Source organism: Rhizobacter terrae (genome assembly GCF_003852895.1).
Lineage (GTDB): Bacteria > Pseudomonadota > Gammaproteobacteria > Burkholderiales > Burkholderiaceae_C > Albitalea > Albitalea terrae.
This window is the reverse complement of the sequence record NZ_QUSW01000006.1, coordinates 171826-390733: the sequence shown is the minus strand read 5'-3', so window position 1 is coordinate 390733 and position 218908 is coordinate 171826. Positions and strand designations below refer to the sequence as shown.

General features: G+C 67.6%; 213 protein-coding genes, 1 tRNA gene, 1 pseudogene and 1 riboswitch (1 of these 216 cut by a window edge). Of the genes and pseudogenes, 121 read left to right on the top strand and 94 right to left on the bottom strand.

The annotated features are described in order from the left end of the window. Positions 1-531 (top strand): annotated as a pseudogene (locus DZC73_RS29785) (hypothetical protein); the annotation flags it as partial. Between the two features lie 81 nt (positions 532-612). Here DZC73_RS29785 and DZC73_RS21820 read toward each other — a convergent pair. The 7 genes from DZC73_RS21820 to DZC73_RS21790 form a co-directional block, all read right to left on the bottom strand. Next, positions 613-1380, bottom strand: a complete 768-nt coding sequence (locus DZC73_RS21820) for a 3-hydroxyacyl-CoA dehydrogenase (protein WP_124542484.1) — start codon at positions 1378-1380, stop codon at positions 613-615. A 117-nt stretch (positions 1381-1497) separates the two neighbouring features. Beyond that, positions 1498-2151, bottom strand: coding sequence for an adenylate kinase (adk, locus tag DZC73_RS21815; RefSeq protein WP_124542483.1), 654 nt, complete (start codon positions 2149-2151; stop codon positions 1498-1500). A gap of 128 nt (positions 2152-2279) precedes the next feature. Then, positions 2280-3032, bottom strand: a complete 753-nt coding sequence (gene kdsB, locus DZC73_RS21810; protein WP_124542482.1) for a 3-deoxy-manno-octulosonate cytidylyltransferase — start codon at positions 3030-3032, stop codon at positions 2280-2282. After that, positions 3029-3232 (bottom strand): Trm112 family protein, encoded by a 204-nt coding sequence (locus DZC73_RS21805; protein ID WP_124542481.1) that lies wholly within the window; start codon positions 3230-3232, stop codon positions 3029-3031. The genes kdsB and DZC73_RS21805 overlap by 4 nt, the downstream gene beginning before the upstream one ends. Beyond that, entirely contained in the window at positions 3213-4289 is a 1077-nt protein-coding gene (gene lpxK / locus DZC73_RS21800; protein ID WP_124542480.1) for a tetraacyldisaccharide 4'-kinase, read from the bottom strand. Before lpxK ends, DZC73_RS21805 begins: the two co-directional genes overlap by 20 nt. After that, entirely contained in the window at positions 4273-4701 is a 429-nt protein-coding gene (locus tag DZC73_RS21795) for an ExbD/TolR family protein (RefSeq protein ID WP_124542503.1), read from the bottom strand. The genes lpxK and DZC73_RS21795 overlap by 17 nt, the downstream gene beginning before the upstream one ends. Positions 4702-4717: 16 nt before the next feature. After that, positions 4718-5356 (bottom strand): MotA/TolQ/ExbB proton channel family protein, encoded by a 639-nt coding sequence (locus DZC73_RS21790; protein WP_124542479.1) that lies wholly within the window; start codon positions 5354-5356, stop codon positions 4718-4720. A gap of 228 nt (positions 5357-5584) precedes the next feature. On the opposite strand from DZC73_RS21790, the gene DZC73_RS30515 reads away from it, so the two are divergent. From DZC73_RS30515 to DZC73_RS30350, 3 genes are all read left to right on the top strand, one after another. Beyond that, positions 5585-5707 carry a hypothetical protein gene (locus tag DZC73_RS30515; RefSeq protein ID WP_268879057.1) on the top strand — a complete coding sequence of 41 codons (123 nt, stop codon included), beginning with the start codon at positions 5585-5587 and terminating at the stop codon, positions 5705-5707. Next, positions 5700-7001 (top strand): exodeoxyribonuclease VII large subunit, encoded by a 1302-nt coding sequence (gene xseA, locus DZC73_RS21785; protein WP_235835233.1) that lies wholly within the window; start codon positions 5700-5702, stop codon positions 6999-7001. Before DZC73_RS30515 ends, xseA begins: the two co-directional genes overlap by 8 nt. Before the next feature lie 102 nt (positions 7002-7103). Continuing rightward, positions 7104-7685: a superoxide dismutase gene (locus DZC73_RS30350; protein WP_235835232.1), complete on the top strand. Its 582-nt coding sequence runs from the start codon at positions 7104-7106 to the stop codon at positions 7683-7685. A 65-nt stretch (positions 7686-7750) separates the two neighbouring features. Here the strand turns inward: DZC73_RS30350 and DZC73_RS21780 are convergent, their stop codons facing one another. From DZC73_RS21780 to DZC73_RS21770, 3 genes are all read right to left on the bottom strand, one after another. After that, complete coding sequence (locus DZC73_RS21780; RefSeq protein ID WP_235835231.1) at positions 7751-8305, bottom strand: DUF805 domain-containing protein; 555 nt, start codon at positions 8303-8305, stop codon at positions 7751-7753. Between the two features lie 50 nt (positions 8306-8355). Further along, entirely contained in the window at positions 8356-8808 is a 453-nt protein-coding gene (locus DZC73_RS21775; protein WP_124542478.1) for a DUF192 domain-containing protein, read from the bottom strand. Between the two features lie 141 nt (positions 8809-8949). Further along, positions 8950-9144, bottom strand: coding sequence for a hypothetical protein (locus tag DZC73_RS21770; protein WP_124542477.1), 195 nt, complete (start codon positions 9142-9144; stop codon positions 8950-8952). 196 nt (positions 9145-9340) lie between these two features. Here DZC73_RS21770 and icd point away from each other — a divergent pair, with 196 nt between their 5' ends. Further along, positions 9341-10594 carry an NADP-dependent isocitrate dehydrogenase gene (icd, locus tag DZC73_RS21765; RefSeq protein ID WP_124542476.1) on the top strand — a complete coding sequence of 418 codons (1254 nt, stop codon included), beginning with the start codon at positions 9341-9343 and terminating at the stop codon, positions 10592-10594. A gap of 108 nt (positions 10595-10702) precedes the next feature. On the opposite strand, the gene DZC73_RS21760 is transcribed toward icd, so the two are convergent. Then, complete coding sequence (locus DZC73_RS21760) at positions 10703-10969, bottom strand: cold-shock protein (protein ID WP_124542475.1); 267 nt, start codon at positions 10967-10969, stop codon at positions 10703-10705. Between the two features lie 247 nt (positions 10970-11216). Between DZC73_RS21760 and clpS the strand changes: the two genes are divergently transcribed. Continuing rightward, positions 11217-11576, top strand: coding sequence for an ATP-dependent Clp protease adapter ClpS (clpS, locus tag DZC73_RS21755; RefSeq protein WP_124542474.1), 360 nt, complete (start codon positions 11217-11219; stop codon positions 11574-11576). Continuing rightward, positions 11573-13873 (top strand): ATP-dependent Clp protease ATP-binding subunit ClpA, encoded by a 2301-nt coding sequence (gene clpA / locus DZC73_RS21750; RefSeq protein WP_124542473.1) that lies wholly within the window; start codon positions 11573-11575, stop codon positions 13871-13873. Before clpS ends, clpA begins: the two co-directional genes overlap by 4 nt. A 50-nt stretch (positions 13874-13923) precedes the next feature. On the opposite strand, the gene malQ is transcribed toward clpA, so the two are convergent. Both malQ and DZC73_RS21740 read right to left on the bottom strand, forming a co-directional pair. Further along, positions 13924-15438 (bottom strand): 4-alpha-glucanotransferase, encoded by a 1515-nt coding sequence (gene malQ / locus DZC73_RS21745; RefSeq protein WP_124542472.1) that lies wholly within the window; start codon positions 15436-15438, stop codon positions 13924-13926. A gap of 173 nt (positions 15439-15611) precedes the next feature. Beyond that, the gene (locus DZC73_RS21740) at positions 15612-15827 is read right to left on the bottom strand and encodes a hypothetical protein (protein ID WP_124542471.1); all 216 of its coding nucleotides are present in this window, start codon (positions 15825-15827) and stop codon (positions 15612-15614) included. Between the two features lie 200 nt (positions 15828-16027). Between DZC73_RS21740 and DZC73_RS21735 the strand changes: the two genes are divergently transcribed. The 5 genes from DZC73_RS21735 (at position 16028) to DZC73_RS21715 (ending at position 20874) form a co-directional block, all read left to right on the top strand. Further along, complete coding sequence (locus tag DZC73_RS21735; RefSeq protein WP_124542470.1) at positions 16028-16264, top strand: hypothetical protein; 237 nt, start codon at positions 16028-16030, stop codon at positions 16262-16264. A 13-nt stretch (positions 16265-16277) separates the two neighbouring features. Next, positions 16278-16368, top strand: a tRNA-Ser gene (locus DZC73_RS21730). A gap of 188 nt (positions 16369-16556) precedes the next feature. Further along, the gene (locus DZC73_RS21725) at positions 16557-17621 is read left to right on the top strand and encodes an acyltransferase family protein (RefSeq protein ID WP_161974696.1); all 1065 of its coding nucleotides are present in this window, start codon (positions 16557-16559) and stop codon (positions 17619-17621) included. Positions 17622-17642: 21 nt separating this feature from the next. Next, complete coding sequence (locus DZC73_RS21720) at positions 17643-19520, top strand: sensor histidine kinase (RefSeq protein WP_124542468.1); 1878 nt, start codon at positions 17643-17645, stop codon at positions 19518-19520. Beyond that, positions 19513-20874 (top strand): sigma-54-dependent transcriptional regulator, encoded by a 1362-nt coding sequence (locus DZC73_RS21715; protein WP_124542467.1) that lies wholly within the window; start codon positions 19513-19515, stop codon positions 20872-20874. The genes DZC73_RS21720 and DZC73_RS21715 overlap by 8 nt, the downstream gene beginning before the upstream one ends. Positions 20875-20886: 12 nt before the next feature. On the opposite strand, the gene DZC73_RS21710 is transcribed toward DZC73_RS21715, so the two are convergent. The 3 genes from DZC73_RS21710 to DZC73_RS21700 all read right to left on the bottom strand — a co-directional run bounded on the left by DZC73_RS21710 (position 20887) and on the right by DZC73_RS21700 (position 24018). Then, positions 20887-21801 carry an amino acid ABC transporter substrate-binding protein gene (locus DZC73_RS21710; RefSeq protein ID WP_124542466.1) on the bottom strand — a complete coding sequence of 305 codons (915 nt, stop codon included), beginning with the start codon at positions 21799-21801 and terminating at the stop codon, positions 20887-20889. Positions 21802-21896: 95 nt separating this feature from the next. Further along, positions 21897-23015 (bottom strand): branched-chain amino acid ABC transporter substrate-binding protein, encoded by a 1119-nt coding sequence (locus tag DZC73_RS21705; RefSeq protein ID WP_235835236.1) that lies wholly within the window; start codon positions 23013-23015, stop codon positions 21897-21899. A 61-nt stretch (positions 23016-23076) separates the two neighbouring features. Further along, positions 23077-24018 carry a porin gene (locus DZC73_RS21700; protein WP_124542464.1) on the bottom strand — a complete coding sequence of 314 codons (942 nt, stop codon included), beginning with the start codon at positions 24016-24018 and terminating at the stop codon, positions 23077-23079. 523 nt (positions 24019-24541) lie between these two features. Here DZC73_RS21700 and DZC73_RS21695 point away from each other — a divergent pair. Together DZC73_RS21695 and DZC73_RS21690 are read left to right on the top strand one after the other, a co-directional pair. Continuing rightward, complete coding sequence (locus tag DZC73_RS21695; RefSeq protein ID WP_235835230.1) at positions 24542-25123, top strand: Lrp/AsnC family transcriptional regulator; 582 nt, start codon at positions 24542-24544, stop codon at positions 25121-25123. A 17-nt stretch (positions 25124-25140) separates the two neighbouring features. Then, entirely contained in the window at positions 25141-25713 is a 573-nt protein-coding gene (locus tag DZC73_RS21690) for an Lrp/AsnC ligand binding domain-containing protein (protein WP_235835229.1), read from the top strand. 24 nt (positions 25714-25737) lie between these two features. Here DZC73_RS21690 and DZC73_RS21685 read toward each other — a convergent pair whose 3' ends face one another. The 3 genes from DZC73_RS21685 to DZC73_RS21675 form a co-directional block, all read right to left on the bottom strand. After that, positions 25738-26358: a PEP-CTERM sorting domain-containing protein gene (locus DZC73_RS21685; RefSeq protein WP_124542463.1), complete on the bottom strand. Its 621-nt coding sequence runs from the start codon at positions 26356-26358 to the stop codon at positions 25738-25740. A 145-nt stretch (positions 26359-26503) separates the two neighbouring features. Further along, positions 26504-27418, bottom strand: a complete 915-nt coding sequence (locus tag DZC73_RS21680) for an SPFH domain-containing protein (protein ID WP_124542499.1) — start codon at positions 27416-27418, stop codon at positions 26504-26506. Between the two features lie 29 nt (positions 27419-27447). Then, positions 27448-27885, bottom strand: a complete 438-nt coding sequence (locus DZC73_RS21675; protein WP_328589527.1) for an NfeD family protein — start codon at positions 27883-27885, stop codon at positions 27448-27450. Between the two features lie 141 nt (positions 27886-28026). Between DZC73_RS21675 and DZC73_RS21670 the strand changes: the two genes are divergently transcribed. Both DZC73_RS21670 and DZC73_RS21665 read left to right on the top strand, forming a co-directional pair. Continuing rightward, complete coding sequence (locus DZC73_RS21670) at positions 28027-30282, top strand: arginine/lysine/ornithine decarboxylase (protein WP_124542462.1); 2256 nt, start codon at positions 28027-28029, stop codon at positions 30280-30282. Between the two features lie 89 nt (positions 30283-30371). After that, a complete protein-coding gene (locus DZC73_RS21665) occupies positions 30372-32186 on the top strand; it encodes a sensor histidine kinase (RefSeq protein WP_124542461.1) in 1815 nt (604 codons plus the stop codon). A 12-nt stretch (positions 32187-32198) separates the two neighbouring features. Here the strand turns inward: DZC73_RS21665 and DZC73_RS21660 are convergent, their stop codons facing one another. From DZC73_RS21660 to DZC73_RS21625, 8 genes are all read right to left on the bottom strand, one after another. After that, entirely contained in the window at positions 32199-34070 is a 1872-nt protein-coding gene (locus tag DZC73_RS21660) for a glucokinase (protein ID WP_124542460.1), read from the bottom strand. Between the two features lie 63 nt (positions 34071-34133). After that, positions 34134-35864 (bottom strand): alpha-amylase family glycosyl hydrolase, encoded by a 1731-nt coding sequence (locus DZC73_RS21655; RefSeq protein WP_124542459.1) that lies wholly within the window; start codon positions 35862-35864, stop codon positions 34134-34136. A 75-nt stretch (positions 35865-35939) separates the two neighbouring features. Then, on the bottom strand, positions 35940-36365 hold the full coding sequence (locus DZC73_RS21650; protein ID WP_161974695.1) for a pullulanase-associated domain-containing protein: 426 nt from the start codon (positions 36363-36365) through the stop codon (positions 35940-35942). 32 nt (positions 36366-36397) lie between these two features. Continuing rightward, positions 36398-37288, bottom strand: coding sequence for a maltose ABC transporter permease MalG (malG, locus tag DZC73_RS21645; RefSeq protein ID WP_124542457.1), 891 nt, complete (start codon positions 37286-37288; stop codon positions 36398-36400). Between the two features lie 21 nt (positions 37289-37309). Then, the gene (gene malF, locus DZC73_RS21640; RefSeq protein WP_124542456.1) at positions 37310-38842 is read right to left on the bottom strand and encodes a maltose ABC transporter permease MalF; all 1533 of its coding nucleotides are present in this window, start codon (positions 38840-38842) and stop codon (positions 37310-37312) included. A 57-nt stretch (positions 38843-38899) separates the two neighbouring features. Then, positions 38900-40096, bottom strand: coding sequence for a maltose/maltodextrin ABC transporter substrate-binding protein MalE (malE, locus tag DZC73_RS21635; RefSeq protein ID WP_124542455.1), 1197 nt, complete (start codon positions 40094-40096; stop codon positions 38900-38902). A 73-nt stretch (positions 40097-40169) separates the two neighbouring features. After that, positions 40170-41279 carry an ABC transporter ATP-binding protein gene (locus DZC73_RS21630; RefSeq protein ID WP_124542454.1) on the bottom strand — a complete coding sequence of 370 codons (1110 nt, stop codon included), beginning with the start codon at positions 41277-41279 and terminating at the stop codon, positions 40170-40172. A gap of 34 nt (positions 41280-41313) precedes the next feature. Further along, positions 41314-42645: a maltoporin gene (locus tag DZC73_RS21625; RefSeq protein ID WP_124542453.1), complete on the bottom strand. Its 1332-nt coding sequence runs from the start codon at positions 42643-42645 to the stop codon at positions 41314-41316. A 489-nt stretch (positions 42646-43134) separates the two neighbouring features. On the opposite strand from DZC73_RS21625, the gene DZC73_RS21620 reads away from it, so the two are divergent. The 3 genes from DZC73_RS21620 (at position 43135) to DZC73_RS30055 (ending at position 46109) form a co-directional block, all read left to right on the top strand. Then, the gene (locus DZC73_RS21620) at positions 43135-44109 is read left to right on the top strand and encodes a glucokinase (RefSeq protein ID WP_124542452.1); all 975 of its coding nucleotides are present in this window, start codon (positions 43135-43137) and stop codon (positions 44107-44109) included. Positions 44110-44198: 89 nt separating this feature from the next. Continuing rightward, positions 44199-45113, top strand: coding sequence for an SHOCT domain-containing protein (locus DZC73_RS21615; RefSeq protein WP_124542451.1), 915 nt, complete (start codon positions 44199-44201; stop codon positions 45111-45113). Positions 45114-45233: 120 nt separating this feature from the next. Continuing rightward, entirely contained in the window at positions 45234-46109 is an 876-nt protein-coding gene (locus DZC73_RS30055; protein ID WP_198414918.1) for an SHOCT domain-containing protein, read from the top strand. A gap of 86 nt (positions 46110-46195) precedes the next feature. Here DZC73_RS30055 and fabI read toward each other — a convergent pair whose 3' ends face one another. Next, positions 46196-46987: an enoyl-ACP reductase FabI gene (gene fabI / locus DZC73_RS21605; RefSeq protein ID WP_124542450.1), complete on the bottom strand. Its 792-nt coding sequence runs from the start codon at positions 46985-46987 to the stop codon at positions 46196-46198. A gap of 296 nt (positions 46988-47283) precedes the next feature. Here fabI and rimP point away from each other — a divergent pair, with 296 nt between their 5' ends. From rimP to typA, 6 genes are all read left to right on the top strand, one after another. Next, positions 47284-47835 (top strand): ribosome maturation factor RimP, encoded by a 552-nt coding sequence (rimP, locus tag DZC73_RS21600; protein WP_124542449.1) that lies wholly within the window; start codon positions 47284-47286, stop codon positions 47833-47835. Continuing rightward, complete coding sequence (gene nusA / locus DZC73_RS21595) at positions 47832-49310, top strand: transcription termination factor NusA (RefSeq protein ID WP_124542448.1); 1479 nt, start codon at positions 47832-47834, stop codon at positions 49308-49310. The genes rimP and nusA overlap by 4 nt, the downstream gene beginning before the upstream one ends. Positions 49311-49374: 64 nt before the next feature. Next, complete coding sequence (gene infB, locus DZC73_RS21590) at positions 49375-52278, top strand: translation initiation factor IF-2 (RefSeq protein ID WP_124542447.1); 2904 nt, start codon at positions 49375-49377, stop codon at positions 52276-52278. Positions 52279-52353: 75 nt separating this feature from the next. Continuing rightward, positions 52354-52719, top strand: coding sequence for a 30S ribosome-binding factor RbfA (gene rbfA / locus DZC73_RS21585; RefSeq protein ID WP_124542446.1), 366 nt, complete (start codon positions 52354-52356; stop codon positions 52717-52719). A 46-nt stretch (positions 52720-52765) separates the two neighbouring features. Next, complete coding sequence (gene truB, locus DZC73_RS21580) at positions 52766-53716, top strand: tRNA pseudouridine(55) synthase TruB (RefSeq protein ID WP_124542445.1); 951 nt, start codon at positions 52766-52768, stop codon at positions 53714-53716. After that, positions 53713-55530, top strand: a complete 1818-nt coding sequence (gene typA, locus DZC73_RS21575) for a translational GTPase TypA (RefSeq protein ID WP_124542444.1) — start codon at positions 53713-53715, stop codon at positions 55528-55530. Before truB ends, typA begins: the two co-directional genes overlap by 4 nt. Positions 55531-55619: 89 nt before the next feature. Here the strand turns inward: typA and DZC73_RS21570 are convergent, their stop codons facing one another. Beyond that, the gene (locus tag DZC73_RS21570; protein ID WP_124542443.1) at positions 55620-56027 is read right to left on the bottom strand and encodes a hypothetical protein; all 408 of its coding nucleotides are present in this window, start codon (positions 56025-56027) and stop codon (positions 55620-55622) included. A 361-nt stretch (positions 56028-56388) separates the two neighbouring features. Here DZC73_RS21570 and DZC73_RS21565 point away from each other — a divergent pair, with 361 nt between their 5' ends. The 5 genes from DZC73_RS21565 (at position 56389) to DZC73_RS21545 (ending at position 61795) form a co-directional block, all read left to right on the top strand. Beyond that, positions 56389-57267, top strand: coding sequence for a DMT family transporter (locus DZC73_RS21565; protein ID WP_124542442.1), 879 nt, complete (start codon positions 56389-56391; stop codon positions 57265-57267). Continuing rightward, on the top strand, positions 57264-58361 hold the full coding sequence (locus tag DZC73_RS21560) for an enoyl-CoA hydratase/isomerase family protein (RefSeq protein ID WP_124542441.1): 1098 nt from the start codon (positions 57264-57266) through the stop codon (positions 58359-58361). Before DZC73_RS21565 ends, DZC73_RS21560 begins: the two co-directional genes overlap by 4 nt. Positions 58362-58460: 99 nt before the next feature. Continuing rightward, positions 58461-60083, top strand: a complete 1623-nt coding sequence (locus tag DZC73_RS21555) for a WS/DGAT/MGAT family O-acyltransferase (RefSeq protein WP_124542440.1) — start codon at positions 58461-58463, stop codon at positions 60081-60083. A gap of 31 nt (positions 60084-60114) precedes the next feature. Beyond that, a complete protein-coding gene (locus DZC73_RS21550; RefSeq protein WP_124542439.1) occupies positions 60115-60903 on the top strand; it encodes an esterase/lipase family protein in 789 nt (262 codons plus the stop codon). Positions 60904-60910: 7 nt separating this feature from the next. Continuing rightward, positions 60911-61795, top strand: a complete 885-nt coding sequence (locus tag DZC73_RS21545) for an alpha/beta fold hydrolase (RefSeq protein WP_124542438.1) — start codon at positions 60911-60913, stop codon at positions 61793-61795. A 9-nt stretch (positions 61796-61804) separates the two neighbouring features. Here DZC73_RS21545 and DZC73_RS21540 read toward each other — a convergent pair whose 3' ends face one another. Further along, positions 61805-62236 carry a response regulator gene (locus tag DZC73_RS21540; protein ID WP_124542437.1) on the bottom strand — a complete coding sequence of 144 codons (432 nt, stop codon included), beginning with the start codon at positions 62234-62236 and terminating at the stop codon, positions 61805-61807. A gap of 222 nt (positions 62237-62458) precedes the next feature. Between DZC73_RS21540 and DZC73_RS21535 the strand changes: the two genes are divergently transcribed. The 8 genes from DZC73_RS21535 (at position 62459) to DZC73_RS21500 (ending at position 73409) form a co-directional block, all read left to right on the top strand. After that, a complete protein-coding gene (locus tag DZC73_RS21535; RefSeq protein WP_124542436.1) occupies positions 62459-63610 on the top strand; it encodes a CheR family methyltransferase in 1152 nt (383 codons plus the stop codon). A 58-nt stretch (positions 63611-63668) separates the two neighbouring features. After that, entirely contained in the window at positions 63669-64214 is a 546-nt protein-coding gene (locus DZC73_RS21530) for a chemotaxis protein CheW (protein ID WP_198414917.1), read from the top strand. Between the two features lie 63 nt (positions 64215-64277). Beyond that, entirely contained in the window at positions 64278-66257 is a 1980-nt protein-coding gene (locus DZC73_RS21525) for a TonB-dependent receptor plug domain-containing protein (protein WP_124542435.1), read from the top strand. Then, positions 66245-66775: a YfiR family protein gene (locus tag DZC73_RS21520; RefSeq protein WP_124542434.1), complete on the top strand. Its 531-nt coding sequence runs from the start codon at positions 66245-66247 to the stop codon at positions 66773-66775. The genes DZC73_RS21525 and DZC73_RS21520 overlap by 13 nt, the downstream gene beginning before the upstream one ends. Next, a complete protein-coding gene (locus DZC73_RS21515; protein WP_124542433.1) occupies positions 66775-68559 on the top strand; it encodes a methyl-accepting chemotaxis protein in 1785 nt (594 codons plus the stop codon). The genes DZC73_RS21520 and DZC73_RS21515 overlap by 1 nt, the downstream gene beginning before the upstream one ends. A gap of 52 nt (positions 68560-68611) precedes the next feature. Beyond that, entirely contained in the window at positions 68612-70912 is a 2301-nt protein-coding gene (locus DZC73_RS21510) for a hybrid sensor histidine kinase/response regulator (RefSeq protein ID WP_124542432.1), read from the top strand. Beyond that, complete coding sequence (gene cheB / locus DZC73_RS21505) at positions 70909-71982, top strand: chemotaxis-specific protein-glutamate methyltransferase CheB (protein WP_124542431.1); 1074 nt, start codon at positions 70909-70911, stop codon at positions 71980-71982. The genes DZC73_RS21510 and cheB overlap by 4 nt, the downstream gene beginning before the upstream one ends. Beyond that, complete coding sequence (locus DZC73_RS21500) at positions 71979-73409, top strand: hybrid sensor histidine kinase/response regulator (RefSeq protein ID WP_124542430.1); 1431 nt, start codon at positions 71979-71981, stop codon at positions 73407-73409. Before cheB ends, DZC73_RS21500 begins: the two co-directional genes overlap by 4 nt. A gap of 359 nt (positions 73410-73768) precedes the next feature. Here DZC73_RS21500 and DZC73_RS21495 read toward each other — a convergent pair whose 3' ends face one another. Beyond that, on the bottom strand, positions 73769-74230 hold the full coding sequence (locus DZC73_RS21495) for a CBS domain-containing protein (protein WP_124542429.1): 462 nt from the start codon (positions 74228-74230) through the stop codon (positions 73769-73771). 73 nt (positions 74231-74303) lie between these two features. Between DZC73_RS21495 and ligD the strand changes: the two genes are divergently transcribed. Together ligD and ku are read left to right on the top strand one after the other, a co-directional pair. After that, a complete protein-coding gene (gene ligD / locus DZC73_RS21490) occupies positions 74304-76841 on the top strand; it encodes a DNA ligase D (protein WP_235835228.1) in 2538 nt (845 codons plus the stop codon). A gap of 12 nt (positions 76842-76853) precedes the next feature. After that, positions 76854-77828 carry a non-homologous end joining protein Ku gene (gene ku / locus DZC73_RS21485; protein WP_124542427.1) on the top strand — a complete coding sequence of 325 codons (975 nt, stop codon included), beginning with the start codon at positions 76854-76856 and terminating at the stop codon, positions 77826-77828. Positions 77829-78003: 175 nt separating this feature from the next. Here ku and DZC73_RS21480 read toward each other — a convergent pair whose 3' ends face one another. Further along, positions 78004-80085 carry a hybrid sensor histidine kinase/response regulator gene (locus DZC73_RS21480; RefSeq protein WP_161974694.1) on the bottom strand — a complete coding sequence of 694 codons (2082 nt, stop codon included), beginning with the start codon at positions 80083-80085 and terminating at the stop codon, positions 78004-78006. Between the two features lie 228 nt (positions 80086-80313). Here DZC73_RS21480 and DZC73_RS21475 point away from each other — a divergent pair, with 228 nt between their 5' ends. Beyond that, the gene (locus DZC73_RS21475) at positions 80314-81693 is read left to right on the top strand and encodes a sigma-54-dependent transcriptional regulator (RefSeq protein ID WP_124542425.1); all 1380 of its coding nucleotides are present in this window, start codon (positions 80314-80316) and stop codon (positions 81691-81693) included. A gap of 13 nt (positions 81694-81706) precedes the next feature. Here DZC73_RS21475 and DZC73_RS21470 read toward each other — a convergent pair whose 3' ends face one another. The 4 genes from DZC73_RS21470 to DZC73_RS21455 form a co-directional block, all read right to left on the bottom strand. Further along, entirely contained in the window at positions 81707-83038 is a 1332-nt protein-coding gene (locus DZC73_RS21470) for a Fic family protein (RefSeq protein ID WP_235835227.1), read from the bottom strand. A gap of 83 nt (positions 83039-83121) precedes the next feature. Then, positions 83122-83994 carry a transglutaminase family protein gene (locus tag DZC73_RS21465; protein WP_235835226.1) on the bottom strand — a complete coding sequence of 291 codons (873 nt, stop codon included), beginning with the start codon at positions 83992-83994 and terminating at the stop codon, positions 83122-83124. 81 nt (positions 83995-84075) lie between these two features. Continuing rightward, entirely contained in the window at positions 84076-84336 is a 261-nt protein-coding gene (locus DZC73_RS21460; RefSeq protein ID WP_124542423.1) for a hypothetical protein, read from the bottom strand. Positions 84337-84378: 42 nt separating this feature from the next. Continuing rightward, a complete protein-coding gene (locus DZC73_RS21455; RefSeq protein ID WP_124542422.1) occupies positions 84379-84939 on the bottom strand; it encodes a response regulator in 561 nt (186 codons plus the stop codon). 155 nt (positions 84940-85094) lie between these two features. Between DZC73_RS21455 and fumC the strand changes: the two genes are divergently transcribed. Then, complete coding sequence (fumC, locus tag DZC73_RS21450; RefSeq protein ID WP_124542421.1) at positions 85095-86477, top strand: class II fumarate hydratase; 1383 nt, start codon at positions 85095-85097, stop codon at positions 86475-86477. A gap of 16 nt (positions 86478-86493) precedes the next feature. On the opposite strand, the gene DZC73_RS21445 is transcribed toward fumC, so the two are convergent. Beyond that, the gene (locus DZC73_RS21445; protein WP_124542420.1) at positions 86494-86712 is read right to left on the bottom strand and encodes a hypothetical protein; all 219 of its coding nucleotides are present in this window, start codon (positions 86710-86712) and stop codon (positions 86494-86496) included. 106 nt (positions 86713-86818) lie between these two features. Here DZC73_RS21445 and DZC73_RS21440 point away from each other — a divergent pair, with 106 nt between their 5' ends. Then, positions 86819-87067 carry a hypothetical protein gene (locus DZC73_RS21440; RefSeq protein ID WP_124542419.1) on the top strand — a complete coding sequence of 83 codons (249 nt, stop codon included), beginning with the start codon at positions 86819-86821 and terminating at the stop codon, positions 87065-87067. 71 nt (positions 87068-87138) lie between these two features. Here the strand turns inward: DZC73_RS21440 and DZC73_RS21435 are convergent, their stop codons facing one another. The 5 genes from DZC73_RS21435 to DZC73_RS21410 form a co-directional block, all read right to left on the bottom strand. Continuing rightward, positions 87139-88059, bottom strand: a complete 921-nt coding sequence (locus DZC73_RS21435) for an OmpA family protein (RefSeq protein ID WP_124542418.1) — start codon at positions 88057-88059, stop codon at positions 87139-87141. 22 nt (positions 88060-88081) lie between these two features. Further along, the gene (locus tag DZC73_RS21430; protein ID WP_124542417.1) at positions 88082-88468 is read right to left on the bottom strand and encodes a DUF4398 domain-containing protein; all 387 of its coding nucleotides are present in this window, start codon (positions 88466-88468) and stop codon (positions 88082-88084) included. Between the two features lie 69 nt (positions 88469-88537). Further along, on the bottom strand, positions 88538-88897 hold the full coding sequence (locus DZC73_RS21425) for a hypothetical protein (RefSeq protein WP_124542416.1): 360 nt from the start codon (positions 88895-88897) through the stop codon (positions 88538-88540). 172 nt (positions 88898-89069) lie between these two features. Continuing rightward, positions 89070-90233 (bottom strand): PAS domain-containing sensor histidine kinase, encoded by a 1164-nt coding sequence (locus tag DZC73_RS21415; RefSeq protein ID WP_124542414.1) that lies wholly within the window; start codon positions 90231-90233, stop codon positions 89070-89072. Positions 90234-90287: 54 nt separating this feature from the next. After that, on the bottom strand, positions 90288-92225 hold the full coding sequence (locus DZC73_RS21410; RefSeq protein WP_161974693.1) for a hybrid sensor histidine kinase/response regulator: 1938 nt from the start codon (positions 92223-92225) through the stop codon (positions 90288-90290). A gap of 188 nt (positions 92226-92413) precedes the next feature. On the opposite strand from DZC73_RS21410, the gene DZC73_RS21405 reads away from it, so the two are divergent. Further along, positions 92414-94558, top strand: coding sequence for an AsmA family protein (locus DZC73_RS21405; RefSeq protein ID WP_124542412.1), 2145 nt, complete (start codon positions 92414-92416; stop codon positions 94556-94558). A gap of 9 nt (positions 94559-94567) precedes the next feature. On the opposite strand, the gene DZC73_RS21400 is transcribed toward DZC73_RS21405, so the two are convergent. Next, the gene (locus DZC73_RS21400) at positions 94568-96031 is read right to left on the bottom strand and encodes an RNA polymerase factor sigma-54 (protein WP_124542411.1); all 1464 of its coding nucleotides are present in this window, start codon (positions 96029-96031) and stop codon (positions 94568-94570) included. 372 nt (positions 96032-96403) lie between these two features. Between DZC73_RS21400 and DZC73_RS21395 the strand changes: the two genes are divergently transcribed. Together DZC73_RS21395 and DZC73_RS21390 are read left to right on the top strand one after the other, a co-directional pair. Then, entirely contained in the window at positions 96404-97630 is a 1227-nt protein-coding gene (locus DZC73_RS21395; protein WP_161974692.1) for a glycosyltransferase, read from the top strand. A 98-nt stretch (positions 97631-97728) separates the two neighbouring features. Beyond that, positions 97729-99177 carry a sigma-54-dependent transcriptional regulator gene (locus tag DZC73_RS21390; RefSeq protein ID WP_124542409.1) on the top strand — a complete coding sequence of 483 codons (1449 nt, stop codon included), beginning with the start codon at positions 97729-97731 and terminating at the stop codon, positions 99175-99177. Between the two features lie 7 nt (positions 99178-99184). Here DZC73_RS21390 and DZC73_RS21385 read toward each other — a convergent pair whose 3' ends face one another. Continuing rightward, entirely contained in the window at positions 99185-100117 is a 933-nt protein-coding gene (locus tag DZC73_RS21385) for an SUI1 family translation initiation factor (protein ID WP_124542408.1), read from the bottom strand. 90 nt (positions 100118-100207) lie between these two features. On the opposite strand from DZC73_RS21385, the gene DZC73_RS21380 reads away from it, so the two are divergent. Together DZC73_RS21380 and DZC73_RS29780 are read left to right on the top strand one after the other, a co-directional pair. Further along, a complete protein-coding gene (locus DZC73_RS21380; protein WP_161974691.1) occupies positions 100208-101377 on the top strand; it encodes an AI-2E family transporter in 1170 nt (389 codons plus the stop codon). 125 nt (positions 101378-101502) lie between these two features. Beyond that, positions 101503-101640, top strand: coding sequence for a hypothetical protein (locus DZC73_RS29780; RefSeq protein WP_161974690.1), 138 nt, complete (start codon positions 101503-101505; stop codon positions 101638-101640). Positions 101641-101678: 38 nt separating this feature from the next. On the opposite strand, the gene DZC73_RS21375 is transcribed toward DZC73_RS29780, so the two are convergent. Beyond that, positions 101679-102497, bottom strand: a complete 819-nt coding sequence (locus DZC73_RS21375; protein WP_161974689.1) for a mechanosensitive ion channel family protein — start codon at positions 102495-102497, stop codon at positions 101679-101681. 147 nt (positions 102498-102644) lie between these two features. Here DZC73_RS21375 and DZC73_RS21370 point away from each other — a divergent pair, with 147 nt between their 5' ends. Further along, positions 102645-103802 (top strand): glycosyltransferase family 4 protein, encoded by a 1158-nt coding sequence (locus DZC73_RS21370; RefSeq protein ID WP_124542405.1) that lies wholly within the window; start codon positions 102645-102647, stop codon positions 103800-103802. Next, positions 103792-104349, top strand: a complete 558-nt coding sequence (locus DZC73_RS21365) for a phosphatase PAP2 family protein (protein ID WP_161974688.1) — start codon at positions 103792-103794, stop codon at positions 104347-104349. Before DZC73_RS21370 ends, DZC73_RS21365 begins: the two co-directional genes overlap by 11 nt. On the opposite strand, the gene DZC73_RS21360 is transcribed toward DZC73_RS21365, so the two are convergent. From DZC73_RS21360 to DZC73_RS21345, 4 genes are all read right to left on the bottom strand, one after another. Then, positions 104346-107492 (bottom strand): efflux RND transporter permease subunit, encoded by a 3147-nt coding sequence (locus tag DZC73_RS21360; protein WP_124542403.1) that lies wholly within the window; start codon positions 107490-107492, stop codon positions 104346-104348. The genes DZC73_RS21365 and DZC73_RS21360 overlap by 4 nt on opposite strands. Beyond that, positions 107489-108811 (bottom strand): efflux RND transporter periplasmic adaptor subunit, encoded by a 1323-nt coding sequence (locus DZC73_RS21355; RefSeq protein ID WP_133309067.1) that lies wholly within the window; start codon positions 108809-108811, stop codon positions 107489-107491. The genes DZC73_RS21360 and DZC73_RS21355 overlap by 4 nt, the downstream gene beginning before the upstream one ends. Next, positions 108808-110079: a TolC family protein gene (locus tag DZC73_RS21350; RefSeq protein WP_235835225.1), complete on the bottom strand. Its 1272-nt coding sequence runs from the start codon at positions 110077-110079 to the stop codon at positions 108808-108810. The genes DZC73_RS21355 and DZC73_RS21350 overlap by 4 nt, the downstream gene beginning before the upstream one ends. Before the next feature lie 126 nt (positions 110080-110205). Then, positions 110206-110595, bottom strand: a complete 390-nt coding sequence (locus tag DZC73_RS21345; RefSeq protein WP_124542401.1) for a hypothetical protein — start codon at positions 110593-110595, stop codon at positions 110206-110208. Positions 110596-110726: 131 nt separating this feature from the next. Between DZC73_RS21345 and DZC73_RS21340 the strand changes: the two genes are divergently transcribed. Beyond that, positions 110727-111731: an isopenicillin N synthase family dioxygenase gene (locus DZC73_RS21340; protein ID WP_124542400.1), complete on the top strand. Its 1005-nt coding sequence runs from the start codon at positions 110727-110729 to the stop codon at positions 111729-111731. Between the two features lie 9 nt (positions 111732-111740). On the opposite strand, the gene DZC73_RS21335 is transcribed toward DZC73_RS21340, so the two are convergent. From DZC73_RS21335 to DZC73_RS21300, 8 genes are all read right to left on the bottom strand, one after another. After that, on the bottom strand, positions 111741-112274 hold the full coding sequence (locus tag DZC73_RS21335) for an arsinothricin resistance N-acetyltransferase ArsN1 family B (protein WP_124542399.1): 534 nt from the start codon (positions 112272-112274) through the stop codon (positions 111741-111743). Continuing rightward, positions 112246-112959 (bottom strand): aquaporin, encoded by a 714-nt coding sequence (locus tag DZC73_RS21330; RefSeq protein ID WP_124542398.1) that lies wholly within the window; start codon positions 112957-112959, stop codon positions 112246-112248. Before DZC73_RS21330 ends, DZC73_RS21335 begins: the two co-directional genes overlap by 29 nt. A 10-nt stretch (positions 112960-112969) precedes the next feature. Next, positions 112970-113464, bottom strand: coding sequence for an arsenate reductase ArsC (locus DZC73_RS21325; RefSeq protein ID WP_124542397.1), 495 nt, complete (start codon positions 113462-113464; stop codon positions 112970-112972). 14 nt (positions 113465-113478) lie between these two features. Continuing rightward, a complete protein-coding gene (locus DZC73_RS21320; RefSeq protein ID WP_124542396.1) occupies positions 113479-114351 on the bottom strand; it encodes a sterol desaturase family protein in 873 nt (290 codons plus the stop codon). Positions 114352-114362: 11 nt separating this feature from the next. Next, positions 114363-114845 carry an ArsI/CadI family heavy metal resistance metalloenzyme gene (locus DZC73_RS21315; protein WP_124542395.1) on the bottom strand — a complete coding sequence of 161 codons (483 nt, stop codon included), beginning with the start codon at positions 114843-114845 and terminating at the stop codon, positions 114363-114365. A gap of 10 nt (positions 114846-114855) precedes the next feature. Further along, complete coding sequence (locus DZC73_RS21310; RefSeq protein ID WP_124542394.1) at positions 114856-115179, bottom strand: ArsR/SmtB family transcription factor; 324 nt, start codon at positions 115177-115179, stop codon at positions 114856-114858. Positions 115180-115246: 67 nt separating this feature from the next. After that, complete coding sequence (locus DZC73_RS21305) at positions 115247-116068, bottom strand: DUF2334 domain-containing protein (protein WP_124542393.1); 822 nt, start codon at positions 116066-116068, stop codon at positions 115247-115249. Then, positions 116065-117282: a glycosyltransferase gene (locus tag DZC73_RS21300; RefSeq protein WP_124542392.1), complete on the bottom strand. Its 1218-nt coding sequence runs from the start codon at positions 117280-117282 to the stop codon at positions 116065-116067. Before DZC73_RS21300 ends, DZC73_RS21305 begins: the two co-directional genes overlap by 4 nt. Before the next feature lie 120 nt (positions 117283-117402). Between DZC73_RS21300 and DZC73_RS21295 the strand changes: the two genes are divergently transcribed. The 4 genes from DZC73_RS21295 (at position 117403) to DZC73_RS21280 (ending at position 119884) form a co-directional block, all read left to right on the top strand. Beyond that, a complete protein-coding gene (locus tag DZC73_RS21295) occupies positions 117403-117861 on the top strand; it encodes a ferritin-like domain-containing protein (protein ID WP_124542391.1) in 459 nt (152 codons plus the stop codon). Positions 117862-117964: 103 nt separating this feature from the next. Next, positions 117965-118663 carry a DUF4142 domain-containing protein gene (locus DZC73_RS21290; protein ID WP_124542390.1) on the top strand — a complete coding sequence of 233 codons (699 nt, stop codon included), beginning with the start codon at positions 117965-117967 and terminating at the stop codon, positions 118661-118663. Between the two features lie 10 nt (positions 118664-118673). Next, positions 118674-119687 carry a DNA topoisomerase IB gene (locus DZC73_RS21285; RefSeq protein WP_124542389.1) on the top strand — a complete coding sequence of 338 codons (1014 nt, stop codon included), beginning with the start codon at positions 118674-118676 and terminating at the stop codon, positions 119685-119687. Between the two features lie 14 nt (positions 119688-119701). Beyond that, complete coding sequence (locus DZC73_RS21280; RefSeq protein ID WP_124542388.1) at positions 119702-119884, top strand: hypothetical protein; 183 nt, start codon at positions 119702-119704, stop codon at positions 119882-119884. A gap of 8 nt (positions 119885-119892) precedes the next feature. Here the strand turns inward: DZC73_RS21280 and DZC73_RS21275 are convergent, their stop codons facing one another. The 6 genes from DZC73_RS21275 to DZC73_RS21250 all read right to left on the bottom strand — a co-directional run bounded on the left by DZC73_RS21275 (position 119893) and on the right by DZC73_RS21250 (position 123572). Further along, positions 119893-120471, bottom strand: a complete 579-nt coding sequence (locus tag DZC73_RS21275) for a DUF4142 domain-containing protein (RefSeq protein WP_124542387.1) — start codon at positions 120469-120471, stop codon at positions 119893-119895. Positions 120472-120534: 63 nt separating this feature from the next. Next, positions 120535-120993 carry a M48 family metalloprotease gene (locus DZC73_RS21270; RefSeq protein WP_328589529.1) on the bottom strand — a complete coding sequence of 153 codons (459 nt, stop codon included), beginning with the start codon at positions 120991-120993 and terminating at the stop codon, positions 120535-120537. Positions 120994-121261: 268 nt separating this feature from the next. Further along, positions 121262-121801, bottom strand: coding sequence for a hemerythrin domain-containing protein (locus DZC73_RS21265; RefSeq protein WP_124542385.1), 540 nt, complete (start codon positions 121799-121801; stop codon positions 121262-121264). Between the two features lie 155 nt (positions 121802-121956). Beyond that, positions 121957-122343 (bottom strand): response regulator, encoded by a 387-nt coding sequence (locus tag DZC73_RS21260; RefSeq protein WP_124542384.1) that lies wholly within the window; start codon positions 122341-122343, stop codon positions 121957-121959. A 187-nt stretch (positions 122344-122530) separates the two neighbouring features. Continuing rightward, positions 122531-123121 (bottom strand): cysteine hydrolase family protein, encoded by a 591-nt coding sequence (locus tag DZC73_RS21255; protein WP_124542383.1) that lies wholly within the window; start codon positions 123119-123121, stop codon positions 122531-122533. A gap of 61 nt (positions 123122-123182) precedes the next feature. Further along, positions 123183-123572 (bottom strand): hypothetical protein, encoded by a 390-nt coding sequence (locus tag DZC73_RS21250; RefSeq protein ID WP_124542382.1) that lies wholly within the window; start codon positions 123570-123572, stop codon positions 123183-123185. A gap of 231 nt (positions 123573-123803) precedes the next feature. Here DZC73_RS21250 and DZC73_RS21245 point away from each other — a divergent pair, with 231 nt between their 5' ends. From DZC73_RS21245 to DZC73_RS21225, 5 genes are all read left to right on the top strand, one after another. Beyond that, the gene (locus tag DZC73_RS21245) at positions 123804-123992 is read left to right on the top strand and encodes a DUF3606 domain-containing protein (protein ID WP_124542381.1); all 189 of its coding nucleotides are present in this window, start codon (positions 123804-123806) and stop codon (positions 123990-123992) included. Positions 123993-124131: 139 nt separating this feature from the next. Then, positions 124132-124680 (top strand): peroxiredoxin, encoded by a 549-nt coding sequence (locus DZC73_RS21240; RefSeq protein WP_124542380.1) that lies wholly within the window; start codon positions 124132-124134, stop codon positions 124678-124680. Positions 124681-124694: 14 nt separating this feature from the next. Continuing rightward, positions 124695-125210, top strand: coding sequence for a carboxymuconolactone decarboxylase family protein (locus tag DZC73_RS21235; protein WP_124542379.1), 516 nt, complete (start codon positions 124695-124697; stop codon positions 125208-125210). Continuing rightward, positions 125207-125458 carry a DUF1905 domain-containing protein gene (locus tag DZC73_RS30510; protein WP_198414916.1) on the top strand — a complete coding sequence of 84 codons (252 nt, stop codon included), beginning with the start codon at positions 125207-125209 and terminating at the stop codon, positions 125456-125458. Before DZC73_RS21235 ends, DZC73_RS30510 begins: the two co-directional genes overlap by 4 nt. Positions 125459-125460: 2 nt before the next feature. Then, positions 125461-126006, top strand: a complete 546-nt coding sequence (locus DZC73_RS21225; RefSeq protein WP_124542377.1) for a DUF4256 domain-containing protein — start codon at positions 125461-125463, stop codon at positions 126004-126006. Between the two features lie 28 nt (positions 126007-126034). On the opposite strand, the gene DZC73_RS21220 is transcribed toward DZC73_RS21225, so the two are convergent. After that, complete coding sequence (locus tag DZC73_RS21220; protein WP_124542376.1) at positions 126035-126430, bottom strand: nuclear transport factor 2 family protein; 396 nt, start codon at positions 126428-126430, stop codon at positions 126035-126037. A 222-nt stretch (positions 126431-126652) separates the two neighbouring features. Here DZC73_RS21220 and DZC73_RS21215 point away from each other — a divergent pair, with 222 nt between their 5' ends. Continuing rightward, positions 126653-129283: a TonB-dependent receptor plug domain-containing protein gene (locus DZC73_RS21215; protein ID WP_124542375.1), complete on the top strand. Its 2631-nt coding sequence runs from the start codon at positions 126653-126655 to the stop codon at positions 129281-129283. A gap of 16 nt (positions 129284-129299) precedes the next feature. Here the strand turns inward: DZC73_RS21215 and DZC73_RS21210 are convergent, their stop codons facing one another. Beyond that, on the bottom strand, positions 129300-130841 hold the full coding sequence (locus DZC73_RS21210; RefSeq protein ID WP_124542374.1) for a hybrid sensor histidine kinase/response regulator: 1542 nt from the start codon (positions 130839-130841) through the stop codon (positions 129300-129302). Positions 130842-130933: 92 nt separating this feature from the next. After that, complete coding sequence (locus DZC73_RS21205) at positions 130934-131596, bottom strand: D-glycero-alpha-D-manno-heptose-1,7-bisphosphate 7-phosphatase (RefSeq protein WP_124542373.1); 663 nt, start codon at positions 131594-131596, stop codon at positions 130934-130936. A 108-nt stretch (positions 131597-131704) separates the two neighbouring features. Here DZC73_RS21205 and DZC73_RS21200 point away from each other — a divergent pair, with 108 nt between their 5' ends. Continuing rightward, complete coding sequence (locus DZC73_RS21200) at positions 131705-132517, top strand: mechanosensitive ion channel family protein (protein ID WP_124542372.1); 813 nt, start codon at positions 131705-131707, stop codon at positions 132515-132517. Positions 132518-132522: 5 nt separating this feature from the next. On the opposite strand, the gene DZC73_RS29920 is transcribed toward DZC73_RS21200, so the two are convergent. From DZC73_RS29920 to DZC73_RS21185, 3 genes are all read right to left on the bottom strand, one after another. Beyond that, positions 132523-132927, bottom strand: a complete 405-nt coding sequence (locus DZC73_RS29920; RefSeq protein WP_124542371.1) for a hypothetical protein — start codon at positions 132925-132927, stop codon at positions 132523-132525. Positions 132928-133002: 75 nt separating this feature from the next. Continuing rightward, a complete protein-coding gene (locus tag DZC73_RS21190; RefSeq protein ID WP_124542370.1) occupies positions 133003-133323 on the bottom strand; it encodes a DUF883 family protein in 321 nt (106 codons plus the stop codon). 43 nt (positions 133324-133366) lie between these two features. Continuing rightward, entirely contained in the window at positions 133367-133633 is a 267-nt protein-coding gene (locus DZC73_RS21185; RefSeq protein ID WP_124542494.1) for a GlsB/YeaQ/YmgE family stress response membrane protein, read from the bottom strand. Between the two features lie 163 nt (positions 133634-133796). Here DZC73_RS21185 and DZC73_RS21180 point away from each other — a divergent pair, with 163 nt between their 5' ends. Next, positions 133797-135101, top strand: a complete 1305-nt coding sequence (locus DZC73_RS21180; protein WP_124542369.1) for a hybrid sensor histidine kinase/response regulator — start codon at positions 133797-133799, stop codon at positions 135099-135101. Here the strand turns inward: DZC73_RS21180 and DZC73_RS21175 are convergent. After that, positions 135092-135460 carry a response regulator gene (locus DZC73_RS21175; RefSeq protein WP_161974686.1) on the bottom strand — a complete coding sequence of 123 codons (369 nt, stop codon included), beginning with the start codon at positions 135458-135460 and terminating at the stop codon, positions 135092-135094. The two genes, DZC73_RS21180 and DZC73_RS21175, sit on opposite strands and share 10 nt — an antisense overlap. Positions 135461-136042: 582 nt before the next feature. Here DZC73_RS21175 and DZC73_RS21170 point away from each other — a divergent pair. From DZC73_RS21170 to DZC73_RS21160, 3 genes are all read left to right on the top strand, one after another. Further along, positions 136043-136237: a hypothetical protein gene (locus tag DZC73_RS21170; protein ID WP_124542367.1), complete on the top strand. Its 195-nt coding sequence runs from the start codon at positions 136043-136045 to the stop codon at positions 136235-136237. Between the two features lie 19 nt (positions 136238-136256). Next, complete coding sequence (locus tag DZC73_RS21165) at positions 136257-136580, top strand: plasmid stabilization protein (RefSeq protein ID WP_124542366.1); 324 nt, start codon at positions 136257-136259, stop codon at positions 136578-136580. 68 nt (positions 136581-136648) lie between these two features. Further along, a complete protein-coding gene (locus DZC73_RS21160; protein WP_124542365.1) occupies positions 136649-137017 on the top strand; it encodes a hypothetical protein in 369 nt (122 codons plus the stop codon). A 148-nt stretch (positions 137018-137165) separates the two neighbouring features. Here DZC73_RS21160 and DZC73_RS21155 read toward each other — a convergent pair whose 3' ends face one another. Beyond that, on the bottom strand, positions 137166-137639 hold the full coding sequence (locus DZC73_RS21155) for an outer membrane lipoprotein (protein WP_161974685.1): 474 nt from the start codon (positions 137637-137639) through the stop codon (positions 137166-137168). 230 nt (positions 137640-137869) lie between these two features. Between DZC73_RS21155 and DZC73_RS21150 the strand changes: the two genes are divergently transcribed. The 4 genes from DZC73_RS21150 to DZC73_RS21135 all read left to right on the top strand — a co-directional run bounded on the left by DZC73_RS21150 (position 137870) and on the right by DZC73_RS21135 (position 143762). Next, positions 137870-140086 carry a hybrid sensor histidine kinase/response regulator gene (locus tag DZC73_RS21150; protein ID WP_235835224.1) on the top strand — a complete coding sequence of 739 codons (2217 nt, stop codon included), beginning with the start codon at positions 137870-137872 and terminating at the stop codon, positions 140084-140086. A gap of 93 nt (positions 140087-140179) precedes the next feature. Beyond that, positions 140180-141109 (top strand): DUF6502 family protein, encoded by a 930-nt coding sequence (locus tag DZC73_RS21145; protein WP_198414915.1) that lies wholly within the window; start codon positions 140180-140182, stop codon positions 141107-141109. After that, positions 141106-142311, top strand: a complete 1206-nt coding sequence (locus DZC73_RS21140; RefSeq protein WP_124542362.1) for a DUF5666 domain-containing protein — start codon at positions 141106-141108, stop codon at positions 142309-142311. The genes DZC73_RS21145 and DZC73_RS21140 overlap by 4 nt, the downstream gene beginning before the upstream one ends. Before the next feature lie 47 nt (positions 142312-142358). Next, positions 142359-143762, top strand: coding sequence for a sigma-54-dependent transcriptional regulator (locus DZC73_RS21135; protein WP_124542361.1), 1404 nt, complete (start codon positions 142359-142361; stop codon positions 143760-143762). Between the two features lie 9 nt (positions 143763-143771). On the opposite strand, the gene DZC73_RS21130 is transcribed toward DZC73_RS21135, so the two are convergent. Continuing rightward, positions 143772-144596: a GGDEF domain-containing protein gene (locus tag DZC73_RS21130; protein ID WP_124542360.1), complete on the bottom strand. Its 825-nt coding sequence runs from the start codon at positions 144594-144596 to the stop codon at positions 143772-143774. A 172-nt stretch (positions 144597-144768) separates the two neighbouring features. Between DZC73_RS21130 and DZC73_RS21125 the strand changes: the two genes are divergently transcribed. From DZC73_RS21125 to DZC73_RS21100, 6 genes are all read left to right on the top strand, one after another. Then, complete coding sequence (locus DZC73_RS21125; protein WP_124542359.1) at positions 144769-144975, top strand: dodecin; 207 nt, start codon at positions 144769-144771, stop codon at positions 144973-144975. A 164-nt stretch (positions 144976-145139) separates the two neighbouring features. Further along, positions 145140-145225, top strand: a riboswitch (cyclic di-GMP riboswitch). Between the two features lie 71 nt (positions 145226-145296). After that, entirely contained in the window at positions 145297-145617 is a 321-nt protein-coding gene (locus DZC73_RS21120) for a hypothetical protein (protein ID WP_124542358.1), read from the top strand. 26 nt (positions 145618-145643) lie between these two features. Beyond that, positions 145644-147275, top strand: coding sequence for a tetratricopeptide repeat protein (locus tag DZC73_RS21115; protein WP_124542357.1), 1632 nt, complete (start codon positions 145644-145646; stop codon positions 147273-147275). After that, on the top strand, positions 147272-147898 hold the full coding sequence (locus DZC73_RS21110) for a sensor histidine kinase (protein ID WP_124542356.1): 627 nt from the start codon (positions 147272-147274) through the stop codon (positions 147896-147898). The genes DZC73_RS21115 and DZC73_RS21110 overlap by 4 nt, the downstream gene beginning before the upstream one ends. After that, a complete protein-coding gene (locus DZC73_RS21105) occupies positions 147895-148224 on the top strand; it encodes a PilZ domain-containing protein (protein WP_124542355.1) in 330 nt (109 codons plus the stop codon). Before DZC73_RS21110 ends, DZC73_RS21105 begins: the two co-directional genes overlap by 4 nt. A 356-nt stretch (positions 148225-148580) precedes the next feature. Further along, on the top strand, positions 148581-149858 hold the full coding sequence (locus tag DZC73_RS21100; protein ID WP_124542354.1) for an esterase/lipase family protein: 1278 nt from the start codon (positions 148581-148583) through the stop codon (positions 149856-149858). A gap of 145 nt (positions 149859-150003) precedes the next feature. Here DZC73_RS21100 and DZC73_RS21095 read toward each other — a convergent pair whose 3' ends face one another. Together DZC73_RS21095 and DZC73_RS21090 are read right to left on the bottom strand one after the other, a co-directional pair. Beyond that, complete coding sequence (locus DZC73_RS21095; RefSeq protein ID WP_124542353.1) at positions 150004-150654, bottom strand: DsbA family protein; 651 nt, start codon at positions 150652-150654, stop codon at positions 150004-150006. Further along, the gene (locus DZC73_RS21090; protein ID WP_124542352.1) at positions 150648-151538 is read right to left on the bottom strand and encodes an MBL fold metallo-hydrolase; all 891 of its coding nucleotides are present in this window, start codon (positions 151536-151538) and stop codon (positions 150648-150650) included. Before DZC73_RS21090 ends, DZC73_RS21095 begins: the two co-directional genes overlap by 7 nt. A 106-nt stretch (positions 151539-151644) precedes the next feature. On the opposite strand from DZC73_RS21090, the gene DZC73_RS21085 reads away from it, so the two are divergent. Then, complete coding sequence (locus DZC73_RS21085) at positions 151645-152550, top strand: LysR family transcriptional regulator (RefSeq protein WP_124542351.1); 906 nt, start codon at positions 151645-151647, stop codon at positions 152548-152550. Between the two features lie 54 nt (positions 152551-152604). Here the strand turns inward: DZC73_RS21085 and DZC73_RS30505 are convergent, their stop codons facing one another. From DZC73_RS30505 to DZC73_RS21045, 9 genes are all read right to left on the bottom strand, one after another. Continuing rightward, on the bottom strand, positions 152605-152727 hold the full coding sequence (locus DZC73_RS30505) for a hypothetical protein (RefSeq protein WP_268879056.1): 123 nt from the start codon (positions 152725-152727) through the stop codon (positions 152605-152607). A gap of 134 nt (positions 152728-152861) precedes the next feature. Continuing rightward, complete coding sequence (locus tag DZC73_RS21080; RefSeq protein ID WP_124542350.1) at positions 152862-154157, bottom strand: response regulator; 1296 nt, start codon at positions 154155-154157, stop codon at positions 152862-152864. Positions 154158-154314: 157 nt separating this feature from the next. Beyond that, positions 154315-154599, bottom strand: coding sequence for a hypothetical protein (locus DZC73_RS21075; RefSeq protein WP_124542349.1), 285 nt, complete (start codon positions 154597-154599; stop codon positions 154315-154317). A gap of 59 nt (positions 154600-154658) precedes the next feature. Further along, a complete protein-coding gene (locus DZC73_RS21070) occupies positions 154659-155291 on the bottom strand; it encodes an aspartate/glutamate racemase family protein (RefSeq protein WP_124542348.1) in 633 nt (210 codons plus the stop codon). A 5-nt stretch (positions 155292-155296) separates the two neighbouring features. After that, positions 155297-156034 (bottom strand): GntR family transcriptional regulator, encoded by a 738-nt coding sequence (locus DZC73_RS21065; RefSeq protein ID WP_124542347.1) that lies wholly within the window; start codon positions 156032-156034, stop codon positions 155297-155299. After that, positions 156031-156921: an ABC transporter permease gene (locus tag DZC73_RS21060; protein WP_124542346.1), complete on the bottom strand. Its 891-nt coding sequence runs from the start codon at positions 156919-156921 to the stop codon at positions 156031-156033. The genes DZC73_RS21065 and DZC73_RS21060 overlap by 4 nt, the downstream gene beginning before the upstream one ends. A gap of 1 nt (position 156922) precedes the next feature. Continuing rightward, a complete protein-coding gene (locus DZC73_RS21055) occupies positions 156923-157810 on the bottom strand; it encodes an ABC transporter permease (RefSeq protein WP_124542345.1) in 888 nt (295 codons plus the stop codon). A 22-nt stretch (positions 157811-157832) separates the two neighbouring features. Continuing rightward, positions 157833-159128 (bottom strand): ABC transporter substrate-binding protein, encoded by a 1296-nt coding sequence (locus tag DZC73_RS21050; RefSeq protein WP_124542344.1) that lies wholly within the window; start codon positions 159126-159128, stop codon positions 157833-157835. A gap of 31 nt (positions 159129-159159) precedes the next feature. Then, a complete protein-coding gene (locus tag DZC73_RS21045) occupies positions 159160-160212 on the bottom strand; it encodes an ABC transporter ATP-binding protein (RefSeq protein ID WP_235835223.1) in 1053 nt (350 codons plus the stop codon). Between the two features lie 308 nt (positions 160213-160520). Here DZC73_RS21045 and DZC73_RS21040 point away from each other — a divergent pair, with 308 nt between their 5' ends. The 10 genes from DZC73_RS21040 (at position 160521) to DZC73_RS20995 (ending at position 169660) form a co-directional block, all read left to right on the top strand. Beyond that, positions 160521-160829, top strand: coding sequence for a hypothetical protein (locus DZC73_RS21040; protein ID WP_216629190.1), 309 nt, complete (start codon positions 160521-160523; stop codon positions 160827-160829). Between the two features lie 15 nt (positions 160830-160844). Beyond that, positions 160845-161534 (top strand): response regulator transcription factor, encoded by a 690-nt coding sequence (locus DZC73_RS21035; protein ID WP_124542342.1) that lies wholly within the window; start codon positions 160845-160847, stop codon positions 161532-161534. A 7-nt stretch (positions 161535-161541) separates the two neighbouring features. Continuing rightward, positions 161542-162963, top strand: a complete 1422-nt coding sequence (locus tag DZC73_RS21030) for an ATP-binding protein (RefSeq protein ID WP_161974684.1) — start codon at positions 161542-161544, stop codon at positions 162961-162963. Positions 162964-163036: 73 nt separating this feature from the next. Continuing rightward, a complete protein-coding gene (locus DZC73_RS21025) occupies positions 163037-164512 on the top strand; it encodes a YHYH protein (RefSeq protein WP_124542340.1) in 1476 nt (491 codons plus the stop codon). A gap of 2 nt (positions 164513-164514) precedes the next feature. Continuing rightward, positions 164515-165081 (top strand): hypothetical protein, encoded by a 567-nt coding sequence (locus DZC73_RS21020; protein WP_124542339.1) that lies wholly within the window; start codon positions 164515-164517, stop codon positions 165079-165081. 38 nt (positions 165082-165119) lie between these two features. Next, a complete protein-coding gene (locus DZC73_RS21015; RefSeq protein ID WP_124542338.1) occupies positions 165120-166088 on the top strand; it encodes a chromate resistance protein ChrB domain-containing protein in 969 nt (322 codons plus the stop codon). Positions 166089-166102: 14 nt separating this feature from the next. Continuing rightward, a complete protein-coding gene (locus tag DZC73_RS21010) occupies positions 166103-167275 on the top strand; it encodes a chromate transporter (protein ID WP_124542337.1) in 1173 nt (390 codons plus the stop codon). Positions 167276-167287: 12 nt separating this feature from the next. Further along, on the top strand, positions 167288-167908 hold the full coding sequence (locus tag DZC73_RS21005; RefSeq protein WP_407924121.1) for a hypothetical protein: 621 nt from the start codon (positions 167288-167290) through the stop codon (positions 167906-167908). A 15-nt stretch (positions 167909-167923) separates the two neighbouring features. Beyond that, positions 167924-168841 (top strand): Fe-Mn family superoxide dismutase, encoded by a 918-nt coding sequence (locus tag DZC73_RS21000; RefSeq protein ID WP_124542336.1) that lies wholly within the window; start codon positions 167924-167926, stop codon positions 168839-168841. 108 nt (positions 168842-168949) lie between these two features. Beyond that, the gene (locus DZC73_RS20995) at positions 168950-169660 is read left to right on the top strand and encodes a superoxide dismutase (RefSeq protein ID WP_124542335.1); all 711 of its coding nucleotides are present in this window, start codon (positions 168950-168952) and stop codon (positions 169658-169660) included. 104 nt (positions 169661-169764) lie between these two features. On the opposite strand, the gene DZC73_RS20990 is transcribed toward DZC73_RS20995, so the two are convergent. From DZC73_RS20990 to DZC73_RS20970, 5 genes are all read right to left on the bottom strand, one after another. Further along, positions 169765-170226 carry a cupredoxin domain-containing protein gene (locus tag DZC73_RS20990; protein WP_124542334.1) on the bottom strand — a complete coding sequence of 154 codons (462 nt, stop codon included), beginning with the start codon at positions 170224-170226 and terminating at the stop codon, positions 169765-169767. 27 nt (positions 170227-170253) lie between these two features. Then, positions 170254-171648, bottom strand: a complete 1395-nt coding sequence (locus DZC73_RS20985) for a multicopper oxidase family protein (protein ID WP_124542333.1) — start codon at positions 171646-171648, stop codon at positions 170254-170256. Beyond that, positions 171645-173045 carry a TolC family protein gene (locus DZC73_RS20980; protein ID WP_124542332.1) on the bottom strand — a complete coding sequence of 467 codons (1401 nt, stop codon included), beginning with the start codon at positions 173043-173045 and terminating at the stop codon, positions 171645-171647. The genes DZC73_RS20985 and DZC73_RS20980 overlap by 4 nt, the downstream gene beginning before the upstream one ends. A gap of 115 nt (positions 173046-173160) precedes the next feature. Beyond that, a complete protein-coding gene (locus DZC73_RS20975; protein WP_124542331.1) occupies positions 173161-173520 on the bottom strand; it encodes a hypothetical protein in 360 nt (119 codons plus the stop codon). Between the two features lie 67 nt (positions 173521-173587). After that, positions 173588-175564, bottom strand: coding sequence for an ATP-binding protein (locus DZC73_RS20970; protein WP_161974683.1), 1977 nt, complete (start codon positions 175562-175564; stop codon positions 173588-173590). 58 nt (positions 175565-175622) lie between these two features. Here DZC73_RS20970 and DZC73_RS20965 point away from each other — a divergent pair, with 58 nt between their 5' ends. From DZC73_RS20965 to DZC73_RS20955, 3 genes are read left to right on the top strand one after another with little or no spacing between them, the layout of a single operon-like run. Beyond that, positions 175623-176564, top strand: a complete 942-nt coding sequence (locus DZC73_RS20965) for a TAXI family TRAP transporter solute-binding subunit (protein WP_124542329.1) — start codon at positions 175623-175625, stop codon at positions 176562-176564. A gap of 10 nt (positions 176565-176574) precedes the next feature. Continuing rightward, positions 176575-177030, top strand: a complete 456-nt coding sequence (locus DZC73_RS20960) for a DUF1850 domain-containing protein (RefSeq protein ID WP_124542328.1) — start codon at positions 176575-176577, stop codon at positions 177028-177030. Then, a complete protein-coding gene (locus DZC73_RS20955; RefSeq protein WP_124542327.1) occupies positions 177027-177716 on the top strand; it encodes a histidine phosphatase family protein in 690 nt (229 codons plus the stop codon). The genes DZC73_RS20960 and DZC73_RS20955 overlap by 4 nt, the downstream gene beginning before the upstream one ends. Positions 177717-177720: 4 nt before the next feature. On the opposite strand, the gene DZC73_RS20950 is transcribed toward DZC73_RS20955, so the two are convergent. The 3 genes from DZC73_RS20950 to DZC73_RS20940 are packed head-to-tail and all read right to left on the bottom strand — an operon-like array spanning position 177721 to position 181511. Next, complete coding sequence (locus tag DZC73_RS20950) at positions 177721-179052, bottom strand: J domain-containing protein (RefSeq protein WP_124542326.1); 1332 nt, start codon at positions 179050-179052, stop codon at positions 177721-177723. A gap of 31 nt (positions 179053-179083) precedes the next feature. Continuing rightward, positions 179084-179464: an HrpB1 family type III secretion system apparatus protein gene (locus DZC73_RS20945; protein WP_124542325.1), complete on the bottom strand. Its 381-nt coding sequence runs from the start codon at positions 179462-179464 to the stop codon at positions 179084-179086. A gap of 10 nt (positions 179465-179474) precedes the next feature. Beyond that, entirely contained in the window at positions 179475-181511 is a 2037-nt protein-coding gene (locus DZC73_RS20940; RefSeq protein WP_124542324.1) for an HrpF/NolX family T3SS translocon protein, read from the bottom strand. Between the two features lie 169 nt (positions 181512-181680). Between DZC73_RS20940 and DZC73_RS20935 the strand changes: the two genes are divergently transcribed. After that, the gene (locus DZC73_RS20935; protein ID WP_124542323.1) at positions 181681-181983 is read left to right on the top strand and encodes a hypothetical protein; all 303 of its coding nucleotides are present in this window, start codon (positions 181681-181683) and stop codon (positions 181981-181983) included. Here the strand turns inward: DZC73_RS20935 and DZC73_RS20930 are convergent. After that, entirely contained in the window at positions 181940-184420 is a 2481-nt protein-coding gene (locus DZC73_RS20930; protein ID WP_161974682.1) for a winged helix-turn-helix domain-containing protein, read from the bottom strand. The two genes, DZC73_RS20935 and DZC73_RS20930, sit on opposite strands and share 44 nt — an antisense overlap. 197 nt (positions 184421-184617) lie before the next feature. On the opposite strand from DZC73_RS20930, the gene DZC73_RS20925 reads away from it, so the two are divergent. The 18 genes from DZC73_RS20925 to DZC73_RS20840 all read left to right on the top strand — a co-directional run bounded on the left by DZC73_RS20925 (position 184618) and on the right by DZC73_RS20840 (position 199324). After that, positions 184618-186138 (top strand): class I SAM-dependent methyltransferase, encoded by a 1521-nt coding sequence (locus DZC73_RS20925; RefSeq protein WP_124542321.1) that lies wholly within the window; start codon positions 184618-184620, stop codon positions 186136-186138. 4 nt (positions 186139-186142) lie between these two features. Next, positions 186143-188128 carry a type III secretion system outer membrane ring subunit SctC gene (sctC, locus tag DZC73_RS20920; protein WP_124542320.1) on the top strand — a complete coding sequence of 662 codons (1986 nt, stop codon included), beginning with the start codon at positions 186143-186145 and terminating at the stop codon, positions 188126-188128. Then, positions 188125-189195, top strand: a complete 1071-nt coding sequence (locus tag DZC73_RS20915; protein WP_124542319.1) for a hypothetical protein — start codon at positions 188125-188127, stop codon at positions 189193-189195. The genes sctC and DZC73_RS20915 overlap by 4 nt, the downstream gene beginning before the upstream one ends. After that, entirely contained in the window at positions 189192-189464 is a 273-nt protein-coding gene (locus DZC73_RS20910) for a hypothetical protein (protein ID WP_124542318.1), read from the top strand. The genes DZC73_RS20915 and DZC73_RS20910 overlap by 4 nt, the downstream gene beginning before the upstream one ends. 15 nt (positions 189465-189479) lie before the next feature. Beyond that, positions 189480-189932: a hypothetical protein gene (locus tag DZC73_RS20905; protein ID WP_124542317.1), complete on the top strand. Its 453-nt coding sequence runs from the start codon at positions 189480-189482 to the stop codon at positions 189930-189932. Between the two features lie 87 nt (positions 189933-190019). Further along, positions 190020-190262, top strand: a complete 243-nt coding sequence (locus DZC73_RS20900; protein WP_124542316.1) for a hypothetical protein — start codon at positions 190020-190022, stop codon at positions 190260-190262. A 44-nt stretch (positions 190263-190306) separates the two neighbouring features. Continuing rightward, positions 190307-190525, top strand: a complete 219-nt coding sequence (locus DZC73_RS20895) for a hypothetical protein (RefSeq protein ID WP_124542315.1) — start codon at positions 190307-190309, stop codon at positions 190523-190525. 38 nt (positions 190526-190563) lie between these two features. Beyond that, a complete protein-coding gene (locus DZC73_RS29915; RefSeq protein WP_124542314.1) occupies positions 190564-191076 on the top strand; it encodes a hypothetical protein in 513 nt (170 codons plus the stop codon). Between the two features lie 85 nt (positions 191077-191161). Then, positions 191162-191638, top strand: coding sequence for an HrpB1 family type III secretion system apparatus protein (locus DZC73_RS20885; RefSeq protein ID WP_124542313.1), 477 nt, complete (start codon positions 191162-191164; stop codon positions 191636-191638). A 19-nt stretch (positions 191639-191657) separates the two neighbouring features. Next, complete coding sequence (locus DZC73_RS20880) at positions 191658-192083, top strand: hypothetical protein (RefSeq protein ID WP_161974681.1); 426 nt, start codon at positions 191658-191660, stop codon at positions 192081-192083. A gap of 7 nt (positions 192084-192090) precedes the next feature. Then, a complete protein-coding gene (sctJ, locus tag DZC73_RS20875; RefSeq protein ID WP_407924120.1) occupies positions 192091-192888 on the top strand; it encodes a type III secretion system inner membrane ring lipoprotein SctJ in 798 nt (265 codons plus the stop codon). A 20-nt stretch (positions 192889-192908) separates the two neighbouring features. Then, positions 192909-193604 carry a type III secretion protein HrpB4 gene (locus DZC73_RS20870; RefSeq protein WP_124542310.1) on the top strand — a complete coding sequence of 232 codons (696 nt, stop codon included), beginning with the start codon at positions 192909-192911 and terminating at the stop codon, positions 193602-193604. Continuing rightward, positions 193523-194320: a FliH/SctL family protein gene (locus tag DZC73_RS20865; RefSeq protein WP_124542309.1), complete on the top strand. Its 798-nt coding sequence runs from the start codon at positions 193523-193525 to the stop codon at positions 194318-194320. The genes DZC73_RS20870 and DZC73_RS20865 overlap by 82 nt, the downstream gene beginning before the upstream one ends. A gap of 13 nt (positions 194321-194333) precedes the next feature. Beyond that, entirely contained in the window at positions 194334-195653 is a 1320-nt protein-coding gene (gene sctN, locus DZC73_RS20860; RefSeq protein ID WP_124542308.1) for a type III secretion system ATPase SctN, read from the top strand. Between the two features lie 6 nt (positions 195654-195659). Next, entirely contained in the window at positions 195660-196175 is a 516-nt protein-coding gene (locus tag DZC73_RS20855; RefSeq protein WP_124542307.1) for a hypothetical protein, read from the top strand. Next, on the top strand, positions 196168-196971 hold the full coding sequence (gene sctT / locus DZC73_RS20850) for a type III secretion system export apparatus subunit SctT (protein WP_124542306.1): 804 nt from the start codon (positions 196168-196170) through the stop codon (positions 196969-196971). Before DZC73_RS20855 ends, sctT begins: the two co-directional genes overlap by 8 nt. Positions 196972-197283: 312 nt before the next feature. After that, positions 197284-198747: a helix-turn-helix transcriptional regulator gene (locus DZC73_RS20845; protein ID WP_124542305.1), complete on the top strand. Its 1464-nt coding sequence runs from the start codon at positions 197284-197286 to the stop codon at positions 198745-198747. A 4-nt stretch (positions 198748-198751) separates the two neighbouring features. Continuing rightward, positions 198752-199324 carry a lytic transglycosylase domain-containing protein gene (locus DZC73_RS20840; protein WP_124542304.1) on the top strand — a complete coding sequence of 191 codons (573 nt, stop codon included), beginning with the start codon at positions 198752-198754 and terminating at the stop codon, positions 199322-199324. 4 nt (positions 199325-199328) lie between these two features. Here the strand turns inward: DZC73_RS20840 and DZC73_RS20835 are convergent, their stop codons facing one another. Next, a complete protein-coding gene (locus DZC73_RS20835) occupies positions 199329-201035 on the bottom strand; it encodes a sensor histidine kinase (RefSeq protein ID WP_124542303.1) in 1707 nt (568 codons plus the stop codon). A 150-nt stretch (positions 201036-201185) separates the two neighbouring features. Between DZC73_RS20835 and sctU the strand changes: the two genes are divergently transcribed. The 10 genes from sctU to DZC73_RS20785 all read left to right on the top strand — a co-directional run bounded on the left by sctU (position 201186) and on the right by DZC73_RS20785 (position 211478). Further along, entirely contained in the window at positions 201186-202253 is a 1068-nt protein-coding gene (gene sctU, locus DZC73_RS20830; RefSeq protein WP_124542302.1) for a type III secretion system export apparatus subunit SctU, read from the top strand. Further along, a complete protein-coding gene (locus DZC73_RS20825) occupies positions 202250-204202 on the top strand; it encodes an FHIPEP family type III secretion protein (RefSeq protein WP_124542301.1) in 1953 nt (650 codons plus the stop codon). The genes sctU and DZC73_RS20825 overlap by 4 nt, the downstream gene beginning before the upstream one ends. 16 nt (positions 204203-204218) lie before the next feature. After that, positions 204219-204797, top strand: a complete 579-nt coding sequence (gene sctP / locus DZC73_RS20820; protein ID WP_124542300.1) for a type III secretion system protein SctP — start codon at positions 204219-204221, stop codon at positions 204795-204797. Further along, entirely contained in the window at positions 204794-205837 is a 1044-nt protein-coding gene (gene sctQ, locus DZC73_RS20815; protein WP_124542299.1) for a type III secretion system cytoplasmic ring protein SctQ, read from the top strand. Before sctP ends, sctQ begins: the two co-directional genes overlap by 4 nt. Beyond that, positions 205815-206474 carry a type III secretion system export apparatus subunit SctR gene (gene sctR / locus DZC73_RS20810; protein ID WP_124542298.1) on the top strand — a complete coding sequence of 220 codons (660 nt, stop codon included), beginning with the start codon at positions 205815-205817 and terminating at the stop codon, positions 206472-206474. The genes sctQ and sctR overlap by 23 nt, the downstream gene beginning before the upstream one ends. 13 nt (positions 206475-206487) lie before the next feature. Continuing rightward, entirely contained in the window at positions 206488-206748 is a 261-nt protein-coding gene (sctS, locus tag DZC73_RS20805; RefSeq protein WP_124542297.1) for a type III secretion system export apparatus subunit SctS, read from the top strand. Further along, complete coding sequence (locus DZC73_RS20800) at positions 206745-207650, top strand: hypothetical protein (protein ID WP_124542296.1); 906 nt, start codon at positions 206745-206747, stop codon at positions 207648-207650. Before sctS ends, DZC73_RS20800 begins: the two co-directional genes overlap by 4 nt. Next, complete coding sequence (locus DZC73_RS20795; protein ID WP_124542295.1) at positions 207647-208102, top strand: CesT family type III secretion system chaperone; 456 nt, start codon at positions 207647-207649, stop codon at positions 208100-208102. The genes DZC73_RS20800 and DZC73_RS20795 overlap by 4 nt, the downstream gene beginning before the upstream one ends. A gap of 79 nt (positions 208103-208181) precedes the next feature. Further along, positions 208182-210041 (top strand): ATP-binding protein, encoded by a 1860-nt coding sequence (locus DZC73_RS20790; protein ID WP_161974679.1) that lies wholly within the window; start codon positions 208182-208184, stop codon positions 210039-210041. Between the two features lie 54 nt (positions 210042-210095). Continuing rightward, complete coding sequence (locus tag DZC73_RS20785; protein ID WP_198414914.1) at positions 210096-211478, top strand: sigma-54-dependent transcriptional regulator; 1383 nt, start codon at positions 210096-210098, stop codon at positions 211476-211478. Between the two features lie 57 nt (positions 211479-211535). Here DZC73_RS20785 and DZC73_RS20780 read toward each other — a convergent pair whose 3' ends face one another. Further along, the gene (locus tag DZC73_RS20780) at positions 211536-215597 is read right to left on the bottom strand and encodes a hypothetical protein (RefSeq protein WP_124542293.1); all 4062 of its coding nucleotides are present in this window, start codon (positions 215595-215597) and stop codon (positions 211536-211538) included. A gap of 199 nt (positions 215598-215796) precedes the next feature. On the opposite strand from DZC73_RS20780, the gene DZC73_RS20775 reads away from it, so the two are divergent. Both DZC73_RS20775 and DZC73_RS20770 read left to right on the top strand, forming a co-directional pair. Beyond that, positions 215797-218280, top strand: a complete 2484-nt coding sequence (locus DZC73_RS20775) for a hypothetical protein (RefSeq protein ID WP_198414913.1) — start codon at positions 215797-215799, stop codon at positions 218278-218280. Between the two features lie 164 nt (positions 218281-218444). After that, positions 218445-218908: the 5' portion of a response regulator transcription factor gene (locus DZC73_RS20770; RefSeq protein ID WP_124542292.1), read on the top strand. The gene runs 214 nt beyond the window's last position; only the first 464 of its 678 coding nucleotides appear in the window; its start codon is at positions 218445-218447; the stop codon falls past the right edge of the window.

Below are 218908 nucleotides of genomic sequence, written 5' to 3'. Positions count from 1 at the left end.
TTCAGCGACCGGCTGGCGCTGGACACGTACCGGCTGAGCCTGGCCACGGGCAGCATGAGCGCGGCCAACGACTTCATGGAGATGGCGCAGCTGGCGGTGCAGGCGGGCAGCCCGAACGAGGCCAAGCAGGTGCTGGACAAGGGCTTCGCGGCGAACATCCTGGGGGTGGGGCCGCAGGCGGACCGGCAAAAGCGACTGCGTGACCTGATCGTCAAGAAGGTCGAGGAAGACAAGGCGGGGCAGGCGGCGAACATCGAGGAAGCCAAGGCGGCCAAGGATGGCACGGGGCTGGTGAACATCGGGCTGAACCAGGTGTTCGCCGGCGACAAGGCCGGTGGGCTGAAGCTGATGCAGGACGGCATCGCCAAGGGCAACCTGAAGCGGCCCGACGACGCGAAGCTGCACCTGGCCATTGCGCAGATCGTGGCCGGGGACTCGGCCAAGGCGCAGGGCACGCTCAAGGGCGTGGCCGGCACCGACGGCACCGCTGACCTGGCCCGGCTGTGGTCGCTGTACGCCAAGCGCAAGTGATGCGTTGATCGATGCGTCGATCGGCAAGAAAAAGGCCTCCGGATGGAGGCCTTTTTCATTGTGGGCGACTGCAGCCGCAGTTCACTTCGGGGCCAGCCGGATGGCGCCGTCCAGGCGGATCACCTCGCCGTTGAGCATGTCGTTGGTGATGATCTGGTGCACCAGCTTCGCATAGTCCGCCGGCGTGCCCAGGCGGCTCGGGAAGGGCACGCCAGCGGCGAGCGCATCCTGCACTTCCTGGGGCATGGAAAACAGCATCGGCGTGCCGAAGATGCCCGGGGCGATCGTCATGTTGCGGATGCCGTTGCGGGCGAGGTCGCGCGCGATGGGCAGCGTCATGCCCACCACGCCGCCCTTGGAGGCGGAATAGGCCGCCTGGCCGATCTGGCCGTCGTAGGCGGCCACGCTGGCGGTGGAAATCATCACGCCGCGCTCGCCGGTGCTTTCCGGCTCGTTCTTCGCCATGGCCTCGGCGGTCAGGCGGATCATGTTGAAGCTGCCGATCAGGTTCACCGTCACGACCTTGCTGAACAACGCCAGGGCGTGCGCGCCTTCCTTGCCCACCGTCTTGGCCGCGGGCGCAATGCCGGCGCAGTTCACCAGGCCCATCAGCTTGCCCATGGAGGTGGCCTTGGCGACCGCGGCTTGGCCGTCGGCCTCCTGGCTCACGTCGCACTTCACGAAGGCGGCCTTGTCGGCCCCCAGTTCCTTGGCCAGTGCCTCGCCCTTGTCGGCCTGCAGGTCGGCAATGACGACCTTGCCGCCGTTGGCGACGATCATGCGGGCGGTGCCTTCGCCCAGGCCCGACGCGCCGCCGGTGACGATGAATACCTTGCCTGCGATGTCCATGCTTGGTTCTCCTGTGTGGATCTGTCTGGTTGACGTATACGTCAATTGTCGCCGAAACCAGGCAGGCACAAAAAAGCCGCTCGATGGAGCAGCTTTCCGTTCAGCAGGACAGTCGATTCAGCCCAGTGCGGCCAGGGCCCGTGCGGTGATCTCGTCCACCGTGCCCGTGCCGCTGATCTTGCGGTACTTGGGCGCTGACGCGTCGCCGGTGGCGGCCCAGTCGGAGTAGTACTGGACCAGCGGGCGCGTCTGGGTCTGGTAGACCTCCAGGCGCTTGCGCACCGTCTCTTCCTTGTCGTCGTCGCGCTGCACCAGCTCTTCGCCTGTCACGTCGTCGCGGCCTTCGACCTTGGGCGGGTTGAACTTGACGTGGTAGGTGCGGCCCGAGGCCGGATGCGAGCGGCGGCCGCTCATGCGCTCGATGATCGCTTCGTCAGGTACGTCGATCTCGAGCACGATGTCGAGCTTGACGCCGGCGGCCTTCATCGCATCAGCCTGGGGGATGGTGCGAGGGAAGCCGTCGAACAGGAAGCCCTTGGCGCAGTCGGGCTGGGCGATGCGCTCCTTCACGAGGCCGATGATGATGTCGTCGCTGACCAGGGCGCCGGCGTCCATCACCTTCTTGGCCGCCAGGCCCAGCGGGGTACCGGCCTTCACGGCCGCACGCAGCATGTCGCCGGTGGAGATCTGCGGAATGCCGTAGCGCTGGCAGATGAATGCAGCCTGCGTGCCCTTGCCGGCGCCAGGCGCGCCCAACAGAATCAGTCTCATCAGTGGTCCTCGTTGTGGGTGTCTCGTGCGTGGTTCCGCGGGAGCAGGCGGTCCGGACGCTTTGTCTCAGAATATCACGCGCCTTCTTCGCGAAACTGACGCGGCGCAAGCGGCGTGGGGATGTTGCTTCAGGCGAAGAACCGGCGCACGCGCTCCAGGTCTTCGGGCGTGTCCACTCCGGGGCCGGGGCGAGCGTCGCTCACGTGCACGGCGATGCGCTCGCCATGCCACAGCACACGCAGCTGCTCCAGCGACTCGACCGCCTCCAACGGGCTCGCGGCCAGCGTCGGGAAGCGCTTGAGGAAGCCGACCTGGTAGGCGTACAGACCGACGTGCCGAAGGGGCAGGGGCTGCGAGAGCTGAGCGATGCCTTGGGCATAGCCATCGCGCCACCACGGGATGGGCGCGCGAGAAAAATACAGAGCGCGGCCCTGGGCATCACGCACCAGCTTGACGACGTTCGGATTCCGGAACTCCGCCGGGTCGTCGATCTCGTGGGCCGCGGTACCCATCACGCAGTCGCGGTGCTCGAACAGCAGACCGGCGCAGGCGTCGATCAGCGATGGCTCGATGAGCGGCTCGTCGCCTTGCACGTTGACGACGATGGCCTCGTCCGAGAGGCCGAGCTGCGTGGCCGCTTCGGCCAATCGATCGCTGCCGGTCGGATGATCCTCGCGGGTGAGCACGACGTCGACGCCATGCGCCTTGCAGGCCGCGACGATCTCCGCATGATCTGCCGCTACCACCACCTGCGCCGCCTTCGACAGCGCTGCACGCTGCGCGACGCGCACCACCATGGGAATGCCGGCGATGTCTGCCAAGGGCTTGCGAGGCAGGCGTGTGGAGGCCAGCCTGGCGGGAATGAGGACGGTGAAGCTCACTTCGCTGCGACCGTGCCGGGCTGGTCGTCCAGCTGGCGTGCTTCGCCTTCGAGCATCACCGGCATGCCATCGCGCACCGGGAATGCCAGGCGGTCTGCATTGCAGATGAGTTCGGCGCGTTCGGCCTGCGGCGGACGCTGGTAGTCGAGCGGACCCTTGCAAATGGGGCACACCAGCAGTTCAAGAAGTCGTGTGTCCATGGTTCGTCCTGTTCGAGGGGGAGGGCAGCAAGGCGAGAAGGGCACGGTCGAAGTCCGCACCAGGATGGAAGTCTAGCGGCACCACCCAGACCCGCGTCGTGCCCATGCGCTGCGGATCGAGCTTGATGGCGTCCTTCTCGGTGAGGACGACGTCCGGCGTGCCTTCGGGCCAGGGCAGGGTGGCGTAGTCGAAGTGATCGGGCAGGGGCAGGGGCGTGAAGGACAGGTTGGCCTTCGACAGCATGTCGAAGAAACGCTGCGGATGCGCCATGCCTGCTGTGGCGACCAGCGGCCTGGCACTGAGCGCATGCAAGGCCTCGGCCGATGCGCGCTCGCCGGCACGCCAACCCTGCAACGAGACCGCGCCCGCAAATGACCGCCGCGCGATGCATCCGGGCAGTGCTGTCGAGGCCGAGTCGGCGTTGTAGAGCACCACGCTGCGCGCGGGAACGCTGCGCGGCAGCGGTTCGCGCAGCGGGCCCGCCGGCAGCGGCCAGCCGTTGCCGGCACCACGCTGGTCGAACACCAGCACCTGCGCATCGCGAGCCAGGCGCAAGTGCTGCAGGCCGTCGTCGCTTACGACGATGTCCACCTCGGGGTGCAGTCGCAGCAGTTCCCGACCGGCGGCCACGCGGTCACGGCCGACCACCACGGGGCATTTCAGTCGCAGCCGCATCAGCAGGGGCTCGTCGCCGCAGTGCTTCACGTCGGTCGATGGCTGGACATCCACCACCTCGTCGGCATCGCGTCCGTATCCGCGCGAGATGACGCCCGGCCGGTATCCATCGGACCTGAGCAGGGACACCACGGCCATGACTGTCGGCGTCTTGCCGGCACCGCCGGCGATGAGATTGCCCACGACAACCACCGGGACGCCCACCGGTACCGGCTTGAGCAAGCCCACCCGGTACAGCCATCGGCGCAGTCCGCTCAGCAAGCCGAAGCACACGGCCACCGGCAGCAGGACCCAGGCGAGCCACCCGCGCCGCAGCCACGCCTGCGCCAATCCCTGCGCCCCGCCGGGCGATGCGGCGCGCGTGTCAGTGCCCGTCGCCACCTTGGGACGACTGCGTGGCGAAGGTGAGCTTGGCCAGGCCCGCGCGGCGGGCCGCGTCCATCACGTTCACCACGGCCTGGTGGGCGGCGGTGGCATCGGCCGAGATGATGACGACCGAATCCTCAGCGCCCTGGGCGGCGGCTGACAGCTCGGCCGTGAGCGCATCCACGTTGCGCCCTTCCACGGCCTTGCCCTTGATCGAGTAGCGGCCGTCAGCCGAGACGGCAACGATGATTTCCTTCGGTCGGTCGCGCGACTTCTCGGCATCGGCCGTGGGCAGCGTGATCTGCAGTTCGGTGAACTTCGAGTAGGTCGTCGTGAGCATCAGGAAGATGAGGATCACGAGCAGCACGTCGATGAACGGGATCAGGTTGATCTCCGGTTCCTCCGGCCGCGGCTTGCGGAAGTTCATGGGCATGGCGGCTGCCTCAGTGCGAACTGCCGCGGGGCACTGCGAAGCGCATCAGGTGCGGCACCATGCGTTCGCTCGACTGTTCCAGCTCCAGCGCGTAGGCATCCACCAGGCCGCGGAAGTAACGGTAGAACATGAGCGAGGGGATCGCGATGATCAGGCCGAAGGCGGTGTTGTACAGCGCCACGGAGATGCCGTGCGCCAGCATCAGCGGGTTGCTGCCGCCGCTGGCAGTGGGCGAGCCGAAGATCTCGATCATGCCGATCACGGTGCCGAACAGGCCCATCAGCGGGGCGGCCGAGGCCAGCGTGCCCAGCGTGTTCAGGTAGCGCTCCAGCTTGTGCACGGCCACGCGGCCGGCGTTCTCGAAGGCGTTGCGCAGGGCTTCCTCGGTGATGCGCGGCTCGGCGATCACGGCGCGCAGGCCGGTGGCCAGCACGAGGCCCAGCACGGAGTTGTGGGCCAGCTTGTTCACCACGTCAGCCCCGGGCAGCGACGAGCGGCTGACCGAGATGACTTCCTCCAGCAGGTTGGGCGGGGCGACCTTCACGGCGCGCAGGCTCACCAGGCGTTCGATGATCAGGGCCAGGGCGGCAATGGAGCACAGCAGCAGGGGCCAGATGGGCCAACCAGCGTCTCGTATGATCGAAAACAATCCGGTCCTTTCGGGCGACAAGCGGTTTTTGGGACGCGCGATTATGGCCCTTTGGAGCCGCCCGGCAAGGCGTGTTCGCCCCCGGTGATGAATCGAAACGTTGGTGCGTCTTTCGCAATCCACCGCAACTGTGGATAACTTTGTGGGCAACTGGGTTGTGAGGATCGGCGAAGCACGAAAAATCAAGGCCTCCAACGGATTGCCAAAAAAATAGGCAGAAAGATTCTCTTGAAAATCAACAACTTGCGTGATTGTGAAAGGCTCATGACAGTGATGATCCGCCGCAAAGCAAGCATTGGCGCGGTTGTGGAGTTCTCGGCCCGCGCCAGCACTGGGTTTGCGCGTGATTGAGCCCGCCGCCCTCGTGCCCCAGCGCCTCGTCTGGAGCGTCGCAAGCCTCGTGCACGCGGTGGCCGACACGCTGTCGGCGAAGTTTTCGGCCTGCGTCGTGCGCGGCGAGTTGTCGGGCTTCTCGAGGGCGGCCAGCGGGCATTGCTACTTCAGCCTGAAGGACGCCGACGGCGAGGCTGCACTGATCCGCTGCGCGATGTTCCGCCGTGCGGCCGGCCTCTTGGACTTCGCGCCGGGCGACGGCCAGCTCGTGGAGGTGCGTGGGCGCATCGCGGTGTACGAGCCGCGGGGCGACTTGCAGTTCGTGGTCGAGTCCATGCAGCGAGCTGGGGCGGGTGCCCTGTTCGAGCAGTTCCTGCGGTTGAAGGCCAGGCTGGAGGCCGAGGGGCTGTTCGCTCCCGAGCGCAAGCGGATGCTGCCGCGGTTCCCGCGCCGCATCGGCGTGGTGACGTCGCTGGGCGCAGCCGCCCTGCATGACGTGATGACCTCGTTCGCTCGCCGTGCGCCGCATGTGGAAATCGTGGTCTATCCGAGCCTGGTGCAGGGCGCCGAAGCGCCGGAGGCACTGGTCGCGGCGATCGCTGCCGCGAATGCGCATGCGGTTGTGGACGTGCTCATCGTCTGCCGGGGCGGCGGGTCCATGGAAGACCTGTGGTCCTTCAACGACGAACGCCTGGTGCGCGCGATCGTTTCCTCGACGATCCCGGTCATCAGCGGGGTGGGACACGAGACCGACGTGACGCTTGCCGACTTCGCTGCCGACGTTCGGGCGCCGACGCCGACGGCCGCGGCAGAACTGGTCGTCCTCGCGCTGCAGGAATGCATGTCTGCGCTTGACGGCTTCGCGCAGCGCATGCAGCGCCGCGTGGCCCACGTGCTCGATTCGCACGCGCAACGCCTGGATGCCAGCGCGCTGCGGCTCGCGCGCCCCACGCGCACACTGCAGCGCCAGTCGCACACGCTCGACCTGCTGGAGCAGCGATTGCGCAATGCAGTGCACCGCAGCGTGGAGACCCGGCAGGTGGGGCTGCAGCGTCTTGGTGCACGCCTGCCGCCGGCCATCCGGTTCATGCAATCGCGCCAGGGCATGCGCGTCGATACGCTACAGGCGCGCCTGTCCGGGCTCGACCCGCGCCGTGTGCTTGCCCGGGGCTATGCCTGGCTGGCCGACAGCCAAGGCGCCCCCGTGCAATCGGTGGCGCAACTGCAGCCTGGTCAGTCGCTCCAGGCTGTGCTGGCCGATGGCAGTGCGCAGGTGGCCGTGGAGCGCATCGACGCGAACCCGCTGGAGTGACTTGGCTGCGACGTGCTGGCCGAAAGGGACTTCACAACTGCCTACAATCCGCACCCGCCAGGAACCCCGCACAACAAGCACTGAACTGCCGAAAGGACGCACATGGAACACACCCTGCCGCCCCTGCCGTACTCGCACGACGCACTCGCGCCGCACATGAGCCGCGAGACGCTCGAATACCACCACGACAAGCACCACAACGCCTACGTCGTGAACCTCAACAACCTCCAGAAGGGCACCGAGTTCGAGAACCTGCCCCTGGAGGAGATCGTCAAGAAGTCTTCTGGCGGCATCTACAACAACGCCGCCCAGATCTGGAACCACACCTTCTTCTGGAGCTGCCTGAAGCCGCAAGGCGGCGGCGAGCCCAAGGGCAAGCTGGCCGATGCCATCAACGCGAAGTGGGGCAGCTACGCCGCCTTCAAGGAAGCGTTCACCAAGAGTGCCGTGGGCAACTTCGGTTCGGCCTGGACGTGGCTGGTGAAGAAGCCCGACGGCACCGTGGACATCGTCAACATGGGCGCCGCCGGCACCCCGCTGACCACCGCCGACAAGGCGCTGCTGACGATCGACGTGTGGGAGCACGCCTACTACATCGACTTCCGTAACCTGCGCCCGAAGTTCGTCGAGACCTTCCTGAACTCGCTGGTGAACTGGGAGTTCGCGGAGAAGAATTTCGCCTGAGCGAGTTTCGGTTCCGCATGAAAAAGGCCGCCTGCGAGGCGGCCTTTTTTGCTTGAGGCGAACGCTTATTGCGGTTGCTGCTGCACCGCGCGGGCCTTGGCCTTGGCGACGTAGGCCTGGTAGGCCGGCAGCGCAACGGCCGCCATGATGCCGATGAAGGCCAGCGGAGCGATGCAGCCCAGGATCCGGACGCCCCAGTTGTTGGGCGTCGGGGCCGGACCGAACCGGTTCGCACCGTCTGTGCCTGCCTTGAACAGCCAGATCAGGCCCACGATGACGTTCACCAGCGGGACCAGCATCAGCAAGACGGTCCATCCCGACCAATCGATGTCGTGCACTCGCTGGATGGCGGCCATGACGACGAACACGAAATAGCCCAGGCCGCAAAGGACCATGAGGAACATCGCCAGCACCGGGCTGCGGCTCACGCCGCCGATGAGGCCGGCAAAGAACATCGCCACGAACATCAGCAGGTACGCGCCCATGGTGTAGGCGAGGTAGCGAAGGCGGCCGATGCGGCCACGCCAGGTGAGGATCTCAGGCTCGCGCAGTTCCTCGGTGTTGTCGACGATGTCCGAGACGTCCGCGCTCGGCGGCATGTAAGGGTTGACGGCTGACAAGGTGCTCCTCCAATGCTTTGTGTTGACTGTGCTGCCGGCGCGCCGGCTGTTCAGCGCTTGGCGAAAGGCTGCCCCTGCAGCTTTTCACCCGCCTTGATACCACGCTTTGCGAACCATCCCTGGTTCATCTCCAGGACAAATCTCACGGGCTTGGTCGAACAGTGGCTGTCCAGCGTGAGCGGCTTCATGTCGTCGATGTTGACGATGGTGCCGTCCTCGGCCACGAAGGCCACCGACAGCGGCAGCAGGGTGTTCTTCATCCAGAAGCACTGCTGCCCGGCGTCCTCGAAGGCGAAGAGCATGCCTTCGCTCGCGCCCATGTTCTTGCGGTTCATCAGGCCGATCTCGCGCTGCTCGGGCGTCTGCGCCACTTCCGCCTGGATGACGTACATGCCTGTGCTGAGCTTGATGGTGGGCAGCTTGGGCTGGCCATCGTCGGCGTGGGTCGCGAAGGCTGCAGCGGCCAGGGACAGGGCGAAGATCGAACGCGAGAGTGTGTTCATGTCGGCTGGGGAAGTCAGGTGTTCGCGGCGATTATGCGGAATGCGGATGCGGGAACCGCAGATGCAAAAACGCCCGGACAGAGCCGGGCGTCTTGACGTGCCTGCCGGGTTCATTCGGCTGCACGAGGCAGAGACAGGCTATTAGGCCTTCTTCTCTTCCTTCTTGGCAGCGGAAGCAGCCGGCTTGGCTTCGTCAGCCTTCTTGTCGGCCTTCTTCTCTTCCTTCTTCGCAGCCGGCTTGGCTTCAGCAGCGGAAGCGGCGGGCTTGGCAGCGTCAGCGGCGAAAGCGCCAACGGCGAACATGGAAGCGATCAGGGCGGCCAGAAGCTTGTTCATTTGATTTACCTTTCGAAAGTTTGAACACATGTCCCCCCTTCTGAGGGACCGCCCCTCAACGACGCGTGGCGAAAGGCGGTTGACAGCTTCGCTGACATAGAATCTCAGGTTTAGTACTGATGCCCTAACGGCTTTCCCGCGCCCCCAACGACGCATTCATCATCCATCGGACCACCATCCGCGGAGCCTCACCCACATGTACCAGCACATCAAGGTGCCCCAAGGCGGGCAGAAGATCACTGTCAACGCCGACTTCTCGCTCAACGTGCCCGACCAGCCGATCATTCCCTACATCGAGGGTGACGGCACCGGCTTCGACATCACGCCGGTGATGATCAAGGTGGTGGACGCCGCGGTGGAGAAGGCCTACGGCGGCAAGAAGAAGATCCACTGGATGGAGGTCTATGCGGGCGAGAAGTCGACCAAGGTGTATGGCCCTGACGTGTGGCTGCCGGAAGAGACGCTCAAGGTCCTGAAGGACTACGTCGTTTCCATCAAGGGGCCGCTCACGACGCCCGTGGGCGGAGGCATCCGCTCCCTGAACGTCGCGCTGCGCCAGGAGCTCGACCTGTACGTCTGCCTGCGCCCCATCCAGTACTTCGATGGCGTGCCTTCACCGGTGAAGGAGCCGCACAAGACCAACATGGTCATCTTCCGCGAGAACTCGGAAGACATCTACGCCGGCATCGAATTCGAGTCGGGCAGCGACAAGGTCAAGAAGCTGATCAAGATCCTGCAAGAGGAATTCGCGGTCAAGAAGATCCGCTTCCCCGACACCTCGGCGCTGGGCATCAAGCCGGTGTCCAAGGAAGGCACCGAGCGCCTGGTGCGCAAGGCCATCCAGTACGCCATCGACAACGACAAGCCCTCGGTCACGCTGGTGCACAAGGGCAACATCATGAAGTTCACCGAAGGCGGCTTCCGCGACTGGGGCTATGCCCTGGCCCAGAAGGAATTCGGTGCCGAGCTGGTGGACGGTGGCCCGTGGGTCAAGTTCAAGAACCCCAAGACCGGCAAGGACATCGTGGTCAAGGACTCGATCGCCGATGCGTTCCTGCAGCAAATCCTGCTGCGCCCGGCCGAGTACTCCGTCATCGCCACGCTGAACCTGAACGGTGATTACGTCTCCGACGCGCTGGCCGCACAGGTCGGCGGCATCGGCATCGCCCCGGGCGCGAACCTGTCCGACTCCGTGGCCATGTTCGAAGCCACCCACGGCACTGCCCCGAAGTACGCTGGCAAGGACTACGTGAACCCCGGTTCGGAAATCCTCTCCGCCGAGATGATGCTTCGCCACATGGGCTGGACCGCGGCGGCCGACCTCATCATCAGCTCGATGGAAAAATCCATCCAGTCCAAGAAGGTCACCTATGACTTCGCCCGCCTGATGGATGGCGCCACCCAGGTGTCGTGCTCCGGCTTCGGCCAGGTGATGATCGACCACATGTGATCGCGCCAGCCTGACCTTCCGGTCAGGTTTTGGCACTCACCAGCGCAAAAAGCCCGCCAATCCGGCGGGCTTTTTGCATTCAGGAATCTGCTGGGTGGGAGGAGCCGCTCAGCCGGCGACGGCTTGGGCGCCGGCCACATTCACCTGGGGCCGCGATGCCGAAGCACCTGCATCCACCGGGGTGATGTTCTGGGCCAGCTGGCCCTTGGGGCCCTGCACCAGGTCATAGGTGACCTTGCCGCCTTGCTTCAGCGTCCGGAACCCATCCATCTGGATGGCGGAGAAATGGGCGAAGACATCTTCACCGCCTCCTTCCGGCTCGATGAACCCGAAGCCTTTGGCATCGTTGAACCATTTCACTGTCCCGCGGGCCATAACCCCACCTCCTGTTGTTTTCAGCGCGGATTCTGTGGGGGGCCGGCGGATGCTGTCAATACGCCGCTGGATGGCCGGTTTGGGCGGAACAGGGGACTCGCATTTCAGTCGAAGCCCGGTCATCATGGGCGCGAGCAAGCACGAATAGGACAGTGCACGTGACGCATTTCCGGGCTTGTGGTTTGCACTGCGGTCTCAATATGGCATCTGTGCGACTGCAAAACCGTCAACTCGATAGAATGAATCCATGCCAGTGGAGCCACCTTCTCCTCCAGACACTCCGCCAGGGAGTGGAAACCGGCCCGAGCAGGGCGATGGGGCTGTCGTTGCCGAGCGGCAAACAGCCAAGGTGGTCCCCCCACCGATGTACCAGGTGGTTCTGCTCAACGACGACTACACCCCCATGGAGTTCGTCGTGATGATCTTGCAGGAGTATTTCAAACGCGACCTCGAAACCGCGACCCAGATCATGTTGAAGATTCACCATGAGGGTCGAGGCGTGTGCGGCGTCTATTCGAAAGATGTCGCCGCCACCAAGGTTGAGCTGGTGCTGGCTGCCGCACGGCGCGGTGGCCACCCGTTGCAATGCATTATGGAGGCCGCATGATTGCGCAAGAGCTAGAAGTCAGCTTGCACATGGCGTTCGTCGAGGCACGCCAGCAGCGACACGAATTCATCACCGTCGAGCATCTGCTCATGGCGTTGCTCGACAACCCCTCGGCGGCGGAAGTCCTGCGGGCCTGCTCGGCCAACATCGATGACCTGCGAAAAAGCCTGCTGCAGTTCATCAAGGAGAACACGCCCACCGTCGGCGGCTCCGACGAGGTGGACACGCAGCCGACACTGGGCTTCCAGCGCGTCATCCAGCGCGCCATCATGCACGTGCAGTCCACGGGCAGCGGCAAGAAGGAAGTGACCGGCGCGAACGTGCTGGTCGCCATCTTCGGCGAGAAAGACTCCCACGCGGTCTACTACCTGCACCAGCAGGGCGTGACACGCCTGGACGTCGTGAACTTCATCGCCCATGGCATCAAGAAGTCCGATCCGCCGGAGCCGGCCAAGTCGCAGGACGGGCAGGGCGCCGAAGGCGAGAAGGAAGAGGGCGAAGGCAAGGGTTCTCCGCTGGACCAGTTCACGCAGAACCTCAACCAAATGGCCAAGGACGGCAAGATCGATCCGCTCATCGGGCGCGAGCTCGAGGTGGAGCGTGTGATCCAGATCCTGTGCCGCCGCCGCAAGAACAACCCGCTGCTGGTGGGCGAGGCCGGCGTGGGCAAGACGGCCATCGCCGAAGGCCTGGCCTGGCGCATCACCCAGGGCGACGTGCCCGAGGTGCTGTCGACCGCCACGGTCTATGCGCTGGACATGGGCGCGCTGCTGGCGGGCACCAAGTACCGCGGCGACTTCGAGCAGCGCCTGAAGGGCGTGTTGAAGCACCTGAAGGACCAGCCGAACTCGGTGCTGTTCATCGACGAGATCCACACGCTGATCGGCGCGGGCGCTGCGTCGGGCGGCACGCTGGACGCGAGCAACCTGCTCAAGCCGGCGCTGAGCTCCGGCCAGATGAAGTGCATTGGTGCGACCACGTTCAGCGAGTACCGCGGGATCTTCGAGAAGGACGCTGCGCTGTCACGCCGCTTCCAGAAGATCGACGTCGTCGAGCCCTCGGTGGAGCAGACGGTGGAGATCCTCAAGGGCCTGAAGTCGCGTTTCGAGGAGCACCACAGCGTGAAGTACGCGCTGGGCGCCCTGCAGGCGGCGGCGGAGCTGTCAGCCAAGTTCATCAACGACCGTCACCTGCCTGACAAGGCGATCGACGTGATCGACGAGGCGGGTGCCGCGCAACGAATCCTGCCCAAGAACAAGCAGAAGAAGACCATCACCCGCAGCGAGGTGGAAGAGATCGTCGCGAAGATCGCGCGCATCCCGCCGGCCTCGGTGTCCAGTGACGACCGCTCCAAGCTCAAGAGCCTGGACCGCGACCTCAACAGCGTGGTCTTCGGCCAGGAGCCGGCGGTGGAAGCCCTGGCCTCGGCCATCAAGATGGCGCGCTCGGGCCTGGGCAAGCCGGACAAGCCGGTCGGTTCCTTCCTGTTCAGCGGCCCGACGGGCGTGGGCAAGACGGAAGTTGCACGGCAGCTGGCCTACATCCTGGGCATCGAGCTGATCCGCTTCGACATGTCCGAGTACATGGAACGCCACGCGGTGAGCCGGCTGATCGGCGCGCCTCCGGGCTACGTGGGCTTCGACCAGGGCGGCCTGCTGACCGAGGCCGTGACGAAGAAGCCGCACGCGGTGCTGCTGCTCGACGAAATCGAGAAGGCGCATCCGGACGTCTTCAACGTGCTGCTGCAGGTCATGGACCACGGTACGCTGACCGACAACAACGGACGCAAGGCCGACTTCCGCAACGTGATCATCATCATGACCACGAACGCGGGTGCCGAGACCATGAACCGCTCGACCATCGGCTTCACGACCGCCCGCGAGAGCGGCGACGAGATGGCCGACATCAAGCGCCTGTTCACGCCGGAGTTCCGCAACCGCCTGGACGCCATCGTGAGCTTCCGTCCGCTGGACGAGGAGATCATCCTGCGCGTGGTCGACAAGTTCTTGCTCCAGCTCGAAAGCCAGCTGGCGGAGAAGAAGGTCGAAGTCACCTTCACCGACGGCCTGCGCAAGTACCTGGCGAAGAAGGGCTTCGATCCGCTCATGGGCGCCCGCCCGATGCAGCGGCTCATCCAGGACACGATCCGTCGTGCACTGGCCGACGAGCTGCTGTTTGGTCGTCTCGTCGACGGTGGCCGCCTCACGGTGGACATCGGCGAGGACGAGAAGCCTGTGCTGGACATCCAGCCGGCCAAGAAGAGCGACAAGCCGAAGTCGGAACCGGCCACGGCCTGATCGTTCGGGCTCCGCGGAAAACGCCTCGCTGGTGCGAGGCGTTTTTCATTTCAGCAGCGGGGTGTGACGGGCGTGCCGTCACGGCCGCACAAACGGCACAGGTCCTTGAGGCGTGCGGTGTGGGCCGGTGCCAACTGGTCCCAGCTGAAGCGCCATTCCCAGTAGCCCTCTGCCTTGCCAGGGAAGTTCATGCGATGGCTGCCGTCCAGGCCGAGCACGTCCTGCATCGGATGCACGGCCATGTCGGCAACACTGGCGCAGGACGCGCGAATCAGGTCCCAGTGAATCTCCTGCCCGTCGGTGCGCAGGTAGGCCTTGGCATGCTCCCGTTCGTGCGTGCTGGCCTGGTGCCACCAGCCGAGCGTCGTGTCGTTGTCGTGCGTGCCGGTGTAGACCACGGTGTCGCGTTCATGGTGATGCGGCAGGAAGTGATTGCCGCTGCCTGCGTCGAAGGCGAACTGCAGGATGCGCATGCCGGGCAGCTCGAACTGCTGGCGCAGGGCGTCCACATCGGGCGTGATCACGCCCAGGTCTTCCGCGATGATGGGGATGTCGCCGAGCTCGCGGGCGATGGCATCGAACAATGCGGCGCCCGGACCTGGCACCCACTGGCCGCGTTCAGCGGTGGGTTCGTGCGCAGGGATCTCCCAGTAGGCCGCGAAGCCGCGGAAGTGGTCGATGCGCACGATGTCGACCATCTCGAGCGTGCGCCGGACGCGCTCGATCCACCAGGCGTAGTTCTCGGCGGCATGCGCGCTCCAGCGGTACAGCGGGTTGCCCCAGCGCTGGCCGGTGGCGCTGAAGGTGTCGGGCGGCACGCCGGCGACGGCGCGTGGCTGGCCTCGCTCGTCCAGGTCGAAGAGCTCGGGTCGGGCCCAGCATTCGGCACTCTGGTAGGCGATGAAGATCGGCGCGTCGCCGACGATTCGCACGCCGCGGGATGCCGCGTGGTCCTTCAGCCGTTGCCACTGCCGGAAGAATCGCCATTGGCAGAACCTCCAGAAGGCGATCCGGTTGGCATGCTCGTCGCGGGCGCGGATCAGTGCGATGGCGTCCCGCGCTGCCAGGCCATCCGGCCATTCGCTCCAGTCGCGCCAGGCGAAGTGGTCGGCCAGCGCCATGAACATCGCGTAGTCGTCGAGCCAACTGGCGTGTTCGGCGCAGAAGGCGTCGAAGTCGGCACGGTCGGTGGCGTTGGTGCTGGCGGCGAAGCGTGCGGCGGCGCGAGCCAGCCGTTCCATGCGAAAGGGCACGACGACACAGAAGTCCACCTTGCCGGCGACGAGGCCCTCCACCGGTGCCAGGTCGCCAGCCTCCAGCCAGCCGCGTTCTCGCAGATCCTGCAGGTCGACCAGCAGCACATTGCCGGCGAATGCCGAGCTGCTCATGTACGGCGAGTTACCTGGCCCGATGCCGCCAAGGGGCAGCATCTGCCACAGCGTCTGGCCGGCTTCGGCGAGCCAATCGACGAAGCGATGGGCATCGGCACCGAAGTCTCCGGACCCGTGCGAACCAGGCAGGGACGTAGGGTGCAGCAGGACGCCGCTACAGCGTGGAAATCGCATGATGAGAGGGACGACTCAGGGAGCGGCACCCGGGGCCGCGGGCATGTCTCGGCAGGGGGCCGTGAACATGGGAGCCGGAGTGTGGAGGCGCGCGCGAAGCCGCGTCAAGCCACGCGGGAGTGTGGTTACGGTGGGTTTCGCTGTAGCGTCAGCGGCCTACAGCGTCGAGCGATTCAGCGGCGCGAATCGTCGCTGCGCACCCGTGCGTACTTGCTGCTGAGTTGCTTGACCAGCGGCGCCATCAACATCAGGGATGCGGAGGCCGCGACGGCCATCGGCAGCATGGAGTTCGTGACTTCCATGAACCCGGCCCCGACGAGGACGAGCGCATGCCCGAGCAGGAAGAGGCGCATGGCGGGTTGGCGGGTCAGGGCGCGCAGGACGGACATGGTTGGGTACTTCCGCGTAGACGACATCCGCAGTGTGACGCAGGCTGGCTTGCCGGTGTGGGCTTGCGAGGCAACGATTCGTGAACGAATCCGCATCGCCGGGTGTGCGACGGTATTGGAGAAAACCCTCGATGCATCCGCGGGGGACCCCCCAGTTCGCGGGCTGGTCGTGTATCAATTCGTTCCGCAGAATGGGCCGCATGGCGCGTGACGAACAACACACCTGGGGACGGGAAAGCCGTCGGGACGGCAACAGCGAGTGGCCGTCGACCAGTTTCCATCAGACGACGATCGGCGAGGCCCGCGATTTGCGGCCCATGCGTGTGCCGCGTCGCCACAAGAAGTCGAGCTATCTGAGTCTCGCGCTGCCCATCCTTCTCGTCCTGTCGCTCGGATTCATTGGCCTGCTGAGCTTGGCGCAGCATTTTCGAGGCTAGAATCATGGGCTTCGGAGAGATGGATGAGCGGTTTAAGTCGCACGCCTGGAAAGCGTGTGTGGGTTAATAGCCCACCGCGGGTTCGAATCCCGCTCTCTCCGCCAGATCAGTGAAAACGGGCCCTCGCGGCCCGTTTTTCATGTCCTCACCGGACGGAATGACCTGTTGCAGCTGTTGCAGCTGTTGCACGCCCCCTATGTGTTTGGGAGTGTGCGCGGCCGCCGACTCCACGATCATGCGAGCCTTTGTCCGCAGCACTGCGGGCAAGTGGACCGGGTTCGGAGGGGTTTCCATGAAGAGGATTGCTGCGCTCGATGGCTGGCGTGCCATCAGCATTGCGCTGGTGCTGATCGGCCATCTGGTCAACTACCGCTGGGGCATCGGCGGGCCGAAGGTTGCGAGCTTCGCGGCCTACAACGCGCAGCTGGGTGTGAAGGTCTTCTTCGTCATCAGCGGCTACCTCATCACCACCTTGTCGCTGAAGGAGGAGATTTCCACCGGCGGCCTGCACGTGGGCGGCTTCTACCTGCGACGAGCCTTCCGCATCCTTCCAGCGTTCTTCGTCTACCTCCTCGCCGTCGCGGCGATCGCATTGCCGGGTTGGATCGACCAGTCCTCCATCGGCATCCAGCGGGCCGCCGAATTCAGCTGCGACATCCCTGGGCGCGATTGCGGATGGTTCGCCAACCACACCTGGTCGCTGGCCTATGAGCAGCAGTTCTACCTGCTGTTTCCCTTGATCTTCATGGCGACCCTGGGCACGCGCCTGCGATGGGTGCTGGCCGTGCACCTGCTCGTTGTCGCGGCACCCTTCGTCGCGCTCTTCACCGGTGACGTGTGGCATGACGCACTCGCCTTCAGTGCCGGCTTCTCCAGCATCACCATGGGTGTGTTGCTGGCGCTGCTGGTGCCGCGGCTTCGCCACTGGGTCGGCAGGCCGGATGCGCTGGCGGTGGCTCTGGGGGCGTTCGCGGGCTCGGTGCTGGTCGTCGGGCTGAACCTGCTGCATCTGTCGTATGCGGTGCGAACCGCGGTGGACGGTGTCCTGCTGCCGCCGGCCGTGGCCTGGCTCATTTACACCAGCGTTCATTCCGACGGCGTGTTCACCCGGCTGCTGGACGCCAGGCCGGTGCGCTACATCGGCGCCATCTCGTACAGCCTGTACCTGTGGCAGCAGTTGTTCACCGGCCCGGCTGCGCGCTATGCTGATGTGACTTGGTTCGTGCCGCTGCTTGCCTTGCCGGCGGCGGCACTGTCCTATCACTTCATCGAGCAGCCGTTCATCCGTTGGGGGCGTGCGCTGTCCCATCGCGTCACCGGACGCGGGGCGGTCGCGCGGTCGCCGTCAGCAGGGTAGAGGCGGCATCCAAAGGTTCTCTTGACGTCGAGTCGCCGGATTTCCATCGCACGCAGTGTCCGTACCTCGGCCGGCTGGCTCGTGCTGCTGGCGATCGCGGCGACCGCCTCGTGGGCAGCCTACCTCTGGAGCGAGCGCAACGGCTACGAGCGGCTGGATGACACTGCTGCACGTCAGCTCGACCTCTACGCTGCCTTGCTGGAGAACGAGCTGGGCAAGCAGGCCTACCTGCCCGCGCTGATCGAACTGGACCACGACATCGAAGGCCTGTTCGCGGCACCCAGCCGGGCGGGTGCCCGCGATGCGGCCAACCGCAAGCTGGCCAAGGTGGCGGTGAGCTCCGGTGCCTTGGCCACCTTCGTCACGGACGATACCGGGCTCGTGCTGGCCGCCAGCGACTGGTACTGGCCCGACAGCATGGTGGGCAAGAACGTGTCCAAGCGGCCGTACTTCGTGGATGCGATGAACGGCAATGAGGCCTCGCTGTTCGCCCCCAACCTCGAGCGCGGCGCCTCTGAATATTGCTTCGCCCGGCCGGTGACCCGGGGGCGCCGCATCGTCGCGGTCATCGTGGCATGCAGCGGGCTGGAGCCGATGGAGGCCACCTGGAGCGCCTCGGCCTTCCGTGCGGACAGCGAGAAGCCGCTGGTCGTCGACGAGAACGGCGTGGTCATCATCTCGTCGGTGCCGGAGTGGAAGTTCCGGACCATGTCGCCCCTGGCCGGACGTGACCGCGACCGCCTCATGCAAAGCGGCCTGTACCCCAAGCGTGCCGGCGAGCCGCTGGGCATCAAGCTGGAGCGCGAGCTGCCGCACGGCGCCCGGCTCGTGAGCCTGCGGCGCACGCCGGATGAACCGGCGGGGTCCAAGGTCGTGCACGAACGCCCGGTGGCGCGCTTCGGCTGGCGCTTGCTCATCCTGTCCGATGCCGACGAAGTCTGGCGCAGCGCACGCTATGCCGCCTGGGGCGCAGGTGCACTCACTGCCGCTGCAGGCCTGCTGCTGGCCTACATGCTGCAGCGCCGCCGCGTCATCGCGCAGAAGCTGGCCACGCGCGCCGCGCTGCAGCGCGCGAACGACGAACTGGAGCGCAAGGTCGAGGAGCGCACGGCGCAGCTGCAGACGACCAACGTGGAGCTTCTGCATGAGGTGGCCGAGCGCCGCCATGCCGAAGATGTGCTCCGGCAGGCGCAGGAGAAGTTGGTGCAGGCCGGCAAGCTCGCCTTGCTGGGGCAGATGTCGGCCGGCATCTCGCACGAGATCGGCCAGCCGCTCACGGCACTGCGGGCGCTCTCGGAAAACGCCCGCCTGCTCCTGGAGCGCGGCCTCACGAACGACGTGGCGGAGAACCTCGCATCCATCAGCGATGTGGCCGAACGCATGGGCCGCATCAACGCCCAGCTGAAATCCTTCGCGCGCAAGGCCCCGGGCGAGCACAGCCGCGTGAGCGTGTCCCATGCGATCGCCAACGCCTGCCTGCTGCTGCAAGCGCGCCTGAAGAGCGAGGACGTTCACGTGCAGGTCGACGCCAGCGATGCGCTGATGGCGCATTGCGACGGCATCCGGCTGGAGCAGGTGCTGGTCAACCTGATGGTCAATGCCATCGACGCGATGTCGGCGCAGGCGGACAAGCGCCTGTCGGTGGCGGCGCAGGCGAGCAACGACCGCATCGTGGTGCGCGTGACCGACAATGGCCCAGGCATTCCAGCGGCGTTGCGCGAGCGCCTGTTCGAGCCCTTCTTCACCACCAAGCCGGTGGGCGAGGGCCTGGGGCTCGGTCTCGTGATCTCGGCGAACATCGTGGTGGAATTCGGCGGCGCCTTGCGCGCCGTCGAGGCGCAGCAGGGGGCGGCGTTCGAGTTCGAAGTCCCCCAGGCGCAAGGAGAGATGCATGTTTGAAGGTTTCAAGGTTGTCTTCGTGGAAGACGACGCATCGGTGCGCAAGAGCCTGTCGCAGACGCTGACGCTGGCGGGCTTCGAGGTGCAGGCCTGTGAATCGGCCGAGGCCGGCTTGCGCCACATCGTGCCGGGGCTCAGGGGCGTGGTGGTGAGCGACGTGCGCCTGCCCCGCATGGACGGCGTCTCGCTGCTGGCGGAGATCCGCAAGATCGATGCGGACATCCCGGTGGCGCTCATCACCGCGCATGGCGACGTGTCGCTGGCCGTGCAGGCGATGCGCGCCGGCGCCTACGACTTCCTCGAAAAGCCCTTCGCCCCCGAGCGCCTGGTGGACGTGGTCACACGCGCGTTGGAGCGCCGCTCGCTGAGCCTGGAGGTGAAGGGCCTGCGCAGCCAGCTCGACCACGCCCGCGGCGTGGAGGCCATGTTGCTCGGGCGGTCCCCGGCCATCGAGACCTTGCGGCGAAACATCCTCAATCTCGCCGGGACCTCGGCCGACGTGATGCTGGTCGGCGAGACCGGCACCGGCAAGGAACTCGTGGCGCGTTGCCTGCATGAGCACAGCGTGCGGCGCGACAAGCATTTCGTCGCCATCAACTGCGGCGGCCTGCCAGACACCTTGCTGGAGAGCGAGCTCTTCGGCCACGAGATGGGCGCCTTCACCACCGCGGCCAAGCGGCGCATCGGCAAGATCGAGCATGCCAACGGCGGCACGCTGCTGCTCGACGAAATCGAGAGCATGCCGATGAACTTCCAGGTGAAGCTGCTGCGCGTGCTGCAGGAGCGCAAGCTGGAACGCCTGGGCTCGAACGTGGAGATCCGCGTCGACGTGCGCGTGGTGGCTGCGACGAAGGTGGACCTGCGCGAGCTGAGCGACCAGCAGAAATTCCGCGCCGACCTCTACTACCGCCTGAACGTCGCCGTGCTGGAACTGCCGCCGCTGCGCACGCGCCGGGAGGACGTGCCGCTGCTGTTCGAGCACTTCATGTTCGAGGCCGCCGCCCGCCACGGCCGCGAGCCGCCGGTGCCCGATGCCGGCCAGATGCGCCGCCTGATGGCCCACGACTGGCCGGGCAACGTGCGCGAACTGCGCAATGCGGCCGAGCGCTTCGTGCTGGGGCTGGGTGGCCATGAGGTGGTCGCCACGCCCACCGAGACGGCGCTCACTCTCGTGCAGCAGATGGACCAGGTGGAGAAGGCGCTGATCGAGCAGTCGCTGCGCCAGCACAAGGGCCGCGCCACCCAGGTGAGCGATGCGCTGGGCATCGGCAAGAAGACGCTGTACGACAAGCTCACGCGGCACGGCATCGTCATCGACGAGTTCCGTCCGGCCACGGGGGCGGCGCCGGAATAGGGCGAGGCCGCGTCAGCGGTAGGTGGCCGGGTCCGGCGAATCGGTGGGCCGCAGGTAGGCCCGCTCCAGTGCGGGCGACAACGGCATCTGCAGGTTGATGCCCTTGGGGGGAATCGGCGCGCGGAACCACTTGTGGTACAGCCGGTAGATCTCGCCGTTGTTGAAGAGGCTGATGATTGCCTCGTCGGCCAGCCGCTTGAACTCCGGGTCGTGCCTGTTGAGCATGATTCCGTAGGGCTCGACGGACAGGGCGTCGTCGGAGATCACGTAGTCCTCGGGCCGGCCTGAGGTGGCCACGGCGCTTCGCAGCAGCACGTCGTCCATGGCATAGGCATTGGCGCGGTCGGTGTCGACCATGCGCAGGGCCTCGGTGTCGTCCTTGGCGGCCAGGATGGTGAGGTCCATGCCGCGGCGGCGCCCCAGGTCCTGCAGGTGCCGCACGCTCGTGGTGCCGGCGGTGGAGACCACGGTCTTGCCTTGCAGCGCGCTCACGGTCTGCACCGGCGAGGACTTCTTGGACAGCACCCGGCTCTCGGCCACGAAGGTGGTCACGGTGAAGGCCACTTGCTGCTGCCGCTCGGCGTTGTTGGTGGTGACGCCGCATTCCAGGTCCACGGTGCCGTTGGCCACCAGCGGAATGCGCGTGGCCGAGGTCACCGGCACCATGCGCACGGTCAACTCATTCATTTGCAGCCGGCTCTTCACCGCATCCACGATGCGCTGGCAGATGTCGATGGAGTAGCCGATGGGCTTCTGGCGCGAATCGAGGTAGGACAGCGGGATGGAAGCGTCGCGGTAGCCGATGGTGACGACACCGGTTTCCTGGATCTTGCGCAGGGTCATCGACTCGGCAGCGAGGCCGGTGGAGGCGGCAAGCAGGCCTGTGGTCAAGGCCAGCGCCCAGCGCAAGGGGTGGAGCAGGAACATCCCGCAAGCTTAGCAGCCGGCGTGCCAACGAAAAAAAGGCCTCGCCCAAACGAGCGAGGCCAAGGCCTATCAGTGCTTAACCCAGGAGGGACGGATCAGCGGACGACTTTCATTTCCTCGCGCTTTTCACCCTTGTAGGTGAAGAGCGTGAGTGCGCCGTTCTTGATGTCACCTTTCTCATCGAACGTGATGTCGCCGGTCACGCCGTGATAGTTGGTGGTCTTTGCGAGAACGGGCAGGTACTTCGCCGGTTCGGCCGAGCCGGCCTTGACCATGGCGGCCACCATCACGTTCACAGCGTCATACACGTAGGGTGCATAGATCTGCACGTCCACGTTGAACTTCTTCTTGAAGTCGGCCTTGAACTTGTCCATGCCGACCTTCTGCTTGCCTTCCACGCCGCCTGCTTCGGCGCAGATCACCTGGCCGTCGGCCATGGAGCCTGCGGCCAGCTTGGGCAGCTCGCTCGAGCAGATGCCGTCGCCGCCCATGAACTTGGCGTTGATGCCCAGCTGCTTCATCTGGCGGATCATCGGGCCGGCCACCGCATCCATGCCGCCGTAGAACACGACGTCAGGCTTCTTGGACTTCACGGCGGTCAAGATGGCGGTGAAGTCCGTGGCCTTGTCGGTGGTGAACTGGCGCTCGGCGATGGAGCCGCCGGCAGCCTTCACGGCCTTCTCGAATTCCTCGGCCACGCCCTGGCCATAGGCCGTGCGGTCGTCGATCACCGCGATCGACTTGCCCTTGAGTTCGTTCACGGCGTAGCGGCCCAGCGTGCCGCCCAGGTGCACGTCGTCAGCCACGACGCGGAAGGTCGTCTTGTAGCCGTTGCGGGTGAACTTGGGGTTGGTGGCAGACGGGGAGATCTGCGGGATGCCGGCGTCGGAGTAGACCTTGGACGCGGGAATCGAGGTGCCCGAGTTCAGGTGGCCCACCACGCCCATCACCTTGGCGTCGGCCAGCTTCTGGGCGACGGCCGTGCCTTGCTTCGGATCGCCGGCATCGTCTTCGGCCAGCAGCTCGAACTTCACCTTCTTGCCGCCGATGGTCACGCCCTTGGCGTTGAGCTCATCGATGGCCATGCGGGCGCCCATCTCGTTGTCCTTGCCCAGGTGAGCGATGCCGCCGCTGGTGGGGCCCACGTGGCCGATCTTGACGACTTCTTGCGCGAAGGCCGTGCTGCCCAGGGCAGCCAGGACGGCGACGGACATCAGCGAACGTTGTGCGAAATGCATGTCTGGTTCCTCGTGTTGTTGTTTCGCCGCGGGGCGATCAGAAGTTGTGGCGCACGCCGAAGGCCACCGAGCGGAAGTCGCCGCCGTACAGGCCTGCGCCTTCGTCGTCCACCTTCGTGTAGAAGGCGTAGACCTTGGTGCGCTTGCTCAGGTTGTAGTTGACGGCAGCGGTGAACTGCTTGGCGCCGCTGTTGGCGATGCTGCCGCGGTCGCCGGCCTTGCCGAAGTTCAGGTGGAACTCGGTGGCGTCCATGGTGTACATGCCCGACAGGCGGACGTTGCTGCGGTTGCCGGCGGCGTTCTTGTCGCGTTGCACGTAGCCGCCGAAGGTGAAGGCGCCCATCTCGTACAGGCCGCGCACGGCGAACTGGTGGTCGGCGTCGTTCTTCGAATAGCCGCCACCCAGGTGCAGCGGACCGCCGTCCCAGTTCACGGCGGCGTCATAGGTGGCGTTGGTCACGCCTTCGCCGAACGAGCGGGCGAAGTCCACGGTGGCGCCGCTGAAAGTGGGCGAGTGGTAGGCCACCTTGTTGTTGTCGCCGGCGACGTAGGCGTACAGCGCGTCCGACGAGGTGCCGGTGTCATGGTTGTGCATGCTGACGTAGTCGGCCGTCGCGAAGTAGGCTTCGCTGAAGAACTTGCCCAGGCGGATGGTGCCCAGGCTGCTCAGCGTGAGGTTCAGCTCCGAGCGGCGGTTCCAGAATGCGGTGGCGCTGTTGGCCGTGCCGTCATCGGAATGGAAGCCGTGCTCGATGGTGAAGCCGGCCTTGATGCCGCCGCCGATGTCCTCGGTGCCGCGGAAACCCAGGCGCGAGCTGTTGTTCTGCTCCACCCACTTGGAGGAGGCGGAACCAACCTGCTGGTTCTCGACGCTGGTGTTCAGGCGGCCGTACACGGCCACGCTGGATTGTGCGAAGGCGGGAGCGGCGGCGGTGATGAGTGCGGCCACGGCGAGGCAATTGAGATGAGTCCGTTGCATGGTCTGTCTTTGAGTGTGTTGTGTGTCGAATCACCGCTTGCGCACTCCAGGTGCATCGTGCACAGGCGGCCCCCACAGCACGGCGACGAGGCGTCGCGCTGCAGGCCGCAGTGTTGCGGACAAGTCGTTCCGATGACATTCCAAAGTTCAGGCTGTGCGCCGCGAATTCCGCGGCGGCGCGGTCCTCAAACCAAATGGAAAAGGCAAAAGCCCTGCATTACCGTCACGCGTGCCTGTGAAAGCCATGGCCGGCACCGCAAGGAATGTGTGCTGATCGACACGCGCACTGCGTCATGTTGTGTGGCCGGCCACCCACCGAACGCCGCCGCGGTGACCAGATGTTGCGCAAACCCGCGCCAGCACTGGGTTTGCGATCCTCCGGGAAAACCAGAGGAAGGCTGGCACGCACGGTGCTCTCCCTGTTCCCCCAAGGGGCAATCTCGCCATTGGAGGAGTCGCTTTGGGAACCGCTGCACAACTCATCATTGAGACCGAAGCCGTTTCGCCGGCTGTACGCCAATCCGTGCGCACGCCGCACCTGCGCCGCGTGCCGCCCAGCCATCGGGTGAACGAGCCGTCGGTCGAACCACCCACCACGCCGCTGTCGGTACCGGTACCGGTCCCGGCCACGGTGGTCCGCCTGCCGGCGGGCGCCGACCGCATCGACTTGCGCATCCTGCGCACGCTGCAGCGCTGCGGCCGCATCTCGTACCAGAAGCTGGGCGAAGAGGTGCATCTCTCGCCCACGGCCGTGTTCGAGCGCGTGAAGCGGTTGGAGCGCGAAGGCTTCATCCTGGGGTATGAAGCCCGGCTGGATGCCTCGAAGCTGGGCTCGGGCGGCACCATGTACATCGAGGTCCGCCTGGAGCGCGCCTGCATCGGCGCCATGCAGCGCTTCAACGACGCGGTGCGCGCCTGCCCCGACGTGATGGAGTGCCATCTCGTCGCCGGCGACTGCGACTACCTCATGAAGATCCGCGTGGCCGACGACCACGCCATGGACGAGCCGCTGCCGGCCAGCATCCGCTCGCTGCCGGGGGTGCGCGAGATGCGCGGCTTCGGCGTGAAGACCGGCCTCAAGCAGGAACGTGCACTGAGCTTCTGAACCGCCAGGGAGTCCCCATGAGGAATGCCACCGGATTTCGGACCCGCCACCTGAACGACGGCGCCATCGCGCCCGTGGCTGCCGGCATGGCGCCGGCCATGGATGATGGCGGCCGGCCGCCGCTGCGCCGCGTCAGCGTGGATGCCTATGACGCCCACATCATGCGCATGCTGCAGGCCGACGGCCGCATGTCCAACGCCGACCTGGCGCAGGCGGTGGGCCTGTCGCCCGCGGCCACCAGCGAGCGGCTGCGGCGCCTGCAGGATGAAGGCTTCGTGCTGGGCTTCGAGGCGGTGCTCAACCCCGACAAGCTCGCCCAGGGCATGCTGGCCTTCGCCGAGGTGTCGCTGCAATACGGTGGCCTGGCGGTAGCGCTGGCCTTCAAGGCGGCGGTGAAGGCGCGGCAGGAGATCATGGAATGCCACGAGATCACCGGCGACTTCGACTACCTCATCAAGGCCCGCGTGCCGGACATAACGGCCTACCGCGAACTCATCGCACAGGTGGTGTGGAGCCTGCCCGCCGTGCGGCACGTGCGGACCTTCGTGGTGCTTGAGGAGATCAAGAACACCGCGCGCATCCCGATCTGATCGGGATGCGTGGAGCGGCTGCGTTCAGCCGCGACGGCGGCGTGCGCTCCAGCCGACGACGCCCAGGCCTGCGAGCATCAGCGCATAGGTGCCGGGTTCAGGCACCGGCGTCGGCACGTAGCTCGTGTCCATGTACAGCGAATACAGCGAGGGCTGGCGGTAGACGTCCGGCGAGGTGCCCGCCATGCAGGTGGGCCCCACGGAAGTTGGTGCGCTGCTGCCGCCTGCACGGCCGAAGGAGAAGGCCACGTGCCCGACCGCGGTGGTGCAATCCAGGCCGGCCCCGAGGCTCGACGCCCAGTCCCAGGCGATGTCGTCGGAGTGGAAGTTGACCGGCATGTCACTGGTCCAGGTCAGCGAGGAATAGTCGGCCAGCGTGTAGTGGCCGCCGCCCGAGGCGAATTCGCCGGCCATGTAGTCCAGGCTCAGGTCCTTGACCTTGCTGAAGTCGATGAGGCCACCGTCGGCAGGCACGGTGCCGCCGTTGTAGACGTTCGACAGGGCCGAATCGTCGACGATGAAAAAGCCCTGGACGCTGGCGTCCGCATCGGTGAACCGGAAATTGAACTTCACATCCACGGCCTGGGCGCTGTGCATTGCGCCCAGTCCGGCCAGAAGGCTCATCGCCACGATCGACTTCTTCATTGTGTGACCACTCCCGCGGTTCTTGTCCGCTTGTTGGTTGAGAGGATGCCCGCACCACACGTGCGGCGGCGCGCAGACTACTCCACAAGTGACCGCAGGCCTCCCCCCTCGAACGAAGGGTTTGCCTTCGGACACAACTTACATCTCAGGTTTTCTTGATCAAGGCCATCGCCGTGGCAATGAGCGCCGACACCTCCGTCATATTCCCTGGGACGATCATGGTGTTGTTCTTCTGTGCCAGTTGAGCATAGGCGTCGACCGCGCGTTCCGCCACCTTCAGCTGCACGGCCTGTTCGCCGCCGGGTGAGCGGATGGCCTCGGCCACCTTGCGGATGGCATCGGCCGTGGCTTCGGCCACCGCGACGATGGCCGAAGCCTCGCCCTGCGCCTTGTTGATCTCCGCCTGCCGCTCGCCCTCGGAGCGGGCGATGTACGCCTCGCGCTCGCCGGTGGCGATGTTGATCTGCTCCTGCTTGCGGCCTTCCGAGGCTGCGATGAGGGCGCGCTTTTCACGCTCGGCGGTGATCTGCGCCTGCATGGAGCGCAGGATCTCCGCCGGCGGCGTGAGGTCCTTGATCTCGTAGCGCAGCACCTTCACGCCCCAGTTCACCGCGGCGTCGTCCAGCGCATTCACCACCGAGGCGTTGATGGCATCGCGCTCCTCGAAGGTCTTGTCCAGCTCCATCTTGCCGATGACCGAGCGCAGCAGCGTCTGCGCGAGCTGCGTGATGGCGAAGACGTAGTTGCTCGAACCGTAGCTCGCGCGCATGGGGTCGGTGATCTGGAAGTAGATGATCCCGTCCACCTGCAGCTGGGTGTTGTCCTTGGTGATGCAGACCTGGCTGGGCACGTCCAGCGGCACTTCCTTGAGAGAGTGCTTGTAGGCCACGCGTTCGATGAAGGGCGTGACGAACCCCAGGCCGGGGCTGAGCGTGCGGTCGTACTTGCCCAGGCGCTCGACCACCCAGGCGTGCTGCTGGGGCACGATCTTGAAGGTCTTGATGATGAAGATGACGATGATGACCGCGAGTACAAGCGGAATGAGGGTGGCGTTGCCCATGGTGTCCATGCGTCCTCTGTGCTGAGTGTTCAGTTCGAGGCCGGCGCGAGCACCAGCCAGTTGCCTTCGACGGCCGCCACGCGGTGCAGCCCCGGCGCCGCCGCGGCACCGGGTTGCAGGCGGGCGGACCAGGTGCTGCCGCGGTAGGCCACGCGGGCGGTACCGTCTGGTTCCCAGGCCGGGACCTGCACGCGCTCGCCGATGTCGAGGTTGACGTCGCGGTTCTCCGGCACGGGCCGGTCCTGCGGCATGCGGCTGCGCTTCCAGTGCCACAGCACCGTGGCCCCGCCGCCGATGACGGAGGCTGCCACGAGCTGGATGCTCGCAGCCAAGCCAGCATGGGCGGCCAGGGCGCCGGCCGCGAGGCCCAGCGCGACCATGAGCAGGTAGAAGGTGCCGGTGGTCAGTTCCGCGGCCACGGCGACGCCGGCCAGGAGCCACCAGACAGTGGAAGCGGAAATGTCCATGACGGGCGCGGCCCGGGGGGCCGGGCATGGCTGCACACGAGGGGGAGTGTAGGGCTGGATCATGGTGGCCAGGCAGCCATCACCTGTCATGCGAACAGCCCTACACTTCGCGCTTTTCCACCGTTGTCCGCGAGTCCGACCATGCAGCGTTTCCGTTTTCCCATCGTGATCATTGACGAGGACTTCCGGTCGGAAAACACCTCAGGCCTGGGCATCCGCGCATTGGCCGATGCGATCCAGAAAGAAGGCTTCGAGGTGCTGGGCGCCACCAGCTACGGTGACCTCTCGCAGTTCGCACAGCAGCAAAGCCGGGCGGGCGCGTTCATCCTGTCCATCGACGACGAGGAATTCACCCCCGGCCCCGAGCTCGACCCGGCGGTGCTCAACCTGCGCAAGTTCATCAAGGAAATCCGCTTCAAGAACGCCGAGATTCCCATCTACCTCTACGGCGAGACGCGCACCTCGCAGCACATCCCGAACGACATCCTGCGCGAGCTGCACGGCTTCATCCACATGTTCGAGGACACGCCGGAGTTCGTGGCTCGCCACATCATCCGCGAGGTGCGCAGTTACCTCGACGGGCTGGCGCCGCCGTTCTTCAAGGCACTGATGGACTATGCGCAGGACGGTTCGTACTCGTGGCACTGCCCGGGCCACTCCGGTGGCGTGGCCTTCCTCAAGAGCCCGGTGGGCCAGATGTTCCACCAGTTCTTCGGCGAGAACATGCTGCGCGCAGACGTGTGCAATGCGGTGGAAGAACTTGGCCAGTTGCTGGATCACACCGGCCCGGTGGCGGCGTCCGAGCGCAATGCGGCGCGCATCTTCAATGCCGACCATTGCTTCTTCGTCACCAACGGCACCAGCACCTCCAACAAGATGGTGTGGCACCACTCGGTGGCGCCAGGCGACGTGGTGGTGGTGGACCGCAACTGTCACAAGTCCATCCTGCACAGCATCATCATGACGGGGGCGGTGCCGGTGTTCCTCACGCCCACGCGCAACCACTACGGCATCATCGGGCCGATTCCGAAGAGCGAGTTCTCGCGCGAGACCATCGAGCGCAAGATCGCCGCCAACCCGCTGCTCAAGGGCGTGGACCCGAAGAAGGTCAAGCCGCGCATCCTCACGCTCACGCAGAGCACCTACGACGGCGTGCTCTACAACACCGAGACCATCAAGCATTCGCTGGACGGCTACATCGACACGCTGCACTTCGATGAAGCCTGGCTGCCGCACGCGGCCTTCCACCCGTTCTACGGCGAATACCACGCCATGGGCCGCTACCGCCCGCGCCCGAAGGACCAACTCGTCTTCGCCACGCAGTCCACGCACAAGTTGCTGGCGGGCATCAGCCAGGCCTCGCAGGTGCTGGTGCAGGACGCCCAGAACCGCAAGCTCGACAGGCACCTCTTCAACGAGGCCTACCTGATGCACACCTCCACCAGCCCGCAGTACGCCATCATCGCCTCGTGCGACGTGGCCGCGGCCATGATGGAGGCGCCCGGCGGCCAGGCGCTGGTGGAAGAAAGCATCATGGAGTCGCTGGACTTCCGCCGCGCCATGCGCAAGGTCGACAAGGAGTTCGGCAAGGACTGGTGGTTCAAGGTCTGGGGCCCGGAGAAGATCGCCGCCGACGGCATGAGCAAGGACACCGACTGGATCCTGAAGGCCGGCGAGAAGTGGCACGGCTTCGGCGACTTGGCCGAGGGCTTCAACCTGCTGGACCCGATCAAGAGCACCATCATCACGCCGGGGCTGGACGTGACCGGCAAGTTCGCCAAGACCGGCATCCCGGCGAGCATCGTCACCAAGTACCTGGCCGAGCACGGCGTGGTGGTGGAGAAGACCGGGCTCTACTCGTTCTTCATCATGTTCACCATCGGCATCACCAAGGGCCGCTGGAACACGCTGCTCACCGCCTTGCAGCAGTTCAAGGACGATTACGACCGCAACGCGATGATGGGCCGCGTGCTGCCCGAGTTCGTGGCGGCCTTCCCGCGCTACGAGCGCATGGGCCTGCGCGACCTGTGCCAGGACATCCACGCCATGTATGCCAAGGGCGACATCGCGCGGCTGACCACCGAGATGTACTTGTCGGACCTGCAGCCGGCGATGAAGCCCACCGATGCCTTCTCGTACATCGCGCACCGCAAGACCGAGCGCGTGGCCATCGACAAGCTCGAAGGCCGCATCACCACCTCGCTGCTCACCCCGTATCCGCCCGGCATTCCGCTGCTGATCCCGGGCGAGTGCTTCAACCGCAAGATCGTGGACTACCTGCAGTTCACGCGGCAGTTCAACGCGGCCTTCCCGGGCTTCGACACCGACGTGCACGGGCTGGTGGAAGACGAGGGCCCGGGCGGCCGCGTGTACTACGTGGACTGCGTGCGCGACTGATCCACCCTGCGTGGAGAAGGGGGCAGACGGCGCGGCGATCGGCTGCTACAGTGGCCCGGACGTCATCACGTGGATTGCCGCCCGCCTGAATGCGTACAGTGCCGTCCGATCGCATGGTGTACCTCGGGATCATGGGGCCGCTTCTGCTGGCCATCGTCTCCCTGCTGGCCTTGTGCATCGGCGGCTTCAGCGTGCTGTCGTCGGTGCGGGCCTACGTGGGCGGCGAAAGCATGTGGTCCAAGGCGCGCGCCAGCGCGGTGGCCAATCTGCGGCTGCATGCCGTGGCCGGACGGCCGGCAGACTACCGCCGCTTCCTCGATGCGCTGGCCGTTCCCCTGGGCGACCGCAGCGCGCGGCTGGAACTGGACAAACCCCGCGGCGATGACGACGTGATTCGCGCAGGCCTGCTGGCCGGCGAGAACGCCGCCCAGGACATCCCCGGCATGATCCGGCTGTATCGCTACTTCCGCCGTGTGGAGTTCATGGAGGAAGCCATCGGTGCCTGGGCCGAGGGCGACCGGCTCATCGAGCAACTGCAGGAGCTGGGCATGCGCATCCATGCGCACGTCGAGCGCGGCGATCCGCCGGCGGCGATCGCGGCCTTGCTGGTCGAGTTGGACACACTGGAGGCCAAGCTCGCCAACGTCGAGAAGTATTTTTCAGCCACCCTGGGCCGTGCCTCGCGCAAGACCGGACAGGTGCTGGTGGTGGTGACGCTGGCGCTGGCCGGCTTGCTGGCCCTGGGCGGCATGCTGTTCATGCGCCGGGCCATGCGCCTGCAGATGCAGGACCGCCAGCTGCTGATGGAAGCCAACCAGCGCTTCGACCTGGGCGCGGATGCCGCGGGCATCGGCCTGTTCAACTGGCACGTGGCCGATGACAGCTTCGACCTCGATGCGCGGGCCTGCACGCTCTATGGCCTGAGCTGCCCGCCCGAGGGCGTGAACATCCGGCGAAGCGAACTGCGGCGCCGCACGCTGCCCGATGACCAGGCGAAGGCCCGCATGGACTTCGAGGCTGCGGTCACCAGCGGCGAGACGCTGCATCTTCGCTACCGCATCCAGATGGGTGACGATCAGGTGCGGCACCTGGAGGCCATCGGCCGCATGCGCGACATGCACGACCCGGTGCGGGCGCGCATGGTGGGCGTGATGCGTGACGTGGGCAGCGAGGTGACGCAGGCGCAGCTCACGGTGGACAAGGAAGCCGCCGAACGTGCGGCGCGGCTGCGAGTGGAGTTCCTCTCGCGCCTGAGCCACGAGCTGCGCACGCCGCTCAATGCGGTGCTTGGCGTCGCGCAGCTGCTGCGCATCGACCCCACCGAGCCGCTGAGCGTGAACCAGGCCAAGCGCGTGCAGATCCTGGAGGAGAGCGGGGCTCACCTGCTGCGGCTGGTGGAGGACGTGCTGGACATCACCCGCATCGACTCCGGCGCGCTCAAGCTGGACATGGTGCCCACCGACATGATCGGTGCGGTGCGCACGGCGCTGAACATTGTCGAGCCGGAACGCGCCGCCCACGAGATCCGCATCGAGGACCGCATGCCCTACCGGCAGGCCATGGTCATGGCCGACCCGCACCGGCTGCAGCAGGTCTTCGTGAACCTGCTGGACAACGCCTGCAAGTACAACGTGCGCGGCGGACTGCTCTCGCTGGAATTTGGCGAGGAAGAGCGCGAGTACCGGATCAGCATCGGCGACCAGGGCGCGGGCATGACCCAGGCGCAGATGGGCGAGATCTTTCAGCCGTTCAAGCGGGTGTCGGGCAAGAACGATGTCTCAGGCACCGGCCTTGGCCTCGTGGTGGTGAAGCTGCTGATGGCGCAGATGCAGGGCAGCGTGGCAGTGGAGAGTGAATCCGGCCAGGGCTCGGTGTTCACCGTGCGCATGCCGAGGCTGGGTTGAGGAATCCGCCGCTCAGGCGATGTGCGAGATCAGCACCCCAGGTGACGGCAGCAGCTGACCACTCGCATCCGTCTGCGCCGGCCCCGGCCCCATCGTTGGCGCGCGGCGCACTGCGAGGCCCACCGACATCATGTCCATCACCAGCAGATGCAGGATGCGCGAGATCATCGAGACGAAGCTGGAGCTGTCTTCGCTGTGGTCGACCGCGATGCACACGGTGGACTTGCGTGCCAGCGGTGACTGGCTGGCCGTGATGGCGATGACCGATGCCCCGCGCTCCAGCGCGTGCGTGGCTGCGCGCACGAGCTCGGGCGGCTGGCCGGAGCTGGAAATGAAGAAGGCGAGGTCGTTGGGCCCCAGCAGCTCGGCGGCCATCGCATGCATGGACGCATCGGTGTGCGCGACCGAGGGAATGCGGAAGCGGAAGAGCTTGTGCTGCGCATCGAGCGCCACCACCGCCGAGTTGCCCATGGCGTAGAACTCCACGCGACGCGCCTCGCGCAGCAAGGCGATGGCCTTGTCCACCGACTCCACGTTCAGCGACTCGCGGAACTGCACGATGGCGGAGATGGTGTTATCCAGCACCTTGGCGCAGAGGTCGGCCGTGCCGTCCTGCCGGCGCACCTGGGTGCGCTGCACGGGCAGGGTGCCGGTGAGGCCCGAGCCCAGCTTGAGCTTGAAGTCCGCCAGGCCCTGGAAGCCCAGCGAGCGGCAGAAGCGGATGACCGTGGGCTGGCTCACTTCCGCACCTTGCGCGATGACCGCGATCGGGTCGTTCAGCACGGTGCGCGGGTTGTCCAGCACGAAATTGGCCACGCGCCGCTCGGCCGGAGACAGGCCGTCGGTGGCCGATCGCACGCGCTCCAGCAGCGGGTTGCCGCCATCGTGGTCGGGCACGTGGTCGGCCAGCAGCGACGACACACCCAGGAAGGTCGGGTTGTCCGCCGTCAGCACGTAGGTGGGAATGCGCGACACATAGCCGCTGAATCGGCCCTTGGACTCGAAGCGCTCGCGGAAGTGCGAGTGCTTGAACAGCTCGCCCAGGCGCGGCACGATGCCGCCGCCCACGTAGATGCCGCCGGTGGCGCCCAGCGTGAGCGCCAGGTCCGAGGCCATGGTGCCCAGCATGCCGCAGAAGCACTCGATGGTTTCGGAGCACACCGCATTCAGGCCGTGCAGGGCGCGCTGCACGATGTCGGCCGCGCTCAAATCAGGCTCGGCATGCGGCTGGCCGGCGCTCAGCGCCTGGTAGATGAGCTCGATGCCGGGGCCGGAGATCAGCCGTTCGGCCGAGACGCGGTGCATGGTCTTCCAGGCGTACTGCAGCACGCGCAGCTCGCGTTCGTCCGTGGGCGCGAAGCTCACGTGGCCGCCTTCGGTGGCCAGCACCGTCCAGCGGTCGCCGGTGGGGATGAGTCCTGACACACCCAGGCCGGTGCCTGGGCCCAGCAGGCCGATGACGCCGTTGGCCTGTGCCTCGCCGCCGCCGATCTGCACCCGGCCGTCGCTGCCCACGCGCGGGAGCGCCATGGCCAGCGCGGTGAAGTTGTTCACCACCAGCAGGGTGCTCAGGTTGAGCTGGCGCTGGGCATCCTGGATGGAGAAAGCCCAGTCCCGGTTGGTCATGCGCACCCAGTCGCCTTCGATGGGGTTCGCAATCGCCACCGCGCCGTGTCGCGGCACGATGCCGGGCAGGGTGAACAGGTAGGCCTTCACCACCTGCACGAAGCCGGTGTAGTCCGCGCAGGGCAGCACCGCCACGTGGTCGAAGCGGCCGGGCATCTGCTCGATGGCGAACCGGGCATAGGTCGCGCCGATGTCAGCGAGCAGCCGGGGCTCGGAGTAGGGCAGCGCGTGGGGGCCGCGGGTGGGATCGATGGCCATGTGTGGAGGATACCTGGGTGGCTGGGGGGAGGCCGGGTCAGGCGGGAGGCTGATGGCGCAATGTCATTTCGCCATCAGCGGAATCGCTCTTTCAAGCAACACCGTTCCTTGTGCATTCAAGGTCACCTTGCCTTGGGCCACCACGAGGCGCTGCTGCGAGTAGAAGTCGAACACGGCCTGGCCGTCGCGGAACACGTCGCCGACGGGAATCGCGACCTCGCCCTTGGCGTTCGGGGCCACGACCACGCGGTCATCCGAAGTGGCATCGACGCGGCTGAACACATAGGGTGAATCCGACAGCATGCTGTGCGCCCCGCGAGCCAGCGCGACGTGCTTCGCGCGGAAGGTGCCCAGCTTGCGCCAGTGCGCGAGCACCGCCTGGTCGATGCTGCCCCAGTTCATGTCCGAGCGCGTGGCCTGCTGCGGGTCGGACGAGGGCACCGGGCCCAGCGGGCGCGCGGTTTCGTCGCCGTAGAAGATCTGCACCGCGCCGGGTGCGAGCAGCAGCGCCGAGCCGGCCTCGATGAGCTTCTTGCGATCGAACAGCTCCGTGTCGTGCGATGAGATGTAGCTCAGCGCGGAGAAGCCGGGCCGGCCCGAGAGGATCTTCGCGTAGCTGGCATACAGCGACTCCGGCTTGGCGAACTGTCCGCCGGCGCTCTGGAATTCGAAGTTGATCATCGCGTCGAAGCCGAAGTCGTGCAGCTTGTGCCTGCCCGGCCCCAGGCCCCAGTACTCGCCCACCATCCAGAACGGCTGGTCGTCGATCTTCTTCGTGGGGTTCTTCGCTTTCCACTCGGTCAGTGCCTTGGCCGCTTCGGTCTTCAACTCCAGCCAGGCCTCGGGCTCCACGTGCTTGACGGTGTCGGCGCGGAAGCCGTCCACGCCATAGTCGCGCACCCAGTCGGTCAGCCATTTCACGAGGTAGCCGCGCACGGTGGTGTTGGGCAGGTCCACCGCCTTGGTGCCGGGCTTGGCGCGCAGGAACTTGGGCAGCTTCACGGCGTCCTTGGACTCCGTGCGGAAGTCCGGCAGGTAGGCCAGCTGCATGGTGAGGTCGTCACGGCCGCCGTCGATGTAGCCGGGCAGGCCGGCGCGCACCCAGTCGCGGCCCCACCAGTCGCCGAAGGCGAAGTTGTTGTAGTCGATGAACGAGTGGTAGTTGCGAAGGTTGGCACTCGATGCCCCCGGCCACAGCACCTTCACGCCCAGCTCGTTGGCGGTCTGGATGTCGAGGTAGCCCGGGTGGTTCATCACCACGTCGAACAGGATGCGGATGCCCTGCGAATGCGCGGTGTCGATCATCTCGCGCAGCTCGTCGGGCGTGCCCATGTTGGCATCCAGCGTGGTGTAGTCCAGCGCGTAGTAGCCGTGGTAGGCGTAGTGCTTGAATTCCTTGTTGCCGCCCACGACCCAACCGTGGATCTGCTCGTAGGGCGCGGTGATCCAGATCGCGTTCACGCCCAGCTGCTTGAAATACCCCTCGCGCAGCTTGTTGGTCAGGCCCTTGAGGTCGCCGCCGTGGAAGGTGCCCACGTCATCGGCCGGCGTGGCCTCGCGCTTGCGGCCATAGCTGTTGTCGTTGGCCTTGTTGCCGTTCTCGAAGCGGTCGGTGACGACGAAGTAGATGATGGGGTTGTCGGCGAAGGCGCCGGGGACGGCGAGCGGGCCGGGAAGGACTGGCGCAGGTTCGGCTTTCGGGGCCGGTGCTGCGGCGGCGGGTGCGGGCGGCGTGGTCGAGCAGGCTGCCAGTGTGGCCGCGGCGATGGCGCAGAGAAAGCGACGTGTCGTCATGTCATTCCAACTACTGAGGGACGCGGGAGGGACCCGGTGGGGCCCCGGCGTTGGCCGGGGCGAGGGCAAGCGCGATTACTTGCAGGGGTTCTCCGCCCGTGCCTTCTTCGCGTCGTCCAGCGAGGTGTAGATCTTGCGATCGCCGTTGAGCACCCAGATCTCCTTCACGGTCTTGCCGTCGAAGGACATGTCGCGTCCACCTTGTTCCTTGGTGTCGCCCTTGTGGATGATGTAGTTGACCTTGCCCTTGCCGCCGAACTCGGCGAAGTCGGCATGCCAGTAGACGCCGAAGTCGCTCTTGCCGGTGGGCGGCATGGGCTTTTGCCACTCCACGCCGGGGATGGGGATGCCCGGGTCCTTCCACAGGTGCGCGCCCCAGCCGTCGTAGGTGTTGTCGCAGCGGTTGTAGTTGATGCCGATCTTGCCCTCGGGGGGCGTGGTCTGGGCCATCGCCGATCCGGCGGCCAGCGCGATGACGGCGGTGATCAGGGTCTTGAGCATGGGTTGCCTCGCATGAGTTGAGGTTGGGAGACTCATCCCTTGACGCCCCCCGACGTCAGGCCCGAAATCATCCATTTCTGGGCCAGGATGAACACGACGGTGATGGGCAGGCCGGACAGGATGGCTGCCGCGGCGAAATCGCCCCAGAGGTACTTCTGGTCGTACAGGAACATCTTGGAGCCCACGGCGAGCGTGAGCAGGTCCTGCTGCTTGAGAAGGATGGAGGCGACCGGGTACTCCTGGATGGCGTTGATGAACGCCAGCAGGAACACCACCATGAGGATGGGCACGGCCATGGGCAGCAGCACCATGCGGAAGGCCTGCCAGGGCGTGGCGCCGTCGACCTTCGCGGCTTCCTCGATCTCCACCGGAATCGTGTCGTAGTAGCCCTTGATGGTCCACACGTGCAGCGCGATGCCGCCCGAGTACGCCAGGAGCAGCGACCAGTGCGAGTCGATGCCCACCGAGGGGAAGGCATTGCCGATGCGGTCGAAGATGGCGTAGATGGCCACCAGCGCCAGCACGGCGGGGAACATCTGCATGAGCATGAGGCCGGTCAGCGCCTGCTTCTTGCCACGGAACTTCATGCGGGCGAAGGCGTAGGCGGCGGTGGTCGAGAGGAACAGCCCGATCAGCGCCGACAGCGTGGCGATCTTGATGGAGTTCCACAGCCAGCGCAGCACCGGCAGGTCGGGCTCGACCAGGCGGCCTTGCGCGTCCTGGTACGACAGGCCCAGCGCGAAGCGCCAGTGCTCGAAGCTCACGTGGTCGGGAATGATGTTGCCAGTGGCGAAGTTGCCCGGGCGCAGCGAGATCGACAGCACCATGAGGAAGGGAAAGATCACCAGCGCGCACAGCGAGATGAGGAACACGTGCGCGGCGACGACGCGCCAGCGGTGGGATTTGTCGAGGACGATGGCCATGTCTGTTTGCTCCTCGATGAATCAGCGCGTCTCGTCGGCCACGATGCGGGTGAAGCGCATCTGGATGAGCGACACCACGGCCACCATCAGGAAGATGACGGTGGAGATCGCCGCTGCCAGGCCGTAGTTGGCGCCCGAGTCCTGGAAGGCGATGCGGTAGGTGTAGCTGACCAGCAAGTCGGTGGTGCCCGCGGGCACGCTGGTGTCGATGAAGTCGGGCCGTCCGCCGGTGAGCAGGCTGATCAGCACGAAGTTGTTGAAGTTGAACGCGAACGACGAGATCAGGAGCGGCGTGAGCGGCTTCATGATCAAGGGCAGGGTGATGCGCGCGAAGTTGGTCAGCGGGCCGGCGCCGGCCACGGCCGAGGCTTCGTACAGGTCGGCCGGGATTGCCTTGATGAGCCCCATGCAGATGACCATCATGTACGGGAAGCCCAGCCAGGTGTTCACGATGAGCAGCATCACCTTCGCAAGGAACGGGTCGCTGAACCATGCGGGCTTGATGCCGAAGATGGCCGAGAGGATGAGGTTGATCTCGCCCACGTTCTGGTTGAACAGCCCCTTGAACACCAGGATGCTGATGAAGCCCGGCACCGCATACGGCAGGAACAGCAGGATGCGGTAGGCACCCTTGAAGCGCAGCGCGTCCCAGTTCAGGAGCACCGCCAGCAGCATGCCCAGCGAGGTGGCGAACAGCACCGTGAGGCCGGAGAACACGACGGTCCACACGAAGATGCGGATGAAGGGCTCGCGGAACTTCTGTTCGCTGAAGATGCGGGTGTAGTTCTCCCAGCCGGTCTTCACCTGGAAGCCGGGCTGCAGCTTCTCGCCGTTGGCGTCGACGAAGTAGCCGGTGTTCATGTCGGCCTTGATGACGCTGCCGTTCTCCGCGTTCTTCAGGCTGCCGTCGGCCTGGCGCACGTACAGCGGCTGCACCGGCGCGAACTCGCGCAGGCCGGCCATCTGTACCTTGGACTTGTCGGGCATCACCACGACGAGTGCCTTGATGAGCTTTTGCTTGCCGATCACGTCCTTGAGCGGCAGCGGATCGCCCAGCGGCACGGCGGCATCGAGCGGCTGGGCCTGCACTTCAAGCGGCGTTTCCGCGGCCAGTGCCAGCGGCCCGACGACGAAGCTCTTGTCGCCTTCGCTTTGCGTCAACTTCAGGCGATAGGCGTTGCCTGCGCTGTGCAGGCTGAATTCATACGACGGACCTTCGGCGCGGAAGGTCTCGGTGAGGAAGTACTGCTCCGCGCGGTGGAAGTCCAGCAGGTTGCGCGAGCTGTAGTTGGTGAAGCCGATGGCGATGGTGTAGACCATCGGAAACACCACGAAGATCAGTGCCGCCGCGATGCCCGGGAAGAGGTAGCGGAAGGCGTAGGTCTTCTTCGAGCTGTAGATCCACACCGCCAGCGCCGTGATGACGAGCATGGTGCCGGCCAGCAGCAGTTCGCCCGTGGCGTAGACACGCATCACGAGGTAGAGGGCGGCCAGGAGGATGAGCGCCAGCGCTGCCGGACCGGCGAGCGTGCGCAGCTTCGAAGAAGAAGACATGGAATCCAGCAAATGCGCGGGGAGGGCCCGAAAGCCCGCCCCGCGGAGGTCACACGATTACTTCGCGGTGATGCGCTTGGCGGCGCCGTCCATCGCTTCCTTGGGCGACTGGCGGCCGTCCATCACGTTGCCCAGCGCCGAGACCATGGAGGACCAGAAGCGGCCCATCTCGGGGTTGTTGGGCATCGGGGCGCCGTCCTGCGCCGAAGCCATCGTGGCCTGGATCTTCGCGTCGCCCTTGAGCTGCGCGTAGAAGGCCTTCGATGCCGGCACGCCCAGCGGCACGTCGTCGTTGATGGTTTTCAGGCCCTTCTCGGTGATCATGAAGTTCTCGATGAACTCCGTGGCCACGTCCTTGTTGGGCGAGGACTTGTTGATCATCGCGCCCAGCACGCCCACGAACGGCGCGGCCTTCTTGCCGGCGACCATCGGGATCTTGGCCACGCCGAAGTCGATGTTGGCCTTCTTCAGGTTGTCCCACGACCAGGGGCCGTTGATCATCATCGCGACCTTGCCCTGGGCCATGCCGGCTTCCATCTCGGCGTAGCCCGAGCCCTGGGGCATGTACTTTTCCTTGAGCAGCTTGTCCAGCAGCTCCACGCCCTTCAAGGCGCCGGCGTTGTTCACGCCGGTGTCGGCCGCGTCATAGGTGCCGTCGGCCTTGAGCTTGAAGGCGTAGCCGCCATTGGCGGCCAGCAGCGGCCAGGTGAAGTAGGTGTTGGTGTAGTCCCAGAGGATGGCCTTCTTGCCGTCGGCGGACAGCTTCTTGTCCAGCGCCATCACTTCCTCGAAGGTCTTGGGCGGCGTGGGAACGAGCTTCTTGTTGTAGACCAGCGAGACGGCCTCGATGGAGATCGGGTAGCCCCAGGTCTTGCCGCCCACGTTGAAGGCCTTCCAGGCCAGCGGGTCGATGTCGGCCTGGGCCTTCTTGCTCGGGGTCACGGGGGTCAGCAGACCGCCGCCGATCCATTCGCCGATGCGGTCATGCGGCCAGATCCAGATGTCCGGGCCCTTGCCGGCGGCAGCGGCCTGCTGGAACTTGCCCGGGGCATCTTCGGGGTGCTCGACGACGACTTGCACGCCGGTCTTCTTGGCGAACTCGTCGCCGATCTTCTGCAGGCCGTTGTAGCCCTTGTCGCCGTTGATCCAGATCAGCAGCTTGCCGGCTTCGGCGGCGTGCGCGGGCAGGGCCAGCCCCGCGGCGAGGGCGGCCGCGGCCGCCAGCAGTGTGACTCGTTGGCGCTGAATGCTCATCTCTATCTCCTTCGTTGGTGCCCTCGACGGGGTCTGTGTGGAAACGGGTGGGGGTGGGGCTGCGTGATAGGGGTCAACCCGCGCTGCCGGCGGCGGTGCGTGGTTGCGTGATTCCGCCTTCGTCGAACAGGTAGCAGCGTGAGGGCGGGAATGTGAGTTGGGCGATGTCGCCCGTGTTCAATGGGTTCTCGGGGTCGGTGCGCACGACCAGCGTGGTCGAGTCGCCCAGCACCACGTGCAGGTAGGTCGTGTCGCCCAGGTGCTCGGCCAGCTGCACGTGCGCGCGCACGCTGCCCTGGGTGGCCTGCGACGAGGCCATCGCATGCTCGGGGCGGATGCCCAGCGTCACCTTGGCGCCGGAGGCGAGGGCCGATGCATCGGCTGCGACGGGCACGGTGGAGCCGTCCGACAGCTTCACCATCGCATGTCCATTCACGCTCGCGGCGAGCTGGCCTTCCACCAAGTTCATCTTGGGCGAGCCGATGAAGCCGGCCACGAACTTGTTCACCGGCGAGTGGTACAGCTCCATGGGCGTGCCCACCTGCTCGATGCGGCCCGCGCTCAGCACCACGATGCGGTGGGCCAGCGTCATGGCCTCCACCTGGTCGTGGGTCACGTAGATCATCGTCGTCTTCAGTTCCTGGTGCAGGCGCGACAACTCCACGCGCATCTGCACGCGCAAGGCCGCATCCAGGTTGGACAGCGGCTCGTCGAACAGGAACACGCCGGGCTTGCGCACGATGGCGCGGCCGATGGCCACGCGCTGGCGCTGGCCGCCCGACAAGGCCTTGGGCTTGCGCTCGAGCAGGTGCTCGATCTGCAGGATCTGCGCGGCGCGGTCCACCGCGGCCTTCATCTCCTGCTTGCTGAATCCGGCCAGGCGAAGTCCGAAGGCCATGTTCTCCGCCACCGTCATGTGGGGGTAGAGCGCATAGCTTTGGAACACCATGGCGATGCCGCGCTTGGAGGGCGGCACATCGTTGACCTTTTCGCCACCGATGAACAGGTCGCCCGACGTGATGTCCTCCAGGCCGGCGATGCAACGCAGCATGGTCGACTTGCCGCAACCCGAGGGGCCGACGAACACCATGAACTCGCCGTCGCGGATCTCCAGATCCACGCCGTGAAGGATCACGGTCTCGTCGAAGGCCTTTCGAAGGCCTTGAAGCTTCAGGTCAGCCATGTCTGCGTTGTCTCCTTCTACGTTCTAAGTCAGATCACCACCAGGCTTCCACCTGGGCACCGTAGGTCAGGCCGTTGTTCTTGCTGGCCCAGACGTTGTTGCTCAGGTAGTTCACGCCGCCCTTGGCCTCGTCGTTCCACGTGGCGTAGGTGACGAAGCCGCGCAGCACCGGGCGAGCCCAGAAGCCGCGGGTCAGCGTGAGCTGAGGCGCAATGGTGGCCTTGGTCAGTGTGGCCCACTTGCCCGAACCGCTGGCGTCCTTGGCGCGGTCATGGCCAATTTCGAACGCCAGGCTCACGTTGTCGCTGAAGTTGTACTGCGGACGGGCACCGATGGTGATCCATTCGCGCTGCTTCAGGTCCCACGGGGCCTTCTTCAGGTTGTCGATGGCGAAGGTCGCCATGCCCGACCAGTTCGTGCCTTCCGGGGCGACGTAGGCCTGCGTCACGAGGCGGATGCTCTCGCCAGCCGTGTCGTTCTTGCCGCCGGCGTAGGCGGGAATCCAGTTCATGCCGGCGCCGTTGCCGCGGCCGTACTGCAGCGCGACCTTGGTGAAGCCGCCGAAGAAGCCGCCTTGCGTGTGCTGGGCGGTCAGCAGGTAGCCGGTCTTGTCGCCGGTGCCGATGGCATCGCTGCCCTTGATGACTTCGGCCGCGAATTCCAGCTTGCCGTCCTTGTTGGCGGCAATGTCGTAGGCCCGGAACTCGAAGCGCTTGGAGGCCTCGACGCCCACGCCGGTGCCGAACAGGAAGCTGCCGGGTGCGCCGTCCAGGCCCGAGTTGCCGCCGTTCTGGTGGTAGGCGAAGGCGAACTTGCCCACGCCGCCCAGGCCGATGTCTTCAATGCCGGCGCCCGGGCCGGTGTTGGCCCAGTAGTAGTAGTCGTTGATGTGGACGTCGTTGCGGTTGTAGAAGCGCTTGCCCACCCACAGCTTCGCGTCCTCGAAGGCGCTGCCCTTGGGGAAGAACCCGCCGCCGATGATGTAGTTCTCGCGGCTGGCGAACTGGAAGTTCGTGCTGGTGCTGGATGAGCCGAAGTCCACAGCGGTTGACACGTCCTCGAAGTCTTGCGCGCCCTTTTCACGCAGAGCCAGGCGCAGGTTGTACTTGAAGAAAGCACCGTCGGACTTGCCGAAGGGCACGACCACCGCGGCTTCGCCGTAGTTGTCGCACTCATTGCCCAGACGGTACTTCGCTTGTGCCGGGAAGCCCAGGCGGAAGCACTGCAAATTGCCGCCTTTGTCCGTACCGCCCACTTGCGTACGGACATAGCCGTGGAATTCGACATCGTCGGCCTTGGCTGCGGGCGCCGCAATAGCGCTTGCCACGGCCGCCGACACGGCCAGCAGCTTGAATCTCTTGTTCATGGTGACTCCTCGGAAGGGTTTGCTTGGGATTTGTCGAGACGTTCGCGGGGGCTCCGGCCATCGACACGGGGGAACGACACGGCAAAGCGACTTCTGAAAAGGGTGGGCGGTGCGGGGGGACACCGCCCGAAGTCTCTCGCCGCAATGAAAAAAGGGATGCTTGGTAGTCCTTGCTGATTCAGTAATGTGACTACAACTGTTGCTGTAGTTTCGATTAGGTCGTCACTCTAGTAATGGAACTACATCCGGTAAACGCGGGTTTGTACCAGGATTTGCCTGGGAGCAACGCTGGTGCTGGAGTGGAATCAGGGTTGTCATGGGGTTGGCAGCGTGGACTTGTACTCGATCGGCCTGTAAGATCAATAAAGTAGTTTGGCTACAAATGTTGGGGGAATGGTCAATCTGAGCCAACCTTGACGCCGCAGGGACGGGCGAGCAAGGTCAAAACAGAACAAGCCCCGCAGAACATCAACCAGGATCGAGCACTACATGCAGGCAGGAACTTTCCCCCGACTGGTCGGGGACATCGGCGGGACGAACGCCCGCTTCGGATGGATCGAATCCGAGAACTCACCCCTCACCGACATCGACACGCTTCCAGGCGCCGACTACCCGACGATCGTCGCCGCCATCCGCGCCTACCTGGCCAAGCATGGCAAGTCGCAGCCGCGCTGGTGCTCCATCGGCATTGCCAACCCCGTGGTGGGCGACGTGGTGAAGATGACCAACCACGACTGGGCGTTCTCCATCTCCGGCGTGCAGGCGGAGCTGAAGCTGGACCGTTTCCTGGTCATCAACGACTTCACCGCGCTGGCCTTGTCTCTGCCGGCGATGGAGCCTTCGGACCTGCGCCAGGTAGGGCAGGGCACGGCTGTGCCGGGTGCGCCGCTGGCGCTGCTGGGAGCAGGTACCGGCCTGGGCGTGTCCGGGCTGCTTCCGGCGGGATCGGGTCACCGGGCGATCCCAATCAACGGCGAAGGCGGGCACGTCACGCTGGCGGCCATCGACGAGCGGGAAGAAAAGGTCGTGGCCATCCTGCGCCGCCGCTTCGGGCATGCATCGGCGGAGCGCGCGCTGTCGGGGCCCGGCATCGAGAACCTCCATCAGGCGGTGTGCGAACTGGCCGGTGTGAAGGACGCGCAGCCGCTCAACGCAGCGCAGATCACCGATCGCGCCACCGGCGGCAGCGACCCGCATTGCGTTGAAGCGATGGATCTGTTCTTCAGCTTCCTGGGTACCATCGCCGGAAACCTGGCCTTGTCGCTCGGCTCGCTGGGCGGGCTGTACATCGGGGGCGGCATCGTGCCGCGCCTGGGCGATGCGATCGACAGGTCGCGCTTTCGCCAGAGCTTCGAAAGCAAGGGGCGCTTCCGCCAGTACGTCCAGCAGATTCCCACGTACGTCCTGCAGTCCAAGGTGTCGCCCGGCCTGATCGGTGCGGCCCGTGCGCTGGACGATCTCTGACCTGGCTCGCACGCACTAGACTTGCGCGCGCACGGCGCCTGCGGCTCTCTCCCGGCGCTGCCCACAACGACGAATCTGGAGATGATCCGATGAAGCAATTGCATTCCCGGGCGCTGGCGGCGCTGATCACCGTGGCGCTCGGTGCGGCCAGCGTTTCAGCGCAGGCCGGCGTGATGGACTTCCTCTTCGGCAAGAAGGCCAGCACGAGCGAGTCCGGCAACGCCACCGTCAACCCGAACAAGAAGACCTGGCGGCTGTCGGAGTTCACAGCGGTGCAGATCGTGCCGCGCGAAGCGGGTAGTGCGCCCAATGCGCATCCGGCCCGGCTGAATCCCGAAGGCGTGCGCCAGCAACTCGTGCTGGTGCAGGCGAAGGTCGACGGCAAGTCGTTCCCGCTGTTCTACGGCGAGGAGATCCAGGACCTCGTGGAGCCCATCACGCAGGCGTTGTCGGTGGCCGGCCCGAACGAGGACCTCGTGCTGCTGAGCACCCACCGCCGCGGCGAAAGCGTGCTGACCGCGCCACTGGGCATCACCGCCCGCCTGTTCGTGCAGGACGGCAACCTCAACGTCATCGTGCACGACGCGCGCCGCGACTTCGTGGATGCCTACATCGGCACCAAGATCCCGCCGACCTTCGAGTTCGGCGAGCGTGCAAAGCAGAGCAAGGCGGTCGTGCAGAGCACGAGCGCCGCCACCAAGCGCACCGACTGGATCGCGATTCCCATCGCGGCCGCCGTGCCGGCCCCGGTCGTGCCTGCGGCCATGACTGCACCGACGGCTGCGCCCATCCAGCAGGCAGCGCCTGCAGGCACCGTGACGACGCTGCCTGCCCCCGCTCCCGCGCCCGCCGCCGTGCTGCCCGCGGCCACGCCCACCCGCGACACCGCCTACTACGAAGAGCAGGCGCGCCGCCTCAAGGGTCTGAAGCTCTTGCGCGACCAGGGCGCGATCACCGAGGAGGAGTACCAGCAAAAGCGCAAGGAAATCCTCTCGGGTCTGTGACTTTGCGCAAGACCCGCTAGGTTTTCCTCGGGTCTTCCCATCCCTGAAATCGCTTGCAAGGCGGGTAAAGTCGGGCATGCACGGGCGCCGCGACGGCGTCTGATTTCAGGAGATGTGGCAGTGAACAAGAAGTTGTTGCGCCAGGCCGCGGTGGCCATGGCGCTGGGCAGTGTGCTGGCGGCGTCCATGCCCGCGCATTCCGCGGGCCTGCTCGAGGGGCTGTTCGGCAACAGCGGCGACCTGGGGCCGTCCACCCAGCGCTCGTGGAAGCTCGCGCAGTTCACGACCGTGAAGCTGGTGGAGGACAAGGAGTCGTCCACCGCCAACAACCGGCATCCGGCCCAGGTGGACGCGTCCACGCTGAAGAGCCAGCTGGCCGGCATCCAGGTGAGCACGCGCGACGGCATGGAGCCGTTGTTTGCCGATGACGAGCTGACCGAACTCGTGCCCGTGCTCAGCCGCGCGCTCTCGCTGGCCAAGCCGGTGGACGACGTGCTGCTGGTGACCAATGCCCGCCGAGGCAGCGCCATGTCCGCTCCGAAGGCGGTCACGGCACGGCTTTTCGTCACGGCTGACGGGCTGAACGTGGTGGTTCGCGACACGCGGTTTTCGTTCATGGGCGACTACATCAACACGCGCATTGAGCCGAAGTTCGAATACGGTTCGCGCGTGCAGGCCGGGCCGGCCTCGCTGAAGGTGTCCACCGGTGCGAGCAAGCGCGGCGACTGGGTGGTGGTGCCGGTGGTGACGGTGTCGACTGCTTCGGCAAGCACTGTGGCCACCCCGGCCCAACCTGCGCGTGCGGCCACTGCGGCGACAGTGTCGACGCCGTCTCAGCCAGCGCAGCCGGCGGTGCCTGCCACTCCGGGGTCACCTGCGGCGATTGGCGATGAAATCGAGCAGCGCCTGATCACGCTCAAGCGGCTGCGCGACAAGAACCTCATCACCGAGGAGGAATATCAGCAGAAACGCCGCGAGGTGCTGCAGAAGTTGTAGCGCCTGCACCGGTGGCATCGGGCCAGCGGAAACAACAAAGACCGGCACGGGCCGGTCTTTGTTCTTCTGGGGGCGGTGAATCCGGTTTACTCGGCAATGTCCGCGCCGCCAGCCATCGCGTGGCTGAAGCCGCCGTCCACGTAGGTGATCTCGCTGGTCACGCCCGCGGACAGGTCCGACAGCAGGAAGGCCGCCACGTTGCCCACATCCTCGATGGTCACGTTGCGTCGCAGCGGCGAGTTGTTCGCCACCACGTCCAGGATCTTCCCGAAGCCCTTGATGCCCGACGCCGCCAGCGTCTTGATCGGCCCGGCCGAGATGCCGTTCACACGGATGCCCTTGGGGCCCAGGCTGCCTGCCAGGTAGCGCACGCTGGCCTCCAGCGAGGCCTTGGCCAGGCCCATGGTGTTGTAGGCCGGCACGTTGCGGATGGCACCCAGGTAGCTCAGCGTCAGCAGCGACGAACCCTGGCGCAGGCGCGGTGCGGCGAACTTGGCCATGGCCGGGAAGCTGTAGCTGGAGATGTCATGCGCGATGCGGAAGGCCTCGCGCGACAGGCCGTCGAGGAAGTCGCCTGCGATGGCCTCGCGCGGCGCGAAGCCGATGGCGTGCACGAAGCCGTCGAATTCCGGCCAGACCTCGCCCAGTTGGGCAAAGGTGCGCTCGATCTGCGCATCATCGGCCACGTCCATTTCGTAGGTGAGCTTGGAGCCGAATTCGGCGGCGAACTCGGCGATGCGGTCCTTGAAGCGCTCGCCCTGGTAGGTGAAGGCCAGCTCGGCCCCTTCGCGGTGGCAGGCCCGGGCGATGCCGTACGCAATGGAGCGGTTGTTCAGCACGCCGGTGATGAGGAAGCGCTTGCCGGCCAGAAATCCCATGGTGTCTCCAAACGAAAATAGGTGTCAGCCTCGAATTCTGGCACGCAGCCACCATCTGTTCGGCGTATCCCGGTGCGCTGCCGATTCCGGCGGCCCGAAGGATTCTCCCGGCATGCCCCGTGCTGGTGTGAAGCATGCCCCGGTAGCGGGCTTGACAGGCCAAAGTGTTGCCTGTACCTGCCGGCCGCGCTACAATTGCGGTTTCCCGAGAAAGCTGCATGGGCGGATTCTTTTCCAGCCCATTTTTTTTGCTTGGTCGTTTCTTTTTCGCTTCAAGACACCGTCGATACGCATCAATGAATTGGCAAGCCGCCATCGAACGAACCGTCACCGGCCTGGGTTATGACCTGGTCGACGTCGAGCGCAGCGCTCGTGGGTTGCTTCGTGTGTTCATCGACCGCCTGCCCAATGATCCCACCGGTGAATTCATCACCGTCGACGACTGCGAAAAGGTGACCCGCCAGCTTCAGCACGTGCTCGAAGTCGAGGGCGGCTCCTACGAGCGCCTCGAAGTCTCGTCTCCCGGCCTGGATCGTCCCCTCAAGAAGGCGGCCGACTACGCCCGCTTCGCGGGCGAGCAGATCGAGCTCACGCTCAAGATGCCGTTCCAGGGTCGCAAGAAGTATTCCGGTGTGCTGCAGGCACAGGATGGCGAGGGCGCCACGGGCTGGCGCATCGTCTTCAACGACGGCAAGACCGACCAGGCACTCGATTTCTCGCTGGAAGAGGTCCGTGAAGCCCGGCTCGTGCCGGTGATCGATTTCAAGGGGCGCCGCTTCCAGGCAGCCCCGGTGGCGCCCGGCGACGAGCCGCAGGCCGATGAAGAGGTTGGAGGTCAAGAACAATGAACCGCGAACTGTTGATGCTGGTCGACGCGATCTCTCGCGAAAAGAGCGTGGATCGGGAAGTCGTCTTCGGCGCCGTCGAAGCTGCTCTCGCTTCGGCATCCAAGAAGCTGCATGGCGGCGAAGTCGACATGCGCGTGTCCGTGGACCGCGAGACCGGCGACTACGAGACCTTCCGCCGCTGGCACGTGGTGCCCAACGAAGCCGGCCTGCAACTGCCTGACGCCGAAATCCTGCACTTCGAAGCACAAGAGCAGATCGCCGACATCGAGGTCGACGACTACATCGAGGAGCCGGTCGAGTCCGTCTCCATCGGCCGCATCGGCGCGCAAGCCGCCAAGCAGGTCATCCTGCAGAAGATCCGTGATGCCGAGCGCGAGCAGCTCCTCAACGACTTCCTCTCGCGTGGCGAGAAGATCTTCGTGGGCACGGTCAAGCGCCTGGACAAGGGCGACATCATCGTCGAGTCCGGCCGCGTGGAAGGCCGCCTGCGCCGCAGCGAGATGATCCCCAAGGAAAACCTGCGCTCGGGCGACCGCGTGCGGGCCTTCATCGCCGAGGTGGACCCCACCTTGCGCGGCCCGCAGATCCTGCTGTCGCGCAGCGCCCCGGGCTTCATGATCGAGCTGTTCTCGCAGGAAGTGCCAGAGATCGAGCAGGGCCTGCTGGAGATCAAGAGCTGCGCCCGCGACGCCGGCAGCCGCGCCAAGATCGCCGTGCTCTCGCACGACAAGCGCGTGGACCCGATCGGCACCTGCGTGGGCGTGCGCGGTTCGCGTGTGAACGCCGTGACCAATGAGCTCGCCGGCGAACGCGTGGACATCGTGCTGTGGTCGGAAGACCCTGCGCAGTTCGTCATCGGCGCGCTGGCTCCGGCCAACGTGCAGTCCATCGTGGTCGACGAAGAGCGCCACGCCATGGACGTGGTGGTCGACGAGGAAAACCTCGCCATCGCCATCGGCCGCGGCGGCCAGAACGTGCGCCTCGCATCGGAACTCACCGGCTGGCGCATCAACATCATGACCGCCGAGGAATCGTCGGCCAAGCAGGCGCAAGAGAGCGACTCCGTGCGCAAGCTCTTCGTCGAGAAGCTCGACGTGGACGCCGAAGTGGCCGACATCCTCATCGCCGAAGGCTTCTCCAGCCTGGAAGAAGTGGCCTACGTGCCCATGCAGGAAATGCTGGAGATCGAAGGCTTCGACGAGGACACCGTCAACGAGCTGCGCACCCGTGCCAAGGACGCGCTGCTGACGATGGAAATCGCCCGCGAGGAAAAGGTCGAGGACGTCTCGCAGGACCTGCGCGACCTGCAAGGCCTGACGCCCGAGCTGATCGAGAAGCTCTCCGACAGCGGCATCCATACGCGTGACGACCTCGCCGACCTCGCCGTCGACGAACTGACTGACATGACCGGTGTCGACGAGGCACAGGCCAAGGCCCTGATCATGAAGGCGCGTGAACACTGGTTCAACGCTTGAATCAACCAGACACGCACCACTTGACCAGCAAGCCGCACCGCAAGACCCAAGCAAGGATTCAACAATGGCTGTGACTACCGTCGCCCAACTCGCCGCAGAGCTCAACCGCTCGGCCACGGCACTGCTCGAGCAGTTGCAGTCGGCTGGCGTCAGCAAGGCGTCGACGGATGACGCACTGACTGAAGCGGACAAGGAGCGCCTGCTCGATCACCTGCGTTCTGCCCACGGCACCGCCGGCGGCGAGCGCAAGAAGATCACGCTCACCCGCAAGTCGACCAGCGAGATCAAGCAGGCCGATGCGAGCGGCAAGGCGCGCACCATCCAGGTCGAGGTGCGCAAGAAGCGCACCTTCGTCAAGCGCGATGACGCTGCGGGCGATGCACCGGCCGTTGCCGTGGCTGACGACGCCGAGCTGCAGCGCCGCGAGCTGGAAGCGCAAGCCCAGGCCGAACTCCTGCGCCGCCAGGAAGAGGAACTCGAGGAAAAGCGCCGCCAGCGTGAAGAGCAGGCGCGCCTGGAGCGTGAGGCTGCCGAGGCCCGCCAGCGCGAGGCCGCGGAAGCGGCTGCCAAGGCTGCCGCCGAGGCTGCGGCCGCTGCCGCCAAGGCCGCCGCCGAAGCTGCGGCGCAGGCTGCCGCCAAGACCACGGCTCCGGCTCCCGCCGCCAAGGCCGCGGCCTCTGCACCCGCAGTGGCTGCCCCGGTGGCCGCGCCCGTGGCGCCTGCCGAACCGCCCAAGCCGGCCTTGCGCGTGATCAAGGCCGCCGACGTCGTCGACGAAGAGAAGCAGCGTGCTGCCGACCTCGCCAAGCGCCGCAAGGCCGCCGAGGAAGAAGCCGCGGCCATCCGCGCGATGATGAACGCGCCCAAGAAGGTGCTCACCGCCAAGAAGCCGGAAGAGGCGCCCAAGGCGGCCGAGGCCGGCAAGGAAGGCATCAAGGGCACCATCCACAAGGCGGCCACCACGACCGCTGCTGCACCGGCTGCGCCGGGTGCCGCTGGGGCTGCCAAGCCGGGCGACAAGAAGTCCGTCAAGTCCGAGAAGCTCTCGTCGAGCTGGGCTGACGATGCCGCCAAGAAGCGTGGCGCCGTCAAGGGTCGCACTGAACCCGCCGCGGGCGGTGCCCGTGCCGGCTGGCGCGCCCCGCGCGGCGGACGCCGCGGCGGCGATCGCGATGGCGGCACGTCCACCTTCGTGGCGCCGGTCGAGCAGCAGGTGCAGGAAGTGCACGTGCCCGAGACCATCAGCGTGGCCGATCTCGCCCACAAGATGTCGGTGAAGGCCTCCGAGGTCATCAAGCAACTGATGAAGCTGGGCCAGATGGTCACCATCAACCAGCAGCTGGACCAGGAAACGGCCATGATCCTCGTCGAGGAAATGGGCCACAAGGCGTTCGCTGCCAAGCTGGACGACCCGGAAGCCTTCCTCACCGAAGGCGAGACCGAAGCCGCGCACGAGCTGCTGCCGCGCGCGCCGGTGGTCACCGTCATGGGCCACGTCGACCACGGCAAGACCTCGCTGCTGGACTACATCCGCCGTGCCCGCGTGGCCGCGGGTGAGGCCGGTGGCATCACGCAGCACATCGGCGCTTACCACGTCGACACGCCGCGCGGCATGATCACCTTCCTGGACACCCCGGGTCACGCGGCCTTCACGGCCATGCGTGCGCGCGGTGCCAAGGCGACCGACATCGTCATCCTGGTGGTAGCGGCCGACGACGGCGTGATGCCGCAGACGAAGGAAGCCATCCACCACGCGAAGGCGGCGGGTGTGCCCATCGTGGTCGCGATGAACAAGATCGACAAGCCGGACGCCAACGTCGAGCGCGTGAAGAGCGAGCTCGTGGCCGAGGAAGTCGTGCCGGAAGACTTCGGCGGCGATTCGCCCTTCGTGCCCGTGTCGGCCAAGACCGGCCAGGGCATCGACGACCTGCTGGAGCAGGTGCTGCTGCAGGCCGAAGTGCTGGAACTCAAGGCCGCCATCGAGGCGCCCGCCAAGGGCCTGGTCATCGAAGCGCAGCTGGACAAGGGCCGCGGCCCGGTGGCCACGGTGCTGGTGCAGTCGGGCACGCTCAAGCGCGGCGACGTCGTGCTGGCGGGTTCGAGCTACGGCCGCGTGCGTGCCATGCTGGACGAAGACGGCAAGAGCGCGACCGAAGCCGGTCCGTCGCTGCCGGTGGAAATCCAGGGCCTCACCGAGGTGCCGCAGGCCGGCGACGAGTTCATGGTGCTGGCCGACGAGCGCCGCGCCCGCGAAATCGCCACCTTCCGCCAGGGCAAGTACCGTGACGTGAAGCTGGCCAAGCAGCAGGCCGCCAAGCTGGAGAACATGTTCGAGAACATGGGCCAGGGCGACATGCAGACGCTGGCGCTCATCATCAAGGCCGACGTGCAGGGTTCGCAGGAAGCGCTGGCGCAGTCGCTGCAAAAGCTCAGCACCGACGAAGTCAAGGTGCAGATCGTGCACGCGGCGGTCGGCGGCATCAGCGAAAGCGACATCAATCTCGCCATCGCATCCAAGGCGATCATCATCGGCTTCAACACGCGTGCCGATGCCGGCGCGCGCAAGCTGGCCGAGAACAATGGCGTGGACATCCGCTACTACAACATCATCTACGACGCCGTGGATGAGGTGAAGGCAGCGATGACCGGCATGCTGGCCCCCGAGCAGCGCGAGGAAGTCATCGGCACGGCGGAGATCCGCACGGTGTTCGTGGCCTCCAAGATCGGCACGGTGGCGGGCTCCATGGTCACCTCGGGCCTGGTGCGCCGTGGCGCGCGCTTCCGCCTGCTGCGCGACAACGTGGTGGTCTACACCGGAGAGATCGAGTCGGTTCGCCGCTTGAAGGACGACGTGCGCGAAGTCAAGGAAGGCTTCGAGTGCGGTATCAAGCTGAAGAACTACAACGACATCTCCGAGGGCGACCAGCTGGAATTCTTCGAGGTGAAGGAAGTGGCACGCACGCTGTAAGGCGGCAGCGGGCCTCGTCCCCAAACCCCGCCTGAATCAAAGCAGGCGGGGTTTGTCGTTGATGGGGAACGAAAGATGAAACACAAGCGATCCATACCCAACCGCAGCTTCCGAGTGGCGGACCAGATCCAGCGCGACGTGGCCGAGCTCATCCGCGAGCTCAAGGACCCGCGCGTGGGCATGGTCACGGTCAACCACGTGGACGTGACGCCCGACTATGCGCATGCGAAGGTGTACTTCTCGCTGCTGGTGGGCGACCCCACCGAGTGTGAAGAGGCACTGAACGAGGCGGCGGGCTTCATCCGCAACAGCCTGTTCAAGCGGCTGCAGATCCACACCGTGCCCACGCTGCATTTCCTGTTCGACCGCACGACCGAGCGCGCAGCCGAGCTGAACTTGCTGATCAACCAGGCCAACGCCACAAGGGCGAAAGAAGACTGACACGTAGGGTGGGTCAAGCGAAGCGGACCCACGCGGCGATTTTCCAATGCAAAGCCAACGCCCCCGCATCCCCAAGCGCGCCGTTCACGGCGTGCTGCTGCTCGACAAGCCCCTGGGCCTGTCGAGCAACGATGCATTGCAAAAGGCCAAGCGGCTGTTCCGTGCCGAGAAGGCCGGCCACACCGGCACGTTGGACCCGCTGGCCACCGGCCTGCTGCCGCTGTGCTTCGGTGCCGCCACCAAGTTCAGCCAGATCAGCCTGGACGCCGACAAGCGCTACACCGCGACGCTGAAGCTGGGCGTCACGACAACCACCGGCGATGCCGAAGGCGAGCCCCTCAAGGCGCGGACCGTCAACGTGAACGCCGAAGACGTCGCCGCCGCCTGCGCGAAGTTCATCGGCCCGATCGACCAGGTCCCGCCCATGCACTCGGCGCTCAAGCGCGATGGCAAGGCGCTGTACGAATACGCCCGTGCCGGCATCGAGGTCGAGCGCGAAGCGCGCCGCATCACCATCCACGAGATCCAGCTGATGGGCGGCCTGCACGACCAATGGATGATCGACGTGCGCTGCAGCAAGGGCACCTACATCCGCACCCTGGCCGAGGACATCGGCGAGGCGCTGGGTTGCGGCGCGCACCTGACGGCGCTGCGCCGCACCGGCAGCGGCCCGCTCACGCTCGACGGCACCGTCACGCTGGAACAACTGGCTGACATGACCGAGCCACAACGCGATGGCATGCTGCGTGACGCCGACAGCCTGCTCGCCGACTGGCCCTGCGTGCGGCTGAACGACGAGGATGCCGGCCGCTTCCTGAGCGGCGTGCGCCGCCGCCTGGACATGGCCGACGCGCCCAACGTGCGCGTGTACGGCCCGCAGCCCAAGGCCTTCCTCGGCAGTGCCCACGTCACCGCGGGCGAACTCATTTCAAACAGGCTCTTGAGCCCGGTGGAGGTGCAAGGCCTCCTGCAAGCGCAAGAGAGAGCAACGACATGACCCGACAAATCCGCAACATCGCCATCATCGCCCACGTGGACCATGGCAAGACCACGCTGGTGGACCAGCTGCTGCGCCAAAGCGGCACCTTCCGTTCCAACGAGAAGGTGGCCGAGCGCGTGATGGACAGCAACGACCTGGAAAAGGAACGCGGCATCACCATCCTGGCCAAGAACTGCGCGGTGGAGTGGAAGGGCACGCACGTCAACATCGTCGACACCCCGGGACACGCGGACTTCGGCGGCGAAGTGGAGCGCGTGCTGTCGATGGTGGACAGCGTGCTGCTGCTGGTCGATGCCGTGGAAGGCCCGATGCCGCAGACGCGCTTCGTGACCAAGAAGGCACTGGCCCTGGGCCTCAAGCCCATCGTGGTGGTCAACAAGGTGGACCGCCCCGGCTCGCGCACCGACTACGTCATCAACGCGACCTTCGACCTCTTCGACAAGCTTGGCGCCACCGAAGAACAGCTCGACTTCCCCGTCATCTACGCCTCCGGCCTGAACGGCTGGGCGACACTGGAAAAGGGCGGCACCGGCACCGACCTCGCGCCGCTGTTCGACGCCATCCTGCAGCACGTGCCGGCGCACGAGGGCAACCCCACCGACCCGCTGCAGCTGCAGATCTGCTCGCTCGACTACTCCACCTACGTGGGCCGCATCGGCATCGGCCGTGTCAACCAGGGCACGCTCAAGCCCATGCAGAACGTGGCCGTCTACAGCGGCCCGGACAGCGCGCCCATCAATGCCCGCGTGAACCAGGTGCTGAAGTTCGAAGGCCTGGAGCGCCAGCAGGCGACCGAAGCCGGCCCCGGCGACATCGTGCTCATCAACGGCATCGAGCAGATCGGCATCGGCGTGACGCTCACCGACATCGAGAACCCGGTGCCGCTGCCCATGCTGAAGGTGGACGAGCCCACCCTCACCATGAACTTCTGCGTGAACAACTCGCCGCTGGCCGGCCGCGAAGGCAAGTTCGTGACGAGTCGCCAAATCTGGGACCGCCTGCAGCGCGAACTGCAGAGCAACGTGGCGCTGAAGGTCAAGGAGACCGACGAAGACGGCATCTTCGAGGTCTCCGGCCGTGGCGAACTGCACCTGACCATCCTGCTGGAAAACATGCGCCGTGAAGGCTACGAACTGGCCGTGTCCAAGCCGCGCGTGGTGTTCAAGGACATCGACGGCGAGCGCTGCGAGCCCATCGAGATGGTGACGGCCGACGTGGAAGACCAGCACCAGGGCGCCGTGATGCAGGCCCTGGGCGAGCGCAAGGGCGAACTCGTGAACATGGAGCCGGACGGCATGGGTCGCGTCCGCCTGGAATACCGCATTCCGGCGCGCGGCCTCATCGGCTTCCAGAACGAGTTCCTGAACCTGACGCGCGGCACGGGCCTCATCAGCAACATCTTCGACAGCTATGAGCCCTACCGCGGCGAGATCGAAGGCCGCAAGAACGGCGTGCTCATCAGCCAGGACGACGGCGAGGCCGTGACCTACGCGCTGGGCAAGCTGGACGACCGCGGCCGCATGTTCGTGAAGGCGGGCGACCCCTTGTATGAAGGCATGGTGATCGGCATCCACAGCCGCGACAACGACCTGGTGGTGAACCCGGTGCGTGCCAAGCAGCTCACCAACTTCCGCGTGTCGGGCAAGGAAGACGCGATCAAGATCACGCCGCCGATCATCCTCACGCTGGAGTACGCGGTGGAGTTCATCGCGGACGATGAATTGGTGGAGATCACGCCGAAGTCGATCCGCATCCGCAAGCGCCACCTGAAGGAGCATGAGCGCAAGCGCGCCAGCCGCGAAGGGGCTTGATCGACTGGTGCGAGCGCGCCAGGCAAAAAACAAAAGAGGGTGCCGCGGCACCCTCTTTTGCATTTACTCGTTCACATCATTGGGCGGGCTCAGAGTTCTGCGGTGCTTGGTGCGGCGGGTTGTCGCATCATGCACACGAAGAACTCCTCATCCGGCTTGTCATCCGCTACCGTCAACTTGCACGTTGCCGCGTCGCTCCAGAGCTTGGCGATGACCGACAACGTTTCCATGCGGCACAACTTGTAAGGGGTGATCGGCGCTTCCTCCGGTTCGGGTTCCTCTCCGCAGAGGCGATCAGCCTCTTCACTGGCGTGGCGCAGGACGTGAGGCAACTGCTCTTCCAGGGGTGTTACGGCCATTTCACCCCGGATCCGGTGCACGGTCTGGATTCGGACCAGGTCTTGCACAAGCTCCTGCTTGGTCGGGTGGTGCCCGCAAGCAGCCAGGGCCATCGACATGACGCCCGCTGTCATCCATCGCATCTTCATCGTTTTCACGTCTTTCTCCTTTTCTTGTTTTTGAAAATCCCACATGCGGCGCGGACCGCCCGACTTGTCTTCCGTGATGGAAGGCGGTGGCGGGTACCGCGTGGGACCTGGGAAGGGCGCAGCCGTGGACACATTGGCACCACGGCCGGCAGAAGACGTGGGGCGGAGTCTGGGAAGACACGGCGCCGTTGTCCAAGTGAAAGTCGAGCACGGGACCATCCATTTCCCGTGCGTGGCCGCCTCAAGGCACCGTGATTCTTTCGCCCGGAACGACACGATTTAGACGATCCCTCCAGAGCCCTGTCACCCCCGCGAAAGCAAATCCAAAGCATCGCTGGCACACTCCAGAGGTCCAACCTTCCGCCTGCGCATGCATCCGCTGTCCCATCGCCAAGCCGTCCTCGGCATGCTCGTTGTCACCTTGTTGTGGAGCACGGCGGGCATCGTGTCGCGGCACCTCGATTCGGCGCAGGCCTTCGAAGTCACCTTCTGGCGCAGCTTCTTCCTCGCGCTGGCGCTGGCTGGCTACTTCATCGCGCTGCATGGCCGCGACTCGCCCCAGCTGCTGAAGCAAGGCGGCAAGGCCCTGTGGATCTCGGGCCTCATGTGGAGCGTGATGTTCACCTGCTTCATGGTGGCGCTCACACTGACCACCGTGGCCAACGTGCTCATCACCATGAGCATCGCGCCGCTGCTCACGGCCTTGCTCGCCCGCTTCATGCTGGGCCACCCGGTCGCCTTGCGCACCTGGGCCGCGATCTTCGTGGCGGGCGCCGGCATCGCGTGGATGTACGGCAGCAGCATCAGCGGGGAGGGCACGCACCTGCTGGGCACGCTGGTGGCCCTGGGCGTGCCCATCGCCGGCGCCATCAACTGGAACACGCTGCAGCGTGCCGGCAAGTCGGTGGACCTGGTGCCCGCCTTGCTGATCGGCGCGGTCATCTCCAGCGCGACGGCGCTGCCGCTCGCGTTTCCTTTCCAGGCCACGCAGCACGACGTGCTGCTGCTGGCCCTCCTCGGTGTGTTCCAGCTCGCCGTGCCCTGCACGATGGCCGTGCGGCTCACGCGCTCGCTGGCGGCGCCCGAGATTTCGTTGCTGGCGCTGCTGGAGATCATCTTCGGCATCGCCTGGGCCTGGCTGGGCGCCAATGAACGGCCGGCACCGGAAGTGCTGACTGGCGGCGCGCTGGTGTTGACGACCCTGGCGCTGAACGAAGCGTGGGGCATGAGGAATCGAGGAGTGCGATGAGCGCGGAACAATCCATGGTGGTGGCCGAGAAGCACCGCAACGTCGGCGTGATCACGCTGAACCGGCCGCAGGCGCTGAACGCCTTGTCGCTGGGCATGATCCGCGACATCACCGCTGCGCTGCTGGCCTGGCGCGACGACGACGAGGTGGTGGCCGTCGTGCTGCGCGGCGCGACGCAGGAAGGTAAGGGCGTGGCCTTTTGCGCGGGCGGCGACATCCGCTTCTTCCACCAGGCCGCGCTCGCGGGCGATCCGCGGCTGGAGGACTTCTTCACCGAGGAATACACCCTCAACCACCTCATCCACAGCTACCCCAAGCCGACGGTGGCGCTGATGGACGGCATCGTGATGGGCGGCGGCATGGGCCTGTCGCAGGGCGCGGCGATCCGCGTCGTCACCGAGCGCTCTAAGCTCGCCATGCCCGAGACCAACATCGGCCTGTTCCCGGATGTCGGCGGCGGCTACTTCCTGTCGCGATGCGAAGGCCGCACCGGCGAATACCTGGCGCTGACCGGGCAGGTGGCGGGTGCCGGTGATGCCATCGCGCTGCGCCTGGCTGACTTCTTCGTGCCCTCGTCGCAGCTCGGCGCCTTGCTGGAAGCGCTGGCCGACCAGCCCATGGAAAGCGGCGCCCTGGTCCGCGCCAGCGTCGTCACGCACACGCAGCCCAAGCCGGCGCCACAGTGGTCGGCGCACCGCGCGGCCATCGACGCCCACTTCGCGCACGACGGCATCGCCGCGATCTTCGCCTCGCTGGAGGCCGACCCCAGCGAATGGGCCGCCGCCACGCTGGCCACGCTGCGCAAGCGCTCGCCGCTGATGATGGCGGTGACGCTGGAGCAGATCCGCCGTGCGCGCGGCATGGAGCTGGCCGACGACCTGCGCATGGAGCGCGACATGGTGCGCCACAGCTTCCACCTGCGGCCGGGCGCTGCCAGCGAGACGGTGGAGGGCATCCGTGCCCTGGCGGTGGACAAGGACCATTCGCCCCAGTGGAACCCGCTGCGGGTCGAGGACGTGAAGCGCGAGGACGTGCTGGCATTCTTCGCCAGCCCGTGGCCGGCGCATGCGCATCCCCTTCGCGAGTTGGCCTGACGCGCCGTCGATGTCCGACGGACAGTCCCGGGTTTCACCGGGGCCGTCCGCGAACGCCTGCGCCCTAGCATCCGCCAACCACCCCAAGGGACAAGACCAATGAAGCAACTCTCCGGGCTCGACGCCAGCTTCCTGTACATGGAGACGCCGCAGATGCCCATGCACGTGGGCGCGCTTCATGTGTTCGAGCTGCCGGCGAGCTACAAGGGCAATTTCGCGGCGGACTTGCGCAAACACATGGCCACGCGGCTGCCGCTGGCCAAGGCCCTTCGCCGCAAGCTGGCGTGGATGCCCTTCAACCTCGCCAACCCGGTGTGGATTGACTGCGAGGTGGACCTGGACGATCACATCGAGGCCATCAAGCTGCCCAAGGGCAGCGGCATGGATGAGCTGCATGCCAAGGTGGGCGAGTTCCACCCCGTGCTGCTGGACCGCGAGAAGCCGCTGTGGAAGTTTCGCGTCTTCGAAGGCCTCGCCCCGGGGCCGAACAAGGAGAAGCGCTTCGGCCTGTACACGCAGTTGCACCACGCCGCCGTGGACGGCCAGGCCGCCGTGGCGCTGGCGTCTGCCATCCTGGACGTGAGCCCCGAGCCGCGCGACATCGAGCCGCGCAGCAAGCCCAAGAAGCTGCAGATCGGCATGGCCGAGATGATCAGCGGCGTGTTCGCCAACCAGCTCCAGCAGTACGCCAACATCGTGAAGGGCCTGCCGACCACGGTGGGCGCCCTGGGCACCGTGGCCAAGCAGGGTGCCACCGGCGTGACCGGTGCGGCCGTGGCCAAGGTGCGCGGCAAGGCCACGCCGGCCGAAGACTCGGTGAGCCTGGGCCTCGCCCCGCGCACCAAGCTCAACGCCTCGGTGACCGACACCCGCGCCTTCGCTTCGGTGAGCCTGCCCATGGCCGAGCTGAAGGCGCTGCGCCGCGCCCACGACGCCACGCTCAACGACGTGGTGCTGATGCTGTGCAGCGGGGCGATGCGCCGCTACTTCCTCGCCCATGGCCCGTTGCCGCGCAAGTCGATGGTGGCGGCCGTGCCGGTGTCCACCCGCGCGGCGGGCGACACCAGCTCCAACAACCAGGCCTCGATGACGGTGGTGAACCTGGGCACGCACATCGCCGACCCGATGAAGCGGCTGCTCTACGTCAAGGCCGCCACCGCCGCGATGAAGCAGACGCTGGGCAGCGTGAAGAGCCTCATGCCCATCGACTTCCCATCGCTGGGCGTGCCCTGGGTGATGAGCGCGCTCACCGCGGTCTACGGCCGCGCCAAGGTGGCCGACCGCATCCCGCCCATCGCCAACGTGGCCATCTCCAACGTGCCCGGCCCGGCCTTCCCGCTGTACATGGCCGGCGGCAAGATGCTGGTGAACTACCCGACCTCCATCGTCGTGCACGGCGTGGCGCTGAACATCACCGTGCAGAGCTATAACGAGAACCTGGACTTCGGCATCATCGCCTGTGGCAAGGCCATGCCGGACGTGGCCGAACTGGCGCAGGCCCTGCACGAGGAGTTCGCGACCCTGAAGGCCTTGCCGCACACCGCACAGCCGGTCGCGGCGGGAGCGCCGGTTGCTTCGGCAAAAAAGGCCGCCAAGACCAAGGCGGCCAAGGCGACGCCCGCGAAGAAGGCCGGCCCTGCCGCATCGCGGAAGAAGCCTGTCCCTCACGCGACAAGGTCACCTAGGGCAAGCGCTCCATCGAAAACGCTGTCACGTCGCTAACATCGGTCCAACGCAGCACCCCTCCCAACGAATGTCGATCCAAGGCCAGCGCAGCAACGTCAACGAAAAGCTCAAGGCGCCCAATGCGCTGCTGTTGATGATGGAGGGGAGGGCGCCCTGGGAGTACGCCGCGATGCTCGCGGCCACGCCGTGGCTGCGCCGGCTGCCCAAGGGCGATGGACACCCGATCGTCGTGTTCCCAGGCCTGGGCGCTGCGGACTTCACCACCATCCCGCTGCGCAACTTCCTCGAAAGCCAGGGCTACGTCGCGTACCCGTGGCAACAGGGCTTCAACTTCGGCCCGCGCGACGGCGTGGTCGACGGCGTGCTCAACAAGGTGCGCGCGGTCTACGAGAAGCACCAGCGCCCGGTGAGCCTCATCGGCTGGAGCCTGGGCGGCATCTACGCCCGCGAGGCGGCCAAGGAACTGGCAGAGATGACGCGCTGCGTCATCACGCTGGGCTCGCCCTTCACCGGCCACCCCAAGGCCAGCAACGCCTGGCGCTTCTACGAATTCGTGAGCGGCCATTCCACCGACGACCTCGAAGTCTTCGAGCAGGTGCGCCAGCCGCCGCCGGTGCCCACCACCTCCATCTACTCGAAGACCGACGGCATCGTCGCCTGGCAGTGCAGCGTGAACGAACACGGGCCGCTCACCGAGAACATCGGCGTGCATGCGAGCCACGTGGGCATGGGCATGAACCCGGTGGCGATGTACGCCATCGCCGACCGGCTCGCCCAAGACCCGAAGGACTGGAAGCCCTTCGACGCCTCCGGCGTCAAGAGCCTTTTCTACCGCACGGGGCCGGTGAACGCCTGAGGCCGGCATGAAGGTCTCGGCCAACGGCATTACCCTGGAAGTCGAAGACCATGGCTCGCCCTCGGGCGAGCCGCTGGTGCTCATCATGGGCCTGGGCATGCAGCTCATCGCCTGGCATGAAGACCTGGTGCAGATGCTCGTGGACAAGGGCTTCCGGGTGCTGCGCTTCGACAACCGCGACATCGGCCTGTCGCACAGCTTCGACCACCTGGGCGTGCCCAACCTCGGCATCGAGGCGCTCAAGCATGTGGTGGGCTTGCAGGTGAAGAGCCCGTACTCGCTGGGGGACATGGCCAACGACACCGCGGGGCTGCTGGATGTGTTCGGCATCAAGCAGGCCCACATCTGCGGTGCCTCGATGGGCGGCATGGTGGCGCAGCAGCTCGCCCTGCGGCACCCGCACCGGGTGAAGAGCCTCACGCTGATGATGACCAGCAGCGGTTCGCGCAAGCTCTCGCAGCCTTCGCTGAAGGTGCGCAGCGCGATGCTCTCCAGCCCGGACGACCCGAAGAGCTTCGACAGCATCGTGGCGCACTACGTGAGCATCTACAAGCTCATCGGCAGCCCTGGCTACCCGTCGGGCGACGAGTGGCTCACGCGGCGCCTGTCGATGTCGGTGCGGCGCAGCTACCGGCCGCAGGGCACGGCGCGCCAGCTCACGGCCATTGCGGCCGATGGCGATCGGTCCTCGCTGCTGCCGCAGATCAAGGCGCCCACGCAGGTCCTGCACGGCCTGCAGGATCCGCTCGTGCCGGTTGATGCCGGCAAGCAGCTCGCAACGCTCATCCCCGGCGCGAAGCTCGATCTCGTCGAAGGCATGGGGCACGACCTGCCCACCGCCTTGTACCCGCGCTTCGCCGCGGGCATCAGCGCCGCCGCGGCGCGCGCCTGAACGCCACGGCTACTCCCGCCGCCCGCCCTTGCCCAGCGCGCGCTTGAGCCCCGCCTCGAACTTGCGCATGTCGATGGGCTTGAGCCAGTAGTCGTAGGCACCAAGGCTCATCGCCTTCACGATGTCCATCGACAGGCTGTCGGCCGTGAGCAGCGTGACGCGCAAATGCTCGTTGGCGATCTGCTCGTTGAGCGCGCGCACCACCTCCAGCCCGCCGATGTCGGGCAGGTGCATGTCCAGCAGCACGAAGTCCGGCTTCTCGGACTGCGCGAGCCGGATGCCTTCCATGCCGGTGCCGGCCGTCAGCAAGGTGATGCCCGGGTAGCGCGACAACGCGGCCTCCACGAGGTCGACGTTGATGGGGTTGTCTTCGATGTAGAGCACCTTGCCCCGCAAGTCCAGGGCATCGGAGATCGGTTCAACATCGGCGTGCTGGGGCATGTCGGTCCTTGTCTCCATCCGACGCGATGGAGCCTCAAGACGATTGTGGTGTCGGCAATCGCACCAGTCATCTGTGACAACGATTCCCCTCTCGTGAAGAGGGTGCATCACCCCGAATTCGCGGACTCGACATTTGCGCGCAATCGGAGCATTCTTGAGCGCACTCTCTCGGCGAAACCTGGACGCCATTCATCACGGCGTGAGAACAATCAGGGGCTGGCGATGACGCACAGGGTGGGCGATGCACTGATTCGTGCCTTCAGCGACAAGGTTGCCGCTCAGATGGGCATGCGCTTCGGCGCGAACCGGCATGACGTGCTGCTGCGCGCGGCGAACGCGCTGGCGCAGCGTGCCGGGGCGACGTGCGAGGCCCGTGAGATCCAGCAGTGGCTCGTGCGCCCCTGGAACCCGGCCGACATCCAGTCGCTGGCCGAGCTGTTCAGCGTGGGCGAAACCTATTTCTTCCGCGACCCCGCGGCCTTCGACATCCTCGAGCATGAACTGCTGCCGCCGATGATCGTGCAGCGCCGCGAGTCGACGCGACGGCTTCGGGTCTGGAGCGCGGGCTGCTCCACCGGCGAAGAGGCCTACTCGCTGGCAGTGATGCTCTCGCGCCTGATCCCCGACCATGCCCAGTGGGACATCGAGGTGTGGGGCACCGACATCCACATGGGCTTCCTGGCCCGTGCGCGCGAGGCCACCTACGGCGACTGGTCGTTCCGCGGCGTGCCCGACCTGGTGCGCGAGCAGTACTTCCATCGCCTCGACGCCGACCGGCTCCTCGTCAAGGACTTGCCTCGCACGATGGTGCGATTCGAGTATGCGAACGTGATGGAGCCGCCGCTGTCAGCGCAGCCCTTCGACATCATCCTGTGCCGCAACGTGCTCATCTACTTCGGCCGCCAGCAGGCGCGCCAGGCCGTGGCCCACCTGCGCGGGGCGCTGGCCGACGGCGGGTTGCTGCTGGTGGCGCCCACCGAGGCGGGTGCGCGCTGCTTCGATGGCTTCGAGGCCGTGCGCTACCCGAACGCGCTGTTCCATCGAAAGGCGGCACTGAGCAGCGACCTGCCCGCGCCGCCCGCGCGGCTGCGGCCAGACACCGCGCGCCTGAAACCCGCGCTGGACCGCAGCCTCGATGACGCCATCTCGCGCTGCGAGGCCGCCCTGGCACGCGACAAGCTCGACGCCGCGCTGCACGTGCAGCATGCGGCCCTGCTCGAAGAGGCGCACCGCCCCGAGCAGGCACGCGACGCCTTGCGCCGTGCGCTGTTCCTGGAGCCGGAGCTGACCCTGGCACGCAGCGCGCTGCAACGCCTGTCCGACCAGCTCGGCCATCGGCATGGGCGGCATCGCTCGCATGAGGTGGCCCAGTGAGTCCCGCCCGGCCGCCCGAAGGGACTCGCACCGCAGTGCGCAGCACGGAGGTTTCCCAGTGAGTCCTGCCCGGCCGCCGATCAATTGGGCGCAGCTCAGGGAGCGGCTGGCCCGCACCGAGGAGGCGCTGTTCCGCGGCCAATACGCGACGCCCGAGGCCCGGCTCGCGGCGCATGAAGCGCGCACCCGCGCCATCAGCGCACAACCCGCGCCGCGGGGCAACGGCACCGAGGTGGTGGAGTTCGTGCTCGGCACCCGCCACTACGCGGTGCCTACAGCACATGTGATGGAGGTGAGGGCGCTGAATACCCTGACGCCCTTGCCTTGCGTCCCCCGCTTCGTGTCGGGCATCATGAGCGTGCAAGGCCGGATCATCGCGGTGATCGACCTCAAGACACTCCTAGATCTTCCCGAGTCGGGACTGACGGATCTGAACAAGGTGATCATCCTGCGTCACGCGGACATGGAGTTCGGCGTGCTCGCCGACGCCATCGTCGGCGGGCGTTGGCTGCCGTCGTCCGAGGCCGGCACGCTGACGCTCCTGGATGTGCCCGGCATGGCCGGCGATCCGCGTTTCACCATCGACGCGGAGGTCGCGGCATGAGGGGCGTTCGCCTGGTTCAGAACAAGCGTAGCCGCAACACGGCACAACCCCAGGTGAGGTTCCATGACCCGACGCTTCGGAGCCCCGGCCTCGGCCGGTGTCGCTGTCAAAGGCGCTAGACACACGAGAGCCCCCAACCGCCGCCGGCACGTGGCGCTGGCGGTTTGCGCCGTCTTTCATGCGGCTTGCGGCCTGGCCATTGCCAAGGGCACCGAGCCCACGCCGGCGGGATTGGCAAGGCTGTCCATCGAGGAGCTGGCCGACATCGAGGTGTCGTCAGTGTCCAAGCGGCCCGAGCGCCTGGCCGATGCGCCGGCCGCGGTGTTCGTCATCACGCGCGACGACATCCGCCGCAGCGGCGCCGTCACCCTGCCCGAGGCGCTGCGGCTCGCGCCCAACCTGCAGGTGGCGCGCGCGTCGTCCAACAGCTGGGCCATCTCCGCACGCGGCTTCAACAACACCAGCGCCAACAAGCTGCTGGTGATGATCGACGGACGCACGGTCTACACACCGCTGCACTCCGGCGTCTTCTGGGATGTGCAGGATGTGATCATTGCGGACGTCGAGCGCATCGAGGTCGTGAGCGGACCGGGCGGCACGCTGTGGGGTGCCAATGCGGTCAACGGAGTGATCAACGTCATCACCCGGCAGGCCCAGCAATCCATCGGTACCGTTGCCAGCGTGGGCGCCGGCAACGAAGAGCAAGGGCTGACCGTGCGGCATGGCCTGTTGCTGGGCGATGATGCAGCCGTTCGTGGCTACGTCAAGACGCAACGCTTCGAGGCCAGCGAGCGCCAGGACGGCTCCGCGCTGTCGGATGCCTGGAACCGGCAACAGGCGGGCTTCCGCGCAGATTTCGGAAAGTCCGCCGCATGGACGGTGCAAGGCGATGTCAACCAGGGCAAGGCGCAAGGCGGTCCCGGATTTCCGGACCGGCTGGTTTCCGGCGGCAACCTGCTGGCACGCTACAGCCGCGAGTTCGACGACAAGTCGGGCCTGCAGGTGCAGGCGTATTTCGACAGCTACCGGCGCCGCCAGCCCAGCTTCTTCGACGAAGACCTGGACACCTACGACGTCGATGCGCAGCACCACTTCGGCCTGCGTGCCGACCACGAAATCGTCTGGGGCGGCGGGCTGCGCGAGCAGCATGACCGCACGCGTGGAGGAGCACTGCTGGCCTTCGTGCCGGCCAACAGCACGCTGCGGCTGATCAACGTTTTCGGGCAAGACACCTGGACGCTCTCGCCGCAGACCAAGCTGACCTTCGGCCTGAAGGTGGAGCACAACAGCTACACCGGCGTGGAATACCAGCCCAACGTGCACCTGGCCTGGAAACCCTCCGAGCAGACGCTGGTGTGGGCTGCGATCTCGCGCGCGGTACGCACGCCGTCGCGCCTGGATCGCGACTTCTACATCTTCATCCCGCTGGGGGCGCCCTACACCGGGCGCCTGCTGGGCGGCACGAACTTCCAGTCGGAGCGCGTGACGGCCTATGAGCTGGGCTACCGGGCGCAACCGGCGAAGGACGTGTCGGTGTCGATCTCCGCTTTCGTGAACGACTACACCCGGCTGCGCAGCATCGAGGCCAACGGCAGCGGCGACTTCGTGCTGGGCAACAACATCCGCGGCCGCACCCACGGGCTGGAGGCCTGGGCGGGATGGCAGGTCACTGAGATGTGGCGCGTGAATGCCGGTGTCTCGCTGCTGAGCGAAGACCTGAAGTTCGAGCCCGACAGCACGGACCCGGGCACGACAGCCTCCAGCGGCAATGACCCGAAGTCGCAGCTCTTCCTGCGCTCCAGCTGGTCCCTGGGCGACGACCTCAGCCTGGACCTGGGCCTGCGCCGCATCGGCGCGCTGCCCAGCCCCGCGGTGCCGGCCTACACCGCGCTCGATGCGAGGGTGGCCTGGCGCATCAACAAGGTCTTCGAACTCGCGCTGTCCGCCGCCAACCTGGGCGGCCGCCATGTGGAGTTCAACTCCGGCGCCAACACCGCCTGGTTCGGCCGCACCTACTTGTTGAGGTTGACATGCCTGCTGTGATGCGCACGTGCTGGCAGTTGATCGCCGCCCTGTGGCTGCTGTTTTCGGCGGCCGCTGCCGACGCGGCCGAGCCGCTGGAGTATTCGGTGAAGGCGGCCTACCTCGCCAAGTTCGCGATCTACGTGGACTGGCCGCCGGCCAGCTTCACCGCGCCCGGCGCGCCCATCGTGCTGTGCGTGGTGGGCGAGGACCCCTTCGGCAACCTGCTGGACGAGGCCGTGGCCGGGCAGACGGTGCAAGGCCGCAGCCTGGCGGTGAAGCGGCTGAAGACCATGAACCGCGAGTCGGGCTGCCACATCGCCTACTACGCCGGCGAGCCGAAGATGGAGGCCTTGAAGGGCATTCCGGTGCTGGTGGTGACCGATGTGCAAGGCGGCGCGGGCATCATCAACTTCGTGCTGCGCGACAACCGCGTGCGCTTCACGGTGGATGACGAAACCGCGGCGCAGCATGGCCTGGGCATCAGCTCCAAGCTGCTGAACGTGGCGCTGGCGGTCAGGGCGCGAGGGGCGCACTGATGATGCGCCGACTCCACGACGTGCCCATCCGCCGCAAGCTGATGTGGATCTCCGTCATCAGCTCCACCGTCGCCTTGCTGCTGGCCGGCGCCATCCTCGCGCTGTACGAGGTCTATTCCTACCGGACCCAGCAGCTGCAGGACGCCAACGTGCAGGCCGACCTGCTGGGAGCCTCGGTCACCGCATCGCTGGAGTTCAATGAACGGCGCACCGCGCAGGACTACCTGAACGCCTTCAAGACGCATCCGGACTTCCTCGCCGCGGCGGTGTATGCCGCCGACGGCTCGGCCTTTGCCAGCTACACGCGCGGCAACTCCGCCGATGCCGCGCGGCGCGAGCTGCCGGCGCGCGCGCAGGAGTTCGGCGTGAGATTCGACGACGGCGAACTGGTGGGCTTCTGGCCGGTCAGGCAGGGCCGCAACACGGTGGGCAGCATCTACCTGCGCATCGCCACCGAGCCGCTGGGCGTGCGCATGCTGCGCTATGGCGGCGTCATCCTGCTGGTGATGCTGGGCTCGATGCTGATCGCCTTGCCGGTGACCAACCGCATGCATGCGGTGATCGCTTCGCCGCTGGCCAGCATGGCCGAGGCATCGCGCCGCATGGCCGCCGGCGATCTGGTGGACGTGCCGGGTGGCGAAGGCCGCGCCGACGAGATCGGCCAGCTGCAGGATGCCTTCCACCAGATGAGCACCTCGCTGCAGGCCAAGGCCCAGGTGGCGCGCGAGATCGCGGGCGGCAACCTGGCCTTGAAGGTGGTGCCGCAGTCCGAGCACGACGTGCTGGGCAAGGCCTTCGCCGACATGGTGGACAACCTCCACGAGAAGGCCGAGACCGCGCGGCTGATCGCCACCGGCGACCTCACCGTGCCAGTGCGCTTGCAGTCCGAGCGCGACGAGTTCGGCCGCGCCTTCGCGGTGATGGTGGAGAACCTGCGCGAATTCAACCGGCAGGTGAGCGACGGCATCGGCGTGCTGGGCTCGTCCACCAGCGCCATCCTGAGCGGCACCACGCAGGTGGCGGCCGGCGCGTCCCAGGCCGCGGCGGTCATCAGCCAGACGGCGGTGACGCTGGACGAGGTGAAGCAGACGGCGCTGGTCTCGACCCAGAAAGCGCGCTACGTGGCCGACGCGGCGCAGCGTGCGCGCGAGGTCTCGCAGGCGGGTCGCCAGTCGGTCGAGGAGACGATGGCCGGCATGCAGCAGATCCGCGAGCAGATGGAGATGATCGCCGACAGCATCATGCGGCTGTCGGAACAGACGCAGGCCATCGGCGAGATCATCGCCAGCGTGAACGACCTGTCCGAGCAGACCAACCTGCTGTCGGTGAATGCCTCGATCGAGGCCGCCAAGGCCGGCGAGCACGGCGTGGGTTTCTCGGTGGTGGCCCAGGAGGTCAAGAGCCTGGCGGCGCAGTCGCGGCAGGCCACGGCCCAGGTGCGCAACATCCTGAGCGAAATCCAGAAGGCCACCACCAATGCGGTGCTGGCGGCGGAGCAGGGCGCCAAGGTGGTGGACATCGGTGCGCGCCAGTCGCAAAGCGCGGGCGAGGCCATCCAGCGATTGACCGACAGCATCGCGGAAAGCGCCTCGGCGGCCAGCCAGATCGCGGTGTCCGCCCAGCAGCAGATGGTGGGCATGGACCAGCTCGCGCAGGCCATGGGCAACATCCGCACGGCGACCACGCAGAACATGGACAGCACCCGCCAGGCGGAGATCGCGGCACATCAATTGCATGAACTCGGTGTGAGACTCAAGAGCATGGCGGGTCTCTACAAGGTTTGAGAGCCAGCCCGGGGAGGGTGTCTTTCACAAAGCAACACGGCGAAGTCAAGCCATGGAAGACGAGAAGTTTCTGAAGATGCTCCTGCAGACCTTCGCGGTCGAAGCGCGGGAGCACCTGGATGCAATGTCGACGCTGCTGCTCGAACTGGAGCGGCAGGCGCCGGGCGCGCGCGCGTCCGGCGCCGAGACGCTGTTCCGCGAGGCGCACAGCCTCAAGGGCGCGGCCCGCTCGGTGAACCTGGCCGAGGTGGAGCGCGTGTGCCAGGCGATGGAGCGCGTGCTGTCCGCGCTCAAGCGGGGCGAGCAGCCGGTGACGCCGGCCTTCTTCGAGGCGATGCATGCCGCGGTGGATGGCGTGGGCCGCCTCGTAGCACGCGACGTGGGCGAGGGCGCGGCGGTGGAGGCCGGGCTGGCGGTGACGCTGTCGCGCATGGTGCTGCAGCTGCTTGAAGGCGAAGCTGCCGCGGGGGCTGCAATTCCATTGGTGGCGCCGGCAGCGGCCTCCGTGCCGGAGAAGACCGTGACGCCCGTCGCGGCAGCGCCGTTCGCCGCCGAGCCCATCGCTGCAGCACCCGTCGCAGGCGCCGACACCGTGCGCATCGCCACCGCCAAGCTCGATGCGCTGATGGCCCAGGCCCAGGAACTCCAGGCCCTCAAGCTTGGCGGTGCGCACCTGGCCGACGAGACGCAGGCCATCCTGGACATGTTCGCCACTTGGCGCCGTGGGCACGACAAGCGCTCCGGCCATTCGCGCATGCTGCGCCGTGCCGGTGTGCTGGACAAGCTGGAGAACAGCAAGAACAGGCGGCTGCTGGAACGGCTGCTGGACGCGAGCGAGACCGACGAACTCTTCCTCAAGTCCCTGGCCGATCGCCTGGGCCGGCTGGCGCGTGCCGCGGTGCAGGACCGGCGCTTGCTGTCCTCGCGCATCGACCGCCTGGCCGACGAGGTTCGGCAGGTGTCCATGCTGCCGTTCTCTTCGCTGCTGGCCTCCGCACCCAAGCTGGTGCGCGATCTCGCGCACGACAGCGGCAAGGACGTGGCCGTCGACATCCAGGGCATGGCCCTGGAAGCGGACCGCCGCATCCTCGAACAGCTGAAGACGCCGCTGACGCACCTGCTGCGCAACGCGCTGGACCACGGCATCGAGCTGCCTCAGCAGCGCGTGCTGGCCGGAAAGCCACCCCGAGGCCGGCTGGTGATTTCGGTGAGCGCCCATGAAGGCGCCCGCATCGCGCTGACCCTAGCCGACGACGGTGCCGGCGTGAACGTGGACAAGGTGCGGGCGCGGGCACTGAAGATGGGCTTGCGCACCGAGGACCAACTCGCGCGCATGGCGCCGGACGAACTTCAGCAGCTCATCTTAGAGTCGGGCCTGTCCACCAGTCCCATCCTCACCGACCTGTCGGGGCACGGGCTGGGCCTGGCGATCGTGCGGGAGAAGGTCGAGGCCTTGGGCGGCACGATCAGCGTGGCGGCGGGCGAGGGCGGCATCGGCACGCGCTTTGGCATCGTCCTGCCATCGATGCTGGCCACCTTCCGCGGCTTGCAGGTGCGATGCGGCGGGCAGGCCTTCATGCTGCCGTCGCGCCAGGTGGAGCGCGTGCTGCGCATCGAGGCTCCATCCGTCGATGCCGGCGGCGAAGCGCCGCAATTGCTCGTGGACGGAGAGCACCTGCGGCTCGTCTCCCTGTCGGCGCTGCTGGGGCTGAAGGAGCGCGTGCGACCCGACGACGCATCGCGCTTCGTGCAGGTGGTGGTCGTGGCCAACGCTGGCGAACGGCTCGCCTTCACGGTGGAGGAGGTGGTGGGCGACCAGGAGATGCTGGTCCAGCCGCTGGTGCCGCCCTTGCGCCGTGTGCCCCACATCTCGGCGGCCACTGTGCTGGGCGGCGGGCAGGTGGTGCCGCTGCTGAGCGTGCCCGATCTGTTCAAGTCGGCACTGGCGGCGTCTGCCATGGCATGGCCTGTGGCCCCGCGCGCGGGCGATCCGGTCTCGCTGCTCGTGGCGGAGGACTCAGTGACCGCGCGCACGCAGCTGCGCGAGATCCTCGAAAGCGCCGGCTACCGCGTGACCACCGCCGCCGACGGCATGGAGGCGCTGGACAACCTGCAGTCGGGCGACTATGACCTGCTCGTCACCGACGTGGAAATGCCGCGCCTGGACGGCTTCGGCCTCACGGCCCGCGTGCGCCGCGACGAGCGCCTGTCGCAGTTGCCGGTCATCCTTGTCACCGCGCTCGATTCGCGCGAAGACAAGGAGCGCGGCGTGGAGGTCGGCGCCAACGCCTACATTGTCAAGCGGGGCTTCAGTCAGCAGCGCCTGCTCGACACCATCAGGACGCTTTTATGACGCAGGGAACGAATCACCGCGTTCGTGTCCTGCTGGTGGAAGACTCGCCCACCTACCGCGTGCTGCTGTCGGGCCTGCTCGGCGACGATTCCCGCCTGGAAGTGATCGGGGTGGTGGGCGATGGTGCGCAGGCGGTGGAGTCGGCGCAGCGCCTGAGTCCTGACGTGATCGTGATGGACATCCACCTGCCGGCCATGGGCGGCTTCGCAGCCACGCGGCTCATCATGGAAACGGCGCCCACGCGCATCGTGATGGTCACGGCCACCTCCATTCCCAACGAGGTGGCGCAAAGCTTCGAGGCGCTGGAGTCCGGTGCGCTGACGGTGCTGGCCAAGCCGCCGGGTCCCGGGCATCCGGAGTTCGAGGCGATGCGGCGCGAACTCGTCAACACCGTGGCCCTGATGGCCGAGGTGCCGGTGGTGCGCCGCTGGCCGGCGCAGAAGACGCCGGCGGCTGCACCGGTGCCGGTGGCTTTGCACGTCGGCCGCATCGACCTGATCGCCGTGGGCGCCTCCACCGGCGGACCGCTGGCACTGCAGGCGCTGCTCACCGCGCTGCCGCACAAGGGCATGCCACCGATCGTCATCGTCCAGCACATTTCCCACGGCTTTGCCGACGGGCTGGTGCAGTGGCTGTCGCGCGTGGCGAGCTATGACATCAAGGTCGCCGCGCATGACGATTGCCTGCACCACGGCATGGCCTGCATCGCGCCCGATGGTGCCCACCTGGAAGTCAAGGCCGACGGCCACGTCGTGCTGCACCAGGGGCCGCCGGTCAACGGTTTCCGGCCCGCGGTGGCCACCTTGTTCGCCTCGGTCGCGCGCGAGTACGGTCCACGCGCCGCCGGGCTGCTGCTCACCGGCATGGGACGCGACGGCGCGCAGGAGCTGCTGGCCATGCGCCAGGCCGGCGCTCTCACCATGGCCCAGGACAAGGGCAGTGCCGTGATCAACGGCATGCCCGGAGAGGCCGTGCGCATCGGCGCGGCCATGCACGTTCTTACGCCACAGGACATGGCGGCCACCTTGAGCCGCCTTGCCAGAACACCGTCGTCAGGGGACCGCTCATGAACTCGCCCGCACCGATCGAGATCCTTCTCGTCGAGGACAGTCCGACGCAGGCTGCCAAGCTGAAGTACCTCATGGAAAGCCACGGCTACGCCACGCGCGTGGCCGGCAACGGGCGCAAGGCGCTGGAGGCCATCCAGGAACGCAAGCCGCGGCTCGTGCTGTCGGACGTGGTGATGCCCGAGATGGGCGGCTACGACCTGTGCCGCGCGATCAAGACCGATCCGGCGCTGCACGACATCCCGGTGATCCTGGTCACCTCGCTCATCGATCCGAAGGACATCGTGAGCGGCCTCGAATCGGGCGCGGACAACTTCGTGCGCAAGCCCTATTCGGAGGAGTACCTGCTCAAGCGCATCCAGCACGTGCTGCTCAACCAGGAGCTGCGCCGCGCGGAAGGCGGGCGCTTCGACCTGGGCATCGTGGTGTACATCGGCGGGCAGAAGCACTTCATCAACGCGGAGCGGCAGCAGATCCTGGACCTGCTGATCTCGACCTACGAGCAGGCCATCGCGGTGAACGAGGAACTGCAGATGCGCGAGCACCAGATCGTGGAGCTCAACGCGCACCTGGAGCGGCGCGCGGAGGAGCTGGAGGTGATCAACGCGGAGATCGCCCGCAAGAACGTGGAGCTGCAGCGCGCCAGCGGCATGAAGTCGGAGTTCGTGGCCAACATGTCGCACGAGCTGCGCACGCCGCTGAACGCGATCATGGGATTCTCGGAAATGCTCAAGGACGGCATGCTGGGCGAACTGACCGATCGCCAGAAGAACTCGGCCTCGGCGATCTTCGACAGCGGCATGCACCTGCTTTCTCTCATCAACGACATCCTGGACCTGTCGCGCATCGAGGCGGGCAAGATGGAGCTCGACCTGGAGAAGGTGGAGGTGGACGACCTGCTGCAGAACAGCCTGTCGATGCTGAAGGTGCGCGCCTCGGCCCACCGCATCGAGCTCAAGCTGGAGTCCGATGTCCGCGAGCGCATCGAGGTGGACCGCCGCAAGGCCAGGCAGATCGCCTACAACCTGTTGTCCAACGCGGTGAAGTTCACGCCGGACGGCGGCGCGGTGACGCTGCAGGCCCGTGTGACCGACACGGTGGATGCCACTGGCATGCTTCGCGTCGGCGAGGAACCGCTGCTGGGCAGCCAGCGCTATCTGGAGCTGGCCGTGATCGACAGCGGCATCGGCATTGCCGCCGATGACATGGGAAGACTTTTCCGGCCCTTCTCGCAATTGGACAGCGGCTTGTCCAGGAAGTACGAAGGCACCGGGCTGGGCTTGGTGCTGGTGAAGCAGCTCGTGGAGCTTCACGGTGGAGCTGTGGCAGTCACGAGTGAACTCGGCAAGGGCACGACCTTCAAGGTGTGGCTTCCCTTTCGCGACGCGATGAGGAATGTGCCCGCTCCGGTGGAGGCGGTGGCGCACTGAGTTCCGCTGATTCGTTTTTCGCGGCGATGGTGAGGCACGGCGGTGGTTGCCGAGGCCGGTGGGTGGCTGACAGAGCGAAGTAAAGGAGGAGGGCCGGGCGAAGCCCGGTCCGGGGGACATGAGCGGAGTCGGCCACCCGCCGGCTTCGGCATCAACCCGATGTCACAGCGAGTGGCGCGAGCTGGCGCAAACGAGGCCAAGCCGGGGCGGCGGAGTGCATCGACGCATGCTGGGTAGACGTCCGTTCGCGTCAAGCGCCTATCGTCCAGTCGGCACCTGCTCGTCCACATGAGCGCGGGTCGCGCGCGCCGCAGCCGGCTTGGCATGGAAGCACGTGGCAAACGCCATACCTGAGACCGTCAACCGGTAAAGTGCGCCGCAGCATTGGCGTCGGGTCGTTCCGGTTCGCTCGGCCAGGACACGTCGCGCAGCAACTCGTCCGTGTGGCCGGACTGGCGCAGGGCCAGGTCGCCCAGCGAGACGATGCCCACCACCTCATGGCGGTCGTTCAGCACCGGGAGGCGGCGGATCTGCACGTCGCCCATCTGCTTCATCACTTCGTCCGTGGTCTGGTCTTCGGTGCACCAGCGTGTGGTCTCGGTCATCACTTCCTTCACGCTGTGGGTGGCGGGCTCCAGGCCGGCCGCGGTGGCGCGCACGGTGATGTCCCGGTCGGTGATCATGCCCACCAGCGACTTGCCGTCGCACACGGGCAGGGCGCCGACGTTGAGCTCGTCCATGAGCTGGGCCGCGCGCTGAAGGCTGGCATCGGGGGGAATGACCTGCACGCCCTTGGTCATTACTTCGCTGATTGTCGTCATGGAGGTTCCTTGGAAGGAGGGTTGGGGTGGAGACTCCTCCCCGCGTGCAATCGACGTTCCCTGGTGGCGGTGCATGGGTATCCGGATTGCTGCCTCCGAGGCCATGACCGAACAGTTGCATCACTACTGGCAAAAACGTGACTTCAGCGTCACGCCCGAGCCGCGAGGCAAGGCTGCAAAGGCTGGCAAGGCGTTGGGGTTCGTCATCCAGAAACACGCGGCGTCGCGGCTGCACTACGACTTCCGGTTGGAGCTGGAGGGCACGCTCAAGAGCTGGGCCGTGCCCAAGGGGCCGAGCTTCGATCCGAACGACAAGCGCATGGCGGTGCACGTGGAGGACCATCCGCTGTCGTATGGCGGCTTCGAGGGTGTCATTCCGCCTGGCCAGTACGGCGCAGGAACGGTGATCGTGTGGGACCGCGGCAGCTGGGAACCCGTGGGCGATCCGTCCAAGGGCTACCGCGAGGGCAAGCTGAAGTTCCGCCTGCATGGCGAAAAGTTGCACGGTGCTTGGACGCTGGTGCGCATGCATGGGCACGCCAATGAGAAGCAGGAGCCGTGGCTGTTGATCAAGGAGCGCGACGATGCGGCTCGGCCGGCATCGGAGTTCTCGGTGGTGGATGAGATGCCCGACAGCGTGTTGTCGGGGACGAAGTTGAGGCGCGCACCAACCGCCTCATCCCGACGGAGGCCGGGATCCACGGGCCTCCCGTCCATTCCAGACGGCGCCAAGAAAGCCAAGCTGCCCCTGATGCTCGCTCCACAGCTCGCCACGCTGGTCGACCAGGCGCCAGCCGGCGAAGACTGGGTCTACGAGATCAAGTTCGACGGCTACCGCATCCTCGCGCGCATCGATGGCGGTGAGGTGCGGCTTTTCACGCGCAACGGCAATGACTGGACGTCGAAGATGAAGACGCTCGCCGCGGAGGTCGCCTCGCTGGGCTTGCCTTCAGGCTGGCTCGACGGCGAGATCGTCGTGCCGGGCGCGCAAGGCGCACCGGACTTCAACGCGCTGCAGAACGCCTTCGATTCGTCCCACACCGAACGCATCCAGTACTACCTCTTCGACGTGCCGTTCTTCGGCGGGCACGACCTGCGCGCCGTGCCTTTGCAGCAGCGGCGCGAGTTCCTGCGCGGGCTGCTCGACGGCCGCACGGGCGAGCGCATCCGCTTCAGCGAGGACTTCCAGGCCGCACCCGAGGAGATCCTGCACAACGCCTGCCGCATGCGGCTGGAAGGCGTGATCGGCAAGCGGCGCGATGCGAGCTACGTGTCGCACCGCTCGCCGACGTGGATCAAGCTCAAGTGCACACACCGGCAGGAGTTCGTGATCGTGGGGTACACCGACCCCTCGGGCTCGCGCGTGGGCATCGGCTCGCTGCTGCTGGCCATCCATGATGAGAAGGGAGACCTGCGCTACGCCGGCAAGGTGGGCTCGGGCTTCGACACCAGCACGCTGGCCACGCTGAAGAAAAAGCTGCACGACCTGCAGGTGGACAAGACGCCGCTCGCCCACAAGCCCGCCGAGGCGCGCGGCCACTGGGTGCAACCGAAGCTGGTGGCCGAGGTGTCCTTTGGTGAATGGACACCCGAGGGACGCATCCGCCACTCGGTATTCCACGGCCTGCGCACGGACAAGCCGTCCAGCGTCATCACCAAGGAAGAGCCGGTGCCGGTGAAGAAGGCGGCCCGGGCCAAGGCCAAGCCGACGGACCTGCCTGCGCTGCCGAAGGACCTTCGCATCAGCCACCCCGAGCGGGTGATCGACGAGAGCACTGGCATCACCAAGAAGGAGCTGGTCGACTACTACCTGCTGGCCTCGCGGCATATCCTGCCGCACCTGGCCAAGAGGGCGGTGGCGCTGGTGCGCGCGCCTTCGGGTGTCGGCGGCCAGCTCTTCTACCAGAAGCACGCCGAGACGCTGAAAATCGCCGACGTCACGCTGCTGGACAAGTCGCTGTACCCGGGACATCCGCCCATGCTGTCCATCGACAGCTTCACCGCGCTCATCAGCGCCGCGCAGATGAACGTGATCGAGTTCCACACCTGGAACTCCACGGTCAACGACATCGAACGCCCTGACCGCATGACCTTCGACCTCGACCCCGGCGAAGACGTCCCTTGGCCGCAGATGCAGGAGGCGGCGCAGCTCGTGCATTCGCTGCTCGACGAACTGGGCCTCGCGAACTTCCTCAAGACCAGCGGCGGCAAGGGCCTGCACATCGTGGTGCCGCTCACTCGCCGCGACGGCTGGGACACGGTCAAGGACTTCTCGCAGGCCGTGGTGCAGCACCTGGCCAAGGTGCTGCCCGATCGGTTCGCCGCCAAGAGCGGTCCGAAGAACCGGGTGGGCAAGGTGTTCCCGGACTACCTGCGCAACGGGCGCGGCGCCACCACTGCCAGCGCATTCTCGGCGCGGGCCCGTCCGGGCCTGGGCGTGTCCGTGCCCGTGGCCTGGGACGAGCTGCCCGACCTGACCGGCGGCGCGCACTGGACCATCCGCAACGTGCATGAACGACTGGAGGCCGGCACCGACCCGTGGGCCGGCTACGCGAAGACACGGCAGACGCTGGGCAAGGCCATGAAGGCCCTCGGCTTCGAACCCTCTTGAAGGAGAACCCGCATGGCCACCTCGAGCACCCGCACCCTGTGGAAAGGCGCCATCAGCTTCGGGCTGGTGCACATCCCTGTCGCCTTGCACTCCGCCACGGCCGACACCGGCATCGATTTCGACTGGCTGGACAAGCGCAGCATGGACCCGGTGGGCTACAAGCGCATCAACAAGAAGACCGGCAAGGAGATCGACAAGGAGAACATCGTCAAGGGCGTGGAGTACGAGAGCGGGCATTACGTGGTCCTCACCGACGAGGAGATCAAGGCGGCGTACCCCAAGAGCACGCAGACCATCGAGATCGAGGCCTTCGTGCCCATGAACGAGCTGCCCTTCGTCTACCTCGACCGGCCGTACTACCTTTCGCCGCTGGGCAAGGGCGACAAGGTCTATGCGCTGCTGCGCGAGACGCTGCTCAAGACGGGGCGGGTGGGCATCGCGCGGGTGGTCATCCAGACCAGGCAGCACCTGGCGGCACTCATCCCGTCCGGCCCGGCGCTGGTGCTCAACCTCGTGCGCTGGGGCGAAGCCATCCGCCCCTGGGACCAGCTCAACCTGCCCGAGGCCGGTACCAAGGCCGTCGGCCTGAAGGAGAAGGAGCTGTCGATGGCCGAGCAATTGGTGGACGAGCTCACCACGCATTGGGACCCGGACCAGTTCCACGACACCTTCAGCGAGGAGATCATGAAGCTGGTGCACCAGAAGGTCGACGCGGGCCAGACGGAGACGGTCATCAAGCCCGAGGCGCAGGAGGAGGGCGCGGCGGCGCCGTCGAACGTGGTGGATCTCACCGAGCTGCTGCAGCGCAGCCTGCGCGGCGGGTCGAAGGCGGCCGCCAAGGCGCAGCCGGCCGCGAAGGAGCCGCGCAGCAGCCGCGAGCCCAAGCCGCAGAAGGCCGAGCGTGCCCCGCTACGCGCGGCGGCTGCCTCGCGGGAAACCAAGTCGACGGCGAAGGCCCGGGCCCCAGGGCGCAAGAAGGCCGCCTGAGGCGTGGAACCACAGGCCGCGGAAGCGGTGCTCCGCGACCACGCTGCCGAACTGGCGTGGTGATCGCCGCAGCAAGGGCGGGGTGCGGTCGATCAGGCGATCGCACAGCGCGCAGAAGTCGTCGTAGTCGAATCGCAGGATGGGCATGCCGTTCACCGGCAACCCGCATGCCGACCTACATGGCCCGTGCCAGCGCCCCGGCCAGCTCTGCCGGCTGGCAGGGCTTGGCGATGACGGTGAGCCCCGCCGCGATGGCCGCTTCCAGCCGCGAGGTGTAGCCTGTCATCAGCACCACGGGCAGCTCCGGACGCGACTGTCGCAGCGCCAAGGCGAGCTCGATGCCGTCCATGCCGCCGGCCATCACGATGTCGCTGAGCACGCCGTCGAAGGGCTCCTCGGAGGAATCGATCAGCGCCAGTGCCTGCGGGGCGGACGACGCGCGGGTGATGCGGTAGCCCAGGCGCTCCAGCAGCGCCGCCGTGGCCGCGGCGACGTCGTCGTTGTCTTCCACCAGCAGCACGTGGCCGTCGCCTTCGGGCAGGGCCGTGCTGGGCGGTGGTGGGGGCGCCGAGGCTTCCGGCGCCGCCAGCAGGAACATCGACACCGCCGTGCCGCTGCCCGGCGAGCTGTGGATGACCGCCACGCCGCCCGCCTGCTTGCAAAAGCCGTAGACCTGGCTCAGGCCCAGCCCCGTGCCCTTGCCGATCTCCTTGGTGGTGAAGAAGGGTTCGAACACGCGCTCCAGCAGCTCGGGGGGGATGCCCACGCCCTCGTCGCTGACGCGGATCTCCACGAACTCGCCGTCCAGCGACACGTCCTCCTTGCCGGCATTGCGCACCAGGATGCGAAGGGCGCCGCCCTCGGGCATGGCATCGCGGGCGTTGATGGCGAGGTTGATGAGGGCCAGCTCCAGCTCGGCCGCGTCCACCGACACCATGCGGATGTCATGCGCCACCTCATGCTCGATGCGGATGCTCTGCGTGAGCGTGTGCCGCAGCAGGTCCGTGACCGAGGGCAGCCAGCGCCGCAGGTCGATCACCTCCGCCCGCCAGGCCTGCCGCCGCGAGAAGGCCAGCAGCTGCCGCGTGAGCCGGGTGCCTGCCTCGACCGCGCGCTTGATGGAGTTGATGGCCGGCGTGGTGTCCATGCCCGGACGCATGCGCTCCAGCAGGTGGGCGTTGTTGTTGACCACCATCAGCAGGTTGTTCACGTCGTGGGCCACGCCGCCGGTGAGGTGGCCCATGGCTTCGAGCTTCTGCGACTGCCGCAGCGCCGCCTCGATCTTGAGACGCTTGTCGGCCTCCTTGTTCAGCCGGCGCAGCGCCTGCACTTCGCGTTGCGTGCGGCGCCTGGCGATGGCCGCGACGTACGCCAGGGCCCCGGCCATGGGTACGATGAACGCCGCCAGCAGCCACAGCGTGCTGCGCCATTCAGCGAGGATGACCTCGTTCGCCTTGCCCGCGGCCGTGTACAGCGGTGTGTCGTCGATGCGCCGGTACGCGATGAGCCGCCGCTGCTGGTCCACCGGCGAGGTGATGGTCAGCATGGCAGCGTTCTCGCCGGCGGCGATGCGCTGCATCATGTGGCCGGTCATCGGGGCGCGCTGTACCGGCAGCTCCGGCGCCGGCATGCGGGTGATGATGCGGCCGGACTGGTCGAACAGCGACAGCGACATGCCCGGTTCGGTGCGGCCCAACTCGGTGTAGAAGTCGAAGAAGTAGCTCGGCCGGACGCTGGCCACCACCACGCCGACGAAGCGACCCATGCGGTCCTCGCGGCGGCGGCTCATCATCAGCAACTGGCCGGTGGACTCGGACGGGTCCGGCGCGACGGTGTAGCGGGTGGCGGTGCGGCCCGCCTCGGCGGTGGCGAGGCGGAAGAACTCGCGGTCAGGGGCGCGAACCTCGCTGCCCTTGGCCGGCGGCTCGTCGCTGGTGACGAGCTGGCGGCCCTCGTTGTCCCAGACGCTCAGCGTCTTGAGGGCGGGCACGCGCTGCAGGGTTCGCAGCAACTGCTGGCGGATCTGGTCGTGGGAATCGATGATCTGCGCATCCGACAGGCCCGACAGCTCCTCGTCGATGCGGTCGAACACCAGCTCGTGGGTCTGCATGACCCGCTGGGCATGCTCATTGGCGATGCGCACCGCGTGGTCGATGTCGGCCTGCGCCTGCTGCCAGGCGTTGGCATGGCTTTGCCAGGCGGCCACGCCGAACATCGCAGCGGGCAGGAGCGCGGCGGCCCACACCCAGGCGAGCATCCAGCGTTCATTGACCGTGGTCCTGCGAGGCTTTTTGGTGTGCGCCGACTGCATCGATCATGCCTGTTTGACCCCGCGGGAAACAGTCAATTACAGATGGATTGGGGTTGTCCGTTCGCACATAATGCCCCATCTCCGGATGTCGTGCGATGCACGCCATCCTGCCGCGCGAGGTCATGTTGCGCGGCACATTCACGCACTGGATGCACCCTCTGGAGGAAGTTCGCAATGCCCCACGCATTGGTTGTCGACGACGAAGCCGACTCCGCGGAAATGATGGCCGCGCTGATCGCGGCCGAAGGTTTCACCGTCGCCACCGCCGGCTCCCTGCGCGACGCGCGCAAGCAACTCGCCTTGCAGGAGCCGGACATTGTCCTGCTGGACCTCATGCTGCCCGACGGCAGCGGCATGCAGCTGTTCGACGACGGCAAGCTGCTGGCCAACACCGAGGTCGTGCTCATCACCGGGCATGCCAGCCTGGAAACGTCCATCCAGGCGCTGCGCCTGGGCGCGGCCGACTACCTGGTCAAGCCGCTGAACATGAAGCAGCTGCACGGCATCCTGTCGCGCGTGACCAAGCCGGCCACGCTGCGGGCGGAAGCCGACAGCCTGCAATCGAGCCTGGAGCAGGAGGGCCACTTCGGCCTGCTGTGGGGCAAGAGCGCCGGCATGCGCCGGGTGTACGAGCAGATCCTGCGCGTGTCGGGCACGGCGGTGACGGTGTTCGTCACCGGCGAGAGCGGCAGCGGCAAGGAGGTGGTGGCCCGCACGGTGCATGACCTGAGCCGCCGGCGCGCCAAGCCCTTCCTGGCGGTGAACTGCGGCGCCATCTCGCCGCACCTCATCGAGAGCGAGATCTTCGGCCACGAGAAGGGCAGCTTCACCGGTGCGGACCGCCAGCACCAGGGCTTCTTCGAGCGCGCCAGCGGCGGCACGCTGTTCCTCGATGAAATCACCGAGATGCCGCTGGACCTGCAGGTCAAGCTGCTGCGCGTGCTGGAAACCGGCACCTTCATGCGGGTGGGTTCCACCCAGCTGCTGGAGACCGACGTTCGCATGATCGCGGCGACCAACCGCAATCCGATGGAAGCGGTTCAACAGGGCAAGCTGCGCGAAGACCTGTTGTACCGCTTGAATGTGTTCCCGATCCACCTGCCGCCGCTGCGCGACCGGCAGGACGACATTCCGCTGATCGCCGAGCATTTTCTGGACGAGATCTCGCGCCGCGAGGGGCAGGTCAAGCACTTCGCGCCGCAGGCGCTGCTGCGGCTGCAGAGCTACCGCTGGCCCGGCAACGTCCGCGAGCTGCGCAACATCGTGCACCGCGCCTACGTGATGGCGCCGGACACGACCATCGTCGACGAATGCCTGCCCACCACCGAGACGCCGCTGCCGGTGATGACCGGCGCGCCGGTGCTGCAGGTGCGCGTGGGCACGCCGCTGTCGGAGATCGAGCGGCAGGTGACGCTCGCGACGCTCGAATACTTCGGGCGCCACAAGGAAAAGACCGCCGCCACCTTGGGCGTGAGCCTGAAGACGCTCTACAACCGGCTGAAGGAATACTCCACCGTGCCGGAGAAGCAAGCCGGGCAGGGCGACGACAACTGAGGACGCCGCGGCCTCACGATGGACGGCCGGCGGCCACCCAGGTGCCGGTGGCGGCCATGTCCAGCCGGTAGCGGGCGCAGTTGTGGCTGCCCAGGGCGGCCAGCTCTTTGGCCAGCATGTCTCGCAAGCCAGGCGCAGAGGTCTCGTCCAGCGACAAGGCGGACAGCGCCTCGCGAAGGCTCTGCCGTTCCCGCACGACGAGCTGGATTGCATCGGCGAGCGACTCGCGGTAGCGCAGCCGCAGCGGGTCGAGCGCCGTCATTGATTCAAGCGACTGCAGCACCATCGCGTACTTCTTCATGGACCGGCGGTAGGTCCAGGTGAAGAGGTCGGTGGCCATGGACAAGTCCAGCTGTTCGGCCACGCCGGTCATCGCCAAGGCGTGGTCGTTCGGATCGATGTCGTTGAACGACAGGGGCGCGCAGTTGCGCAGCACGAGCGGGATGTTGGCGGCCAGGCGGCTGGCGCGCCCGTTGCCGTCTTCGAAGGGTTGGAGGTAGGCCAGGTTCACCCAGAGGAAGAACGCCGCTTCCACGGGGTTCTTCACCTGCCGTGCCTTGTCGATGATGGCGGTGAACATCTGGGCGGGCAGGTCGCCATTCTTTCGGACAACACCCAGCGCGTGCGGATCGGCGAGCAACTGCTCGAGCAGCAGCGCATGGACGTTGCAGACGACCGATTCGGTGAGGCCGTGCACCGGCACGGCGTCGACCATGAACTCGATGGCCCGTTGGTGGTTGAGCAGCATGATCGCGTCCACGTCGCCATGTACCAGGCCCGTCTTGAACAAGTCGGCGGCGGCCAGCAGCGAATGGCGGTTGCCTTCCAGTCTTGACGAGGACCACGCCAGGTCGATGAGCCACTGCGCCAGCACCCGGCGGGCACAGGTGCCTGCGGGCTGCCGGCCTTTCATGCTGCCGGACTCGGCGAGTTCCGCGGCCAGCTTTGCCGGCAGCCAATGGGTCTGGTTGGGAACGTAGCGATCGACCAAGCTGCGCTGATAGGCGAGCGGCTCGCGGTTGCCCGCGGACTGCGCGAGGCGCTGGCGGGCCGCGACACTCTTCGCAGACCAGGGCAGTTCGGGAGACACGATCGGCTCAGGCTCTGCCGCGACGAGCACGGTGGGCGCGGCGGTTGCGTAGCCACGTCTTTCCGGCAAGGTGTAGCGCGTCGCGCGGGCCAGGCCGGACCGGAGCAGCGCGCCCGCTGCCACGAGCCGCTCCAGTGCACGCTTGACCGTGGCCGGACTGGCGCCTGTGATTCGCGCGAGGTCGGAGCTGGACGCGGTCCGGCGGATGCGCACGGCATCCAGCACGGCAGTCTCGAAGGGAGTGGGTGAGCTCAAGGCGAGGTCAGCCCGTTTGAGCTGATTTGATCCGGATTGAGCTGATTATAACGAATGTGATGAGCTGATGTTAAAAAATCGGATCACGTCGATCGCTTCTTCACCGACACCTCCACCACCATCCCGTCGTAGTCCTCGGGTGCCCCCATCCACACGCCGCTCACCGGCGAAGCGAAGCTTGCATGCCGGGCCACACCCACGCGGATGAGGTCGGTGCCGCCGATGAGGTTGTTGGTGGGGTCGAAGGGCATCCAGCCCGCGCCGGGCATGAACACCTGCACCCACGCGTGGGTCGCGCCGGGCGCGATCTTCTCTTCGGAAGGTGCGTCCAGGTCCGGTGTGTACACGTAGCCGGACACGAAGCGCGCCGCGTATCCGAGCCGGCGCACGGCCTCCACCATCAGCGTCGCGAAGTCGCGGCAGGTGCCTTGCTTGCGCTCGAGCGTCTCGCGCGGCGTCTGCACGCCTTCCTCGTCGCGGGGCTTGTAGTCCATGGTCTCGCGGATGCTGCGCGTCATGTCCACGAGGATCTGCCGGCTGTCGGGCCCGACGAACTGGCGCGCCCAGGCCATGAGCGTTTCGTCGGCGTCGTAGAACGGCGTGAGGTAGTGCTGCAGCACCTGCCGGTCTTCGGCGGCGTATTCGAACGGGAAGTGCTCGGCGCCGGGGCTCAGCGGCAGGTCGAGTGCGCGCGAACCGGTGTGCTCCACGGTGAAGGTGCAGGTGAACTTCAGCGCCTGCGAGGGTGAACCGGGCTGCACCAGGGCGATGGAGTTCTCGTACGCGTCCTGGATGAGCCGGATGTCCTGCGCCGGCGGATCCACCTGCAGGTCGGTGGCCAGCACGCGCAGGTCGTGGCTGTCGCGCGGCCTGAACATCAGCCGGTGCTCGCCGAACGTCACCGGCTTGTTGTATCGGTATTCGGTGGTGTGGGTGATGTCGAAGATGATGGACACGAAAGATCCCGTGGCTGCCCGTGCAGCGGCCATTCTCGCGCGTGCCCGTGACATCACGGGCTGTGCAGGCGCCGAATCCCGTCAGCGCTGCGGGCGATTCTTCTTCGTGTCGAGGTCGCCAGGCGCTTCGCCCTTGGAGTGCGAGCGGCCTTCGCTCTCGGCGTCTTCCAGCTCCGATGCTTCGGCGGCGTCGTGCGGCGCGGCCTGGCCGCTGCGCTCGCCTGCCTTGCCCGACTTCACGAAGTCCTGCTCGGCCTTGTCAAACCGGCGGCCGGCCTCGTAGTCGCCTTCGCCCTGGACGGTGCCGCCCTTGGCCTTGTCGGCGGGGGTGTTGCTGCTCATGGGATTCTCCTGTGGGTTCAGCGCAAGGATTCAGCGTTTGGCTCAAGCCGCCTCGGTGAGCACGTCCAGCGGCGCATCAGCCACCTGCGACGTGGGAAAGGGAATCGGCGCCGGCGCCTGGCGGTGCGCCGCCCGTTGCGGGTTGGCCCAGGTGGCCGAGGCGCTCGCTGCCGCATGCATGCGTTCGATCTCCGGCTGCGCGAGGATCCAGTCCAGCCGCATCAGCGTGCTGCGCATGTCCATGGGCTTGTGCCAGATCTCGCGAAAGCCCTGCGCCGTGAGGTCGGTCACGGTCTCGGCGGTCACCGCCACGGCGGGCACGTCGCGCAGGTGGGCCATCTGGCGCAGGCGTTGCAGCAAGTCCGCGCCGTGGCAGTCGGGCAGGCACAGGTCCAGCAGGAGCAGCTCGGGGCGTTCTTCGCTGGCGAGGGTCAGTGCTTCGCCGCCGTCCAGTGCCACCACGAGCTTGAGCTCGGGCCGCTTGGCGAACAGCGCCTGCATGACCAGCACATTCACCGGGTGGTCTTCCACGTACAGCACGGTGCGCGTGGGCGCGGCCTGGGTTGGGAACGCGTTGTCCTGGGCGTCGATGAAAGTGGGCACGATTGAGGGTCCTCGCAATGGGTGCAAGCCCCTGCATGGCAAGCGGTGTGCCCGTGGCGTGCGCCGTGCGGATGTGACATTCACCACGCCGCCAGCCGGCTTCTTCGGGCGGGACTAAGCTGCCCGCACCTCCACTGGAAAAATCTGCTGACGCCATGACAACCCGCAAGAGGATCGAGACCGATTCCATGGGCCCCATCGAGGTCGACGCCGACCGCCGCTGGGGCGCCCAGACGCAGCGTTCGCTGGAGCACTTCCGCATCTCTGGCGAGCGCATGCCCATCGAGCTGCTGCGGGCGCTGGCGATGGTGAAGCGGGCCGCCGCGGGTGTGAACCGCGAGCTGGGCATGCTGGACGCGACACTGGCCGACGCCATCGAGGACGCCGCCACCCGCGTGCTGGCCGGCGGCTACGACGGCGAGTTCCCGCTGGTGGTGTGGCAGACGGGCTCCGGTACCCAGACCAACATGAACATGAACGAGGTGCTGGCCAACCTCGCGTCCGAGACGATCAATGGCGCGGAAGGCGGCGAGCGGGTGGTGCACCCGAACGACCACGTCAACAAGGGACAGTCGTCCAACGACGTGTTCCCGACCGCGATGAACGTGGCGGCGGCCGTGGCCGTGTCGCGCCGCCTGCTGCCGTCGCTGGCGGCGCTGCGCGACGAGTTCGCCGCCAAGTCCCATGACTACAAGGACATCGTGAAGATCGGCCGCACCCACCTGCAGGACGCCACGCCGCTCACGCTCGGGCAGGAGTTCTCCGGCTATGCGGCCCAGCTCACCCAGGCGCACGCGGCGATCGGCGCGGCGTTGTTCCCGGTGTTCGAGCTGGCGCTGGGCGGCACGGCGGTGGGCACGGGGCTGAATGCGCATCCGGAGTTCGGCGATCGTGTGGCAGCCCGCCTGGCGCAGGAGCTGGAGCTGCCCTTCGTGGGCGCCACCAACAAGTTCGCGGCGCTGGCGGCGCACGACACCCTGGTGATGCTGCACGGCGCGCTGAAGATGGCCGCGGTGGCCTTGATGAAGATCGCCAACGACCTGCGCCTGCTGGCCTCGGGCCCGCGCAGCGGCATCGGCGAACTCACGCTGCCGGAGAACGAGCCGGGCAGCTCCATCATGCCCGGCAAGGTGAACCCGACGCAGTGCGAGGCGATGACCATGGCCTGTGCGCAGGTCATGGGCAATGACGTCGCCGTGGCCGTGGGTGGCGCGTCCGGTCACTTCGAGCTGAACGTCTTCAAGCCGCTCATCGCGCATAACCTGCTGCAAAGCGTGCGGCTGCTGGCCGATGCCTGCGACAGCTTCAACGAGCACTGTGTGAAGGGCCTCGAGCCCAACCGCGAGCGCATCCGTGAGCTGGTCGCGAACTCGCTGATGCTGGTGACGGCGCTGGCGCCGCACATCGGCTATGACCGCTCCGCCAAGATCGCGCACAAGGCGCACCACGAGGGCACGTCTTTGCGCGACGCGGCGCTGGCGCTGGGTGTCAACGGGGCGGATTTCGACGCCTGGGTCGTCCCCGCCAAGATGGTCTGAACTTCGCGCTCAAGGCTCAGGGGCCGATGTCGCGGCGGCGGCTGCGGGCATCTTCGTCATCGTTGCTTCCGGGCTGCAGGTTGCCTTCGCTTCCGCTGCGCTCGTCTCGCTGCGAACTGTCGGCGCTGGGCTTGCGCGAGCGCGGGTGTTCGTGAGGGCTCTTGTCGCGGTGCTCAGCCTCGTCGTCCTTGACGGTCTGGGACGGGTCTGCCTGCGGTTTCTGACGTGATGACATGGTGTGCTCCAGCAAACGATGAATGCCTTGGACGGGCAATCCATGTGCCCCTTCAGGCACACCGGTTGCCGCTCCAGGCATCCATCGTCCCTTGCAAGAGGTTCACATGCTCAATCGACTCGTTTCAACCGCGCTGGTGGGCCTGGCCATCGGCACCTTGTACTCACTCAACAAGCAATGGCAGGACAAGCGCAAGCTGTCGGCCGATGCTTCCCCGGCCAAACATCCACGCGAGCAGGTGTGGGAAGGCGAGGGCGGCGCGCTGCCCGTGACCGGCGCGCAATTGGGGCCGGATCCGGCGGTGACGCAGACGTCCGCGCAGAAGCAGGATGAGGCGGAGGGCATCGTGCACTGACAACACTGGGCGTTTCAACAAAAGAAAACCGGGGCCGAGGCCCCGGTTTCTGTTCGCGGTATCCGGCGGAATCAACGGGCCGCCGCGAACTTCCCCTGCTCGTCCGAAAAAACGACTTCCACGCGGCGGTTTTGCTGGCGGCCAGCCGCGTTGTCGTTGCTGGCCACGGGTCGCGTTTCACCATAGCCGCGCGTCTCGATGCGATCGGCCGGCACGCCGCGCGACAGCAGCGCGTTGCGCACGGAGTCGGCCCGCGCCTGCGACAGGGCCATGTTCATCGCATCGCTGCCCACGCTGTCGGTGAAGCCTTCCACCAGGATTCGCCGCTCCGGATGGTTCTTCAGCACCACGGCCAGCTGGTCCAGCTTGGCCTGCGAGCCTTCCTTGAGCGTGGCGTGGCCGGTGTCGAAGAGCACGTCCTGCAGCATCACCACCAGGCCGTGGTCGGTGGGCTTGGCCTGCAGCTCGGCGAGTTCGCGCTGCAGCCGGTTGGCCCGCTCGGCTTCGGCGGCGGCCATGGCCTGGGCGTTCTGCGCCTGCGTCTGCGCGAACTGGGCCTGGGCCTGCGCGTTCTGGGCCTGCGCCTGGGCGCTGCGTGCGTTCGCCTGCGCCACTTGCGCTTCACGAGTGCGGACATCCGCGCGCAGCCGTTCGCGTTCGGCGCCGGCGGTCTCCACACGCGCATCGGCTGCGCGCTGCGCACCGATGTTCGTGGCCACCAGCGTGCGCTTTTGGGCCAGGTAGGCGAGGTGGTTCACCTCCGCGTCTTCCTGCTTGTCTCGCCAGGCCGAGTCCGCGCGCGCCAGTGCATCGCGCGCGCGGCTCAGTTCGCCCTGGGCGTACTGCGTCACCTGGCCGTTGGCCGCGGCGCGGTCGTACGACTGGTGAGCCTCGTCGAGCATTGCATTGCGCTGCGGCGCGGTCGAGCAGGCGCTCAGCATCCAGGCGGTCGCGATGCCGCCTGCCAACGTCGTCCAATGTTGTTTGTTCATGATTGATGTCTCCGTGCTGCCGCTACTGCGGCCTGGGCTGGCGATTCATCTCGTCGCGCAAGGTGGCCAGGCTCGCATCCAATTCGGCGGCGGCCTTCTGCGACTTGTCTGCCGCAGCCTTGGAGCGCGCAGCCAACGCATCGACTTCGGCCTCTTCGGCGAGCCGGCGGGCCTTCAGGTTGTCCTCGGCACGCGCGGCGGATTCGGCCTGCGCGAGCTTGTCGCGCGCCAGCGCCATCTCCGGCGAGGCGTCGTTCGCGCCGGCCACTTGCGCGGCATCGATGGCGCCTCGCGAAGCGCCGAGTTGTTCAGCCGTGGGAACACGGCCGGTGGAGCAGGCGCCCAGCAAGGCGCCAGTGGCGATCAGCCCTGCAAGGGCCGCGCCGCGGACTGGAATGGAGGGTCTCATGGAAGGACCTTTCCCAGAGTCGGACACGACAGTGGATCGGCAACTGCCGTGCCCGTGTTGGTGGCGTGCTCAGACCTTGCGGGAACTTCCGCTGGTGTGCACGTGCGTCGTGTCGAAGCCCTTGTTGCGGTTGGCCTCGGCAACTCTTTCCGGGTCGTCGCCGCTGCCGGAGTCCGACGCCGCAGGCTGCTCTTTCGAGCGTGCGGTGCCGGGTTCCTCGGCGATGCGGTCGATGTTGCCGCCTCCGGTGTAGTAGTCGCCCATCAAGGGCTGCGGACCGCGGTCGGGCACCCAGTCGCCATGGCTGCTGCCGGCCTTGCTGCGCTTGCCGCCGCTGTCGCCGTCACGGGCATGCGCGCCTTCGCCGCGCTTGCCCGATTCGGTGTCGCGTCCGGCCTCGGGCCGGTCCTTGTCGCTTGGTGAACTCATGCTGCGAGTCCTCCAGTGTCAATGGAAGACGAGGTACAGCAGCACGAGCACGATGGCGGGAACACCCAGAAGCCAGCCGATGAAGTACTTGCCCATTTGTTCATCTCCAAGATGAGTTGATCGATGAACTGGACTGGCAAGTGCTGTTCCCGCACTGCGCGGGGCGAGTCGTTCAGAGGGCTGAGGTTGCAGGTTCGCGATGGTTGTGCGACGGCGTGGCACCTGCGTCGCACAAGGGCAGCGACAGCACGAACTCCGCGCCTTCGCCGCGTCCGCCGCTGAAGGCGGTGATGTCGCCACCATGCAGTTGAGCGAGACGCCGCGCGATGGTCAGCCCCACGCCCAGGCCGTTGTTGGTCCGTGGCGTGCTGTGGCTTTCCTGCGCGAAGGGCTCGAACACCTGGGGCAGGAAGTCCGGTGCGATGCCGTGGCCGTGGTCGCGCACGTGGATGTTCACGCGGCCGCCCTCAAGCGTGGTGAAGACCTCGATGACGCCCGGCATGGCGGTGAACTTCGCGGCATTGCACAGCAGGTGCGCCAGCGCCTGCGACAGCCGCTGCTCATCACCCGACACCGCCAGCGGCGTGTCCCCCAGGCGGATGCTGAGCCGATGCCCTCGGCTGTCGATCTGAGGCTGTGCATGGCCCGCGGCCTCCTTCACGAGCCTGGCCACGTCCAGCGTCTGGTGGTGCAGTTCCACCTTGGCCTGGGTGATGCGCGTCACGTCGCGCATGTCGCCGATCACGCGCTGCAGCTGTTCGAGCTGCCGCTCGACGATCTGCCGCACCGGCGTGATGGCCGGTGTCTGCGACTCCATCATCTTCAGGATGGCCGTGGCGTTGGCGATCGGCCCGAGCGGGTTGCGCAGGTCGTGCGCGAGCATGGCGAGGAACTCGTCCTTGCGGCGGTCGGCCAGCCGCAGGGCGCGCGTGCGTTCGGCCAGGCGCTCCTCGAGGTCCTTGCGCTCGTGAATGTCGACGCAGCTGCCCGTGTAGCCTTCGAGCCCGCCATCGCTGCCGTAGCGCGGCACGCCGTTCATCAGCATCCAGCGCCAGGAGCCGTCCGCGCGCTGCAGGCGGAAGTCCATGGAGAAGGCCTGCCGCGCATCGAAGCTCGCATGCCAGATGCCTACGCAGCGTTCCAGGTCCTCGGGGTGCACGCGGCCGAACCAGCCGCTGCCGCGCTCTTGCGACGGCGTGCGACCGGTGAAGTCCAGCCAGGTCTGGTTGAACCATTCGAACTGCTTGTCTGCACCGGCAGCCCAGATCATGACCGGCACGGTGTCCGCCATCAGGCGGAAGCGGCCGTCGCAGGTGTCGTCCCCCAGGGTGCTCATTGCATGTCTCCTTGAATGTCCCGCGCTTCAGGGCAATCGGCGTGCCTGCCTGTGTCAGGTCATGGCCGGCTGGCGCGTGCGCAGGATCTCCACCAGGTCGTCCACGTTCACCGGCTTGACCAGGTGCTGGTCGAACCCGGCCTCGCGGGCACGGGCCCGGTCCTTCTCCTGGCCCCAGCCGGTGATGGCGACGATCACCGCGTCGCAGGTGGCCGGCTGCCGGCGCAGGCGCTGGGCGACGTCATAGCCGTTCATGCCGGGCATGCCGATGTCCAGGAAGATGTGGTCGGGCATCAGCCGGCCGGCGGCCTCCAGGGCGGCGAAGCCGTCGTGCACCACGGTCACCTCCTGCCCCAGTGATTCGAGGATGCTCCACAGGCTGTTGGCGAAGTCCACGTTGTCGTCGGCGATGAGCACGCGACGCCGCGGCATGGGCGCGGCCAGTGGTGGGGGCGGCGCCGGCAGCTCGGCCGGCAGGTGGCCCTTGGGAATGCACACGATGAACTCCGAGCCCTTGCCCAGTCCCTCGCTCTTCACCGTGAGGCTGCCGCCGTGCAGCTCCACCAGTTGCCGCGCCAGCGTGAGGCCCACGCCCAGGCCCTTGTTGCCGCGTTCCAGCGTCTGGTCGACCTGCATGAACATGTCGAAGATCTGCGCCTGCTGCTCCGGCGCGATGCCCAGGCCGCTGTCGATGACGCGCACCATCAGGCGCTCGGGCTCGTCATCCATCTTCAGGTGGATGCGCCCGTGGTCGTCGGTGTACTTGGCCGCGTTGTTGAGCAGGTTGGCGAACACCTGCGCGAGCCGCGTCGCGTCGCCCTGCACGAAGATCGGCCCGGCCGGAACCTCCAGCGTCAGCACGTGGTGGTGGGCCTCGATGCCGGGCTGCGCGATCTCCACGGCGCTGTGCAGCACGGCCACGACGTCCACTCGGCTCATGTCCAGCAGCACCTTGCCGGTGGTGATGCGCGAGACGTCCAGCAAGTCGTCGATGAGCCGCACCATCTGCTGAACCTGCCGCGACATGATCTGCAGGGCGCGCTGCTGCGAGGGGTTCGCGTCGGATGCTCGGCGCAGGATCTCCACCGCGTTGGTGATGGGCGCGAGCGGGTTGCGCAGCTCATGGGCCAGCGTGGCGAGGAACTGGTCCTTCGTGCGGGCGGCGGCGCGCAGCGCGTCCTCGGCCTTGCGGCGCTGCGCCATCTCGGCCGAGAGGTGGTTGTTGGACTGCTCCAGCGCCTCGGTGCGCTTGGCCACCTCGTCGAGCATGTTGTTGAAGGCCTGCACCAGCGTGCCCACCTCGTCGTCCGATGTCTTCTGCGCCCGCAGCGAATAGTCGCGGCTGGAAAACACGTCCTGCGCGATCTGCGCCACGTGCAGCACCGGGCCGGTCACGCTGCGCTGCAGGCGCCGGCTCACCAGCGCGGCCACCAGCAGGCTCGTGGCCATCACCCCGGCGAGGATGAGCAGGTAGTCCGCCAGCCGGCCGAGGATGTCGTAGCGCGACCGCAGATACACCGTGCCCACCAGCCGGCCGTTCTCGAGGATGTGCTGCACGACGTCGACGCGGTCGTTGTCGATGACGATGCCCGGCTTCGGCGCGAGCACCGGCACGGCGGCCTCGGCAGCCGACGGATGCACGTAGTTCGCGAACAGCCGCCCGTCGTTGCGGTACACCGCGCCCAGCGTGATCTGCGGACGCAGCCGCAGCAGCGAGAGGTTTTCCGACACGGTCTTCTGGTCGTCGAAGTTCAGCGCCGGCGCGCTCGCGTTGGCGACGATGCGCGCCTGCGTGCTCAGGTCGTCCAGCCAGTTCTTCTGGTAGCTGCGAAGCTCGTACACCAGCAATGCGGTGGCGCTGAGCAGCAGCGCGACGCAGGTCGTGGCCAGCACCACCACCATCATCTTGCGGCGCAGCGACGTGCGGGCACTGATCATCGGCATGGGCAGGCCCCAGCGGTCCTGCGGCACGGCTCCCTCGGTAGGCGGCATGCAGACTCTTCCACGGTCCCGACCCGGATGACTCGGATGGTGCAGTGCACCCGGCGCTTGTATGGCTTGCGCTGCGCCTTTTCGCCTGAGTCTATCAACGCTGCCTGCCCGATGGTGCATGCACCGGCAGACAGCGAGGCACAGCGCTTGCCCCCTCATCAGCAAGTGTCTTCCTTCCTGGAGCGTGCATGTCTTCCACATCGAGAAAAGCCTGGCGCATCGCCGCCTGGACCCTGGGGCCCATCGCCGTCGCGGTGCTGGGCCTGGTGGCCTGTGAGGTGGCGGGCTGGCCCTTCCTCAAGGGGCCGGCCGAGCGCCAGCTCACGCAGCGGCTGGACCGGACGGTGGCGCTCGGGGACCACTTCCGCCTCAAGCTGTTCCGGTCGATACGGCTGGACACGAGTACCTTGCGCATCGGGCCACCGTCCAGCCTTGCGGCCGATTCGCCGCTGGGCGGCGACCTCGTGAACGCCAAGGATGCGCACCTGGAGCTGCCCTACGGCACGGTGCGTCGTCTCATGAAGGCCGACAACAGCGAACCGCCACGCATCACGTCGCTGCGCTTTGGCGAAGTGGATGCGAACGTGAAGCGCCTGGCCGATGGGCAGGCCAACTGGACGATGGGCAAGCCCCGCGATGGGCAGGCGCCTCGGCAGTTCGACCTGCCCACCATCGAGGAGCTGATCATCCACAACGGCAACGTCCGCTTCGACGACGCCATCCTCAAGACCGCGCTCGAAGCCACCGTCAACACCAGCGAAGGCCAGGTCTCCGAAGGCCGGGCCACCGGCTTGAACGTGCAGGGCAAGGGCCGCCACGAGAAGATTCCTTTCGAATTCCACGTCACATCGTCGGGCGTGCTGCCGCTGGTGGCGCAGGGCAGCCAGGGCCGCCGCGACGCCGTGCCCATCACCATCCGCCTGGCCGGCGGCGACAACGCCCGCTTCAGCTTCGACGGCACCGGCACCGACATCTTCAGCTTCGAGGGCATCGATGGCGACGCGAGCCTGTCGGGTCCTTCGCTGGCCAAGGTGGGCGACGCAGTGGGCCTCACGCTGCCCAACACCGAGGCCTTCACGCTGAAGGGACGGCTGAGCAAGGCCGGGCAGGTGTGGTCGCTGAACAAGGCCACGCTTGCCGTGGGCGAGAGCCACCTGGGCGGCAGCTTCAGCGTGGACCGTTCGCCCAAGGTGCCGCTGCTGCGCGGCGAGCTCAACGGCTCGCGCCTGGTGCTGTCGGACCTGCTGCCCGCCTTCGGCGCGCCCAAGCCAGGCACGCAGAAGTCCCAGGTGCAGGTGGCGAAGCAGGGCGGCAAGGTGCTGCCGGAGAAGGAGTTCGACATCCCCTCGCTGCATGCGATGAATGCCGACGTGAAGGTGCGGCTGGCGCGGGCCGAGCTGGGCACGCTGTTCCGGCAGCCGCTCGCGCCGCTGGACGGCGACCTGTCGCTGCAGTCGGGCGTGCTCAAGTTGTCGAACCTGGTGGCGCGCACCTCGGGTGGCGAGGTGAAGGGGCAGCTGGGCCTGGACGCCAACCCGGCCAATCCGCTGTGGACGGCCGACCTGCGCTGGGGAGGCATCGAGCTGGACCAGTGGCTGCGTCCGCGCAACAAGACCTCGCAGACGCCCAAGCCCTCCGGTGAGAACCCGGGCTACGTCACAGGCCGACTGGGCGGACATGCCGAGCTGCAGGCCCGCGGGAAATCCACCGCGCAGATGATCGCGTCCACCGACGGCACGGTGCAGGCCTGGGTGCGCGACGGCACCATCTCGCACCTGGTGGTGGAGGGCGCGGGCATCGACATCGCCCAGGGGCTGGGCGTGTTCCTCGTGGGCGACAACCCGCTGCCCATGCATTGCGCGGTGGTGAAGGCCAATGCCAAGGGCGGGCTGCTCAAGCCCGAGGTGGCCATGGTGGACACGAAGGACTCCACGCTGTTCGTGGATGGCACCGTGTCCCTGGCCGACGAGCGCCTGGCGCTCACGCTGACCACCAAGCCCAAGGACATGAGCCCGCTCACGCTGCGTTCGCCGGTGCACGTGGACGGCACCTTCAGCAACCCGCAAGTTCACCTGGAGAAGAAGCCCATCGCGATCAAGGCGCTGGCGGCGCTGGCGCTGGCCGCGGTGACTCCGCTGGCTGGGATCATTCCGCTGGTCGACCTGGGTGACAAGGAAGCGGCGGGCGGGTGCCGGCAGGCCCTGGACCGGCTGCGTGATGCGAATGGTCCGGTGGGTGCACGCGATGCGAAGGCGCCCAAGGCGAGCGACAAGACCTTGCCGCCGGAGCCCGCGGCCCGGCACGCAGCGGTGCCCGGGCCGGTGCGCAAGTAGAGAGGTGTCTCAGGCGTGCTTGCGGCGGCGCTCCACCGCAGGCACCTTCAGCATCTGACGGTACTTCGTGACCGTGCGCCGCGCGACCGTGAGGCCCTGGCGAGCCAGCTGCCGCGCAATCTCCGCATCCGACAACGGATCCATCGGGTTCTCGGCCGTGATCATGTCCTGGATCACGCCGCGGATGGCGGTGGCAGAACACGCACCGCCGCTGGCCGTGGGCATGGCACGCGAGAAGAAATACTTCAGCTCGTACACGCCCGAGGGCGTGGCCATGTACTTGTTGTTCGTCACGCGCGACACGGTGGACTCATGCAGCCCCACCTCGTCGGCGATCTCCTTGAGCCCCAGCGGTTTCATCGCCAGCGGGCCGTATTCGAGGAAGTGGCGCTGCCTGCGCAGGATGGCCTCGGTCACGAGCAGGATGGTGGAGAAGCGCTGCTCCACGTTGCGCACTGTCCAGCGCGCTTCCTGCAGATGTGCGGCCAGCTCGGCATGCTTGGCGTTGCGGTGCTGCTGGAACAGCTCCGCATACACGCGGTTGAGGCGCACCTTGGGCACCACGGCGGGATTGAGCTGAGCCTGCCATTGCCCGCGGATCTTCTTCACGATGACATCGGGCACCACGAAGTGCACGTGCGATGCACCGAAGCGCCAGCCCGGCCGCGGGTCGAGGTGGCGGATGCGCTCGCACACCACCTCGATGTGCGCGGTGTCGCGGTCGAAGATGCGCGCCAGTCCGGGAATGTCGCGCTGGGCGAGCTTGTCCATGTGCTCGCTGATGATGCGGCGCGCCAGCTCGCGGTCCACCTGGTCGCCGATGCATTCGAGCTGCAGCAGCAGGCATTCGGAGACGTTGCGCGCACCCACGCCGCACGGGTCCAGCGACTGCACGAGCTTGAGCGCGGTGTTCATCTCGCAGGCATCGACCTCGGGGTCGAGCTCGGCGATCTCGGCCAGTTCGTCCAGCGACAGGCGCAGGTAGCCGTCGTCGTCCAGCGATTCGATGACGGCGCACACCAGCGTGCGGTCGCGGTCGCTCAGCGGCATCACGTTGACCTGGCCGTGCAGGTGCTGGCGCAGATCCACGTCGGCGGCCACCATCTCCATCACGCCGTCGGTGTCGCCGCCGCTGTTGGCCGAATTGCCGGGGCCGCCGGTGTTCTGCCAGCTCTCGCGCTCCCAGGCGGCATCGGCTTCCGCTTCGGCGGACGAGGTCGTGGTGGTCGAGATGGCGGGTTCGGTCAGCGGCGAGGTTTCAGCCATCCCCTGGTTGTCGGCACCGGAGGCCGCGGCCGATTCCGCATTCGGTTCCTCGATCTCGAGGAACGGGTTCTTGCCCATCGCGTCCATCACCTCCTGGGCAAAGTCCAGGGACGACAGCTGGAGCAGGCGGACCGCGTGCTGGAGCCGAGGCGTCAGCGTCTGGTGCTGCCGCTGCTCGGTGCGAGTCTGGAGCGCTGGTGTACTCATGCGGACACTCGAATGTGGTGGTTTTGCAGGGGTTCAACGCAACCCCTGTGCCAAGCCGGCCGGCGCGTGGCGCGCGAAGGTAACAAAGCCGCTCAAGGTGCTTGAGTGAGTGCATTCGCAATCGGCCGGAACCCCGCGAGATTGCAAGGTTTTCGCAGGGCCGGTGGGTTGTAAACACCGAACGCCGCCGCCCTCGGAGCCCGGAGCAAACGGCGTGCGCAAGGGCCCTGGAAGCGGTCATATTTTCGTGGCGCTTTGTCCTATTTACCGCAACACCTGCGGATGGGACGCGATGTGGCCGGGGCATGTGAATTGCCGCGACGCTGGACTCGCCTGGACCTTGTCCGTCCCGCTTCCTCCCGGAGAACTCGAATGTCCCGATCCCTTGACAGCTCCCGCATTCCCGTTGTCGCATTCAGTCACACCCGCTGGGCCGAGGGCCCGCGCCGTCCGCAGCACCTGCTGGCGCGCCTGGCCCGCCAGCGGCCGGTGTTCTTCGTGGAAGAGCCGGTGGGCGACGACGATGCCGCCTGGCTGGAACACCACGAGGCCTGCACCGGCGTCACCGTGCTCACGCCCCACCTGCCCGTGCAGTCGCCCGGCTTCCACGACGACCACCTGGCCACGCTGCAATCGCTCATCGGCCGGCAGCTTCGCCAGCAAGGCGTGGACGAAACCATCGCCTGGCTGGGCACGCCCATGGCCTTGCCGCTGCTGGGCAGCCTCGCGCCGCGTGCCGTGGTCTTCGACAGTGCCGACGATGGCTGGCCCCACGACGAGCTGCCTCGCCAGTGGCACCAGCGCGAATCGCTGCTGCTGCGATGGTCGGACCTCGTGCTGACCCGCGGCCCCTCGCATCACGAGGAAACACTGTCCCGCCATCGCCACGCGCTGTGCCTGGCGGGCGGCGCGGATGCCCAGCTCTTCGCCCCGCAAGGCGCGGCCTCGCGCATCGACACCATGCTGCGGGCAGAGCAGGTCCAGGGGCGCATTCCCGGTCCGCGCCTGGGCTGCTTCGGGGTCATCGACGAGCGCATCGACTTCGGGTTGATCCACGCGCTGGCCGCCGCGCGTGCGGACTGGCAGATCGTGATGGTGGGGCCCGTGCGCCGCGTGGACCCGCTGGAGCTGCCGCGGCGCTCCAACATCCACTGGCTGGGCGCGCAACCCGAGGCGCTGCTGCCGCAGCTGGTGGCCGACTGGGACGTGTGCCTCGTGCCGCACGCCATGAACGACGCGGCCAGGCTCATGGGCTGTGGCGCCGTGCTGGACTACATGGCCGCCGACAAGCCGGTCGTCTGCACGCCGCAGCGCGACCTGGTGTCCCTGTTCGGCGACGTGCTGCGTTTCGGCCACGACGCGCCCTCGTTCATCGCTGCCTGCGACTGGGCCTTGCGCGAAAGCCCGGACAAGCGCGCCGAGCGGGTGGCCGAGATGCATGCGGTCGTGGCCGTGCACTCGTGGGAACGGGCCGTGCAGTCGCTGCACGAGGCGCTGGCGCAACTGCTGGCCGCGCCGCGGCGGGCGGACGCGCCCTGGTGCAGCACCCCCGAGCGCGGGCGTGCCAATTGCCGCGAACTGCGTGAAGCGGCGGTTTGAGGCCTCCGAGCGAGGCTCGGTGGCCTGCGCGCCTGCAATTTCTACAGGCAGCGGCAATGGGTGCCGCTGCCTGCCTGTGCACCAGACAGGAGAGATGAATGCCTCATGCACTGATCGTCGACGATGAACTCGACGTGGTCGAGTGGATGGCCGAGGTCGCCCGTTCCGAGGGCTACACCGTGGTCACCGCCGATTCCCTGCGGGCTGCCCGCGCCCAGCTCGTGCGCCAGACGCCGGACGTGCTGCTGACCGACCTGCAACTGCCTGACGGCCGCGGCACGGACCTCGTGCGCGACCTGGAGGCGCCGGCCCAGACCGAGGTGGTGGTGATCACCGGCCACGCGTCGGTGGACAGCGCCATCGAGGCGGTGCGCATCGGCGCGAGCGACTACCTGATCAAGCCGGTGGACGTGGAGCGGCTGCGTGCCATCTTGCGCCGCCAGCCGCAGGCCGCCGAACTCAAGAGCGAGATCGGCGAGCTGCGCGAGGAGCTGCGCCGCGCGGGCCGCTTCGGCCACATGGTCGGCGACTCGCCGCCCATGCAGGCGCTGTACGACAAGATCGCCCGCGTGGCGCCCACAGCGGCCACCGTGCTGCTGACGGGGGAGAGCGGCACCGGCAAGGAGGTGGCCGCGCGCACCATCCACGAACTGAGCCGGCGGCGCAAGTTCCCGTTCCTGGCCATCAACTGCGGGGCGATCTCGCCCAACCTCATCGAGAGCGAGCTCTTCGGCCACGAGAAGGGCAGCTTCACCGGTGCCGACCGCCAGCACCGCGGCTTCTTCGAGCAGGCCGCGGGCGGCACGATCTTCCTCGACGAAGTGACCGAGATGCCGCCGGACCTGCAGGTCAAGCTGCTGCGCGTGCTGGAGACAAGCACCTTCGTGCGCGTGGGCACCACCGAACCGGTGAGCACCGACGTGCGCGTCATCGCCGCGACCAACCGCTCGCCCGAGCGCGCCGTGGCCGAGGGCCGGTTCCGCGAGGACCTGTACCACCGGCTGAATGTGTTTCCCATCGCCTTGCCGCCGCTGCGCGAACGCGGCAGCGACATCGAGATGCTCGCCCAGCAGTTCCTGCGCGAGCTCAACAAGGTCGAGGGCACGAACAAGGCCTTCTCGCCCGAGGCGCTGGCGCGGCTGTACGAGCTGACCTGGCCGGGCAACGTGCGCGAGCTGAAGAACTACGTGCAGCGCGCCTACATCCTGGCCGATTCGGTGGTCGAGGGCGTGGATACGTCGTCGCAGCCACCGCTGGCCGCCGAGGACCAGAGCGGGCTCGTCGTCGTGCGCGTGGGCACGCCGCTGGAGGAAGTGGAGCGGCGGGTCACCATGGCCACGCTGGAGTCCTGCGGACGCGTCAAGCGCACGGCCGCACGCATCCTCGGCATCTCGCTGAAGACGCTCTACAACCGGCTGGAAGCCTACGCGGCCAAGGACCGGGCGCGCGAGCTGGAAGAGAGCGGGCCCATGCCGCTGGTGGAGGAGCACGAGATTCCGAGCACGGTGGGGCGCGGGCCGCCCTCAGGGCAGTTCCGGCGGCACTGATCGCCGCTCAGCGCGGGCGCCGCTTGCCGGGGAACGGCAGCACGATGCAGGAAGGCCGGGCATGGCGTGGCCCGGAGAGGCGGTGCGAGCGGGCGAGGGCGATGGAGGCAGGCGGGGCGGCCGTGGACGACGGTGGGGCGCGCAGCTCAACCGGCCTGGCGCGCGCGACGAGCCTCGGCCCCGATCGGTCGATGGCCGCGGCCAATGCGCCGGCCGCCAGCACCCCTTGCGTGCACAGGCAGGTCCACAGCACGGCGATGATGGCCGCCTCGGCGAGGCTCTCCGGTGAAGCCGGCGTGGCGCGTGCCAGCTGCAGGCCGATGATGACCGTCACCGTGCCGATGGCCGTCGCGCTCGTGGCGGAGGCCACGCGCACCGCATGCGGCGACGCGGGCGCATCAGGCATCGACCGCAGCATCGCCGCCAGCAACATGCCGAGCAGGGCGCAACCCAGCGACCACAGCGCGAGCAGCACCACCGTTTCGGCCAGCAGGGTGTGAGTGCCGGCGCGACGGGCCAGCGCCGGCAGCATCACCGAAGACACGAGCAGCCCCAGCGCCACGAATCCGCCGGCGCACAGCATCGCGAAGCCCATCACCCGCGTGCGCAGGAAGGGGTCGAAGAGCAGGGGCATCGAGCCCGAGGGGTCGTAGGCATTGAGGCCCTGGCGCAAGTGGCTGAAGGCGCGCGCGGCACCCAGCAGCGCGATGCCACCGGCCAGCAGCGCCATCCACGCGCTGAGGGAATGGTCCCAGACGACGCCCAGCAGCAGCGCGCCGGCCATGCCCAGCACGGCATGGAAGGAGGCCGCCGTGCCCATGCCGGCCGCGCTCTGCCGCCACAGCGACATCGCATCGAGCAGCAGCCGCAGGAGGCTGCGGCGGGGCAGTTCGTCCAGGCGGCGGCGCAGGAGCTCGGCATGCACGGGCAGGGATCGCATGACGCTGCTTCAGCAGCCTGCATGCCCAGGGCACCCCCGGCTTGCGGGGGATGCCCTGCCTCGGGCATGCCGGCTGCCGAATGCTGTCGTATGTACAGCATCGACACCAGGCACGCGCCGCATGCGCAGCCGGCGGGCGCCGCCTCAGACGCGCAGGCCCGTCCACCGGTGGCCTCCTGGCCGATGCGCGTGCTGGTCGCCGTCGCCGCGGTGTTCTTCATGCAGACCGCGCAGCCGCTGCTGCTGCCCATCGTGATCGCGGTGGCGTTCACCTTCGTGCTCTCGCCCCTGGTGCGGCGCCTGCGCCGGCTCGGGCTGCCGGAGACCGTGGGTGCGGCGGTGGTGGTCAGCGCGGCCTTGTGCTGCGTGGTGCTGGCGGTGTCCGCACTGGCCACGCCCGCGGCCGAATGGCTGGACCGCGCGCCGGCCACCGTCCGGCAGCTCATCGACTCGGCGGACAAGATCCGCACCACGCTGTTCGAGTTCTCGGCCGGAGGGCGCAAGGCGCGGGCGAGCGCGGCGGCGCAGCGCAGCGACCCCATCGCGGAGAAGATCGCCAGCGAGGGCATCACCTTCACCCGCGTGGTGCTGGCGCAGATGTTCTCCTTCGCGCTGGAAGCGGCGGCCACGGTCATCCTGCTGTATTTCTTGCTGGCCTCGGAACATTGGTTGCTTTCGCGGACCGTGGAAGCGGTGCGGCGGCGACGAACGCGCGCGCTGGTGCTGGGCGGCGTGCGCCAGGCGCAGCGGGAGATCGGCCTGTACCTGGGCACCATGGGGCTCATCAACCTCGGCCTGGGCACGCTCACCGCGCTGGCCATGTGGGCCCTGGGCGTGCCCAACCCGCCGCTGTGGGGCGCGATGGTGGTGCTGCTGAACTTCGTGCCCTACCTCGGCCCCGCGGTGATGACCGTGGTGCTGCTGCTGGCCGGCAGCATGACCTTCGGCAACAGCGCCGACATGCTGGGGCCGCCGGCTTCCTTCCTGGTGCTGCATGCGGTGGAGAGCAACTTCGTCACGCCCTGGGTGGTGGGCCGTCGGCTGCGGTTGGCGCCGCTGTCGGTGTTCCTGTCGGTGATGGTGCTGGGCTGGCTGTGGGGCATCGCAGGCGCCTTCGTGGCGGTGCCCATCGTGCTGGGGCTGCGCACCACCTTCAAGCGCACACGCCGCTTCAAGTTGGCCTGCGTGTACTTCGAGGGCGATGCCACCCCGCCGCCCAGCCTGCGCTCGCTGCTGAGGAAGTCCAGGCGCCGCACCTGACCGGCGGCTTTTGCCGCGGTGTGAAGATATTGACCACAGTGAGCAGCGCTTCCACGAGGGAAGGGCGCCGGATCACCCCAGGTACGCCGATTGCTGAATGCAGCGGACCATTTCCGGAGTACCCGATGCAAGCCCTCTCGCTTCGCACCGACAACACGCAAGACCACCCGTCTCGCGATCCCGCGGACCACGCCAACCAGGACCGCCGCCGCCGCGGCAAGCATCCGCGCGGCAACTCGCCCTCGCGTCCGAGCGCTGCATGATCCTGGCCTGACCTCTCCATGCCGGCCTCAAGCCGGTCTCAGGCCGGCTTGATGTCGTGCGCCTTCAGCCGCTGCGCAACCTGGTAGGACAGGTCGCTGGCGAGCTGTTGCCGCCTGGGCCCGCGCGCCTCGTGCCACACCGCCAGTTCGTAGGCGGTGGCCGGTCCGCCCAGCATCGTCACCAGCGCTTCGGGCGCAGGCTGCTTCAGCACGTCCGGATGGCTGTTCGCGGCATCCACCAGCAGGTCGTGCATGACCTGCGTGTCGGTGCCGCTGGCCACCTGCACCGCGATGCGCAGCCGGATGGGCTGCTCGGTGTAGACCTGGTTCACCACGTTGTCCAGGATGAAGCGCTGGTTGGGCACCAGGATGGCCAGCCGGTCGTTGGTCACCACCGTCGTGCGCCGCGGGCCGATCTCGTGCACCACGCCTTCGATGCCGCCCACCTCCACGCGGTCGCCGATCTTGATCGGCCGCTCCAGCATGATGATCAGCCCGCTCACGAAGTTGCTGATGATGTTCTGCAGCCCGAAGCCCACGCCCACGCCCACGGCGCCGGCCAGCACGCTGAAGGCCGAGAGGTTGATGCCCGCGTTCTGCAGGATGAGCATCGCGCCCACCACCAGCACCGCGTAGCGCATGATGCTGCCCACCGCCTCGCGGGTGCCCAGGTCCAGGTGGGTGCGGTGCAGCGCACGGTTCACCGTCCAGTCGCGCACTCGGCGCGAGGCCCACACCAGCAGCAGCGTGAAGGCGACCAGCTTGAAGGCCGACGACACCGTGATCTCCGTGCCGCCGAGCGTGAAGAGATGAACGTCGAAGCGTTCGATGTGGTCGAGCAGTTGTTGCCAGTCCATCGTTCCCCTTGCAGTCAAAAGTGAATCCCTAGCTTGCAGCACAAGCTGTGCCGATGGCGTGTCCGCCGGTGACAGCGGAATCCGTTGTGCTGGGTATGTGCCTTGCCCATTCATTGGCAATGCCAACGACCTGTCCGAGGGGCCGCTGTGAGAATCGCTTACATCACCGAAACCTATCCGCCGGAAATCAACGGCGTGTCGCTGACCGTGGAGCGCACCGTGCGCCACCTGCGTGCGCGCGGACACGAGGTGGACCTCATCCGTCCTCGCCAGTCCGGTGAACAGCCGGGTGAAGCCGACGGCGAGATGCGCACCATGGGTTGTCCCATCCCGATGTACCCGGACCTGCGCCTGGGCCTGGCCTCTGCCGCGACGATCCGGCAGCGGCTGGAGCGCACCCAGGCCGAACTGGTGCACGTGGCCACCGAAGGCCCGCTGGGCTGGTCGGCCATCAGGGCCGCGCAATCGCTGTCGCTGCCCATCACCTCGGATTTCCGCACCAATTTCCACGAGTACAGCCGGTATTACGGCCTGGGCTGGCTCAAGCCCGTGGTGCTCGACTACCTGCGGCGTTTCCACAACCACGGCCAGCGCACCTTCGTGCCCACGCAGGCCACGCACGACCGGCTGATGCAGCAAGGCTTCGAGCGCCTGGAAGTGGTGGGACGCGGGGTGGACACGGTGCTGTTCTCGCCGGAGAAGCGCTCGGCGGCGCTGCGCGAGGAACTGGGCGCCAATGACGGGCCCATCCTGCTCTACGTGGGCCGCCTGGCTGCGGAAAAGAGCGTCGAGCTCGCACTGTGCGCCTTCGAGGCCGTGCGCATGCGCATGCCCGGCGCCTGCATGGTGGTGGTGGGCGACGGCCCCCTTCGCAAGAAGCTGGAGGATGACTTCCCGGATGCGCGCTTCGTCGGTGCGCAGCATGGCGAAGACCTCGCACGCTGGTATGCCAGCGCAGACCTGTTCCTGTTCCCCAGCAGCTCGGAGACATTCGGCAACGTGACCCTCGAAGCGCTGGCCTCGGGCCTGCCTGTCATCGCCTTCGACACCGCTGCCGCGGCCGACCACGTGGACGATTGCGACAACGGCCTGCTGGTGCCGCTGGGCGAGGACAAGACCTTCATCGCCTCGGTGTGCAATCTCGCCTGGCAGCATCGTCACCTGGGCGCACTGCGCTCGCACGCCCGCCGCGCGGCGCTCAAGGCGCACTGGGGCGACGTGCTGGGCCGATTCGAGTCTGTGCTGCAGGAGACGGTGCATGCCCATGCCGGCCGATCCCTGAATGGAGCGGTGCTTGCTGCTTGAGGAGCGGCGGCAGGAGCGGCTGCGCCTGAGGCAGCAGCGGGTCCAGCTGTGGACCTGCCGCGAACGCGCCGCGGTGCTGTGGCTGCACCGGGCGGTGGGCATTCCTTCGGTGCTTGCACTGTTCGCGCTGGTCAGCCGCGTGGGCGATGGCATCGCCTGGTACGCGGTGATGGCCAGCCTGCCACTGACCAGCGGTGGCTGGAAGGTGTCGCTCTACATGGTGGCGCTGGGAGCCGTGAACCTGGTCTTCTACAAGGCGCTGAAGCTGCACACCGCGCGACCGCGTCCTTTCGTGGACTGCACCGACATCAGGGCCTGCGCACGCTGCCTGGACGAGCACAGCTTCCCCAGCGGCCACACCATGCATGCCGTGGCCTTCAGCATGCTGCTGTCGCACTTCTACCCGGCGGTGGAGCCGCTGCTGTGGGGCTTCACCACGCTGGTGGCCCTGTCGCGGGTGGTGCTGGGCCTGCACTACCCCAGCGACGTGCTGGCGGGGGCGGTGATCGGTGTGGTCACGGCGGGGTTCTTCCTGGTGGTGGTCTAGGCCACCTGTTGGGCCTCTTGCCGCTCCCGCGGCCGGCGCATCAGCAGGTACGCGGCCGGGATCACGAACATCGACAGCAAGGGCGCGGTGATCATGCCGCCCACCATCGGCGCTGCGATGCGCTGCATCACCTCCGACCCGGTCCCGGTGCCCCACATGATCGGGAACAGCCCCGCGAGGATGACCGCGACAGTCATCGCCTTCGGACGCACCCGCAGCACCGCGCCTTCGCGGATCGCATCGAGCAGGTCGGCCTCGGCGGAGCGCCCCTGCGCCAGCCGGGTGGCCCAGGCGTTCTTCAGGTACAGCAGCATGATCACGCCGAACTCTGCGGCCACCCCAGCGAGTGCGATGAAGCCGACCGCGCCCGCCACCGACAGGTTGTAGCCGAGCATCCACAGCAGCCAGATTCCGCCGACCAGCGCGAACGGCAAGGCCGCCATGATGAGCATGGCCTCGCCGACGCGTTGGAAGGTCAGGTACAGCAGCACGAAGATGATGAGCAGCGTGAACGGCACGACGACCTTCAGCCTGGCGGTGGCCCGCTCCAGGAACTCGAACTGGCCCGACCACGACATGGCGTAGCCCGGCGGCAGCTTGACCTTGGCGGCCACCGCACGCTGCATGTCCTGCACCGCGCCGCGCAGGTCGCGCCCGCGGATGTCGACGTACACCCAGCCTGACAGCCGCGCGTTCTCGCTACGCAGCATCGGCGGGCCGTCGGTGATGCGCACGTCGGCCACGTCGGACAGCACGAGCCGCTGCCCGCGCTCGGACACGATGGGCAGCATGCGCAGCTTCTCGACCGAGTCGCGGGTCTCGCGCGGGTAGCGGACGTTGATCGGAAAGCGCTGCAGGCCCTCGACGGTCTCGCCGATGTTCTCGCCACCGACGGCCGACGAGATGACCGACTGCACGTCGGCGATGTTCATGCCGAACCGCGCCGCATCGGCGCGGCGGATGTTCACGTCGATGTAGCGCCCGCCGGTCAGCCGCTCGGCCAGTGCACTCGTCACGCCGGGCACATCCTTGAGCACCCGCTCGACTTCACTGGTGAGCCGGTCGATCGTCTGCAGGTCGCTGCCCGCGACTTTCACACCGACGGGGCTCTTGATGCCCGTGGCCAGCATGTCGATGCGGTTGCGGATCGGCGGCACCCAGATGTTGGACAGGCCCGGCACCTTGACGATGCCGTCCAGCTCCTCGACCAGCTTGTCGGCGGTCATGCCGGGGCGCCATTGGTCCCGGGGCTTGAACTGGATCGTGGTCTCGAACATCTCCAGCGGCGCCGGGTCGGTCGCGGTCTCGGCGCGGCCGGCCTTGCCGTAGACGCGCTCGACCTCGGGCACGGCCTTGATGAGGCGATCGGTCTGCTGCAGCAGCTCGGCCGCCTTGCCGGTCGACAGGCCCGGCAGGGCGGAGGGCATGTACAGCAGGTCGCCTTCGTCGAGCCGCGGCATGAACTCCGCGCCGATGTGCGCCAGCGGCCAGAGGCTGACGGCGAGCGCCACGCCCGCGATGGCGATCGTCAGCTTCGGCGCCTTCAGCACCGCATCCAGCATCGGCCGGTAGACGGCGATCAGCACGCGGCTCAGCGGGTTGGTCTTCTCGTCGGGAATGCGTCCGCGGATGAGCCAGCCCATCAGCACCGGGACCAGCGTGACCGACAGGCCGGCGGCCGCTGCCATCGCGTAGGTCTTGGTGAACGCCAGCGGCGAGAACAGCCGGCCTTCCTGCGCTTCCAGCGTGAAGACCGGAATGAAGCTCAGCGTGATGATCAGCAGCGAGAAGAACAGCGCCGGCCCCACTTCCGCGGCCGACTCGGCGATCACCTGCCACCGGGCCGGTCCATCGAGCACTTGTCCCGCATGGCCGTGGTTCCACTGCTCCAGGTGCTTGTGGGCGTTCTCGATCATCACCACCGCCGCATCGACCATCGCCCCGATGGCGATCGCGATGCCGCCCAGCGACATGATGTTCGCGTTGACGCCCTGGTGGTGCATCACGATGAACGATGCCAGGATGCCCAGCGGCAGCGAGATGATCGCGACGAAGGCCGAGCGCAGGTGGAACAGGAAGACGAAGCACACCAGCGCGACGACGACGAACTCCTCGATGAGCTTGTGCGTGAGGTTGCCGACGGCGCGCTCGATCAGGCCCGAACGGTCGTAGGTCGGCACGATCTCGACGCCGCGCGGCAGGCTGGCCTGCAAGGCCTTGAGCTTGTCCTTCACCGAGGCAATCGTCTCCAGCGCGTTCTTGCCCGAGCGCATCACGATCACGCCGCCCACCGCCTCGCCGACGCCATCCATCTCGCCGATGCCGCGGCGCATGTCGGGTCCGAGCTGGATGCGCGCCACGTCGCCCAGCCTGACCGACACGCCGGCGGGCGTGGTCATCAGCGGGATCTGCCGGAAATCCTCCAGGCCCTGCAGGTAGCCCGAGGCGCGCACCATGTACTCCGCCTCGCCGAGCTCGAGCACCGAGCCGCCGCTTTCCTGGTTCGCCTTCTGGATGGCCTCGATGACCTTCGTGTGCGGGATGGCGTAGGCCGCGAGCCTCGCGGGGTCGAGCTGCACCTGAACCTGGCGCACCATGCCGCCGATGGTCGCGACCTCGGCCACGTTGGGCACGGTCTTCAGCTCGTACTTCAGGAACCAGTCCTGCAAGGCGCGCAGCTGGCCGATGTCCTGCGTGCCGCTGCGGTCGACCAGTGCGTACTGGAAGATCCAGCCGACGCCCGTCGCGTCAGGTCCGAGCGAGGCCTTGGCTGCGGCGGGCAGGCGGGACTGCACCTGGTTGAGGTACTCCAGCACCCGGGAGCGGGCCCAGTACAGGTCGGTGCCGTCCTCGAACAGAACGTACACGAACGAATCGCCGAAGAACGAATAGCCGCGCACCGTCTTCGCACCGGGTACCGACAGCATCGTCGTCGTCAGCGGATAGGTGACCTGGTTCTCGACGATGCGCGGCGCCTGGCCAGGGTAGGTCGTGCGGATGATCACCTGCACGTCCGAGAGGTCCGGCAATGCGTCCAGCGGTGTCTTCATGACCGAGCTCACGCCCCAGGCGCCGAGCATCAGCGTCGCCAGCAGCACGAGGACGCGGTTCGTGATGGACCAGCGGATCAGGCGCGCGATCATCGCTGCTCTCCGTTCAGGCGCACTTCGAGGCCGCGCAGGCTGGCTTCCGAATCGATCAGGAATTGCGAGGACACGACGACGCGCTGGCCGGCCTGCAGCCCGCGCCTGATCTCGGTCTGGCCACTGGTCTCGAGCCCGGCCTGCACCTCGACCGGCCGGAAGCGGCCGCCGCTCTCGGCCATCATCACGACGGCGCGCTGTCCGGTCTGGATCACGGCTTCGCTGGGCACGAGCAGTGCCTTGTGCTGCCGCGGGTCCACCAAGGTCATCGTCACCGACATGCCGGGGACGAGTCGACCACCGGCATTTGCCAGTTCCACGCGTGCCTTCAGCGTGCGCGTGGCCGCATTCACGTCCGGCAGGATCGCCTGCACCTTGCCGTCGAAGACCGCCCCTGGCACGCCCGGACTTTGTGCCTGCACCTTGATGCCGGGGCGCAGCATCGCGGCCTGGCTTTCCGGCACTTCGGCGTTGGCCCAGACGGTGCCGATGCCGTTGATGCGCAAGAGCGTCGTGCCGGCCATCACCGTCATGCCGTCGCGCGCCATCAGCTCGGCCACGACGCCGCCGATGGGCGCGGTGAGCGTGATGCGCGGCTGCGAGCGCCCCGTGGACTCGACGAGCCGGATCTGCTCTTCGTTCATGCCGGCCTGGCGCATGCGCTGCCGCGCACCGTCGACCAGCGTTGCGAGATCGTTGCCCGTCATGCGGCGGACCGACAGGAACTCCTCCTGCGCTGCGACCCAGTCCGGCACGTAGAGATCCACCAGCGGCTGGCCCGCGCGGACCGGGTCGAGCGTGGCGCGCACGTGCAGGCGTTCGACGTAGCCAGTCGCTCGGGCTTGCACGATGGCCTGGTCGCGCTCGTTGAAAGCGATGCTGCCCACGGCCGACACCTGCGGCGACAGGATGCCCTCGACGACCTCGGCCGTGCGCACGCCGAGGTTCTGCTGGACGCGCGGGCTGACCGTGACTTGGCTGTTGTCGCCGTCGCCGTCGGCATAGACCGGCGACATCATCATGTCCATGAAGGGCGATTTGGCGGGCTTGTCGAACTTGTTCCCCGGCACCATCGGGTCGTGGTAGTAGAGGATCTTCCTGCCGTTCGCAGGATCGACATCGCCCGCCTTGAGTCCGGCTTGCATGTGTCGGCGGGTGGCGTCCTCGCCGTTTTCATTGGCGGGCGCCGAGGTAACCGCGGCTGCGGTGGGTTGCGGGCCCTGGCTCATGCCGCGATGCATTCCGAGCTGGTACAGGCCGTAGCCCGCACTGGCCAGGGCGATGGCCAGCGCGCCGGCGATCACGAAGCTGCGTTTCATGGTTGGTTCTCCGGGGTGCCATGGCCGACTGGGACCAGGTAGTTCAATTGCGCCCACAGCCGCGCCGTCTCCATCTCCAGGCGCAGCCGGTCCATGCGGGTCTCGACCTCGCCGCGGCGCGCATCGAGGACGCTGGCGAGGGGGCTGGCACCTGCGCGATACGCCACCAGCGCGGCGCGGGTGCGGTCGGCCGCCAGCGGCAGGAGCTCGCGGTCGTAGCGGCCCAGCCGTTCGCGGTTGCTGTTCCATTGCAGCAGCAGGGTCCGCGCCTCGGCGATGTGCATGCGCGTCTCTTCTTCACGCTGTGCACGCATCTGCTCGACGATTGCGAGCCTGGCGGCCAGCTCGCGGTCCTGACGGTTCTTCTGGTCCCATTGCAGCGGGATGGACACGTTCAACGAGACCATGTTCGAGTAGGCCGGTCCACGCTGGCTGACCATCAGCTCCAGGCTCACGTCGGGCTGTTTGCCGGCACGGGCGGCATCGGCCTGCGCCTGTGCGGCGGCCTCGCGCTTGAGCATCGCAGCGACTTGCGGATGGTGAGCAATCCCGGCGTCCAGGTCCTCGGGGCGCAGCCGCACCGTGGCCATGTCCGGCGCTGCACCGAGTTCGTCTTCGGGCGGGTTGCCCGCCCAGCGCGCGAGCATCGCTTTTGCCGCGGCGAGTTCGCGCTCGTTGATCGCGAGGCGATCGTCGATCTGCGCCACGGCCGATCGCGCCGCGAACACGTCCGCCTGCGCGCCCCTGTTGCCTCGGTACGCGGCTTCCGCCCCCTGCACCTGGAGTCGCGCTTCGTCGCGTTGGGCCAGCAAGACCTCACGCATGCGCTCCAGGTAATGGCGCTCAAGCCAGGCGATGGCGGTGTCGCGTTGCAGGCTCGCCAGGACGAACTGCCGATCCGCGTCGGCGGCCTCCGCCTCGCGCTCGTAGCGGGCCGCGCCGGCTTTCAGCTTGTCGGCGCGTGTCCACTCCTGCATCACGCCGAGCGAGCGCATGGTCATGAAGTCCGCCGTCAGGCTGAAGCGGTCCGGGCCATTGACCGGCAGGTTGTTGATGCCGGCCTTGAGAACGGGATCAGGACGGCGGCCGGCGGCCACCGCCATCTCGCGGGCCGCCGTGGCGGCCGCTTGCTGGGCGGGCAACAGGCGCGAGTGCTGCTCGGCCATGCGAAGCGCATCGTCGAGCGTCAGGGGCGCGGCGTGCACGGCTGTGCACGCCGAAGCCAACAGCAGCGCGGCTGAAATTCTGGTGAGAGGTTCGAAAACCATGGACATCTCCGGACGGACCACGGGAGGCAGGCGGTCCGCGAGGTCGGGACCTGCATCGGACGGGTGCACTCGAAGGCACGCGGCACACCGCTTCACGCGGTGCGCGCAGTGCGTGGCGTCAGGAGATCAAATGCGCAGGACGCAGTGCAGGATGGCGTGCGGCGGTGGGGTCGCCGCGAGGATCGGATCGCCTGCAGGCGCGGACGCCGTTTCGGCAGCGAGGCCGGCGTCATCGGGCAGCACGTAGAGCACGGCCAGTGCGGGCGGGATCACGACTGGTGTGGGGGCAGCATCGTGATTCTGCTGGCCCATCTTGCAGTGTTCGGCACAGAGATTGGCGGCACTGCGGTCCATCTGATCGCAGTCCGCCGGCATGGCCCCGGTGGGCATGGTCGCCAAGGAAGCAGGCTGGCCGAGGCCGGGGCAGGCGTAGCTGCTCACGGCCAGTTGCGCGAACAGGAACACGCCGATCAGCACGCGGCAGATCAGCTGGTTCAGTGTCCGGGGCAAATGCATGGGCACGATTGTAGGGACTGGCGGCCGCTCGGTGTGAGTCCGCCGGATCCATCATGAGCTCATCCGCATTGGTGCGTTGTCGCCACGGGGCTGCAGCGGTATGGTGATGGCCTTCTTCCACCTGACCTCCCATGCCCATCGACCGCCTGCCCATCATCGACCTGACGCCGCTGCGTGAACAGGCGGTGGACGGACCGGACCTGCGGCGCGCTGTGCAGGACATCCGCCAGGCCTGCCTCGCCCACGGCTTCTTCTACGTGACCGGCCATGGCCTGCCCGATGCGCTGACCTCACGGCTCGACACCTTGTCCCGCACGTTCTTCGCCCAGCCCGACGAGGCGAAGCTGCGTCGGCCCATGAGTGCCGGCGGACGCGCCTGGCGTGGCTACTTCCGGGCCGGCGGCGAGCTGACCTCGGGGCGGCCGGACTGGAAGGAAGGTCTGTACCTCGGCACCGAGCTGCCCGCCGACCACCCGCTGGTGCGTGCCGGCACGCCGCTGCATGGCCCCAACCTGTGGCCGGACGCACCCGACGGCTTGCGCGAGACGGTGCTGGCCTACCTGGAGGCCGCCGCGGCCGTGTGCGCCATCGTCCTGCGGGGGATTGCACTGAGCCTGGACCTGCCGGCCGACTACTTCGAGCAGCGCTACACACGCGAACCGCTGCTGCTCTTTCGCATCTTCAACTATCCGAGCCGTCCGGCGCCCGAGGCCGTGGCATGGGGCGTCGGAGAGCACACCGACTACGGCCTCTTGACGCTGCTCTACCAGGACGACACCGGCGGCCTCGAAGTCCACACGCCCGATGGCTGGGTCGATGCGCCGCCGGTGCCGGGAACCTTCGTGTGCAATCTGGGCGACATGCTGGACCGCATGACCCGTGGCCTGTACCGCTCGACGCCGCACCGCGTGCGCCTGAACGTTTCCGGCCGGGACCGCATCTCCTTCCCGCTGTTCTACGACCCCAACTTCTTCGCCACGCCGGCGCCCATCGAAGGACTGGACGCCGCAGCGGATGACCGCGCCACCCGCTGGGACGGCGCCAGCGTGCACGAGTTCAGCGGAACCTATGGCGACTACTTGTTGCGCAAGGTCGGCAAGGTCTTCCCGGAACTGGGCGCGGCGGTGCTGAGGTAGGCCAGGTGCTCAAGCCTTGAACGATCGCGGCGGCGGCGGGTCGGCCACGGGCGCTTGCAGCACCTTCTGCCACCAGCCGACGTCGCGCCAGCTGCCCAGCTTGTAGCCCACCTGTCGATAGACGCCCAGCGGTTCGAACCCCATGGCTTCATGCAGGCCGACGCTGGCGGCGTTCGGAAGCGCAATGCCGGCGAAGGCCTGGAAATAGCCGAGGTCTGCCAGCGCGTCGAAGAGCGCCTGGTACAGCCGGCGGCCCACGCCCTGGCCGCGGGCGTCCTCCCGCACGTAGGCGGTGGTGTCGACCGACCACTGGTAGGCCGCCCGCTCGCGGTGCTTGCCGGCGTAGACGTAGCCGTTGACTGCACCAGCGGCGTCCAGGCTGACCAGCCAGGGAAGATGCTGCAGCGTGTTGCGGATCCGCGTGCGCATCTCGTCGACGGTGGGAGGCTCCAGCTCGAACGAGATCGTGGTGTTGGCGACGATGGGGGCGTAGATGGCTGCGATGGCAGCGGCGTCATCGGGGTTGGCGACTCGCAGGGTCATGATGTGCAGGCAGCGTTGCATGGGGGTGGCCATCAGTATGACGCCGCGGTTCGAAGGCGGCGTGCACGGCCAGGCCGATCGCTGCCCCTGCCAACTCGGCCAGCATGAATCCGGGTGCACTTGCCGGCGCAATGCCGGCGAAGCTGTCGCTGAGCATGCGGCCGAAGACGGCGGCCGGATTGGCGAACGAGGTGGAGGCGGTGAACCAGTAGGCCGCGCCAATGTAGCTCGCCACCATGGCGGCCACGCGGGCGGCGGGCGCACGCAGGATCACCAGCAGCAGCCCCGCGGTGGCGACCGCTTCGGCGATCCATTGGCCCGTGCCGGACCGGACCTTGGCAGACAGCTGCAGCACCGGCAGGTCGAACATCGCGTGCGCCAGCCATGCACCTGCTGCGGCACCCAGCAACTGCGCCGCTGCATAGGCCAGGAACGAGGCCTTCGGCAACGCGCCTCGCCAGGTCATTGCGGCGCTGACGGCGGGGTTGAAGTGGGCGCCGCTGATCGGGCCGAACACCTCGATCAACACATACAGCCCACCGACCGTGGCCAGGGTGTTGGCCAGCAGTGCGACGGCCACGTTTCCTCCGGCCAGGCGCTCGGCCATGATGCCCGAGCCGATCACGGTGGCCAGCAGCAGTGCGGTGCCCAGCGCTTCGGCGGCGAGCTTGCGGGACAGGTCCATGGTGGCGGCCTCAGCTGCGGACGATGTGGTCCAGCGCCTGCTGCAGCTCGGCGCTGCCCATGGATTCCAGCGGCAATGCGAGCAGCTGCAGCATCCGGTAGCCGATGGCCTGGCGGGTCAGCTCGAAGGCAGTCCGCCGGGCATCCTCACCACCGGGGGCGTTGGATGGGTCCGGATAGCCCCAGTGCACCTTGACCGGGCTGCCGGGCCAGTACGGACACTGCTCGGCCGCCGCGTTGTCGCACACGGTGATCACGATGCGCATCTCGGGCGCGCCGGGCTGGATGAACTCGTCCCAGCTTTTGCTGCGATAGCCGCTCACGTCGATGCCGGCGTTGCCGAGCACCTCGAGCGCGAAGGGATTCAGCCGGCCGCTGGGCGCGCTGCCGGCACTGTAGGCGCGCACGTCCTTGCCAAGCCTGGCGGCCAGGTGGTTCAGCATGCCCTCGCTCAGCACGCTGCGAGCCGAGTTGTGGGTGCACAGGATCAACACGTTCGTGGTCATGGACAGGTCTCGGGTCAGGCGCGGCAGCACGCCGGGGTCAGGGAAGACAGCAACTGCTGCAGGTAGGAGGCTTGCGCCGGGTAGCCATGGCCATTGCCGAAAAGCCCGATGCGTGACGGACGGCCCGGCTGCGGACGATAGGTGCCGAAGACGCGGTCCCACAGCACGAGGGCGCTGCCGTAGTTGGAGTTCGCCTCCCGGGGTTCGGCCGAATGGTGCCAGCGGTGCAGCTCATTGGTGTTGAGCACGCGGTTCAGCCAGCCATTGCGGGTGTCGACGTTCAGGTGCTGCAGCATCAGCACCGGCTGCGTGAACGCCACCGCGGCCAGCAGCACGTCCTGCGGCGCGCCGAGCGTAATCAGCGGGAACATCGCCGCGAATGTGTTGATGAGGTGATTGACGGGATGGAAACGGAAGTTGTTGAGCCAGTACAAGCGTTCGCTGCCGTGGTGCATCGCATGCAGCCACCACAGGCTGCGCACCTCGTGGTGCGCACGGTGCGACCCATACTTCGCGAACTCGATCCACAGCACGGCCAACGCAGCCTGGGCGACAAAAGGCCAGGTTGCCGCCGGCCAGTCGGCGCCGGGGCTTGCGCCGAACCAGGTGGCGGCCAGCACCGGCATCGCGGCCTTCACCGCCGGATCGACCAGGCCGATGACCACTGCGGCGCTGGTGAGGTCGGTGGTGGTGTCCGGGCCTGAGCGAACCCAGCGAGGATCAAACGGCGCGATGCGCTCCAGCAGCGCGCCGGTGGCGAGGACCAGCACGCTCCAGCCCAGGACGATGGGGGCCACCGGCCACCCCAGGCTCCTGGCCATCCAGAAGGCAGCCAGGCTTCCGCCGACCGCCAGCAGGTACAGCTGGCGGGTCATGAATTGCTTCAAGGCCAGGTCTCCTAGCAGCAGGAGTTGGTGGTCTTTTCGCCCGCGACGGGAATGCCGACCGGCTTGCCGCGGGTCGTCGGCGTGCAGCAGGAGGTCTGCGCCTGTGCCTGCGGTGCCTTCTCGCTGAACACGGGGATGTCGGCCAGCGTATGGAAGTGCTCCCACGCCACGCCCTGCGGATCGGTCACCCAGTGCTTCTCGCTGCGGGCATAGCAGCAGGTGGTGGCGCCTGAGTCAAAGACGGCCATGTCGGCGGCCTGGGCGCGCGTCTTCAATTCGTCGAGTTCCTCGGCGTTGTCGGTCTGGAAGCCCAGGTGATCGACACCCGGCTTCCCGCCGCGCGTGGAGATGGCGAAGTTGATGCGCGGGTCGTCGAGCATCCACTTGGCGTAGTCGCCCTCCAGCCGAGTGGGCTCGGCGGCGAACAGCCTGGAGTAGAAGTTGACGCTCTGGGCGAGGTCTTCGACGTGGACATGGACGTGGAATCGCTTCATCGTGATCTCCTCAGCATTGGCAGGACGTGGTGGCGGCAGGAACGCAGGACGCACCCTGGCAGCAGTTCTCGGTGAGGTAGCCCAGCAGCGCGGTCACCTGCTCGAAGGACGCGCGGTAGACCAGGTTGCGACTCTGGCGCTCCTGGGTCACCAGGCCGGCGTTCATCAGTTCCTTGAGGTGGAAGGACAGCGTGGCCGCTGCGATGCCGGATCCCTCGGACATGACACCCGGGGTCATGCCTTGCGGGCCGGCGACCACCAGGGCCCTGAACACCTGCAGGCGGTTGGGATGGGCCAGGGCGGCGAGGGCGCGGACAACGTCTTTCTCTTCCATATTTAAAGAATATTCGAAATATGGAAGTAAAGCAAGGGCCGTTGCACCAATGGCAACCGTTGAAATTTCAGTGCCTTGAGCCTGGGTGCGCTTCCAGGGCCACGCGGCGATCAGCGGCTTCCAGGTCCATCCCGCTGCCCAGCGAGTCCCAATCGGTCTCGGCGCGGAACTGGTCCGCCACCGACGACAAGGTGAGTGCGTGACGGTCGGCCAGGTGCCGCTCCAGCAAGCCCTGCCAGGACCTCCGGATGTCCGCATGCTCCACGTCGTGCGGATGCAGTTCCAGCCGCAGCAGCGGATTGCTTCGCAGCGTCGCCGCCACAGCGGCGTTCCATCCGCGTGATGCCTGCCGCCGCCAGGCGGTGGCCGTGCTGTAGACGAGGCTCTGGCTGGTGACGGCGCGCCGCTCGGGCAGCAGCACCAGTTGGCGCAGCGTGCAGGTGTAGCTCAGCTCGATCCAGCGCAGTGCCTCCCAGGTGCCTTCGCTCAGCAGCCACGCCGGCGCGACGAAGCCGCGCAGCGGCAGGCGCTGCCGATGGAACCAGTGCACGCCGGCCGTGAGGCGGCGCATGGCCTCGGGCAGCGGCAGGTCGCAGAACTCGCCTTCGCCGCGGGTGTAGTGCCGGCGCTTGATGCGGTCGACGAAGTTGCGCGGCGTGCCGTCGTCCAGGTGGGTGTAGCCGTGCAGCGCGATCTCGTCGCCGGCCCAGAAGCGCTCGCGCAGCCACCAGCCGAAGGCCTGTGAGCTGGGCTCGCAGTGGTAGCGCGGCACCGCCAGCAGCGTGAGCGGAACGGGCGCCACCTCGTGGATGGCATCGATGGCGCGCTCGCACTGCCCCAGCGTGGCATTGGCCACGTCATGAAGCACCACGCACAGCGCGCGCTTCATTGCCACAGGCTCATGGGCAGGGTGGTAGGCGTCACCGAATCGGCGCCCGTGTCCCGCGGGCGTGGGCCGCCGCGCAGCAACTGGCGGTAGCGCATCAGCAGCAGCGGCAGCATCTGGTTCCAGTCGTAGGCCTCGGCGCGTTCGCGCGCACGCCGCGAGGGGCCGCCGCGGTCGTGCAGGAAGAGGGTGGAGATGGCGTTGGCGAAGCTCTCGGGCCGGCCATCGGCCACGGCGGCACCGACGCTGTCGTCCACCAGCTCGGTCAGGCCTTCGGCGGCGCGGGCCACCACCGGCGTGCCGCAGGCCATGGCCTCCAGCACGGACAGGCCGAAGGTCTCCTGGTCGCCGGCATGCACGAAGACATCGCAGCTGGCGATGGTGCGCGCCAGCAGCATCGGGTCGGTCTCGAAGGGGCGAACGATCACGCGTTCGCCCGACGGAGGCGTCGGCCCTGCGCCGATGGCCAGCAGCATGTACGGCGCGCCCAGGCGCTGCACGGCCTCGGCCAGCACGTGCAGGTTCTTCTCCGGCGCGAAGCGGCCGGCATAGACGAGCAGGCGGGTGGCCGGCGGCAGGCCCAGCTGGTTGCGCCACATCGGGCTGGACCGGGCCGGGTGGAAGGTCTGCGTGTCCACGCCCAGCGGCTGGCAGACGACGCGGTCCACGCCGGCATCCAGCAGGTGCAGCTTCATGATCTCGCTGGGCGCGAGCACGAGGTCGAAATGCCGGTACACGCGTCGCACGTAGCGCCGCGCGGCGCGCATCGCGGTGCCCGCCAGGCGCGGCCCGACGAAGGACGCGGCGAGCAGTTCGAGGTTGGAGTGGCAGCAGGCCACGGCCGGGATGTGCCGGGCATGCGCCGCGTCGAGTGCTGCCCAGGCGAGGCGGTAGGGGTCGCCCGCCTCGATGAGATCGGGTTCCAGCGACTGCAGCGTCGTGGCCAGTGCGCGCCGCTTCACCGGCAGTTTGTATCCGCCCGAACCGGGCAGCGTCACTGCGGGCAGCTCGACCATGTCGGGCTGGTCGGCCACCGGCGCGGCGATGGTGTGCTTCCAGCCGGTGTGGCGCGTGAGCCAGCCATGCTTGGCCTGCAGGTAGCGCCGCACGCCCCCGCTGCTCGCGCTCCAGAACATGGTCGCGTCCACGAGGTGTGGTGCGGGATGCTGCGCGCTGTCGCCTCGCGCATTGGCTTGGAGTGAGACGGGGGAGCTCATGCCGCTCCCAGGGCAATCGGCGTTCCCGCTGCCCCTGAATCGGGCACGCCGCCTGCCGGGTACGACAGGCACGCAGGGCACCAGCCGGATGCGCGACACCACATCGAAAGGAAACCCACCATGTCCAATGACGACATCGTCGACACCCTGAACGACCTGATCGAGACCTGCAAGGACGGCGAGTACGGCTTCGGCGCCTGCGCCAAGCATGCGACCTCGGCGGAGTTGAGCACGCTGTTCCTCCAGCGCGCGGCCGAGTGCAAGACGGCAGCGGCCGAACTCGAGCCCTACGTCGTGCAATACGGCGGCAAGCCGGACCATGGCGGCAGCGCCTCCGGCGCACTGCATCGCGGCTGGGTGGCGGTGCGCGGCTCGCTGGTGGGCTTCACCGACCAGGCCATGCTCGATGAATGCGAGCGCGGTGAAGACGCGGCCCTGGCCCGCTACCGCAAGGCGCTGAAGGAAGATCTGCCCGAGCAGTTGCTCGCGCTGGTGCAGCGTCAGCAGCTGGGCGTGCAGCGCAATCACGACCAGATCAAGAGCCTGCGCGACCACGCCCGTGCCAGCGCCGGCAACTGATGGCCCGCGCTGCTTGTAGAAGCTTCTAGCAGCGTTTACGTCAGCCGCGCCGGCCGCTCGTGCCGGCGCTCCATTTCCATCTCTCGATCCTCAAGGAGCACGCATGATCGACACGACCATCCGCAAAGCGAACCTGTCCCTGATCGCCGTCGCGGCGGTGCTGGCGCTCAGTGCCTGCCATCGTGGCGGCAACACCCCGACCGGCAGCACGGCGGCGGACACGCCGTCGAGCACCTCGACGACCACGGCATCGGCGGACACGGCAGGCACGGCGTCGTCCCCCACGAATCCCAGTGCTGCATCGCCGTCCACCGCGCCCGACATGGGCAACGCGGCCAACACCAGCGGCACCGGCTCCACCGCGCCGCTGCAGCCGGCGGACCAGCAGTTCGTCACCGAAGCAGCGGCTGGTGGCATGTTCGAGGTCGAGATCGGCAAGCTTGCCGCGGAGAAGGCCACCGATCCGGGCGTCAAGAACTTCGCGCAGATGCTGGTGGACGACCACAGTGCCGCCAACGACAAGCTGCGCCAGATCGCCACCGGGCACAACGTGGCGCTGCCGGCCTCGCTGCCCGACGACAAGAAGAAGGAGATCGACCAGCTGGCCAAGCTGTCAGGCGCGAACTTCGACAAGCAGTTCATCAAGATGGTGGGCGTGAAGGACCATCACCACGACATCGCCGCGTTCGAGAAGGCCAGCAGTTCCGCGCAAAGCCCTGATGTGAAGGACTTCGCCACGAGCGCACTGCCCACGCTGAAGAAGCACCTGGCCGCAGCCGAGAAGCTGCCGGCCAAGGGCTGACGCTTCGGCCTTGGCAAGCAGCGAGGCAGCCCAGGCGCCGCCGGGGTTGGTGTACGTGAACGACGAGGCACCGGGCATATCGCGCAGCCGCCGCGGCGATGCCTTCGTCTACCGCACCCCGGACGGCCGCCTGCTGCGCGACAAGGTCCAGCTCGATCGCATCCGCCGGCTTGCCATTCCGCCGGCCTACACCGACGTGTGGATCTGCACGCGGCCCAACGGCCACCTGCAAGCCACCGGCCGCGACGCCCGCGGACGCAAGCAGTACCGCTACCACCCCGAATGGCGCATGGCGCGTGACGCCGACAAGTTCGCGCGCATGCTGGACTTCGGCCGTGCCCTGCCCAAGCTGCGCCGGCGCGTGCAGCGCGACCTCCAGCGCCACGTGGGCGAGCAGCCGTCGCGCGAGTCGGTGCTGGCCGCGCTGGTGCGCCTGCTGGACACCACACTCGTGCGCATCGGCAACGACGAGTACGCCCGCACCAACGGCTCCTACGGCCTGACCACGCTGCGCAACCGGCATGCCAACGTCAAGGGCAACTCGCTGCGCCTTCGCTTCAGGGGCAAGCACGGCAAGGTGCACGACGTGTCGGTGGACGACCCGCGGGTGGCGCGCATCGTGCGGCGCTGCCAGGCGATGCCGGGGCAGGAGCTGTTCGAGTACGTGGACGAAGCAGGGCAGGCACGCTGCGTCGGCTCGGCCGATGTGAACGAGTACCTGCGCGAAGCGGCCGGCGACGGGTTCAGCGCCAAGGATTTCCGCACCTGGCATGCGACGGCGCTGGCGCTGTCGCTCATCAAGCCGGACGCCGCGGACGGCGAGCGACGCTCCGACAAGGAGGTGCTGGCCGAGGTGGCGCAACGCCTGGGCAACACCGTGGCGGTGTGCCGCAAGGCCTATGTGCACCCGCGTGTGCTTGAATGGACGGGCTTCGGGGCTGCCGATGCGCCGGCGATCAAGCCGCGCGCCGGGTTGGCGAAGGCCGAGGCAGAGCTTCTCGATTTCCTCCAGCGACTGGACTGAACAGGAGAGCCGCGATGAACCAGACACCTCCAGCTCCGGCCACGGTGCCGAAGCCGCCTGAGAAACATCCGGCACCGGGGCCGGTGGACCCGGCCCGCGAATCGGTGGCCGGGGAAGAAGACCCGGGCGCCGCCGTGGAGGATGCCGGCGATGAAGCCTTCAACCACCTGCCGCCGGGGCTGGACCACCCGGCCTGATCGGCGGGTCACTGCTTCTTGTCGCCAGGCGCCTTGACGTTGCCTTCCTTGTCCACCACGCCCTTGAGTTCGATCGCCATTTCCAGGTGGTGCTGAAGCTGCGGCACGGCCTTCAAGGCGAAGTCCTTCACTTGCGGATCGGCGGCCTTGTTGGCCGCTTTCTGGAACAGCCTGAGCGCGTCCTCGTGGGTCTTCACACCGAGCGATGCGGCGTACTTGCGGTCGAAGCTGCCGCCATCGGCCGCTGACAGGAGCTTGATCTTCGCCCGCTGCCCGAGCGAAGGTTCGATGGGCAGGCGCACGCCCTTGGAACTGGCCAGCGCTCGCAGCTCGGCATGCAAGCGGGTGTGGTCGTCGCTCATCTGCTGCGCGAAACCTTTCACCTGCGTGTTGACGCCCTTGCTGGTGGCCAGCTTGCCGGCTTCGACTTCGGCGAGGCCAGCCTCGGCGGCCTGCTTGAGGAAGGTGGCGTCGGCCTTGTTGAGCGGTGCCGAGGCCGCGGATGGGGCACTGGCCTGGGCCAGCGCGGTACTGGCTGATACCAGCGAGGCGAGGGCCAGGGCCAGGCTCAGGACACGAAGGTGCATGGCAGTCCTCCAGGGGAAGCCCGTGATCCTCGTGATGCGGCAACCGGCGTGCCGCACGCGGCGTCAGTTCAGCGCGGCGCTGCGGATGGCCCGGGCGCGGCGCCCCGGCGACGGATGCGTGCCGTTGTCCGAGCCTTCGCCCATGCCGTCGAAGATGCGCGCGGCTTCATCGGCATCGAGCCCGGCGTCGAGCATGGCGCGGACCGCGAAGGCATCCGCATCCAGCTCCGCCTGGTGGGAGATGGCGGCCAGCCCCGAGGCGATGAGGGCGCGCGCGCCGCTCTCGTCCGGCGAGGAACTGACGGCTCGCGACACAAAGCTGAGGATGGCCGCGTGGTGCTGCAGCTTCAGGTGCCCCAGCTCGTGGGCGATGATGAAGAAGCGCTGCGCCGGGCTCATGCGGGCCAGGCGGGCGCTGATGACGATGGTGCGGCCCTTGTGCACGAAGCCGTCGACCGGGCAGTCCAGCACCTCGAAGTGCACGCCCGGCGGCAGCGGCACCTGGCGGGTGACGCGCTCGATGTCGGCCTCGATGGTCTGGCGCTTGGGGTGGCTGGCCGGGATCGGCCCGCAGGCGGACGGGCTGGCTTCCAGCTGGTCGACGAGCTTGTCGACCAGCGGATTGGCATGTGCAGTGGCGGCGATCAGAAGCGCCGCCAGAGTGGCGATGGTCTTGATACGGCCCCCGCAAGCGTGTCTCTGGTGGAGACATCACTGTGGCGGGAGCAGGGATTTTCAAAGCCGCGACGAAAGGGGGCGGAAGGCCCCAATTCAAGTCATTCGAGTGCGCTCAAGCCGAGGGGGCGGTGGCCGTGGGCAAGGTGCCGAGCAACAGGCGCGCTTCTTCCAGCCAATCCGAGGAAAACTTCACGTCCGCCGGGTCGGGTTCGGGCTCGGCCAAGGGGGCGAGGTAGGTGTCTGCGTCCAGGGTCATGGCGAGAACCTGCGAGTCGTCCAGCGTGCCCAGCATGGGGAACAGCACCTCTTCTTCACGCGCGATGGTTTCGCAGCTGGCCTCCAGCAGGTCACGCAGCGAGTCGGCAAAGGCGCTGCTGTCGGGCTTGAGCGTGAGCAGGTCTGCCAGTGATTGGGCCAGCCGGGTGTGTCCGAGCATCAACGCGGCCTGGGCCTCTCGCTGGTCCGGGTCCTGGTTCTGCAGGCTGGGGTAGACCACCTTGTTCATCATGCCCAGGTGGCCGCCCAGGGCGAGCGCGAACTGCCGGAAGAGGCGGGAAGCGTCCTCCGGCCGGACAGTGCGCCGCAGCTGATCTGCCAGACCGCCGAGGGCGCGGTGGCTCTCGGCCAGGGAATCAACAATCTTGTTGCTCATGGACTGCTTGTGGGACTGCTTGTGCGAACGATTTGTGAGGGTTCGCGAAACACCTCAGCAACCGGAATGCCCGGCCGCCAAGGGGGTCAGGCCAGGAATTGCCGGTTTCGCAAAGTCAAAATTTGCAAGCTTCGGCAAAGCTTGCGTCGGCACTTTCAGGCGTGGACGGGCTTGCTCACCATCAGTCGGTCCAGCGTCCTGAGCACGTCGCCGACGTCGTAGGGCTTCTGCAGGAAGGCGTCGTAGAGCTGGCAACGCGGCTTCACCACCTCTTCGGGCAGGCCGCTGGTCATCAGGATGGCGATGTGCCGCGTCGCTTCCTCCTCACGCAGGCGGGCGCACATGGTGCCGCCGTCCATCGTGGGCATGACGTAGTCGAGCATGACCGCATCGGGCTGCGCGGTGCGAAGGCACGCGAATGCCTCGGCGCCGTTTCGGGCGCACACGACGTTGTAGCCCTCGGCCCTGAGAAGGTCGCCGAGGATCTCGAGGTTGGCGGTGTCGTCATCAACGAGCAGGATCCGCCGGGGTCGTTGCGTCATGTGTTCTCCCTGTCGACGCTTGTGTCCGGATCATACGGAGGCATGCGTCCCTCCAGCAATGGGGCAAGGCTGGTGTGAAAGGGCAAATCGCCGACAACCGGCAATCAATGTGCCCAGACGGTTGTGGACGTGCGATTGGCGGGGTGTGGGCGTGCGCAGTCCGAACCGAACGGTTCGTCACGCGGAATCAGCGTGCCCAGCGGAAGGCCGCGCTCAAGGGCGTGGCCACCTGCAGGGCGTCGGTGAACTGCCGCAGCGCCCGCTGCTGCCGGGCTGCGTCCTGTGTGGCGCAGGTATCCGACGGAACGGTGACATCCAGCCCTCTCATACGCGCATCCATCGCGGTGTGGAGCACGCACTGGTCGGTGGCCACGCCGGTGATCACGAGGCGGCGCACACCCAGGGTTTCGAGCAGCAACTGCAAGGGTGTGGCGTAGAAGGCCGAGTGCTGGGGCTTGAGCACGAAGTAGTCTTCGTTGGAAGGCATCAGCGCGTGCGTGATGGTGCGTGCGGCGTCAGAGCCTTCGAGGCTTTGCGCCACGAGCTGGCGGAAGTCCGACCGCCACTGGCCGCGGTTGTCGTTGCCGTAGATGACCGGCACCGCGTGCTCACGCGCCCGGGTGCACAGGCGTGCAATGCGAGGCGTGACATGCAAGGCGTGCGGCAGCAGATGCCCGGCATCGGGGAAGTCCCAGCAACTGATCATGTCCAGCACCAGCAGGGCATCCGGGCTCGCGCGACGCGGCCCGGCCACGGAGCGGTGTGCGGTGGGGGCCATGTGTGAAAAGGGCGGCGCCCATGGCGTCGCCCTTCGGCTTCAAGGCACGAAGCCTACCGGCTCAGCGGCTGCCTTCGCCCCGGTCGTTCTTGCCCTGGCCGGGGCTGGAACTTCCGCTTTGCATGTCACGCTCGCCCTGCGAGCCGCTGCGCGATGAACGTTGCGATCCGGGTTCCGAATCTTCGTCATCGTTGGCGCTGCCGCGCTCGTCTTCATTTTGCGTGCGGTCGGGGCTTTGCGTGTTCGAGCCTTGCTGCGAAGCCTTGCCACGTTCCTGGCTGCCTTGGCCGGTCTGGTTGCCACTTTGCTGGCCCTGCTGGCCTTGCTGCCCGCGCTGGCTTTGCGAGCCGCTGGCCTTGCCACCTTCGCTCTGCTGATCCTGCGAGGGCTTGTTGGACTGCGATTGGTTGCCCAGATTTTGGCCGGTGCTGCCTTGATTGCTGTTTGCCATGTCAACTCCTGCTGAGTAGGGGGTCCGCTCTGGACGAGCGGTCTCGTCTTGCTTGCATTCGTGCGGTGCACGCGATGGGCTGGACAAGCTGGTGAGAGCAAGCGTGGTGCCCGGCGTTGGTGCAGCGCTCGGCGAAGGTGCAGCGGCATGGGCCGTCCGAGCACCAAAGATGGACGTCTTGGGCATGGGGTTTGCCGCCACACGAGGACTTCGTTGACTCAGGAGACTGACATGGCAGACGACAAGGACAAGAGCGGTGGACAGGATCGCACACGCATCAACACCAGCCAGGACTACGAGGTGCGGGACTGGTCGAAGAAGTTCGGCGTGTCCGCGGATCAATTGCGCGAGGCAGTGAAGGCCGTGGGCCCGAATGCCAAGGATGTGGAGGCCCATCTCAAGTCCGTGCAGCGGCGATAGCCTGGCACGGGCCTTGGCGATTCCAATCACCCCCATTTCGAGAATCAATCGCACTCGCTTCGAACCGTCTCATCGAACAGGTACATTCCCGCCCCGGAATCCCATCCGTCCATTCATTTCTAGAAAAAGGAACCTGTTCATGAAGACCATTGGCGACAAGCTCGAAGCCTTCTCCATCACCGGCGTGAAGCCTGGCTTCAACCACCACGAAGAGAACGGCGTGTCGGCCTTCGAGACCATCACCGAGAAGAGCTTTGCCGGCAAGTGGAAGGTCATCTACTTCTGGCCGAAGGACTTCACCTTCGTGTGCCCGACCGAGATAGTCGGCTTCGACAAGCTGGCCCGCCAGTTCGAGGAACGCGATGCCGTGCTGCTCGGCGGCTCGACCGACAACGAATTCAGCAAGCTCGGCTGGCGCCGCGAGCACAAGGACCTGAGCAAGCTGGGCCACTGGAGCTTCGGCGACAGCACCGGCTCGCTGGTCGACCAGCTCGGCGTGCGCGACCGCAACGAGGGCGTGGCCCTGCGCGCGACCTTCATCGTCGACCCCGACAACACCATCCAGCACGTGAGCGTGAACAACCTCAACGTCGGCCGCTCGCCTGACGAAGTTCTGCGCATCCTCGACGGCCTGCAGACCGACGAGCTGTGCCCTTGCAACCGCGCCGTCGGCGGCAACACGCTCTGATCGAGGCATCAGGCATGGCAACGCTCGACGACTTGCGCCAGCGAATTCCCGACTGGGCGAAGGACATCCGCCTGAACCTGGACGCGGTGATCACGCGGTCAAGCCTGCCCTCGACGGAGGCGCAAGGCGCGGCGCTGGCAGCGGCCTTCGCGACCCAGAGCCAGGAACTCGTGCAGGCGCTGCGCGAGGGCATGGACCCCAAGGACGCCGAAGCCGCACTCACGGCCGCGGCGCTCATGGGCATGAACAACGTCTGGTACCCCTTCGTGGAAATGGCGGGGGACGAGGAGTTGAAGACCCTGCGTGCGGAGCTGCGCATGAACGCCTACGCCACGCACGGCGGGGTGTCCAAGCGGCAGTTCGAGACCTGCGCGCTGGCGGCTTCCATCGTGGGCAAGTGCCACTTCTGCGTGCAGTCGCACTACAAGCTGCTCAAGGAAGAGGGCCTGACCACGCAGAACCTGCGCGACGTGGGGCGCATCGCGGCTGTCGTGCAGGCGGCGGCGAATGTGCTGGTGCAGGTGGGGTGAACGGCCTGCGGCGTTCGCCGCCTCGGTCATCCGAAGAAGGAGCCCGCCGGTTTCGGCGGGCTCTTTTTTTATGCGTCAAGGGCACGGTCGACGGTCATCCGTTCCAGAGCTCTTTCATGGCGCTGGGCGACGGAACCCACAAGCTGCCCATCAAGGCAGGGCTGCGGTCCAGCCTCGACAAAGAGGCGGGAGACATCGTTACCATCTGCCTGAGCGAGCGCATCGACAAACCTGGGCGGACGCCATGACCATGAACGCGCAAGAACGGGAAGAGCTGGTCCAGACCTTGAAGGCCCGCTTCGAGAAAAACATGCGCAGGCACCAGGAAATCGGGTGGGTCGCTGTGCTGGCGGCGCTGAAGGCTCGTCCCGGCGCGCTCCAGTCTCTGGGCAACATGGAGGCAACGGGTGGGGAGCCCGATGTGATCGCGTGGAATCCCAAGACTGGACAAATCACGTTCTGTGATTGCTCGGCGGAGAGTCCCTCGGGTCGCCGCAGTGTCTGCTACGACCGCCAGGGGCTGGAATCCCGCAAGGAACACCAGCCGCACGACGCTGCAGTGGACATGGCCGAGGCCCTGGGCGGCGAAATGCTGACCGAGGAGCAGTACCGCGAACTGCAGAAGCTCGGCGAGTTCGATGTGAAGACGTCGAGCTGGATCAAGACGCCACCAGAGGTGAGAGCGCTTGGCGGTGCGCTCTTTGGAGACAGGCGATATGGCCGGGTGTTCGTGTATCACAACGGGGCTCAGTCGTACTACGCTGCCAGAGGCTTCAGGGTGTCGCTGCGCGTGTGATTCGGTCAACCCGGCCGCCACCGAGGTATCAGTGTGATGTGGTGTCGACGGGCGTCTCCGTGTGCATGACGCACACCCACTTGCCGCCCTTGTGCATCCACACGGACGAGTCCGCCATCTCCTGGTGGGTCAGCTTGGACTTCCCGCGCTCGGCCAGTGCCTGCTTCACGTGGTAGGTCAGCACCGCGGTCTGCTCGGTGGGAAACACCACGTTCATGTCGCTGAGTTCGAACGACTTGATGACCATGGTCCCGTGCTCGGCCATCTGCCGGTACTTGTCGTGGTCGAACTGCATCGCGCCGTGTGAACTCACCATGAGCGATGGTTCGTCGAGCATTGCCAGCGCGGTGTCGGTGTCCTCGTCGACCATCGACTGCCAGAACTTCCTCTCCAGGTCGATGATGTTCTTGCTTGCTGCTTGCATGTCGGTCTCCCGGAAATTGAGGGAGTTTCAATATGCGCCGGGGCAGGGGCGGTGCACGTCGGACATCCTTGCCTTGGCCGGTCAGCGGGTTCCTACCGGGCACGCGTCTGGTGCGCAGGTTGCGGGGTGTTGTGTGCGGCCGACGCTTGCACGCCGTGGGGGATGGCGCGCCTGCAGCCTCGGGCCAAAATCGCCCCCCTCCACGCACCCCTCGCAAGATCCATGAAGAGCCTGCCACGCTTTGCACTGTCCACCCTGTCACTCGCCATGGCCGCACCGCTGGCCTGGGGCCAAAGCACCGGAGGCGAATCGCGCGAAACGCTGGAGCGGGTGGTCGTCACGGGATCCAACATCCGTCGCACCGACAAGGAAACCCCGAGCCCGGTGCAGACCCTCACCGCCGCTGACATCTCGCGATCCGGCTTCACCAGCCTCACTGACGTGCTGCAACACCTGTCGGCCAACAACATGGGGTCGCTGGGGCAGGGCACGCCGGGGGCCTTCGGCGCCGGTGGCAGCGGCATCTCGCTGCGTGGCCTGACCGTGGGCGCCACCCTCGTGTTGATCGACGGACACCGCATGGCGTCCTACCCGTTGCCGGACGACGGGCAGCGCGATTTCGTGGACATCACTTCCATCCCCATCGACGCGGTCGAGCGGGTCGAAGTGCTCAAGGATGGTGCGTCCGCCATCTACGGCTCGGATGCGATGGCCGGCGTGGTCAACGTCATCCTCAAGTCGCACCAGAAGGGCGGGGCGCTGCATGCTGAAGTGGGCCAGGCCAGCAAGGGCGATGGCCGAATCGTCAAGGTCTCGGGGGTCAAGGGCTTTGGCGAGCCGGGCCAGGATGGCGCCAGCGGCTACCTCGCCGCCAGCTATCGCCGGCAAGGCCAGATCCTGCTGAGCAATCGCCCGGGCCTCGCCGGCTCGGACTGGACCGGCTACGGCGGCGAGGACCTGGGGCTGACCCCCAACAGCGAGTTGCAGGTGTCGCCGCAGACGCGCAATGCCAGCCTGCTCGGCAAGCTGACCGCCAACCTCAACAAGGACTGGACCCTGGGCCTGACCGGTTCCGTGTTCGGCAGCCAGGCCACCCAGGTGGGCTTGCAGAACACGGTGTCGCCCTCCAGCGGCATCACCACCTTCGTCTTCGGGCCGGCTCATCAGAACCCGCTGGCCACGGCGCTCAACAACACCAACGTCATCGACCCCAAGACGGGCCTGCCGGTGGACCAGACCTTCGAAGACCTGCCCGCCCAGCGCTCGCAGACTTCAACGCAATCCACCCGCCTCGTCGCCGATCTCTCCGGCACCTGGGGTGCCTGGGACGTGCAGGCCGCGCTGGGCCTGACCCGCGTCGAGACCAAGCTGACCCTCTCGCACTTCGTCAGCCTGCCGGCCCTGCAAGCGGCGCTCGATGCTGGGCGCTACGTCATCGGCGGACCCAACAGCGCGGCGGCCCTGGCCGAGATCACGCCGCAAGGCGAATCGACCTCCAGCAACACGCTCAACTTCGTGAGCCTGCGCGCCAGCCGCGACCTCATGACGCTGGGCGGCGGCGCGCTGGCCCTGGGCACCGGCGTCGAGTTCATGCATCGCTCGCTCAACGAACAGTTCCCGGAAGGTTTCGCCAACGGAGCCCAGGCCAGCAACATCTACGCCTTCGGTGTCGGCAAGCAAAACATCTGGGCGGCGCACGGTGAACTGGTGGCGCCGTTCACCAAGACCTTCTCGCTCGAAGCCGCCGCGCGGGTGGACCACTACGACACCTACGGCTCGTCCGCCACGCCCAAGCTCGGCTTCAAGTACCTGCCCCAGAAGGAGCTCACCCTGCGCGGCACCTACGCCGGCGGCTTCCGCGCGCCCAATCCGGTCGAGATCGGCACCTCCGGCTCCAGCGCCGGCTACCTGCCGCCCTTGCTGGACACCGCGCTGTGCAATCTCGTCAAGCCTGGTGCCCCGTGCGACATCGGCGTGGGCGGCACGCAGTTGCAGCTTCCCGGCACGAACCTCAAGCCTGAGAAGTCCAAGTCCTACACCCTGGGCCTGGTGTTCGAGCCGAGCAAGGACTTCAACGTCTCGGTCGACTACTACGACATCCAGATCAGCAACCAGATCGTGTCGGTGGGCCTGTTCGGCCAGTCGCAGATCGACACGCCCGATCGTTTCGGCACCAAGCTCTACCGCGTCAACAGCCCCACCACACCGAACGCGGCGCCCACCGACGCCAACGACACCATCCTCTACGGCACCTACCCGTTCATCAACGTGGGCCAGACCCGCACCAGCGGCGTGGACGTGGACCTGCGCATGAAGTTCGGCGAATTCAGCTCGCAGCTGCAGTGGAGCCACATGCAGCGCTACACCATCGAGCGCGATGGGGTCACCTATGAACTCGCCGGAACCCACGGCCCCAGCTTCGTCTCCACCAACACCGGCACCCCGCGCGACCGCGCCTCGCTGGCACTGACCTGGGCGCGCGGCGACGTGGAACTCACCGGCACGATCAACTACATCAGCGGCATGCGCGTCGAGGACAGCAGCTACAACCTGCCCGATTGCAGCTCGGCGCTGAGCACCATCTTTCCGGGCGGCGCGCCGGCCGACTCGCCGCTGTGCCGCGTGGGCGGCTGGTCCACCATCAACCTCGCCGGCAGTTACCGGGCCAGCAAGGACCTGACGCTGCGCTTTGCCATCAGCAACCTGTTTGACCGCAAGCCCCCGATCGATGCGTTCGCCTCCGGCTCCACAGGCGGCGGTGTGGCCTCGGGCGGGGCGCACTACAACCCGTCGTTGCATCAGGACGGCGCAGTCGGCAGGTTCGTGACGGTGGGGGCGAGCTACCAGTTCTGAGCGGGCGTGGGCGGCATTACTGCGATGCCAGGATGCGCTGGACCACGGCGCCCAGCTCGTCGAACGAGCCGCCCTTGTTCACCACGCCGCGCACGCCCAGACGGGCAGCCTCGGTGCGCACCGAGTCCGAGATGTGTCCGGAGTGGATCACCACCGGCAGGTCCGCCCGGATGCGCGCCACGTCTGCGGCGAGACCGAGCCCAGTCAAGGCCGGCATGTTGAAGTCGGTGATGATGAGGTCGAAGGACTGCGGTTCCCGCCGCACGGCCGACACCGCGGCGTGCGGGTCCGAATGGCAGGTGACGCGGTAGCCCGCCCGCTTCAGCAGCGCATCCATGAGGATCATCACCGTCTCGTCGTCGTCGACGTAGAGCACATGCTGCACCTCTGATCGGGCTGCGTCGGATGCGTGCGGCGCCTGCTCGGCGTGCGGCATCGAATCCGCCAGCGGCAGGTAGACGTGGAAGGTGCTGCCCAGCCCCGGCGTGCTGTCCGCCGACACGGCGCCGCCGTGCGAGCTCACCACGCCGTGCACGGCCGACAGGCCCAGCCCCACGCCCTGGCCGACGGCCCGCGTGGTGAAGAAGGGCTCGAAGATGCGGCCCAGCAGGCTCTCGTCCATGCCGCAGCCGCTGTCGGCCACCCACACGCGCGCGTACTCGCCGGCGGGCAGCCCTGCGGGGCGCTCCGCGGCCGCGTCGATGTCCAGGCGCTCCACGCCGACTTCCACCTTGCCTGGCAGGCCTTGCATGGATTGCACGGCATTGCTGCACAGGTTGACCACCACCTGGTGCAGGTGCTGCGGATCTGCCATGACGTGCACGTGCTCCTCGCACAGCAGCAGTTCCAGGGCAATGCCCGCCGGCAGGTCCGGCCGCATGGCCGACACCGCGGACTCGACGATGCGCTTGAGCGAATGCCGCGACAGCTCGGGCGAGAAGTTCTTGCTGAATGCGAGGATCTGCCTCACCAGGTCGCCCGCGCGCAGGCCGGCCTTGTTGATGTGCCGCAGCCGCTCCATCGCGGGATGGTCCGGCGCGATGCCTTCCATGGCCAGCGTGGTATTGCCCAGTACCGTGGCGAGGATGTTGTTGAAGTCGTGCGCGATGCCACCGGCCAGCGTGCCCAGCGCCTCCAGCCTCTGCGACTCGCGCAGCCGCGTCTCCAGCTCGATGCGGTGCTGTTCGGTCAGCTTCTGCGCGGTGATGTCGCGCACCACGGCGAAGATGGTCTGGTCGGCGACGACGGGGTAGGCGTTCCACGACAGCCAGCGGTAACTGCCGTCCTTGCACCGGTGGCGGTTCTCGAAGCACACCGAGGGCATGCCGGCGAAGAGCGCCTTGCCGGCCTCGCGGCTGGCGCGCCGGTCATCGGGATGGACGAGGTCTTTCCAGGAGAAGGCGAGCAGTTCCGCTTCGCTCCAGCCCAGGGTTCGCGACCACGCAGGATTGACCTGCTTGAAGTACCCGTCGAATCCCGCGACGCAAAGCATGTCGAGCGAGAGCTCGAACAGCCGGTCTCGCTCGGCCTGATCGCGCGCGCCCAACACGCCCGCCATGACCGCTCTCTTTCGCCTGATGTGGCAAACCACGTCCCACGCCAGTCCGGATGGGACGTGCGAGGCAGAGGCGAGATTCTAGAAATTACCGGTCAGCTGTAAACGGGCGTTTCACCGGAGGCCAGTGGCATGCCCGCGGGCATCAGTGGCATGGTGCTGGGCTCCTGCGCGACGATCCACTGTGCGGCATGCAGCATGTTGGCGGCCCGGTGGTGCGGTGTTCGCAAGGGCGAGCGCCTCCACGCGGTTTCGTGGCCGACATCCAGCAAGATGCTCTGGCAGCCGGCGCGGCGTCCGGCCTCCACGTCGTCGAGCAGGTCGCCGATCATCCACGAGCGCGACAGGTCCAGCCCGTGCGTGCGGGCCGCTTGCCGCAGCAGGCCGGGCGCGGGCTTGCGGCACAGGCAGGCCGGCACGGGGCCGGCACCGGCCGCATGGGCGCACGTGAAGAAGTCCAGCAGCGGGATGCCTTCGCGTTCCAGCATCTCGCGCAAGGCCATGTGCAGCACCGACAGCTGGGCGCGCGTGTAAAGCCCGAAGGCCAAGCCCGGCTGGTTGCTGACGATGACGATGTGGAAGCCCTGGTCGTTCAGGAGGCGCAGTGCATCGACCGCCTGGGGCGTGAATCGCACACGTTCGGGGTCGACGTTGTGCGGGATCTCGTCGATGAGCGTGCCGTCCTTGTCCAGGAATACCGCGCGCGCCAGGTCGACGGGCGGCAGGGTCGAGTCAAAGTCAGGAAACAAGGCGGCCATCCGCATCCTCCCATGTGGTGAGAAGACCTTGGCAATCGACGTGCCTGCGGTTGTGGCGGTCACGCCTTTGCGGCAGGATCGCGGCTCCATTGGTGGGAGGAGCGTTCCATGGACATGCAAACCATCCAGGCCTTCGTGAGCACCACGCTGGCCGCCCTCGCGATCAAGGTGCTGGCCGCCATCGCGTTCTGGATCATCGGCCGCTGGATCATCGGCCAGGCGGTGGGGCTGATGCAGGCGGCGATGAACCGCAACCACATCGACCCCACGCTCACCAAGTACCTCGGGTCCATCGCGGCCATCGCGCTGAACGTCACGCTGGTGCTGGGCATCCTCGGCTACTTCGGCATCCAGACCACCTCCTTTGCGGCGATGCTGGCGGGCGCCGGCGTCGCCATCGGCGCGGCCTGGAGCGGCATGCTGGGCAACTTCGCCGCCGGTGCCTTCATGCTGGTGCTGCGGCCTTTCAAGGTGGGCGACTTCGTGCAGATCGGCGGCCTCACCGGCACCGTGCACGAGCTGGGACTGTTCGGTACCACCATCGTCACGCCTGACAACGTGCTGACCCTGGTGGGCAACACCAAGGTCTTCGGCGACACGGTGATGAACTTCTCGGCACGGCCCGTGCGCCGCGTGGAGCGCACGGCCCAGCTCGCAGGCAGCGTCGATGCGCTGGATGCCATCGAGCGGCTGCGTGCCGCGGTGGCGCGCATTCCCAATGTGGCCACCTCGCATCCGCCCGAGGTGTCGGTGCTGGACATGAACCTCGTGGGGCCCGTCATCGCCGTGCGCCCGTACTGCCACACCGACCACTATTGGCAGGTCTACTTCGACACCAACGAAGCCATCATCCGCGTGGCGAAGGAAGCCGGCTGGCCGGCGCCCACGCCCACTCAGATCATGCGCACCGCGCCGCTGTGAACTGATCAGCTCACGTCTTCGTCATCGTCGCCCAGGTCCTGCTGGGCGAGGTCTTCCAGCTCGGCCTTCTCGATCAGGTCCAGCTCCGCTTCGGTGAGGCCGAGGTCGCTGGTGTCGTCGTCTGACAGGTTCTGCACCTGGTCGGGAAGAATGTCGTTGCCTTCGCGGGCTTCGTCTTCGATGAGTGCCGAGCCGCGCTCACCCGTGCCGGCCGAATCGGAGTCGGCCCGCAGGCCGGGCTGGGTCGCGCCGAACACCATCTGCTCGGGGTTCTGCGGGTCCGACAGGTCCAGCTCGCCTTGCACGTCGCTGCCGCTGTCGGAGCTGTCGCTGGGGCCGAGCCGTTCCACGTCGCGGCCCTCGGCCTGGGAGGCGGCGCGTTCGCCGCCGAGGATGCTGCTGGTGGCCATGTGAAGGGTCTCCTGGTCAATGAAACGGCCCTGCATGGCAAGCGCCATGCAAGGCCGTCAGCAGTTGTCGGGTCTCTAACGTGACGACGACAGCTTGCTCAACACCACGCCGACCAGCACGCCAATCGCGACGGCCGTCAACGGGTTCTCGCGGATGTAGCCGCGGGTGTTCTGCACCCACTTCTCCTCCATCTCGCCCAACGCGTCGGCCTTCGCGCGCAAGCTTGCGCCGGCGTTGCTGGTGGACGCGCGAAGCTTCTCCACCGCGGGCCCGGCCTTGCCGGCCACGCGGTCGATGGCTTCGTGCGCGGACTGCGCCACGCGGTCCACGGTGCTGTGGCCGCGTTCGGTCACGTTGTCCAGCGTCGATGCGGCGCCGGTGGTGGTGGTGTCCATGTTTGACCTCCTCTGAACGGTGGGAGACGGTGGGGTCGCAGGGTCAGCGGACTCTTCCGCGACGGAACAGGTTGACGATGCCCAGCAGCACGATGGCGCCCAGCAGCGACACGACGAACGAGCCGACGCTGAAGCCTGTGTTGATGCTTGGCACCCCCACCAGTGGTGAGATCAGCCAGCCTGCGATCGCGGCGCCGACGATGCCCACCACAATGTTGAGGAGGACACCCTGCTGGGCATCCGTGCGCATGATCATGCTGGCGATCCAGCCGACCAGGCCGCCAACGATCAGCCAAATGATGAAGTTGATCATGGAAGGTCCTTTCAAAGGTCGTTTCAGGGTTGCGGCCCTCGCCGCCATTGGCGCCGGCCTCAGGCACCAGTCGGCAAATGGCATGCCGCGGCGTCGGCGGCCGGGCACGTCGCTTGCGCTGACTTCATGAAGCCGATGACGGCGCCACCGGTTTTTAACAATGAAGTCCCCCACCAACGACACCGACACTGCGCCGCGTCGAAAGCCAGCGGGCAAGCCACGCGCGGCCCGTGCAAGGCCTGTGCGTGACGCGCAGGAGCTGCTCGCCATGGAGCGCCAGGCCCGGCAGGACGCCGAAGCCGCCACGCAGGCCAAGGATGAATTCCTCTCCGTGGTGACGCACGAATTGCGCTCTCCGCTGAATGCCATTCGCGGCTGGTCCCACGTGCTGCGCCACAGCGGTGAGCTTCAGCCTTTGCAGCGCAGGGCGCTGGATGCGATCGACCGCAACACGCAGGCCCAGGTGCAGTTGGTCGACGACCTGCTGGACAGCCAACGCATTCTTTGCGGCAAGCTCGAACTGGTCTATGCCAGCGTGCCGCTGCGCCGCCTGCTGGAAGATGCGCTGGAGACGGTGCAACTTGCAGCCGAAGCCAAGCGCATCCGGCTGGAGACTTCGCATGACAGGCAGGCCGGCATGGTTCGGGTGGACGGGGAACGCTTGCGGCAGGCCTTAGTAAAACTTCTATCCAACGCCGTGAAATTCACGCCAGAGGACGGCATCGTGACGCTGTGTTCCAGCGTCCGGGCCGATGGCTTGGCCATCGAGGTCAGCGACACGGGCGCGGGCCTGGACGCGTCGCAATTGGCGGCCCTGTTTGAACGCTTCAGCCAAGCCGACAGTTCCGACAAGCGCCGCACGAATGGCCTGGGGCTGGGCCTGTCGCTGGCGCGGCAACTGGCGGAGTTGCATGGCGGCACGATCCGCGCGTTCAGCGAAGGGGTGGGGCGCGGCTCGCGCTTCACGATCGAACTGCCGGCGAGCGTACTGAACACGGACCTGCCCACCATGCCGGCCGGCCACACCGGGTCGCCGCTGGCGGGCAAGCGCGTGGTGATTGTGGAAGACGACGATGACGGCCGCGAGGTACTCGGCCTGATCCTGCGCGAAGCGCAGGTCGACCTGCACAGCTTCGACCGCGCCGCCAAGGCCTACGAGTACATCGCCCACCTGGCCGATAGCGAGCAGCCGGATGTGCTCATCTCCGACATCGCCATGCCCGACGAGGACGGCTATGAGTTCATCCGCCGCCTGCGCCGACTGGAGGGGCTCGAGCACCGGCCCCACCTCGTGGCGCTGGCCTTGACCTCGTTCTCGCGCCGGGAAGACCGCGCCAAGGCACTGCAGGCGGGATTCGATGAACACGTGCCCAAGCCCATCGACCCCGAGCGGGTGCTGCGCACCGTCGCGCATGCCCTGGGCGTGGACGACGCGCCGGCGGTGGCCGACGTGCCTCAGGCGTAGTCGTCGAGGAAGCTCTCGATCACCGAAGGGTCCACCGGTTTCACCAGGTGGGCATCGAAGCCGGCCTCGGCCGATTTCTCACGGTCGCTGGGTTGGCCGTAGCCGGTGAGGGCGGCCAACACCATCTCGCGGCCGAAGGGCAAGGAGCGCAGTTCCTTGGCCACTTCGTAGCCGTTCATCCCGGGCAGTCCCAGGTCGCAGAAGACCACGTCGGGGTGGAACTCGCGCGCCAGGCTCAGCGCCTGGTTGCCATCGCCGGCCGTGCGCGCGTCGTGGCCGGACAGGGCCAGCAACTGGGCCAGTGATTCGGCAGCGTCCATGTTGTCATCCACCAGCATCACCCGCTTGGCCTTGCTCATCATTCTTGTCTCCGGATTCCTGCAAACGTAGGGATGTTCTGCAAATCGGATGCCGGGTGTAATGGCACACATGTTCCCCGGTGCGACACGGTCCATGGCAGTTTCACCGGTAAAGCTTGCATCTCAGAATTACGGACTTTCCAAGAATTTCCGGGTTGTTAATGATGGCTTTCAACAGGCAGTCCATCGTGTCGAAGGCCCATTTTCATAGGAGAGTTGAGCTGTCACTGCTCATGCATTGAGCAGCAGGGACTCACCCTCGCGCGGCTGGTACAGCATTTGCTGTTCAATGCATCAAGGAGCTTTCAGCGCGTTGTGTCTGAAGACGCATGGCGGTAGAGGCTCCACCAGTTTTTCCGGCTCGGGCATTCAACTGCTTCGCTCCTCCCCCCTTCCTCCCGACTCATTGGGCGATGCGGGCTCGAGACGGTATTTCTTCAGGCAAAGAGCCGCGCACTGCGCGGCTCTTTGCATTTCAGGGGCGGGGTGTTCACCGGCTGGACATGCCCGCGTCCCGGAACCGGACGCGGGAGCGCGCCTTGCAGCGGCAAGCGCAACCTCACTCCAACTCAGAGTCGACCCGTGACCGTCCTGGCCCACCAGACCCCCGAGCCGCAGCACACGCCGACACCTCCGGTGCCGCCACCCAAGCCGCCCGGCCCCGACGTCGATCCGCCTGACGTGAAGGATCCGCCGTCGCCGGCGACCAACCCGGTGCCGGTCCGCGAGCCGCCAGTGGTGCCCACGCCGGTGATGGACCAGCCCACCATCCATTGACATCGAAGGAGCCGCAACGATGCCCAAAGCATGGAGCCCCAAGCGCGAACGACAGTACGAGCACATCCGCGACAGCCTGGAGTCGCGCGGCAAAGGTGAGGACCTTGCCGAAGAAATTGCCGCACGCACGGTGAACAAGGAACGCGCGCAGCACGGCGAAGCCAAGGAGGCCAGCCGCAGCTCGGTGCAAGACATGCCCGCATCGCGCCGCGGCGGGTTGCACTCGCACTCGGGTGAAGGCGGCCGGACCTACGAGCAGCTCTACCACGAGGCGCAGGAGAAAGGCCTCAAGGGCCGCTCGCGCATGACCAAGGCCGAGCTCGAACGGCACCTCAAACGCTGAACCGCGCCAGCCAAGCGGCATGAGGGTTGCCACCCTGTCTTCATCCTCAACCACAAGGAGAGAAGACCATGGCAACGACTTCCAGGCTGCTTGCTGCGCTGTGCTGCGCATGTGCCTTGACGGGTGGCGCGCTGGCTCAAGGTGCCACCGGCGACAACCCTTCGCCATCGGGTGATCGCAGTGTGGATTGCGACCGCACGAACTACAGCAGCGCGTCAGGCACAGGCTCGGATCAGCCGATCCAGCGCAGCCACCGCGCACGCTCCGTCGCACGCGTGAACGACGGCATGCACGGCAACATGCCGTCGGCCTACAAGCAGTGCATCAACAGCAATGACCGCAGCGACCGCGCGCAGTGCGTGCGGCAGATCTACGAGAGCCGCAATGGCGCGGCGGGGAATCTGACCGCATCGAACAGCACGCGTCGTCCTTGCTGATCAAGCGCATCTAGCAAGCGCAGCGAAGCGCCCCTCAAGCCACGCCCGCGGATCCGGCTTCGCCGGTCCGCAGGGTGGCGCCCAAGGGCCACGAAGGGGCCCTGCGTGGCCCCTGGGGCAGGAGCGCAGCGACTGGGGGGACTCTATGTCACCAGCGTTGGAGCTGGTTATCCTGCACGCGCACCCGGTCACCCACGCGCAACCCGCTGAGGTCCGCATAGTCGAAGGTGCGGAAGTCGCCGTTGTCCAGGCGGACATCCACTTGGTAGTACGACGACGGCTGGCGCCCGCGGTCTTCGATCTTGTTGCCGATCACGGCGCCGCCCACCGCGCCGGCGGCCGTCGCCACGGCGCGGCCCGTGCCGGCGCCCACCTGGTTGCCCACCACGCCGCCGATCACCGCGCCCAGCAGCGCGCCCGCACCGGAGCTGCGGCGCGACGTGTCCAGCTGCTGGATGTTGCGCACGTAGCCGTACTGGACGCTGTCATAGGTGCCGGAGGTGGAATAGCTCGGCGACGAGCCCACTGCGCCGTAGTTGGGCTCGCTGGGCACCGAGGAACAGCCCACGGTGAGCGCCAGCGACGAGGCGAGCAGGGATAGCGTGATGATTTTGCGGGTCATGGTTCGAACTCCTTGTTGTAGCCAACACATGGCGCCACATGCTCGCCCGCCGCGTGGTCCGAGGCTGCCAGCGGTCGCTGATGCAGTGGTCGGTGCGGTCCCCGATCGCTTGTGAGGTTCGGCCTACAGGCCGCGTCCACCGTGTAAGTCCTATACGGTCTGGGCATGCCGATTGCCGGATTTGACCGAATCGCAGCTGGCCACCGGTGAGCGCGAGTCTGGAGATGCGAGTGCAGACGACCAAGGTCACGCAGGCAGACAGCGGCAAGCCTGGCCATCACTTTGTCCAGTTCTACAAGGACGACGAGGCCTTGCTGGACGAGGTCGCCGACTTCATGGATGGCGCGCTGCGCCGCGGCGACGCGGGCGTGGTGATCGCCACGCCGCTGCATCGGCAAGGCCTTGACCGGCGACTGCAAGGCGCACGTGACGCAGTGGGCGCCGAGCACTGGTTTCCCGGCGAGCTCATCGCGCTCGATGCCGAAGAGACCCTGCACCAATTCATGCGTGCAGGCTGGCCCGACGAAGACCTGTTCATCGAGGTGGTGGGCGGCGTGCTCAAGCGCGCCTCGCGCGACGGGGCACGCTCGGTGCGAGCCTTCGGCGAGATGGTGGCCTTGCTGTGCGAGCGCGGCCAGCAGGCTGCCGCCATCCGCCTGGAAGAGTTGTGGAACATCTTGTCGACCCAGCAGGCCTTCTCGCTGTACTGTGCCTACCCGTTGAACTTGTTCACGCGCGACGAAGACCGGCTGGCTTGTCATCGCGTGTGCACCTCTCACACGCACGTGCTGTCGTCCCCGACGCGCGTCAATGGCGTGAGCAACGCCGAGCGCGACCTGGTGCTGACGCAACTGCAGCAGAAGTCCGACGTGCTCGACGCCGAGATGGACAAGCGCACCCGCGCCGAGGCGACCCTGCGCATGCGCGAGAAAGAGCTGGCGGACTTCCTGGACAACGCCGCCGAAGGCTTGAGCCGCATCGGACCGGACGGCCGGGTGGCGTGGGCCAACCGCGCCGAACTGGAACTGCTCGGACTCACGCGCGAAGAGGTCATCGACCAGCCCTGGTGGCGCTTCCATGCGGACCCGGAGCAAGGCCGGCACATCGCCGAGCGCATGCGCGCCGGCGAGACGCTCTACAACGAGGCGGTGAAGCTGCGCTGCAAGGACGGCACCTTCAGGCACGTGCTCGTGCACACCACGCCGGTGATGGAGGACGGCCAGCTGCAGTTCACCCGCTGCTTCACCCGTGACGTGACCGAGCAGCAGCAGGCCCGCGAGGTGCTCGACCGGGCCAACGATGAACGCGCCCGGCTCCTGCGCGAGCTGGCCGCGGCCAACCGCGCGAAGGACGAGTTCCTCGCCATGCTGGGCCACGAGCTGCGCAACCCGCTCGCGCCCATCGTCACCACCTTGCGGCTCATGCGCATGCGCGACGGTTCCGAAACGCTGCGCGAGCAGGACGTCATCCAGCGGCAGGTGGACCACCTCATCCGGCTGGTGGACGACCTGCTGGATGTCTCCAAGATCACGCGCGGCAAGATCGAGCTGCGCAAGGAACGCGCGGACATCGGCGAGGTGCTGACGCGCGCGGTCGAGATGGCCAGCCCGCTCATCGAGAAGCGCCGGCACCGCCTGAGCGTGCGCCTGCCCGACCCGCCGGTGGCCTGGGTGGGCGATGCGGTGAGGCTGGCGCAGGTGGTGTCCAACCTGCTGACCAACGCTGCGCGCTACACACCCGAAGGCGGTGAACTGGCGCTGCGCGCGCGGCGCGATGGGCGCGGCGTGGTCATCTCGGTGCGCGACAACGGCATCGGCATCGCGCCGCACATGCTCGGCCGGGTGTTCGACCTCTTCGTGCAGGGCGAGCGCGGCAAGGACCGTGCGGAAGGCGGCCTGGGCATCGGGCTGGCGCTGGTCAAGAGCCTGGTGCACCTGCATGGTGGCCGGGTGTCGGTGCGCAGCGAAGGGCTGGGACACGGCAGCGAGTTCATCGTGCAGCTGCCCTTGAACACCGTGGACGTCGCGCCCACGCCGTCGTCGCGCATGCTCTCCATGCCGGCTGCGGCAGATGGCGGCACCCGCGTGCTGCTGGTGGACGACAACGCCGACGCCGTCGAGATGCTGGCGCTGGCCGTGAGTTCGATCGGGCATGAAGTGCGCGTGGCCATGGACCCGGCGGCGGCCCTTCAACTGGTGGACAGTTTCAAGCCCGACGTGGCCGTGCTGGACATCGGCCTGCCGGTGATCGACGGCTACGAGCTGGCGGTGCGGCTGCGCGAGCGGCTGGCGGGCCATCCCTGCCGCTTCATCGCCCTCACCGGCTACAGCCAGCAGAGTGATCGGCAGCGCAGCGTGGATGCAGGCTTCGAGCAGCATCTGGTGAAACCGGTGGACGTGGACGAGTTGATCGCGCTGCTGGCCCCCACGGCCGACGCCCTGGACTGAGCGAGGCTTCCAGATGCACGCACGCCATCACGCTCGCCCGGCCGGAAATGTGCAGATCGCACATTCATGTCCCCTCGCCAGGGAGATCGCACGATGAGCGCCGTCCCGTCGTCCGTCGATCAGGATGGCGCCGACCAGGCCATGGCCGGGTTGCTGCAGGCTTGCCGCGCAGTCATGGCGCCGCTGGCGCAACTGGCCGTGGCCCACGGCCTTCGCCATGGCGACCTCGACGAACTGATGCGCAGCGCCTTCGTGGACGCGGCCCGCGCCGCGCACGCCGACACCTTGCCGCTGCGCGCCGTGAGCCGCATGAGCGCAGCCACGGGGCTGACGCGGCGCGAGGTGTCGCGCCTGATGCGCAACCCGCAGCCCGATGCACCGCGGCGTTCGCTGGCGACCCAGCTCTTCACTCGCTGGCTGAGCGATCCGGCCTACCGGCGCGACGGTGAAGCGCTGCGCGAGCTGCCCCGCACGGGCAAGGCGCCCAGCTTCCAGTCGCTGGCGCGTGCCGTCACGCAGGACGTCCACCCACGCACGCTCCTCGACGAACTGGGCCGCCTGGGCCTGGCCAGCCACGATGAGCGGCGCGACACCGTCGTGCTGCTGCGCGACACCTTCGTGCCGCATGACGACCAGCAGCGGATGCTCGGCTTCCTCGCCGCCAACGTCGGCGACCACCTGCAGGCGGCGGTGAGCAACGTGAGGGGCGCCGAATCGCGCGAGAGCGGGCCACGCCACCTGGAGCAGGCGCTGTTCGCCGACGAGCTGTCGCCCGAATCCATCGAACGGCTGCAGCCCGTCGTGCGGCAGCAGTGGCAGGCCGTGCTCAAGACGCTGGCGCCGGTGGTGCAGCAGATGATCGACGAAGACGAAGCCCTCGACCGGCCACGCCGCGAGCGGCTGCGCGTGGGCATGTACGCCTACAGCGCGCCGATGGCGCCAGCACAAGGCCAGGCCACCGTTCCAGGCGCTGCGAACGAAGAACACGACGGGCCGGCGACCCGCCACAGGAGACCGACATGACACCCATCAAGACCCCGCTGCGTGCCGCCATGCGCATGGCGGCCGGGCTGCTCGCCATCTGCTGCGCGGCCTGGGCCTGCGCGGGCGGCGTGGACAGCGGCGGCACCGGCGCGCCCACGTCGTCGTACGCCCGCGGCCGGCTGTCCGGCTTCGGCTCCATCGTGCTCAACGGTGTGCACTTCGACGAGACGCGTGCCCTGGTTCTCGACGACGAGGGCGGGCTGCACTACCGAGGCGATCTCAAGCTGGGCATGTCGCTGGACGTGCAGGCCGGCGAGATCACCACCGACGCGGCCACCGGCGTCAGCAGCGCGAAGGCGCAGAAGGTGGTGTTCGCCAGTGCCATCCGCGGGCCTCTGGAGCGCATCGACATCAAGGCCTCGACGATCACGGTGCTGGGCCAGACGGTGGCGGTGGGACCGTCCACGGCCTTCGACCCGGATGCCGTGATGGCGGGGCTCAGGCGCGGCCTTGTGCTGGAAGTGCACGCACTGCTCGATGAGGCCACGGGGCGCTACGACGCCACGCGCATCGACGTGGCGGCGCAGGCGCCAAGCTACAAGCTGCGCGGCATCGTGAGCGGACTGGACGAGGCCCGCCGCACCTTCAGCATCGGCAACGCGCGCATCAGCTATGCCGCGCTGGACGATGCCGAGTTGCCGCCGCTGTTCGATGGCGCACTGCTCAAGCTCAGCGTGCGCACCGCGGCTGGCAAGGGCGGCACCTGGGAACTGCTGCATGCGACCGCGGGCACGCGGGCCATTCCCGACACGCCGTCGGCCGAGGTCGACGGGCTGGTGTCGGCCTACCACGGCATCGAGCGTTTCAAGCTCAACGGCATGCCGGTGAATGCGGCCGGCGCGGCGGTGCTCTTCACCGGAGGCACCAGCGGCCAGCTTCGCAACGGCGTGCGCGTGCTCGTGACAGGCCAGGTGATCGACGGCGTGCTGGTGGCCGGCAGCGTGGAATACCGGGCGCCCGGCGAAGACGCGAAGGTGACGCTGGAAGGCGCCGTGCAGTCGGTGGATGCGGCCACGCACAGCTTCGTGCTGCGCGGCAACACCGTCGTCTTCGACCCGGGCACGTCCTTCCGAAGCGGCAGCCCGTCGATGCTGGTGCCGGGCGCCGCCGTGAAGGTCAGCGGCAGTCTGGCTGATGGCGGCACCAAGGTGCGCGCCGACAAGATCAAGTTCGACCGGTAGCCCGAGCCGGCGCAGGGAAGCAGTGAACGAAACCGAGGAGTCATGCAATGCAACATGTGCTGGTAGTGGACGACGAGCGCGATGCAGCCGAGACCATGGCCATGCTGATCGCCGATGCGGGCTTCACCGTGTCGACGGCGGGCAGCCTTCGCGATGCTCGCCGGCAGATGGCCCTGCGAAAGCCCGACCTGGTGCTGCTGGACCTGCACCTGCCCGACGGCAGCGGCTTCGCGCTCTACGACGATGAAGTGATGGGCGAGAACACCGAGATCGTCTTCGTGACCGGGCAGGGTGACCTGGAAAGCTCGCTCAAGGCGCTGCGCCTGGGGGCGGTGGACTACCTGCTCAAGCCCGTGGCGCCGGAGCACCTGAACCGCCTGCTGCACCGCGTCAGCCGTTCGGGGGTGCGGCTGCACGGCTCGCACGAGGCGAGTGACGCCGCCGCGGCGCGCACGCCCATGCTGCTGGGCTGCTCGCCATCGATGCAGCGCGTGCAGGCTCAGATCGACCGGGTGGCGCCCACGGGCGTGACGGTGCTCATCACCGGCGAGAGCGGCTGCGGCAAGGAACTGGCCGCAGCCACGCTGCACGACCGGAGCAAGCGGCGCGACAAGCCCATGCTGGCGGTGAACTGCGGCGCCATCTCGCCACACCTGATGGAAAGCGAGATCTTCGGGCACGAGAAGGGCAGCTTCACCGGTGCGGACAACCAGCACATCGGCTTCTTCGAGCGCACCAAGGGCGGCACGCTGTTCCTCGACGAGATCACCGAGATGCCGCTGGAGCTGCAGGTGAAGCTGCTGCGGGTGCTGGAGACGGGCACCTTCATGCGCGTGGGCTCCACCCAGCTGCAGACCACGGATGTGCGGCTGATCGCCGCCACCAACCGCGACCCCATGGCTGCAGTACGCGACGGCAAGCTGCGCGAGGACCTGCTGTACCGGCTCAACGTCTTCCCGATCAACATGCCGCCGCTGCGCGAGCGGCCGGAAGACGTGGAGGTCATCGCCCAGCACTTCCTGGGCGCCATCGCGCGGCGCGAGGGCTCGGCCAAGCGCTTCTCGCCGCAGGTGCTGCAGGCCTTCGCGGATTACGTGTGGCCGGGCAACGTGCGCGAGCTGCGCAACGTGGTGGAGCGCGCCTACGTGATGGCCGCCGGCAGCGAGATCACCGACGCCTGCCTGCCTACACAGCAGCGGTCATCGTTGCCGGTGGATGTGCTGGAGCCGGACACGCCCATCCTTGCGCTGTGCGTGGGCGAGAGCTGGGCCGACATCGAGCGCCAGGTGGTGCTGGCCACGCTGGACTACTACGACGGCCACCAGCAGCGGGCGAGCCACGCGCTGGGTGTCAGCGTGAAGACGCTGTACAACCGGCTGAGGGATTGGTCCTTGCTGCCGCAGGCGGCGGTGGCGCGCGCCAGGAGTGCGATGGGCAGCCTGAGGGTGTGAGCCTTCGGCTCAGCGGCGATGGGTCTCGAAGGCCCCGCCGCTGCGGCTGGGCTCGAAGGGCAGGGTGCGCACGCAGTTGCGGCCGTCGGACTTGGCTGCGTACAGCGCGGTGTCGGCCTCGTGGATCATCCAGTCCAGCGAGGGGAGTTCGTCGCGCATGGGGGCCATGCCGATGCTCACGGTGGTGGACACCGTGCTGCCTTTCCAGGGCACCGACAAGGCCTGCACCCGCTCGCGGATGCGCTCGGCCACGTCCAGCGCGCCCAGCGGGTCGGTGTGGGGCAGGAACACGATGAGTTCCTCGCCGCCGAAGCGGGCCAGCACGTCGGCCTGGCGCAGCGAGCTGCCGACCGACTTGGCGATGGCGCGCAGCAGCTCGTCGCCGCACAGGTGGCCGTGCTGGTCGTTCACCCGCTTGAAATGGTCGGCGTCGATGAGCAGCAGCGCCGAGGCGGTGCTGTAGCGGCGGGCGCGGTCCCACTCGCGCTGCACCACGGCCATGAAGTGCCGGCGGTTGTGCACGCCGGTCAGGTCGTCTTGCGTGGCGAGGATCGTGAGCTGCTTCTGGGCGCGGTCCAGCTCGAAGACCAGGCGCAGGATGAGCGAGCCCAGCAGCGGCGTGAGGGTGACGGAGCACAGCGACGCCGAGATGAAGGCGATCCAGCGGTCGCCGTGGCCCAGCACGCTGATGACGCCCTGGGACAGGCCCACCGCCGCGATCGCAACGACTGCCGTGATGGCCGCCACCGCCCGCCAGATGCCCACCCGCAGCACCAGCCGGCTGAGCCAGCGGAACCAGCCGGGCGCGGAATCGGAAAGGAAGGGGGTGGACATGGGGTGTTCTGAGGGCGAGCAGGTCCCCCAATTCGACCACAACCGGAGAAGGGCGTGCGCCGCGCATTTGAGGGGGCGTGAAATCCTGTCGCGGCAAAGCGCACTGCAGGGCCGCACTTGTGGCGCGGCCCGAATCGGAATAGCGTGGCCGCCTCACCCCAAGGAGATGCGCATGACCGGCCACGTCTACAAGCACCTGGAACTCACCGGCTCCTCACCCATCAGCATCGAGGAAGCGGTGCAGAACGCCATCACCAAGGCCCACGAGACGGTCCGCCACATCCAGTGGTTCACCGTGTGCGAGACCCGCGGGCACGTGGTGGACGGCAAGGTGGCGCACTGGCAGGTGACGATCAAGCTGGGCTTCACGCTCGAATAGCGCATGGGTGCGTCGCAGCACCCGCCTCTCGGCCGGGCGGGCCGAAGGCTTTAGCACTTTCTCGAAGTTTTTCGCTGCGGATTCCGTCACGCGCGGATGCGCCGCGTGATGCGCGGGCGCTGTCGCATGCACCAACGGACGTTGCCTTTCGATACAGTGAAGGGCATTGACAAAGGCACACCCGTGCGAAAGCCGGGGTCGCAAAGCTTCCGGTCTACCGCCTTCGGGCCATGGCAGCGGGGTTGCCCCACGACGGAACGGAATCTCCCGTTTCGGCCGAGCGCAGTGCGCCTTCGTCACGTTCCGACAGGGAGACCGCACATGCCGCTCTTCGGGCCCGCGCCAGCCACCACCGCCGACAACTTCTCCGACCGCACCATGAAGCTCGTGAGCTTCATGATGGAGCGCCAGTCGCAGTCCGCGAGCGTGCGGCAGTGCGAGCACGACGTGTGCGACTGGATCGACGGCTGGCGCCGCAGCGAGGCGCGTTGCGCCGGGGCGCAGCAGCACTTCGCGTCCACCGAGCTGGGCATCATCCTGCGCGTGCTCAACGGGCCTTCCCCCACCGGACCGAAATTCGAGGACAGCGCCAACCAGCAACTGTGCTGGCTGCTCGCTCGCTGCCTGTCCCAGCAGGCCTGACGTTCATCGCACGCAGCAGTACCGCCATGAAAGCTCCCGCCACCCGTCCCGTCTCCAGTTTCAAGGTGTTGGTCATCGACGACCAGCAGCAGATGCGGCAGATCATCCGCGAGTCGCTCTACCGCCTGGGCATCCGCAACGTGGTGATGGCCGGCAATGCGAAAGAGGCCGTCAAGGCCATGCAGCTGGAGAATGTGGATGTGGTGCTCAGCGACTACAACCTGGGCGAGGGCACCGACGGCCAGCAACTGCTGGAGCTGGCACGCTCCACCAACGTGCTGAACCCGACCGCGCCGTGGATCTTCATCACCGCCAACTCGCTGCGCACCGACGTGCTCTCGGCGGGCGACTTCATTCCCGACGGCTACATCGTCAAGCCCTTCACCGACCAGCTGCTGGCCCGCTACATCGAGACGCTGTCCGCGCGCAAGGCCGCGCTGGCGCCGTTGCTGCACGCCATCGACGCGAAGAAGTGGGACGAGGTGCTCAAGGTGGCGGCGGGCTTCATCGAGCGGCGTGACTCGCTGTCGGTGGAGGGCCTGAAACAGAAGGCCAACGCGTTCATGAAGCTGGGCCGCTTCGACGAGGCGCAGGCGACCTACGGCCAGGTGCTGGCGCTGAATTCCGAGCTGCCCTGGGCGGTGCTGGGCAATGCCAATGCCTTGCGCGCGCTGGGCCGCATCGACGAGGCGCGCCAATCGCTGGAAGGGCTGATCGAGACGCACGCCGACTATGCCGCGGCCTATGACGCGCTGCTGGAAATCGCCGAAGAGCAGGGCGACCAGGAAGCGGCGCTGGAGACGGCGCGCGCCGTGGCCGAGGTGGTGCCCAACGCACGCCGCAAGTTCCGCCTGGGCGCCGTCGCACTGGATGCCGGCAAGGCAGACGTGGCGGTGAAGGCGCTGGAGGCCGCGGTGGCCAAGAACAAGGGGTCGGTCACGCGGTCGCACGAGGAGAACGTCCTGCTGGCCCAGGCCCACCTGGACAACGGCGACGCGAAGAAGGCGCTGGCCGTGGCCACGGACGCGGCCAAGCAGTACGCCGACCATCCGGTGGCGCAGGTGCTGACCAAGGCGGTGTGCGCCCAGGTGCACCAGCACACCGGCAATGTCGAGGAAGCCAAGAAGCTGATGACCGAGGTCGAGCGCGGCCTGCAGGTGACGCCGCTGCCCGATGCCAACAAGCTGCTGGTGGCCAAGAGCGCCCTGGCGACCGGCCGGCTGGAGCTGGGCCAGGGGCTGATCGAGGCCGTGGCCCGCGCCAACACCGACAAGCCGCTGGTGCTCAACGCGGCCTTGCGCGCCGCGCAGGGCACGCCGGTGGAAGCCGCCTGCCAGGACATCGTCGCCAAGGCCGGTGCCGAGGTCCAGCAGGTGCTGCAGGACCTGCAGGCCGCCAAGCGCAATGCCGACTTCGTCAAGGCCATCGAGCTGGGCGAGTCGGCGCTGGCGGTGTCGCCGTCGAACTTCCACATCCAGATCGAGCTGTGCACGCTGTACCTGGTGGCCATCGGCCGGGTGGCCGGCGGCGCCGAGCACGCGGCGCGCGCGCAGGACCTGCTGCAGGAGCTGGACAGCAAGCACCCCAACCACACCCGGGTGGCGGCGGCGCGCAAGTTCTACCGCGAGCGGGTCGCCGCGTCGGGGGCGCTTCAGTGAACTTCGCCCTGTCTTCGGCCGTCGCGCATGACGTCAAGAACCGGCTGGTGATCCTCGGCGAGGAGCTCGCCAGGCTGCAGGCCATGAGCCTGCCGCCCGAGGCGAAGGCGCATGTGGACACCGCCAACCAGCAGGCGATGGCGCTGACCAGCAAGCTGGTGGAGTGGCTGACGGTGCAGCGCGCCGCCGAGGAATCCGGCCTGCGCGCCGTGCCGCACGAGGAGATGCCCGAGGCTTTCCTCGACGACGTCCATGCGCAGGCGGTACCGCTTGGTTCCTCTCGCGTGCGCATCGAGCGCGAGACCCCCGAGGTGTTGCCGGCCTTCTGGTTCTACGACCCGCAGCTGGTCCGGCTGGCGCTGGATTCCGCACTGCACAACGCCTTGCGGTTTGCGAAGGCGCGCATCGTGCTGGGCGCCCGCATGCAGCAGAACATGCTGTGCTTCTACGTGCATGACGACGGCCCGGGTGTCGGCACGGCCCCGATGGCCACGTCCACGGGGCTGGGCCTGAAGCTGTGCAACGAGGTGGCGCGCGCCCACCGCAATCGCGGCGTGCACGGACACTGCACTTTGCGCGATCATCCAGCTGGAGGTGCTCTGTTCGAGCTGTTCCTGCCGTGATTTCCGGAACCAACCGCCGAATCCATCCCCGCAAGGTGCTGCGTGCCCCTGCGACGGTGGTGTTGCCCGGCCAGCCGCCGCGCGAGAGCCAGACCTGGGATGTGGGCGTGGACGGCATGAGCCTCATGTCCCCCAAGCCCATTCCGCCGGGGACGCGCTGCGAGGTGAGTTTCGAGCTGCCGGTGGGGGGCGAGGTGCGGCCCGTGACCGCGGCCGTCAAAGTCTTGTATTGCTCGTTTTCCGGGCCTGATGGCTTCAAGGTGGGCACTGCTTTCGGTGACCTTGACGACGACAGCCGGGAGGCCGTCAACGGGTTTTCTGAGTGAGGCTTGCGCATCGGTTTGGATGAGCAAAGGCGCGGGTGGGCTGGGCGTGTTGCTCCGTTCATGTCCCCCGGACCGGGCTGCGCCCGGTCCTCCTCCTTTACTTCACTACGCAACACGCCCAGCCCACCCGCGCCTTTGCCGTTGTGGCAGCGGGTTTTCTCGTTTGGTTTTCTGCTTGGTTCGGGTTGACCCGATCGGCATTTTTCCTAGTGCTGTAACCAACCGAAGGCCATGCACTTGGCTTTCGCAGTCAATGTCTCTCTTAGCGGTCATCACGAAGATCGCACTGTGCTGCACAGCAGTCATAAGAACGATGCAGCCAACTGGGTCATCCACGTTGAAGAGAAAGAGGAGATATGAAGACTCTGCGCATTCTGCGAATGCTGCTGGCTGCTGCCGTCGTCTCTGTGGTGAGCAGCTTTCAGCCGGCCGTTGCGGCCAACAACTACCCGGTCATCTTCGTGCACGGCTTCGCCGGTTTTGGCCGAAGCGAGATGCTGGGCTACAAGTACTGGGGCGGGCTCACCGACCTCGAAGTGCAACTGCAATCGAAGTACAGCAACCAGTTGGTGAAGACGGCGCAGGTCGGCCCCTTCAGCTCGAACTGGGACCGCGCGGTGGAGCTGTTCTACCAGGTGAAGGGCGGTTGCGTGGACTATGGCCAACTGCACGCCAGCAACGCCGGCCACCTGCAGAAACCCGAGACCTACTGGCACAACGGCCGCACCTGCTTCCCGGGCCTGTACCCGCAGTGGGACGCCACGCATCCGGTGCACTTCGTCACCCACAGCATGGGCGGGCAGACGGCACGCATGCTGGCGCAACTGCTGGCCAACAACGGCGCGCCGAGCAATCCCGGCTTGTTTTCCTATGCAGTGAACGCGAACTGGGTGAAAAGCGTGACCACCATCTCCACGCCGAACGACGGCACGACGCTGGCCTATCGTGTGGTGGACTGGGTGCCGGTGGTTCAGCAACTGGTCACCGGCGTCGCTGGCCTCACCGGCGGCACGCCGGCGCAGACGGTGTACGACTTCAAGATGGACCAGTGGTACATCGGCCCGCGCAAGAGCGGCGAGAGCTTCTCGGACTACGTGAACCGGGTGATGAGCTGGTCGCTGTGGGACAGCGGCATCAAGGATCTCTCACCGTATGACCTCGGCCCCAACGGCGCGATGGCGGAGAACGACTGGGTGAAGGACCTGTCGGGCATCTACTACTTCAGCGTCAGCACCGATTCGAGCTACCGCGGCCTGCTCACCGGCTGGCACTACCCGAACGTGGACACGAATCCGCTGGTCTTCCTGTTCGTCGGCCCGGGCTGGATGGGCAACTACTGGCCCGACGGCCGCCCCTTCGCACCGGTGGATCCGTCGACCTGGTATGCCAACGACGGGGTGGTCAACACCGTCTCGCACAAGGCGCCGACCTGGGCGATGAACAGCGCCGGCACGATCTACCCGCGGCCCGTGACGATCAAGGACATCAGCCACGGCGGCACGCCGCAGGCCGGTGCGTGGAACTGGAAGGGCCTGATGGACGGCTACGACCACTTCGACATCATCGGCTGGACGCTGTTCTTCGACAGCGTGGGTTGGTACAAGGCGCACATCGATCAGCTGCGGGGGTTGTAAGGCCCCCCAGTCGCTGCGCTCCTGCCCCAGGGGCCACGCAGGGGCCCCTTCGTGGCCCTTGGGCGCCACCCTGCGGGCTGGCAGAGCCAGTCCCGCGGGCGTGGCTTGAGGGGCGCGTCGCTTTGCTCGCTCATGCTGAGCGATGCTATGGATTGGACGATGCAATCTTCGTGCTGAGCCAGGATGCGAATGCCGTCGGGTTTCCCAGGAAGCCTGCGGCGTCGATTCGATCGATGCGTGCACTGATCTCCAGCGCGAAGGTTGGAAAGCCTTGCGCGGAAACACGCGACATCAGTCCGCGCGTCTGTTCCATGTGCGCCTGGACGAGGTGGCCTTGCACTTCGCCCAACGCGTGCTCGAAAGCAACTTGGTCCAGACCGATCGACGCCGCCAGCTCCACCAGCACCTCCCGATCCGCGATGCGCCGGCCTTCAACGTAATGCGCGGTCTGCAACCTGGCCAGCATGTCCAGCCCGCGGCCAGCGGTGCGTTCTGCGGCCAGCATTGCCGCGATCGGCGGCTCGGAGTCGAAGGTCGCTGAGGTGTCGCGCAACAGGCCGTCGACGTAGGCCTCTCCGAAGACCTGCCCCGTCAGTTGCGCGATGCGGCGATCGTGCGGCATCACGAACTCGCGCAACTGCGGGTTGACCTTCTGGCGCCGGCTGCCGGCCATCATGCCGCCGGCGTGCGCGACGACAGGCAAGACCTCGCGCGCCGCCTTCACCAGCGGTGCGGCGCCATAGCACCAGCCGCACAGCGGGTCGTGGATGTAGTGCAGCGTGGCTGTCTTCACCATTTCATTTCGCCCTTGTTCACCTTGGCGCCGATGTCCAGCGCAATGCCCAGTCCTGCCTGAGGGTAGGCCTTCTGCATTGTCGCGATCAGCTCGGCCGAGTTCGCGGCCCGGGGCAGCTCTGCCTCGAAGCGCTGCAGGTACTCGCGGGTGTGGCGGATCGCGCCGTCATCGAGCGCCGTGCCGGCCGCCATGTGGCCGGGCACCACCAGCACCGGGTGCAGCGCCTGCATCTCGTCGAGCTGTGCCAGCCATGCCTTGCGCTCGCTGGCCTTTTGCGTGTCGGCCGTCCAGGCGTGCAGGTTGCCGAAGATGCCGATGTTGCCCGCGATGGCCTTGATGGACGGGATCCACACGTAGGGCCGGTGCGCCAGCTCGCCCGTGGTGCCGCGGACTTCGATGGTCTCGCCATCCACCGTCAGGGTGTTGCCGGTGATCGCATCCGGCACGATGGGTTGGCGCGGGGCATTTGCGCCCATCTTCGGCCCCCAGAACGCGACCTTGCCGGCCAGCTTGGACTGGATCTTCTCGCGCACGGCGGCCGTGGTCAGCACCTGGGCCTGCGGAAAGATGCCCTTCAACGTCTCCGCGCCGAAGTAGTAGTCCGGGTCGGCGTTGCTGATGAAGATGGTCTTGAGCGTCTTGCCGCTGTCCAGCACGTTGGCCGCCACGCGCAGGGCATCGGCACGGGTGAATCCGGTGTCGATCACCATGGCTTCCGTCTTGCCGCTCACGACCACCGCATTGACGTGGAAGCTGCCGGCATCGGCGTTGTAGACCTTGACCGCCAGGGGCGCGGCATTCTGTGCAGCGGCGTCGCCGGCAGCGACGACGCCAAGCGTCAGCAGGGGCAGGACCAGGCGGGCAAGCTTGAGAGGCGACAGCATGGGTTTCTCCGTGAGAGGCGTTGAGGAATGCGAGGACTTTATTTGCCGCCTTCTGATTGATAAAGTCCGGTTCAATCGATGATTTATTGCATGGATCGATGAAGTCATGGACCGACTGACTGCCACCCAGGTGTTCGTCGCCGTGGTCGAGCACGGCAGCCTCACCCAGGCGGCCGACCACCTGGAGATGTCCACCGCCATGGTGAGCCGCTACCTGGCGGCCATGGAGAACTGGCTGGGCTCCCGCCTGCTGCACCGAACGACACGGCGCATCAGCCTCACAGAGGCGGGGCAAACGGCGCTGGCGGCATGCAGGCAACTGCTCGAACTGGCGCAGGACGTGCAGCAGCAAGCGGGCACTGCCAGCCGCGTGCCGTCGGGCCGGCTGCGCATCGCGTGTTCGCCTTCCTTCGCCGAGGCGCAACTGGCCGGTGCCCTGGTCGAGTTCCAGCGGCAGCATCCCAAGGTGGATTTCACGCTGATGGCGGCCGACCGCAGCGTCGACCTCACGGCCGAGCGCATCGACCTGGCGGTGCGCATCTCCAACACGCTGGAGCCAGGCTTCATCGCCCGCAAGCTGGCGGACTGCCGCTCCGTGCTGTGCGCGTCACCGGAGTACGTGAAGAAGCGGGGCCAGCCCCGCGTGCCCGCGGATCTGTCATCCCACCTGTGCCTCACCCATGCCTTCGTGAGCGCGGGCCAGTACCGCTTCCGGCATGCGGGCAAGGTGGTGGAGGTGCCGGTCGCCGAGCACTTCTCGACGAACGAGGCTGCCGTGCTCAGGCGTGCGGTGCTGGCAGGCGGGGGCATGGCCATCTTGCCGACCTATTTCGTCGGCGAGGATCTTCGGCAAGGGCGCCTGGTGAGGGTCCTGCCGGGGTACGAGCCGGACACCATGGGCGTCCATGCGATCTACCTGTCACGCCAGCACCAGCCCCTGGCGCTGAGGCTGCTGGTGGATTTCCTGGCCGACCGGTTCGGCGGCGTCCTGCCTCCCTGGGACAGGGAGTGACGGGACGGCCTCGAGCAGCGGAACAAGGCGCCTTGGGGCGCCCTGTTCAGGGGATCAGACGAGGGCGTTGGCGAAGCCGGTGAGCAAGACGGCAGCGGTCGCGAACAGCACAAGGGCCCAGTTCGGCACGCTGCCATGCGGTGCGCGGGTCGGACGGTGACGTTGTTTGTCAGTCATGTGAATTCCAGCAAGCAAAGAGCGGTCTATCGGTGGGGTTGGGCGGCCTGCGAAGGCTGCCGCGCCCCGGTGACGGACCTTAAGCGACTCTCGTGCCAGCTTTGGCGCCGGGCGCAGCCCGGCCCTGGGGGCGTTCAGTGCGAGGTGACGAGGAAGCGCAGCCCGGGCATCACCCGGCGCAGCTCCTGCTCGATGGAGGACAGCGTCAGCGGCTTGCTGAGGTAGCCGTCCATGCCGGCTTCCACGCAGGCCGGCAGGCCAAGTTCGCGGGCGTCGGCCGTGGCCGCGACGATGCGGAACTCCGGCAGCACGCCGGCCTGCTGAAGCGCGCGCAGGCGGCGCGTGGTCTGCAGGCCGTCCATGTCGGGCATGTGCACGTCCATCAGCACGACCTGCGGGGCTTCCTCGCGGCATCGGGCGATGGCTTCTTCGCCGCCGGCCGCAGTGCGCACCTCGAAGCCGGCCACCTGCAGCAGGCCCGAGGCCACCAGCAGGTTGACCGGGTTGTCGTCCACCACCAGCGCGCGCGGCCGCTCGGTGAAGGTCAGCGGCGCCGGTGCGGTCTCGCCGGAGAAGGCGGCGGCCGCGGTTTCCGCGCGGCGCGTCACGGATTCGAGCTCGCGCGGGCTGAACGGCCAGACCATGCAATCGATGCCCTCGCCGGGGTCGATGCGGCGCTCGTCCTCGGTGGCCAGGATGACCTGCGTGTGCTGCGGCAGTTCGCTGCGCAGGGTCCGCATGCCGTCCAGCGTCAGCGCGCGCGATTCCGTGCCGATGACCAGTGCCGGCCGCGTCATGCCGGCGGACATGACCCGCAGCTGGGTGGTCGCCTGGTGCAGCGACTTGAACACGGTGGTGGACCAGCCCAGGCGCTGCAGCCGCCGCGACAGCGACTGGTGCGCGCCGTTCGCATCGCTGATGAGCCAGGCGCGGGCGCCGTCGGCATGCGGCGGCGGGTCACCATCCATCAGGCGTGCCGGCGCGCGAACGATGTCCACCGCGAAGAGGATGCCGTCGCTGCGGTTGGCGGCGAAGCTGATCTTGAAGTCGGAATGGGGGCAGGTGCCATCGGCCACGCGGGCGCCTTCGGGGTAGAACTGCATGCCCCTGCGCTCGACCAGGCCAAGCTGTTGCAGCACGGCGCTGATGCGTGCGTCATCGGCCCGCCCGCCGGTGCCGGCCACGCTGACGGCGACGTCGGCGAAACCGTCGTCGCTCCACTCGGTCTGGGCGCTGAGGAAGATGAAGCCGTCGTCCAGCAGGTGCATCGCGGCGTCCTGCACGCGCTGCAGGCAGGACGACAGCGCGGCCTCGCCGTCCATCAGTTCGATGAACGGGCCACGGTAGTCGAAGAGAAAAAGCAGGCCCCGGTCGCGTGCAATGGCGACGACATCTCTGGCCTTGTGGGTGAAGAACTCGGCGAGGTCCAAGCGCTTCCTTTCAAATTCTTATTGGGTTGCGCGCAGCAAAGCATGTACCCGACGCACGGCCTCACTGTACCCGCGAGATCCTGGCCTTCGGTGAAAAGACGGCGACGCCGGTGAGTCGATTTGCAAGTTGTCGTATCAACCGGCGGCCGCCGGATGTTCAGGGGCTGATGCCCGAAGCACCCCGCCCAGGGCGCAGGCCGGCACCCCAGATGTCGTCGGCGGGCGCGTCGGGCACGAGGTCGGCCGAGTCGTGCAGGCCGGCGGGCCTGCCGGGTTCGGTGCCCAGTGCGACGGTGCGGAACGAGCGGGCGTGCTGATCCCGCACGCCGCCCGCCGCGGATGCCTTGCCGGTGCCGGCAGCGGGCACGCTGCGTTCGCCGCATGCGGCCAGCAGGCTTGCCGCGAGGGGCAGGGCCAGCAGTGCCAAGCGGTGCATGTTCATGAAAACCTCCAACGCAGTCACCGGCAACCGGCGTGCCTGCAAGGCGGCCGGCGCCCTGTTCAGCGCATGGGTGCTGAGCGCAGCCAGCGGCTGCCCGCCTGGACGCTGTCGATGAGCGGCAGCGAAGCCGAGAGCTTTGGCGCGAAGCCGGTGAGGGCGGCCCCGCCGAGCACCACGGCGGCGAGCGCCGTGTCGAGGCAGGCCCGGTCGATCGCCTGTTGGAGCGAATGCACGGCAGCGGTGGGCTCGGCGAGCAGCCGGTCGCCGCCGGCGTCGATGGTGATGACCCGTCGCAAGTGCGTGATTCCCTGCGACCGTGCCAGCCGCGCCAGCATCGGCCCCCAGGCCTTGCCGCCTGTGACGATGGCGAACGGGCCCAGTGCATCCGCTTCGCGCATGGCGGCTTCGGCCAGGCCCATCACCGGAACCTCGGCCATCTCGCGCAGCGCCCACACGCCGGGGTCGCCGAAGCAGCCCACGAGCACGGCCGTGGGCCTGCCGTGCTGGGCCGCATGGCGTTCGTAGGCGTCCAGCGCGGCATGCGCGGCCACGGCATAGCCGGCTTCGCTGGCGATGTAGTCCGCCCCGAACGCCGCCGTCTCGCCCAGCAGCGGGACATCGCCCTGCGCGGCCTGCACGAGCGAGTGCGTGAGGTCGTGCCGCGTGTTGGGATTGATGAGCAACTGATGCATCGCACTCAGGCCATGTCCGAGAGCTGCGACATCCAGTCGCTCGGCCGCGCTTCGGGTGTCGACCATTCCAGCCCGGCTTCGATCTGCGCCAGGTGCCGGGTCATCAGGGCGACGGCACGCTCAACGTCCACCGGCTTGCGCGAGCGGCGCGCGGTGCGCAGCGCCGCCAGCAGGCCGCGATGCTCTTCGCATCGGCACACCTGCACCCAGCGAGCGGCCCGGCTGGTCGTGGGCTGCACATCGGCCGGTCCATGGCTCATCAGGATGAGGCTGGTGCGTGACACCAGCTTGTGCAGGAATCGCGAGAAGGTCTGGTGCCCGGCCGCCTCGGCCAGCAGCAGGTGGAAGCGGCCCGACTGGCGCAGCGCCGTGGCCGCGTCGCCCTGTCGGCGTGCGGTCTCCTCGCTCTTCACGCACTGCGCCAGGGCCTGCAGGTCCGCGGTGGTCGCGCCGGCTGCGAATCGGCGCACGAGCACGGCTTCGACCAGCGTGCGCGCCTCGAAGACTTCGCGCGCCTCGGTCACGGTGGGCCGGGCCACGCTCGCGCCCTTGTTCGGTTGCAGCACCACCACCTGCTCCTGCGCCAGGCGGATGAGCACCTGCCGGATGCGCGTGCGCGACACGCCGAAGACCTGGCCGAGCTTGTCCTCCACCAGCTTGGTCCCCGGCAGCAGGCGCTGGTCGACGATGGCATCGACGATGCGCTGGTGGATCTCGTCGTCGGAGAGCACGGTGCCGGTCATGCGGCTGCTCTCGCCTGGCTGTGGGCGCGGCGGCGCAGCGCTCCGGCGCCAGCCAGCGCGGCGAAGATCACCAGCAGCGACAGCACCGTGGTCGTGGTGCCCAGCGCATAGATGGCCGGCGTGGTCACGGTGGTGGTCAGGCCCTGCAGTTCCAGCGGCAGGGTGTTGACGTCGCCGATGGCCTGCGACGAGCGCGCGATCTCGTCCCAGCTCAGCGTGAAGCCGAACATGCCCACGCCCACCAGCGACGGGCCGATCATCGGCAGCACCACATGGCGCAGCGTCTGCCACGGCGTGGCGCCGAGGTCGCGCGCGGCTTCCTCATAGGCCGGGTTGAAGCGGTTGAAGACGGCGAACATGATGAGCATGCCGAAGGGCAGCGTCCAGGTGAGGTGGGCGCCCAGGCCCGAGGTGAACAGGCCCATGAGCGTGGTGTATGACTCCAGCATCGACGTGGCCCCCAGCCGTTCGAGCAGCGACTTGACCAGCGTGTCGCCCAGCCGGAATTGAAGGCCGATGCCCAGCGAGACGATGATGGAGGGCATCACCAGGCTGGCCACCGAGGTGTAGAAGAGCAGGGCGCTGCCCGTGAAGCGCTTGCGAAAGGCCAGGCCCGCCATCAGCGAGATGAGCACGGTCAGTGCCATGACGACCGTGCCCAGCAGCAGCGAACGCCGCAGCGCGGCGCCGATGTCCACCACGCCCAGGCCTTCCCACAGTTGTCTATACCAGTGCAGCGACGTGCCGCGCATCGGGAAGGTGAGGCCACCGTCGGGTCCCTGGAAGCTCAGCACGAAGATGGTGATGACCGGCCCGTAGAGGAAGAGCACGTAGGCGGCACACAGCAGTGCCAGCCACCAGAAGCCTGCGGATCGCCGCTGTGCCATCTCAAAGCTCCCGGCGCAGGTCGACGAGGCGGTTCAGCGCCACGATGAAGGCCAGCACCAGCGCGAGCAGCACCACCGCGTTGGCCGCGGCCAGCGGGAACTGCAGGTAGGACGTCTGCACCTGGATGGTCTTGCCCACCGAGGCGATCTGCTGCCCGCCCATCACCCCCACCGTGACGAAGTCGCCCATCACCAGCGTGATGACGAAGATGGAGCCGATGAGGATGCCGGTGCGGGTGAGGGGAATGACGACCTGCGTGAGCGTCTGCCAGGCCGAGGCGCCGCAGTCGTCGGCCGCCTCCAGCAGCGCGCGGTCGATCTTCATCATCGAGTTGAAGATGGGCACCATCATGAAGGTGGTGTTCAGGTGCACGAAGGCCAGCACGACCGAGAAGTCCGAGTACAGCAGCCACTCCATCGGCTGGCGGATGAGCCCCGCGTCCATCAGCGCCTGGTTGATGAAGCCGTGGCGTCCCAGCAGCGGAATCCACGAGATCATGCGGATCACGTTGGACGTCCAGAAGGGGATGGTCATCACGGTGAACAGCACCGTCTGCGCCGCCACGCTCGGCACGTGGAAGGCCACGAAGTACGCGATGGCAAAGCCCAGCACCAGCGTGATGAGCCACACCAGCGCGCAGAACTTGAACGTGGACAGGTAGGTCTTGAAGGTCACGCACAAGCCGCCGGTGTCCGCATCGATGGGGCAGCCCTTGAACAGCGTGGCGTAGTTTTGCAGCGTGAAGCCCGGCTCCAGCGCGTACTCGTTCTGCGGCCACAGGCTGACCGCGGCCACCAGCAGCAGCGGCAGCACGAAGAACACGGCGAAGACCGCGCCCATGGGCAGGGCCTGCAGCCAGCCGGGGAGTGCCTTGTTCACCGTGTTCATCGTGTTCAGCCGGCACCCGTGCTCAGGCGGCCACGAACTCGTTCCACTTCTGCACCATGTACGTGTTCTCGTCCATGATGGCGTTCCAGCAGGCGATGCCGCCCATGCGGGCCTCGTAGCTGCCGCCGTCGCGCTTCTCGCCGGCCTTGGCGAGGACCTGGCCCTGCGGCGACTTGATGTCCTTCTCCGCCGCCTTGCCTTCCATCCAGTAGGCCCACTCGTAGGCCTCCATCTTCGCCTTGGCCGTCTCCAGCACCGCGCTGTAGTAGCCCTGGCGGTTCAGGTAGGCGCCCGCCCAGCCATCAAGGAACCAGTTGATGAACTCGTAGGCCGCATCCAGCTTCTTGCCCGACAGCGTGGACGGCACGCCGAAGCCGGCGGCCCAGGCGCGGTAGCCTTCCTTCAGCGGCTGGAAGTTGCAGGCGATGCCCTTGGTGCGCACGGCGGTGACGGCGGGCGACCACATCGACTGGATCACCACCTCGCCCGAGGCCATGAGGTTCACGCTCTCGTTGAAGTCCTTCCACAGCGAGCGGAACTGGCCGGCCTTCTTCGCCTCGATCAGCGTCTTGATGGTGAGGTCGATTTCCTTCTTGGTCATGTTGCCCTTGTCGGGGTACTTGTACAGGCCCATGGCCTCGACCACCATCGCCGCATCCATGATGCCGATGGACGGGATGTTGAGGATGGCCGCCTTGCCCTTGAACTCCGGGTTGAGCAGCTCCTTCCAGCTCTCGATCGGGCGCTTGATGAGGTCCGGCCGGATGCCCAGCGTGTCGGCGTTGTAGACGGTGGGAATCAGCGTCATGAACTGCGTGGGCGAGGACGCGAAGGCCTTTGACTTCTCGCCTTCGAGGAACATCACCTTCTTGGGCGCCGTGCCCTGGTCGCCCACCTTCTTGCCGGCGACCTCGCCCTTGGTGAAGAGCGTGGTGATCTTGTCGGCGTTCTTGATGCGCTTGACGTCGATGCCCTTGAGGTTGCCCGTGGGGATGATCTTCTTGAGCGAGAAGTACTCGGTGTCGATGAGGTCGAAGCTGTTGGGCGCGGTCACGGCGCGCTTGGTCACGTCATCGGTGGTGACGGGGATGTACTGCACCTTGATGCCGGTGTCGGCCTCGAACTTCTCGGCGATGGCCTTGTCCTGGTTCACCGCCGTGCCCAGGTAGCGCAGCACGATCGGGTCGGCCGCGCGCACGACGGGGGCGAAGCCCGCGGCAAGGATGCCGGCCAGGCCGGACTGGACGACGGTGCGGCGCGTGAGGCCCCCGGCCGACGGGTTGGCTTGGGCGTCTTCGGGCGTGTGGCGTTGGCTCATGGTGGTTTCCTCCGGGTCGTGGGTCTGCGGGTCAGGCTGGCAGGGCATGCACGTCGGCCGCGCGCCAGTGCGCGACCGCGCGGTCGCCGCTGCGCCAGGGCAGTTCGGCGTACAGGGATTCGCTGAGCACGGCGCGCAGCTCGTTGTCGGGCATGGCGTCGCAGTGCAGGGTCACCAGCACGTGCGTGCCCTGGTACTCCGCGCCGGTCACCGTGGCGTCGAGGCGGTGCGGCGTGTCCTCGGGCACCTCGCGGGCGAGTCGGGTCTTGTCGGTTCGCACGGCGATCTTTCCGTCGGCGGCGGGCAGCACGTTGTGGCCGCCGATGAATCGGGCCACGAACTCCGAGCGCGGCGCGTTGAACACCTCGCGCGGCGGGCCATCCTGTTCGATGCGGCCGGCGTTCATCACCACCACGTGGTCGGCCAGCGCCATCGCTTCTTCCTGCGAGTGCGTGACGTGGATGAAGGTCATGCCCAGCGTCGTCTGCCAGCGCTTGAGCTCGGCGCGCATCTGCACGCGCAGGAACGGGTCCAGCGCGGAGAGCGGTTCGTCCAGCAGCAGCACGCGCGGCTCGGTGATGAGTGCGCGTGCCAGGGCGACACGCTGCTGTTGCCCACCGGAAAGCTCAGAGGGCTTGCGCGAAGCGAGGTGCCCGAGCGACACGCGTTCCAGCAGGTCCTGCGCGCGGCGGTGGCGCGTGGCCCGGTCCACCCCGCGCATCTTCAGGCTGAAGGCCACGTTGTCCAGCGACGAGAGATGAGGGAAGAGCGCGTAGCTCTGGAACATCATGGCCGTGCCGCGTGCGGCCGCGGGCAGGTGGGTGATGTTGCGCCCGCCCAGCACGATGTCGCCGCTGCTCGCGTCCTCGTGGCCGGCGATCATGCGCAGCGTCGAGGTCTTGCCGCAGCCCGAGGGGCCCAGCAGGCAGCAGTAGCGGCCGGCGGCCACGCGCAGGTCGATGTGATCCACCGCCAGCGATGCGTGCTGCCCGTGGCCGTAGCGCTTGGCCAGGCGCACGAGTTCCAGATCGGCCTGCGCCGCCATGGTGGGCAGGCGTTGCTCGATCAGCGGCAGTGAGGCCATGCGTTTGCGCTCCTCGGCGAAATTGCCGAGGCATCACTACGCAATGGATGTGCCAGGCATCACGGACAACCTGGGCATCGGTTCTGCACCAAGCGGGTGGGGCGTCGCGATGTGCGCACGGATTGCATACAAAATCTGGTGCAGATTGCATACAAGTCGGTGCGCACCAGACTGGGCAGGGCGAGCTGCACCGAGGGGCTCGATGACAAAAATGTCATCGAGAAAAGTCCCCGGGCCGACGAGTCGCATTGTGTAATCCGTGCACCATCACTGCGCCACGCGCCTGCTTCGAATCCATGAACCTGCTCTTGAAACGTGTCGCCCTGCTGGCCGCCTCCGTGCTGATCGCGAACGCCACGCTGGCCCAGGCCAATCCGCCGCCCGCCCCGCAGGCAGCCCTCACGGCCGAACAGCTCGCCAAGGTGCGCGCGGTGCTCTCCAAGTACAAGCCCGATGCGCTGACCACCGACGACGCCAAGGCCCTCAAGCGCGGCCTGCGTGATGCCGGCTTCCAACCGGGGCCGGCCCTGGACGCCGCCATCGCCTCGTCGGGTTTCAGCATCCACAGGCTCGATGCGCTGGACCCGCGCCCGGCGGGCTCTGCCCCGGCGCGCTGAGGTGAACCCGCATCCATGAAGGTCCTGCTGATCGAAGACGAGCAGAGCATCGCTGACTTCGTCCGTTCAGGCTTGACCGAGCGCGGCATCACCGTGCAGCACTGCGCCGACGGCAACAGCGGCTTCGAGGCGGCCAGCCGCCCGGGCTTCGATGCCATCGTGCTCGACCTGATGCTGCCGGGCCGCGACGGCCTCTCGGTGCTGCAGGGCCTGCGCTCGGCCCGTGTGAACACGCCGGTCATCCTGCTGACGGCGCGCAACGAGCTGGGCGACCGCATCGAAGGCCTGCAGCTTGGTGCCGACGACTACCTGGCCAAGCCCTTCTTCGTCGAAGAGCTGGCCGCGCGGCTGCAGGCGCTGGTGCGCCGCCTCTCGGGCGAACGGCAGAACACGGTGCAGGTGGGCACCCTGGTACTGGACCGTATCACTCGGCGTGCCGTCTGCGGCGACCAGTCGGTGGAGCTCACCACCCGCGAGTTCAGCCTGATGGAGTACCTGATGCGGTCCGCCGGCCGGGTCTTCACCCGCGGGCAGATCCTGGAGCACGTATGGGGCTACGACTTCGACCCGAGCACCAACGTGGTCGACGTGTGCATCCAGCGCATCCGCCGCAAGCTGGATGCGGTCATCCCCGCAGGCGATGCCGGCCATGCGCCCATCGAAGCGGTGCGCGGCGTGGGCTACCGCTTCCGCGACACCGGGTGAACACGCCATGAGTTTTCGCGTCCGGCTCTTCGGCATCACCGCGCTCATCGTGGCGCTGGTGCTGGCACTCGTCATGGGGCTGAGCTGGTCGGGTGTGCTGCGCCACGAAGTGCAGCGCCTGGACGAGCGGCTGTGCATGGAGGCGCGCCGCCTGGTGAGCCTGCCGCCGATGGCGCCGCATGCGAGCCTGGAATCGGACGTCGCCGACAAGCTGCACCTGGCCTCCGCCCGGCAGCTCATGATGGCAGTGGACCGCGATGACGGCGGCGTGGGCCTGCGCTCCAGCGGCTGGGACGATTCGCTTCAGCTTCGCCGCCTCGAATGGATGCGCAAGCCTTCCGCCGCCGGCGCGGCGCCGCCACCGCCACCGGATGGCAACGGCGCACCGCCACCGCCTCCGGTGGTTTCCTGTTCCTTCGCTTCGTTCTCGGCGCGCCATTCGCAGTGGCGCGCAGCGCGCGCCGACCTGGCACCGGCCACGGCCATCATCGCCGCCGACCTGGAAGCCACCGAGGCGGACCTGCGTGATGCGCTGCGTGGCCTGCTCGTGTGGGCCGTGCCGATGGCACTGGCCATCACCGGCCTGGGCGCCTGGTTGCTGTCGGGCATTGCGATGCGGCCGGTCAACCGGCTGCGCGACGCGATGACGCAGGTCACGCAGAAGGCGCTGGACCAGCGGCTGGATGACAAGGGCGAAGACCGGGAGTTCAAGGACATGATCACCGCGTTCAACACCATGCTGGCCCGCCTGGAGGCGAGCTTCCACCAGGCCTCGCGTTTCTCCGCCGATGCGGCGCATGAGCTGAAGACGCCGCTGACGATCCTGCAGGGCCGCATCGAGCAGGCGCTGCACCAGTCGGGCGGCGAGGCGGTGGAGCTGCACCTCGCGCAGATGCTCGACGAAGTGCGGCGGCTCGCTGCCATCACGCGCAAGCTGCTGCTGCTGTCGCAGGCCGATGCGGGCAAGGTGCCGCTGCACGTCACCCGCGTGGACCTGTCGCAGATGCTGGAGACGATGATGGCCGACGCCCACATGCTGGCACCAGACAAGCTGCTCAGCAGCGACGTGCCGGCCGGCATCGTCGCCCCGGTGGACGAGCAGCTCGTCCAGCAGCTCTTCAACAACCTCGTGAGCAACGCGCTTCGCTACAGTCCGCCAGGCGGGCGCATCCACGTGAAGGCCACCGACTCGCCGTCGGGCACGCAGATCACCTTCACCAACTCCTCGCGGCCGATTTCCGATGCCGACCGGCAGCGCTTCTTCGACCGCTTCTACCGCGGCGATGCGTCGCACAGCCGCGAGGTCGAAGGCAGCGGCCTGGGCCTGAGCCTGGCGCGCGAGATCGCACGGGCTCACGGCGGCGACCTCACGCTGGAGCCCGGTGCCGCCGACGAGGTGCGCATGCGGGTGTGGCTGCCGCGCGCATGACGAAGATGTCATTTCCCGAAGGGGGCTGACTCCTACGCTGGACTCCTGTGCTTTTGGCCTCAGGAGATCCAAGATGGGCATTGCCCCGGCTTTCATTCGTTGGTATGCGCCGCTGCTGGCGCTGGCCCTGTGCTGTTGCGGTGGTGGGTCGTCATCGGGCACCACCGAGACGCCGACTTCCGGCACCTTCACCCTGAGCAGCACCGCCGCGTCCGATGGTGGCGTGCTGCCCAAGACCTACACCTGCGACGGCGCGGGCCACACGCCCCCGCTGGCCTGGAGCGGTGCGCCCAGCGGCACGGCGGCGTATGCGGTGGTGATGAGCACCATCCCCGGCCCTGGTACCACGAAGTACAACTGGCTGCTCTACAACATCGATGCGTCGGTCGGCTCGCTGGCCGAGAGCACGTCGGGCATCGGCACGCTGGGCAGCGCCGATGACGGCGCTGGCCTCGGCTATGCACCGCCTTGCTCGGCGGGCGGCGGCACCAAGCTCTACACCTTCACGGTCTACGCGCTGTCGGCCAAGCCGGACCTCTCGGCCTACACGCCCAGCCAGGTCACGGGCGACGTGCTGCTCAAGGCCCTGGCCGGCGTGACGCTGAAGAGTGCAGCCATCACCTTGTCGAACACCCGCACGCAGGCGACGCTGAACTGCCTGAACGTGCGGCAGTCCTTCGGGCCGTATGCGGCGGAGAACGGCCTCGCGGTGGACTGCGGCGACACCTACGCGGCCATCAGCAGCTACGGCATCCAGACCCGCCACCCGATGATGAAGGGCATCACCCAGACCATCCTGCAGGTGCCGGTGCCGCAGAACTTCACCGGCGACAACGCCTGGCACATCCCGCTGGAGCCGGCCATCGCCAGCAGCACCACGACGGCGGTGGACGGGCCCATCGGCATCGCCGTCAATGGCGTGCCCATTTTCAACCCCTGTAAGCAAGGCGGCTGCGACACGTCCACGGGCGGCGGCGACACCAAGGTGCAAGGCGAGCTGGACATCTGCAACGGCCACGCTGGCCGCGCCGACGACTACCACTACCACGCGGCCCCGGTGTGCATGATGGCCGACCAGGCCGAGCACTACTGGGACACGCACCCGGTGGGCTGGGCGCTCGATGGCTTCGCCATCTTCGGCTACTACAACCCCGACGGCAGTGTCGCCACGCGCGACAGCGTTTGCGGCGGCAACACCCTCACGCACCCGAATGCACCCACGGGCTACGCCTACCACCTGACCGATGCGAGTCCGTACGTGCTGTCGTGCTTCCGCGGCACGCCGAGCCCGGACCTCGCCGGGCAGGGCGGCAAGTTCGCGCCGATGCGCGTTCCCAACGGCCCGGGCGGCGGGCCGGGCGTGTCCAACATGACGCTGGACGCGACCGCTGCGACGCTGGCCATCGGCGGCACCAGCACGCTGCAATGGGACCAGGCGGGCATCACCTACCAGATCCTCTACCGGCGCACCTCCGCGCTGTGCTGGAACTTCATCTTCAAGACATCCGGCGTGCAGACCGCCACCCAGAACTACTGCCGGGCCTTCTGACCATGTTCTTCTCCACCATGAAACGGCTGGCGGGGCTGTTGCTGTGCCTGCTGGTGTCAGGCGCGGCCTGGTCCCATGAACTGCCGGACAACCGCGCCACGCTCGTGCTGCGCGACGGGACGCACCTGTCGATGACCCTGTTCGTCGACTACACGCAGGCGCTGCACCGGATCCTGGCGCCGCAGAAGAAGCGCCAGGAGTTCCTCATGCTCTATGCCGCGATGGCGCCCCAGCAGTTCGAGGAGGCGCTGGGCCGTGCGCAGGCCAAGTTCGAGGCGGCAGTGAACGTCGCCTTGCCTTCCGGCGGCCAGGTGAGGCTGTCGCGCTGGAACTGGCCCGCAGCGCTGACCGTGCAGCAATCGCTGCGCGAGCAACTGATGCAGGCCATGGTCGCCGAGCCCGGCCACCCGCATGTGTCGCTCGCGGAAATCCGTGCCGAGGCCCGCCTGCAGCAGGAGGCGAGCACGATGCGGGTGCAGTTCCCGCAGGAGTTCGGCAAGGTGCTGGTGGTGTCGTACCGGCCGAACCAGGTGTGGGTGGAAGCCAAGGCCGGGGACATTCGCTTTTGAGTTTGTAGGGATCGAAACAGTAGCGTTATAGTCGCTACATGTCTTCTGTTTCGGCTTGGCTGCTTCTCGTCGTTTCCCTGCCCGCCCAGAGCACCACCGCCCGCATGCGGGTGTGGCGCGGGCTCAAGGCGCTGGGCTGCGTGGCGTTGAGGGACGGCGCCTACCTGCTGCCGGCGGGCGAAGAGCGCGAGCAGGCCCTGCGCGGCCTGGGCGACGAATGCACAGGCGAAGGCGGCACCGCGTGGCTCATGGCCGCGCAGCCGATCCATCGCGACGAGTCGCAGGCATGGCAGCAGCTCTTCGACCGGTCCGAGGACTACGCCGAACTCCGCAAGTCGTGGAAGGAGGCCAACCGCGGCCTCGCTCGCCTGTCGGCCACCGAACTCACGCGGCTGCAGCGCAAGTGCCTGCGCGACATCGAGACACTGCAGGCCATCGACTTCTTTCCTGGCGAATCCGGCGCCGAGGCCGCAGCGGCGTGGGCGGAGTTCAACCACCGCATCGAACAGCTGCTGTCGCCCGACGAGCCTCACGAAGCCAAGGGCGGCATCGAGCGGCTGGACGCCGAGAGCTACCGTGGCCGCACCTGGGCCACGCGCCGCCGGCTCTGGGTGGACCGGGTCGCCAGCGCCTGGCTGATCCGCCGGTTCATCGACCCCGATGCGAAGTTCAAGTGGCTGGCCGCGCCGTCGGAGTGCCCCAAGCGCGCCCTCGGCTTCGACTTCGACGGCGCCGCCTTCACCCACGTCGGCGACCGCGTGACCTTCGAGACCTTGATGGCCAGCTTCGGCCTGGAAGACGACCCGGCGCTGGTGCGCCTGGGCGCCATGGTCCACCAGCTGGACGTCGGCGGCGAGCCGGTCCCCGAGGCCGTCGGCTTCGAGGCCGTGCTGGCCGGCGCGCGCGAGCGGCTGGATGACGACGACGCCCTGCTGGCCGAGATGAGCACCGTGCTCGACTCGCTGCATGCGCACTTCGGGCGCCAGGCGGCGCGCAACAAGACCTGACCACCTGCTTGACCATGAACGACACCACGTTGACACCCACCCGCTACACCCTGTGGCAGATGGTCGGCTACATGCTGGGCCTGGGCACCTGGGGCTTCGGTGGCCCGGTCGCGCTGGTCGGCTACATGTACCGCGACCTCGTGGAGAAGCGCGGCTGGATCTCGGAGGCCGACTACAAGGAGGGCATGGCCATCGCGCAGCTGATGCCCGGCCCGCTGGCCGCGCAGCTCGCGATCTACCTCGGCTACGTGCACTACCGCATCCTCGGCGCGACGCTGGTGGGCCTGGCCTTCGTGCTGCCGTCGTTCCTGATGGTGGTGGCGCTGGGCGCGGCCTACACCGCGTATGGCGGCATCGGCTGGATGCAGTCGGTGTTCTATGGCGTGGGTGCGGCCGTGATCGGCATCATCGCGATGAGTGCCTACAAGTTGACGACCAAGAACATCGGCCGCGACAAGCTGCTGTGGGCGATCTTCGTGGTGAGCCTGGTGGTGACGGTGGTGACCCAGTCTGAAGTCATCTGGCTCTTCCTGGGCGCCGGCGTGTTGGTGTGGCTGGTGCGCGTGCCGCCGGCCTGGCTCAGGGGCGGCAGCGTCAACGGCATCACCGCGCCTGTGATGGGCGCGGTGGCGGTGGGTGCAGTGGACTGGGGCCGGCTCAAGCAGATCGGCCTGTACTTTGCATACGCCGGCAGCTTCGTGTTCGGCAGCGGCCTGGCCATCGTGCCCTTCCTCTACAGCGGCGTGGTGAAGGAGTACGGCTGGCTCACCGACCGCCAGTTCGTAGACGCCGTGGCGGTGGCGATGATCACGCCTGGTCCGGTCGTCATCACCACCGGCTTCATCGGCTACCTGGTGCAAGGCTTCTGGGGTGCCGTGGTGGCGGCGGTGGGTACCTTCTTGCCGTGCTACCTGCTCACCATCCTGCCCGCGCCGTACTTCAAGAAGCACGGCAAGCGGCCAGCTGTCGTGGCCTTCGTCGACGGCGTGACTGCCGCTGCGATCGGCGCGATTGCCGGCGCGGTCATCGTGATCGGCCAGCGCTCGATCACCGACTGGGTGACGGCCACGCTGGCCATCGCGACCGCAGCCGTGCTGTGGAAGTTCAAGAAGGTGCAGGAGCCGGTGATCGTGCTGGCTGCTGCGTTGATCGGCCTGGTGGTTCACCCGCTGATTGCGCACGCATGAAAGGAGTTCTTCATGAACAAGGCGTTGATCGGTGTCGCGACTGCAGCGATGTCTGCCTCTGGACTGGCTGCGAGTTTCGCGACTGAGACTGTCGGTGCAGTACCCGCCGGCTGGACCTGCGGCGTCACGGGCCGCGGCCAGCCGCATTGGGCGGTCGTCGCAGACCCGCATGCGCCCAGCGGCAGCGGCAAGGTCCTGCAGCAAGACGGTGCCGGCACCTTCCCATGGTGCGTCAAGGGCGGAACCTCGATCGCGAATGGCTTTGTCGAAGTGAAGTTCAAGCCGATGCGTGGCCGCGAGGACCAGGCCGGCGGCGTGGTCTGGCGATGGAAGGACGGTGACCACTACTACGTCGCCCGGGCCAATGCACTGGAGAACAACGTCTCGCTGTACTACACCGAGAGCGGCAGCCGCAAGACGATCAAGTACGTCGACGCGCCAGTGGCCAGTGGCGCCTGGCACATGCTGCGTGTGGACTTCAGCGAGACGCGCATCGCCGTGTCGCTCGATGGCAAACGCTACATCGAGGTCGACGACAGCCACATCACGGGTGCAGGCGCCGTCGGCGTCTGGACCAAGGCCGACAGCGTGACGGCCTTCGATGAATTCAATGCGGGCGCCACCGCCCCCTGACAACTGGAGAAATGCATGGACCTGAAGTTGCGCCCCTTGACGCTCGACCTCACCAGGCTGGACGGCCTGTCACAGCGCCTCATTGCCAGCCATCACGAGAACAACTACAGCGGCGCGGTGAAGCGCCTGAACGCCATCCGCCAGCAACTGGGGCAGATCGATTGGGCCAGCGCGCCGGTGTTCATGGTGAATGGGCTCAAGCGCGAGGAACTGATCGCAGCCAACTCCGCCTGGTTGCACGAGCTGTACTTCGACTGCCTCGGCGGCAACGGCGTGCTGCCGGATTGCGGCCTGTCCATCGCACTGGCGCGCGACTTCGGCTCGGTGGATCGGTGGCGCTGCGAGTTCATGGCGTTGGCCAAGGCCATGGGCGGCGGCTCCGGGTGGGCGCTGCTGTCGTGGTCGTCGCGGGAAGGCCGGCTCGTCAACCACTGGGCAGCAGACCACACCCACCTGCTGGCTGGCGCCACACCGATCCTGGTGCTGGACATGTACGAGCACGCCTACCACATGGACTTCGGCGCCAAGGCCGCGGCCTACGTGGATGCGTTCATGAAAAACATCCACTGGGACGCCGTGTACCGGCGCTACGGCGCAGCCGTGGCTGCCGACGCAGGGGCCTTGGCGGCCCAGCCTTCCGACGTGACGGCCACGGCCCAGGTCATTGACGTGCGCCGCGCTGCCACCTATGCCGAAGCGACCGACCTTGTGGCGGTCGCACGCTGGCACGATCCGGCCCGGCTGGACGAGTGGAGCCGTGAACTCGATGCAGCCAGGCCCGTGCTGGTGTACTGCCTGCATGGCCTGGACATCGGCCGCTCGGCCGCGCTGGCGCTTCGTGCGCGAGGCTTGGATGCCAGCTACGTCGCGGGTGGCATCGAAGCTTGCCGTGCCGCGGGCGTGCCGCTCGTGCCCAAGGAGTCCACGTCCTGAGGCGGGGAACTGGCGAGGGGTGAATCGCGAGGGGTGAAGATGGGGCGGTCGCCATGCGACAGGCTTCCTGCAATGGCAACCTCAACCTCGCATGAAAGGGACGATGACATGAAGGACTCGCTCTCCACCGGTCGGCGCGATTTCCTCGCTGCCGCTGGCGCGCTGGCTGCAGCTGCCACCGTGACGGAGGCCGCCAAGGCCAACGATGCCCCGGCGCTGCCGCCGGCATTCCAATCCAGCGACGCCCTGCGGCCGCTGTCATTCGATCCAGCCAAGTTGCCCGGCCTGTCCGAGCGGCTGTTGAAATCCCACTGGGAAAACAACTACGGGGGTGCCGTCAAGGCATTGGCCGCGGTGAAGAAGCGTCTTGCCGCGGCCTTGTCCGACAAGGATCTGCCGCCCTACATCTACAACGACCTCAAGCGCGAGCACCTGATCCGCACGGGCTCGGTCGTGCTTCACGAACACTACTTCGACACCCTGGGTGGCAACGGCAAGGCCGGTGCGAAGGAGCGTGAACTCATCGGCCGCGCCTTCGGAAGCTTCGATGCGTGGGAAACCGAGTTCCGGCGCATCGGTGCAGGCCTGGGCGGCGGCTCCGGCTGGGTGGTGCTGGGCTGGAACCAGCACACACGGCAGCTCGAGAACTACTGGATGGCCGACCACGCCCACGCGCCGGCGGCCACCAAGGTCGTGCTCATCATGGACATGTACGAGCACGCCTACCAGATGGACTACGGCGCTGCCGCGGCCAAGTACATCGATGCGTTCTTCCAGAACATCAACTGGGAGCGAGTCGCGCAGCGCATGGAGGCCTGAAGGCTGAAACGTTCCCCACGAGCTGTTCGAGACGCTGCGCAGTCGAGGAGGCATGGCCTGAGATCGCAGGCGATGGTCCGCGTCCACGGGCGGGTCGCTGCGATCTATTTCACCTGGACCTGGCCCTTCATGCCGGCCTCGTAGTGGCCGGGCTGCAGGCAGGCGAACTGCACCTTGTCGGCCTTGGTGAAGCGCCAGACGACTTCGCCGGTCTTGCCCGCGGGCACGGTGACCTGGTTCGGGTCGGTGTGCTTCATCTGCGGGAACTTCTTCATCATCTCGTGGTGCTCCTGCAGCGACTGCGCAGAGCCAAGCACGAATTCATGCTGGAGCTGGCCGGAGTTCTTCACGACGAAGCGGATCGTCTCGCCTTGCCTGACCTCGATGCTGGCTGGCGTGAAGCGCATGTTGTCCGTCATGTCGATGCTCACGGTGCGGGTGACCCGGGCGGCGGTGCCGGCTTCGCCGAATGTTGAAGGATGGCCTTCGCCTTCGTGGGCCTGTGCGTTCATCGCCGCGCCGAGCGCTGCGGCCATCAGCCACGCGGTGGTGACTTGGTGTTTCATCGGGGTTCCTTGTCGCTTTGAATGAAGTCAATGGCCTGCGTGCCCGGAGTGGTCCATGGGCTTGCGGACCTGGACTTCGACCTCGGGACTGGGCGTGGCGCTGGCCTTGGGCATCGGTGCACGGGCCGGCTCGGCCAGCGCACCGGTCCATTCATAGGCTTGGGTGCCCGCAGGATGCCGGTACCAGCCCGGGTCCCGGTAGTCGCCCACCTTCTGGTCGCGGCGCACCTTCACGACCGTGAACATGCCGCCCATCTCCAGGCTGCCGAAGGGACCGTCGCCGCCCATCATCCGGGCGGTGTTCTCGGGGATCGGCATCTGCATGTCCGCCATGTCGGCCATCCCGCGGTCGCCCATCGCCATGTAGTCCGGGACCACCTGGGTGATCTTCTTGACGACGTCGCGATGGTCGACGCCGATCATGGTCGGCACGTCGTGCCCCATCGCATTCATGGTGTGGTGGCTCTTGTGGCAGTGGAACGACCAGTCGCCTTCCTCGTCGGCGATGAATTCCAGCTGGCGCATCTGCCCGACGGCAATGTCGGTCGTCACCTCCGGCCAGCGTGCGGCCCGTGGCGTCGGGCCGCCGTCGGTGCCGGTCACGGTGAACTCGTGGCCGTGGATGTGCATGGGGTGGTTGGTCATCGTGAGGTTGCCCACGCGGATGCGCACCCGGTCGCCGCGGCGCACCACCATCGGCGAGATTCCGGGGAAGATGCGACTGTTGAAAGTCCACAGGTTGAAGTCGAGCATCGTCATGACCTTGGGCGTGGCGGCGCCGGGCTCGATGTCGTAGGCATTGAGGAGGATGCAGAAGTCGCGGTCGGCCGCGTCGATCAGCGGATGCTTGGCCTTCGGATGCGTGACCCAGAAGCCCATCATGCCCATGGCCATCTGCGTCATCTCGTCGGCATGCGGGTGGTACATGAAGGTACCGGGCCGGCGCGCGACGAATTCGTAGACGAAGGTCTTGCCCGGTTCGATGGCCGGCTGTGTGAGGCCGGACACGCCGTCCATGCCGTTGGGCAGGCGCTGGCCGTGCCAGTGCATGGAGGTGCGTTCGGGCAAGCGGTTGGTGACGAAGATGCGCACGCGGTCGCCTTCCACCACCTCGATGGTGGGGCCCGGCGACTGGCCGTTGTAGCCCCACAGGCGCGCCTTGAAGCCAGGCGTCATCTCGCGCACGACGGGTTCGGCCACGAGGTGGAACTCCTTGACGCCGTTGTGCATGCGCCAGGGCAGGGTCCAGCCGTTGAGGGTGACCACCGGGTTGTAGGGCCGGCCGGTGTCGGGCACCAGCGGGTCCATGGTGTCGGGGCGGGTCTGGATCACGGGCTCCGGCAGGGCGGCCATCGCCACCTTGCTGACGCTGGCGGCGGCCACGGCGCTGCCGAGCATGAATTGCCGTCGGGTATTGCTCATGGGTTGTCGTCCTGTCGGTTCATGGGCCGGCCGATGGCCGCGGCCTGCAAGGCGGCGTCGGCCAGCCAGAAGTCGCGCTGCGCGTCGATGGCCTGGATCACGCTGCCGATCTGCTCGCGCGTGTCGGCCAGCAGCTCGAAGACGCTGATGAGCATGCCGTTGTAGCGCAGCAGGTTCTCGTCGGCGATGGCCTTGCGCAGCGGCACGACCTCGTCGCGGTAGTGGCGAGCCAGGTCGTAGGCGCTGCGGTAGGCGCCGTGCGCTTCACGCAGCTGCGAGGCGGCGCGAGCGCCGGTGGCGGCGGTGCGGTTCAGCGCGGCCATGTAGGCAGCCTGGGCCTGGGCGCGACGGGGATCGCCGAAGTCGAAGAGGGGCAGCGGCAGTTCCAGATCGACGCCGCGGGCCGAAGGCTGGCCGGTGTCGCTCTTGCGCACGGCACCGATTTGCAAGCCGTTGACCACGCTGGTCACACGCGTGAGGCCTTGTTCGCGGGCGACCGCATTGAGGTCGGCCTGCGCGAGGGCCACGTCCAGGCGCTGGCCGATCGCGGCCTGGGTGAATGCCGGCCCGTCCTTGGGCGATGCCGGCAAGTCCGGCAGGCGGTCGGGCAGCTTCAGCGACGCTGCCTGCGTGTCGTTCAGGCCCAGCGCGCGCACGAGGGCCTCGCGGGCCGCCAGGGCGTCGCGCTGTGCCCGTGCCAGCTGCGCGACGGCGTCTGCATGGAAGGCCTCCTGCCGGGCGCGCTGCAGCTTGCTGAAGTTGCCAGCGGCCTGCATGCGTCGGGCGAGTTCCGCGCTGGCATCGGCCGAGGTCTGGATCTGCTCCACGTAGGCCAGCGACTGCCGCGCCGACACCGCGCGCACCCAGGCCGTTCGTGCCTGGGTGGCCGCCTGCACGACGTCACCGGCGAGCTGCAGCCGGATCTGCTGCTGGCGCTGGTCCGCCTGCCGCATGCGCGCGGGCAGCAGGAACAGGTCGAGCAGGGGCACGGACAGCGTGCGCGTGATCTCCAGCTCGCGCAGGCCGCCGTCGCCGCGTGCGAGGCGTTCGAAGCTGAACACCGGATTGGGCAGCCGTGCAGACGAAGTGGCCGCCGCCGAGGAGGCGGCCGCATCGGCCAGCACGGCCTGCAGGGCCGGACTGTAGGCCAGCGCGATGTGGACGGCGTCATCGGCCGACAAGGGCTTGGACAGCAGCCAGTCCACATCGGCTTGCGCCTGTCGCCGGGCGTCGTCGCTGGTGAGCCATGCCGGATCGGCGCCGATGCGCTCGCGGCTCATGCGCTGCACGTCGGCGAAGTTCGAGTCGATGGCCGTGGATGCGCAGCCGGCCAGCAGCAGGCCGGCCAGGAGGCTCGTGGGTAGCGCCGCCCATGCGGCGCGCGGATGCCAGTGCATCTGGATCCTCTTGTGGTGGGGATGTCAGGCCGCGTGCGGGTCACGCGGTGCGGCGGCCGGTGGACTCAGGGAAGGCGTGCGCATGCGCGGCCCGCCCGGTGCACGGCCCGGGTGCTCAGGAGCGTGCCGTTCGTGGCGGGCGCTCGGGGCCGCTGGTCAGGAATGCCGCGGCGGGCAGGTGAGGCACGGCCAGCGGCGATGCCGCCTGCTCCGGCGCGGCCAGCACGATGGGCAGGGCCGGCAAGGCAGCCGCGCAGCAGCAGGCGGCGCAGACGCTGCAGGTGGACTTGCCGTTGTCGTGTTGATGCGAGTGGGCGGCATGAGAAGCACCCATGGCGCCATGATGATGGCCATGCCCTTCATGCGCTGGTGATTCAGCGGCCTTGCAGTGCAGCATCGTTGCAGCAGCCACGCCTTGAACCGGCAGGGCCACGGCGATCAGCCACAGGATGAGGAGCCGCGCGAGGTGTCGCATGCAATGCAGTGTAGTGGAGGCAGGATCCTCGACCTTCCTACAGTGGCAATGTCAAGCCTCACGCCACCTAGCGCATGGTGAAGCGTATTCCCAGATGGCGCTCCAGCAGGCTCAGCAGCTGCGCGGCGCGGAACGGTTTGGGCAGGAAGTCCGTGGCGCCGGCCTCCACCGCCTTGTCCTTGTCGGCCTTGCTCGCGCTGGCGGAAATCGCGATCACCGGCACGTTCTGGAAGTCCGGCATGCCACGCAGGCGCCGCGTCGCGTCCAGCCCGCTCATGACGGGCATGACGTTGTCCATGAAGATCATGTCCGGCCGCAGGACCAGCGCACGCTCCACGCCCTCGTGCCCGTTGTGGGCCTCGTACGTGAGAAAGCCCAGCGGACGCAGCATGTCGACCAGCAGGGCACGGTTCTCCTCCACGTCGTCCACCACCAGCACCGACTTGCGTTCGCCTTCGTAGCCGGTGGCGATGCGATCGGCGATGATGGCTGCCTGCTTCCGGGCCAACGGCAGGCGCAGCTCGAACCAGAAGCGGCTGCCATGGCCGAGGTCGCTCTCGACGCCGATGTCGCCGCCCATCAGCCGCACGAGCTGCCGGCTGATGGCCAGTCCCAGGCCTGTGCCGCCGCGCCGCCGCTCCATCGCGCCCACCTGCTGGAAAGGCCTGAACAGCGTCTTCATGTCGTCGGCCGACACGCCCACGCCGCTGTCGATGACCTCGAAGTGGAGCACCGCAGCCGATTCTTCCTGCGACACGCATTGGACCTTCAGCCTCACGCTGCCCTGGTCGGTGAACTTCGCGGCGTTGCCCAGAAGGTTCAGCAGCACCTGCCGCAGCTGCTTCTCGTCAGCGACCACCGTGGCAGGCAGGTGCGTGGCATCGATGGCGAAGCCCACGCCCTTTTGCTGGGTGCGCACGCGGATGATGTCCCCGATGCCCTGCAGGAAGGGCTGCAGCTCCAGCGGCGCGACATTGAGCTCCAGCTTGCCCGCCTCGATCTTCGCGAGGTCGAGGATGTCGTCGATCAGCGTCAGCAGGTGCTGCCCGCTCTTCTCGATGGTGGACAGGCCCGTGGCCTGTCGCGGCGACAGGCCGGGCTCCCATTGCAGCAACTGCGCATAGCCGAGCACGGCGTTGAGCGGCGTGCGCAGCTCGTGGCTCATGCTGGCGAGGAACTCGCTCTTGGCCCGGCTTGCCTCCGCGGCGTGATCGCGCGCCTGGGCCAGGTGCTCCACGGTCTGCGCGAGCTCGCTGTCGCGCTGGTGCAGGCGAATGCTGGCCTGCCGGAAGACCTCCACCGCATCGGCCATCTCGCCCACTTCGTCGCGTCTGCCCATGGCAGGCACTGTGATGTCGTAGTCTCCGTCGGCCAGGCGCGTCATGACGCCGGTCATCTCGGTCAGCGGACGCGAGATGGCGCGGCCGATGAACCAGGTCGCCGCGATGCCGACCGCGAACACGGCGATCACGGTCAGCGCCAATGCGGCCGCCGTCCGGTCGACAAAGGATTGCGTGCGCTGCTGCCTGTCCTTGGCGGCGCGGATGGTGAGGTCGGCCAGCCGGTTCATGTAGGCATCCAGCTGGCTGTAGTGCGCCATCAGGCTGCTGAGCTGCGTGGGGCTGGAGTCGGAGGCCTGCGTGATGTGCAGGGCCACGATGCGATAGACGGCCAGCAGGTCCGACAGGTCATGCAGCAGGTCGTGGTCAATGGCCGGCGCGTTGGTCTCGATGCTCTGAAGCATCGACTCCACGCGATCGAATTGTTGCGGGAGGCTGGCATGCAGCTCCTTCAGCGATTCGGTGTTTTGCCGGGTACCGCCCAGGTCGAGGTGGCGGATGATGTCCGAGTGGATGCGGGCCACCGCGAGCGACATCCGGCTGCTGGCGGTGGCGGCGTCGAAGGCACCCCCGACGACATCGCGAAACGCCTCGCCCTGGCTGCGCAACAACGAGATGGCACCTGTGGAGACCGCGATGAACAACAGCATCACCGCCAATGGAGCAATCAGGACCTTGAGCTTGATCGAAACCCGGCTGAGCATCTCGTTCCCACGGCTGACGCGTTGCGTCGCTCCCCCTGGCCTGAGGGCAGCGTACCTCATGAGGATGTGCCTTGTCATCGCCACGATCCTGGGGGCCTGCGGCCCGGCCAAGGCTGCAGAGCCAGCGGAGATCGTGATGCTCACGGGCAACACCGGAGGCGTCTATTACCCGCTGGGCATCACGCTCGGAAAGATCTGGGAACAAGCCATGCCGGGAACGCGGGTGAACGTGCAGTCCACCCAGGCATCGGTGGAGAATTTCAACCTGCTCCAGCAGCGCCGCGGCACCTTCGCCTTTGGCCAGGGCGACGTGATGTCCGATGCAGTGAAGGGCAACCCCGAAGCGGGTTTTCCGAATTCGCGCGATCGGCTGCGCATGGTGGCGGCACTGTTCCCGAACTACCTGCACGTGGTGGCGCTCAAGAGTTCCAGGGTGCGGTCGGTGTCAGAGCTCAGGGGAAAGCGCGTGTCGGTGGGCGCCTCGCGAAGCGGCAATGAACTGAATGCGCGATGGCTGCTGGGTGCGGCGGGCATGAGCTATGCCGACCTGCGACGCGTGGACTACCTGCCATACAACGACGCGGTCGCGCTGATGCGCGACGGGCAACTGGACGCGATCATCGTGTCCGCTGGCCTGGGTGTGAAGGCGGTGGCCGAGCTTGCCTTTGCCGTGCCGGTGGACGTGGTGCCGATCACGCCCGACCTGGTGGCCAGGTCGGGCGGCATGTTTTCGCCGGTGACCATTCCCGCCGGCACCTACGCGGGCCAGAAGCAGGACGTGCAGACGGCCGCGCTCATCAACTTCCTCGTGACCCACAGCGACGTGCCCGATGCGACGGTGTACGCCGCCGTCAAGGCCTTGTACGCCCACCTGGCCGAACTCAAGGCATCGCACACCGCGGCACGTGAGATCGCGCCCGAACGCGCCCTGGCCAGCCGGCCGATCGCGCTGCATCCGGGAGCGGAGCGGTACTTCCGCGAGGCCGGATTGATCCGCTGAAGCCGGCGCGATGGACATCTGCTTCAGTCTCGTCGTTGGCGCCGCCCTCGTGGCACGGCTGCCATCGCCCGTGACCTTGTCATGGCGCCACAGCGTCGAGCACGTGCTGATCGAGGAAGAGTGGACGGCAAGCAGGCAGGGCCTGGCCATGGTGTCGTCGTCGACCGATGGCCTGGGCGCGGGCATCGACATCCCCGATGATGCCCGCCTCGTGGCCAACCGCTGGACCTTCCGGCCTGCGCTGGCGCCGCAGGCCCAGGTGCAGCTGGCGAATTCCCGTTTCGCCCTGGGGTACGCGGTGTGCTGGCCCGGCGGGTGCGCGCAGCTTGTCGACCTGGCTGGCGGATGGGACCGGGCCGTGCGCATGGCCCTGTGCGATGAGGACGCGGACGGGCTGGCCATGCCCGGCGCACGCAGCGTGGTATACAGCCGGCCGGAATTTCACGGAAGTCAGCGATTCAGGTGATCCGAACCACCCCCGATGAGTTGCCGCCATCCGGCCGCAGGCGCGCCCTGTGGGCCTGCGGCTGGCTGGCCTGGGCGGCCGCGCAGGCACCTGCTCGCGCGGGGATGAGGCTGGCGCAAGCCAGGCCCTCATCAACGGCCGCGACGGTCGATGCGCTGCGTCAGGGAGGCCACGTCATGGTGATGCGGCACGCGGCCACCGAGTTCGGCGAGGTCGATGCCTACCCGTACGAGTTCGACAACCCCTCTGCGCAGCGCGCGCTCAGCGACGTTGGCCGGCTGGAAGCGCGAGCCGTGGGCCGCGCGCTGAAGACTGCCGGCGTGCGCACCGGCCATGTGTACTCCGGGCCGTTCCGCCGCTCGACCGAGACGGCGGAATACCTCGGCTTCGAGAGGTTCGAGATCTGGCCGGACCTGGCGGAAGACGCCTATGCCAACGCGAGGGAGCAGGCCCGGCGGGCGGCGAAGCTGTACCGCCTGGTGGCGACGGCACCGCCGGCCGGACTCAACACCTTGATCGTCACCCACAAGCCGGTGATGGTGCGCGCCTTCGGCGAGCGCCTGGCCTCCATCGAGCCGACGGAAATGGCGGTCTTCCGGCCGCTGGCCGCAGGCAGGGTGAGCCTGGTCGGACGGCTGACGAAGGAAGACTGGCGCGCCGTGCTGCAGGCGGCGCCAGCCGCTTGAGCGGTCACACGGCCTGCTTGAGCAGGTCGTAGGCGTCCTGCACTTCCTGGCGGCGCTTGCCGATGGCCGGATCCTTGGCCGCGCGGTCCGGATGGAGCTCCAGCATGAGCTTGTGATAGCTCTTCCTGATCTCGCCCATGCTCGCGCCGTCTTGCAGGCCCAGGGCATCCAGCGCCTTGGTCCGGTCCGCCGCCGGGGGGCGCGGCGTCGAACCAGCGCTCATGGTGTCGAGGATGGAGCGCGCCGCATTGCAGTCGGCCTGGAGCTGTTCCCACTTGCCGTTCAGGGCGGCTGCGACCGAATCCTTGATGTCGGGGCGCGACGCGAACTTTGCGGCAGCGTCGTTGCGTGCGGCACGCGCGGCGTCCTCGATCACCTCGATGAGCCCGGCCAGCTCGCTGGGTTCGAGGATCAACTGCCCGGTCAGCTTCGCGTACTCGGTCACATCCTTCATGAGCTGCGCTTGGTCCTCCCGGCCGAAGACCTTGCCCCAGTGCGTGTTCTTGTCGATGCCCAGTTCCTTGTGGGCCTGGGCCATCAACTCCTCGTGCGTGGGGGCGGGCGGCTCCTCGGCGGCGGGCTTGGTGGTGGGCTTGGCGGCGGGGCGCGGCTTGGGATGCGAGGCCGGGGTCGTGGTCTCGGGTTCCGTGGATGCCGTGGTCGCCTTGGGTGGCGTCGAAGGCGAGTCCGGATCCTTGGCGCGTGGATCGAAGCGTTCGCTCGATCCCATCATCGAATACGGCCGGCGCTCGCGCTCCATCAGCAGCGTGGGCTGGGCGGGCTTGTCCTCCTTCGGCTGCGCCTCGGTGGACGGTTTCTCGTCCTTGGCCTGCGCTTCGATGCCGGGCTTCTCGTCCTTGGAAGGCGGCCCCTCCATCGCCGGCTTCGTCTGCGTTGGCGGTGCCTCGATGGCCAGCCGTTGCGGCGGTGCTTCCAGCGCCTGGGCCTTCGTCTTCGCGAAGGCCGCATGTGCCTGCGCCGCGATGGGCGAGAAGGACGACTTGAACGGCACCTGGGCCATCTTGCCGGCGGCTGCCGTGTCCTGCCGCGCCGTCAGCTCGCGCGCGGCGCTGGAGCGCTGCATCGCGGCGAAGGGGCTGCTGCCACGGGCGCCCACACCCATGGGCGGCCTCGAGACCAGGCTCGTGATCTTCTCGCCGGCGCGGGCGGTGATCGCCAGCGCCGCGCTTTCCGCCTTCTTGGCCAGCTGGCCGCCGATTTCCGTGGCGACCTTCGTGCCGATCTCGGCCGCGGCATCGCGCACGACGTCGCTGTTCAGTGCACGCTTGACCAGGGTCGTGGCCGCGCTGGCGACCTGTGGCGGAATCGTAGGCATGGGCAGTCGTCCGTGGTTGGGGGGAGGAGGCTCAGTCGCGCAGCGCCGCGAGCAGCGAGTCGCACAGGCTGTCGTGCGGCTCGCTCTCGACCTCGTAGGCGCGCAGGCGCCAGGCCGGGTCCTTCAGTGCATGCAGCGTGAAGGCCAGCAGGGCGCCCATCAGCGGGTGGCGCGCGCCGTGCTGCTCGGCCGTTTCGAGCACCTCGCGTGCGCTGGCCAGGTCGCCGGTCAGCAGATGCCGCTGGGCCAGGGCGACGGCCAGTTCCGGCCGGTCGGGATGCGCTGCGAGCAAGGCCTGCAGCGGCATGTTCATCTCGTCGCCGGCCGGGCCGTCCACGTCCAGCGCGACCACGCCCAGGAGCGCATCAGCCACGGGGGCGGGCAGGGGCGCGAAAGCGGAGGGTTGTCGCATGGCAGCCGCCTCAGGTGCGGGCGTGGTATTCGTTGGTCGCGCGGCCCGTCACCTCGTCCTTCGCGCCGGACTCGGTGAAGGCCGTGCTGGCCGCGGTCTTGGCCGTGCCCTTGGCGGCGGCCTTGCCGGCTTCCTTGGCGAGCTGACCGTTGGTGATGTCGGTGGCCTCGTTCACCGCCTGCTTGCTCCAGGCCTTGCCGGCTTCCTTCGCGCCGACTTCGGCCGCCTCGCCGACGATCTTGCCGCCGCCGGGGATGATGAGCCCCGCGGCCGTGGTGGCCAGGCCGATGCCCGCCGACTTGGCCGCGCCCTTCACGTCGCCTTGCTGCAGCGCAGTGGCCGCGATCTTCGCCGCGCCGGAGGCCGTCTCCGCGCCCATGGCACCGGCCGCTGCCAGCCAGCTAACGCCCGGAATCTTCAACGCGGCCACGGCAGACAGCACCTGCGACGCCACGTGTGTCACGAAGGAGTAAGCCTTGAGGAAGAAAGTGGCGATGTCGCGCAGCTGGCCGCCTTTCTTCTTCTTGGCGTCGGGCTGGTCCTGCTGGCCGTCGGACATGTCCTGCGCGGCCTGCGCAGACATGGGGTCGGAAGCAGCCGCGGTCTTCTGCGCAGCCCCCGTCTTCTCGGCTGAGCCGGTCTTTTCGGCAGGCGCGGTCTTCTCTGCGGGTGCGATCTCCTTGTTGCGCTGCTTCAGCACGGCGTCGAGGTCGCCCTTGCCGATGCTGTGGTCGTCCGCGGCATTGATGATGTTGCCGCCGTGGCCGTGCTTGCCGTTGTCCAGCATGGCGTACAGCAGCGAGCCCTTCTTGTCGCGCAGCGACTTCGCCGCGTCGCGCACCTCGGGCTTGGCGTCGGGGTCTTCGCTGATCTGCTTGAGCTTGGCGTCGGTGAGGTTGCCCTTGCCGAAGAAGGTGTCGCGGTTCTTGTCCAGCACGTCGAGCGTCTTGTCCTCGTCGGCGGTCAGCTCCATGGACTTGGCGAAGCGGTTGCACATGCCGTCCTTGCGGATGGAATCGTTCGCACCCTTGCCCATGTCCTTTTCCCAGGCGTCGGGGTGGTCCACGTAGTACTTGGCCGCGGCCACCAGCTGCGGCGGCGCCTTGCCTTGCGCTGCCGTGCCGTCGACGATCTTCTGCAGGCTCTCGCGCGACACGTGCTTGGGCAGGTAGTCGGAGTAGCGGAACAGCTCGCGCTGCGCATCGTTGTTGGTGATGGGGCGCGGCTTGGCGTTCGGCTCCTTGCAGTCCGAGGGGATGTAGGTCTGCTCGAAGGACTCGGCCTTCTTCTCGGCGAAGGCGCGGTTGGCGTCGTTGGACTGCAGCTTGTTGATGTCCTCGGCGCTGAACTTGTGGTCGGTCTTGCCGTTCTTGGCCTTGTCCAGGGCCGCCATCATCTCGGGGTCGGCCTTCATGTCCTTCAGGGCACGCACCAGGTCGGGCGGCGTGTCCTTGTCGTTGATCATCTTGTCGATGCCCTTTTCATCGACCGCCTTCTTGAACTTGTCTTCATGGCGGCCGAGGATGGCGATGGTCTCCATGCGCTTTTCCTCGACCTGCGGGTCCAGCTGCTGGCCCTGGGCCTGCTGGGCCTGGCCGGCGTCGTCCGCGCCCTCCTGCGACTCGCCAGTGTTCATGGCCGCGCCGCTGCTGAAGGCGCTGTTGCACAGCTGGGCGACGAGCTGTGCGAACTGCTGGAAGTCGAAGCCGCCTTCGTTCTTCTCCTGGGCGGGCTTGGCGATGCAGGCCTGCGTGGCGGCGGTCTTGCCGCCTTCAGCGGCGTCGGCGTCGCGGCTCACGCGTCCCATGTGACCCATGTGCCCGCCGGAAGGCTGCGTGGCCGCGCCGTTCGGGCCCTGCCGGCGGCCGGCCTGGCCCATCTGCATGTTCTTGAGCATCAGCAGGACGGCGGCCCCGAGCGCGCCGGCCAGTGCCGGCGGGAGCGCGGAGGTCTTGCCTGCGCAAACGTGTGCGCCGCTCTTGACGATCGGCAAGTTGGCGGCGGCGAACGGGCTGGACTGCGTTGTGCGCTGCAATGGCATGTTCATGGATGCTCCTCCGGTGGGGTGCGCCAACACTAGGGCGAGCGCGCCGGCGGGCCTCACGGGGGCGCGAAGCCGTGTCGCGCCATGCGAAGCCAGAGCCTGCCCTGGAAAGGGCTTTCAGTTTGAAGCAGTTCTTTAGAAGGATTCATTTCCACATTTCGGCCGATTTAGCGTGAATGGCAAGACACTGTGTTCGCAGTACGACGCCGATCCACCTCCATCGAGCACCGCCATGAAGGTCATGCCCACGTTCCACGCCGCGTTCGCTGCCTACAACCTGGTGTTCGGCTGGCCGTCGGACGGCTGTGACGAATCCGCCATCACGCCCCTGGCCGGCGGCGGCGAGCGGCCTGTGGCCAAGGCCTCGCTGGCCCGCCGCGGGCTGGGGGCGGACCTGATGCAGCAGGCGCTGCAGGGGCCGGAGGCGCCGCTCAGCGCGTCGTCGGTGGTGCCGCCCGGCACAGTGCATCGATGAGCATGGCGACCTCGCTGTCGCCCAGCCGGGTGCCCTGTGCGCGCGCCTGCTCGAATTCAGCCGGGCCCATGCCCTGCAACACCAGCGCGCGTGCCAGTTCGGCCGCCGCCAGTTCATTGGCCACCCGCTGCGTGTGGTACTGGCCGTAACCAGTGTCGCCATAGCCCAGCAGGCGTGCCGCATCGGCCAGCCGGGTGCACTGCGCGCTGGCCAGGGCCAGGTAGTCCGCCCAATAGGGTTGCAGGCCTTCGGCCACCGCCATGGGCCAGGCTTCGCGGGCCAGCTGCGCGGTCCGGCCGGGCAGGCCCTTCACGGCGTAGGCGGCGCCCAGGTTGAGCTGGGCCATGCTCATCAGCGAGTGCCGCCGCTTGCGCAGCATCTGCTGCACCGCCGCCTCGCCGTACGCGATGGCGTCGTCCACCCGGCCCTGTGCCAGCGCCGCGTCCAGCAGGTTGATCTGCGCGGCAGCCAGGTTGTGCGAGTCGCCGATGCGCTGCGCCAGTTGCAGGGAGCGGTCCAGCAGCTTCGCGGCCAGGGCGGAATCGCCGCGTACCGATGCGGCGATGGCCGCTGAGGTGACGCCGTAGCGCAGGGCGGCGGGCGACAGCGATTCGTCTTCCAGGGCATCCAGCCGCGCGAGCGCTTCGTCGACGCCTTCGGTGCGGCGCGCGGCCACCACCACCAGCGCTGCCCGCGCCCAGTACTGCCCGTCGCGGTCGCCCAGCTGCTCGAAGATGCGCGCGGCGATGGTCGCCCAGTGGTCCATGGCCTGCACGTCGCGGTTGGACCAGAACACCGCATGGCCCAGCGCCCAGTGCGCATGCACCCGCGGTTCGAGCGCGTCGCTCACGTGCTGGCGGGTCGCCTCCCACAGCGCCTGGACGTCGGCGAAGCGCAGGTCGGCGCAGGCAAAGCTCAGCGCCGGCATGAGCGCGCAGGCCGCGAGCGGTTCGTTCATCAGGGCCCAGGCCATCACGGCCTGGGCGTTGTCCAGGTCGTGCAGCAGCGCGGCGCGCACATCGTCGGCGCTGCGCCGTGCGTCGTTCGCGTCCTGGTAGGCCTGGCGGAAGTGCTCGACCATCGCGTGTGCGTGGCGTGCGGCGGTGTCGCGCAGCTCGCCCGCCTCCTGCAGGTATTCGAGTGCCAGGGAGTGCGTGGACTCCAGCAGCCGGAAGCGCGGGGGCGGCCCCGGCTCCAGGTGCACAAGCGACTTGTCCACCAGCGACTGCAGGGCATCCACCACCACGGCGGAGCCGCCGATGCTGCCGTCATCGGCCACCTCCGCCAGCGCACGCGCGGTGAAGCCGCGCTGGAAGATGCCCGCGCGCCGGAACACGATGCGTTCGGTGGGCGTGAGCAGCCCATGGCTCCATTCGAGCGCGGCACGCAGGGTGGCGTGCCGCACGGGCGCGGCGCGGTTGAACGAGCGCAGCAGGCGCAGCCGGTGGTCCAGCATGCGGGCGAGGGCGCCGGTGCCCAGGGTGGACGCGCGCGCCGCGGCCAGCTCGATGGCCAGCGGAATGCCGTCCAGCCGGCGGCAGATGGTGATCACGTCCGCGACGTTCGCATCCGTCAGCTCGAAGCCGCGCGCGCCCTGGCCGGCACGCGCGACGAACAGCGCCACCGAGCCGTGCTCCAGCGCCTGCTCCGCCGTCGCGGTGGAGGCCGGGATGGTCAGGGGCTGCAGCCGCAGCACGTGCTCGGCCTCCAGGCGCAGCGGCACCTGGCTGGTGACGAGCAGGTGGACGCCGGGCGCGGCATCGAGCAGGGTGTGGGCCAGGCGCGCCGCCTCGTCGGCCACGCGCTCGACGCCGTCCAGCACGATGAGCATGTGCATGCCTGCCAGCGTGTGGGCCAGCGTCGCGGTGAGCTCGCCGGTGCCGTGTTCCACGCCCAGTGCCTGCGCCAGCCGGCTGCCCACCGCAGCAGGGTCGGCCACGGTGTCCAGGTCGCACCAGGCCGCACCGTTGCCGAAGCGTGCGGCGAGCTCCTGCATCGCCCGGCGCGCGAGGGTGGTCTTGCCGATGCCGGTGGCGCCCACCAGGCTGATGAGTCGGTGCGAGGCCAGCAGTTCATTGAGCGAGCCGAGGTCCAGCTCGCGTCCCACGACGACGCTGTCGCGCATCACCGGATCGGCGCGCTCGCCGCAGCGGTCCTCCAGCCGGTAGCCGCGGCCGGGCACGGTGGTGATCAGCTCGTTGCCCAGCAGCCGCCGTAGCGCGCTCACGTGCACCGCGAGGTTGTTGTCATCCACCACCAGGCCGGGCCAGACGGAGGACATCAGCTCGGTCTTGCTCACCAGCTCGCCGCGGCGCGCCAGCAAGGCCGTGAGGATGTCGAACGCGCGCGAGCCGATGCGTGCCGGCTCGCCGTCGATGAGGAGTTGCCGCTGGTCCAGCAGGACGACGCAACGGGCGGAAATTCTCTGGGAGGCCAAGGCGTGTTCGTGAACGGGTGATGACAAGTTCGACGTAAGGCTAGGGTAAGCCATGAGCCACGCCATCGGGTGAAGCACTTGCACGAGCCGCACCGGGACGGTTCGCCGCCGCCGACACCGCTTCGCGTTCATGCCGTCCCGCCGGCGCCGCGGTCCTTAGTCTGCATGCATCGACAGCAGGACCCGAGGAGCGGCAAATGGCTTGGAACGAAGGCTACGTGGTCGAGGAAGCGTACACGAGCGGATTCTTCCGCAAGCAAAGCCCCGTGCACCTGAGTGCCGCCTGCGCGCTCAACGGCTTCGAGCCGGTGGACACGCGCAAGCCCTTCACCTACTTCGAGCTGGGCTCGGGGCAGGGCTTCACCGCCAACGTGCTGGCCGCGGCCAACCCGCATGCGCAGTTCTTCGCGGCGGACTTCATGCCCGGCCACATCGTCACCGCCAACGAACTGGGCGAGGCGGCGCAGCTGGCCAACGTGCAGCACCTGGAAAAGAGCTTCGCGCAGCTGGCCGCGGGCGAGGCCGACCTGCCGCCGCTGGACTTCATCACCATGCACGGCGTGTACTCGTGGATCACGCCCGAGAACCGCCGCCACATCGTCGACTTCATGGCGCGCTACCTGAAGCCGGGCGGCATCGTCTACGTGAGCTACAACGCCATGCCCGGCTGGTCGGCCGCCACGCCGCTGCAGCGCCTGGTGCTGGAGCATGCGCGCGCCGTGCCGCAGCGGCTGCACTCGCAGATCGACCAGGCCAAGTCGCTCATCGACCGTCTCATCAACGCGGGCGCCACCTACTTCAACTCGAACGCCAACGGCGTGCTCAAGAGCCGGCTCGATTCCTGGGCGCGCGACAAGAGCGTGTACCTGGCGCACGAGTACATGAACGAGTCGTGGCAGGCGCTGTACCACGCCGACGTGGTGCGCGACTTCGCCGCGGCCAAGCTCGACTTCGCCTGTTCGGCAGAGCTGTGCATGAACGTGGACCCGCGCCAGCTCAGCGATGCGCAGCGCGAGGTGGTCGAAGGCATCCACGACCCGCTGCTGCGCGAGACGGTGCTCGACTACCTGCAGAACACCGCCTTCCGCACCGACATCTTCGTCCGCGGTGCGCGCCGCATGACGCCCGCCCGCCGCCAGCAGTGGTGGGCAGACCTGGGCCTGGCGCTCACCGTGCCGCGCCGCTTCGCCACGCTGGGGCTGCCGGCCAACGAGCCCAACTTCGCCTCCGCCGTGCTGGACGTGCTGGCCGACGGACCGCTGCCGCTGCGTGTGCTCGGCGAACGCTGCGGCGTGGCGCCCGAGGCGCTGGCCAACCTGGCGGCGCTGCTGGTGTGGCACGACCAGGGCACGCCCTACATCGTCGACACGGTGGCGCCTTCGTCGGGTTCGTCGCTGCGCTTCAACTCGGCCGTGGCCGAAGACGCGGTGTTCAACGACCGCTACCAGGCGCTGGCCTCGCCGCTGCTGGGCTCGGGCGTGAGCGCGAGCGCCTTGCAGCGGCTGGTGTACCGCGCCGTGCGCGAACACGGCCTGCCGCTGGACCGCTCGGTGCTCGCGCAGCAGATCTGGCGGGCGCTGGCCGACCAGGGCGAGCCCATCGTGCTCGGCCTGGAGCCGCTGCCGAACAAGGAAGCCGAGCTCATGGAGATCCGGCGCACGGTGGACGACATCCTCACGCTGCGCGCGCCGGTGTGGCAGCAGCTGCGAATGATCTGACGCCATGCGCCGACTTCTTCCGATCATCGTCGCACTCGTGCTGCTGACCGTCGACGCGCAGTCCGCGCTGTCGAACAAGCGATTCGTCTACCGCGCCGACGGCAAGCGGCTGACCGAGGTGCTGCAGGACTTCGCTGCCTCGCAGTCGGTCTCCGTCGTCGTCGACGCGGGCGTGGACGGCACCGTCAACGGCCAGTTCAATGCGAAGCCGGAAGACTTCCTCGCCGCGCTCAGCCGCAGCTACGGGATCATCTGGTACTTCGACGGCGTGACGCTGTTCGTCTACCCGTCGCGCATGATCGAAAGCCGGCTGTTCCGCATGCGCGGCTACAACCGCGACGCCGTGAACCGCATGCTGGCCTCCATGGGCCTGGGCGACCCGCGCTACCCGCTGCGCTTCAACGATGCCGAGCAGACGCTGCTGGCCTACGGTCCGCCGCGCCACATCGAGCTGGTGCAGACAGTCATCGACACGCTGGACGGCGGCGCGCGCGACCGCGTGGGCACCTCCATCCGCGTCTTCCCGCTGACCAATGCCGTCGCGGCCGATCGCGTCACCGGCAACGTGCGCGTGCCCGGCCTGGCGTCCACGCTGAACAACCTCTTCAGCCGCGGCTCGCGTGCAGCCGGTGGTGCGCCGGAGGCCAACACCAACCTCGGCTCCGACACGCCGGCCAACGGCAATCCGAACAAGCGCCGTGCGCAGGAGCTGGCGTACGGGGCGCGAGCCGGCGACCCGGAGACCGGCGCGATCCGAAAGGACGGCGTGCGCGACACCGCCGGGCGGCTGGTCGTGCCGGAAGCCGGCGTCGAGACCACGCGCGACGACACGCCGTTCTTCCAGGCCGAGGAGGGCGCCAACGCGATCATCGTGCGCGGCGTGCCCGAGCGCATGGGCCAGTACCAGGCGCTCATCAAGCAACTGGACGTGGCGCAGGCGCTGGTGGAGATCGAGGCATCCATCATCGACGTGAGCACCGAGTCCTTCGACTCGCTGGGCATCGAGTGGGACTACTCGCGCACCGGCCGCGGCAGCGTCAGCGTGTCGCCCGGCAGCCCCAACACCGGCACCGGGACAGGGCCCAGCACGAACATCGGTGCGCCCAATGTCACCACGCTGGTGGCCGATGCCGGCCGCTCGCTGATGACGCGCATCCGCGCACTGGAAGGCACGGGCAAGGCGCGCATCGTGTCGCGGCCCAAGGTGCTGGGCACCGCCAACCGCATGGCCAGCATGATCGACAAGCGCCAGGCGTCGGTGCGCGTGGCGGGCAACCTGGACGCGAACCTCTTCACCATCGAGGCGGGGACGACCTTGCAGGTGGTGCCGCAGATCGTGGCGGGCGGCGAGCGCCGCGAGGTGCGCCTGTCGCTGTTCATCGAGGACGGCAACTTCGAGGGCACCGTGGTCGATGCGATTCCCGTGCTGAAGAAGACGGAGATCCGCACCGAGGCGGCCTTGCTCGAAGGCGAGAGCCTGCTGATCGGCGGCATCTCGGTGGAGTCCGAGGTGGATGGCCGCAGCGGCGTGACGGGGCTGGGGCGCCTCCCGCTGATCGGCGGGCTGTTCCGGCACGACGAAGGCAGCAAGACGCGGCGCGAGCGGCTCTTCCTCATCACGCCCAAGCTGGTGACCGCGGAGTCGCGGCGCAATGCGAGCTTGCAGATGCCGGTGGCTCCCGCGCCGCTGTCGTCGTCATTCAACGCGCCCGTCGCACCGGCCGCGCCTGCAGTCACACCCACGGCGCCGTTGCCGGCACCGGCACCCACGTCCCCATCCACCTACGTCGACCCCTACGGCCCGTCGATGCAGCGCCGCGCCGCGGTCCAGGCCGCGCAGGCCATCAACGAGCTGCCGCCGCAGATGGCGCATGAAGACGCCGTCGACCACATCGCGGACTACTCGCTGCGGGTGCCTCCCGTGCCGCCGCAGCGTGCCCGTGCACGTGCCGCCGCACGCACCACCCTCGCATCGCTTCGCACGCCATGAAACGCCTTCGCATCCTCACCGGACACCACGTCGGCGCACACCTAGATTTGGCGCCAGGAACCCACCTCATCGGAGCACACCATGGCTGCGACGTCACGATCACGGACTGGACCTTTGCGCCGCTTCATGTCGACGTCGGCGACGCCTCGGTCACCTGCCGCTGGCCACAGGGCACCGCGCATGGCGACAGTCGCCCGGCCGGCGACGAGGCGGCGCCTGACGTGGAGCGCCGCATCGTGCTCGATGACTTCGAGCCGCGCGAGTTCGACGGCATCGTGCTGTGCTTCGGGCCGACCCACCGCGAATGGCCCAGCGACGTGCGGCTGCTGTCCCAGGTGTTCGCGCCGGCCTCGAAGCGTGCCGCGCGCTGGGCGCGCAAGCGCATGCCCAACCGCCTGTTCCCGATCGGCATTGGTGCTGCCATGCTGACCGCCGCGCTCGTCGGCTGGGTGCAGTTCGATGCGAAGTCGAGCGCGCCGCCGCTGCCCACCATCAACGAATCGCGCCAGCGCATGCAGCAGGCGCTGGACCGTGTCGCCGTCGGGCATTTCAGTGCCCGCGTGGAGCAGCACGCGATCGTCGTGAACGGCATGGCGGACACGCAGGAACAGGCCAGCGCCGGCCTGGCGGCCATCACCGCGACGCGCGGCCCCTACATGGCCTTGCCGCGCTATGCGGTGGCCAGCGACATCGCCGAGACCATCCGCGGCACCACGGGCCTGACCAATGCGCACGTCACCCATGCGGGTGGCGGCGTGTTCAACGTGGTCGCCGAAGTGACCGACGAGCGCGCCGCACGTGCTGCGCTGGACCGCATGTCGGCCGACCTGGCGCCGGCGGTGAAGCAGATCACCGCCAGCCTGGAAAAGATCTACCCCAAGGACCCGCTCGGGCCCATCTTGTCCAGCTCGCAGCAGGACGGGCTGTCGGTGGTGCAGACGCGTGACGGGGTGAAGCACCTCGTGATGCTCGACACCCGAAGTGAGGAACACGACGAGCACGACGGCGGGATCGCGGCAATCGCGGTGCCCGTGATCACCCCCGCACTGAAAGGAAAGACGCGATGAACACCGAAGCTTTGAACCCGCCCGTCAGCCTGATTGACGACTTCAAGGACCTGCAGATGACCATCTTCGAGGACCGCGAGGGCGACCGCACCCGCAAGCTGGTGGACTACTTCCGCCAGGCCGAGATCAAGAGCCGCGAGCTGCAGATCCGCACGGTGGACTACGAGCAGAAGCAGTTCGCGCAGATGCTGGGCGATGCCTTCGCCGCCTCCTCGCGCATCCTGCTGGCTGCATGGCAGAAGGCTCACAGCGTCGAGCTGCGCGTCTGAACGAAAGGACCCGACATGATCGCCCAGGACTTCATGCGCATGCCAACGCCCGCCATGTTCCGCATGGTCGAGTCGCAGCCTGTGTCTGCGCTCACGCAGCAGGTCGAGATGACGCGCAAGCTCATCTCCGCCATGATGGTGGGCCAGATGTATGGCTGGACCGACGACGTGGAAGCCGTCTTCGCGCTGCTGGCCAAGATGCTGGGCGACGGCCGGCACCTGCGCATCAGCCTGGCGCTGGCCAGCGCCATCGGCGGCGACACCGGCCCGGCCAACGCGCTGCTCGACGAGGGCATGGACGACTGGCCCAGCTCCGAGCCCGCCCGCGTGTCGGTGGCCATGGCCCTCAAGATCGGCGGCGACGAGCGCTGGGTGGGCGTGTGCGAGCACACCCTGGCGGTGAGCAACAACGACGATGCACGCCGCTTTGCGCGGCAGCTGCTTGACCAGCGGTATTCCCAGGCTTAGGCGCCCGGCGCGGCCGGCGTCTCAGGTGCGTCCGACAAAGACGCACTCCTTGGCCGCGAGTTCAACCCGTACTCCGAAAGGAACCCCATGGCAGGATCCAAAGTGGGTCAGCTTCTCGACCCTTCCACCAACTCCATGATCAATTCGGGCACCGGCGCGCTCAACACGTCGGCCGAATCGAATGCCGCGACCAAGTCCGGCGAGAGCATGGCCAATACCCAGATCGGCAACAGCGACAAGATGTCCAAGGCCAACGAGGCCATGAACACCCAAGCGATGCTGAACAACGCGCGCAAAGCGGCTTCCGAGCTGCTCAAGGGCGCCATCTGATTCCCGCCCCCCCAACCACCACTTCAACCTGAAGGAACACAACCATGGCATCCCCGTCCACTTCGTCCATCAAGAACTCCGGCACCGGCGCACTCACCACGTCGGCCGAATCGAATGCCGCGACCGCCTCTGGCGAGAGCATGGCCAACACCCAGATCGGCAACAGCGACAAGATGTCCAAGGCCAACGAGGCCATGAACACCCAGGCCATGCTGAACAACGCCCGCAAGGCGGCTTCCGAGCTGCTCAAGGGCGCCATCTGAGTCCTGAGCGGACTCGCAACTCTGTCTAGGAGATCAAGATGTCTGACATGAAGATCGGCGCTGCATTGATGCAGGCGCCGAGCCAGATGATCGCTCAGCTTCACGTGGCAAGTGACGCGCTGAAGTTCCTGACCGATCTGGCCAAGGGTGATCTCGGCGGCGCCATCAAGGAACTGGGCAAGCTGGCGCACGACCTGAACAAGGCGCAGCAAGGTGCCCAGCAGCCCGCGCCCGGTCAGGGCATGGACCTGTACGCCTTGTTGCGCCAGATCCTGGAGCAGGGCAAGAAGGCCTCGGAGAACAACCCTGCCAACCAGGGCGCAGAGAGTGGCCAGGGTGCTGAAGGTGGCCAAGGTGCTGACGGCGCTCAAGGCGCTGACGGCGCCCAGGATGCCCAAGGTGCCGACGGCGCCCAGGACGCCGAGAAGCCGGACGAAGGGCAGCAAGCCAACAACAACATCGTTGGCCTGATGCTGCAGCTGCTGCTGGAAATGCTGAAGATGGCAGACCAGTCCAAGCACAAGCAACCCGACGCGCTCGCACAGGCGTGACGACGGACGCCGGCAGCCCCTTCGGGCCGCCGGCTTCTGTCGGACCCCAGACATGGATTGACCCCAAGCATCACCGGAGATCGAAATGACGACCCCCACACCCCACGACAAACTGCTCGTCGAGGCACTCGCCGCGGTCTTCTACGTCGGCAGCGAGCTGGAAGAGGACGAGCAGACGCTGACCGTGCTGCGGGCGATCCGTCGGTTCCGGCCCGATTCGCCCAAGCTGGCCGTGGTCGAAGCGCAGCAGCTCGTCGAATGCGGCGACCTCAACGGCGCTCGCCTGCTGCTGGAAGAGGCCGACCAGCGCAGCCCCGACACATCCATCGTGAAGGCCATGCTCGCCCTCGTGCTGCAGCAGCAGCGCAATGGCCTGTGGGCCGCCTACGCGCAGGAAGCGCGCGACCTGCCGCACGACCCCAAGGCCCAGTCCATCCTCGACCTGCTGGAGCGCATCGCCAGCGGCGCACCCTTCGAGGACGAGACGAAGAAGGAGGAACCGGCACCGGCCTCCATGCCCATGGATTTCGCGATGTCGCCCTACATGGGCGTCGCCTGCTGAGCCACCCGAGGAGCGCACGATGAACCCCGTCGATTCGGTGGCCGCCATCGCGGCCCACCACCAGACCCAGGCCGTCGGTGCCGTCGCGCCGCCACTGCAGGTGATTGCGCAGCAGCAGCAGGCCGGCACGCCCGACATGCAGGAGCTCACGCAGCGCTTTCGCGAGATGATGGAAAAGCCGCAGCCCGCCCAACAGGCGGAGATGCGCCCGCAGGACAGCATGCTCACGCACATCATGTCCAACGGCGAAGAGTTCCTGAAGCAGACGCACGAACGCGTGGCCGAGCTGCGGGCGCAGGCGCCGTACATGTCGCCCAGCGAATTCGTCGCCGCGTCCATCGAGGTGAGCGAGGCGGCGTCCATCGGCAACTTCCAGCTGCAGGCCGCGACTTCGGTGGCCTCGGGCACGAACAAGAGCGTGCAGTCGCTGCTGAAGAATCAGTGAGGCTGCCGTGACCAACCGCCTGCCCCGTCCCGCCGTCCTGTTGCGCCTGGCTTGCTGCACGCTGGTGCTGGCACTGGCCGGCTGCAAGCAGGACCTGTATTCCAAGTTGCAGGAAGCCGACGCCAACCAGATGCTGGGCGTGCTGCTGAACTCGGGCCTGCAGGCCAGCAAGGCATCGCCCGACGGCAAGACCTGGACGGTGGCCGTCGAGAGCGACGAGCTGGGCGCGGCGCTGGCGGTGCTGCGCGCCAACGGCCTGCCGTCGCAGGCGCACGTCAACCTGGGCGAGGTGTTCAAGAAGGACGGGCTCATCTCCACGCCCACCGAGGAGCGCGTGCGCTTCATCTACGGCGTGTCGCAGGAGCTGTCGGCCACGTTGTCGTCCATCGACGGCGTGATCACCGCGCGGGTCCACGTGGTGCTGCCCAACAACGACCCGCTGGCCGAGAACGTGAAGCCGTCCAGCGCCTCGGTGTTCATCAAGCACCGGGCGGACGTGAACGTCGCCACGCTGACGCCGGTGGTGAAGAACCTCGTGATGCGCAGCGTGGAAGGCCTGACCTACGACAACGTCAACGTCACCGTGGTCGCGGCGACGCCCGGCGAGGTGGGCGACCAGTTGCGCGCCTTGCAGATGCGCGGCCCGTCCACGCTCACGATGGCGCTGTGCGCCGTGACCGTGCTGGCCGTGGGCCTGGCCGCGCTGGTGCTGCTGCGTCCGCAGTGGCTTCCGGCTGGGCTGCGCCGTCGCACCGCTGCACTGACCCATCGCTCCGAGGCGCGGCCGCATGAGGCGGCATCGTGAGCATTGACGAGCTCACGTCAATGCGTTCGCTGCTGAGCGCCATCGACCGCAAGGCCGCCTCGCTGGCTGCGGACCTGCATCCTGCGTGGATCGATGCCGCCTGGGCGCGGCTGGGGCCGCAGGCGGCGCGCACTGCCGCACGCCTGCCGCTGCGGCGGCATTCGGCCTTGCTGGCGCGCGTGTATGACCTGCGCTGGCCGGCACTCACCGCCTTCCGCGAGCCGGCGCATCGCCTGGCGCTGCTGGACCGCGCGGGTCTCGTGAAGGTGCTGGCCGCCTGCGCACTGGACGGCCGGCGCGACGCTGTGCGCCGCTCGGTGGGGCGCGTCGTGCGCGAACTGCTCATCGAAGGCATCGGCGAGAGCGCCTACGAGAAGGTGCTGCAGGAGCCGGCGCCGCTCATGCAGGCGGTCGAGCCCATGGCGGCCTTCGATGCCGACCCCGAGCGGCTGGCCATCGAAGGCTTCCGGCTGCTGTGTTCGCAGGCCGCCTGGCGGCATCCCATGCTCATCACCATCGTGCGGCTGAGCCTCCCGCCTGCGGCACAGGGCGGCGAGCCGCATCCCGACAGCCGGCCGAGCGGCGCGACGCAGCGCACGGTCGACCGGCTGCACGAGTATTTTCCGGAGCTCGCATGGTTGTTTGGTTCAGACATGGATCGTGCACTGTCGGTGTCCCCGACGGGGTCGTCCGCGCCGCCGACTTCGCTGCACTGACCGGCCTGCTGGACGCGGCGCGCACGCTGCAAGGCGAGCGCGAGCGCCTGATAGCCGGCGTGGAGGAAGAGATCGCGCAGATGCGCGAGGCGGCGCAGGCGCAGATCGAGCAGGAGATGGAAGCCGCCCGCGAGGACTACGCCCGGGCGCGCGAGGAAGGCTTCGCGCAGGGGCTGCGCGAGGCGACCGAGCAGTGGACCGAGCAGGCGCTGCGAGAGGGCGCTTCCACCCAGCGCAACCTGATGCGCCAGACGCAGCGGCTGAGCCAGATCGTGTCGCTGGCGCTGGAGCGCATCGTCTCGCACGAGGACCGCGTGACGCTGTTCAACCGCGCCTTGCAGCAGATCTCGCGCCTGGTGCGCGACGTGCCCATGGCCACGCTGCGCGTGAGTCCCGATGAACTGGGCAGCGCACTCACCGCGGTGGCCGCTTTCGCGCCTTGCGCGGCCGGCCGCCTGCAGATCGAAGTGAAGGGCGACTCGGCACTGGAGCCCGGCAGCTGCCTCTTCGAGTCGGACCAGGGCGTGATCGACGCGGGCCTGAAGACGCAGCTGGCCGCCATCAAGCGCGCCATGGACCGCGCGGCCCAGCACATGATGCTGGAGGAGTCCACGCAGCCTGCCGCCGAGGTGGTGGGCATGGAGACTTCCTCGCCGCACCACGCCCCGGCCGACAACGACGAACCCGACACCTCGCCACACACCGACGCCGCCTGAGGCCATGCGCACCATGAACGACCTGCTCAAGTTCGCCCAGGCCCTCGAAGACGAGCTCAAGTACGAGTCGGTGCTGGAACGCACCGGCAAGGTCTTCGAGGTGGTGGGCACGCTCATCCGCGCGACCGGGCTGGACGTGCGCATGGGCGAGTTGTGCGAGCTGGAGGATGCGCGCGGGCGCAAGCTGCAGCGCGCGGAGGTGGTGGGCTTCGGCAAGGGCGGGGCGGTGCTCTCGCCCTTCGGCGGCCTCACCGGCGTGAGCGATGCGACGCGCGTCATCGGCACCGGCAAGCCGCTGAGCGTGCGCGTGGGGCAGTCGCTGCTCGGGCGCGTCATCAGCGGCCTGGGCGACCCGATCGACGGCAAGGGGCCGATACGCGGTGGTACCGAGCGGCTGGTGTACGCCGACCCGCCGGACCCGATGAGCCGGCAGATGATCGAGCACCCGCTGCCCACCGGCGTGCGCATCATCGACGGCCTGATGACCTTCGGCGAAGGCCAGCGCATGGGCATCTTCGCGCCGGCCGGTGCCGGCAAGAGCACGCTGATGGGCATGCTCGCGCGCGGCGCGCAGTGCGACGTGAGCGTGATCGCACTCATCGGCGAACGCGGCCGCGAGGTGCGCGAGTTCATCGAGTTCATCCTCGGCCCCGAGGGCATGGCGCGCTCGGTGGTGGTGTGCGCGACGTCCGACCGTTCGTCCATCGAGCGGGCCAAGGCGGCCTACGTGGCCACCGCGGTGGCCGAGCACTTCCGCGACGAGGGCAAGAAGGTGCTGCTGATGATGGACTCGCTCACCCGCTTCGCCCGCGCCCAGCGCGAGATCGGCCTGGCGGCGGGCGAGCCGCCGGCGCGGCGCGGCTTCCCGCCTTCGGTGTTCGCCGAGCTGCCGCGGCTGCTGGAGCGCACCGGCATGGGCGCCAAGGGCTCCATCACCGCGCTGTACACCGTGCTGGCCGAGGACGAGAGCGGCGGTGACCCGATCGCCGAGGAAGTGCGAGGCATTCTCGACGGCCACATGATCCTGTCGCGCCGCATCGCGGCCAAGAACCAGTACCCGGCCATCGACGTGCTGGGCAGCCTGAGCCGCGTGATGACGCAGATCGTGCCCAAGGAGCACGTGGCCATGGCCTCGGCGCTGCGCAGCCTGATGGCCAAGTACGACGAGGTCGAGATGCTGCTGCAGGTGGGTGAGTACAAGGCCGGCAACGATCCGCATGCCGATGCGGCAGTGGAGCGCATCGAGGGCATCCGCGCCTTCCTCAACCAGGCGACGACCGACCTGCGGCCCTTCGAGGACACGCTGGCGCAGCTGTCGTCGCTGGTGCACTGACTGGCCATGGCGGCCGATCCGCAGACCCGCAGCCTGCGCGTGCTGGCCGGCATCCGCCGGCGCCGCGCCAAGGCGCTGGAAGCCGCACTCGCCCAGCAGCGTTCGGAGATGGAACGCGTCGCGGCCGAGGCTCAGGCGGCGCGTGACGAGCTGGAGCGCAAGGTGGAGGAACATCGCCTTGCGTTGCAGGAACGCTCCGACCTGCTGGACCGGCCCTTCACGCCGGACCATGTGAAGTCCGCCGACTTCGCCATCGAGACGCAACTGGCCGCCAAGGGCGAGGCCGACAAGGTCGTCAAGCGTTGCGACAGCACGCAGCAATGGCAGGCGCAGCAGGTCGAGGCCGCGCAGGCGGCCTGGCGCCGCAACAACGAACGCATCGAGCGCTTCGATGCACGCATCGCCGAGCTGATTCGCAAGAAGGACCAGGCCGAGGAAGAGTCGGCCGACGAGGAATCCGAAGAGATGGCCAGCGCGCGCATCGGCCGTTCGCGCTCGGCACGGGGGAGGGGCGATGGCTGAATTCGACCTGGTCCACATCGGCATGTCGTTCTCCGACATGCTCAAGACGGTGGCGCTGTGCGGGCTGCGCCTGTACGTGGTGTTCATGGTGCTGCCGGCCATGTCGGGCGATGCGGTGCAGGGCCTGGTACGCAACGGGACCGTGGTGATGTTCGGCCTGTTCATCGCCGCCGGCCTGCCGCCGGACGGCGTGGCCTCGCTGCCGCCGATGATGTGGCTGTCCATCGCCGTCAAGGAGGCGATCGTCGGACTGATGCTGGGCTTCGCCGCGTCCACCGTGTTCTGGGTGGCCGAGTGCGTGGGCGCGCTCATGGACACGCAGGCCGGCTACAACAGCGTGCAGCTCACCAACCCGCTCACGGGGCAGCAGAGCACGCCGGTGTCGGAGCTGCTGGTGCACCTGGTCATCGCGGTCTTCTTCGCGCTGGGCGGCATGCTGGTGCTGATCGGCGCGCTGTTCGACTCCTTCCGCATCTGGCCGCTGATGTCGCCGCTGCCGTCGATGAAGGGCTTTTCGGACGTGGTCTTCCTCACCGAGGTCGACACGCTGATGACGATGACGGTGAAGTTCGCCGCGCCGGTGCTGCTGGTGCTGCTGCTCATCGACCTGGGCTTCGGTCTCGTCACGCGCGCGGCCGACAAGCTGGAGCCGCATTCGCTCGCACAACCCGTCAAGGGCGCGGTGACCATGCTGCTGCTCGCGCTCCTGGCGGGCGTGTTCATCGCCGAGGTGAAGCAGTTCCTCGTGCCGCGCGATCTGTTGCCGCGCATGGAAAAGCTGCTGCCTGCGAAGTAGCGGGCGGACTGTCCTCAGGACAAACCCGAGGCCGCAGGCAGCGCCGTTGCAGTTGTCACCTTGCTGCGCTGCACACCATTCGCAAGCACGAGAACGCCAGCCTTCGCAAACCGCTGCAAGGCTTCGCATCGGCATCGTCCGGACACCGTCGCCAGCCTCGATCTGACAGCGCTTTCTCACGAATGAGATTCGAGGCCTGTTTTTCTTCGCCTGGGGTGTAACGAAAGCTGCCTGACCATTCATGAAATTTTTCACGAACGGCACTCCTAGCATGGCTTTCGTCCGAGGAAAAAACCACCACAAGGAGTCCAGATGTTCTTCTTCATGCTCTCCGCTTTGACGCGTACCGGCGGTGCACGCCGCCTGGTGCCCATGGTGCTGGCTGGCCGTGCACAGGATGCCGCATCGCAGGCGCTGGCCGTGCTGGACGACGAACCCGCCGCGCTGGAAGAAGCCGTGCTCGCCGCCGACCTGCTGCTCGCGCAGGACCGCGCTGAAGAAGCCGAAGAGGCTTACCGCCAGTCGCTCGCGGTGGCGGGTGCCGCGCCGCGTGGCCAGCTGCGCGTCATCTCCTGCCGCAACACCGGTTTCCTCAGCCTGTACCAGCGCCGCTATGCCGTGGCCGCGAACTGCTTCCAGCGGCTGGCCGACGACGAAGGTGCGAGCCTGTCGCAGCAGGTCGAAGCCCTGGCCGGTGCCGCGCTCACACAGCATGCGCTGGGCCGCAGCGACATGGCCAACCATGCGTTGTCGGATGCGCAGTCGCGGGTGGACGGCGCGGCGGCCAACGGCGATGCCGACCTGCCGTCCTTGTCGCTGTTCCTGCGCCTGGTCCGCCTGGAGCTGTCGGCACAGGCGATGATCCGCACGCACGCCGCGCTGGCCGACCACATCTTCTGGCAATCGGATTCCGCCTGGGCCGCCTCGCGCCCGGATGATGCGCAGCTGCAATCGCAGCTCATGCAGATGCTGCAGGCCTGCGGCTCGCATGTTCTGCTCACCCAGCGGCTGGCCTTGCTGGTGTGCCTGCTGCGGGCCCAGCACGGCTCGGTGCGCTCGCTGGAGTCGGTGCACGACCACCTGGCCTGGCTGCGGCGCATGCACCTGGCATCCGCCGAACGGCAATGCCGCATGGAGGCGGCGCTGGTGGCCATCGCCACGCACCAGGCCGAGCTCGCGCGTTCGCTGCTGGAGCCGCTGAGCACGCGCCAGGGCGAAGGGCCGCAGCGCTGGAACTTCGAGCTCTCGTACTGCCGCGCCAAGCTGTGCGAGATGACCGGCCAGAACGAGGAATGCCTGCGCCACTACCAGCGCTACGCCCTCGAATCGGTGATGTGCCTGCGCCAGGAGATGCCGCGGCCGGTGACCGCTGCCGCCGAGTCCGCGCGCACCGGCGAGGCGCGCGACGAGGTCGAACTTGCACTGCCGGCCAAGTACCGCCGCGCCTACCGCTACCTGCTTTCGCACATGGACCGGCCCGACTTGAGCGTGCGCGAGATCGCCGAGCACATCGGCGTGACCGAGCGTGCCGTGCAGTCGGCCTTTCGCACCCACCTGGGCATGACGCCCGCCGAGGTGCTGCGCCGCAACCGGGTGGAGCGCATCCGCGCCGATCTGCTGCAGGCCGAAGGCTGCGGGCTGAACGTGATCGAGACAGCCGCGCGCTGGGGCATCCGCAACCGCTCGACGCTGGTCTCGTCCTACCGCAAGCACTTCCGCGAGACGCCTGCCGACACGCTGGCCCGCCGCGAGGTCCTGCCGGCTGCCGCCGCGTGACGCGATGAAGCGGCATGCGGCAGGCGCGGCGGTCATCGCCTGCGCATTGGCGATGCCCGCGCGCGCAGGGCTGGTGCTCGAACCCGCGTGGCGGCCGCTCGGGCGCCTGTCGGGGTTGGGTCCACGCTGCTCTCGCCTGCACATGGCCGAGCCCTTCGTGCAGATGATCGGCGAAGCGGCTGCGGTCAACGGGCAGGATGCCTCGCTGATCAAGGCCATCGTGCACGTGGAGTCGGGCTTCGACGCAGGCGCGGTGTCGGCCAAGGGCGCGATGGGGTTGATGCAGCTCATGCCTGCGACCGCGCAGCAACTGGGCCTGGACGATGCGCGCACGCAGCTGCTCGATCCGGCAGTGAACCTGCGGGTGGGGGCGCAGCACCTGGCCCGGCTGCTCAGGCTCTTTCCGCAGCGGCTTGACCTGGCACTGGCCGCCTACAACGCCGGCGAGGGGGCGGTGCTGAAATATGCCGGCATCCCGCCGTATGCGGAGACGCAGGCCTACGTGCGCTCGGTGCTCGACTGGTACCGCGTGTACAGCGAGTCGACGTACGCGCCGCCGCCTTGCCCGGCCCGCTGATCGCTCAGAGGGTGCGCAGCAGGGGCAGCCGCAGGTCGAAGACGACGCCGCGGTCGGCCTCGCGGTCGAAGGACAGGCGCCCGCCCACTTCGCCCGCGATCTCGGCGCACAAGGTGATGCCCACGCCTGCGCTGACCCGCTCCAGGTCCTGCGCGGTGGTGGCGATGCGCATGCGGCACATCGCGCCTTCGGCGTCGATGGTGGCGGCCAGGTCTGCCGGCGCGCTGGCACGGTCCGCTTCGATCAGCAGGATGCGCAGCAGCACCGCCAGGCGCTGCGCATCCACGTGCACGGCCATGCGCAGGCGCGAGTCGATGCGCAGCTCGCGCGGCGGCCCGTGGCGCCACAGCGCGGCGTCCTTCCAGGCCTGGGCGAGGGCGGCCTGCGGGTTCACCTCGCTGGGCTGCGGCGAGGCGCGGTAGGAGAACATCTTCAGCTGCCCGACCAGCGAGGCCGCTGCATCCACCTGCGTGATGACCTCGCTCAGGCCCTGCTCCAGCTGCTGCGGCGCGCCGTCGTCGTTCAGCAGCGAAAGCAGCCGCGAGCGCGCCACGTTCAGCGGCGGCGCCAGCGCGTGGTGGATCTCGGCGATGAGCCGGCCCACCACGTCCAGGCGCTGCGCATGCACCAGCACTTCCTGCGGCAGCTCGCGGCGGCGCTTCTCGTCGCGGTCGGCTTCGGCGAAGCTCCAGCGCACCATGTGGCGCTCGGCCTGCATGCGCGTGTTGTCGGTGTGCGCGCGGCGGATCCACTGCAATGCGCAGTCGTGGTCGCCCATGTCGGCGTACAGCGCGGCCAGGCGGCGCTCGGTGGCGCTCAGGTGCGACTGGTTCTGCGCGGCGCGCAGCTTGTCGGCGGCGCGGCGCAGGCAGGCCACGCCGCGTCGGCGGCGGCCCAGGCCGAGGTGGTAGTCGGCCAGGGCGAGCAGGGCGTAGGTCTTGTAGCGTTCGCTGGCGGGGTTGGCCCGTGCACGGGCAATGCACAGCACGGCGGCATCGCGCGCCGCGGCCATGTCGCCCAGGCGGGACTGGATGGACAGCCACATCTGCAGCGCGGCCGGATCGGCATCGGTGCGCAGGGCGGGCAAGGCAGCGCGCGCCGCATCGCGGTGAACCTGGGCCTCGTCGGCACGGCCCGCGGCCCGGTCGGCCCGCGCCAGGTGGATGCCGGCCGCGTTGACACGGGCGAAGAAGGCGCCGGCCTCGCCCTGCACCAGCCGGTCGTACAGCTGCGCAGATTCGGCCAGGCAGGACAGGGCGGTGTCGTAGTCCTCGATCATCTCGTAGACCACCGCCTGGTTGTGCAGCAGCGTGGCGCGCTGGCCGGGGTGCTGGTCGGCCTGTGCCATGGCCAGTGCGCGGGTGGAATGCTCGATGGCACGCACCAGGTCGCCGGTCTCGATGCAGACGATGAAGCAGTAGTTCAGCGCCCGGCTGCGCCGGCGTTCGTCACCGCAGCGCTCGAGCACGCTGCTGGCATCCAGCGCGGATTCATAAGCCAGCGCGTAGTCGAACAGCCGCCAGGCGAAGTGGGCTTGCAGCAGCAAGGCCTGGCCCAGCACCTCGTCGCCCGCGCCGTCGCGCCGGGCCAGCGTCACCGCCTGCTCGGCCAGCCGCAAGCCCTTCGGGAAGTCGTTGCCGGCGGCCGAGGCCTGGGCCAGCAGGTCGGATGAGGAATCGATGGCGGGCGGGTCGAGGCGCGTGGACTTCATGGGCGCGGCAAGGGTGGGGCAGGCCCGGGCCGATGTCAAGGTCGCGATGGTGCGAAGGGGGTTCCGTTTTCCGTATGCGCCTTCGCTGGCCGTCCATGCGGCCCGGGCCCCCGGCCCTACGCTGGACAGACCACTTCGCGGCGAGACGCCATGTCCGACGAAAAGACCGAAGAGCCCACAGACCACAAGCTGGAGAAGGCACGCGAGAAAGGCGAGGTGGCCAAGAGCCACGACGTCGCGGTCGCGGCGTCCATGCTGGGCGTGGTGATCGTGCTGCGGGCCACGGGCGACACGATCGTGGAGCGGCTGCATTCGGCGATCTCGCTGTCGCTGGACTTCGGCAACGGCGACATGCCGCTGCACGAGATGTACCGCCGCATGCAGCTCATGGCGCTGGATGCGCTGGTGGCGGTGATGCCGCTGGTGATCGTGGCGGCGGTGGGCGCCGCGCTCGGGCTGCTCTCGCACGTGGGCTTGCTGGTGGCCATGGAAGCGGTGGCACCCAAGCCCGAGAAGCTCGACCCGGTGGCCGGCACGAAGAAGCTCTTCTCGGTCAAGTCGCTGTTGAATTTCCTGATGATGGTGCTCAAGGCCGGCATCATCGGCGTCGCGGTGTGGCAGGTCATCCTCATGCTGCTGCCGATGATCGGCGGCGCGGCCTGGCAGTCGGTGGCGGGCATCGGCACCATCGCCTGGTCGGCGATCTTCAAGATGCTGATGTTCGCGCTCATCCTCTTCATCGTGCTGTCGCCGGTGGATTTCGCGATGCAGCGCTGGCTTTTCATCAAGGACCAGCGCATGTCCAAGGACGAGGTCAAGCGCGAGCACAAGAGCCAGGAAGGCGACCCGCAGCTCAAGGGCAAGCGCAAGCAGATGGCGCATGAGATCGCCAACTCCGGCCCGGCGAAGGCCGTCGCGGGGGCGAGCGCCGTGGTCGTGAATCCGACGCACTACGCCGTGGCCATCCGCTACGTGGCTGATGAAACCGGGCTGCCGGTGGTTGTCGCCAAGGGAGTCGACGCTGAGGCGCTGAACATTCGCCGCCACGCCGAACGCCTGGGCGTGCCGGTGTTCGCGAATCCGCCGCTGGCGCGTGCGCTGCACAAGGTGGAGGTGGGTGCCATGGTTCCCGCCGAACTGTTCGAGGCCGTGGCCGCCGTGCTGCGCTGGGTCGAGAAGATGGGCCGCCGGCCCGACGCCATGGGAGCCGCACGATGAGCACGTCCGCACTGCATCCGGTGGGCAAGAAGGGCTTCGGCGCCGAGATCGGCACGCTCGCGGCCATCTGCGCCATCCTCGGCCTCATCATCTTTCCGCTGCCCACGCTGGTCATCGACATGCTGCTGGGCGTGAACCTCACGGTGAGCGTGCTGCTGCTGATGGTGGCGCTGTACATCCCGAACGCGGTGGCGCTCAGTTCGTTCCCGTCGCTGCTGCTGTTCACCACGCTGTTCCGGCTGGCGCTGAACATCGCGTCGACCAAGCTCATCTTGCTGCATGCGAACGCGGGGCACATCATCGACGCCTTCGGCAACCTGGTGGTGGCGGGCAACCTGGTGGTGGGCATCGTGGTGTTCCTCATCATCGCCATCGTGCAGTTCATCGTGATCGCCAAGGGTTCGGAGCGGGTGGCCGAGGTCGGCGCGCGCTTCACGCTGGACGCGATGCCGGGCAAGCAGATGAGCATCGATGCCGACCTGCGTGCCGGCCACCTCACCGGCGAGGAGGCGCGCACCAAGCGCGCGCACCTCGCGATGGAAAGCCAGCTGCACGGCGGCATGGACGGCGCGATGAAGTTCGTCAAGGGCGACGCCATCGCGGGGCTGGTCATTACGGCCATCAACCTGCTGGCGGGCATCGTCATCGGCGTGAGCTACCACGGCATGCCGGCGGCCGAGGCGGCCAACGTGTTCGCGGTGCTGTCCATCGGCGATGCGATGGTGTCGCAGATCCCGTCGCTGCTGATCTGCGTGGCCGCGGGCGTGATCATCACCCGCGTGGCCGACGACGCCAAGCGCCCCAAGCCCCTGGGCGCGGAGATCGCGAGCCAGATGATGTCCAACCCACAGGCGCTGTACCTGGCCGCCGCCTTGCTGTGCGGCTTCGCGGCGGTGCCGGGCTTCCCGTGGTTCGTCTTCCTCACCCTCGCGGCCTTGCTGGTCATGGCCGGGCGCAAGCTGCAAAGCGGCAAGGTGGTGGACAACGAGGCCAGCCCGTTCAAGGGGCTCCAGCGCGAGGGTGCCAAGGGCGAGATCACCCGCGGCATCGAGGAGCAGCCGGCGGCGTTCAGCTGCCCGCTCGCGGTGACGCTCGCGCCGGCACTGTCTGCCTCGCTCGACCCGGTGCTGCTGGGTTCGGCCTTCGAGAAGGAGCGCGGCTCGCTGCAGGAGAAGCTCGGCCTGCCGTTCCCCGGCATCCGGCTGTGGCAGCACGCAGCGATGGCGGAGAACAGCTATTGCATCCTCGTGCACGACGTGCCCGCGAGCGACGGCACGCTGGTGCCTGGTGCGAAGGGCGGGGGTGACGTGCCGACCAACGAAGAGGCCATCGCCAAGCATGCAGTGATGGTGCTGCACGACCAGGCGCACCTGTTCCTCGGCATCCAGGAAGTGCAGTGGGTGCTGGAGCGCGTGGGCCAGGACTACCCCGGCCTCGTGGCGGAAGCACAGAAGGTGCTGCCGCTGCAGCGCATCTCCGAGGTGCTGCGCCGGCTGCTGGAGGAGCAACTGTCCATTCGCAACATGCGCGCCATCTGCGAGAGCCTCATCGCCTGGGGTCCGAAGGAAAAGGACGTGCTCATGCTCACCGAGTACGTGCGCGGCGACCTGGGCCGCTACCTCACGCACCGCGCCACCGGCGGCACCGGCACGCTGTCAGCGGTGCTGCTGGACCCGATGCTGGAGAAGATGATCCGCGAGGCCGTCAAGCCCACGCCTGCGGGCAACTACCTCGCGCTGCCGCCGGACACCATGTCGGCCATTGCCGAGAACATCAAGGACATGGCCGGCAGCGAGCCGCGGCCGGCGTTGGCGGTGGTGACGTCGATGGACATCCGCCGCTACGTGCGCCGCATCGTCGAGACGGACATGAAGTGGCTGGGCGTGTATTCGTTCCAGGAGCTTGGGCCGCACGTGAAGCTGGAACCCGTCGGCCGCGTGTCGCTGTGACGAGGAGCCTGCTGCCGTGAGCCGCGTGAAGGCGTTGCCCACCGTTCTGCCCAAGCCGGACACGCCCGTGCGGGCCGGCGGGGCCACGGGCTTTGCGGCCCTGTTGCGCCAGCGTCGCTTGCCGAACCCGGTCGTGGACGACGATGTCGACGAGGAGGAGTCACCGGCTGCGCAAGACGAGGATGCGCCGGCGCCTGTTGCATCGCCGTCGCCACCGCGGCGCGAGATCCAGGCATCGCACCTCGAGCAGCCTCCGCTGGCCACCACCGAAGTCCATGCCGCCGCCGCCCTGCGCCCCGACGATACCTGGCTGCGCGTGGCCGAGGAACTGGCCCACACCATCTGCGGCTTCTGCAACGACCGCGCAGTGTCGGGCGCCGAAGGCTGGCAGGTGCAGATGGACCTGCGCGCCGAGCTGGTGGCCGACACCACGCTGCACCTTGCCCTTTCGCCGCATTGGCTGACGCTTCGGTTTCAGGCGCGCGACGCGCGATCGCACGACCTATTGTTCAAGGGCCGCGACGAACTGGCGCGGCTCCTGGAATCCACCATCGCGCCTCGGCGCGAGATCGCCATCAGCTTCGATTCGACATGAGCCCGTCCGCTGTTCCGTTCACGCCCCTGGCCGGCCGCCTGCCGCGGATGGCAGCTGGCACGGCCGCCGCGGCACGCGCGCTGCACCACCGAGCGCTCGCAGCCGGCATGGCGAACTCGCTGCCCGGCCTGCAGCTCATGCCGCATGCAGGTGCCCCGGCGGGACGCCTGCACCGGCTCACGCTGGAGACACCCGATGGCGTGCTGGAGGCTTGCCTCGCGGCGCCCGGCATGGCCTCGCTCGAAGCCGGCACGGCGCCATCGCAGGACATGACGCCCGTGCTGCGGCAGCTCGCCGCTGAAGCGCTGATGCAGCCGCTCGTCGAGGCCCTGCAGGCGCTGGGCCTCACGGAGACGGCCATCGGCGGGCTGGACGCCATGCATGAGCCGCTGCCGGCCAGCGGCTGGGTTCGCATCGTCAAGGGCGGACGGCCGGTGGCCTGCTTCGCGGTCACGCGCGCGCCGGCCACGCTGTGGCGCCGGCTTCGCCGCGTGCTGCCGCCACCGGGCCGCGTGCTCGCGCCGTCGCTGGCACTGCGCGGGCGCGTCACGCTGGCGATGCGGGCCGTGCCGCGGCGGGTGCTGTCCACCCTGGAACTGAATGACGTGCTGCTGCTGGACGGCAACGGCATGGACGAGGCCACCGACTGCCGGCTGAGCGTGGGCGCGCGCGGTGGGCGCTGCTTCACCGCGCCGGTGCAGGTCAATGACACCCAACTCACCCTGCGAGGAGCGGGACGCATGATCGAACAGGAAGACGACGACCTTGCCGGCGCGGACGGCGCGGCCGTGCCCACCATGGGCGACATCGACGTGCCGGTGCGCTTCGAGATCGACACGGTGCCCTTGCCGCTGTCCGAACTCGAAGGCATGTCCGCCGGCTATGTCATCGAACTGGCCGCGTCGCTGGCGGATGCACCCATCCGGCTGGTGGCCTGCGGCAAGGTGCTCGGCACCGCGGCCCTGGTGGCCGTGGGCGACCGGCTGGGCGCACGCATCCAGACCTTGGCGAGCGACGATGCAGCCCGATCCGGCGACTGAGATCATCCCGCTGCTGGCGATCATCTTCGCCATCGGCTTCCTGCCGTTCGCGGCGATGATGGTCACGTCCTACACCAAGATCGTGGTGGTTCTGGGCCTGGTGCGCAACGCGCTGGGCGTGCAGCAGGTGCCGCCCAACATGGTGCTCAACGGCATCGCGATCATCGTGTCGGTGTACATCGTCGCGCCCATCTTCATGGATTCCTTCGATGCCTTGTCGCGCCCGGGCGGCGGGCCGGGCACCGGCACCAAGCAGGTGGCCACCGCGATGGAAGCCGCGCGCGAGCCGGTGCGGCGCTTCCTGGACAAGCATGCGCATGCACGCGAGAAGGCCTTCTTCCTGAAGTCGGTCTCGGCGGTGTGGACGCCCGAACGCGCCAAGCAGGTGAAGGCCGACGACCTCATCGTCCTCGCGCCCGCCTTCACGCTGTCGGAGCTGACGGAGGCCTTCAAGATCGGTTTCCTCATCTACCTGGCGTTCATCGTGGTGGACCTGGTCACGGCCAACATCCTGCTGGCCCTGGGCCTGTCCCAGGTCACGCCCACGCAGGTGGCGATTCCATTCAAGCTGCTGCTGTTCGTGGTGATGGACGGCTGGTCCATGCTGCTGCACGGCCTCGTGATGACATACCGATAGGAGGGCGCGTCCCATGGGAAGCGAAGAGATCGTGCGCGTGACGTCCGAAGCCATGATGCTGTGCCTGGTCGTCTCGCTGCCGGCGGTGCTGGTGGCCGCCGGCGTCGGCCTGCTGGTGGCCTTCGTGCAGGCGGTGACCTCGCTGCAGGAGCAGGCCATCTCGCAGGGCGCGAAGATGATCTCCGTGGTCGTCACGCTGCTGCTGGCCGCGCCCTGGGGCGCCCGGCTGGTGCTGGAATTCGCCCGCTCGATGATGCGCATGGCGATGTCATGAAGTCCGACCCCAGCTCGAAGGTGCGTGCGGCCCAGCTGGCGCATGCGCAGCAACAGCAGCTGCAGACGCGCCAGGCGACGCGCCGCGTGCTGGCGGGCGAGCAGGCCACCACCTACCGCAACACGCGCATCCGCACGGCCGCGGCCTTGGCCGCGCATTCGGCGATGGCGCATGCCATGCTGGCCAAGCTGAAGCCGGGGCCGCGTCCGCCGATGGCCGAAGTGCGCGAGACGGCGTCCGCCGAATCCACGCCCGAGTGGTCAGAGGAAGAAGACGGCGAGGAAGGCGAGGAGAACCACCTGCTCCACCTGGGCCCGATGCACGCCGGCCCGCATGGGCGGCACGTGCAGGCCATCGGCGAGCACGGAGGTGGCCATGGCGGACGCGGCGGTTCCTCGCGCGACGAGGATGAGGAGCGCGACGATGCCTCACCCGAGATGCCACGCCGCGGGCCGGGCGCGCGAATCCGCGTGGCGGTGGCGGCGCCGGTGCGCATGGGGGTGCAGCTTTCCGCGGTGGACACGACCTGGGCGCAGGATGCGCTCGCCGCCGGCGGCATGGGCGAACTGCGCCGTGCCCTGGCCGAGCGGCTGCTCGGCGCCGCGCATGGCCCGGGCAGTGCGGGCTGGCGCAAGCCCTGGCTGGGTCAGGTGGCCGCGCTCTATGCCACCGCGCAGGACAGGTCCTTCGAGCACGGCAGCTTCGGCGGCGTGCGCGAACTGCTGCTGTCCCTGCGGCAACCCCTGGCGCGCATGCTGCCGCCCAACCCGATGAGGCCGGTCTTCTTCTGCCTGCTGCCGCTGGTGCTGTTCGACCTGCACAAGCCCTTCACGCCGTCGCAGCGCCAGGACAAGCGCGTGCGCCTGGCGGCCTTGTCGCGCAGCTCGGGAATCGCGTCATGAGCTTCGAACGCTTTGAGCAACTGGTGCAGGCCATGTGCGAGACCACAGGGCTCGGCGACCCGCGCGTGGTGCTGGAGACCAAGACCCTGGAGGTCGATGGCTTCACCTTGCTGCTCGATCACTTTCAGGACGATCCCGAGGCGATGTACCTGCAGTTCGACTACGGCATCGTGACGGCGGGCCGCACGCTGCGCATCTTTCGCATGATGCTGGAGAGCAACCTGCTCGTGTACGCGCAGGACCAGGCGCAGCTGGCGGTTAACCCCGACACCGGCGGGGTGCTGCTCATCCTGCGCGTGCCCATGGGCGACGAGGTGGATGGTGCATGGTTCGCCGACACGCTGGTGCACTATGCCGAACACGGCCGCTACTGGCGCGACCACATGAGCCAGGCCATCGATGACATGTTCGAGGGCATCGCTTCCGGCGACTACGCTTGGCTGCGTGCCTGAAGATTTGCTAGGCTCGAACCGTTTCCACTCGCCGACCGCCCGGTGGGGCCGGGTACTGCGCCGGTCCGACCGATCCTCCATGGCCATGGCCGACCCTGCGTCCGTCTTCGTGTCCACACCGGGCTCCCCGCCGACGGGTGGCGGCCGGCCGTCCCTGTGGCCGCACCGCCCGGCCGAAGGCGAGCTGCGCGAGGAGATCGGCGCGCCGCTGCGCCAGGCGCTGGAGGCCGCGCGGCGCGACCCCGACCGCGCCCGTGCCTTGCTCGACGAGGCGCTGGCGATGGCCCGGGCCAGCGACGACCCGACCGTGCTGCCGCGCAGCCTGCACCGCGCCGCGGTCATCGCGCTGCGCCTGCGCGACCCCTGCGCGGCCTACGTGATGTGCGTGCAGGCGCAGCCGCTGCTGGAACGCCTGGACGACCGCTGGCGATCCACCGAGGTGCTCAAGCTGCGCGGACGCTGCTGCCTGGATGCCGGCGAGAACGAACTGGCCGAGACGCTGCTGGCCGAGGCGGCCGACCGCTTCGAGCGCATGGGCTCGCCGATGCAGACCGCGCGCTGCCATTCGCTGCTGTCGGCAGCCTACCGACGGCAGGGCAACCTGCTGGCCGCGGTGCATTTCGCCCAGCAGGCCTGCAGCCGGATGTCCGAGGCGCCGCGGCCCGTGCGCCACCGGCTGCTGGCCATCGAGGCGATGTCCCGCCTGGAGCTGTCGCGCCGCCTGCGGGCTTCCGGCGAGGAGCGTGCCGCCGACGACGAGTTGGATGCCGCTCTGCGCGTGCTCCCGCCGGCCGAGGCGGTGGACACCGACGCCGGCGCGCAATCGGCCGCAGTGCTGGGCGTGATCGTGCGGGTTGCCGCCGAGCGCGGAGACCTCGCTGCCCGCATGTCCGCCTACCAGCGGCTGCTGCGCCTCGCACGGCGGCTGGACGACCCCGTCATCCTCGGACTCGCCTGGCTGCGCGGCGCCGAATGCCGCATCGCTCAGGGCCGCCCGGCAGCGGCACGCAACGACGCGCTGCGGGCCATCGACCATTTGCTGCGCGCCTCCCACTCGCCGATGCTGCCCGAGGCCGAGCGCGTGCTCGCCGGCCTGCTCGAAGGCATGGGCGACAGCCGGGGTGCCTACGAGGCCTTCGGCGCCGCGCTGCACCACGAGGCCGAGCAGGAGCGCGCCTTCACCGCCGCGCGGCTGGAGCTGCTGTCGCTGCACGCCAAGGCCGAGCGCGACCTGCGCGAGACCGAGCAGACCCTGGCCTACGCACAGCGCTTCTCAAACGTGGGCTACCTGGTGGCCAGCGTGAACCACGAGCTCAACCAGCCGCTGGCTTCCATCCGCCTGCTGGCGGAGACCACCATCGAACTCGCGCGCCATGGGCACCGCGAGGAGGTGAAGCAAAGCCTTCGCTCCATGGTCAGCCTGAGTGGGCGGCTCACCGATCTCGCGTCCAAGCTGGCGGCCTTCCCGGTGCGCGAGAACGCGCCGCTGCGCAGCGTGTCCCTGCGCGCGGCCATCGACGAGGCGCTGTCGCTCGTGCAGTCGCGCCTGGCGCAGACGCCGTGCCAGATCACCCGCTTCGGCGCCGATGCGCAGGTGCAGGCCGACGAAGGGCAGGTGGTGCACGTCATCGCCAATCTCGTGAACAACGCCATCGACGCCATGGCCGGGCAGGCGCAGCGGCGCATCCATTTCTCCTGCACGGCGGGGCCGTCGATGGTGCAGCTCACCATCTGCGACAACGGGCCCGGGTTCGCACCGGCCGTGCACGAGCGGCTGTTCCACCCGTTCTTCTCGACCAAGGCCGCCGGCCAGGGCCTGGGGCTCGGGCTTGCACTGTCGCGCGACGCGCTGCGGGCCATGGGCGGCGAGCTCAGCGCCTACAACGACGTGGACGGCGGTGCCGCATTCGAACTCAGCCTGCCGCGGGTACTGCCTTGACGGGCTGGCTCCTGCGCGATCATTCATCATCCGAGACCAGGATCCTCCGCATTCATGTCCAGCCTTCCGATCGACAACGAACCCACCATCGATCCCGCCCGCCGCGTGGTGCTCATCGAGGACGATGACGCTTTCCGCCAGACGCTGCAGCGCTCGCTCGAACTGGCGGGGTTCCAGGTGGCCAGCTACGGCGATGCCGAGTCCGCACTGGCCGGCCTGGGGGCGGAGCCGGTGTCCGTCGTGCTCACCGACCTTCGCCTGCCCAATGCCGACGGCCTGGCGGTGCTGGCACGCGTCAAGGCGCGCGATGCGGACCTGCCGGTGGTGCTCATGACCGGCCATGGCGACATTCCCACCGCCATCGAGGCCATCCGCTCCGGCGCCTACGAATTCCTCGAAAAACCCTTCAGTCGTGAACGCCTGCTGGCGGTGGTGTCACGCGCCTCCGACCGCCACACGCTGGTGCTGGAGAACCGCCAGCTCAAGCGGCAACTGGCCGCGTCCTCGGGCATCAGCGAGGTGCTGCGCGGCGACAGCCCGGCCATGCGCCAGCTGCGCGACCTGGTGCTGCGCCTGGCGCCCACGCCGGTGGACGTGCTGGTGCAAGGCGAGACGGGCACCGGCAAGGAACTGGTGGCACGCTGCCTGCATGACTTCTCGCGCCGCATGGGCAACTTCGTGGCGGTGAACTGCGCGGCCATCCCCGAGAACCTGTTCGAGAGCGAGCTGTTCGGCCACGAGGCGGGTGCCTTCACCGGCGCGGGCAAGCAGCGCATCGGCAAGTTCGAGCATGCGAAGAACGGCACGCTGTTCCTCGACGAGATCGAGGCGATGCCGCTGGCGCTGCAGGCCAAGGTGCTGCGCGTGCTGCAGGAACGCGAGGTGGAGCGGCTGGGCAGCAACAAGCCCATCCGGCTGGACTTCCGCGTGGTCGCGGCCACCAAGGTCGACCTCAAGGACCTGAGCGAGCGCGGCCTGTTCCGGCCGGACTTGTTCTATCGCCTCAACGTGGCCGCGCTGCACGTGCCGCCGCTGCGCGACCGGCTGGGCGACGTGATCTCGCTGCTGGAGGTATTCGCGCACCAGGCAGCCCTGCGGTTCGACATGCCCGTGCCGCCGCTGACGTCCGAGTTCCACGAACAGTTGCTGGGCAACCCGTGGCCCGGCAACGTGCGCGAACTCAAGAGCTGCGCCGAACGGCTGGTGCTGGGGCTGCCGCTGTTCGTGGACGCCCAGGCCGCCAGCGGGTCGGCACGCTCCTTCGACGAGTCGATGGCGATGATCGAGCGCAGCCTGCTGGAGGCGGCCTTGCGTCGGCACGGCGGGCAGGTGAAAGAGGTGGCGCGCGAGCTGAGGATGAACCTCGCGACGACCTATCGGAAGCTGAAGGCCCTGAACATCGACACGGCGGATTACAAGGCGGATGGGGAGGGGTGAAGGCGTTGCTGAGGCGGGACTGGGCCTTCGACAGGCCCAGTCCGATCACCCGCTGACTCAAGTCCGCTCGCGGTCCAGCAGGCCCTCCGCAAACATCCTCTCCGGCCTCGCCGGCGTCGACCCCCACTGGCCACCGCCTTCGCGCACATCGCGCTCGTAGGCCTGCCGCCGCGCCTCCAGTCCCGCGTCGTTCGTGATGCGGTCGTAGGTGCCGCGCGAGAGCTGCTGCGTGATGTCGCCGAACTCGTCGGGCCAGTGCTTGGCCAGCTCGTCGAAGATGACGTAGACGAACTCGTAGTTGCGCGAGTTCAGCGCGAACGCATCTGCACCATGCGCCTTGATGCCGGGGGCGAGGGTGTCCGACCCGTAGGCGAGGCGGCCCGGATGCTGCGCGAACAGGTACAGCCAGTTGTTGCCCTCGGCGCCCATGTGGCGCGCCATGTTCGCGAAGGCGGTGCGCACGGCCGGCGTCTCGAAGCTGCGCTTGACGGTGTGCCTGAAGCTGGCCAGCGTCTGCATGTGCAGGTCGGTCACGTCGTTGCCGGCGGTGGCGCGCAGCTGGGCCTGGTCGAGGTCGCCCAGGTCGTCGGCCTTGTCGGCCGTGCCGCCGATGACCTCGAAGGCGCGGTAGCTCTTGAGGATGTTCTGCAGCGCCTGTGAAATCGCCGGCGCCAGGTTGGCCTTCTTCAGGTTGTCGTACACGTTCTGCAGCGCGAAGTGCGAGACGAAGTCCCAGGCGACGTCCAGCACGATCAGCGCCTGGTCGTTGTTCATCCGCGGATCACGCAGCATGCGGTCGATCAGGCGCACGTGGTCGGGCTTGTCCGACATGAAGCGCGCCAGGCCCGCGGCGTGGGCGTAGCACAGCAGCATGCGCGCTGCCGCGGCCGCCTCGTTGCCGGCCTTGCCGCGGATCGGATCCGCACCCGGCCAGTTGGTGACGAAGTCGGCCATCTTCTGGAACACCACGTCCAGCCGCTGGCTGTTGCCGCGCTTGGACAGGTGGCTGTCGCCGTTGTCCGCATGCAAGAGGATGGCCTTGCCGGCGATCATCGCCTCGCGCAGCGTTTCCTCCGAGGCTTCGCCGTCGACCTTGATCTCGCGCGGTGTGAGCTTGCGCACCTGCTCCTTGCGCAGCGTGGTCTCGCCCATCACCTTGAACTCCAGCCCGGTGTCCTGGAAGGCGCGCTCCAGCAGCGCGAGCTCGCGCTTGGCGGAGTTCTTGTCGGTCGGGTCCACGCCGGTGCTGGACACATCGATGCGCGCCGTGAATCCTTCGTCCTCGCGCGCATCGGCGAAGAGCTGGAGCACGCGGTGCTGCTGCTGCGTGTTCATCTTCAGCCATTGCATGCCCAGCATGTAGTCGCGGTTCATGTAGTCCATGAGCCGCTCCACCGTGGTGTAGTACTTCTTCTCCGCCGTGGAGTTCGGGATCTGGTGCGGGATGGCCGCGTTGGTCATCTCCTCCACCCGGTTCGCGTGGTTGAACAGCACTTGGCGCGCGATGTCGGTGACGATGCCGTTGTAGTTGGTGAGGTGGGCGTGGATGTCCTTCTGCGCATGCACCGGCACGCCCGGCACCGGGCGCTCGGAGGGCAGGCTGAGCATGCCGCCGATCATGTTGCGCTGCGCTTCGGGCATCTTCTGCAGGTCGTCCCAGAGGCCTTGCATCATCGATTCCGCGAGGCCGTGCACATCGTCGGACGGCGGCTCGATCTCGTCGCGCATCGACTGCAGCAGCGGTGCATCCAGCTTGTCGCGGAAGGCCTTGAGCGCGTCGTGCCAGGGGAGCAGCCGGCCGCTTTCGGGGGTGTGCGGCAGGTCCAGGCTCGGGTCGTCCAGGTGGCGCAGCACGCGGCGGTAGAGCTGGCTGGCGGCGAAATCGCCGTTGCGGAAGGCTAGCGCAAAGCGGCCCCAGGCGCGGTCGCGCGTGGCCGTGTCGCCCGAGGCGAAGTCGAGCACGAGCTGGTCCAGCTGCTGGTTCTCGACGTCGCGCGTGCGATGGCCGTCGTTGATCTGCCGGTTCAGGCCGTTTTCCAGCAGCGCAAGCTTGGCGGCCAGCCCGCCCTTTTGCGGGGCGGTGGCCGCGTCGCCGAACTGGGCCTGGGACAGGCGCTGCACCGCATTGCGCAACACCACCGCATCCTGCCCGCTGCGCTGCACGTGCTGCAGCACCTGGTCGACCATGCCCGGCCGCGAGAGCACGCCCACGGCCTTGGCGGTGGCTGCGGCATCGGCGCTGTTCTGCGTGAACTTCATGAAGCGCGACACGACGTCGCTGGCCTTGGCCTGCTGCTCGACGAGCGAGACGGCGTTGAACAGCGTCACCAGCCGCTCGGCTTGCTGCATGAAGCGCGTGTCCGTGCCGAGCTGGTCATGCCCGCCGAGCTGGCACATGCCCTTGAGCAGCAGTGCCTTGTCCTGGCGCAGGCGGTTCAAGGCATCGCTCAGCTCGGGATAAAGCACGCCGCCCTTGGCCGGGTCATGGTTCTGCACCGCGATCTCGATGGAGGTGGCCGACACGTGCAGCTTGTCGGCCAGCGCATGCAGCGTGGTGTCGGTGAGGTCGTGGTTCGCCAGCGACTGCGCGTCCTCTCGCACGGCGGCGGCCAGGCCATGGATGTGCATGGCCAGTTCCGTGGCGTCCTCCAGCCGGCCGGTGCGGAAGGCCTCGCCGTTGAGCACCGAGGCTGCACCGTTGACGAAGCGCTGCAAATCCTCGCCCATCGCGCCCTTGCTCATGGCCACCGCGCCGCGGTCCAGCAGGCGCTGGGTGTTGGTCATGGCGCAGTCGGCGAGCTGCTGGCCCAGGTGCTCGCCGCCCATCTTGCCGAAGCGCGCGATGTGGCGCTTGGGGTCGAACATCATCAGCGTGCCCAGCGCCTGGATGGCCGAGAGGATGCCGAAGAACACGGTGTAGGCGCCGAGGATGGAAGCGGCCGACTGGCCCACGCGCGAGATGTGCCCGTTCTTGGCCGCATCGCTGGCCGCCAGCGTGAGCCCGTACAGCGCGACGGCGCCCACCAGTGCGCTCACGGTGCGCGCCGCCACTTCCTTCATCTTGTGCGTGGCAGTGGTGCGTTCCGAGACCGCGGACAGGCCGTTGAGGAACACGCCGCCCTTGGCGGACCGCGTGTGGTCCATCTCCGGCAGCTCCTGTGCGCGGTTCACGCCGTTGCGGCGCAGCGTGAGGTGGGCCGCACCCATCAGGGCCGCCTGCGTGCCGATCGACATGACGCCGCCGGCGATGCCTGCCCGCACGCCGCGGCCGGCCACGGTGCCGCCGAAGAACTCCGGCGACATGGCGGTGAGGCTCATGTGCGTGAGGCCGTGGATCATCACGCTGCCGAGCGTGATGCCCAGCTGACCGGCGATGGCCTTGTACAGCCCGGTGAGGCCATGGTTGCCGGTGGAGGCGAAGAGGTTTGCCGCGACGCCGCCTGCCAGCCGCGTGACGGCCGGCTGCAGGTCGCCGCCCACGCCGGCCATCAGGCCGATGGACCCGGCATACACCGCCATGGCGGCCTTGTCGCCCAGCACATGTTCCAGCGCGGCCGCCACGACGGTGGGAATGGTGAAGGTGGCGGTGTTGCCGGCGAACTGGCCGAGCACGTTGGCGAAGTAGCGCTGGACCGTGGGGTCTTCCAGCGACTGCGGCTTGGTGGTCAGCGCACGGATCTCGCCACTGGCCTCGGTGACGTAGTTCTGGAGCGCGGCGAAGTAGGGGTCGGCGCGGTCAGCGGGCGCACCGTCCGCATAGGGGTCGATGCCGTCGCGCACCAGGTTCTGCGAGAGCTGCGACAGCGTCTGGTAGGCCATCCGCGTGCGCTGCGAGAGCATCGCCATTTCACGCGGCGGGCGCAGCACGACGGCCTGGCTGTCGGCGCCCGACGGTGTCGCGTCGGTGCGCTGCAAGGCGGTGTGCTGCGCACGCGGGCGCATGCGCTGGGGGCCATGTGGCGTGGGACGGTGCTGCGTGTCCAGGTCCGTGGTGTTCTTGCGCCGCGAGCCATCACGCGAGGACTCGATCTGCGGGTCGTCGGTGTTCGGCTGCCGGGTGGTGACGTTCACCGTGCCGGCATCGGCCGGGCGGTGGGTGATCTGCTTGGACAGGGTCATGAAATCTCCGTGACAGGGGAACGATTCCTTCCAGCGTAGGAAGCCTGTTCGCCGCGGCCACATCGATAAACGAAGAAAGGGTGGCATGGCCCGAAGGGCTCATCGCTTCGTGTGGCGAGCCGCCTCTTCGCACGGCCTTGGTGCCTGGCGCATGGCGCGTCCTAACCTGGGGCATTCATCCCCCGATTGGAGACATTCCATGGTCCATCGCACCGACAACACGCAACGAAGCAATCAACCGACCGACTTGCAGCACTCACAGCGGTCACAAGGCTCGGTTTCGACGCCCAACGTGGTGCAAGACCCGCGGACCCTGGAACAACAGGATTCTTCCGGCCTGACCCGGTCGACGACCCGGCGCAGGCGCCCGCCGGCTTCGTCGGGCCTGGTGCCGCGCCGCGAGAACACGCTGCCCCCATCGAGCAGTTCGACCGCGGCCGGCAGGATGCCGGCGACCGGTGGCGATCTCGAGATGGGAAGCGGCGCGCAAGCCCAAGGCGCGCTGACCGTCGCGACGACCGCGGCCCCCGATGTGGAACGGACCGGCGCCGAGCTCACCATCGAGCGCCTGCAGCAGGTCTCCGCGGCTGCGGCGACAATCCCCGCCGCGGCGACCGTGATGTCGCACAAGCCGACCACCCTGGCAGGCTTGCAGGCCGACTTCCTGGCCGCCAAGAACCGGCCGGTGCATGCCGACGTCTACCTGCAGCTTTGCCAGGCCTACCGGGTGCACGACGAGCGCCACGTCGACGAGGGCCACGAGAACGTCTCGGCCAAGACAATGACCGACCGGATGGACAACGACGCGATCCGCCTCGCGGGCTACGCCTCGGGGATGCATCGCGGCGACATGGACAACCTGTTGAAGGCGAGCTTCCGCTCGGGGCTGCCCAACCCGATCAGCACCGCGTTGCCGAGCATGCTGACTTTCGGCGCATCAAGCTTCATCGGCACCATCCACGGGCCGTGGGCCGGCTTCGGCAGCGCGCTCGCCTTCGCGCTCGCCAAGCCGTTCATGGCAGGCGGCATCCAGCCGGCTATCGTATCGCTGTGCGACAGCATCCGCGGGCGCAACGCGCCGACCGTGTTGGCCAAGGGCGAGGTCAACGACGAGGTCTGGTTGGACGCGGCCGCGTTGACGCTCGAGGGCATGGACGACCGGGCCCGCACAGCGATCTCCGCCTTTGACCAGGCGGTGCAGGCCGCCTTGACCGCCACGGGCATCGCCAATCCCAAGGACCTCGACACGCCGGCCACGCTCCAGCGCTTCCTGGCGGAGGTGAGCGATGCGCACATGACCGCCATGCGCGAGGCCCTTGATGGTGTCCAGCAGGCGCTGGAGAACTCCGCGCCGCAGACCCAGGAGGTGCTGAGGGCCTTCAGCGACGCCGCCGACGAGGAAGCAGGGAACCGCCCGAGCATGATGGATCAGCGCGAGACCACGCTGAAGGCCGAGTTCTCGAACCTGCGCCAGGCCGAAGGCAACAGCTGGCAGCGCATCCCGCGCACGCTGCGTGCGTCGGGCGGCACGCTCACCACTGCGCTTTCGGGGCTGAAGCCGGACGAGATGCCCCAGCACATCAATCACGCGGTCCACCGGCCCAGCCACCTGGAGGGGCTCAACAAGTACGCGAGCGCGGCCATCGGAACGGGCTGGGCGGCCGCGACCTCGCTGGTGCAGTCGCCCATGGCCGGCCTGGACGAACGCAACAAGCAGGAGTTCAACGTCAAGGCGGCCATCGCCTTCTACGACGCGTTCACGCCAGAGGGCAAGCGACGCTACCTGGCCGGCGAGGAGATGGACCCGGCCCGCGATGTCGACGAGACCAAGCTGCGCGGCATCTTCACGTCGGTGGCGGAGTACATGGTCAAGTCGACCCAGGAGAATCTGAAGCAGCGGCAGAAGGTGCTGGGCGCGGAACTCCGCGATGCCGGTCATGCGCTCAACGCCCTGCCGGAAGACACCTCGGGAATCAACCCGCCGGCGTTGCGTAACAAGATCGATCGCTACAAGGCGATGACGGCCGACCTCGCTGCGGTGACCCAAGGCATCCGTGACGGGAACCCGAACTTCCTGAGCGGCCTGCCGAACCGCGAAGTGCGCGAGGCCTTCAACAACTGCGTCACCAGCGGCGGGAAGCATGTGTTCGAGAACATGACGAAGGTGAAGTACGCGAAGGAGGGCGAGCTCAAGGCCCAGTGGACGCAGAAGGTCTCCACCGACGTGTCGATGTTCGGGCTGGCCGGCCAGTTCACGCCGTCGATCGTCAACAAGCTCGCGGCAGGCATCTGCGGCGGCGCCGGCCATGTGCCCAACGCGGTGGTCGGCTTTCTCGGCTTCTACAACCTGGCGGCTTCGTTCGCCGGTGCGCAAACGCAGTACGCGGCGATCAACGCGAAGAACAACTTCCGCGAAGGCCAGCCGAAGCCGACGGGCATGGCGACCTTCGGACGCGGCAACACCGCGCCGTGGACCCAGTTCCGTGCCAACGCCCACACGTCCTCGGCCTTGGCGGGTGCGGACGAGGTGCTCACCAGCGGTCGCCGGATGGTCAACAGCGAACTCGCCGAGGGCCTGGGGGCCGAGGGTCTGCGCCGTCGTGGCCGGAGCCAGGACGATACCGCGGGAGAGCCTTCGACCTCGGCGCCGGGCGACAACACGGATGCGATCAACCGCGCGTGAGCACAAGGGCCTGACAGCTCCGTGAAAGGTTCCGTTCTCAGGGACTCCACGCGAAGCGCCTGCGGATTCGCGTTCCTGAGACGGAGCCGATGCCTCCCCCCGGGCAACGCGGCCGCAGTGCCATGGCACGGCAGTTGCGGTTTGCCGGGTGGAGGGACCGACCTTTGGAACGAGCATCCGTCTTCATTGCCGATCGTGGCGCGCGCCAGCAGGCGTGCGAACTGCTGGAGGCCGCAGGCTTCGCCACGCTGTGCTTCGATGCGCTCACGCCGCTTGTGCGTTCGCTGCAGCGCGAGGCCGGCGCCTCGCTGGTCGTCGTCGATGTCGACGGCCGCGACGAGGACTGGCGCAGCGTGATGGCCTTGCTGCGCGAGGAGGCCGGCACCGAGTGCGCCATCGTCGGCGCGGGCGCGCGCGTCGAGTCCGCGTCCGTCGCGCTGGATGCTGGCGCCGACGAGTTCGTGGCGCTGCCCTGGCGCATGGGCGAGCTGGTCGCACGCATGCAGGCGGCCTTGCGGCGCGTGCGTCCGGCCGATTCTGTCGGCCCGCTGGCCTGCGGCCCCTGCACGCTGGACGTGCGGCTGCGTCGGCTCGTGTCTGAACGGGCGCACGTGGCGCTCACCAGCCG

Coding starts and splice junctions, on each gene's coding strand:
- DZC73_RS21820 (WP_124542484.1), bottom strand. CDS start 1,380: ATGGACATCGCAGGCAAGGTATTCATCGTCACCGGCGGCGCGTCGGGC.
- adk (WP_124542483.1), bottom strand. CDS start 2,151: ATGAGACTGATTCTGTTGGGCGCGCCTGGCGCCGGCAAGGGCACGCAG.
- DZC73_RS21805 (WP_124542481.1), bottom strand. CDS start 3,232: ATGGACACACGACTTCTTGAACTGCTGGTGTGCCCCATTTGCAAGGGT.
- DZC73_RS21795 (WP_124542503.1), bottom strand. CDS start 4,701: ATGAACTTCCGCAAGCCGCGGCCGGAGGAACCGGAGATCAACCTGATC.
- DZC73_RS30350 (WP_235835232.1), top strand. CDS start 7,104: ATGGAACACACCCTGCCGCCCCTGCCGTACTCGCACGACGCACTCGCG.
- DZC73_RS21775 (WP_124542478.1), bottom strand. CDS start 8,808: ATGAACACACTCTCGCGTTCGATCTTCGCCCTGTCCCTGGCCGCTGCA.
- DZC73_RS21770 (WP_124542477.1), bottom strand. CDS start 9,144: ATGAACAAGCTTCTGGCCGCCCTGATCGCTTCCATGTTCGCCGTTGGC.
- icd (WP_124542476.1), top strand. CDS start 9,341: ATGTACCAGCACATCAAGGTGCCCCAAGGCGGGCAGAAGATCACTGTC.
- DZC73_RS21760 (WP_124542475.1), bottom strand. CDS start 10,969: ATGGCCCGCGGGACAGTGAAATGGTTCAACGATGCCAAAGGCTTCGGG.
- clpS (WP_124542474.1), top strand. CDS start 11,217: ATGCCAGTGGAGCCACCTTCTCCTCCAGACACTCCGCCAGGGAGTGGA.
- clpA (WP_124542473.1), top strand. CDS start 11,573: ATGATTGCGCAAGAGCTAGAAGTCAGCTTGCACATGGCGTTCGTCGAG.
- malQ (WP_124542472.1), bottom strand. CDS start 15,438: ATGCGATTTCCACGCTGTAGCGGCGTCCTGCTGCACCCTACGTCCCTG.
- DZC73_RS21740 (WP_124542471.1), bottom strand. CDS start 15,827: ATGTCCGTCCTGCGCGCCCTGACCCGCCAACCCGCCATGCGCCTCTTC.
- DZC73_RS21735 (WP_124542470.1), top strand. CDS start 16,028: ATGGCGCGTGACGAACAACACACCTGGGGACGGGAAAGCCGTCGGGAC.
- DZC73_RS21725 (WP_161974696.1), top strand. CDS start 16,557: ATGAAGAGGATTGCTGCGCTCGATGGCTGGCGTGCCATCAGCATTGCG.
- DZC73_RS21715 (WP_124542467.1), top strand. CDS start 19,513: ATGTTTGAAGGTTTCAAGGTTGTCTTCGTGGAAGACGACGCATCGGTG.
- DZC73_RS21710 (WP_124542466.1), bottom strand. CDS start 21,801: ATGTTCCTGCTCCACCCCTTGCGCTGGGCGCTGGCCTTGACCACAGGC.
- DZC73_RS21705 (WP_235835236.1), bottom strand. CDS start 23,015: ATGTCCGTCGCCGTCCTGGCTGCCCTGGGCAGCACGGCCTTCGCGCAA.
- DZC73_RS21700 (WP_124542464.1), bottom strand. CDS start 24,018: ATGCAACGGACTCATCTCAATTGCCTCGCCGTGGCCGCACTCATCACC.
- DZC73_RS21690 (WP_235835229.1), top strand. CDS start 25,141: ATGAGGAATGCCACCGGATTTCGGACCCGCCACCTGAACGACGGCGCC.
- DZC73_RS21685 (WP_124542463.1), bottom strand. CDS start 26,358: ATGAAGAAGTCGATCGTGGCGATGAGCCTTCTGGCCGGACTGGGCGCA.
- DZC73_RS21680 (WP_124542499.1), bottom strand. CDS start 27,418: ATGGGCAACGCCACCCTCATTCCGCTTGTACTCGCGGTCATCATCGTC.
- DZC73_RS21675 (WP_328589527.1), bottom strand. CDS start 27,885: ATGGACATTTCCGCTTCCACTGTCTGGTGGCTCCTGGCCGGCGTCGCC.
- DZC73_RS21670 (WP_124542462.1), top strand. CDS start 28,027: ATGCAGCGTTTCCGTTTTCCCATCGTGATCATTGACGAGGACTTCCGG.
- DZC73_RS21665 (WP_124542461.1), top strand. CDS start 30,372: ATGCGTACAGTGCCGTCCGATCGCATGGTGTACCTCGGGATCATGGGG.
- DZC73_RS21660 (WP_124542460.1), bottom strand. CDS start 34,070: ATGGCCATCGATCCCACCCGCGGCCCCCACGCGCTGCCCTACTCCGAG.
- DZC73_RS21655 (WP_124542459.1), bottom strand. CDS start 35,864: ATGACGACACGTCGCTTTCTCTGCGCCATCGCCGCGGCCACACTGGCA.
- DZC73_RS21650 (WP_161974695.1), bottom strand. CDS start 36,365: ATGCTCAAGACCCTGATCACCGCCGTCATCGCGCTGGCCGCCGGATCG.
- malG (WP_124542457.1), bottom strand. CDS start 37,288: ATGGCCATCGTCCTCGACAAATCCCACCGCTGGCGCGTCGTCGCCGCG.
- malF (WP_124542456.1), bottom strand. CDS start 38,842: ATGTCTTCTTCTTCGAAGCTGCGCACGCTCGCCGGTCCGGCAGCGCTG.
- malE (WP_124542455.1), bottom strand. CDS start 40,096: ATGAGCATTCAGCGCCAACGAGTCACACTGCTGGCGGCCGCGGCCGCC.
- DZC73_RS21630 (WP_124542454.1), bottom strand. CDS start 41,279: ATGGCTGACCTGAAGCTTCAAGGCCTTCGAAAGGCCTTCGACGAGACC.
- DZC73_RS21625 (WP_124542453.1), bottom strand. CDS start 42,645: ATGAACAAGAGATTCAAGCTGCTGGCCGTGTCGGCGGCCGTGGCAAGC.
- DZC73_RS21620 (WP_124542452.1), top strand. CDS start 43,135: ATGCAGGCAGGAACTTTCCCCCGACTGGTCGGGGACATCGGCGGGACG.
- DZC73_RS21615 (WP_124542451.1), top strand. CDS start 44,199: ATGAAGCAATTGCATTCCCGGGCGCTGGCGGCGCTGATCACCGTGGCG.
- fabI (WP_124542450.1), bottom strand. CDS start 46,987: ATGGGATTTCTGGCCGGCAAGCGCTTCCTCATCACCGGCGTGCTGAAC.
- rimP (WP_124542449.1), top strand. CDS start 47,284: ATGAATTGGCAAGCCGCCATCGAACGAACCGTCACCGGCCTGGGTTAT.
- nusA (WP_124542448.1), top strand. CDS start 47,832: ATGAACCGCGAACTGTTGATGCTGGTCGACGCGATCTCTCGCGAAAAG.
- infB (WP_124542447.1), top strand. CDS start 49,375: ATGGCTGTGACTACCGTCGCCCAACTCGCCGCAGAGCTCAACCGCTCG.
- rbfA (WP_124542446.1), top strand. CDS start 52,354: ATGAAACACAAGCGATCCATACCCAACCGCAGCTTCCGAGTGGCGGAC.
- truB (WP_124542445.1), top strand. CDS start 52,766: ATGCAAAGCCAACGCCCCCGCATCCCCAAGCGCGCCGTTCACGGCGTG.
- typA (WP_124542444.1), top strand. CDS start 53,713: ATGACCCGACAAATCCGCAACATCGCCATCATCGCCCACGTGGACCAT.
- DZC73_RS21565 (WP_124542442.1), top strand. CDS start 56,389: ATGCATCCGCTGTCCCATCGCCAAGCCGTCCTCGGCATGCTCGTTGTC.
- DZC73_RS21560 (WP_124542441.1), top strand. CDS start 57,264: ATGAGCGCGGAACAATCCATGGTGGTGGCCGAGAAGCACCGCAACGTC.
- DZC73_RS21555 (WP_124542440.1), top strand. CDS start 58,461: ATGAAGCAACTCTCCGGGCTCGACGCCAGCTTCCTGTACATGGAGACG.
- DZC73_RS21550 (WP_124542439.1), top strand. CDS start 60,115: ATGTCGATCCAAGGCCAGCGCAGCAACGTCAACGAAAAGCTCAAGGCG.
- DZC73_RS21545 (WP_124542438.1), top strand. CDS start 60,911: ATGAAGGTCTCGGCCAACGGCATTACCCTGGAAGTCGAAGACCATGGC.
- DZC73_RS21540 (WP_124542437.1), bottom strand. CDS start 62,236: ATGCCCCAGCACGCCGATGTTGAACCGATCTCCGATGCCCTGGACTTG.
- DZC73_RS21535 (WP_124542436.1), top strand. CDS start 62,459: ATGACGCACAGGGTGGGCGATGCACTGATTCGTGCCTTCAGCGACAAG.
- DZC73_RS21525 (WP_124542435.1), top strand. CDS start 64,278: ATGACCCGACGCTTCGGAGCCCCGGCCTCGGCCGGTGTCGCTGTCAAA.
- DZC73_RS21520 (WP_124542434.1), top strand. CDS start 66,245: ATGCCTGCTGTGATGCGCACGTGCTGGCAGTTGATCGCCGCCCTGTGG.
- DZC73_RS21515 (WP_124542433.1), top strand. CDS start 66,775: ATGATGCGCCGACTCCACGACGTGCCCATCCGCCGCAAGCTGATGTGG.
- DZC73_RS21510 (WP_124542432.1), top strand. CDS start 68,612: ATGGAAGACGAGAAGTTTCTGAAGATGCTCCTGCAGACCTTCGCGGTC.
- cheB (WP_124542431.1), top strand. CDS start 70,909: ATGACGCAGGGAACGAATCACCGCGTTCGTGTCCTGCTGGTGGAAGAC.
- DZC73_RS21500 (WP_124542430.1), top strand. CDS start 71,979: ATGAACTCGCCCGCACCGATCGAGATCCTTCTCGTCGAGGACAGTCCG.
- DZC73_RS21495 (WP_124542429.1), bottom strand. CDS start 74,230: ATGACGACAATCAGCGAAGTAATGACCAAGGGCGTGCAGGTCATTCCC.
- ligD (WP_235835228.1), top strand. CDS start 74,304: ATGGGTATCCGGATTGCTGCCTCCGAGGCCATGACCGAACAGTTGCAT.
- ku (WP_124542427.1), top strand. CDS start 76,854: ATGGCCACCTCGAGCACCCGCACCCTGTGGAAAGGCGCCATCAGCTTC.
- DZC73_RS21480 (WP_161974694.1), bottom strand. CDS start 80,085: ATGCTCGCCTGGGTGTGGGCCGCCGCGCTCCTGCCCGCTGCGATGTTC.
- DZC73_RS21475 (WP_124542425.1), top strand. CDS start 80,314: ATGCCCCACGCATTGGTTGTCGACGACGAAGCCGACTCCGCGGAAATG.
- DZC73_RS21460 (WP_124542423.1), bottom strand. CDS start 84,336: ATGAGCAGCAACACCCCCGCCGACAAGGCCAAGGGCGGCACCGTCCAG.
- fumC (WP_124542421.1), top strand. CDS start 85,095: ATGACAACCCGCAAGAGGATCGAGACCGATTCCATGGGCCCCATCGAG.
- DZC73_RS21445 (WP_124542420.1), bottom strand. CDS start 86,712: ATGTCATCACGTCAGAAACCGCAGGCAGACCCGTCCCAGACCGTCAAG.
- DZC73_RS21440 (WP_124542419.1), top strand. CDS start 86,819: ATGCTCAATCGACTCGTTTCAACCGCGCTGGTGGGCCTGGCCATCGGC.
- DZC73_RS21435 (WP_124542418.1), bottom strand. CDS start 88,059: ATGAACAAACAACATTGGACGACGTTGGCAGGCGGCATCGCGACCGCC.
- DZC73_RS21430 (WP_124542417.1), bottom strand. CDS start 88,468: ATGAGACCCTCCATTCCAGTCCGCGGCGCGGCCCTTGCAGGGCTGATC.
- DZC73_RS21425 (WP_124542416.1), bottom strand. CDS start 88,897: ATGAGTTCACCAAGCGACAAGGACCGGCCCGAGGCCGGACGCGACACC.
- DZC73_RS21415 (WP_124542414.1), bottom strand. CDS start 90,233: ATGAGCACCCTGGGGGACGACACCTGCGACGGCCGCTTCCGCCTGATG.
- DZC73_RS21410 (WP_161974693.1), bottom strand. CDS start 92,225: ATGCCGCCTACCGAGGGAGCCGTGCCGCAGGACCGCTGGGGCCTGCCC.
- DZC73_RS21405 (WP_124542412.1), top strand. CDS start 92,414: ATGTCTTCCACATCGAGAAAAGCCTGGCGCATCGCCGCCTGGACCCTG.
- DZC73_RS21400 (WP_124542411.1), bottom strand. CDS start 96,031: ATGAGTACACCAGCGCTCCAGACTCGCACCGAGCAGCGGCAGCACCAG.
- DZC73_RS21395 (WP_161974692.1), top strand. CDS start 96,404: ATGTCCCGATCCCTTGACAGCTCCCGCATTCCCGTTGTCGCATTCAGT.
- DZC73_RS21390 (WP_124542409.1), top strand. CDS start 97,729: ATGCCTCATGCACTGATCGTCGACGATGAACTCGACGTGGTCGAGTGG.
- DZC73_RS21385 (WP_124542408.1), bottom strand. CDS start 100,117: ATGCGATCCCTGCCCGTGCATGCCGAGCTCCTGCGCCGCCGCCTGGAC.
- DZC73_RS21380 (WP_161974691.1), top strand. CDS start 100,208: ATGTACAGCATCGACACCAGGCACGCGCCGCATGCGCAGCCGGCGGGC.
- DZC73_RS29780 (WP_161974690.1), top strand. CDS start 101,503: ATGCAAGCCCTCTCGCTTCGCACCGACAACACGCAAGACCACCCGTCT.
- DZC73_RS21375 (WP_161974689.1), bottom strand. CDS start 102,497: ATGGACTGGCAACAACTGCTCGACCACATCGAACGCTTCGACGTTCAT.
- DZC73_RS21360 (WP_124542403.1), bottom strand. CDS start 107,492: ATGATCGCGCGCCTGATCCGCTGGTCCATCACGAACCGCGTCCTCGTG.
- DZC73_RS21355 (WP_133309067.1), bottom strand. CDS start 108,811: ATGAAACGCAGCTTCGTGATCGCCGGCGCGCTGGCCATCGCCCTGGCC.
- DZC73_RS21350 (WP_235835225.1), bottom strand. CDS start 110,079: ATGGTTTTCGAACCTCTCACCAGAATTTCAGCCGCGCTGCTGTTGGCT.
- DZC73_RS21345 (WP_124542401.1), bottom strand. CDS start 110,595: ATGCATTTGCCCCGGACACTGAACCAGCTGATCTGCCGCGTGCTGATC.
- DZC73_RS21340 (WP_124542400.1), top strand. CDS start 110,727: ATGCCCATCGACCGCCTGCCCATCATCGACCTGACGCCGCTGCGTGAA.
- DZC73_RS21335 (WP_124542399.1), bottom strand. CDS start 112,274: ATGACCCTGCGAGTCGCCAACCCCGATGACGCCGCTGCCATCGCAGCC.
- DZC73_RS21330 (WP_124542398.1), bottom strand. CDS start 112,959: ATGGACCTGTCCCGCAAGCTCGCCGCCGAAGCGCTGGGCACCGCACTG.
- DZC73_RS21325 (WP_124542397.1), bottom strand. CDS start 113,464: ATGACCACGAACGTGTTGATCCTGTGCACCCACAACTCGGCTCGCAGC.
- DZC73_RS21315 (WP_124542395.1), bottom strand. CDS start 114,845: ATGAAGCGATTCCACGTCCATGTCCACGTCGAAGACCTCGCCCAGAGC.
- DZC73_RS21310 (WP_124542394.1), bottom strand. CDS start 115,179: ATGGAAGAGAAAGACGTTGTCCGCGCCCTCGCCGCCCTGGCCCATCCC.
- DZC73_RS21305 (WP_124542393.1), bottom strand. CDS start 116,068: ATGAAGCGCGCGCTGTGCGTGGTGCTTCATGACGTGGCCAATGCCACG.
- DZC73_RS21300 (WP_124542392.1), bottom strand. CDS start 117,282: ATGAGCTCCCCCGTCTCACTCCAAGCCAATGCGCGAGGCGACAGCGCG.
- DZC73_RS21295 (WP_124542391.1), top strand. CDS start 117,403: ATGTCCAATGACGACATCGTCGACACCCTGAACGACCTGATCGAGACC.
- DZC73_RS21290 (WP_124542390.1), top strand. CDS start 117,965: ATGATCGACACGACCATCCGCAAAGCGAACCTGTCCCTGATCGCCGTC.
- DZC73_RS21280 (WP_124542388.1), top strand. CDS start 119,702: ATGAACCAGACACCTCCAGCTCCGGCCACGGTGCCGAAGCCGCCTGAG.
- DZC73_RS21275 (WP_124542387.1), bottom strand. CDS start 120,471: ATGCACCTTCGTGTCCTGAGCCTGGCCCTGGCCCTCGCCTCGCTGGTA.
- DZC73_RS21265 (WP_124542385.1), bottom strand. CDS start 121,801: ATGAGCAACAAGATTGTTGATTCCCTGGCCGAGAGCCACCGCGCCCTC.
- DZC73_RS21260 (WP_124542384.1), bottom strand. CDS start 122,343: ATGACGCAACGACCCCGGCGGATCCTGCTCGTTGATGACGACACCGCC.
- DZC73_RS21255 (WP_124542383.1), bottom strand. CDS start 123,121: ATGGCCCCCACCGCACACCGCTCCGTGGCCGGGCCGCGTCGCGCGAGC.
- DZC73_RS21250 (WP_124542382.1), bottom strand. CDS start 123,572: ATGGCAAACAGCAATCAAGGCAGCACCGGCCAAAATCTGGGCAACCAA.
- DZC73_RS21245 (WP_124542381.1), top strand. CDS start 123,804: ATGGCAGACGACAAGGACAAGAGCGGTGGACAGGATCGCACACGCATC.
- DZC73_RS21240 (WP_124542380.1), top strand. CDS start 124,132: ATGAAGACCATTGGCGACAAGCTCGAAGCCTTCTCCATCACCGGCGTG.
- DZC73_RS21235 (WP_124542379.1), top strand. CDS start 124,695: ATGGCAACGCTCGACGACTTGCGCCAGCGAATTCCCGACTGGGCGAAG.
- DZC73_RS21225 (WP_124542377.1), top strand. CDS start 125,461: ATGAACGCGCAAGAACGGGAAGAGCTGGTCCAGACCTTGAAGGCCCGC.
- DZC73_RS21220 (WP_124542376.1), bottom strand. CDS start 126,430: ATGCAAGCAGCAAGCAAGAACATCATCGACCTGGAGAGGAAGTTCTGG.
- DZC73_RS21215 (WP_124542375.1), top strand. CDS start 126,653: ATGAAGAGCCTGCCACGCTTTGCACTGTCCACCCTGTCACTCGCCATG.
- DZC73_RS21210 (WP_124542374.1), bottom strand. CDS start 130,841: ATGGCGGGCGTGTTGGGCGCGCGCGATCAGGCCGAGCGAGACCGGCTG.
- DZC73_RS21205 (WP_124542373.1), bottom strand. CDS start 131,596: ATGGCCGCCTTGTTTCCTGACTTTGACTCGACCCTGCCGCCCGTCGAC.
- DZC73_RS21200 (WP_124542372.1), top strand. CDS start 131,705: ATGGACATGCAAACCATCCAGGCCTTCGTGAGCACCACGCTGGCCGCC.
- DZC73_RS29920 (WP_124542371.1), bottom strand. CDS start 132,927: ATGGCCACCAGCAGCATCCTCGGCGGCGAACGCGCCGCCTCCCAGGCC.
- DZC73_RS21190 (WP_124542370.1), bottom strand. CDS start 133,323: ATGGACACCACCACCACCGGCGCCGCATCGACGCTGGACAACGTGACC.
- DZC73_RS21180 (WP_124542369.1), top strand. CDS start 133,797: ATGAAGTCCCCCACCAACGACACCGACACTGCGCCGCGTCGAAAGCCA.
- DZC73_RS21175 (WP_161974686.1), bottom strand. CDS start 135,460: ATGAGCAAGGCCAAGCGGGTGATGCTGGTGGATGACAACATGGACGCT.
- DZC73_RS21165 (WP_124542366.1), top strand. CDS start 136,257: ATGCCCAAAGCATGGAGCCCCAAGCGCGAACGACAGTACGAGCACATC.
- DZC73_RS21160 (WP_124542365.1), top strand. CDS start 136,649: ATGGCAACGACTTCCAGGCTGCTTGCTGCGCTGTGCTGCGCATGTGCC.
- DZC73_RS21155 (WP_161974685.1), bottom strand. CDS start 137,639: ATGACCCGCAAAATCATCACGCTATCCCTGCTCGCCTCGTCGCTGGCG.
- DZC73_RS21145 (WP_198414915.1), top strand. CDS start 140,180: ATGAGCGCCGTCCCGTCGTCCGTCGATCAGGATGGCGCCGACCAGGCC.
- DZC73_RS21140 (WP_124542362.1), top strand. CDS start 141,106: ATGACACCCATCAAGACCCCGCTGCGTGCCGCCATGCGCATGGCGGCC.
- DZC73_RS21135 (WP_124542361.1), top strand. CDS start 142,359: ATGCAACATGTGCTGGTAGTGGACGACGAGCGCGATGCAGCCGAGACC.
- DZC73_RS21130 (WP_124542360.1), bottom strand. CDS start 144,596: ATGTCCACCCCCTTCCTTTCCGATTCCGCGCCCGGCTGGTTCCGCTGG.
- DZC73_RS21125 (WP_124542359.1), top strand. CDS start 144,769: ATGACCGGCCACGTCTACAAGCACCTGGAACTCACCGGCTCCTCACCC.
- DZC73_RS21120 (WP_124542358.1), top strand. CDS start 145,297: ATGCCGCTCTTCGGGCCCGCGCCAGCCACCACCGCCGACAACTTCTCC.
- DZC73_RS21115 (WP_124542357.1), top strand. CDS start 145,644: ATGAAAGCTCCCGCCACCCGTCCCGTCTCCAGTTTCAAGGTGTTGGTC.
- DZC73_RS21100 (WP_124542354.1), top strand. CDS start 148,581: ATGAAGACTCTGCGCATTCTGCGAATGCTGCTGGCTGCTGCCGTCGTC.
- DZC73_RS21095 (WP_124542353.1), bottom strand. CDS start 150,654: ATGGTGAAGACAGCCACGCTGCACTACATCCACGACCCGCTGTGCGGC.
- DZC73_RS21090 (WP_124542352.1), bottom strand. CDS start 151,538: ATGCTGTCGCCTCTCAAGCTTGCCCGCCTGGTCCTGCCCCTGCTGACG.
- DZC73_RS21085 (WP_124542351.1), top strand. CDS start 151,645: ATGGACCGACTGACTGCCACCCAGGTGTTCGTCGCCGTGGTCGAGCAC.
- DZC73_RS30505 (WP_268879056.1), bottom strand. CDS start 152,727: ATGACTGACAAACAACGTCACCGTCCGACCCGCGCACCGCATGGCAGC.
- DZC73_RS21075 (WP_124542349.1), bottom strand. CDS start 154,599: ATGAACATGCACCGCTTGGCACTGCTGGCCCTGCCCCTCGCGGCAAGC.
- DZC73_RS21070 (WP_124542348.1), bottom strand. CDS start 155,291: ATGCATCAGTTGCTCATCAATCCCAACACGCGGCACGACCTCACGCAC.
- DZC73_RS21065 (WP_124542347.1), bottom strand. CDS start 156,034: ATGACCGGCACCGTGCTCTCCGACGACGAGATCCACCAGCGCATCGTC.
- DZC73_RS21060 (WP_124542346.1), bottom strand. CDS start 156,921: ATGGCACAGCGGCGATCCGCAGGCTTCTGGTGGCTGGCACTGCTGTGT.
- DZC73_RS21055 (WP_124542345.1), bottom strand. CDS start 157,810: ATGAACACGGTGAACAAGGCACTCCCCGGCTGGCTGCAGGCCCTGCCC.
- DZC73_RS21050 (WP_124542344.1), bottom strand. CDS start 159,128: ATGAGCCAACGCCACACGCCCGAAGACGCCCAAGCCAACCCGTCGGCC.
- DZC73_RS21045 (WP_235835223.1), bottom strand. CDS start 160,212: ATGGCCTCACTGCCGCTGATCGAGCAACGCCTGCCCACCATGGCGGCG.
- DZC73_RS21035 (WP_124542342.1), top strand. CDS start 160,845: ATGAAGGTCCTGCTGATCGAAGACGAGCAGAGCATCGCTGACTTCGTC.
- DZC73_RS21030 (WP_161974684.1), top strand. CDS start 161,542: ATGAGTTTTCGCGTCCGGCTCTTCGGCATCACCGCGCTCATCGTGGCG.
- DZC73_RS21025 (WP_124542340.1), top strand. CDS start 163,037: ATGGGCATTGCCCCGGCTTTCATTCGTTGGTATGCGCCGCTGCTGGCG.
- DZC73_RS21020 (WP_124542339.1), top strand. CDS start 164,515: ATGTTCTTCTCCACCATGAAACGGCTGGCGGGGCTGTTGCTGTGCCTG.
- DZC73_RS21015 (WP_124542338.1), top strand. CDS start 165,120: ATGTCTTCTGTTTCGGCTTGGCTGCTTCTCGTCGTTTCCCTGCCCGCC.
- DZC73_RS21010 (WP_124542337.1), top strand. CDS start 166,103: ATGAACGACACCACGTTGACACCCACCCGCTACACCCTGTGGCAGATG.
- DZC73_RS21005 (WP_407924121.1), top strand. CDS start 167,288: ATGAACAAGGCGTTGATCGGTGTCGCGACTGCAGCGATGTCTGCCTCT.
- DZC73_RS21000 (WP_124542336.1), top strand. CDS start 167,924: ATGGACCTGAAGTTGCGCCCCTTGACGCTCGACCTCACCAGGCTGGAC.
- DZC73_RS20995 (WP_124542335.1), top strand. CDS start 168,950: ATGAAGGACTCGCTCTCCACCGGTCGGCGCGATTTCCTCGCTGCCGCT.
- DZC73_RS20990 (WP_124542334.1), bottom strand. CDS start 170,226: ATGAAACACCAAGTCACCACCGCGTGGCTGATGGCCGCAGCGCTCGGC.
- DZC73_RS20985 (WP_124542333.1), bottom strand. CDS start 171,648: ATGAGCAATACCCGACGGCAATTCATGCTCGGCAGCGCCGTGGCCGCC.
- DZC73_RS20980 (WP_124542332.1), bottom strand. CDS start 173,045: ATGCACTGGCATCCGCGCGCCGCATGGGCGGCGCTACCCACGAGCCTC.
- DZC73_RS20975 (WP_124542331.1), bottom strand. CDS start 173,520: ATGCGACACCTCGCGCGGCTCCTCATCCTGTGGCTGATCGCCGTGGCC.
- DZC73_RS20970 (WP_161974683.1), bottom strand. CDS start 175,564: ATGCTCAGCCGGGTTTCGATCAAGCTCAAGGTCCTGATTGCTCCATTG.
- DZC73_RS20965 (WP_124542329.1), top strand. CDS start 175,623: ATGAGGATGTGCCTTGTCATCGCCACGATCCTGGGGGCCTGCGGCCCG.
- DZC73_RS20960 (WP_124542328.1), top strand. CDS start 176,575: ATGGACATCTGCTTCAGTCTCGTCGTTGGCGCCGCCCTCGTGGCACGG.
- DZC73_RS20950 (WP_124542326.1), bottom strand. CDS start 179,052: ATGCCTACGATTCCGCCACAGGTCGCCAGCGCGGCCACGACCCTGGTC.
- DZC73_RS20945 (WP_124542325.1), bottom strand. CDS start 179,464: ATGCGACAACCCTCCGCTTTCGCGCCCCTGCCCGCCCCCGTGGCTGAT.
- DZC73_RS20940 (WP_124542324.1), bottom strand. CDS start 181,511: ATGAACATGCCATTGCAGCGCACAACGCAGTCCAGCCCGTTCGCCGCC.
- DZC73_RS20925 (WP_124542321.1), top strand. CDS start 184,618: ATGGCTTGGAACGAAGGCTACGTGGTCGAGGAAGCGTACACGAGCGGA.
- sctC (WP_124542320.1), top strand. CDS start 186,143: ATGCGCCGACTTCTTCCGATCATCGTCGCACTCGTGCTGCTGACCGTC.
- DZC73_RS20915 (WP_124542319.1), top strand. CDS start 188,125: ATGAAACGCCTTCGCATCCTCACCGGACACCACGTCGGCGCACACCTA.
- DZC73_RS20910 (WP_124542318.1), top strand. CDS start 189,192: ATGAACACCGAAGCTTTGAACCCGCCCGTCAGCCTGATTGACGACTTC.
- DZC73_RS20905 (WP_124542317.1), top strand. CDS start 189,480: ATGATCGCCCAGGACTTCATGCGCATGCCAACGCCCGCCATGTTCCGC.
- DZC73_RS20900 (WP_124542316.1), top strand. CDS start 190,020: ATGGCAGGATCCAAAGTGGGTCAGCTTCTCGACCCTTCCACCAACTCC.
- DZC73_RS20895 (WP_124542315.1), top strand. CDS start 190,307: ATGGCATCCCCGTCCACTTCGTCCATCAAGAACTCCGGCACCGGCGCA.
- DZC73_RS29915 (WP_124542314.1), top strand. CDS start 190,564: ATGTCTGACATGAAGATCGGCGCTGCATTGATGCAGGCGCCGAGCCAG.
- DZC73_RS20885 (WP_124542313.1), top strand. CDS start 191,162: ATGACGACCCCCACACCCCACGACAAACTGCTCGTCGAGGCACTCGCC.
- DZC73_RS20880 (WP_161974681.1), top strand. CDS start 191,658: ATGAACCCCGTCGATTCGGTGGCCGCCATCGCGGCCCACCACCAGACC.
- DZC73_RS20870 (WP_124542310.1), top strand. CDS start 192,909: ATGCGTTCGCTGCTGAGCGCCATCGACCGCAAGGCCGCCTCGCTGGCT.
- DZC73_RS20865 (WP_124542309.1), top strand. CDS start 193,523: ATGGTTGTTTGGTTCAGACATGGATCGTGCACTGTCGGTGTCCCCGAC.
- sctN (WP_124542308.1), top strand. CDS start 194,334: ATGAACGACCTGCTCAAGTTCGCCCAGGCCCTCGAAGACGAGCTCAAG.
- DZC73_RS20855 (WP_124542307.1), top strand. CDS start 195,660: ATGGCGGCCGATCCGCAGACCCGCAGCCTGCGCGTGCTGGCCGGCATC.
- sctT (WP_124542306.1), top strand. CDS start 196,168: ATGGCTGAATTCGACCTGGTCCACATCGGCATGTCGTTCTCCGACATG.
- DZC73_RS20845 (WP_124542305.1), top strand. CDS start 197,284: ATGTTCTTCTTCATGCTCTCCGCTTTGACGCGTACCGGCGGTGCACGC.
- DZC73_RS20840 (WP_124542304.1), top strand. CDS start 198,752: ATGAAGCGGCATGCGGCAGGCGCGGCGGTCATCGCCTGCGCATTGGCG.
- DZC73_RS20835 (WP_124542303.1), bottom strand. CDS start 201,035: ATGAAGTCCACGCGCCTCGACCCGCCCGCCATCGATTCCTCATCCGAC.
- sctU (WP_124542302.1), top strand. CDS start 201,186: ATGTCCGACGAAAAGACCGAAGAGCCCACAGACCACAAGCTGGAGAAG.
- DZC73_RS20825 (WP_124542301.1), top strand. CDS start 202,250: ATGAGCACGTCCGCACTGCATCCGGTGGGCAAGAAGGGCTTCGGCGCC.
- sctQ (WP_124542299.1), top strand. CDS start 204,794: ATGAGCCCGTCCGCTGTTCCGTTCACGCCCCTGGCCGGCCGCCTGCCG.
- sctR (WP_124542298.1), top strand. CDS start 205,815: ATGCAGCCCGATCCGGCGACTGAGATCATCCCGCTGCTGGCGATCATC.
- sctS (WP_124542297.1), top strand. CDS start 206,488: ATGGGAAGCGAAGAGATCGTGCGCGTGACGTCCGAAGCCATGATGCTG.
- DZC73_RS20800 (WP_124542296.1), top strand. CDS start 206,745: ATGAAGTCCGACCCCAGCTCGAAGGTGCGTGCGGCCCAGCTGGCGCAT.
- DZC73_RS20795 (WP_124542295.1), top strand. CDS start 207,647: ATGAGCTTCGAACGCTTTGAGCAACTGGTGCAGGCCATGTGCGAGACC.
- DZC73_RS20790 (WP_161974679.1), top strand. CDS start 208,182: ATGGCCATGGCCGACCCTGCGTCCGTCTTCGTGTCCACACCGGGCTCC.
- DZC73_RS20785 (WP_198414914.1), top strand. CDS start 210,096: ATGTCCAGCCTTCCGATCGACAACGAACCCACCATCGATCCCGCCCGC.
- DZC73_RS20780 (WP_124542293.1), bottom strand. CDS start 215,597: ATGACCCTGTCCAAGCAGATCACCCACCGCCCGGCCGATGCCGGCACG.
- DZC73_RS20775 (WP_198414913.1), top strand. CDS start 215,797: ATGGTCCATCGCACCGACAACACGCAACGAAGCAATCAACCGACCGAC.